The organism is Paenibacillus nasutitermitis (assembly GCF_014641075.1).
In the GTDB taxonomy this organism is placed as follows: domain Bacteria; phylum Bacillota; class Bacilli; order Paenibacillales; family Paenibacillaceae; genus Paenibacillus_Z; species Paenibacillus_Z nasutitermitis.
Window position 1 is genome coordinate 1 of record NZ_BMHP01000001.1, and the last position, 230,686, is coordinate 230,686.

The 230,686-nt window shown below is 50.4% G+C and carries 195 protein-coding genes, 4 pseudogenes and 1 riboswitch (1 of these 200 cut by a window edge); of the genes and pseudogenes, 163 read left to right on the plus strand and 36 right to left on the minus strand.

Annotated elements, in window-relative coordinates:
• The first annotated feature begins 197 nt into the window (after nucleotides 1-197).
• Complete coding sequence (locus IEY46_RS00005; protein ID WP_188987935.1) at nucleotides 198-806, plus strand: DUF1349 domain-containing protein; 609 nt, start codon at nucleotides 198-200, stop codon at nucleotides 804-806.
• 105 nt (nucleotides 807-911) lie between these two features.
• Here IEY46_RS00005 and IEY46_RS00010 read toward each other — a convergent pair whose 3' ends face one another.
• The gene (locus IEY46_RS00010; RefSeq protein WP_188987936.1) at nucleotides 912-1,109 is read right to left on the minus strand and encodes a DUF6199 family natural product biosynthesis protein; all 198 of its coding nucleotides are present in this window, start codon (nucleotides 1,107-1,109) and stop codon (nucleotides 912-914) included.
• Nucleotides 1,110-1,238: 129 nt separating this feature from the next.
• On the opposite strand from IEY46_RS00010, the gene IEY46_RS00015 reads away from it, so the two are divergent.
• Together IEY46_RS00015 and bshB2 are read left to right on the plus strand one after the other, a co-directional pair.
• Complete coding sequence (locus IEY46_RS00015; protein WP_188987937.1) at nucleotides 1,239-1,586, plus strand: YojF family protein; 348 nt, start codon at nucleotides 1,239-1,241, stop codon at nucleotides 1,584-1,586.
• Nucleotides 1,587-1,612: 26 nt separating this feature from the next.
• Nucleotides 1,613-2,272 carry a bacillithiol biosynthesis deacetylase BshB2 gene (gene bshB2, locus IEY46_RS00020; protein ID WP_188987938.1) on the plus strand — a complete coding sequence of 220 codons (660 nt, stop codon included), beginning with the start codon at nucleotides 1,613-1,615 and terminating at the stop codon, nucleotides 2,270-2,272.
• A 156-nt stretch (nucleotides 2,273-2,428) separates the two neighbouring features.
• On the opposite strand, the gene IEY46_RS00025 is transcribed toward bshB2, so the two are convergent.
• Entirely contained in the window at nucleotides 2,429-3,202 is a 774-nt protein-coding gene (locus IEY46_RS00025; protein WP_188987939.1) for a hypothetical protein, read from the minus strand.
• Nucleotides 3,203-3,565: 363 nt separating this feature from the next.
• Here IEY46_RS00025 and nrdI point away from each other — a divergent pair, with 363 nt between their 5' ends.
• Genes nrdI through nrdF form a run of 3 tightly spaced genes read left to right on the plus strand, consistent with a single transcriptional unit; the run spans nucleotide 3,566 to nucleotide 7,031 of the window.
• Nucleotides 3,566-3,925, plus strand: a complete 360-nt coding sequence (gene nrdI, locus IEY46_RS00030) for a class Ib ribonucleoside-diphosphate reductase assembly flavoprotein NrdI (protein WP_188987940.1) — start codon at nucleotides 3,566-3,568, stop codon at nucleotides 3,923-3,925.
• Nucleotides 3,912-5,996 (plus strand): class 1b ribonucleoside-diphosphate reductase subunit alpha, encoded by a 2,085-nt coding sequence (gene nrdE / locus IEY46_RS00035; RefSeq protein ID WP_188987941.1) that lies wholly within the window; start codon nucleotides 3,912-3,914, stop codon nucleotides 5,994-5,996. Before nrdI ends, nrdE begins: the two co-directional genes overlap by 14 nt.
• Before the next feature lie 33 nt (nucleotides 5,997-6,029).
• The gene (nrdF, locus tag IEY46_RS00040) at nucleotides 6,030-7,031 is read left to right on the plus strand and encodes a class 1b ribonucleoside-diphosphate reductase subunit beta (RefSeq protein WP_188987942.1); all 1,002 of its coding nucleotides are present in this window, start codon (nucleotides 6,030-6,032) and stop codon (nucleotides 7,029-7,031) included.
• A 63-nt stretch (nucleotides 7,032-7,094) separates the two neighbouring features.
• On the opposite strand, the gene IEY46_RS00045 is transcribed toward nrdF, so the two are convergent.
• Nucleotides 7,095-7,973: an AraC family transcriptional regulator gene (locus IEY46_RS00045; RefSeq protein WP_188987943.1), complete on the minus strand. Its 879-nt coding sequence runs from the start codon at nucleotides 7,971-7,973 to the stop codon at nucleotides 7,095-7,097.
• Nucleotides 7,974-8,113: 140 nt separating this feature from the next.
• On the opposite strand from IEY46_RS00045, the gene IEY46_RS00050 reads away from it, so the two are divergent.
• From IEY46_RS00050 to IEY46_RS00065, 4 genes are all read left to right on the plus strand, one after another.
• Nucleotides 8,114-9,196, plus strand: a complete 1,083-nt coding sequence (locus IEY46_RS00050; protein WP_188987944.1) for a glycoside hydrolase family 172 protein — start codon at nucleotides 8,114-8,116, stop codon at nucleotides 9,194-9,196.
• Nucleotides 9,197-9,570: 374 nt separating this feature from the next.
• On the plus strand, nucleotides 9,571-10,176 hold the full coding sequence (locus IEY46_RS00055) for a sigma-70 family RNA polymerase sigma factor (protein WP_188987945.1): 606 nt from the start codon (nucleotides 9,571-9,573) through the stop codon (nucleotides 10,174-10,176).
• Nucleotides 10,177-10,427: 251 nt separating this feature from the next.
• Complete coding sequence (gene map, locus IEY46_RS00060; RefSeq protein WP_188987946.1) at nucleotides 10,428-11,174, plus strand: type I methionyl aminopeptidase; 747 nt, start codon at nucleotides 10,428-10,430, stop codon at nucleotides 11,172-11,174.
• Between the two features lie 106 nt (nucleotides 11,175-11,280).
• Nucleotides 11,281-13,164 (plus strand): cache domain-containing sensor histidine kinase, encoded by a 1,884-nt coding sequence (locus IEY46_RS00065; RefSeq protein ID WP_188987948.1) that lies wholly within the window; start codon nucleotides 11,281-11,283, stop codon nucleotides 13,162-13,164.
• Here IEY46_RS00065 and IEY46_RS00070 read toward each other — a convergent pair.
• Entirely contained in the window at nucleotides 13,161-14,039 is an 879-nt protein-coding gene (locus IEY46_RS00070) for an AraC family transcriptional regulator (protein ID WP_188987949.1), read from the minus strand. The genes IEY46_RS00065 and IEY46_RS00070 overlap by 4 nt on opposite strands.
• 129 nt (nucleotides 14,040-14,168) lie before the next feature.
• Here IEY46_RS00070 and IEY46_RS00075 point away from each other — a divergent pair, with 129 nt between their 5' ends.
• The 7 genes from IEY46_RS00075 (at nucleotide 14,169) to IEY46_RS00105 (ending at nucleotide 22,982) form a co-directional block, all read left to right on the plus strand.
• Nucleotides 14,169-14,945: a phytanoyl-CoA dioxygenase family protein gene (locus tag IEY46_RS00075; RefSeq protein ID WP_188987951.1), complete on the plus strand. Its 777-nt coding sequence runs from the start codon at nucleotides 14,169-14,171 to the stop codon at nucleotides 14,943-14,945.
• Nucleotides 14,946-15,144: 199 nt separating this feature from the next.
• Nucleotides 15,145-15,855 carry an ICP22 family protein gene (locus IEY46_RS00080; protein WP_188987953.1) on the plus strand — a complete coding sequence of 237 codons (711 nt, stop codon included), beginning with the start codon at nucleotides 15,145-15,147 and terminating at the stop codon, nucleotides 15,853-15,855.
• On the plus strand, nucleotides 15,852-17,399 hold the full coding sequence (locus IEY46_RS00085) for an efflux RND transporter periplasmic adaptor subunit (RefSeq protein ID WP_188987955.1): 1,548 nt from the start codon (nucleotides 15,852-15,854) through the stop codon (nucleotides 17,397-17,399). Before IEY46_RS00080 ends, IEY46_RS00085 begins: the two co-directional genes overlap by 4 nt.
• The gene (locus IEY46_RS00090; RefSeq protein ID WP_308422765.1) at nucleotides 17,399-18,133 is read left to right on the plus strand and encodes an ABC transporter ATP-binding protein; all 735 of its coding nucleotides are present in this window, start codon (nucleotides 17,399-17,401) and stop codon (nucleotides 18,131-18,133) included. The genes IEY46_RS00085 and IEY46_RS00090 overlap by 1 nt, the downstream gene beginning before the upstream one ends.
• Complete coding sequence (locus tag IEY46_RS00095) at nucleotides 18,099-19,271, plus strand: ABC transporter permease (RefSeq protein ID WP_188987957.1); 1,173 nt, start codon at nucleotides 18,099-18,101, stop codon at nucleotides 19,269-19,271. Before IEY46_RS00090 ends, IEY46_RS00095 begins: the two co-directional genes overlap by 35 nt.
• Nucleotides 19,272-19,421: 150 nt before the next feature.
• Nucleotides 19,422-22,532, plus strand: coding sequence for a beta-galactosidase, LacZ type (gene lacZ, locus IEY46_RS00100; RefSeq protein WP_188987959.1), 3,111 nt, complete (start codon nucleotides 19,422-19,424; stop codon nucleotides 22,530-22,532).
• Nucleotides 22,533-22,676: 144 nt separating this feature from the next.
• A complete protein-coding gene (locus tag IEY46_RS00105; protein WP_188987961.1) occupies nucleotides 22,677-22,982 on the plus strand; it encodes a Dabb family protein in 306 nt (101 codons plus the stop codon).
• Between the two features lie 25 nt (nucleotides 22,983-23,007).
• Here the strand turns inward: IEY46_RS00105 and IEY46_RS00110 are convergent, their stop codons facing one another.
• Nucleotides 23,008-24,054: an efflux RND transporter periplasmic adaptor subunit gene (locus IEY46_RS00110; protein ID WP_188987963.1), complete on the minus strand. Its 1,047-nt coding sequence runs from the start codon at nucleotides 24,052-24,054 to the stop codon at nucleotides 23,008-23,010.
• Nucleotides 24,055-24,329: 275 nt separating this feature from the next.
• On the opposite strand from IEY46_RS00110, the gene IEY46_RS00115 reads away from it, so the two are divergent.
• From IEY46_RS00115 to IEY46_RS00135, 5 genes are all read left to right on the plus strand, one after another.
• On the plus strand, nucleotides 24,330-25,565 hold the full coding sequence (locus IEY46_RS00115; RefSeq protein WP_229749958.1) for an MFS transporter: 1,236 nt from the start codon (nucleotides 24,330-24,332) through the stop codon (nucleotides 25,563-25,565).
• A 93-nt stretch (nucleotides 25,566-25,658) separates the two neighbouring features.
• Nucleotides 25,659-26,840, plus strand: coding sequence for a glycerate kinase (locus IEY46_RS00120; RefSeq protein ID WP_188987965.1), 1,182 nt, complete (start codon nucleotides 25,659-25,661; stop codon nucleotides 26,838-26,840).
• Nucleotides 26,840-26,986, plus strand: a complete 147-nt coding sequence (locus IEY46_RS00125) for a hypothetical protein (protein WP_188987967.1) — start codon at nucleotides 26,840-26,842, stop codon at nucleotides 26,984-26,986. The genes IEY46_RS00120 and IEY46_RS00125 overlap by 1 nt, the downstream gene beginning before the upstream one ends.
• A 281-nt stretch (nucleotides 26,987-27,267) precedes the next feature.
• Nucleotides 27,268-27,444 (plus strand): ribosome rescue factor BrfA, encoded by a 177-nt coding sequence (brfA, locus tag IEY46_RS00130; RefSeq protein ID WP_188987969.1) that lies wholly within the window; start codon nucleotides 27,268-27,270, stop codon nucleotides 27,442-27,444.
• A 62-nt stretch (nucleotides 27,445-27,506) separates the two neighbouring features.
• Complete coding sequence (locus IEY46_RS00135) at nucleotides 27,507-28,505, plus strand: glycoside hydrolase family protein (protein ID WP_188987971.1); 999 nt, start codon at nucleotides 27,507-27,509, stop codon at nucleotides 28,503-28,505.
• 316 nt (nucleotides 28,506-28,821) lie between these two features.
• Here the strand turns inward: IEY46_RS00135 and IEY46_RS00140 are convergent, their stop codons facing one another.
• Entirely contained in the window at nucleotides 28,822-29,898 is a 1,077-nt protein-coding gene (locus IEY46_RS00140; RefSeq protein WP_188987973.1) for a lactonase family protein, read from the minus strand.
• Between the two features lie 154 nt (nucleotides 29,899-30,052).
• On the opposite strand from IEY46_RS00140, the gene IEY46_RS00145 reads away from it, so the two are divergent.
• From IEY46_RS00145 to IEY46_RS00220, 16 genes are all read left to right on the plus strand, one after another.
• Nucleotides 30,053-30,817, plus strand: coding sequence for a DUF2087 domain-containing protein (locus IEY46_RS00145; RefSeq protein WP_188987974.1), 765 nt, complete (start codon nucleotides 30,053-30,055; stop codon nucleotides 30,815-30,817).
• Nucleotides 30,818-30,841: 24 nt separating this feature from the next.
• Nucleotides 30,842-31,261 (plus strand): GIY-YIG nuclease family protein, encoded by a 420-nt coding sequence (locus IEY46_RS00150; RefSeq protein ID WP_188987976.1) that lies wholly within the window; start codon nucleotides 30,842-30,844, stop codon nucleotides 31,259-31,261.
• Nucleotides 31,262-31,303: 42 nt separating this feature from the next.
• Nucleotides 31,304-32,575 carry an MFS transporter gene (locus tag IEY46_RS00155; RefSeq protein ID WP_188987978.1) on the plus strand — a complete coding sequence of 424 codons (1,272 nt, stop codon included), beginning with the start codon at nucleotides 31,304-31,306 and terminating at the stop codon, nucleotides 32,573-32,575.
• A gap of 266 nt (nucleotides 32,576-32,841) precedes the next feature.
• Entirely contained in the window at nucleotides 32,842-33,408 is a 567-nt protein-coding gene (locus IEY46_RS00160; RefSeq protein ID WP_229749959.1) for an RNA polymerase sigma factor, read from the plus strand.
• Nucleotides 33,405-34,922, plus strand: a complete 1,518-nt coding sequence (locus tag IEY46_RS00165; RefSeq protein WP_188987981.1) for an ABC transporter substrate-binding protein — start codon at nucleotides 33,405-33,407, stop codon at nucleotides 34,920-34,922. The genes IEY46_RS00160 and IEY46_RS00165 overlap by 4 nt, the downstream gene beginning before the upstream one ends.
• A complete protein-coding gene (locus tag IEY46_RS00170) occupies nucleotides 34,919-36,307 on the plus strand; it encodes an ABC transporter substrate-binding protein (RefSeq protein WP_229749960.1) in 1,389 nt (462 codons plus the stop codon). Before IEY46_RS00165 ends, IEY46_RS00170 begins: the two co-directional genes overlap by 4 nt.
• Nucleotides 36,304-37,656: an ABC transporter substrate-binding protein gene (locus tag IEY46_RS00175; protein WP_188987990.1), complete on the plus strand. Its 1,353-nt coding sequence runs from the start codon at nucleotides 36,304-36,306 to the stop codon at nucleotides 37,654-37,656. Before IEY46_RS00170 ends, IEY46_RS00175 begins: the two co-directional genes overlap by 4 nt.
• A gap of 448 nt (nucleotides 37,657-38,104) precedes the next feature.
• The gene (nikA, locus tag IEY46_RS00180; RefSeq protein ID WP_188987992.1) at nucleotides 38,105-39,742 is read left to right on the plus strand and encodes a nickel ABC transporter substrate-binding protein; all 1,638 of its coding nucleotides are present in this window, start codon (nucleotides 38,105-38,107) and stop codon (nucleotides 39,740-39,742) included.
• A gap of 17 nt (nucleotides 39,743-39,759) precedes the next feature.
• Nucleotides 39,760-40,710, plus strand: coding sequence for a nickel ABC transporter permease (gene nikB / locus IEY46_RS00185; protein ID WP_229749961.1), 951 nt, complete (start codon nucleotides 39,760-39,762; stop codon nucleotides 40,708-40,710).
• Between the two features lie 51 nt (nucleotides 40,711-40,761).
• A complete protein-coding gene (locus IEY46_RS00190) occupies nucleotides 40,762-41,571 on the plus strand; it encodes an ABC transporter permease (protein WP_188991525.1) in 810 nt (269 codons plus the stop codon).
• On the plus strand, nucleotides 41,568-42,377 hold the full coding sequence (locus tag IEY46_RS00195; RefSeq protein ID WP_188987993.1) for an ABC transporter ATP-binding protein: 810 nt from the start codon (nucleotides 41,568-41,570) through the stop codon (nucleotides 42,375-42,377). The genes IEY46_RS00190 and IEY46_RS00195 overlap by 4 nt, the downstream gene beginning before the upstream one ends.
• 12 nt (nucleotides 42,378-42,389) lie before the next feature.
• On the plus strand, nucleotides 42,390-43,580 hold the full coding sequence (gene cntE / locus IEY46_RS00200; RefSeq protein ID WP_188987995.1) for a staphylopine family metallophore export MFS transporter CntE: 1,191 nt from the start codon (nucleotides 42,390-42,392) through the stop codon (nucleotides 43,578-43,580).
• Complete coding sequence (locus IEY46_RS00205) at nucleotides 43,577-44,341, plus strand: ATP-binding cassette domain-containing protein (protein ID WP_188987997.1); 765 nt, start codon at nucleotides 43,577-43,579, stop codon at nucleotides 44,339-44,341. The genes cntE and IEY46_RS00205 overlap by 4 nt, the downstream gene beginning before the upstream one ends.
• 414 nt (nucleotides 44,342-44,755) lie before the next feature.
• Entirely contained in the window at nucleotides 44,756-45,436 is a 681-nt protein-coding gene (locus IEY46_RS00210) for a helix-turn-helix transcriptional regulator (RefSeq protein ID WP_188987999.1), read from the plus strand.
• 74 nt (nucleotides 45,437-45,510) lie between these two features.
• Entirely contained in the window at nucleotides 45,511-46,230 is a 720-nt protein-coding gene (gene thyX / locus IEY46_RS00215; RefSeq protein ID WP_188988001.1) for an FAD-dependent thymidylate synthase, read from the plus strand.
• A gap of 85 nt (nucleotides 46,231-46,315) precedes the next feature.
• Nucleotides 46,316-46,627, plus strand: a complete 312-nt coding sequence (locus IEY46_RS00220) for a hypothetical protein (RefSeq protein ID WP_188988003.1) — start codon at nucleotides 46,316-46,318, stop codon at nucleotides 46,625-46,627.
• Nucleotides 46,628-46,763: 136 nt separating this feature from the next.
• On the opposite strand, the gene IEY46_RS00225 is transcribed toward IEY46_RS00220, so the two are convergent.
• Both IEY46_RS00225 and IEY46_RS00230 read right to left on the minus strand, forming a co-directional pair.
• Entirely contained in the window at nucleotides 46,764-47,513 is a 750-nt protein-coding gene (locus IEY46_RS00225; protein WP_188988005.1) for a YwqG family protein, read from the minus strand.
• 121 nt (nucleotides 47,514-47,634) lie between these two features.
• The gene (locus IEY46_RS00230) at nucleotides 47,635-48,540 is read right to left on the minus strand and encodes a helix-turn-helix transcriptional regulator (RefSeq protein ID WP_188988007.1); all 906 of its coding nucleotides are present in this window, start codon (nucleotides 48,538-48,540) and stop codon (nucleotides 47,635-47,637) included.
• Nucleotides 48,541-48,778: 238 nt separating this feature from the next.
• Here IEY46_RS00230 and IEY46_RS00235 point away from each other — a divergent pair, with 238 nt between their 5' ends.
• From IEY46_RS00235 to IEY46_RS00255, 5 genes are read left to right on the plus strand one after another with little or no spacing between them, the layout of a single operon-like run.
• Entirely contained in the window at nucleotides 48,779-50,191 is a 1,413-nt protein-coding gene (locus IEY46_RS00235) for an ABC transporter substrate-binding protein (RefSeq protein WP_188988009.1), read from the plus strand.
• A complete protein-coding gene (locus IEY46_RS00240; protein ID WP_229749962.1) occupies nucleotides 50,184-51,092 on the plus strand; it encodes a carbohydrate ABC transporter permease in 909 nt (302 codons plus the stop codon). Before IEY46_RS00235 ends, IEY46_RS00240 begins: the two co-directional genes overlap by 8 nt.
• Nucleotide 51,093: 1 nt before the next feature.
• On the plus strand, nucleotides 51,094-51,915 hold the full coding sequence (locus tag IEY46_RS00245) for a carbohydrate ABC transporter permease (protein WP_188988012.1): 822 nt from the start codon (nucleotides 51,094-51,096) through the stop codon (nucleotides 51,913-51,915).
• Nucleotides 51,916-51,974: 59 nt separating this feature from the next.
• The gene (locus IEY46_RS00250; RefSeq protein ID WP_188988014.1) at nucleotides 51,975-53,615 is read left to right on the plus strand and encodes an alpha-amylase family protein; all 1,641 of its coding nucleotides are present in this window, start codon (nucleotides 51,975-51,977) and stop codon (nucleotides 53,613-53,615) included.
• Nucleotides 53,612-56,164, plus strand: coding sequence for a DUF5695 domain-containing protein (locus tag IEY46_RS00255; protein ID WP_229749963.1), 2,553 nt, complete (start codon nucleotides 53,612-53,614; stop codon nucleotides 56,162-56,164). Before IEY46_RS00250 ends, IEY46_RS00255 begins: the two co-directional genes overlap by 4 nt.
• A gap of 60 nt (nucleotides 56,165-56,224) precedes the next feature.
• Here IEY46_RS00255 and IEY46_RS00260 read toward each other — a convergent pair whose 3' ends face one another.
• Nucleotides 56,225-57,385 (minus strand): ROK family transcriptional regulator, encoded by a 1,161-nt coding sequence (locus IEY46_RS00260; RefSeq protein WP_188988018.1) that lies wholly within the window; start codon nucleotides 57,383-57,385, stop codon nucleotides 56,225-56,227.
• 262 nt (nucleotides 57,386-57,647) lie between these two features.
• On the opposite strand from IEY46_RS00260, the gene xylA reads away from it, so the two are divergent.
• A complete protein-coding gene (xylA, locus tag IEY46_RS00265; RefSeq protein WP_188988020.1) occupies nucleotides 57,648-58,961 on the plus strand; it encodes a xylose isomerase in 1,314 nt (437 codons plus the stop codon).
• A gap of 158 nt (nucleotides 58,962-59,119) precedes the next feature.
• Nucleotides 59,120-60,616, plus strand: a complete 1,497-nt coding sequence (gene xylB, locus IEY46_RS00270) for a xylulokinase (protein ID WP_188988022.1) — start codon at nucleotides 59,120-59,122, stop codon at nucleotides 60,614-60,616.
• Between the two features lie 185 nt (nucleotides 60,617-60,801).
• Here the strand turns inward: xylB and IEY46_RS00275 are convergent, their stop codons facing one another.
• Nucleotides 60,802-61,122, minus strand: coding sequence for a hypothetical protein (locus IEY46_RS00275; protein ID WP_188988024.1), 321 nt, complete (start codon nucleotides 61,120-61,122; stop codon nucleotides 60,802-60,804).
• 378 nt (nucleotides 61,123-61,500) lie between these two features.
• On the opposite strand from IEY46_RS00275, the gene IEY46_RS00280 reads away from it, so the two are divergent.
• From IEY46_RS00280 to IEY46_RS00295, 4 genes are all read left to right on the plus strand, one after another.
• Complete coding sequence (locus tag IEY46_RS00280) at nucleotides 61,501-62,205, plus strand: ABC transporter ATP-binding protein (protein ID WP_188991529.1); 705 nt, start codon at nucleotides 61,501-61,503, stop codon at nucleotides 62,203-62,205.
• 48 nt (nucleotides 62,206-62,253) lie between these two features.
• A complete protein-coding gene (locus tag IEY46_RS00285) occupies nucleotides 62,254-63,546 on the plus strand; it encodes an ABC transporter permease (protein ID WP_188988026.1) in 1,293 nt (430 codons plus the stop codon).
• Between the two features lie 109 nt (nucleotides 63,547-63,655).
• Complete coding sequence (locus IEY46_RS00290; RefSeq protein WP_229749964.1) at nucleotides 63,656-64,066, plus strand: hypothetical protein; 411 nt, start codon at nucleotides 63,656-63,658, stop codon at nucleotides 64,064-64,066.
• A gap of 234 nt (nucleotides 64,067-64,300) precedes the next feature.
• Nucleotides 64,301-64,486, plus strand: a complete 186-nt coding sequence (locus IEY46_RS00295) for a hypothetical protein (protein ID WP_188988028.1) — start codon at nucleotides 64,301-64,303, stop codon at nucleotides 64,484-64,486.
• Between the two features lie 86 nt (nucleotides 64,487-64,572).
• Here the strand turns inward: IEY46_RS00295 and IEY46_RS00300 are convergent, their stop codons facing one another.
• Complete coding sequence (locus IEY46_RS00300) at nucleotides 64,573-64,944, minus strand: Rieske (2Fe-2S) protein (RefSeq protein ID WP_188988030.1); 372 nt, start codon at nucleotides 64,942-64,944, stop codon at nucleotides 64,573-64,575.
• Nucleotides 64,945-65,001: 57 nt separating this feature from the next.
• On the opposite strand from IEY46_RS00300, the gene IEY46_RS00305 reads away from it, so the two are divergent.
• On the plus strand, nucleotides 65,002-65,871 hold the full coding sequence (locus tag IEY46_RS00305) for a helix-turn-helix domain-containing protein (RefSeq protein WP_188988032.1): 870 nt from the start codon (nucleotides 65,002-65,004) through the stop codon (nucleotides 65,869-65,871).
• On the opposite strand, the gene IEY46_RS00310 is transcribed toward IEY46_RS00305, so the two are convergent.
• Entirely contained in the window at nucleotides 65,858-66,943 is a 1,086-nt protein-coding gene (locus tag IEY46_RS00310) for an amidohydrolase family protein (RefSeq protein WP_188988034.1), read from the minus strand. The genes IEY46_RS00305 and IEY46_RS00310 overlap by 14 nt on opposite strands.
• 196 nt (nucleotides 66,944-67,139) lie before the next feature.
• Between IEY46_RS00310 and IEY46_RS00315 the strand changes: the two genes are divergently transcribed.
• The 6 genes from IEY46_RS00315 to IEY46_RS00340 all read left to right on the plus strand — a co-directional run bounded on the left by IEY46_RS00315 (nucleotide 67,140) and on the right by IEY46_RS00340 (nucleotide 76,153).
• Nucleotides 67,140-69,437: a helix-turn-helix domain-containing protein gene (locus IEY46_RS00315; protein WP_188988036.1), complete on the plus strand. Its 2,298-nt coding sequence runs from the start codon at nucleotides 67,140-67,142 to the stop codon at nucleotides 69,435-69,437.
• Nucleotides 69,438-69,654: 217 nt separating this feature from the next.
• A complete protein-coding gene (locus tag IEY46_RS00320; protein WP_229749965.1) occupies nucleotides 69,655-70,575 on the plus strand; it encodes an ABC transporter permease in 921 nt (306 codons plus the stop codon).
• A 23-nt stretch (nucleotides 70,576-70,598) separates the two neighbouring features.
• Nucleotides 70,599-71,480, plus strand: a complete 882-nt coding sequence (locus IEY46_RS00325; protein WP_188991535.1) for a carbohydrate ABC transporter permease — start codon at nucleotides 70,599-70,601, stop codon at nucleotides 71,478-71,480.
• Between the two features lie 63 nt (nucleotides 71,481-71,543).
• The gene (locus IEY46_RS00330) at nucleotides 71,544-73,085 is read left to right on the plus strand and encodes an extracellular solute-binding protein (RefSeq protein WP_188988039.1); all 1,542 of its coding nucleotides are present in this window, start codon (nucleotides 71,544-71,546) and stop codon (nucleotides 73,083-73,085) included.
• Nucleotides 73,086-73,199: 114 nt separating this feature from the next.
• Complete coding sequence (locus IEY46_RS00335) at nucleotides 73,200-75,143, plus strand: FAD-dependent oxidoreductase (protein WP_188988041.1); 1,944 nt, start codon at nucleotides 73,200-73,202, stop codon at nucleotides 75,141-75,143.
• Entirely contained in the window at nucleotides 75,140-76,153 is a 1,014-nt protein-coding gene (locus IEY46_RS00340; RefSeq protein ID WP_188988043.1) for an FAD-dependent oxidoreductase, read from the plus strand. The genes IEY46_RS00335 and IEY46_RS00340 overlap by 4 nt, the downstream gene beginning before the upstream one ends.
• A gap of 97 nt (nucleotides 76,154-76,250) precedes the next feature.
• On the opposite strand, the gene IEY46_RS00345 is transcribed toward IEY46_RS00340, so the two are convergent.
• From IEY46_RS00345 to IEY46_RS00355, 3 genes are all read right to left on the minus strand, one after another.
• Complete coding sequence (locus IEY46_RS00345; RefSeq protein WP_188988045.1) at nucleotides 76,251-76,601, minus strand: Rieske (2Fe-2S) protein; 351 nt, start codon at nucleotides 76,599-76,601, stop codon at nucleotides 76,251-76,253.
• Between the two features lie 30 nt (nucleotides 76,602-76,631).
• Nucleotides 76,632-77,690, minus strand: coding sequence for an amidohydrolase family protein (locus IEY46_RS00350; protein ID WP_188988048.1), 1,059 nt, complete (start codon nucleotides 77,688-77,690; stop codon nucleotides 76,632-76,634).
• Between the two features lie 120 nt (nucleotides 77,691-77,810).
• Nucleotides 77,811-78,812 (minus strand): NAD(P)/FAD-dependent oxidoreductase, encoded by a 1,002-nt coding sequence (locus IEY46_RS00355; protein WP_188988050.1) that lies wholly within the window; start codon nucleotides 78,810-78,812, stop codon nucleotides 77,811-77,813.
• 306 nt (nucleotides 78,813-79,118) lie between these two features.
• Between IEY46_RS00355 and IEY46_RS00360 the strand changes: the two genes are divergently transcribed.
• The 5 genes from IEY46_RS00360 (at nucleotide 79,119) to IEY46_RS00380 (ending at nucleotide 83,106) form a co-directional block, all read left to right on the plus strand.
• Entirely contained in the window at nucleotides 79,119-79,889 is a 771-nt protein-coding gene (locus IEY46_RS00360; RefSeq protein WP_188988052.1) for an AraC family transcriptional regulator, read from the plus strand.
• 49 nt (nucleotides 79,890-79,938) lie between these two features.
• Nucleotides 79,939-80,067: a hypothetical protein gene (locus tag IEY46_RS36710; protein ID WP_268239475.1), complete on the plus strand. Its 129-nt coding sequence runs from the start codon at nucleotides 79,939-79,941 to the stop codon at nucleotides 80,065-80,067.
• A gap of 104 nt (nucleotides 80,068-80,171) precedes the next feature.
• Nucleotides 80,172-80,762 (plus strand): TetR/AcrR family transcriptional regulator, encoded by a 591-nt coding sequence (locus IEY46_RS00365; protein WP_188988054.1) that lies wholly within the window; start codon nucleotides 80,172-80,174, stop codon nucleotides 80,760-80,762.
• Between the two features lie 393 nt (nucleotides 80,763-81,155).
• The gene (locus IEY46_RS00370) at nucleotides 81,156-81,890 is read left to right on the plus strand and encodes an SDR family NAD(P)-dependent oxidoreductase (RefSeq protein WP_188988055.1); all 735 of its coding nucleotides are present in this window, start codon (nucleotides 81,156-81,158) and stop codon (nucleotides 81,888-81,890) included.
• An 892-nt stretch (nucleotides 81,891-82,782) separates the two neighbouring features.
• Nucleotides 82,783-83,106: a hypothetical protein gene (locus tag IEY46_RS00380; protein WP_229749966.1), complete on the plus strand. Its 324-nt coding sequence runs from the start codon at nucleotides 82,783-82,785 to the stop codon at nucleotides 83,104-83,106.
• On the opposite strand, the gene IEY46_RS00385 is transcribed toward IEY46_RS00380, so the two are convergent.
• Nucleotides 83,064-83,657 carry a TetR/AcrR family transcriptional regulator gene (locus IEY46_RS00385; protein WP_188988061.1) on the minus strand — a complete coding sequence of 198 codons (594 nt, stop codon included), beginning with the start codon at nucleotides 83,655-83,657 and terminating at the stop codon, nucleotides 83,064-83,066. The two genes, IEY46_RS00380 and IEY46_RS00385, sit on opposite strands and share 43 nt — an antisense overlap.
• Before the next feature lie 145 nt (nucleotides 83,658-83,802).
• Here IEY46_RS00385 and IEY46_RS00390 point away from each other — a divergent pair, with 145 nt between their 5' ends.
• From IEY46_RS00390 to IEY46_RS36715, 3 genes are all read left to right on the plus strand, one after another.
• Nucleotides 83,803-84,510: an SDR family NAD(P)-dependent oxidoreductase gene (locus IEY46_RS00390; protein ID WP_188988063.1), complete on the plus strand. Its 708-nt coding sequence runs from the start codon at nucleotides 83,803-83,805 to the stop codon at nucleotides 84,508-84,510.
• A gap of 16 nt (nucleotides 84,511-84,526) precedes the next feature.
• A complete protein-coding gene (locus tag IEY46_RS00395) occupies nucleotides 84,527-85,240 on the plus strand; it encodes an SDR family NAD(P)-dependent oxidoreductase (protein WP_188991537.1) in 714 nt (237 codons plus the stop codon).
• 360 nt (nucleotides 85,241-85,600) lie between these two features.
• Nucleotides 85,601-85,723, plus strand: coding sequence for a hypothetical protein (locus tag IEY46_RS36715; RefSeq protein ID WP_268239476.1), 123 nt, complete (start codon nucleotides 85,601-85,603; stop codon nucleotides 85,721-85,723).
• A gap of 24 nt (nucleotides 85,724-85,747) precedes the next feature.
• Here the strand turns inward: IEY46_RS36715 and IEY46_RS00400 are convergent, their stop codons facing one another.
• A complete protein-coding gene (locus IEY46_RS00400; RefSeq protein WP_188988065.1) occupies nucleotides 85,748-87,007 on the minus strand; it encodes a BaiN/RdsA family NAD(P)/FAD-dependent oxidoreductase in 1,260 nt (419 codons plus the stop codon).
• Between the two features lie 273 nt (nucleotides 87,008-87,280).
• Here IEY46_RS00400 and IEY46_RS00405 point away from each other — a divergent pair, with 273 nt between their 5' ends.
• From IEY46_RS00405 to nadE, 5 genes are all read left to right on the plus strand, one after another.
• Nucleotides 87,281-88,939 (plus strand): ATP-binding protein, encoded by a 1,659-nt coding sequence (locus IEY46_RS00405; protein WP_229749967.1) that lies wholly within the window; start codon nucleotides 87,281-87,283, stop codon nucleotides 88,937-88,939.
• A 7-nt stretch (nucleotides 88,940-88,946) separates the two neighbouring features.
• Nucleotides 88,947-89,699 (plus strand): hypothetical protein, encoded by a 753-nt coding sequence (locus IEY46_RS00410; protein ID WP_188988069.1) that lies wholly within the window; start codon nucleotides 88,947-88,949, stop codon nucleotides 89,697-89,699.
• On the plus strand, nucleotides 89,659-89,796 hold the full coding sequence (locus IEY46_RS00415; protein WP_188988071.1) for a hypothetical protein: 138 nt from the start codon (nucleotides 89,659-89,661) through the stop codon (nucleotides 89,794-89,796). The genes IEY46_RS00410 and IEY46_RS00415 overlap by 41 nt, the downstream gene beginning before the upstream one ends.
• Nucleotides 89,797-89,923: 127 nt before the next feature.
• Nucleotides 89,924-90,358 carry a BrxA/BrxB family bacilliredoxin gene (locus IEY46_RS00420; RefSeq protein ID WP_188988073.1) on the plus strand — a complete coding sequence of 145 codons (435 nt, stop codon included), beginning with the start codon at nucleotides 89,924-89,926 and terminating at the stop codon, nucleotides 90,356-90,358.
• Between the two features lie 12 nt (nucleotides 90,359-90,370).
• Complete coding sequence (gene nadE, locus IEY46_RS00425) at nucleotides 90,371-91,180, plus strand: NAD(+) synthase (protein ID WP_188988075.1); 810 nt, start codon at nucleotides 90,371-90,373, stop codon at nucleotides 91,178-91,180.
• A gap of 84 nt (nucleotides 91,181-91,264) precedes the next feature.
• Here nadE and IEY46_RS00430 read toward each other — a convergent pair whose 3' ends face one another.
• Complete coding sequence (locus IEY46_RS00430) at nucleotides 91,265-92,239, minus strand: helix-turn-helix transcriptional regulator (protein WP_188988077.1); 975 nt, start codon at nucleotides 92,237-92,239, stop codon at nucleotides 91,265-91,267.
• A 252-nt stretch (nucleotides 92,240-92,491) separates the two neighbouring features.
• Here IEY46_RS00430 and modA point away from each other — a divergent pair, with 252 nt between their 5' ends.
• From modA to acpS, 3 genes are read left to right on the plus strand one after another with little or no spacing between them, the layout of a single operon-like run.
• Nucleotides 92,492-93,301, plus strand: coding sequence for a molybdate ABC transporter substrate-binding protein (modA, locus tag IEY46_RS00435; protein WP_188991538.1), 810 nt, complete (start codon nucleotides 92,492-92,494; stop codon nucleotides 93,299-93,301).
• Nucleotides 93,302-93,356: 55 nt separating this feature from the next.
• A complete protein-coding gene (modB, locus tag IEY46_RS00440) occupies nucleotides 93,357-94,019 on the plus strand; it encodes a molybdate ABC transporter permease subunit (RefSeq protein WP_188988079.1) in 663 nt (220 codons plus the stop codon).
• A gap of 23 nt (nucleotides 94,020-94,042) precedes the next feature.
• Nucleotides 94,043-94,438, plus strand: coding sequence for a holo-ACP synthase (acpS, locus tag IEY46_RS00445; protein ID WP_188988081.1), 396 nt, complete (start codon nucleotides 94,043-94,045; stop codon nucleotides 94,436-94,438).
• 225 nt (nucleotides 94,439-94,663) lie between these two features.
• Here the strand turns inward: acpS and IEY46_RS00450 are convergent, their stop codons facing one another.
• Nucleotides 94,664-95,011 (minus strand): c-type cytochrome, encoded by a 348-nt coding sequence (locus IEY46_RS00450; protein ID WP_229749968.1) that lies wholly within the window; start codon nucleotides 95,009-95,011, stop codon nucleotides 94,664-94,666.
• A gap of 178 nt (nucleotides 95,012-95,189) precedes the next feature.
• On the opposite strand from IEY46_RS00450, the gene IEY46_RS00455 reads away from it, so the two are divergent.
• Genes IEY46_RS00455 through IEY46_RS00465 form a run of 3 tightly spaced genes read left to right on the plus strand, consistent with a single transcriptional unit; the run spans nucleotide 95,190 to nucleotide 98,188 of the window.
• Nucleotides 95,190-96,044 (plus strand): AraC family transcriptional regulator, encoded by an 855-nt coding sequence (locus tag IEY46_RS00455; RefSeq protein WP_188988083.1) that lies wholly within the window; start codon nucleotides 95,190-95,192, stop codon nucleotides 96,042-96,044.
• A 1-nt stretch (nucleotide 96,045) separates the two neighbouring features.
• Nucleotides 96,046-97,497, plus strand: coding sequence for an A/G-specific adenine glycosylase (gene mutY / locus IEY46_RS00460; protein ID WP_188988085.1), 1,452 nt, complete (start codon nucleotides 96,046-96,048; stop codon nucleotides 97,495-97,497).
• Nucleotides 97,498-97,555: 58 nt separating this feature from the next.
• The gene (locus tag IEY46_RS00465) at nucleotides 97,556-98,188 is read left to right on the plus strand and encodes a bifunctional 4-hydroxy-2-oxoglutarate aldolase/2-dehydro-3-deoxy-phosphogluconate aldolase (protein ID WP_188988087.1); all 633 of its coding nucleotides are present in this window, start codon (nucleotides 97,556-97,558) and stop codon (nucleotides 98,186-98,188) included.
• Between the two features lie 348 nt (nucleotides 98,189-98,536).
• On the opposite strand, the gene IEY46_RS00470 is transcribed toward IEY46_RS00465, so the two are convergent.
• The gene (locus IEY46_RS00470; RefSeq protein ID WP_229749969.1) at nucleotides 98,537-99,253 is read right to left on the minus strand and encodes a type 2 periplasmic-binding domain-containing protein; all 717 of its coding nucleotides are present in this window, start codon (nucleotides 99,251-99,253) and stop codon (nucleotides 98,537-98,539) included.
• 483 nt (nucleotides 99,254-99,736) lie between these two features.
• Between IEY46_RS00470 and IEY46_RS00475 the strand changes: the two genes are divergently transcribed.
• The 11 genes from IEY46_RS00475 to IEY46_RS00525 all read left to right on the plus strand — a co-directional run bounded on the left by IEY46_RS00475 (nucleotide 99,737) and on the right by IEY46_RS00525 (nucleotide 119,477).
• A complete protein-coding gene (locus tag IEY46_RS00475; protein WP_188988091.1) occupies nucleotides 99,737-101,512 on the plus strand; it encodes a sensor histidine kinase in 1,776 nt (591 codons plus the stop codon).
• Nucleotides 101,487-103,163: a response regulator transcription factor gene (locus IEY46_RS00480; protein ID WP_188988093.1), complete on the plus strand. Its 1,677-nt coding sequence runs from the start codon at nucleotides 101,487-101,489 to the stop codon at nucleotides 103,161-103,163. The genes IEY46_RS00475 and IEY46_RS00480 overlap by 26 nt, the downstream gene beginning before the upstream one ends.
• An 86-nt stretch (nucleotides 103,164-103,249) precedes the next feature.
• Nucleotides 103,250-104,941, plus strand: a complete 1,692-nt coding sequence (locus IEY46_RS00485; protein WP_188988095.1) for an extracellular solute-binding protein — start codon at nucleotides 103,250-103,252, stop codon at nucleotides 104,939-104,941.
• Between the two features lie 78 nt (nucleotides 104,942-105,019).
• Nucleotides 105,020-105,916 (plus strand): ABC transporter permease, encoded by an 897-nt coding sequence (locus IEY46_RS00490; protein ID WP_188988097.1) that lies wholly within the window; start codon nucleotides 105,020-105,022, stop codon nucleotides 105,914-105,916.
• Between the two features lie 14 nt (nucleotides 105,917-105,930).
• Nucleotides 105,931-106,815, plus strand: coding sequence for a carbohydrate ABC transporter permease (locus tag IEY46_RS00495; protein WP_188988099.1), 885 nt, complete (start codon nucleotides 105,931-105,933; stop codon nucleotides 106,813-106,815).
• A 173-nt stretch (nucleotides 106,816-106,988) separates the two neighbouring features.
• Entirely contained in the window at nucleotides 106,989-109,280 is a 2,292-nt protein-coding gene (locus IEY46_RS00500; RefSeq protein WP_188988101.1) for a glycoside hydrolase family 3 N-terminal domain-containing protein, read from the plus strand.
• A 37-nt stretch (nucleotides 109,281-109,317) separates the two neighbouring features.
• Nucleotides 109,318-111,756, plus strand: coding sequence for a glycoside hydrolase family 38 N-terminal domain-containing protein (locus tag IEY46_RS00505; RefSeq protein ID WP_188988103.1), 2,439 nt, complete (start codon nucleotides 109,318-109,320; stop codon nucleotides 111,754-111,756).
• A gap of 56 nt (nucleotides 111,757-111,812) precedes the next feature.
• The gene (locus tag IEY46_RS00510; protein ID WP_188988105.1) at nucleotides 111,813-113,138 is read left to right on the plus strand and encodes a glycoside hydrolase family 125 protein; all 1,326 of its coding nucleotides are present in this window, start codon (nucleotides 111,813-111,815) and stop codon (nucleotides 113,136-113,138) included.
• A gap of 1,153 nt (nucleotides 113,139-114,291) precedes the next feature.
• Nucleotides 114,292-116,709 (plus strand): RNA polymerase recycling motor HelD, encoded by a 2,418-nt coding sequence (gene helD, locus IEY46_RS00515; protein WP_188988107.1) that lies wholly within the window; start codon nucleotides 114,292-114,294, stop codon nucleotides 116,707-116,709.
• Nucleotides 116,710-117,236: 527 nt separating this feature from the next.
• A complete protein-coding gene (locus IEY46_RS00520) occupies nucleotides 117,237-118,487 on the plus strand; it encodes a DegT/DnrJ/EryC1/StrS family aminotransferase (protein WP_188988109.1) in 1,251 nt (416 codons plus the stop codon).
• A gap of 45 nt (nucleotides 118,488-118,532) precedes the next feature.
• The gene (locus tag IEY46_RS00525; RefSeq protein WP_188988112.1) at nucleotides 118,533-119,477 is read left to right on the plus strand and encodes a Gfo/Idh/MocA family protein; all 945 of its coding nucleotides are present in this window, start codon (nucleotides 118,533-118,535) and stop codon (nucleotides 119,475-119,477) included.
• 145 nt (nucleotides 119,478-119,622) lie between these two features.
• Here IEY46_RS00525 and IEY46_RS00530 read toward each other — a convergent pair whose 3' ends face one another.
• The gene (locus IEY46_RS00530) at nucleotides 119,623-120,579 is read right to left on the minus strand and encodes an AraC family transcriptional regulator (protein WP_188988114.1); all 957 of its coding nucleotides are present in this window, start codon (nucleotides 120,577-120,579) and stop codon (nucleotides 119,623-119,625) included.
• A 108-nt stretch (nucleotides 120,580-120,687) separates the two neighbouring features.
• Between IEY46_RS00530 and IEY46_RS00535 the strand changes: the two genes are divergently transcribed.
• Nucleotides 120,688-121,545, plus strand: a complete 858-nt coding sequence (locus IEY46_RS00535) for an amidohydrolase family protein (RefSeq protein ID WP_188988116.1) — start codon at nucleotides 120,688-120,690, stop codon at nucleotides 121,543-121,545.
• A gap of 85 nt (nucleotides 121,546-121,630) precedes the next feature.
• On the opposite strand, the gene IEY46_RS00540 is transcribed toward IEY46_RS00535, so the two are convergent.
• Nucleotides 121,631-123,049 carry a glycosyl hydrolase family 28 protein gene (locus IEY46_RS00540; protein ID WP_229749970.1) on the minus strand — a complete coding sequence of 473 codons (1,419 nt, stop codon included), beginning with the start codon at nucleotides 123,047-123,049 and terminating at the stop codon, nucleotides 121,631-121,633.
• 163 nt (nucleotides 123,050-123,212) lie between these two features.
• Here IEY46_RS00540 and IEY46_RS36860 point away from each other — a divergent pair, with 163 nt between their 5' ends.
• The 7 genes from IEY46_RS36860 (at nucleotide 123,213) to IEY46_RS00575 (ending at nucleotide 132,754) form a co-directional block, all read left to right on the plus strand.
• Entirely contained in the window at nucleotides 123,213-123,449 is a 237-nt protein-coding gene (locus IEY46_RS36860; protein ID WP_188991542.1) for a substrate-binding domain-containing protein, read from the plus strand.
• A gap of 243 nt (nucleotides 123,450-123,692) precedes the next feature.
• On the plus strand, nucleotides 123,693-124,577 hold the full coding sequence (locus IEY46_RS00550; RefSeq protein WP_188988120.1) for a carbohydrate ABC transporter permease: 885 nt from the start codon (nucleotides 123,693-123,695) through the stop codon (nucleotides 124,575-124,577).
• Nucleotides 124,578-124,579: 2 nt separating this feature from the next.
• Nucleotides 124,580-125,425: a carbohydrate ABC transporter permease gene (locus IEY46_RS00555; protein WP_188988122.1), complete on the plus strand. Its 846-nt coding sequence runs from the start codon at nucleotides 124,580-124,582 to the stop codon at nucleotides 125,423-125,425.
• A 176-nt stretch (nucleotides 125,426-125,601) separates the two neighbouring features.
• A complete protein-coding gene (locus tag IEY46_RS00560) occupies nucleotides 125,602-127,368 on the plus strand; it encodes a sensor histidine kinase (protein ID WP_188988124.1) in 1,767 nt (588 codons plus the stop codon).
• Between the two features lie 24 nt (nucleotides 127,369-127,392).
• Nucleotides 127,393-129,096, plus strand: coding sequence for a response regulator transcription factor (locus IEY46_RS00565; RefSeq protein WP_188988126.1), 1,704 nt, complete (start codon nucleotides 127,393-127,395; stop codon nucleotides 129,094-129,096).
• A 55-nt stretch (nucleotides 129,097-129,151) separates the two neighbouring features.
• On the plus strand, nucleotides 129,152-130,441 hold the full coding sequence (locus IEY46_RS00570; RefSeq protein WP_188988128.1) for an ABC transporter substrate-binding protein: 1,290 nt from the start codon (nucleotides 129,152-129,154) through the stop codon (nucleotides 130,439-130,441).
• A 117-nt stretch (nucleotides 130,442-130,558) separates the two neighbouring features.
• The gene (locus IEY46_RS00575; protein ID WP_188988130.1) at nucleotides 130,559-132,754 is read left to right on the plus strand and encodes a glycoside hydrolase family 88/105 protein; all 2,196 of its coding nucleotides are present in this window, start codon (nucleotides 130,559-130,561) and stop codon (nucleotides 132,752-132,754) included.
• Between the two features lie 141 nt (nucleotides 132,755-132,895).
• Here the strand turns inward: IEY46_RS00575 and IEY46_RS00580 are convergent, their stop codons facing one another.
• Complete coding sequence (locus tag IEY46_RS00580; RefSeq protein WP_188988132.1) at nucleotides 132,896-134,323, minus strand: extracellular solute-binding protein; 1,428 nt, start codon at nucleotides 134,321-134,323, stop codon at nucleotides 132,896-132,898.
• A gap of 261 nt (nucleotides 134,324-134,584) precedes the next feature.
• Here IEY46_RS00580 and IEY46_RS00585 point away from each other — a divergent pair, with 261 nt between their 5' ends.
• A complete protein-coding gene (locus IEY46_RS00585; protein ID WP_229750187.1) occupies nucleotides 134,585-137,071 on the plus strand; it encodes a carbohydrate binding domain-containing protein in 2,487 nt (828 codons plus the stop codon).
• Between the two features lie 139 nt (nucleotides 137,072-137,210).
• On the opposite strand, the gene IEY46_RS00590 is transcribed toward IEY46_RS00585, so the two are convergent.
• Nucleotides 137,211-139,283, minus strand: coding sequence for a hypothetical protein (locus tag IEY46_RS00590; RefSeq protein WP_188988136.1), 2,073 nt, complete (start codon nucleotides 139,281-139,283; stop codon nucleotides 137,211-137,213).
• 391 nt (nucleotides 139,284-139,674) lie between these two features.
• On the opposite strand from IEY46_RS00590, the gene IEY46_RS00595 reads away from it, so the two are divergent.
• The 3 genes from IEY46_RS00595 to IEY46_RS00605 all read left to right on the plus strand — a co-directional run bounded on the left by IEY46_RS00595 (nucleotide 139,675) and on the right by IEY46_RS00605 (nucleotide 141,264).
• Nucleotides 139,675-140,013, plus strand: a complete 339-nt coding sequence (locus IEY46_RS00595; protein WP_229749971.1) for a matrixin family metalloprotease — start codon at nucleotides 139,675-139,677, stop codon at nucleotides 140,011-140,013.
• 17 nt (nucleotides 140,014-140,030) lie between these two features.
• The gene (locus IEY46_RS00600; protein ID WP_188988140.1) at nucleotides 140,031-140,618 is read left to right on the plus strand and encodes a hypothetical protein; all 588 of its coding nucleotides are present in this window, start codon (nucleotides 140,031-140,033) and stop codon (nucleotides 140,616-140,618) included.
• A 280-nt stretch (nucleotides 140,619-140,898) separates the two neighbouring features.
• A complete protein-coding gene (locus IEY46_RS00605) occupies nucleotides 140,899-141,264 on the plus strand; it encodes a hypothetical protein (RefSeq protein ID WP_229749972.1) in 366 nt (121 codons plus the stop codon).
• 92 nt (nucleotides 141,265-141,356) lie between these two features.
• Here IEY46_RS00605 and IEY46_RS00610 read toward each other — a convergent pair whose 3' ends face one another.
• The gene (locus tag IEY46_RS00610) at nucleotides 141,357-142,403 is read right to left on the minus strand and encodes a LacI family DNA-binding transcriptional regulator (protein ID WP_188988144.1); all 1,047 of its coding nucleotides are present in this window, start codon (nucleotides 142,401-142,403) and stop codon (nucleotides 141,357-141,359) included.
• 207 nt (nucleotides 142,404-142,610) lie between these two features.
• Here IEY46_RS00610 and IEY46_RS00615 point away from each other — a divergent pair, with 207 nt between their 5' ends.
• Genes IEY46_RS00615 through ilvD form a run of 3 tightly spaced genes read left to right on the plus strand, consistent with a single transcriptional unit; the run spans nucleotide 142,611 to nucleotide 146,626 of the window.
• Nucleotides 142,611-143,372 (plus strand): SDR family NAD(P)-dependent oxidoreductase, encoded by a 762-nt coding sequence (locus tag IEY46_RS00615; protein WP_188988146.1) that lies wholly within the window; start codon nucleotides 142,611-142,613, stop codon nucleotides 143,370-143,372.
• 18 nt (nucleotides 143,373-143,390) lie between these two features.
• The gene (locus IEY46_RS00620; protein WP_188988148.1) at nucleotides 143,391-144,878 is read left to right on the plus strand and encodes a M81 family metallopeptidase; all 1,488 of its coding nucleotides are present in this window, start codon (nucleotides 143,391-143,393) and stop codon (nucleotides 144,876-144,878) included.
• 17 nt (nucleotides 144,879-144,895) lie between these two features.
• A complete protein-coding gene (ilvD, locus tag IEY46_RS00625; protein WP_188988150.1) occupies nucleotides 144,896-146,626 on the plus strand; it encodes a dihydroxy-acid dehydratase in 1,731 nt (576 codons plus the stop codon).
• Nucleotides 146,627-146,901: 275 nt separating this feature from the next.
• Here ilvD and IEY46_RS00630 read toward each other — a convergent pair whose 3' ends face one another.
• Nucleotides 146,902-147,681, minus strand: coding sequence for an alpha/beta fold hydrolase (locus IEY46_RS00630; RefSeq protein WP_188988152.1), 780 nt, complete (start codon nucleotides 147,679-147,681; stop codon nucleotides 146,902-146,904).
• Nucleotides 147,682-147,849: 168 nt separating this feature from the next.
• A pseudogene (locus IEY46_RS36975) lies at nucleotides 147,850-148,050 on the minus strand (IS110 family transposase); the annotation flags it as partial.
• A gap of 83 nt (nucleotides 148,051-148,133) precedes the next feature.
• Here IEY46_RS36975 and IEY46_RS36865 point away from each other — a divergent pair.
• From IEY46_RS36865 to IEY46_RS36185, 3 genes are all read left to right on the plus strand, one after another.
• Nucleotides 148,134-148,409 (plus strand): alpha/beta fold hydrolase, encoded by a 276-nt coding sequence (locus IEY46_RS36865; protein WP_308422766.1) that lies wholly within the window; start codon nucleotides 148,134-148,136, stop codon nucleotides 148,407-148,409.
• 1,000 nt (nucleotides 148,410-149,409) lie between these two features.
• Entirely contained in the window at nucleotides 149,410-150,450 is a 1,041-nt protein-coding gene (locus IEY46_RS00640; protein ID WP_188988154.1) for a peptidoglycan DD-metalloendopeptidase family protein, read from the plus strand.
• Nucleotides 150,451-150,863: 413 nt separating this feature from the next.
• Nucleotides 150,864-150,947, plus strand: a riboswitch (cyclic di-GMP riboswitch).
• A gap of 558 nt (nucleotides 150,948-151,505) precedes the next feature.
• Nucleotides 151,506-152,153 carry a SurA N-terminal domain-containing protein gene (locus tag IEY46_RS36185; RefSeq protein ID WP_229750213.1) on the plus strand — a complete coding sequence of 216 codons (648 nt, stop codon included), beginning with the start codon at nucleotides 151,506-151,508 and terminating at the stop codon, nucleotides 152,151-152,153.
• A gap of 138 nt (nucleotides 152,154-152,291) precedes the next feature.
• On the opposite strand, the pseudogene IEY46_RS36190 reads toward IEY46_RS36185, so the two are convergent.
• Nucleotides 152,292-152,441 (minus strand): annotated as a pseudogene (locus IEY46_RS36190) (hypothetical protein); the annotation flags it as partial.
• Between the two features lie 527 nt (nucleotides 152,442-152,968).
• Between IEY46_RS36190 and IEY46_RS00650 the strand changes: the two are divergent.
• Nucleotides 152,969-153,760, plus strand: a complete 792-nt coding sequence (locus IEY46_RS00650; RefSeq protein ID WP_188988158.1) for a class I SAM-dependent methyltransferase — start codon at nucleotides 152,969-152,971, stop codon at nucleotides 153,758-153,760.
• A 259-nt stretch (nucleotides 153,761-154,019) separates the two neighbouring features.
• On the opposite strand, the pseudogene IEY46_RS00655 reads toward IEY46_RS00650, so the two are convergent.
• A pseudogene (locus tag IEY46_RS00655) lies at nucleotides 154,020-154,610 on the minus strand (transposase); the annotation flags it as partial.
• A 401-nt stretch (nucleotides 154,611-155,011) separates the two neighbouring features.
• Between IEY46_RS00655 and IEY46_RS00660 the strand changes: the two are divergent.
• The 3 genes from IEY46_RS00660 to IEY46_RS00670 all read left to right on the plus strand — a co-directional run bounded on the left by IEY46_RS00660 (nucleotide 155,012) and on the right by IEY46_RS00670 (nucleotide 157,706).
• Nucleotides 155,012-155,407, plus strand: coding sequence for a MerR family transcriptional regulator (locus IEY46_RS00660; protein ID WP_188988162.1), 396 nt, complete (start codon nucleotides 155,012-155,014; stop codon nucleotides 155,405-155,407).
• 58 nt (nucleotides 155,408-155,465) lie between these two features.
• Nucleotides 155,466-156,083, plus strand: coding sequence for an NADPH-dependent F420 reductase (locus IEY46_RS00665; protein WP_188988164.1), 618 nt, complete (start codon nucleotides 155,466-155,468; stop codon nucleotides 156,081-156,083).
• 516 nt (nucleotides 156,084-156,599) lie between these two features.
• Nucleotides 156,600-157,706: a CapA family protein gene (locus IEY46_RS00670; protein ID WP_188988166.1), complete on the plus strand. Its 1,107-nt coding sequence runs from the start codon at nucleotides 156,600-156,602 to the stop codon at nucleotides 157,704-157,706.
• A gap of 249 nt (nucleotides 157,707-157,955) precedes the next feature.
• Here IEY46_RS00670 and IEY46_RS00675 read toward each other — a convergent pair whose 3' ends face one another.
• Nucleotides 157,956-160,319 (minus strand): helix-turn-helix domain-containing protein, encoded by a 2,364-nt coding sequence (locus IEY46_RS00675; protein ID WP_188988168.1) that lies wholly within the window; start codon nucleotides 160,317-160,319, stop codon nucleotides 157,956-157,958.
• A gap of 291 nt (nucleotides 160,320-160,610) precedes the next feature.
• Between IEY46_RS00675 and IEY46_RS00680 the strand changes: the two genes are divergently transcribed.
• From IEY46_RS00680 to IEY46_RS00705, 6 genes are all read left to right on the plus strand, one after another.
• The gene (locus IEY46_RS00680; RefSeq protein ID WP_229749973.1) at nucleotides 160,611-162,164 is read left to right on the plus strand and encodes an extracellular solute-binding protein; all 1,554 of its coding nucleotides are present in this window, start codon (nucleotides 160,611-160,613) and stop codon (nucleotides 162,162-162,164) included.
• A gap of 107 nt (nucleotides 162,165-162,271) precedes the next feature.
• Nucleotides 162,272-163,171: an ABC transporter permease gene (locus IEY46_RS00685; protein WP_188988172.1), complete on the plus strand. Its 900-nt coding sequence runs from the start codon at nucleotides 162,272-162,274 to the stop codon at nucleotides 163,169-163,171.
• Nucleotides 163,172-163,184: 13 nt separating this feature from the next.
• Nucleotides 163,185-164,054 (plus strand): carbohydrate ABC transporter permease, encoded by an 870-nt coding sequence (locus IEY46_RS00690; protein WP_188988174.1) that lies wholly within the window; start codon nucleotides 163,185-163,187, stop codon nucleotides 164,052-164,054.
• Nucleotides 164,055-164,103: 49 nt separating this feature from the next.
• Nucleotides 164,104-165,957: a heparinase II/III domain-containing protein gene (locus IEY46_RS00695; RefSeq protein ID WP_188988176.1), complete on the plus strand. Its 1,854-nt coding sequence runs from the start codon at nucleotides 164,104-164,106 to the stop codon at nucleotides 165,955-165,957.
• Nucleotides 165,958-166,031: 74 nt separating this feature from the next.
• Nucleotides 166,032-167,180 (plus strand): glycoside hydrolase family 88 protein, encoded by a 1,149-nt coding sequence (locus tag IEY46_RS00700; protein WP_188988178.1) that lies wholly within the window; start codon nucleotides 166,032-166,034, stop codon nucleotides 167,178-167,180.
• Nucleotides 167,181-167,388: 208 nt separating this feature from the next.
• The gene (locus tag IEY46_RS00705; RefSeq protein WP_188988180.1) at nucleotides 167,389-168,465 is read left to right on the plus strand and encodes an NAD(P)H-dependent flavin oxidoreductase; all 1,077 of its coding nucleotides are present in this window, start codon (nucleotides 167,389-167,391) and stop codon (nucleotides 168,463-168,465) included.
• 149 nt (nucleotides 168,466-168,614) lie between these two features.
• Here IEY46_RS00705 and IEY46_RS00710 read toward each other — a convergent pair whose 3' ends face one another.
• Nucleotides 168,615-169,691 carry a bifunctional 3-deoxy-7-phosphoheptulonate synthase/chorismate mutase gene (locus IEY46_RS00710; protein ID WP_373288777.1) on the minus strand — a complete coding sequence of 359 codons (1,077 nt, stop codon included), beginning with the start codon at nucleotides 169,689-169,691 and terminating at the stop codon, nucleotides 168,615-168,617.
• Nucleotides 169,692-170,218: 527 nt separating this feature from the next.
• On the opposite strand from IEY46_RS00710, the gene IEY46_RS00715 reads away from it, so the two are divergent.
• The 32 genes and pseudogenes from IEY46_RS00715 to phnE (IEY46_RS00870) all read left to right on the plus strand — a co-directional run bounded on the left by IEY46_RS00715 (nucleotide 170,219) and on the right by phnE (IEY46_RS00870) (nucleotide 200,446).
• Nucleotides 170,219-172,006 (plus strand): sensor histidine kinase, encoded by a 1,788-nt coding sequence (locus IEY46_RS00715; protein WP_229749974.1) that lies wholly within the window; start codon nucleotides 170,219-170,221, stop codon nucleotides 172,004-172,006.
• On the plus strand, nucleotides 171,996-173,180 hold the full coding sequence (locus tag IEY46_RS00720) for a response regulator (protein ID WP_188988184.1): 1,185 nt from the start codon (nucleotides 171,996-171,998) through the stop codon (nucleotides 173,178-173,180). Before IEY46_RS00715 ends, IEY46_RS00720 begins: the two co-directional genes overlap by 11 nt.
• Nucleotides 173,181-173,420: 240 nt before the next feature.
• Complete coding sequence (locus IEY46_RS00725) at nucleotides 173,421-173,891, plus strand: NanQ anomerase/TabA/YiaL family protein (protein ID WP_188988186.1); 471 nt, start codon at nucleotides 173,421-173,423, stop codon at nucleotides 173,889-173,891.
• Between the two features lie 41 nt (nucleotides 173,892-173,932).
• Complete coding sequence (locus IEY46_RS00730) at nucleotides 173,933-175,342, plus strand: ABC transporter substrate-binding protein (protein WP_188988187.1); 1,410 nt, start codon at nucleotides 173,933-173,935, stop codon at nucleotides 175,340-175,342.
• Nucleotides 175,343-175,429: 87 nt separating this feature from the next.
• Nucleotides 175,430-176,305: a carbohydrate ABC transporter permease gene (locus tag IEY46_RS00735; RefSeq protein WP_188988189.1), complete on the plus strand. Its 876-nt coding sequence runs from the start codon at nucleotides 175,430-175,432 to the stop codon at nucleotides 176,303-176,305.
• Between the two features lie 10 nt (nucleotides 176,306-176,315).
• Nucleotides 176,316-177,158, plus strand: a complete 843-nt coding sequence (locus IEY46_RS00740) for a carbohydrate ABC transporter permease (protein ID WP_188988191.1) — start codon at nucleotides 176,316-176,318, stop codon at nucleotides 177,156-177,158.
• A 24-nt stretch (nucleotides 177,159-177,182) separates the two neighbouring features.
• On the plus strand, nucleotides 177,183-178,082 hold the full coding sequence (locus tag IEY46_RS00745) for an ROK family protein (protein WP_188988193.1): 900 nt from the start codon (nucleotides 177,183-177,185) through the stop codon (nucleotides 178,080-178,082).
• A complete protein-coding gene (locus IEY46_RS00750; protein WP_188988195.1) occupies nucleotides 178,079-178,999 on the plus strand; it encodes a dihydrodipicolinate synthase family protein in 921 nt (306 codons plus the stop codon). The genes IEY46_RS00745 and IEY46_RS00750 overlap by 4 nt, the downstream gene beginning before the upstream one ends.
• 15 nt (nucleotides 179,000-179,014) lie before the next feature.
• Nucleotides 179,015-179,695 carry an N-acetylmannosamine-6-phosphate 2-epimerase gene (locus IEY46_RS00755; RefSeq protein WP_188988197.1) on the plus strand — a complete coding sequence of 227 codons (681 nt, stop codon included), beginning with the start codon at nucleotides 179,015-179,017 and terminating at the stop codon, nucleotides 179,693-179,695.
• 497 nt (nucleotides 179,696-180,192) lie between these two features.
• The gene (locus IEY46_RS00760; RefSeq protein ID WP_188988199.1) at nucleotides 180,193-181,764 is read left to right on the plus strand and encodes a hypothetical protein; all 1,572 of its coding nucleotides are present in this window, start codon (nucleotides 180,193-180,195) and stop codon (nucleotides 181,762-181,764) included.
• A 312-nt stretch (nucleotides 181,765-182,076) separates the two neighbouring features.
• Nucleotides 182,077-183,036, plus strand: coding sequence for an ABC transporter permease (locus IEY46_RS00765; protein ID WP_188988201.1), 960 nt, complete (start codon nucleotides 182,077-182,079; stop codon nucleotides 183,034-183,036).
• 74 nt (nucleotides 183,037-183,110) lie between these two features.
• Nucleotides 183,111-184,826, plus strand: a complete 1,716-nt coding sequence (locus IEY46_RS00770) for an extracellular solute-binding protein (RefSeq protein WP_229749975.1) — start codon at nucleotides 183,111-183,113, stop codon at nucleotides 184,824-184,826.
• A gap of 83 nt (nucleotides 184,827-184,909) precedes the next feature.
• Nucleotides 184,910-185,821: a carbohydrate ABC transporter permease gene (locus IEY46_RS00775; protein ID WP_188988205.1), complete on the plus strand. Its 912-nt coding sequence runs from the start codon at nucleotides 184,910-184,912 to the stop codon at nucleotides 185,819-185,821.
• 114 nt (nucleotides 185,822-185,935) lie between these two features.
• On the plus strand, nucleotides 185,936-186,949 hold the full coding sequence (locus tag IEY46_RS00780) for a LacI family DNA-binding transcriptional regulator (protein ID WP_188988207.1): 1,014 nt from the start codon (nucleotides 185,936-185,938) through the stop codon (nucleotides 186,947-186,949).
• A gap of 53 nt (nucleotides 186,950-187,002) precedes the next feature.
• Entirely contained in the window at nucleotides 187,003-187,962 is a 960-nt protein-coding gene (locus IEY46_RS00785) for a carbohydrate kinase family protein (protein ID WP_229749976.1), read from the plus strand.
• Nucleotides 187,959-189,320 (plus strand): family 4 glycosyl hydrolase, encoded by a 1,362-nt coding sequence (locus IEY46_RS00790; protein ID WP_188988209.1) that lies wholly within the window; start codon nucleotides 187,959-187,961, stop codon nucleotides 189,318-189,320. Before IEY46_RS00785 ends, IEY46_RS00790 begins: the two co-directional genes overlap by 4 nt.
• A 280-nt stretch (nucleotides 189,321-189,600) precedes the next feature.
• Nucleotides 189,601-189,891, plus strand: a complete 291-nt coding sequence (locus tag IEY46_RS00795; RefSeq protein WP_188988211.1) for a hypothetical protein — start codon at nucleotides 189,601-189,603, stop codon at nucleotides 189,889-189,891.
• A gap of 193 nt (nucleotides 189,892-190,084) precedes the next feature.
• Entirely contained in the window at nucleotides 190,085-190,918 is an 834-nt protein-coding gene (locus IEY46_RS00800; protein ID WP_188988213.1) for an IclR family transcriptional regulator, read from the plus strand.
• Nucleotides 190,919-191,187: 269 nt separating this feature from the next.
• Nucleotides 191,188-191,763, plus strand: a pseudogene (locus IEY46_RS36195) (carbohydrate ABC transporter permease); the annotation flags it as partial.
• A gap of 85 nt (nucleotides 191,764-191,848) precedes the next feature.
• Complete coding sequence (locus tag IEY46_RS00810) at nucleotides 191,849-192,607, plus strand: SDR family NAD(P)-dependent oxidoreductase (protein ID WP_188988215.1); 759 nt, start codon at nucleotides 191,849-191,851, stop codon at nucleotides 192,605-192,607.
• Nucleotides 192,604-193,383, plus strand: a complete 780-nt coding sequence (locus IEY46_RS00815; protein ID WP_188988217.1) for a creatininase family protein — start codon at nucleotides 192,604-192,606, stop codon at nucleotides 193,381-193,383. Before IEY46_RS00810 ends, IEY46_RS00815 begins: the two co-directional genes overlap by 4 nt.
• Nucleotides 193,383-193,556 (plus strand): hypothetical protein, encoded by a 174-nt coding sequence (locus IEY46_RS00820; RefSeq protein ID WP_188988219.1) that lies wholly within the window; start codon nucleotides 193,383-193,385, stop codon nucleotides 193,554-193,556. Before IEY46_RS00815 ends, IEY46_RS00820 begins: the two co-directional genes overlap by 1 nt.
• Complete coding sequence (locus tag IEY46_RS00825) at nucleotides 193,553-194,002, plus strand: hypothetical protein (RefSeq protein ID WP_229749978.1); 450 nt, start codon at nucleotides 193,553-193,555, stop codon at nucleotides 194,000-194,002. The genes IEY46_RS00820 and IEY46_RS00825 overlap by 4 nt, the downstream gene beginning before the upstream one ends.
• Before the next feature lie 7 nt (nucleotides 194,003-194,009).
• On the plus strand, nucleotides 194,010-194,318 hold the full coding sequence (locus IEY46_RS00830; RefSeq protein ID WP_188988224.1) for a hypothetical protein: 309 nt from the start codon (nucleotides 194,010-194,012) through the stop codon (nucleotides 194,316-194,318).
• A 33-nt stretch (nucleotides 194,319-194,351) separates the two neighbouring features.
• Nucleotides 194,352-194,729, plus strand: a complete 378-nt coding sequence (locus tag IEY46_RS00835) for a RidA family protein (protein WP_188988226.1) — start codon at nucleotides 194,352-194,354, stop codon at nucleotides 194,727-194,729.
• Nucleotides 194,730-194,774: 45 nt separating this feature from the next.
• Nucleotides 194,775-194,996, plus strand: coding sequence for a hypothetical protein (locus IEY46_RS00840; protein WP_188988228.1), 222 nt, complete (start codon nucleotides 194,775-194,777; stop codon nucleotides 194,994-194,996).
• Between the two features lie 184 nt (nucleotides 194,997-195,180).
• A complete protein-coding gene (locus tag IEY46_RS00845) occupies nucleotides 195,181-195,732 on the plus strand; it encodes a 2-oxo acid dehydrogenase subunit E2 (RefSeq protein ID WP_188988229.1) in 552 nt (183 codons plus the stop codon).
• 287 nt (nucleotides 195,733-196,019) lie between these two features.
• The gene (locus IEY46_RS00850) at nucleotides 196,020-196,811 is read left to right on the plus strand and encodes a transglutaminase domain-containing protein (RefSeq protein ID WP_188988231.1); all 792 of its coding nucleotides are present in this window, start codon (nucleotides 196,020-196,022) and stop codon (nucleotides 196,809-196,811) included.
• Between the two features lie 308 nt (nucleotides 196,812-197,119).
• Complete coding sequence (locus IEY46_RS00855) at nucleotides 197,120-198,091, plus strand: phosphate/phosphite/phosphonate ABC transporter substrate-binding protein (protein ID WP_188988233.1); 972 nt, start codon at nucleotides 197,120-197,122, stop codon at nucleotides 198,089-198,091.
• Between the two features lie 32 nt (nucleotides 198,092-198,123).
• The gene (phnC, locus tag IEY46_RS00860; protein ID WP_188988235.1) at nucleotides 198,124-198,897 is read left to right on the plus strand and encodes a phosphonate ABC transporter ATP-binding protein; all 774 of its coding nucleotides are present in this window, start codon (nucleotides 198,124-198,126) and stop codon (nucleotides 198,895-198,897) included.
• Entirely contained in the window at nucleotides 198,894-199,682 is a 789-nt protein-coding gene (phnE, locus tag IEY46_RS00865; RefSeq protein WP_188988237.1) for a phosphonate ABC transporter, permease protein PhnE, read from the plus strand. The genes phnC and phnE (IEY46_RS00865) overlap by 4 nt, the downstream gene beginning before the upstream one ends.
• Entirely contained in the window at nucleotides 199,679-200,446 is a 768-nt protein-coding gene (gene phnE, locus IEY46_RS00870; protein WP_188988239.1) for a phosphonate ABC transporter, permease protein PhnE, read from the plus strand. The genes phnE (IEY46_RS00865) and phnE (IEY46_RS00870) overlap by 4 nt, the downstream gene beginning before the upstream one ends.
• A 176-nt stretch (nucleotides 200,447-200,622) precedes the next feature.
• Here the strand turns inward: phnE (IEY46_RS00870) and IEY46_RS00875 are convergent, their stop codons facing one another.
• The 3 genes from IEY46_RS00875 to IEY46_RS00885 form a co-directional block, all read right to left on the minus strand.
• Nucleotides 200,623-201,792 carry a stalk domain-containing protein gene (locus IEY46_RS00875; protein WP_188988241.1) on the minus strand — a complete coding sequence of 390 codons (1,170 nt, stop codon included), beginning with the start codon at nucleotides 201,790-201,792 and terminating at the stop codon, nucleotides 200,623-200,625.
• 160 nt (nucleotides 201,793-201,952) lie between these two features.
• Nucleotides 201,953-202,945, minus strand: a complete 993-nt coding sequence (locus tag IEY46_RS00880; RefSeq protein WP_188988244.1) for an SPL family radical SAM protein — start codon at nucleotides 202,943-202,945, stop codon at nucleotides 201,953-201,955.
• A 315-nt stretch (nucleotides 202,946-203,260) separates the two neighbouring features.
• Nucleotides 203,261-204,409: a conserved virulence factor C family protein gene (locus tag IEY46_RS00885; protein WP_188988246.1), complete on the minus strand. Its 1,149-nt coding sequence runs from the start codon at nucleotides 204,407-204,409 to the stop codon at nucleotides 203,261-203,263.
• A gap of 225 nt (nucleotides 204,410-204,634) precedes the next feature.
• On the opposite strand from IEY46_RS00885, the gene IEY46_RS00890 reads away from it, so the two are divergent.
• The 6 genes from IEY46_RS00890 to IEY46_RS00915 all read left to right on the plus strand — a co-directional run bounded on the left by IEY46_RS00890 (nucleotide 204,635) and on the right by IEY46_RS00915 (nucleotide 212,902).
• Nucleotides 204,635-207,346, plus strand: coding sequence for a CHASE3 domain-containing protein (locus tag IEY46_RS00890; protein ID WP_188988248.1), 2,712 nt, complete (start codon nucleotides 204,635-204,637; stop codon nucleotides 207,344-207,346).
• A gap of 171 nt (nucleotides 207,347-207,517) precedes the next feature.
• The gene (locus IEY46_RS00895; protein ID WP_188988250.1) at nucleotides 207,518-209,140 is read left to right on the plus strand and encodes an ABC-F family ATP-binding cassette domain-containing protein; all 1,623 of its coding nucleotides are present in this window, start codon (nucleotides 207,518-207,520) and stop codon (nucleotides 209,138-209,140) included.
• Nucleotides 209,141-209,397: 257 nt separating this feature from the next.
• A complete protein-coding gene (locus IEY46_RS00900) occupies nucleotides 209,398-209,922 on the plus strand; it encodes a PulJ/GspJ family protein (protein WP_188988252.1) in 525 nt (174 codons plus the stop codon).
• Nucleotides 209,906-210,445 (plus strand): type II secretion system protein, encoded by a 540-nt coding sequence (locus IEY46_RS00905; RefSeq protein WP_188988254.1) that lies wholly within the window; start codon nucleotides 209,906-209,908, stop codon nucleotides 210,443-210,445. Before IEY46_RS00900 ends, IEY46_RS00905 begins: the two co-directional genes overlap by 17 nt.
• Before the next feature lie 81 nt (nucleotides 210,446-210,526).
• The gene (locus IEY46_RS00910; protein WP_188988256.1) at nucleotides 210,527-212,257 is read left to right on the plus strand and encodes a hypothetical protein; all 1,731 of its coding nucleotides are present in this window, start codon (nucleotides 210,527-210,529) and stop codon (nucleotides 212,255-212,257) included.
• Nucleotides 212,258-212,470: 213 nt separating this feature from the next.
• A complete protein-coding gene (locus IEY46_RS00915; RefSeq protein WP_188988258.1) occupies nucleotides 212,471-212,902 on the plus strand; it encodes an NUDIX hydrolase in 432 nt (143 codons plus the stop codon).
• A gap of 175 nt (nucleotides 212,903-213,077) precedes the next feature.
• Here the strand turns inward: IEY46_RS00915 and IEY46_RS00920 are convergent, their stop codons facing one another.
• Nucleotides 213,078-218,111 carry a DUF5057 domain-containing protein gene (locus IEY46_RS00920; RefSeq protein ID WP_188988260.1) on the minus strand — a complete coding sequence of 1,678 codons (5,034 nt, stop codon included), beginning with the start codon at nucleotides 218,109-218,111 and terminating at the stop codon, nucleotides 213,078-213,080.
• A 320-nt stretch (nucleotides 218,112-218,431) separates the two neighbouring features.
• On the opposite strand from IEY46_RS00920, the gene IEY46_RS00925 reads away from it, so the two are divergent.
• The 11 genes from IEY46_RS00925 to IEY46_RS00975 all read left to right on the plus strand — a co-directional run bounded on the left by IEY46_RS00925 (nucleotide 218,432) and on the right by IEY46_RS00975 (nucleotide 229,666).
• Nucleotides 218,432-220,102: a GspE/PulE family protein gene (locus IEY46_RS00925; protein ID WP_188988262.1), complete on the plus strand. Its 1,671-nt coding sequence runs from the start codon at nucleotides 218,432-218,434 to the stop codon at nucleotides 220,100-220,102.
• Between the two features lie 36 nt (nucleotides 220,103-220,138).
• Nucleotides 220,139-221,167, plus strand: a complete 1,029-nt coding sequence (locus IEY46_RS00930; RefSeq protein ID WP_188991548.1) for a type IV pilus twitching motility protein PilT — start codon at nucleotides 220,139-220,141, stop codon at nucleotides 221,165-221,167.
• Nucleotides 221,167-222,375, plus strand: coding sequence for a type II secretion system F family protein (locus IEY46_RS00935; protein WP_188988264.1), 1,209 nt, complete (start codon nucleotides 221,167-221,169; stop codon nucleotides 222,373-222,375). The genes IEY46_RS00930 and IEY46_RS00935 overlap by 1 nt, the downstream gene beginning before the upstream one ends.
• Nucleotides 222,376-222,522: 147 nt before the next feature.
• The gene (locus IEY46_RS00940) at nucleotides 222,523-223,011 is read left to right on the plus strand and encodes a type II secretion system protein (protein WP_188991550.1); all 489 of its coding nucleotides are present in this window, start codon (nucleotides 222,523-222,525) and stop codon (nucleotides 223,009-223,011) included.
• 78 nt (nucleotides 223,012-223,089) lie between these two features.
• Complete coding sequence (locus IEY46_RS00945) at nucleotides 223,090-223,848, plus strand: prepilin peptidase (RefSeq protein WP_188988266.1); 759 nt, start codon at nucleotides 223,090-223,092, stop codon at nucleotides 223,846-223,848.
• A gap of 16 nt (nucleotides 223,849-223,864) precedes the next feature.
• The gene (pilM, locus tag IEY46_RS00950; protein ID WP_188988268.1) at nucleotides 223,865-225,352 is read left to right on the plus strand and encodes a type IV pilus biogenesis protein PilM; all 1,488 of its coding nucleotides are present in this window, start codon (nucleotides 223,865-223,867) and stop codon (nucleotides 225,350-225,352) included.
• Nucleotides 225,336-225,947: a type 4a pilus biogenesis protein PilO gene (pilO, locus tag IEY46_RS00955; protein ID WP_188988270.1), complete on the plus strand. Its 612-nt coding sequence runs from the start codon at nucleotides 225,336-225,338 to the stop codon at nucleotides 225,945-225,947. The genes pilM and pilO overlap by 17 nt, the downstream gene beginning before the upstream one ends.
• Nucleotides 225,948-226,100: 153 nt before the next feature.
• Nucleotides 226,101-226,616, plus strand: a complete 516-nt coding sequence (locus IEY46_RS00960) for a zinc ribbon domain-containing protein (RefSeq protein WP_188991552.1) — start codon at nucleotides 226,101-226,103, stop codon at nucleotides 226,614-226,616.
• A 345-nt stretch (nucleotides 226,617-226,961) separates the two neighbouring features.
• Nucleotides 226,962-227,858, plus strand: a complete 897-nt coding sequence (locus tag IEY46_RS00965; protein WP_308422767.1) for a cation diffusion facilitator family transporter — start codon at nucleotides 226,962-226,964, stop codon at nucleotides 227,856-227,858.
• 296 nt (nucleotides 227,859-228,154) lie between these two features.
• Nucleotides 228,155-228,406 carry a KTSC domain-containing protein gene (locus IEY46_RS00970; RefSeq protein ID WP_188988274.1) on the plus strand — a complete coding sequence of 84 codons (252 nt, stop codon included), beginning with the start codon at nucleotides 228,155-228,157 and terminating at the stop codon, nucleotides 228,404-228,406.
• A gap of 477 nt (nucleotides 228,407-228,883) precedes the next feature.
• Entirely contained in the window at nucleotides 228,884-229,666 is a 783-nt protein-coding gene (locus tag IEY46_RS00975; protein WP_188988276.1) for a C40 family peptidase, read from the plus strand.
• A 111-nt stretch (nucleotides 229,667-229,777) separates the two neighbouring features.
• On the opposite strand, the gene IEY46_RS00980 is transcribed toward IEY46_RS00975, so the two are convergent.
• Nucleotides 229,778-230,686, minus strand: partial view of a type I phosphomannose isomerase catalytic subunit gene (locus IEY46_RS00980; protein WP_188988278.1) — the 3' portion only. 60 nt of this gene lie beyond the right edge of the window; the window shows 909 of its 969 coding nt (coding positions 61-969); its start codon lies off the right edge, out of view; it ends in the stop codon at nucleotides 229,778-229,780.

The following is a 230,686-nucleotide window of genomic DNA, read 5'->3' on the forward strand; positions in this document are numbered from 1 at the left end:
AGGTGGAAGCGCAGAAATGCGTGCAGCTGACGAATACTAATCGGTCGAGGGCTTATCCTACTTTTATCCATTAACAGCTAAAGAAAGCACACTTGCTTGTTTCGTATCCAGTTTTCAGGGCGCGATTCGGTAAATTGAACTCACAATAGTGAGTTTTTTTGTTATTCTAACTTTATGATGGTTGAGGAGTGATGGAGATGAATCTTTTTGAAAAGTGCTCCGGAAGAATATTGCCGGATCGGATGGAGTGGATCAACGAACCTGAAGAATGGCATTTTAACGAAAGTAGTCATTTAAAGGTCTACGCATCATCAGGCGCTGATTTTTTCATTGATCCTGCCGGAGGCCATGCACAATTCTCCGCTCCGTTTTTATATACACGCATTAAAGGCGAATTTGTAATGTCCACAAGAATAAAGGTTGATATGAAGAAGCAATATGACTCCGGCTGTCTGATGCTGATGGCGGATGCTCAGAACTGGGCGAAATTATGTTTTGAATTTTTTGACGACCAACCATCCATCATAAGCGTAGTTACCAAGAATACCTCGGATGACTGTGTTTCGGCTCCGTTAACGGTTACTCAGCCTTACATAAGAATCGCAAGGGGAGGAAATTGCTTTGCTTTTCATTATTCTGTGGATGGCGTGCAGTGGCATTTGGTAAGGTATTTCGGAATGGAGGGCACGACAGAACTTAAAGTTGGGGTTGTGACTCAGTCTCCTGTGGGTGAAGGATGTTTGGCGGAGTTTGAATATTTGAATATAATCGAACAACCTGCAGAAGGCGATATACGCAAGGCTTAGTTTTCCATGACCCACGGCATTATCGGATAGGACTATTGCTCCTGCATATGTCTCCCTTAGTGGAATGGGCTGCTGTAGGATAAGTCTTGATGCCAGGTTATCAAATTAAAACAGCAAGGGTATAACAAAAATAAAAAAGACGACCAATACGACGATGCTGCTGATTCTGCTCATGAGTAAATAAGCATCGCTTGGCTCGGAATCACCTTTGACCATCCAGCCGTATCGCATATACCAGCCAAAAGCTGGATAAATAATGTTTATGACAGCAACCGCCATAAAAATAAATGCGAAGAAAATCATATTTATCAGCCCCCTGTTTTCATCATGTATACGCATCAAACAGGAAAATGTTTCTTTATAATTGGGAATATCTAGAAATGTAACAGCCTGGGAATAGGAATATATTTAACGGGGCAGACGGAGGATTTTATGCAGCTGATTAATCCGAAGAGCGTTCAACAAAGAATTGATAACCTGGACGACCAACCTCTTTATCTTCATCTGGAAATGACTTCAGGTGCTTATGCTGCCCACCTGGACAGCGCGAAACATCCGGCAGCGACCTTTGTCACGAACGCCATGATCCGCTTCTCCAAAGGGTCCATAAAGGGTGAGGGACCTTATTATCGGGTTGGATTAAAAACCGGCGAGGGCTGGGTTTATTCGGAGGGTCTTACGCACTGGGACGAAACCAACGGTGATCAGCTGATTCTGGCCGGTCACGATGCATTTGGCAAGCTTATTGTGGCATTGCAACTAAGCCCTACGCCTTTTTAGAAGCAAGGAGAGGAGAGTGAATCAATTTGAGCAGGCAAATCCTGATTATATTGCCCCATCCGGACGATGAGGCTTTCGGAGTCGCGGGAACGGCGGCCATGCAGCTGCATAACGGTGACAAGGTTACCTACGCTTGTTTGACCTTGGGTGAAATGGGCAGAAATATGGGCATTCCCCCGTTTGCCAACAGGGTAACGCTGCCGGCGATCCGCAGACAGGAGCTGGTGGCTTCTTGCCAGGCTATTGGCATATCAGATCTGCGGATGTTGGGCTTCCACGACAAAATGATCGAGTTCGAGGATCAGGAGGCTCTAGATCAAAGCATCGGTGCGCTTCTGAAAGAACTTCAACCGGCGCTTGTGCTGACCTTTTATCCGGGCTACAGCGTTCATCCTGACCATGATGCGTGCGGGGCAGCTGTCGTACGTACAATCAGGAGGCTGCCCGCTGACGAGCGTCCTGTTGTTCAGGCTATGGCCTTTTCCAAGAATTCGCTGGACGTATTGGGGGAGCCTGACATCATACAGAACGTAATCCCTTTTTTGAAGCAAAAAATGGCATCCATTGAAGCTCATCGCTCCCAGTTTCAGGCCGCTGAGCTTGTGGGCAGCGAACCGCTGACGGACAGCGAGATAGAAGTGCGATTTGGCACGGAACGTTTCTGGACGTACAAATTTGAGCAATAGGATTGACCGTTCCCATGAAGCTTTGCTGAAAGGCGTTTCGATAAAGAAGGACACTCAGGCTGCAGGGATTTCCCGCAGTCTTTTTTGTTGTAACAAGGACGGTCCAGATGATTGCCTGGCGATGAGGATTTGAGTCGACCGGTTATACGCTTGGCGTTAGGCATCCTCTTTTTGTATTTTAGCAGGATTGTTGATTTTATAGGGAACAGGATGCTTGGTGAGCTTCTTCGCAACAAGTTTACCTTCAAAAGCAATCTTGTCGCCAAGCTGCAAATCGCTTTTCTTCAGCGTAGCACTGTGACTCGACCAGGCTGTACCGATCTCGGTCCCGCTCTCGGCTAAAGTCACCGCACCATAAATAACAACCTCGTCATCATTATCGGAAAAATGATTGGGTACGGTCGTGAATTCCTGCACCGTCGCGGTCATTTTCACCTTTTCTTCCGGCAGCTGGAGCTTCGGTGCTTTTTCTTTTTTGGCTCTTACTTTCGGTGCTTCCTTCGCCTCAGACTCCACTTGGTTAACAGTCTCTGTTTGCCCGGTTTCATCGAGGGCTTCAGCCTTAGAAGGAACGGCATGATTCGCTGCGGCAGTCTCCGCCGCCGGGCTGTCAGGCTCCGAACCGGCAAGGTCCAGGGACGGATCCGCAGCGGCAAGCGATTTCTGACCGTAGCTTGAGGCTTGCATTTCCTTCAGGTAGGAAGGGTGGATGCAGTGCTGGTGGTTCTCGAGCTCAATGACGGCGGTCATATTATCGACCCAGCCGATAATACTGCAGGCTATGTTCAAGCCATTCCCCCGGTAGAAAAATGCTTTAGATTTGGTGGCTTTTTCGGATAACAGGCCCCATTCTTTACATTTCTCGATTTGTTCGGCTTCGTTCTCAAAAGCAGTATAGGAATCGGGCTTGATCGTAAATGCATGTCCCATTTTAGTTCTCCGCCTTTCTTCTTGTTCCTGTTCATTTTAGCATTTTTTACGGATTTGATAAAATCCATTTCAAAAAAAAGTATCAAACGGTTCGGGCGTAGAGAATTAATGGAATGATCAGAAAGATTAAATTTTAAAATTTCAACTCGCTCCCATCGGTGGAGAAAAAGATAAGGATTGCCATCGTGGACGGGGTTTTCAGCTTCCAAAGACGGATTGGAAGGAAGGAAATGGAGAGGCAGTTCGAACTTCCGGCTCATTGACATTACACAATATATTGATGTATCTTTGTTAATAACAACTATATATAGATATAAATTCGGGAAAATACAAATTATCAACCCGGAAAAGGAGCTGGAGCTTTTGTTGATTGCCTATGATTCACGAACGGGAAATGTCGGCAGATTCATTGACAAGTTGGCGATGCGGGCGGTTCGGATTGAAGACTGTTCTGCGATTGAGGAGCCTTTCGTGCTCGTTACATATACAACCGGATTTGGCCAGGTGCCGGACAAGGTAATGGATTTTCTGAAGACTAACTACAATTATTTGGTGGGAGTTTCCGCAAGCGGCAACCGCAATTGGGGAGAAGGTTTTGCCAAAAGCGCAGACCGGATCGCCGAGCGGTTTGCGGTCCCGGTGATCAGTAAATTTGAATTGTCGGGCACCTCGTCTGATATCGAATATTTTCGGAAAGCGGTGAGCGGAATTGCGTTACATTGAACTTAATAATCAGCTGATGCAGCGAAATGAAGAAGGTTTTTTCAAGCTTGAGAAGGATCATGAGGCCGTTGCCGTGTTTATGGAGGATGTGCTTGGCAAAAGCCTGATCTTCAACAGCACCAAAGAAAAAATGGATTATATGATTGCCAATGACTTCTATGAGAACGTATATGACCATTATTCATTGGGCGACATTGAATCGGTGTATGAAACAGCGCACGGATACAGTTTTGAATTTCAATCCTATATGGCGGCTTCGAAATTCTACACAGATTACGCGCTAAAGAGTAATGACCAATCGATCTACCTGGAGCATTATCCGGACCGTGTAAGCATTACAGCGCTTCATCTGGCGAGGGGAGATGCGGAAACTGCCCGTATGCTGGCCCGTTCCATGATGGAGCAGCGGCTGCAGCCGGCAACACCCACCTTTCTGAATGCGGGCAAGAGCCGCCGGGGCGAGTTGGTCTCCTGTTATCTGATGGAAGTCGATGACTCGCTCAACTCGATTAACTACGGTCTGGCTACTTGCATGCAGCTGTCAAAAATCGGTGGCGGCGTAGCTGTTAATCTGTCAAAGCTGCGGGGGCGCGGGGAATCGATAAAGGGTGTTGAAGGAGCAGCAAAAGGAATCATGCCGATCCTGAAGCTGATGGAGGATGCGTTCTCCTACGCAGATCAGATGGGCCAGCGCAAAGGCTCGGGAGCTGCCTATTACAACATCTTTGGTTGGGATGTGCTTGAGTTTCTGGACTGCAAGAAGATCAATGCCGATGAGAAGAACCGGATCAAGACGCTTTCCATTGGACTGATCGTACCGAACCGTTTCTATAGATTGGCGGAGCAGAATCAGCCGCTTCATGTGTTTGCGCCCCATACGGTTTATCAGGCTTACGGCGAGCATCTGGACGATATCGATCTCGATGAAATGTATGATCAGCTGCTTGCGGACGACCGCGTGAATAAGAAGATAGTGATGAATGCGCGCGACATGCTCGTTAAAATTGCTACAATCCAGCTGGAATCCGGTTATCCCTATATTATGAACAAATCCAATGCCAACAAGAACCATGCACTGAAGGATATCGGCACTGTCAAAATGTCCAATCTATGCACGGAAATCTTCCAGCTTCAGGAGGTCTCGGAGATAGGCGACTACGGCCAGCCCGATCTGATCCGCCGCGATATTACCTGCAATCTGGCTTCGCTTAATATCGTCAATGTCATGGAGCAGAAGAAAATCAAGGAGTCCGTCTATGAAGGCATGACCGCGCTGACGGCAGTCAGCGACATGACCACAGTTGCCAACGCGCCCGGTGTCGTCAAAGCCAATAAAGAGCTTCATTCTGTGGGGCTTGGCGCCATGAATCTGCACGGCTATCTGGCCAAGAACCGGATCGCATACGACAGCGGCGAAGCGAAGGATTTTGCCAGAACCTTCTTTATGATGATGAATTATTATTCCATTGAGAAAAGCATGCAGATCGCAAGGGACACGCAGCAGGCTTTTCAAGATTTTGAACGCTCCGAATACGCCAAAGGCACCTATTTCGTCAAATATGAGGATACCGATTACAGCCCGGCGACAGAGAAGGTCAAATCCCTGTTTGCGGGGATTGAAATTCCAACGTCTGCGGATTGGAGCCGGCTCAAGCAGCAGGTAATGAAGCATGGTTTGTACCATGCCTACCGGCTCGCCATTGCGCCTACGCAGAGCATTTCCTATATCCAAAACGCTACGTCGAGTGTGATGCCGATTGTGGAGCAAATTGAAACGCGCACCTATGCCAATTCAACGACTTATTATCCGATGCCTTATATGTCGGCAGACAACTTCTTTTATTACAAGTCCGCATATCAAATGGATCAGTTCAAGGTGATGGATCTTATCGCCGAAATCAGCGCACATGTGGATCAAGGCATCTCGACGATCCTCCACGTAAACAGCGATGTGAGCACCCGGGAGCTTGCTCGTTATTATTTGTACGCAGCCAGGAAAGGGTTGAAATCCCTCTATTACACGCGGACCAACCATCTGTCCGTAGAAGAGTGCATCAGCTGTGCGGTCTAGAAACCTGAATGAAGGATGAGAGGATCTGAAAGTATGAACGTTAAAATTGCCGAACAGCCCGTCAAGAAACCGGCTGTGGTGTTCAAGGCCGTGAACTGGAACCGGCCTGATGATGATTATACAAGCACATTCTGGAATCAGAATATTATGCAGTTCTGGACGGATGAAGAAATCCCTCTCTCCGATGACAAAATGTCCTGGATGAGATTAAGCGATTCAGAGCAAGATTTATATATGAAGGTTCTTGGCGGACTGACGCTGCTGGATACGATCCAGGGCGGGGTAGGAATGCCCAAGCTGCTGGAACATATAGACGGTTTGCAGCGCAAAGCGGTTCTTGGCTTCATGGGCATGATGGAGCAGATTCATGCCAAGTCGTACAGCAGCATCTTCACAACGCTTGCGACCACGGAGGAAATTGACAAGCTGTTCAAATGGGTGGAACGCAGCCCGCTGTTGCAGTCAAAAGCGCAATGGATCTCCGAGTGCTACGAGAATATCAGCTCCCCAAAAAGCCTGTATCTGGCGATGGCGGCCTCCGTTCTGCTGGAGAGCTACCTGTTTTACAGCGGTTTTTTCTACCCTCTATACTTGGCGGGACAAGGGAAAATGACCAGCAGCGGCGAAATCATCGACCTGATCCTGCGTGATGAGAGCATTCATGGTCTTTATGTCGGCGTGTTGGCACAGGAGGTATTCCGCGAACTGGAGGCCGGCGATCAGGCGGAAGTAACGGCTGAGTTATACAGCCTGTTGGATCGTCTGCACGCCAATGAGGAAGCATATACCGATGAATTGTACAGCGTGCTTGGCCTGCAGGAGGAGGTGAAGCGCTTCGTACGCTACAATGCGAACAAGGCGCTGATGAATCTGGCTCTGGAGCCGGCTTTTCCTGAAGAAGAGGTCAATCCGATCGTATTTAACGGGATCAGCACCCGCACCAAACAGCATGATTTCTTCTCGAAGAAGGGCAACGGATATGTGCGAACCGTTCACGTAGAGCCATTGAGAGATGAGGATTTTCTTTTCGATTGAGATGCCGCGCCGAATGATTGGATACCAAGCATTCGGCGCTTTTTCGTCTGCTGTAGCACGGTTTCATTTAGGCTTATCGGCAAGGATGGCCCGGTAGGCGCTGGGGCTGCAGCCTTCTTTGTTCTTGAACGCTCTGCTGAAGCCGTGGATGCTGGGATAGCCCAGCGAATCGGCGATCTGCTGCATCGTCATCTTCGAATGGCGGAGCAGGTTTTTGGCCCGATCCAGACGCATCTGCTGGTGATACTGCATCGGTGTAATCTGGAAAGCCTGCTTGAACAGGCTGATCAGATAACGCTTGTTCATGTGAAACTGCTCCGAAAGCTCATCCAGAATCAGCTCCCGTCCGGCATGGAGATTCAAATAATGCTGAATTTCCAGCAGAAGCGCCAGATGGCCAGGCTCCCGCAGGTTTTCTTCAAGCTGGGTTTCGCGAAGGAGGAAGGCCAGCAGCTCGAGCATCAAGCCTTTCAGGCGGATCCGGTGGAAAGGCATCTTCATTTCAAATTCGCGGATAATGGCGAATAGCAGCTCCTCGAAGGTCAGAAGGCCGGGCAAACGGATGCGGCTGGGAAGCTTCCAGTCCGGTCCGGACAAGAGGTCCGGTCGGAACCAGTTACTCTCTGCGGGACTCATCTGCTCCAGCGTTTTAAAGGATACCCAAATATCCGGGCTGTCGAAGGATTCGGTTAAATCAAAGTGGACATGCGGCTGCCTGGCCGGCTGCCCGCCCAGAACCCGGATGGTGTGGGGCTGCCGGGGTTTGAACAGAAACACATCCCCTGCCTCGCCTGCATAGACGTTATTTTCTACCGTCACTTCAAGCTTGCCTTCTTTGAGGAACAACAGCTCGTAGTCCCAAATCACGCGCTCAATAAACGTGTCGGTGCCAAGCCAGGAATCCATAGCCACTCGTATATAAGGCGATAATTGCTCAAGCACACAAAACCCTCTTTTTCCTATCAGGATTATTTTTCTGAATGATTGCTAAAAAAAACAAACGAATTGCTAAATCCATCGGATGACCACCCGGTTATAATAGCTTTGAACGGCTAATACATAGGGTTACAGGAGGCATGTCCATGACATCAGCATTTAACGGAATAGGTATGGGACTTGGCAATTTGTCGCGTCTTTCAAATGCAGTTACCCGGTCTGTCAGCCCGGAGAACTTTACCGGAGAAAAAGGCAAAGGCGCCATGGCGACGGAAGGCACCGGTGCAGCCTGCGCCCGTGATTTGGGACAGGGGTGGAAGATCTCTCCTTCCGTTATGGTACCTGCGAATTCATCGTTCACAATGGCTGACATTCAGGGACCGGGTGTGATTCAGAATTTCTGGCTCACCTGTCCGGTGGAATCATGGCGGCATATGATTCTGAATATTTATTGGGATGACGAGAAGGAACCTTCGGTACGTGTGCCGGTCGGCGATTTCTTCTGCAACGGCTGGTGTGAGCGCAGTCTGGTGAATTCGCTACCCATTTCCGTTAATCCGGCGAACGGTTTCAACAGCTACTGGGAGATGCCCTTCCGCGGCAAAGCACGATTCGTGATGGAAAACCTTAATGATCAGGATACCGTACTCTATTACCAGATTAATTATACGCTAACAGACGTGCCTGCCGATATGGCTTATTTTCATGCTCAATGGCGCCGCAGCAATCCGCTTGCCTATAAGGATGTGCATACAATCGTCGACGGCATCAAAGGCAAAGGACATTTTATTGGAACCTATTTGGCCTGGCAAGTAAACAGCAACAATTGGTGGGGCGAAGGCGAAGTGAAATTTTATATGGATGGCGACCGGGAGTATCCGACCATTTGCTCCACGGGTCTGGAGGATTACTTTGGCGGTGCCTGGAACTGGGATATGGAGGGCAAATACGTCCCTTATACAACCCCGTATCTGGGCATGCACCAAGCGATTAAATCGGACGGGCTGTATAAGGCCAATCAGCGTTTTGGCATGTACCGCTGGCATATTATGGACCCTATCCGCTTTGAAGAGGATCTCCATGTGACGGTGCAAGCATTAGGGTGGCGCTCAAAAGGAAGATACCTGCCGCTGCAGGACGATATCTCCTCTGTAGCGTTCTGGTACCAATCCGAGCCGCATGCGGCTTATCCACAGCTGCCGGACAAGGATAGCCTCGAGGTCATCTAGGTATAGAAGAAGACAGAAGCGCCCCGTCAATTGAAGACGGAGGCGCTTTTTTGTCGTGCATATTTGTGCCATTTGTGCCATGCCAGCGAGAAAGAAAAGTAGTGATAACAGGGATATGTAAGGATCGAATCTACGCGTGGTGACATAGAGAATAAGCCGCTTGGTGACCGATGCTCGGGCAGCATTCGTTCGTCGGTTATGGCGCATTAACAACGGGGAAATTGGCCGCCCGGAGCGGAAAGTCATAATTTTGCCAAAAACAAAAAGATTTATGAGCGGTTTTGAACAAACAGCAGCATTTAAAGATGCGTTTCTTTTATTTCCTGTTATAATAAGAAATAAAGGCTCAGGACGGACGGCAAAGGAGAATGGCGATGAACGAATCTCAGCTGGTTATGGCATCCAGACAAGGCGATCAGCTTGCTTTCAACAAGCTGGTGGAGTTGTATACGGATAAGATTTACAACATGGCTCATCGGATCCTACGCAGCAAAACGGAGTGCGAGGATGTGGTACAGGAGACCTTTCTCAAGGTGTATCTCAATTTGAACCGCTTTGATGAGAACAAACGGTTCTCCACCTGGATTTTTCATATTGGAAAGAACATTTGCCTGGATCTGCTTCGTCGTCGCAAAGCACCATCGCTTCCGCTGGATCAGCCGGTTATGGCCCATTCCGATCAGGCGCTTTCGCTCCATGACGTCATCGCAAACACAGAAATTTCGCCTGAAGGCGAAGTGATCGAGCGTGAGCTTTCGAACAAGATGGCGGAGTTGATCAACAAGCTGCCGGTCAAATACAAGACGGTCGTTTATCAGCGTTATGTCCTGGAAATGTCGCTTGAGGCAATCAGCCAGGCCAACAATATACCGGTCAATACTGTAAAGTCGCGGATTCACCGCGGCAAGGATTTTATGAAAAAAAGATGGGGCAAGACGCTCCTGATTTATTCTTTGCTCATGTTGATTCTCAGCCCTTAGTGTTTTGTTGAAAACCTGATTTTGTTTGCCAAGGCATTGAGGATTTGAACCTTAACTGGAATCTTCAGGTGCTTTTAGATACGGGAATCTGCGCTGCGCCACTCTCACTCCTGTAAGCGGAAATCGCCGGGGAGCGAAGGTGGTTTTTTTATTGGCATTTCCACTCGCTTCGGGCAGAATAACGTCAACATTTGAAAAAGCGGAGCCGGAGCTTTACAATAAAATAATCCATCACCGCAAAGGAGATTAACATGCTCACCATAAAAACAAAAGAACAAATCCATAAAATGAAACTGGCCGGCGAACTGCTGGCTGTCTGTCATAAAGAAATCAGAAAGCTGATCGCCCCCGGGATCACGACGATCGAGATCGACCGGTTTGCCGAGAAGTTTATGCGGGATCATGGCGCCACGCCGGAACAGAAGGGCTATAAAGGGTATCCCTATGCCACATGCGCTTCTGTTAATGATGTCATCTGTCATGGCTTCCCTGGCCAGAACCGCTTGAAGGATGGGGATATTGTGACCATCGATATGGTGGTCAATCTGGATGGCTGGCTCGCCGATTCCGCCTGGTCCTATGCGGTTGGAAATATTTCGGAAGAAGCGGCCCGGCTGCTGGATGTAACGGAGAAATCGCTTTACAAGGGGATAGAAATGGCCGTGCCCGGCAACCGGATCGGCGATGTTTCCCATGCGATTCAGGTGTTTGCGGAAGCGCAGCAATTCTCGGTAGTCCGTCAGTTTATCGGACATGGCATCGGGCAGATTATGCATGAGGAGCCGCAGGTTCCCCACTATGGTCCTCCTGGCCGGGGCACCCGCATTAAGGAAGGCATGGTGTTTACCATTGAGCCGATGCTGAATGTCGGTACCCCGCACTGCAAGATCGACGAAGACGGATGGACCGCCCGGACGCAGGACGGCAGCCTGTCCACCCAATATGAGCACACAATTGCGATTACGGAGAATGGTCCGATCATCTTGACCCAGCAATAAGTTCATCAAGCAGTCCGAGTCCTTCGCAGAAAGGATCGGGCTGTTTTTCCAAAACAGATGTCCCTCTTGTATTCCCCCCATGATTACAGCTAAGGAGATAACCAGCATGAATTCCGGTAAACAAATGCGGCAGATATGGTCGAAAGTAAGCGATATGCGGATGGAGCGAAAGCTGCTGCTGGTGTTTCTGCTGCTTGTCACCTTACCTTTGACGTTTATTGGCGCTGTATCCTACCGGAATTATTCGCATTCTATCGAACAGAATACGATTGATTATTCCACGAATATGCTCAGCAACATGATGGACCGCGTAGACGATTATATTGAAGACATGGTACGTATTTCCACGATCCCGGCTTACCAGGACGATATCCGGCAGAACCTCAACCGCTCCAATCGCTATTATGAGCAGCGTGCGCAGTCTTCCGCCGGAGGCGAAGGCAGCTCCATGCCTGCCGATCTCGATCTGCTTTTGTCGATACAAAGGGGCATTGGAGGGAATATTTCTTATATCAACACCATTAAGCGCGGAGCAAACTCCGTCTATATATTCGACCAGTATGGCAATGGCTATTATTCCGCCAAATCCGGCACGCGCGCCAATATCAAAGAAAGCTACGGGCTGTGGGAACAGAAATTGCGCAACACGACAGGCGAGGCGGTGCTGTTCAGCACGCAGAAATATACAAGCAATATGAAGAGCATCCAATACGCGTTTACCGTTGTAAGAAAAATCATCGATATCTCACTGAAGGATGTAGGACTGATAGCGGTTGATGCCAATATCAGCGTCATTGAGGATCAGGTGTTGAAGCTCGACAACGTCACGCATGGCAAATCGTTTATTGTCGATACCGAAGGCAATGTCGTCTACGATTCCGGGAAAAAGCTGCTGGCCACCAATATCGCGGATCAGCCGATGCTGCAGCATGCAAGCGGGGATAAAGGGAGCTTCTATTTAGATGAAGACGGAGAACGTCATCTGTATATATTTTCCACGTCTTCCCAAAACGGCTGGAAAATGATTATTTCCATTCCCGTCAAGGAGCTGACCCGGGACTCGGTCGTGATCCGCAACGTCACGTGGATTGCCACCTTTCTGACGATCGGAATTGCCCTTTTGATATCCGTCTTCTTCTCATTTGCCCTGACTAAGCCTCTGCGTACCATGATCCGGTTGATGCGGCGCGTGCAGGGAGGCGATTTTAACGTTAAATTCCAGGTCAGACGGCGCGATGAAATCGGACAGCTGGGCAGCCAGTTCAATCAGATGATTCTGCAGATCGACCAGCTGATCGCCGATATTTATGTGATGGAGACCAAGAAGAAGGAAGCGGAGCTGCATGCTCTCCAAAGCCAGATTAATCCGCATTTCATGTACAACACGCTGGAATCGATCCGCATGGCAGCAGAACTCAATGATGACCGGGATGCGGCCAATATGCTGGCTATTCTCGGACGGCTCCTGCGTTACAGCATCAGCGATCTGCATGAGGAAGTGACGCTTGCGAGCGAACTGAGTCATGTTCGCTATTATGTAGAGCTGCTGAATTACCGTTATCGCGGCCGTTTCGAGCTGGTCATAGATGTGGCGCAGCCGCTTATGGATTATTCAATCATCAAGCTCGTTCTCCAGCCTATTGTAGAAAACGCGATTTATCATGGCTTGGATGACAATAAGCCGCTGATGCATATCAATATTAAGGGCGAATATGCCGGGAGTCAGGTGATCGTGAGGATCAGCGACGATGGGGTGGGGATGTCCTTGGAGACGCTGGAGCGGCTGAACGCCGATTTGTCCGGACAGACCGGGGCTGAGATTATCCCTGCCAGAAAATCAACGGGCTCGAGCACAGGCGGAATAGGACTGGCTAATGTGAATGAACGAATCAGGCTGCATTACGGGAGCGGCTTCGGAATAAAAGTATTCAGCGAGCCCGGCGCAGGGACTGTTGTCGAGCTGCTGCTTCCGCGGGAGGAAGAAGATTAGCGGCTGGCGGATGAATCTTCACGAAATTTGGCCGGCGTTGTATTCATCAGGGCCCGGAAGGTGCGCGTGAAATAATGCACCGAACCGAATCCGGTGACCTCCGCGATCGCCTTGATCGACTGGTCGGAACGGATCAATAGGTCAGCCGCTTGCCGGACCCGCTGCAGGCGGACGTATTGCGAGTAGGATTCATAGATATTGGAAGAAAAAATACGCGACAGATGGCGCGAGGATACATTCAGATGCGCGGCAACCTTTCCAAGGGAAAGATCGTCGTCTGACAGATTGTCGCGGATATACAGCTTGGCCTGCTTCAACAGCAGCGCGGAGCTCCGGTGAAGCGGTGTTCGCTCCGATGCCGTGTTCACCCCAAACAGAGGTACAAAGGATAAAAGCAGCGCGCGGGCCAGATCGGGCAGCGACGATTCGGGGATGGCCGGCTGCTGGTCCGTGCGGGTCAGCAGCGAGCGCCATAACAGCGCGGAAGGCAGATTATCTCCATCATTCTTGCAAATGTCGGCACTTTCGCCCAGTGTCTGGAAGGCGGCGCGGATTTCTTCCGAGCATTCGCTCTCGTCAAGCTCAAAAGCGACATAAATCAGCTGCATGCCGGTGCTCGATTGAATCTGATGGTTGATTCCCGGCCTTGAACAGAACAGGCTCCCTTTGCTCAGCGGATAAAGCGTGCCATCATCCAGATAGGCGCCTTCGCCGCCGAGGACGTAGCAAATTTCAAAATAAGAATGTTTGTGCGGCGCGTTGCTGAAATGACGGGGATCCATCCCCCAGTAATGTACAGTAAAGGCGGCGTCTGCTGACTTGACCCGGGCTGCTTGGCGGTTCAATCTGGTTTCGCTCTCGATCCAGTGGTACATGGATGATCCTCCTAATCCAAGTTGGCGTGAAAAGACAAAAAGATGACCCATTCGGCTAAAGATGCCAAGCCGCTTGTAAGTCATAATAACATTAAGAATAACGAGTCATAACAAACAGGAGGTTCTAACATGATTAAAGCACAGGATGTCGATTTTTACAACGAACAGGGCTACTTGCTGGTTAAAGGCGTTTTCAATAAATCCGAAGTTGAAGAAATGCGTGAGGCCGTCGAAAAAATCATCGATCGCGCGGCCAAGATGCGCCGGGACGTGAACCATGCCTGGCAGGGGGATTATCTGCCGGCGGATGAACTGAAGAAGCTTGTGCTCAAAGGATTCCACGATGTTCAATACCACGATGCTTCGTTCATGCGTGCCATTGTCCATCCCAATATAACATCCGTCCTGTCGCAGATCATCGGACCTAATGTTCAGCTGCACCATTCCAAAATGCTGGTCAAGCCGCCGGAGAATGGCGCCGCATTCCCGATGCATCAGGACCATCCGTATTTCCCGCATGAGCATCATACAATGTTGGCTGCAAGCGTCCATCTGGATGATGCCAATGTCGAGAATGGCTGTTTGCATGTTATTCCGGGCTCTCATAAGACGGGCACGATTCCGCATGTAGGCAGGCATTATTTGAATGCGAAGGAATATCCGGTCTCCATGGGCACGCCATGCCCGGCAGAAGCCGGAGACGTATTGTTCTTCAACTATCTGACGATTCACGGCTCTCCTGCGAATCTCAGCAGCCGCACACGGCGGAACGTGCTCTTTCAATACCGCAGCGCGACGGACTTCCCGACGGAAAACACGCACATCAACTGGGGCCAGGGCCTGATGGTATGCGGCGAGAATCCGAACTTCGATCGGGTCAGCCCTAAATTCAAAATCGAGGAATAAAGCCAGTATCCCATTGAGGGAGTGCGGTAAAGATTATACCGGAGAAGTGAGCGGGGATGTCCCCTGCTCTCTTCTTTTTTTGTGCGGATTTTCCGGGAGGACAGAATGAACCCGCTTCATTTCAAATTCATTTAGACATGCTATTCTACCCGTGGATACTGGAGAGACAAGTTCCAGAAGAGACGGAGGCAGAGCTGTTATGGGAAATTGGAAAATCAAAATCGCTGTTGGAACGCTGCTGCTAACAATGGTGCTGACAGGGTGCGGAGCGAAAAACAATACGGCAGACGGAGGAAATCCGCCTGCCGGCAACGAGGGTGGCTTGCAGGCCACCGGAGAAGCGGCTCCGGGTGGGTGGCAAGGGGCTAACGGAATGCAACCCGCGGATCTGTTTGCCAAGGTGGTGAAGGCATCTGGTGATTCCCTTATTGTCCTGAAATCAACCATGCAGCCTTCCGAAATGCAGGGCCGCGGCGGTATGCGCGGGGGCACGGGACAAGGTCCGGTCGGTGATGCCGGAGCAGCGCCTTCGGGCGAAGCCCCCCCAGACGGACAGGCCCCGCCCGAAGGCAATCCGCCAGAAGGCGGCAAGGCTGCGGATGGCACGCAGACGGGAGACGGAGCAGACCAGGGAGATAACGGCGGCAAAGGCCGTGGCAGACCTGCCGGAGGAGGCGGGATGATGCAGATGGAATTTGCTGCGGAGCAAACGACCCTGGCGATCAATGCCGATACGACGGTCACAACGATGACCAGGGGACAGGATGGGGCGAGCGAAAGTCAACTGCAAGCCTCTGATTTAAAGGAAGGCGATATCGTTATGATCTGGCTTAACGAGGATGGGAAGACGGCGCTGACGATAATGAAGCAACAATTTGGTCAAGAGAGAGAGGCGGGTAACGGTCAATGAGGAAGTGGTGGTTGCTTGGTACCGGAGTGCTGTTGGTTGCAGCTGCGGTGATCGTTTATTTCAATTGGGATACGAAAAAGGAGGTGGCAGCTGCCGCAGCGGTGACCACACGGGTGATTAAGGGCACCATTGAAGTCAATGTTAGCGGGACGGGGAGTATCGCTCCTGCCGCGAAGGAAACCGTAAAGTCGGGGAAGCAGGGCACGATCGGCGAAGTGAAGGTGAAGCTGGGAGACAAGGTGAAGAAAGGCGACGTGCTGGCTTCACTTGAAGGGGAAGACAATACCGACAAGATTAAATCCGAAGAGGTCAGCCTGGAGAAGAAGCTGCTACAGCTGCAAAGCACGCAGGATCAATTCAAGACGGAAACGGATGATAAAAATATAAGCAGCCTAAAGCTCAGCATGAAGCAGCAGCAGCTGGACATTGAGCAGTCCAGGGACACGATAGCCGACCTGAAGGAAGCAACCGCAGAGGAAACGATTGTCGCACCGGTGGCAGGAACGGTCACCACCTTGTCGGTAGCGGATGGGGATATGCTTAATGGCTCTGCTGAGCTTGCGGTGATCGCCGATTATGATCATTTTAATATCGTTGTGGGCATCGACGAGCTTGATATCTCAAAGGTCAAGGCGGGACAAACCGCCAAGGTCACCATAGAAGCACTTGCCGGTCAAACGTTTACTGGCAAAGTCACGGATATCGCCGACGAAGGGACGGCCAGCAACGGCGTGGCTTCATTCGATGTAACCATAGCGCTGGATTCGGCGGAAGGGTTGAAATCCGGCATGTCTGCGGAAGCCAGTATCCAGGTGGATAAGAAGGAAAATACGCTGATGCTGCCGATCGATGCGGTTCAATCCATGGGCGGAAGGTATATGGTTATTCTTCCTGCAGCCGGTCAGTCCGGCGCGGCAGCCGGACCTGGCAGGGCGGACGGCCAGACAAGCGGAAGCACAGCAGGCAGCAAAGCTGCAGGTGGGTCAGGCGGTGCGTCAAGCGGGCAAACGGGCGCAGCGGATAACGGCGCAGACGGAAGTCCGGCAGCGGGTCAAGGCGGCGCTGCGGGAAGCGGATCTGCAAACGGACAAACAGGCGATGGCGCAGCAGGTGGAAGTGCAGGTGCAACCCGCGATGGCTCGACAGGCGGGCAAACGAGAGCTGCCACCGGAGGGCAGGGGCAGATCGGTGGTCAAACCGGCGGTGGCCAAACTGGTGGAAGAAGTGGACAAGGCGGAGCTGCCGCTCAAAGCCGTTTTGGTGGAACGCCTCAAATGATTGAAGTAGGCATTCATAATGAAGATTATATAGAGGTGCTGTCCGGCTTGACGGAAGGTCAACAGGTCGTTGTGCCAACGGTAATCAGCACCGCGACAGCCGGGGCCCAACAGCAGGCTGGAGCCGGCGGCTTTGGCGGGCTTGGCGGCATTGGCGGCGGCGGAGGTTTTGGCGGCGGCATCCCGGGAGGCGGCGGCTTTGGCGGGGGAGGCGGCGGACAGCGCTCCGGCGGTGCAGCTCCTACCGGCGGCGGAGGGGCGCGGTAATGGAAACAAAACGTGAACCGCTGATCCGCATAGATGCTTTATCCAAGCAGTACAAAATGGGTGGAGAAACTGTTCATGCGCTTAGCGATATTACACTCCGTATCGATCACGGTGATTTTATCGCGATTATCGGTCCTTCGGGATCCGGTAAATCGACGCTGATGAATGTCATCGGCTGCCTGGATGCCCCCACCTCAGGAACCTATTGGCTGGATGGGGAGGAAGTAAGCCGGCTGCGCGAAAGCCGGCTCGCGGAAATCCGCAATCAGAAAATCGGTTTTATCTTCCAAGGCTTCAATCTGCTGAATAAGCTGTCTGCTCTTGAAAATGTGGAGCTCCCTCTTATCTATAGAGGTGTTCCTGGCAAGCTGCGCAAGGAGCAGGCTGTCGATGCGCTGCGCAAGGTCGGGCTTGAAGACCGCATTGGCCACAGGCCCAGTGAACTGTCGGGCGGGCAGCAGCAGCGGGTAGCGATAGCCAGGGCCCTTGCAGGCAACCCTCCAATCCTGCTTGCCGATGAACCGACCGGCGCGCTTGATACGCGTACGGGGGTAGAGGTCATGGCGCTTATGAAGAAGCTTAACCAAGAGGGCCATACGATTGTTCTGATAACGCATGACTTGCAAATTTCCGAGCAGGCCAGACGGGTAGTCCGTATCCAGGATGGCCAAATCAGCGAGGAAGGCGGTGATTCGAGAAGTGAACGTCAGCCAAGCCTTCAAAATGGCCGTTAAAAGCATTTTAGCCAACAAAATGAGATCTCTGCTGACCATGCTCGGAATCATTATCGGTGTGGCTGCCGTTATCGCGCTTGTCGGAGTCGGCCAGGGCACCACCAAATCGGTCACCGATCAGGTAGAAAGCCTGGGGACCAATTTGCTGACAGTCAACATAACGGGACGCGGCTCGCAAACGACCATTGATTATAAAGAAGCGGAAGAGATGACCGACAAGCCTGATATCGAATTTGCCGCTCCTGTCAATCAATCCAACGGCAGCGGCAAGAATGGATCGGAGTCCGTTTCTGTCAGTGTGGTCGGAACGACGGCGGACTATCTCGATGTGAAGGAGTATGGATTGTCCGCAGGGCGGTTCGTCTCGCAAATCGATCTGGATTATTATCAGAAAATCGCGATTCTCGGCGCGACGACAGCGACTGACCTGTTCGGAACAGGAAATGCCGTCGGACAGTCTTTTCTGCTTAACGGGGTGCGTTACAAAGTAGTCGGCGTTCTGGCTGCCAAAGGAAGCTCGCTGAGCGGTTCCAATGACGAGGTCATTGTCATTCCTATCACAACCTCGGAACGCCTGTTCAAATCCAAGGGCGTAAAGACGATTAATGTCCAGGTCGCCTCGGCGGACAAGATGGACGCGGTGACAAAGGACCTTGAGGCGTCGCTGACTAAAAAATTCCGCGGGGATACCAACAGTTACCGCGTCTTTAACCAGCAGGACCTGCTCGATTCATTCAGCAGCATCTCGGATACGCTGTCGATTGCCCTTGGGGGGGTGGCAGCCATATCGCTGCTGGTCGGGGGGATCGGCATCATGAATATCATGCTCGTATCCGTTACCGAGCGGACGCGGGAAATTGGCATCCGCAAAGCGATAGGCGCCAAGAAGAAGGATATTCTGATCCAGTTTCTCATTGAAGCTGTCGCTCTCAGCGGGCTTGGCGGTCTGCTTGGCGTGGGAATCGGCCTTGGAACCGCCCAGATTTTATCCAAAACGATGAGCATGACCGTTGTGGTTTCGATTCCGGTAATTGGGCTGGCATTTGGCTTCTCGGTCTTTATCGGGGTTGTCTTCGGACTGTTTCCGGCAAATAAAGCCTCCGGTCTGCGTCCCATCGAAGCTCTGCGATTCGAATAGTTCACCTTTAGCAAAGGGCTTGCCAGAACGGGCAAGCCCTTTGTTGATGCCTTTTTTCGATATTCCCTGCCGTATTATTGGATTTACTTGTGTCTGGAATATTCGATAAAGTAGAATCAGACGATAATTATGGAAAGAAGAGGTGCAAGGGTGAAAAATAAATTTGTCTACAGTCCGCCGGCCAACGGTTATCCGGAGTGGAACAACAATCCTGAAATCTTTCAATTAAACCGGGTAGAGGCCCATTCGGCGCTCATCCCCTTTTCTTCGGTTGAAGAGGCACTTATAGGCGACAATAATTCCTCGCCGAATGTGAAGCTGCTAAGCGGAAGTTGGAAATTTGCCTGGTCGCCGGCGCCGGATCAGCGTATCGCCAGCTTCCATGAACAGGACTTCGACAGCAGCGACTGGGCGGAAATAAACGTTCCCGGCCACTGGCAGCTGCAGGGCTATGATTATCCGCAGTATACCAATATCCGTTACCCTTGGGAGCAGACGGAGGAGCTGATGCCCCCTTTTGCACCAACGAAATACAATCCGGTCGGCTCGTATATCCGAACCTTTACGGTTCCGGACAATTGGCGCGATCAGCCGGTATTTATCAGCTTCCAAGGGGTGGAATCAGCCTTTTATGTATGGGTGAACGGTGACCTTGTCGGTTACAGCGAGGATACCTTTACACCAGCGGAATTCGATTTGACGCCTTATCTTCGTGAAGGCGAGAACAAGCTTGCTGTAGAAGTATACCGCTGGTGCGATGCGAGCTGGCTGGAGGATCAGGATTTCTGGCGGATGAGCGGAATTTTCCGCGATGTCTATTTATATACAACGCCCAAAGCTCATCTCTACGACTGTTATGTCACGACAGAGCTGGACGACGATTACAACGATGCCAAGCTTCAAATCCGGGCAAAAATCCGGAATGCTTTTGAAATCGACCTGGGCAGGCTGACTGTGGAAGCCCAACTGTATGATTCCAACAAGCAGCCGGTTCTGGCCGAGCCGCTCAAGCTGACTGTGCTGTTGGATGGTGGGGCGGCATCCCTTACGGTTGAAGCGGAACAGGAGATTGCGTGTCCGCTCAAGTGGAGTGCGGAGCAGCCTAATCTGTATACGGTTGTGCTGAGCTTGAACGATGAAGCGGGGCAGCTTGCAGAGGCCGTGAGCTGCCGGACCGGTTTCCGCAAATTTGAGCTCAAGGACGGGCTGATGCTCATTAACGGCAAACGGATCGTATTCAAGGGCGTTAACCGCCATGAATTCTCCTGCTATACGGGCAGGGCGATCAGTTATGAAGAGATGGTAACGGATGTCATGCTGATGAAAGCGTACAACATTAATGCTGTCCGTACCTCCCATTATCCGAATCATCCGAAATGGTATGACTTATGTGATGAGTACGGCCTGTACGTCATTGACGAAACCAATCTTGAGACACATGGCAGCTGGTCCTACCACCAGGAGGAATTCAGCGCCACCACCGTTCCGGCGAGCCGTCCGGAATGGACTGCCAATGTGCTTGACCGTGCGAACTCCATGCTGCAGCGGGATAAAAATCACCCGTCCATTATGATCTGGTCTCTCGGAAATGAATCCTTTGGTGGCGATAATTTTATCAAAATGCATGATTTCTTTCGTGATGCTGACCCGACACGTCTGGTTCATTATGAGGGCGTCTTTCATTGGCGCGCGTCGGAAGCAGCTTCCGATATGGAAAGCCAGATGTATACAAGTCCGGCCAAAATTGAGGAATATGCGCTGAACAAGCCCAAGAAGCCGTTCATCCTCTGTGAATACAGCCATGCGATGGGCAATTCATGCGGCGGACTTCATCTCTATACAGAGCTGTTTGACCGTTATCCTGTGCTGCAGGGCGGATTTATCTGGGATTGGGTTGATCAAGCGATATGGACGAAGAACGAAGCTGGCGTCGAATATATGGCGTACGGCGGTGATTTTGGCGAAAATCCGCATGACGGCAACTTCTGCGGCAACGGGATTATATTTGCCGACCGGACGGTTTCGCCCAAGCTTTATGAAGTGAAAAAATGTTATGAGAATATACGCGTAACCGCTGTTGATGCGGGTAAGGGCAAGTTTAAAGTGGAGAATAAATTTCTCTTTACGAACCTGGAGGACTATACGCTGCGATGGACTGTAACGGTGAATGGTCATGGCAAGGCGGAAGGAAATAGCAGTGTGTCCCTTGCACCAGGTGAATCGCAAGAAATCTACATTCCTCTGACGTGGGATATCGATAGCAATGGAGAAGCCGTGTTGACGGTTAGCTTCGTTACGAAGCAGGATGCGCAATGGGCGGATGCCGGTCACGAAATTGCCTTCCAGCAGTTTGTGCTGCCTGTTTCGAGCAAGCCTGTCATTTCTGCCGCATCTACCAGCATCCCAGCGCTTTCGGTGAACGAGGATGAGACTTTTCTGACAATCACCGGTCAAGGCTTTATGGCAGGCTTCGATAAAGCATCCGGCAGTCTTGTTTCCTTCCAGGTGAAGGGTGCCGAGCTGCTCCATAGCGCACTGGCTCCGAATTTCTGGCGCGCTTATACGGACAACGACCGCGGCAATCTGCAGCACGAACGCTGTGCCACCTGGCGCTCCGCCGGAGAAGAACGGATATTGCGAGAGCTGACCTGGGAGACGCTGCAGGATCGTGTGATCGTACAGGCAAGCTATATCCTGCCAACCACAACCGTTTCGAAATGCGAGTTGATTTACACCGTCAAAGGGACAGGCGAAATCGAAGTATATGAGCAGCTGGCACCAGGCGAGAATCTGCCGGAAATTCCGGAGATCGGCATGATGCTGGTTATGGACGGCTCATTTGACAGTCTTGAATGGTATGGCAAAGGACCTCATGAATCGTATTGGGACCGTCAAACAGGCGCGAAGCTTGGCTTGTACACAAGCAAGGTGGCCGACCAGTTTGTTCCGTATATCCGTCCGCAGGAATGCGGGAACAAGATGGGGGTCAGGCGTGCGTCCGTCACGAATGCCCAAGGATCGGGTCTTGCCATATTGGGGGCGCCGGAAGTCGAGCTGAATGTTCTGCCTTATACGCCTGGGGAGCTTGAGAGTCATGACCATGTCTACAAGCTGCCAGACAGCAGCCGGACGGTTATCCGGATCAATCACCGGCAGATGGGAGTGGGCGGGGATGACAGCTGGGGCGCACGCACACATCCCGAATTCATGCTTCATGCCAACAAAACCTATGCCTTCTCTTTTACATTAAAAGGCTTATAATCGTAGGTGTTCCCGCAAAATTGCGATAACGAAAACGAGCAGCCCCCGTACAAAGTTTCATGTACAGGGGCTGCTCATTTGAGTAAAGAGTGTTATATAATAGCCTAGAAGTGTTTCCCACTACATAAGAGGAGGACAACAAACATGTATGAGCATTTGGTTTCATTTCAATTCAAGGATTCTATAACCCCGGAGCAGGAGAAGCAGCTGCTGGAAGCGCTTCTTGCCCTGAGAGAGCAAGTGCCCGGTATCGTTGAGCTTACGGCCGGCATGAATGTGACGGAAGAAACGGAGAATATCCATGGATATACGCTTGGCCTTCGTGTCACCTTTGACAGCCGGGAATCGCTGCAGCAATATGGCCCCCACCCCAAGCACCAGCAATTTGTAAGTATGCTGGACGGCATAGTGGAAAAAGTGGTTGTCATTGATTATCCGGTTCAGAGGTGACTACTCAGGTTTAGCACCGCTTGCATCAGCCCAGAATAACCTTCTGTCCTTCATCGAGTCCTTTTGTAATCTCCACTTCAGCCGATGTCATCAGCCCTGTTTCCACATCCAGCTCCTTCACCCGCTCGCCGTCGATCACCTGAACGGTAGAGCGTCCGAGAAAAGTGCGCAGGCTTGATCGCGGAACAATGAGAATGTTGTCTTTCTTCTCAATAAATAGCTTGATATCGACGTAATCGCCAATTTCAATCGTTGGCTTAGGCGAGTTGAAAGCAATGATTAAAGCTTTGGCATTTCGTTTCTGGAGGATGGGATCATCACTTTTTGGAGCGGTGGCTGGGGTCTGGGCGACTTTTCCCTGATAGGTTTTATCCTTGTACTTTATGGTCACGTCAGTGTCCTTCTTGACGCCATTTATATTTTTGACATCGGTAGATTCGTAAATAAGCTCAATGGCATCGGGATTAGCGATGGTGGCGATCGTCTGGAAAGCCGTTACGCCCTCACCCGGGTTGGGTACCGAAAGGTAAGTGATTTTACCGCTTACAGGCGCAAGGAGCAAGGATTTGTTGTACTCCTTCTCAAGTGAAGCAAGAATAAGCTGCTCCCGGTCAAGATCAATCTGAGCGAGGCGGGAATCCTTCGGGCTTGAACCGGTTTTGACAGCACCCGAGTAGATAATCTGCTTCTGCTCCACAGTCAGCTTCTGCAGCTTGATGCGGGTCTGAAGATCACCTGTATCAAGCTCCGCTATGGGGGAGCCTGCTGTTATCAGTTCGCCGGTCTGAACAAACAGCTTTTTAATTTGACCGCCGGACTCCGGGAATGAGACAGATGTATTGCTGCTGGAGAGCGCGCTTGCGGTTGTGGACAGATATTTTTCGATGCTTCCTTTCTTGACAAGAGCAGTTTCATGGTTGGTTTGTTTCTTCACCTGAACGGGAGGCTGAAGAGTCTCTTCCTCATCGGGAAGCAGGGAGCAGCCGCTCAATAAAGAAGCCGCCAGACAGACATATGAGGCTAAGCGCATCCAGGAGAGCGCCTTATATCGGGACATTTGAATTATCGGCAATGGAGATTCCTCCTATGATCTAAGCTAATTCTACTCAAAGTTTAACGACCTTACCGGTTTGTGTCAACGTTTTCATTTCCAGATATTAGCGGGAACTGTTTGGACCTTATTGAATGTATAGGTTTCACTTTTATAAGTTTCTATAATGTCAAAGGGAAGAAACTAATTTTGTCGTCAGAGGATGGCACAGCCGTTTCTTCTTGAATTGCCCGGGAAATATATCCAGTCTGAAAATGGATCTTTCTGCAGTAAGAGGGTGAAAGGCGGTTAATCAATTGTCAACGACTTCGCAAGTGCGCACAAACGCAGTTCAAACGGGCACCTTATATGCTATTTTGTTTGCCATCAGCTCCGTTCATATGTTAAACGATACGATGCAGGCTGTGGTATCGGCCTTATTTCCAATTTTGCAAAAATCGCTCGAGCTGTCTTATGGACAGATAGGCTGGATCGCTTTTACACTAAATATGACATCATCCGTGATGCAGCCGCTGGTCGGATTTATTTCGGATAAGAAGCCTGCGCCGTGGATGCTGCCGGCCGGCATGGGCATGAGCCTGATTGGAATGGCAGGCCTCGCATATGCGCCTAGTTTTTGGCTTGTGCTGCTGGCCGTTGTTTTTGTCGGGCTTGGCTCTGCAGTTTTTCATCCGGAGGGTTCGAGGGTGGTATTCTTCGCAGCTGGAGGACGGCGCGGGCTTGCTCAATCCATCTACCAGGTCGGGGGCAATACTGGCAGCTCGTTGGCTCCGCTCATGACAATTTTTATTTTCGTTCCGCTTGGACAACGAGGCGCGGTGTGGGGGACGCTGCTTGCAGGGGCGGCTATTATTATCCTGCTGAAAGTCGTGCCCTGGTATAAAAAGCAGCTGACGCTTTATGGCAAACCTGTCAAACGGGCTGTGAACAAGGTAATGAATGCGGAAGACAAACGGGAGCGTTCCGTTGTAGCAGCGGCGCTCTCCATCCTGGTCCTGCTCGTTTTTGCGAGATCCTGGTATGTCAGCGGTATTTCGACATTTTACCAGTTTTATGTGGAGAACAGTTACGGGCTTTCCATTCGGGCGGCGCAGGTTCCCATCTTTCTGTTTATGGCCGCAGGCGTTTTGGGTACCTTCTTCGGAGGTGTAATGGCGGACAGGATCGGACGCAGGAAAATGATTTTATTGTCCATCGGCGGTTCTGCGCCATTTGCATTGCTGCTCCCTCATTTAGCTCTTGGCTGGGTGTATCCGATTGCGTTCGTATTGGGTTTTATCCTCATGTCGGGCTTCTCGGTAACCGTTGTATATGCACAGGAGCTTCTGCCGGGCAAAGTCGGCATGGCTTCGGGGCTGATCACGGGCTTTGCCTTCGGGATGGGGGCACTTGGAGCGGTTGTGCTTGGGAAAGCGGCGGAAGTATGGGGACTGGCGAACGTCATGATGTACTCCAGCGTGCTGCCGCTGATCGGACTTCTTGCTATTCTGCTGCCCCCCGACCGGCGGGATGACATGCCGGCTAAAAGGTAGTGATTGTAATGGCGCATAGGAGAAAGCGGGATTTCACCGTCAATGTGTGATGGGCGGCTTTACGTTGCAAGACCGATAGAAAGGGGATAGGTTATGGAAGTTTCAGGACAAAATCGATCCTGCGGAACGTTCAAGGTTGTAATAGCTCCGGATTCATTTAAGGGGAGTTTGAGCAGCATTGAGGTTGCCAAAGCCATGGGCGAGGGGGTTAGGCGCGCTGCCCCCCATGCCGATGTTGTATTCTTCCCTGTCGCTGATGGCGGGGAAGGGACAATCGAGGCTCTGCTGGCTTCCGCTGCAGGGGAGCTTCACAGCTTGAAGGCTGCCGGCCCGCTTGGCCATCCCGTAGATGCTTCTTATGCGATGCTTGCCGATGGCATGGCTGTAATTGAGATGGCGGCAGCATCAGGACTGCCGCTGCTTGAAACATCCGAACGTGATGCGCTGGCGGCTACGACTTTCGGAACAGGGGAGCTCATTCGCCATGCTCTGGATCAGGGCAGCCGCCGGATCATGATAACGCTTGGTGGCAGTGCAACGACCGATGGCGGCATGGGCATGGCGCAAGCATTAGGTTTCCGCTTTCTGGACGATGCGGGAACCGAGCTAGGGTTTGGCGGAGGCGAGCTGGAGCGGCTGGCCGCCATTGACGCTTCTGCTGCGGATGCCCGGCTTGCGGAAACGGAGGTAACGGTATGCTGTGACGTTACCAATCCGCTGTATGGCGAGCAGGGCGCGGCGCATGTATTCGCGCCTCAAAAAGGCGCGGATGCGGCCGCGGTTGAACGGCTTGACCGCGGCTTGCGCCGTTTCGCTTCCGTGCTGCACAGCTCGATCGGCGCGCAGGTGGATCTCCTGCCAGGGGGCGGAGCGGCAGGTGGCATGGGCGCAGGCTGCGCGGCACTGCTTGGCGCCGCGCTGCGCCCGGGTTTCTCCCTCATTGCCGGGATTACCGGCCTTGAGGAGATTATTGCGGGCGCGGACCTCGTCCTGACCGGCGAGGGCCGTACCGACGGCCAGACCGCCGGCGGCAAAGCGCCAGCCGGTGTTGCCGGCCTTGCCCGCAAGCACGGAGTGCCCGCCATATGCATCTCCGGCGGGCTCGGCCCCGGTGTCGACGCCTTATATGCGCAAGGCGTCACCGCGCTGCTGAGCATCGTCGACGGCCCGATGGGCCTGGAAGATGCGCTTGCCGGCGCACGGCCGCTGCTGGCGCGCGCGGCCGAGAACGCTGCGCGGATCTACCTGGCAGGCGCGGCAGGCAGGCGCGGTTAATGCGCGCAGGCCGAGAATCGCTGCAGGCTAAATTAGCCGCAACAGCGAATATGATGGGAGCTGTAGCAAGGATTTTCCTTGCTACAGCAGTACCATCGGGCAAAATGCCGCTGCAGCAAGGTTTTTCCGTGCTGCAGGCCAAATGAGCTGCAACAGCGAATATGATGGGAGCTGAAGCAAGGATTTTCCTTGCTACAGCAGTACCATCGCGTAAAGTGCCGCTGCAGCAAGGTTTTTCCGTGCTGCAGGCACACCGCGTCTTTTCGGCATGTTGCAATCCTTAGGGGGGGGAGGCGTTTTCGGCCGGATTCATTATGTATTAGCTGCTGGTTGTGAATGTTTCATTCCTGACCCTTGAACAAACCCTCGGTTTGATCGTATACTACACATAGCTGGACCCAATCGAATTAAAGGAGCGTGGAGTTTCATGAGCAAGAGCGCTGCAAGGAAGAAAATGGAGAAGCGGATACAACAAGGTGTGTTGGACCCGAGAATAGAACGGGGAAGTTGGCATGGAGTCAAGCCGGTCACGAAGATCAAGCCGGATAAACGGAAATACGCATTTGCGAAAAATGACGATGATCGAGTCTTTAAGGCGGCTTAAAGAATGGATCATCGTCATTTTTTTCACATTAACCCCACTTCTTCTGGAAAGGATGAGACACCGTGAAGGTAAATACAAATGTAAGCGCTGCACCCTTAAGGAGGTACGAACCCGATTACATCCACCCCACGCCTGTGCTTGAGCACGGTGACAGAATGGATAGTAACGGAGCAAGGGAGATTTTTCTTTTTGAACATGAAGGGTTATTTTATATGCATTATGACGGGAATGGCGAGAAAAGCTGGAGCTGCTGTCAAGCGGTTTCGAAGGATCTGATTCACTGGGAGAAGCGTGGCGAGCAGCTGGAGCCAGGTCTTGCGGGGGAAGTGGACCATGGTGGGGCATGTTATGGCCCGACCTTCTGTTTCGAAGGCAAATGGTATCTCTATTATGTATCGGTTGAAAATACATCCGGAGCTCCCTTTTACATTCCGGCGCTTCCTTACCGGACAGGCCTTGCCGTAGCGGATCAGCCGGAAGGGCCATGGACGAAGGTGTCCACGGACTTATTCACCCTTGGCGGAGTAGGCAGCTGGAATGAAGGCTGCATCTGTGCGCCGTATATTATCCATCAGGACGGCAAATACCTGGCTTTCTACAGCGCAAGCACGACAGGGCCGGACTATTACCGGACGATAGGGCTAGCGGTATCGGATTCGCCAAGCGGTCCATGGGAACTGTCGCCGGAGCCGCTGCTTCCGCTGGAGGAGCAGCTTGAGAACGCAAGCTTATATTTTGAACCGGCATGCGCGCTTTGGTTTATGTTTGTCAATCATGTAGGGCGCGATGAGAAGGGTCAGGAATTTACCGAAGCGGTCTGGGTTTATTGGAGTCCCAGCCTTTCGGAGTGGAATGCGGAAGATAAAGCGGTTGTGCTGGATGCTTCCAATATCCCATGGGTAACGCAGGCAGTGGGGCTGCCTTCCTGTCTGATAGCGGATGGCAAGCTGTGGCTCGGCTTCGATGCCTGCAAAGAACCTGTCAATGCAATTAATCGGGGGAACGCTCATCGGGATCTGGGAATGGCCCGCTTTGATTTGCCGCTGCGTCCGCCGGAGTAAGCTTATTTCTTAACAAAAGCTTCGTTTATGGTTGATTTATGCTCAAAAAAAGAGCTATACTTTCAAATTTTCCTTCCTCCTCAGTTTTGACTCAAAGGCAAGAACTGCAGGATAGGCGATAATAGATGTATCCCGGACCGGCTTCTGGCGCGCTCAAGGTGGGAATGTAAAAAATTTCCCGGGACAAAATAGATATTCAACCCGACACCCGTATATTTCGAAAAAAGGGCACGGTCAAGTTCGCCAATCGCGCGAAATTGCCGTGCCTCCCTGTCATGGATAAACAACTCTGCTTGTCTTGAGGTTCTGCCTTCTGCTAGAAATAAAAAGGCTGGACACAAACAGGCTTGGACACCTCGATGCTGCATCCGGTATATTGCAATTTGCCTGATTCCCGGTCTACCCGGAAGGTGGCGATATTATTCGTATCGCGGTTAGCCGCAATCAGGTAACGGCCTCCAGGGGTAAGTGCAAAATGCCGCGGATGGGCCCCCTGAACATCGGTATGCTCCACCAGGGTCAGTCTGCCTGTTTCTTCATTAATTGCATAGACAACGATGCTGTCATGGCCGCGGTTGGACCCGTATAGAAAACGTCCATCCTCCGAAACGGCAATTTCGGCGCAGCTGTTCTCCCCTTGAAACCCGTCCGGTAAGGTCGAGACGGTTTCAACCATTGATAGCGGACCGCTCTTGGCCTCGTAGGTGAAAGCAGTAATGGTGGAATCAATTTCATTAATCACATAAGCGTATCTTCCATCGGGACGGAACGCCAGATGTCTCGGTCCAGCCCCGGGATGAAGGTTTATTTCCTGTCGGAGCTCAAGCGTCCGGGCCGCCGGATCAAGCGTGTAGCTGCTGATGCGGTCGAGTCCCAAATCCTGCACGAAGAGATAGTTGCCATCAGGACTGAAGAAAGATGAATGAGGGTGCGGTTGATCCTGGCGCTCCGGATGCGGTCCGCTTCCTTCGAACTGCTTCACATCGACAAGCTCTCCCACCTGGCCATCTGCCGTTAAGGCCACCAGGCCGATCATACCGCCGTGGTAGCTCGCTGCGATCAGATATTGATCGCGGGGATCCCGTTGAATATGGCAGGTCGGCGCATTGACGGTCGGCGCCTTATTTAACAGATTCAATGCCCCGGTAGAGGGGTCTATCGCAAAAGCGGCCGCTTCCCCCGTCTTGTTGCCCTGTGGATCAGCCGCTTCCGAGATCGCATATAGTCTGCGGTTAGCAGGATCGACATTCAAAAAGGTCGGATTTTTAAGTCCCGTGTATTCATGGGCAAGGGATAATTTCCCCGTCGTCTCATCAAAGCGGTACACATAGAGGCCGCTATTCTCCGATTCCGCATAGGAACCTGCAAATATATACAACGTCTGACCGTTCATCTTACCGACTCCTCCCGTCATGGATATTCTTCCAAGCTCTAATTATAAAGTGAGATGAAGCCGTAAACAAATATTAATCTTGCTTATTGAAAAAAACCAAACATAATGATATTATGTCTATTGTTATAACTAACTTTAAATGGAGTTGTTTGGAATGAATGTGTCGGAATATTTCTATAGCGCATCACTGCAGGACTTGAAGAACGGCTTTGTATTCGATGCTGCCACGGCAAGCTACTATTGCCTGATTTGCGGCGAGGCGTTTGAGGACGGCGACGTCTTTCCTGTTGACGACCGTTATATGGAAGCCCGTAAATATATTCGTCATCACATCTGTCAAGTCCATGGCTCCATGCTGGATTATTTGCTTGAACTGGATAAGAAAGCTACCGGTCTGACGGATTTGCAAAAACAGCTCATCGGCGCTTTTTCATCCGGATTGTCAGATGCGGAGACGGTTAAGCTTACAGGTGCGGGAAGCGCCTCGACGATCCGGAATCACCGTTTTGCTCTCAAGGAGAAAGCCAAACAGGCCAAATTATTTCTGGCTACTATAGAGCTGATGGAAGCCGCGCTCCCCGGCGAAGCGAAGTTCATGCCGATTCACCGGGCTGCCCCGCAGGTCGATGAACGGTACGCATTGACACAGGAGGAATATACCGAACTGCTGGCGCAATATTTGCCCTACGGATTGAAAGGGCCGCTCACCGGTCTCCCGCGCAAGGAAAAGCGCAGAGCCGCGCTGCTGCGCCATATTGCGACAAGCTTCAAGAAAGGCCGCAGGTACTCGGAAGCAGCGGTCAATGAGATCCTGAAGCGTTTTTTGAGCGAGGATTACGTGACGCTGCGGCGCCATTTGGTGGATTATCATTTTCTCAGTCGTGAGACCGATGGCAGCTCTTATTGGCTTACCGTATAATTTCATTCAGGAGGAATTTAGAACATGGACAGACGAAAGGAATTACAGAATGAATTCGCCTCCCGCAAGAGAGCAATGGGAGTTTTTCAGATAAGAAACCTCGCAAACGGCAAACGCTACATCGCCACGACCTCAACGCTGGACTCGGCATGGCAGCGTGAGCTGTTTATCCTGAATATGGGCTCGCACCGTAACTCCCAACTGCAGGCGGATTGGAAGCGCGACGGAGGAAAGCAGTTTGAATTTGAGGTGCTGGAATCTCTCAAGCTGGGCGATGAGGTCCGGAATGATTACAAGGATATTACGGTACCCGGAGGAGGCGTACAGCGGAATGTTGTGATGGGCTACAGGGATGCACTGAAGAAATTGGAACAGAAATGGCTTGACCGGTTGCAGCCCTATGACTCGCAGGGTTATCATAAGCAGCCCAAGAAAGATGATTAATTTAACAGCCGCATTCAAAAAAATTGTTAGGAGCTAACTGAAATGTCCACCTCTACCGCAGCCCACGCACCAGGCGGCAAGCTGCTCAGCAACCGTTTTTTTCAAACGGTATTATTATCAAATATTCTTCTGCAGATCGGAATTTGGGTCCGCAACTTCGCTGTTCTGCTCTACGTCACAGACAAAACAGGCGACGACCCCATTGCGGTATCGCTGATATCGGTTGCTGAATTCGCCCCGATCTTTATTTTCTCCTTCATCGGCGGAACGTTCGCTGACCGCTGGCGCCCCAAGCGGACGATGATCTGGTGCGATTTCATGTCGGCCGCTTCGGTCTTTATCGTCCTGTTGACGATTATGTTTGAAACGTGGGAGGCGGTTTATTTTGCCACCTTCGTCTCGGCCATTATGTCGCAGTTCTCCCAGCCTTCGGTCATGAAGCTGTTCAAACAGCATATCCATCCGCAGCAGCTGCAGAACGCCATGGCCATATTTCAGACATTAATTGCGATTTTCATGATCATCGGTCCGACGCTCGGCGTTATTGTTTACCAGAATTTTGACATCAATATTTCAATCGGCGTAATGGGCGTCGCTTTTGTGTTATCCGCGCTGGTCCTGTTCCGGCTTCCAGCCGATATCAAATCCAAAAGCGAGACCGCCGGGACCGGCAAGGTCATGCATGAGATGGCCGAAGGTTTCCGCTATGTATGGCGGAGTCCGGTGCTTCGAACATTATGCGCCGTGTTCGCCTTGGCCGGATTAAGCATCGGTGTTGCGCAGACGCTTGGCTTGTTTGTAGTCACGGAACGCCTCGGCCAGCCGAAGGAATTTCTGCAGTTCATCCTTATGGTGAACGGCTGCGCCATGCTGGTCGGCGGCGCGTCGGTGGTATGGATTGCCAAACGGGTATCCCCCCAGAAACTGCTGGCGTTGGGAATGATCGTGGGAGCACTCTGTACGGCAGCTATCGGCTTGTCAACGAATGTGACCCTGACCTTGGTCCTGCAGTTCGTGAACGGTCTGTTCTTTCCGATCATTCAGGTAGCCATCAGCACCATGATGCTGCAATGGTCGGCGGAATCCCATGTCGGACGGGTAAATGGGGTGCTCAGTCCCATGTTCGTCGGGATGATGGTCATTATGATGGCATCCGCCGGCCCGATCAAGACGGTTCTGCCGCTCGTCAGCATCTATGCCGGAGCAGGAGTCGTCATGTTTATCGGCGTGCTGGTGCTGATTCCCATCTTCAAGCATAAAGCGCCCGAGCATGCGTCCAATCAGCAGGCTGCCCCGGAGATGGGCTTACACTAAGAGCCGGAACGGTTATTTACGGCAACGGGGTTAATAGATTAGAAACTTATGAACCGGCAGTCCAATGGCTGCCGGTTTTTAAGTTTCGCTGCTTGCTCCCATAATCTGCTGCGACAGACACGTCCGCTTCCCATGTTCAACTGCTGCCAGCAGCAAGCTCTGCAATGATTTTATCACCCCCCGGTCTTCATTCATTGTATAATCGATTGAAACAGTCACGGAACTATTATTCTACTCATCCGTCTACTTTTGCGAGGTGAACACAGTTGCAGTTCGATTACTTGAAACATGTCAAGGGCGGCCTGGACCGTCATGCCGTGCTGGATGAACTCATGCAGGCATATGGCAAGGACGTCTGGAACTTCGCCTTCTTCATGACACATCGAAGAGAGCTGGCCGACGATATTTCCCAGGAGGTATTCATCAAGGTATTTGAGCATTTGTATAATTTCCGGGGACAATCGTCAGTGAAAACATGGCTGCTTGCCATTACCCGCAACACGGCGCGCGACGTGCTGCGGTCGGCCTGGATTCGCCGTGTTACGCTCATGCCCAGCCGTTATGAAGCCCAGCAGTCCCATCCTTCAGCTGAACGGGAGACCATCGACAAGCTTATGACCGAACAGGTCTGGGCGGTCGTCTTGAAGCTGCCTCCCAAGCTGCGCGAGGTGCTGCTGCTGAGCATCCATTACGGACTGTCGATGAATGAAATGGCGGACATGCTTGGAGTGTCGACCGGCACCGTGAAATCAAGGCTTCACCGGGCGAGAAATGCGGTTAACCGCAAGCTCGACGAGGATGCCGTGTTAACCGGGGGGGAAAAGTGGACATGAAAGATCCGGTAAATGACTGGGAGCGCCGGCTGGCGGAGAGGCCTCCAATTCGAAGCGGGTTCACCTCAGATCTTGAACGTAAAGTGAGGGAACGCATTCGCATGAGAGAAACCAAACGCAGATTTCCATTCCGGGCCGCCGCCGCTGTACTGAGCATCGTCCTTTTGTTCGGCGGAGGCTGGTGGTTCCGCGATGATTTGAAACAAATCCTGCAGCAAGACCATGCTGACGATGCTCTGTCTTCGCTGGCGAACGATCCTCTGAAGGATGAAGGGGATCTCATACTCAAAGTCCAGGACTACAAATACAGCAATTTCATGTCGGATATCGGCCGTCCCTTTGTGCTGCGTCATCCTTCAGTGGAATTCAGCTTATCGACACCGCCGGATACGGATCAGGATAAACTTCTGGAATGGATCGACAAAGAACAGCCGGATGTGCTCAGATTGACGCCGCATCAATTTCAGGAACTCGCCGGTCAAGGGAAATTGAAAGCGCTGGATGCTTTTGCTTCCAAGGATGGGGTCAAGCTTGATTCCATGTATGAGCCGGTAGTCAAGACTATCCGTCAGCTGGGAGGGGGGGAGCTGTACGGCTTTGCCCCGATCTTCAGCACGGAAGCCATCATTGTCAATAAGAAGCTGTTCGAGAAATATAATATTGAACTGCCCAAAGACGGCATAACGGTTGAAGAGCTGCTGCAGACCGCGATGCGTTTCAACGGTACGGGCGTAGCCGGCTTGACCACTTCAACGGGCAGAAACGGATTCGGTTTGTTCAACCAGCTTGGGGACATGTCGGGACTGCGTACTCTAAGCCCGGACGGCAGCCGCTTGACCCTGGACACCCCGGCCTGGAACAGCCTGTGGAACAAGGTGACGGAAGGACTTACAGCCGGGTGGATTATTGACAATGTGCTGGACTGGTCGAAGTACCCGAACGGACTGTCAATGGAAAAAATGAGCAAGCTTGACGCTTTCGCACAAGGCAAGGCGGCGATGTCCATCAATGCATACTCCTACGGGAATCAGTTGATGCAATATCAGGTGGATCCTTCCGATGTGGACTGGATGGCGGTTGTCCCGGGTTCCGTTGATACCTCGGTCGGCTTTTATCTCGATACGATCTATGCGATCAATGCCAAGACGACGCAGGAGAAGGCGGCGTGGGAACTGGTGAAATTCGCAGCAGGGCCGGAATATGCGAAGAAGCTGATCGGCAAAACGGGCAGCGAGCCTGTTTATATGGAACAAACACTACTAGCCTCTCTGCCTGCCGAGCAGTGGAAAGCTTTTTACCCGCCCAATCTTGACCCGGAGCAAATTGTAGCCTCCATTAAACGTGGGTTCGATAATAAAGAACTGCCAAAAATCCAGAGTGAGATCTATAAGAGCGGCTCATTGACCATGAAGGCAGTGCTAGAAGGCAAGCTTAAGACGGATAAAGCGCTGGGAAGCGTGGAAGAGAAGGTGCAGAGCGGGAATCCTGCTCTTCAAAAAGGTGCTTCCCAATGATAAGAAACTTCATAACTGGCATGAGCGTGACCTTTAAGGTGCCGTCCCCGATACACTGGAGGGGCATTTGGCTGTCTGTTTTCGCCGGGTTAACCGTTCTGCTGCTGCTGTCCGGCTGTACGGAAGATTCCACAAAGCAGAAGCCCGTCGGTGCTATTAAGGTAGCGGTGGGAGACGAAAGGATGTTTGAATGGTATTATCAGGACTATTTTGACTTGGTCTACCCTGACGTCCCCATCGAATTTGTGATAACCGGTGATATCTACAAGGATGGGGATCCTCTGGGAGCCTACGCAAAATTGATTGAGGAGAACAAGCCGGACATTATCATTTCAGCCCCTGCGTATTATGACCATATTGCCAATCTGGGTCTGCTGGAGGATTTGACCGATTGGATGAGCCGCTCGAAGATGGTGGAGACGGATTATCAGCCGGGTGTTGTCAAAATGCTGAAAAACAATCAGGAGCATAAAATATACGGTTTGTCCCCTGATTACGACTCGTCCTTGCTTTACTATAACGCGGATCTGTTCAAGCAATTCGGCATTGAGCCTCCGACCAGCGGGATGACCTGGAAGGAGCTGCTGCAGCTGTCTTCCCGGTTTGAACAAGCGGGTAAAAGCGAAGAGGACATTATCGGCTATCATGATCCATGGATGCAGGATCTGAATTCCTTTATCTTCAATACGCTCAACGGCACGGAAGGTCTGCAGCTTGTGGACTGGAAGCGGGGCAAACATCTGATCGATACGCCGGCCTGGCGCCAACTGATGGAGACGGGCGTGAATGCGATACGTGAAGGAGGCGTCAAGATTCAGGGCGTAGAGCTTCGCGAAGAGGACGGCGTCAAATACATTGATGAAGGAGCAATCGCGAAGCAGGATCTGTTCGCCAAGGGCAAGGCTGCCATGGCGATCGATATGTATGCCAACAGGACCCGATTCGATCAAGCCAAATTCAACTGGAGCGCGGTCCTGCCTCCCGTAAACAGCGCTAACCGGGAATCGGGCGGTTTTATGCGGATGGATGGGGTCTTCAGCATAGCAGCCAGCTCGCAGATCAAAGAAGAAGCCTGGAAAATGCTCCGTTTCATCGGGGGCGAACGCGTAGCTAAGGTGATATCCAAAACGGACGGCAAATTGTCCATCCACCAGTCAGGTCTCAAATACAATACGGATCCGCTTGCGGAGATCGCCTTTTCCCAGCAGCCGACGCTTACGCCGGTTGACTTCACCGACCGGGGCGATTTCTATAAAGAGGAGAACGCCATGATTGAGACAGAGCTGCAGGCTGTGCTCAAGGAAAAGCAGACTCTGGATGCCGCGATCCAAAACATGCAAAAAAAAGGACAAGCCTTCGTTGATCTGTATGGAGTGAAGAAATGAGGATTACGCGGCTGAGCTGGAGAACAAGTATGGCCTGCCTGGCCTCGCTGGTGATGGTTTTCTTGCTGCAGGGTTGCATGAAGGGACCTTCAGAGGAGAAAACCCCCAGCCAGTTGGTTATTGCCGTCAATTCCGCAATCAGCTATGAGTATGGGTACCGTGATTATTTGGAGGCTGCCTTCCCAGACTTAACGGTGAAGCTGGTTGAAATGAAGGTTGATGTTAATCAGGATATGGTGCAGCAGCTGAAGCAGTTTATACGGGAGGAACAGCCGGATTTGATAACAGGCGCGTTCGGTTATTATGTGGCCTTAGCCGATAACGGATTGCTGGAGAATTTAACGGCGCGGCTTTCGGGCAGCGGGATGTCGGAGGATGATTTTCAGCCGGGCGTGATGGAGCGGCTCAAGCAAACGGATAATGGGGAACTGTATGGCCTGGCACCGGCATTTAACTCCCAGGTGCTTGTATTTAATACGGATTTATTTGCCAAATATGCCGTTCAGCCGCCCAGTGACGGAATGACGCTTCCGGAGATATTTAAACTGGCTGACACCTTCTCCCGCGCAGGCGGAGCAAAGGATGGTGTAGTTGGTTACCATCAGTCACTCAGCAGCCTGCCGTCAGACCAGTTGTCCAACTTAGCGCAAAGCGAAGCCTTGCAGGCCTATAACCCGAATACCGGGGAGATGACCATCAATACTTCGTCATGGAAAACGATATTTCAATCGGTTGTCGATTTATATGGCAGCGGGGCACTTGCGATGCAGGATGTGAAGCCGGAGATCGTGGACGGGGTGGAGCTGTATGGGAAAGAAGCGATGGAGGAGTCCGATCTGTTTAAGCAGGGGAAAGCGGCCATGACCCTGGCCAATCACGGCCAGTATGCCGGGTCCGGATTCAACACCGGGGAAGTGACGCCGCCTGTCACCACTGCTGACCGAAACCGCACGGTTCATCTCTATGTACCAAGCGTTATGAGCATCCGCTCGGGATCGCCAAATGCGGACAAAGCCTGGGAAGTGATCCAATTCATGAACAGTGATCATATGGCGAAGGTACGTGCCAATCTGCAGGATGACGGGTTCTCCAGCCTTAATGCCTACCGGCAGTTTGATGCAAACCCTGTGGTGGATAAGCTTTACGCCCTTCATTCGGTTCCGCTGCCTACCAAGCTGCCAAAGATGGGATTTGAAGCAGAAGTCAAATTTACGAATCAGCTGATGGAGCTGGAAAATGGCGAGATCGCGGCGGTCGTCAAGAAGGACAAGACGCTCGATGCCGCTATTGCCGTCATTCAGAAGGAAGGACAGTTTCTGCTGAACGCAGCGATGCCTGCGGAGAAATAAAATTTATTATCTTTTACGATCAGGAGGCTGCCGCGGCGGCCTCCTTTTATTTGTCAACACATTGTGGGGTCCGGGAATATTGCTTATCATTCATCGGGCTTATCCATTTATACATTTGACCATGAACGAGAATGAGAATGATATATAAGAAGGACTATAAATTGATCTGCTAGATGCTGTGTCTCTTTCGAAAAATAAGTTGCTTTATTGCATCGCGCATAATATATTAATGAATATGATAATCATTATCAAGATGATGATTGTGAAATGGCCGACAGGGAGGATTAAAATAAGAATATAAGCGTTCATCCGCTGGCATGTACTAACCAATATGATCTATTCAATGGGGTGTCTTCAAACAGAGAGATAACAGTAATGATAATAACCATCCGATATTCGGACAGAAACAATAATCTTACTTAAATGAGCTTAGGGAGATGAACTTTTCATGCTTCGCCATTATAAAAATTTTTATTTTCCTGCAGTATTCCTGGTTGTATTGTCTGTCATCCTCGCAGGGTGTCAAACACAATCCAATTCAAGTCCCGAATCTTTACAACCTCAGAACCAAACATCGAGCGCTGCGGAGAAGACATTGTCCATTTCCTGGCCGAAAGATATTGGGCCGCTAAACCCGCATGAATATACACCGAATGAGTTTTTTGCCCAAGGGATGTACTATGAGCCTTTGATCGACTATGGTGAAGGCGGGAAGCTGGTGCCTAAACTGGCGGAGTCGTGGGATATTTCGGAAGACGGCAAGACATACACGTTCCATCTGCGTAAAAACGTAAAATTCTCGGATGGCTCGGATTTTGACGCCAACGTCGTACAGAAAAACTTTGACACGATTTTGGCGAATCGCGATATGCATAGCTGGCTCGGATTAATCAGTCAAATCGAAAAAACGGAAGTTGTCGATTCGAATACATACAAGATCACCTTAAAGAACCAGTATTATCCGGCACTTCAGGAGTTTGCAGTCGTGCGGCCGCTTCGTTTCCTGGGCACTGCCGGATTCCCGGATGACGGGAACACGGCCAAAGGCATCAAGCAACCTGTTACGACGGGGCCTTGGGTGCTGTCGGAGTATAAGAAGGACGAAATGGCCGTGTTTACCCGTAACGACAATTATTGGGGAACGAAGCCAAAAATCAATAAACTCGTCGTGAAGGTTATACCGGATGGCGAGGCGAGAGTACTTGCATTGGAGAAGGGCGATATTGATCTGATCTGGGGCGAAGGTGTCATTAGTCTGGATTCGTTCGTCAATTTGCGGGATTCCGGTAAATTCGAATCTTCGATTTCCGATCCGGTCGCAAGCCGTGCCCTGATTGTTAACACTTCGAAGGGTCCGTTCGCCGATTTAAATGTACGCCTGGCTTTGCAGCATGCAGTGAATAAAAAGGCACTGGTGGATGGGATCACAAACGGCGTCGAGAAATTAGCCGACACGATCATTGCAAACAACTTCCCCTATTCGAATATTGGGCTGAAGCCGTATGATTACGATGTGGAAACAGCCAAGTCCTTATTGGATCAAGCCGGCTGGAAGCTTCCTGCCGGAAAGACGATTCGTGAAAAAGACGGTAAACCTCTGGAGATCGAGTTGGTTTACATGGGGCCGGATCAGATTGAAAAGCCGATGTCGGCCGCCATTCAATCCGATCTGAAACAAGTCGGCATCTCCCTAAAAACAACAGGCGTGGAGAGGGAGCTGCGAAATAAAAGAATGGAAAGTGCGGACTTCGATCTGTTGTTCTGGGGGACATACGGCGCACCGTATGATCCGCACAACTTCGTATCAACCAATTACGAGCCGGGTTACGGTATTTTCGAATCCCAACAGGGGTTGTCCATGAAAGATAAGCTCCATCAAGAGATGAAGGAAGTGTTGCTGACAGTCGACGAGGAAGAGCGGCAAAACCTGTATACTTCTATTTTTACAACCCTGCATGAACAGGCTGTCTATTTGCCGATATCTTATTTGACCAATATCGCCGTGTACCCGAAATTTGTCAAGGATTTGAAATTCCCGGCACACCGCGACGAAACGCCATTTGATACGATTGATATTCAAAAATAAGATAAGGTGTTCCGATAATGAAAATATCTCTTTTTATTTTGAAAAGATTTGCAGCGATGGTCCCCGTTTTATTGGGGGCCACCTTTGTTTCTTTCTTGCTTTTGCATCTATCTCCCGTGGATCCGGCCAAAGCCTATTTGTCCGCTTCGGGCATTATCCCGACAGAGGACACATTAAACGCCGTACGAACCCAATTGGGGCTGGACCGGCCATTCTGGTCGCAGTATGGACACTGGCTGTGGCAGATAGGCAGCCTGGATTTTGGTACTTCCTTTTTCAGCAAAATACCGGTTTCCCATGAATTGGCTGCCCGTCTGCCCATTACGATAACATTGGCTTTGTCGAGTCTGGCCATAGCAATCCTCGTCAGTATTCCGCTTGGTATTGCATCCGCGCTTCACAAAAACCTCTTGCTTGACCATATATGCCGTTTGTTGGCTTTTCTCGGGGCATCGCTGCCGCAGTTTTGGCTTGCGTACCTGTTGATCTATTTTTTGTCGGTCAAGTTAGATTGGTTTCCGTTGCAGGGGGCAGATTCATGGCAGCATTACGTGCTTCCTTCTTTCACATTGGCATTTGCGCTGATCGCAACGTATTCCCGGCTGCTAAGAAACGGATTACTGGAGGCTCGGGAAGAACCTTTCGTGATGTATGCAAAAGCGAGAGGACTGGGATCATTCGTCCTGGTTGGGCGGCATATGCTGCGTCATGCCATTCGTCCTGTCGTGACCGCGGCGGGAATGAACTTGGGGAAATTGTTTGCGGGCACAGTCATTGTGGAACAAATTTTCGCCATGCCGGGAATGGGCAGTTTCTTTCTCGATTCGGTCTTTCACCGGGATTACCCAGTTATTCAAAGTTTTGTGTTTATGATGGCTGTCATGTTCGTAGTGGGAAATTTGGCAGCGGATATGATACAAGCTTATTTGGACCCGCGTTTAACGCAAGCGGCAAGGAAGGGGGAATAAAGGTTGGGCAGCGTTCGAAACCTATTATGGGCTGCAGGGCGGAAACGGCTGATGGCCGTTTGCGTGTTATTATTGTCGGCCATCGTACTGGCTGGGCTGTGTGCACCTTTCCTTGCACCACATGATCCGGAATTTGTGGATTTAACTAATAAGCTTGCGGATCCCTCGACGGAGTTCCCATTAGGTACGGATCAGCTGGGGCGCTGTGTACTTTCCCGATTGTTATACGGAACGCAAGTATCACTAAGCCTGGCGCTGCTGATCGTAGGCTCCTGCCTGCTGATTGGGTTGGTTATCGGCTGCCTGGCCGGATATGCCGGAGGGAAAACGGATAGTTTGGTTATGCGATGCTGCGATGCGATTCTAGCAATTCCTTCCCTAATCCTTGCGATCAGCTTAATTGCGATTTGGGGGGCTGGTTGGAAACAGATGGCGATTGCACTCGTTGTGGTTCAATCTGTTTACTATGCTCGGTTTATACGCGGCCTGGTATCCAATCTGAGGCAACAGACGTATATCATCGCCGCCCGGGTGAGCGGCACCTCGCCATTTCGATTGATCACCCGGCATATTATCCCGAATCTGCTTCCATCTCTTTTAACGGTAGTGACCCTGGAGATCGGATGGGTTATTATGGATATTTCTGCGTTGTCGTTTATCGGTCTTGGCGTACAATCACCAACCCCGGAATGGGGAGCGATGATTAATGAGGGCAAATCATTTATACGCAGCCATCCGAGATTGATACTTACCCCCGGATTTGTCATTTTTTGCGTGGTAGCGTTATTAAACCTGCTCGGGGAAATGCTTGGTGAAAAGAAAGGGATGGTTAAGTCCTTTCGTAAAGGAGGCGCACGATGAGCGGCAGGGATGCCATACTTGAAGTAAGTAGACTGAATGTGCAGATACAAACGGACCGTGGCGTGGTGCATGCCGTACAAGAGGCTTCATTTCAAATCGGGGCGGGAAAAATATTGGGCATCGTAGGGGAGAGCGGATGCGGCAAATCGATGACCTGCATGGCCGTCCTTGGAATGCTGCCCGCTGCAGCAGCGATAACGCAGGGCAGCATCAAACTGCGAGGGAAAGAACTCGCGGGCTTGGCGGACAGTCAGCTGAGACACATTCGTGGCAAGGAGCTCGCGCTGGTTATGCAGAATCCGATGACCGCCTTTAATCCCGCATTAACGATCGGAAAGCAATTTACGGAAACGCTCAGAACCCATCAGGGGCTTTCACGGAAACAAGCGGAACAAAAAGCAATCGATGGTATCGGCGAAATGGGGCTAAGCGATGCCGGGAAGATCCTTAAGCAATATCCGTTCGAATTAAGCGGAGGGATGCTGCAACGGATCATGATTGCATTGTCCTTATCGATGAAACCGTCTCTCCTGATAGCCGATGAACCGACGACAGCGCTTGATAGCGTCAATCGCCGCAAGGTGATGGATGCGTTCCGAGCGATAAAGGAAGAGGGACATACCGCAATACTGCTCGTGTCACATGATCTTAGCATCATTGGCGCGCTGGCCGATGAAGTAGTCGTGATGAAACAGGGCCAGATTCTGGAGAAAGCCGATGCGGTTCAGCTGATGTCCCGTCCTCAACACGAATACACGAAAATGTTGCTGAATGCCAGACTGACCGCTGACAGCAGGAAGGAATAGGGGTGAAACAAAGTGATACCTGCTATCAAAGAAAATCCATTTAGTCATCGGGCTATATGGCTGTATGCGGTTGCCTTTGTTTTTTATGCAACCAACCATATGCTCATTATCGCCTTGCCATTTTTATCGCAGAAGCTTGGCGCCGCACGCATGGAAATCGGGATCATTATGGGCTCGTATATGTTTGTTTCCATGTTTTTACGTCCGGTTGCCGGTAAGGTTGTCGATAGATTTGGTTCCAGGAACATTTTTATGATCGCGCTAGTACTGAATGCGATCGTGCTTATCAGTTATACAGTCGGAAACCTGTGGGCTTTTGCCGTCATGCGGGCTTTACAAGGAGCCATTCTGGCCTTTTTCTCGATGACCGTTCATCTACTCATTATGGATTTGCTGACCGATAAGGTGCGGGGACAGGGGCTTTCCTTATTGTCATTGGCATCGATGCTGCCGTATACATTTGTACCGGCGCTCGTATTGTTTATGAAAGATCAAGTGACGATAACGGGCATGCTGCTATTGTTCGCGGTGCTGGGTTTCTGCAACATCTTTCTTGGCGTTCGATTGTATACACTGCTTGGCCAGGGATCATTGAAACAGAATAAGCAAGAAATGGAGCCGGTTACTACCGAAGGAAAAAGGAAGGCGGGCAAAGCGATTGTCTTTCCAGCGTTAGTCATGCTACTGGCATCGATTGTTTTCTGTATAGCGCCTACCTATATGCCGCTTTATTTGGAGAGCCGGGGGCTGGATACGGCACCGCTTTATTTTCTGGTCGAAACGGGAGTATTAATTTTGATTCGTTTTTTTGGGCGTAAGTATATTCCATCCTCCGATTCGTTTCCGAAAGGCCTTCTCATCCTGCTTGTCATCTGTTTTACATTGTCACCAGCGCTTCTGGCACTAACATTGTCTACGCCTGTATTGCTGGCTGCTGCGATATGTAATGGACTGGCGCTGTCATTATTGTATCCCACTCTCATGACGTACATTTCGTTTGTTGTTCCAGAAAAGGTTCGGGGGTATTCCATCGGATGGTTTATTGCCGCCGCGGACTTCGGTACATCTTCGGGCGCGTTCTTGATGGGCCTGGTGGCCGACGCTTTCACCTATCGTGGAATGCTGGTTGCTGCTGTTTGCATCGGTGTGCTCACTTTGCTGCTCACTTTGTGTCACCGTGGACAGAAGGCGGTGGCTCCATGAGCTTGCTAATAGCAGATCAACTAACCAAGACCTATTCCGCTTCCGGCTGGTTTCGCTCCAAAGAGTCAGCAGGTTCCGGTGTGAACGACATTTCGTTCGTTATCGAGGAGGGGATGTGTCTAGGGATTCTCGGAGAAAGCGGGGCAGGTAAAAGTACAATCGCTAAAATGGTGCTTGGGCTGCTTCGACCCGAAAGCGGTAAAGTCCTGTTTCAAGGAGTGGACTTGTACCGTTCGGATCGCGCGGTGCGCAAACTGTGGCGTCGAGATTTGCAGGTTGTCTTTCAGGATTGTTATTCCGCTGTCAACCCGCGTATGACGATCCGGCAAATTATCGGAGAGCCTCTCCGTAACTATGAACAGATGTCTTCGAAAGAGGAACAGCGTATCATCGGCGAATTGCTGGAGACGGTCGGACTCGATCCGGGCGATATGCGCAAAACACCGAAGGAAATGAGCGGAGGACAACTGCAGCGTGTGAATATCGCCCGGGCGATTGCGCTGAAACCGAAGCTGATTGTGCTTGACGAGCCGGTGAGCAGCCTTGATATGATCGTGCAGAAGCAGATTCTGTTGCACTTGAGGGAGCTCAAGGAAAAATACGGTCTATCCTATTTGTTTATTTCGCATGATGTTCTGGCTGTCAACGTTCTTTCCGACCAAGTCGCAATCGTCGATAAAGGAATGATGGTGGAGACGATCGACACGGCTAGTCTATTTGACTGCGTACATCCGGTATCCAAGAGGATCGTATTGTCATAAGTCAGAGTAGTGAAATGATTTGTTGGACGGTGCAATAAGCGTGAATATCCAATTGTGCCAACTATGCTCATCGAAAGGAACTTAGCGTTATAAACGGGCCTGAAAATCGACATTTTTTCCGCTATATGTTCTTCATGATGAAAGGCATTAATATCAAACGATGGATGCGGATGATTGCAAGCCAAAGCAGGACACACAGCATCTTATGCTATAAATATCATCACCGACGGAAAAGGGGTTCTTGACGCAAATGGAGCGAACTTCCAACTGATTCGCGGCAAAAGTTATCTTGCAGCAGGGATATTAAGGAGTTGGCAGAACAGGCGGGATGACTGACTTTGTCAAGACAATTCTTTACTATGTGTATAGAAGACCATACTTACTTTTTCATAGAAGAAATGAATGTGGCTGCGAATGAACAACAAAGAACCGCGGGATAAAGAATCCAGTGCCGAGCGGACGAGCCGGAAGCTTCTGAAGCAGGAAGGGCCCATGGATGCTCTACAACTGGCAACGCATATCGGCATCACCAGAATGGCAGTCCGACAGCATTTATATAATTTACAAAGTCAGAAATTAGTTCAATTCAGTGAAGAAGCAAGAGCTATGGGGCGTCCTGCGAAGGTATGGAAATTAACAACGGAGGCGAACCGTCTCTTTCCTGACGGCCATGCCGAGCTGTCTGTGCGATTGATTGACTCGATGAGGGAAGCTTTCGGCGAAGAAGGATTAGACAAGCTGCTGGATATTCGAAACCGGAAAATGGTGCAGCAATACCTGAAGGAGGCACCGGGCAGTCTTTCGTTAAAAGAGCAGCTGGAGGCGCTTGCGGAGCTGCGTACTGCTGAAGGTTATATGGCGGAAATTGCCGTAAATCCGGACGGTTCGTTCTTGTTTGTGGAGAAGCATTGCCCCATCTGCGAGGCAGCGCAAATATGTTCCGGTATTTGCCGAAAGGAACAAGAAATGCTGCAGCAGGTGCTGGGTGAAGATGTTGAAGTGGAAAGAACCGGGCATATCCTGTCAGGCCAAGCCCGCTGCACGTATCGGATTCAACAAGCAGCATCGACAGAGCTGCACGGCATGGAAGGGTAAATTGTTGATTGCTGGCAGGAAATCAATCCCGCTTCATAGAAGCTATGATAAGAATCGAAGGGGGACATCCAAAAATGACGGTTATCAAGGTTCTCAATGAGGGGTATGTGCGTTTGGTGGACCATATGGGGTCTGACTTGACCGTTGTTAACTCAGCCCGTGTTTCTTATGCCAAGCAGTCGCTTGAATTGGATGAGCGGGATAAAAAACTGATCAAATTCCTTGCCCGTGAAGGGCATACCTCTCCATTTCGACATGCCATTGTACAATTTGAAGTATATGCGCCCCTAATGGTGGCCAGACAGTGGTGGAAGTATGTGGTGGGGTCAGCTCATTATGAAGGAACCGGCGACAGTCTAGATGCCTGGAACGAGTCAAGCCGACGTTACATAACGGAAGATCCTGTTTTCTATATTCCTCAAGCAGGAGAGTGGAGATCGAAGCCGGAAAACTCCAAGCAGGGCAGCGGTGAACGGCTAGCCTGGGAGCTCGGTGAAAAACATACCCGGGAACTAATGGACTTCATAGAATCGGGAATTGCAAAATATGAAGCCGCGCTTTCCGATGGCATTTGCGCAGAGCAAGCCCGATTGTTTCTTCCCGCCTACGGCATGTATGTGCGGTGGTACTGGACAGCCTCTGTTCAATCCGTTGCCCATTTTCTGGCACAGAGACTAGAGCATGACGCTCAACAGGAAATACAAGAATACGCAAAAGCCATTCTTGAACTGATCCGGCCGATATATCCGGTTTCACTTGAGCAATTGGTGCCAGATTTGAAAAAAGAGGGATGAATCATTATAAAAGCTAACCAGCTGCTGCAGGCTATCCAGAATGGAACAAGGTGGAATTTAGAATCTATATCCAGGTGGTAAAGTGATGAGGAAGTTGATGCTGGCAGTTATTATTATTTTGATCGTTGGTGTGCCTGTTGTTGTTTACATGATCAAAAGTCGGCACCGTCGAAACAATGTTGCGGTACTACAAGATTATAAACGGCGTAAAAAAAGACGACAGCCGGCTGAAGGTGCGGTGTCGTCACCGCACCACGGGACGGAAGGGAAAAAGTGCTCACACTGCCGAAAAGAAGCCAAACACTTAACGTTCTACGCTGACGACAACGGGACAGTTATTGGGCTATGCTCCGCCTGCAAGCCGATTGCCAAGAGACGTGATTTGATGCCGCTATAGGCTGCGGAATTACCAAGGCTTTTTACCAGGAGCTTCTAGTAAAACAAAACTATAAGACAGTTTTTGCCGGTAGGACGATGGAGCTTTCCCTGCTATAAGTATCTGCCGACCGGCAGACTACATGGCCTCATGGACCCTATGAATCCTGAATAACCAGCTTCCCCGTAGTCAAATCCTCGGAAACAAAAACAAAAAGAGTCGGCGCGGATCCGATATTCAGGCTGAAGGGTTTAAAATTAGCATGTAATTGCAACAGCAAATGCCATCTGCTGTCGTCGGGCCAGCCATCACCTTGAAAAAAATAAGGTACACCGCCTATTTTATCGCCGTCTACCACGTCGGAATATGCCCGTTGTTCATCTTCGGAGAGCTGGAGGTAAGATTCGGAATCGATGAAGTCAGGGTCCTGTTCTTGCTTTAGCTGCAGGCGGCCTTCGTATGCTTGACCGTTGTCATCCCACAATGTTGGCCCGTTTTCCAGCGGGACTGTCTTTACGAGGAGCTTGCCGCCAGGCTGGATAATAACCGCATTTTCCCCTCCGTCCGGATCGATAATATCCGGATCAAAGAAACCTTCCTCCCCGCTGACCGAATGAGTTACAAAAATATAGGCTATCCGCTGCTCCTGGTCCGCTCCGGACTCAGCCGTCTTACTTGCCTCAGACCCAGCGCTGTCTGAAGCGGAACCACTATTCGAAGGATCGTCAAACAGTTCCTTGTCCAGCTCAATCTGCCCGACAAACATCATCGGCCGATTGTCCCAGCCGCTGCTTAGGGGCCATTGTGGCTCCGTAATCCAGACCGGCTGCCCGCCGAACTTTGTTTTTAATGAATTAAGCGGCTCTGTGAAGCGTACAAATTTCTCAATGGTATATTTATTAATCAAAGATAGAGATCCCCTTTCTTATAATGGTAGCTGCAATCGATATTGTTGAAAAAGCTTCGTGTTATGTTTCTTTTATACACTCGTAAGTAAGATGAAGCCTATTTCTCTTCAGCTTATTTATTTATTTATTATTTAAATGGGTACGGTAATAGGCTCTGCGAAATTCGGTGGGGGTAAGATCCTCAAGCCGTTTGAACAGCTTCATAAAATACTTCTCATCCTGAAATCCAAGGGCGTAGGCGATTTCCTTGATGCTCAAGGAGGATTGGTACAGCATGTCCTTGGCTTTGGAAATTTTCAGGCTATGGATATATTCCTGCATGCTCATCCCCATATGTTTTTTGAAAAATCGGGTCAAATAATCCTTATTGTACGTAAATTGCTCCGCGACGTCCTGGACGGAGATGTCTTCCGTGGAATGAATGCGGATCCACTCCAGCATTTTCATCAGTTTTTTGTTGGCCGCATCCATCTCCCCGTCTGAGAAGGAAATGCTTTTGTAATAGGACAACATCTGCTCGGATAATTCGATCAACAGCAGGGTCAGCAAATAGTCCATGCCGTGTCTGGTGTAATAATTGGACTCCATCATATGCAGCAGTTGGTGAAACAGGATATTGACCCGTTCGATTTCCGGAGGCGAAGAGAAGATCGGAATATACACGTAACCGGCTAAACGATGGTAATACGGATTGTTGTCCAGCACATGCAGATCGGCAATCACGTCTTTCTCTTCCAATATCTCATAGTCGCTCTCGCAATGAAAATGAAACCAGTGAAAAGAGCAATTTTTGCTGGACCAGTCGTAACCATGATGGGAATGGTTGGGCAAAATGAGCAAAGTCTGTTTCGGGTTCAAGCTGTAACGCTGCTGGTTTTGTTCAATGGAAACGGTATCACGAACGCCGATAATGAGCTCGAAGCTGGTAATCGTCCTTTTCTGATGAATCCATGGCCCATCGGCGACGAAGCTGCCCGCAGACACAAACGATAGCGGACGATCGATGTTTATTTTCACGAATTCCATATCAGTTTTCACCACCTAATATACATATAGGATACCAAGCCGCACTCTCATAAGATCATTTATACTATGTTATCAGCCTTACTTCAGCATGGATTTATTCTATCAGAAAAAGATGCAATGCGATATATGGTCAGTTTTATCCACCTATCGTATTTTTCCGTATACCGACAGCAGCGGATGAGGATGATATTCTGAGCGTGGGATTAATCCGAAATCAAAAAAGCTGGAGGTCATGGGAATGCAAAAAGCGAAAAAAATTGGCGGGATGGCGATCATAACGTGTCTCATCCTGGTTCTGCTTGCAGGCTGCGGCGGGACGAAGAACGATGAAGGCACAAATACCGGTAAAGGTGATGAGAACGGAAACAAAGGGAATCAGGAAGCGGTTACGGTCAAATTTTCCTTCTGGGGAGGACCGGAGGAGAAGGATGCCATGCTTAAGCTGCTGGATCAATTCAACAGTACCCATCCGGGTATCCACGTTGAAGGCGTCCATATCGCCGATGATTATTTAACCAAGCTGAACACCATGGCGTCATCCAATACGCTGCCCGATCTTGGTTATTTCCCTTCCGGGTCGCTTGCTGTTTGGCAGAAAGGCAACAAATTTGCCGATCTGACGGAACTCTACAACAGCGACCGGATCGGCAAGAAGCTGGACTCCGTTATTTTCAAAAACAAAGATGGCTCGATTATCGGAGCCGGGGTAGCAAACGAGATTCTTCTTATGAACTATAATAAAGAGCTGTTCGATCAGGCGAATGTCCCTTACCCGCCCGCATCGGCGGATCAGGCCTGGACGTGGGAGCAATTTGTGGATGCCGCCAAGAAATTAACCACAGACCGCAGCGGCAAACATCCGGGAGAAGACGGGTTCGACGCCAATAATATTCAAACCTTTGGTGTGAATATTCAAAGTCTGGGGCAATATTACCCGGCAGCGCTGTTCAGTAGCGGAACGGGTGTCGTATCGGAGGATACCTCGACCATTACCATTGGAAGCAGCGCATCGGTGAAAGCGCTTCAATCGATTGCCGACCTGATGTACAAAGACCAGGTTATGCCCAAACCATCGCAAATGTCCACCATACCGGCGGAAGATACGGCGCTGTTAACCAAAAGAATCGCCATGTCCATCAGCGGACAGTGGTCGCTGCAAACCTTGGGCAAAGCCGTTAAGGAGAAAAAACTGCAGCTGGGTATCGGGGTTTTGCCCAAATTCGAAACGCCAGTCACGACCAATTTTGGCGAGCCGGTTATTATTTTCAACACGGACAGGACACAGAAATACAAAGAGCAGGTCGAAGAGGTCTATGCCTTTATTATGAATCCCGAGTACAGCATCAGTTTAATTGAGAACGGCTTATGGATGCCTAACGAGGAAGAATGGTATAAAGATGAGCAGTTGATCAAAAAGTGGATGGACAATCCCGTTCACCCTCCAGAGTATAAAACGGCGGTCATTGACTACGGTTTGAATCATACGGCACAAAACCCGTCTTATTATTGGGAGGACATGGAAGCTTTCACCATCATTAATCCCGCGCTCGATCAGCTGTGGCAGGGCAAAAAAACGGCGGAAGATGTCGTTAAAAACGATATTCTGCCGAAGCTGAAGAAAAAATACGGGGATAAATACAAGTATGAGTAAGCCCGTGATGAAAGCTCACGCCCTTAAGAAGAAGGAAGCGATTGCCGGGTATTTGTTTACTCTGCCCGCTATTCTCGGGCTGCTGATCTGGACGATCGGTCCGATGATCGCAAGCCTGGTTATCAGCTTAACGGACTGGCAGATCATTAGCGGCGCGAATTGGGTAGGTTTTGATAATTACAAGACGATATTTACCGACGACCTGTTTTTTAAAAAATCGCTGCTCGTCACGGTTTACTTTGCTTTGGGCAGTGTCGTGTTCACGATGCTCGCTTCCATCATTGTCGCCTTGTTCATGAATTACGAAGTAAAAGGCCAGGCACTGTTCAGGACGGTCTTCTATTTGCCGACGATCGTCCCAGCCGTCGCGTCCAGCATGCTTTGGGTATGGCTGTTCAACCCCGATTTCGGGTTGTTGAACGCTGTTCTGAAAGCGGTCGGCCTGCCGTCGCTCATGTGGATTTACGATGAAACGACCGTCATACCGTCTTTGATTCTGATGAGCATGTGGGGCTGCGGCAGTGCAGCCCTCATCATTCTCGCCGGCCTGCAGGATGTGCCGAAGCATCTGCTGGAGGCAGTGGAAATCGACGGCGGGAACAGCTGGCATAAATTCAGGTTCGTGACGGTTCCCATGATTACGCCGGTTATTTTTTTCAATCTGGTGATGGGGCTTATCGGATCGCTGCAGGCTTTCACGCAGGCCTATGTGATGACAGGCGGAGGCCCCAACAACGGTACCTTGTTTTATGTCTTCCTGATTTACCGGGAAGCGTTTCAACAAAACCATTTCGGCTACGCCAGCGCGCTTTCGTGGATATTATTCGCCCTTATTGCCGTGCTGACTGCAGTTGTGTTCAAAAGCTCCAAAGGCTGGGTTCATTACGGGGGTGGCAAATAGGATGCGTATACGTAAACTGGTCACATTTGTTGTACTGCTGCTGTTCGCTGTCCTTGCCGCTGTTCCGTTTGTGTGGCTGATCCGCAGCTCGCTGATGCGGACGGACGAACTGTTTGTTTTTCCGCCGAAAATCTGGCCCGAACAGCTGCTGTGGCACAATTATGTCGATGTTTTTTCTATGATTCCGTTCGCCTTGTATTTTAAAAATACGATGTTCATTATGGTGCCGGTTATGCTCGGGGTGGTGATTACAAGCAGTATGTGCGGATACGGCTTTGCCCGTCTGCGTTTTCCCTTCCAGCATGTCTGGTTTGCCTTGATCTTATCGACGATGATGCTGCCTTCGGCGGTGACGCTAATTCCCACATTCATCATGTGGTCCGAGCTGAAGGCGGTCAATACCTTTTGGCCTTTGACCTTGCCTGCCTGGTTTGGCGGCGGAGCCTTTAATATTTTTCTGATGCGGCAATTTTTTATGAATATCCCTAAGGAGCTGGATGAATCCGCCCTTATCGACGGAGCCGTTTTTTTTCAAATCTACACCCGAATTATGCTTCCGCTCGTCAAGCCTGCATTGATTGTTGTCGCATTCTTTACGTTCATGAATGTGTGGAATGACTTTTTTAGCCCGCTCATCTTTCTCAATGAGGATGCCAAATATACACTGGCCCTCGGTTTGCTGCAGTTAAAGGGAATGTATGCGACGGAATGGAATTTGTTGATGGCAGGCTCGGCGATTATGGTGCTTCCGGCCATTGCGATCTTTTTTATCGGACAAAAGTATTTTATTGAAGGAATCAGCCTGACCGGAATTAAGGGCTAGGGAAGTTTCCGACCAGCAGGCGGATAGATGCGGGATTTAATCCAAGGAGGACAAAACTTTTGTATACGATCAGCTATGACTTTGGAGACACATTTGTCAGGTTGGATGACCTGCAGTTTGCGGTCCGGTTATTTACAGTAAATAACGTCTATGCGCCAGATCCAGATCGTGTTGTCTTATCGCACGGAGACGGACGGGTGCAGTTGAAGGCAGACGGCTTGTCCTGGGCAGGCAATCAGCGCAAAGCGGAAGGGGCCATCGAACTTACGATCGAACGCGGTCATGACGGGCGTTATATCGTGAATGCTAAGGGCAGCCATGCGGATGAAATATGCAAGTCGATCATGCTGGAGGTAGTCGGGATCAACATCGCGGCCATCAACTATGATCAGGGCAAACGGGAGGAAATCGGTCTCAATCGCAGCATCGGCGCGAAACATTATCCTGGCTTCGGTATGAAGATGCCGCTTGTGTTTGTGGAGGATGCCGCTGGCGGATCCTGGTATGCCATGACCAAGGACAGCTCCGTTCGGGCCAAAAGATTCGCCGCCCACTACGACCCATATTTGGAGGCTTTCGTGCTTGATCTGGTCCACCAGGAGGATGCAAGGCACCGGACAAACGAAATTACAGCTCCGTCGTGGCATATTGGAGCTTGTACCGAGCGGTCCAGGATTGTCATGGAGCGATGCGGGGATCTGGAAACGAATTTCAATCTGGTGCCTTATGAGCAGCGCACGGACATTCCGGCCTGGCTGGATGGGATCAAGATGGTTGCGATCATGCATGGCGAGCATTGGACCGGTCATGCCTTCCATACGTTTGCCGGCATGGAGAAGGATCTGGCATGGATAGCGGAGCGGATTCCCGCTCATGAAGTGCTGGTTTTCCTGCCTGCCTGGGACGGCAGGTATTATTATAATTATCCGAAATATGAGCCAAGCGAGTATATGGGCGGCACGGAAGGATTCGCCAGCCTGATCCGGACTGCCCGGGATATGGGTTTCCGCGTTGTGCCCATGATGGGCGCGAATGCGCTCAATCTGCAATTTGCCGGGCAGCTGGGTTTGCAGGATGCTGCAGCGCATGATTCATGGGGGCAAGAGTGCCGGATTAACTGGGTGGATTGGGATTATGATCTCTCGGTCGAAAGCAACAGCGTTCTGGCGAATCTCGGTCATCCGGAGTTCAGAAGGCACATGCTCGACAGAGCGGGTTATCTGGTCGATACATTTGGGGTTGACGGTATTTTTCTGGATGTATCCAGCTACTGGGTTAACGATCCACGTTATTCCCCTTATGAGGGAACCTTGGCATGGGCGCAGGAAATGAAAGCCCGCTACCCAGAGCTGCTGCTCTTTGGCGAGAACAGCTACGATGCGTTATGGGGCGCATTCGGGCTGTTCCATGAAGGCGGAGCTCCGGGGGCTTATGAATATGCGCTGTACCGTTATTCCAGGCAAACCCATTATTTAGCGCATCCCGCTCCGGGCAAAGGTTCGAGCGGCGTACACGAGTGGTCGTGGGGAGTGGCTGGCGAGGAAGCGCCGGAGCTGATTCCAACGTTATCCATCCTTGCAGATACGATCTCCGTTCACGCCGGCGAGGCAGAGCGGCAGATCGAGAAAGCGAAAGTGTGGAAGATCAATCTGCCGGGGATAGCCGGTGCGGGGCAGACGCAGATGGAGGATTTGAAATGATTGCAAATACGACAGGCATTGGCATGGAGCTGCGTTTGAATTCCGAGAGCGGCGAGATTGTGTATATCGGATACGAAGGGGATGTTTTCCGGGAAAACTATATCGCCGGACCGGTGGAGCTTCCTTTAATTGGCACAGGAGCCGCCAATAAAGTGGAGGGGTATGGGGCGATTCTGCTGGGCTACCGTTTGGTTGGAGATGAAACCTATCGCCGGCAATGGCTCGCCTGCAGCAGGAAACCGGGAAACGAGCACGCATTCGTATTCGATAACGAGCATGTCCAGGTTGTGAAAACATACATCAAGGAGGCGCAGACGCTCACCGTCAACATCGCCATCACCGCAAAAGGTGATGCCATCGAGCTGGCTGAGCTTGCGTTGTCCGCGCCGGTGAATAATTATTATTGTCCCTGGCGTTATGACCAGCGATACTTGTATAACCACAAGGTATATGAGCATATCCATCCGGGCGGGGAGCATGGCTATCAACTGGTTGAACGCTTGAACGGAACAGAGCCGTTATTGTATTGTATTCCCCTCGCGAACACCCGTTTTGAGCATACAGCGCATTATCCGGGCACGATTGACGTCCAGCGGCCGTCAATCGCCAATCATTCCTGGCCTGGAAGCAGCCTGCTGTTCCTGCATGCCCAAGGTTATTTGGAGAATAGCGGCTATGAACCGCTGATCGCCGATTCGCTGGTCAGCTCGACTGCGCTTGAAGCCGGGGAGACCGCTTCTTATGGGCTGGAGCTCGGGTTTATCGATAAGCGTCAGCGTCTGGAGGAGGTGCTGGTCAGCCGCGACAAAATTAGCGTTATGGCTGTCCCGGCGATGACAGGCCCGATCGATGAAACCTTTGAAATTATAGCGAAGGGCCGCGGGCCGCTGTCTCTCCTTGACGACGGCAACATCGAGCTGATCTCCGGGCGGGAATGGGCGGGCGGCCACACTTGGAAGCTCAAATTCCGCGGGACAGGCAAACAGCTTGTACGTGTTGCCGGAGAAGGCGCCGAGCCGGCTGTGCTGCTGTTCCGAATTACGGATCCGCTGCGCGATTTATTGGAGCGCCGTACCGATTTCATTCTCGATAAACAGGTGTACCGCGAAGCGGGCAGCGTGCTGGATGGAGCCATTGTTCCTTATACGATTGGCGATTTTGATGAATTCAAGGGCGAAGGTCTATGCGCCAAGGCCGAGAGCTTATGGGGCAACGGCTCGTATGAGGGCGGGATCACCGATGCCATGTTTGCCGCGGAGAAGAATGCAATTCTTCCGGATTCACGGCAGATTGCGGAATTGGAGCGTTATATCGTCACTTACGTCCGCACTTTTCTGCAAAGCCCGGAAAATAACGAAGTCATTTGGTGGTTTGGTGATTACAGCGCAAGCCGTTCGTACGAGTATATGCATGTCGCCAATCTGTATTATTCGATGTACCGGATTGCCCGGCTGTATGGCTTGACAACGCGATTTACGGCCGAGCAGTATTTGACGTTCGCTTTCCATACGCTCATGAAAATGTACGATGTCTCCCGGCCGATGGATCTGATCACCGGCATGATGGGCGGGCAGCGAATCTTCGCCATATTGCAAGGCTTTCAGCAGGAAGAAATGGTCGAGTTCTATTACACGCTGCTCATGAAGGTCCGTCACCATGCCGGTCTGCTGTTTCAAGGCGATGTCCCTTACGGTTCGGAATGCGCTTATGACAACACGGGTTATGAATGCGTCGCCTATTATGCGCAGTATTTCAATGAAACCCGCTGTATGGAGGAGATTACTGCGGTTATGCTGGCTGTGCGCGGAGATCAGCCGGTCTGGTGGTGGCAGGGCAGCGACATCCGCTGGTGGGATGCAGGCACCGACTATGCGGAAACCTGCCATCATTATACAAGTCCGCTTAATTCAAGCGCGCTGCTGATGTTTGTCCGGCAGGGCAGGTTGAAGCCCGGTCCTCGAGTGCTTGCGCTTATTTATGGAGGCTTGCTTGGCTCGACGGCGAAAATCCATGAAGACGGGCGGGCGAGCATGAGTTATTGCCGGGAACAGGAATCGCCGAATTATGGCGACCATGTATGCACCGGCGACGGGGGATTAAGCTTGTACGGCACGCTGCTTGGGCTGCGTTCGTTCGCCTACGCTTCGCCGGTGCACGGTGAAATCGGATATTTGGGCGATTTTACGACAGACGGATCAGACACGCAGCTTTCTTTTGTGCCGCTTGACGTTGCGGGCCGACAGGTATCCTGGTATTTCGCAGAAGAAGAAGGCGACGCGGATGCGGGGGACGCGGACTGCTCCACGGGGATGATCAGGCAAATTGATTTCGACCGGCAGACTGGCGGGTTGAGGCTGATTGTAAGCCACTCTGCCGTTACCTCGCCTATCGGGGAAATCCGCCTTCGTTTGGAGGGGAAGCTGCTTGCGGGGCGCGTTAACGGCTCAGCGGCGCGGCTGCAGCCGGCCGCCGAGCGGGAATATACGCTCACGTATGATGTGGGCTCTGGACAGGACGAAGTGGTCATCGAGATCGAAAGAAGCCGGTAAAGTTTGCGATTGACTTGCTAAACAGGTGGAGGGCAGCCACGCTTCAGGCACGAAGCGGGCCTACCCTCCGCCTTTTATTTTGACGAAGAAACGGCTGATCGCGTAATACGCCGCTCCTCTTACTGCAGACTGTTCGCTTAATTCGGCAAACAGGATTTGCAGCCGCTCGCGGTGGTAAGAGAGCGTACGCCTGCTCACGGCATTCCGCACGGCATCGCCGATCCAGTCCTTCGCCCGGCTCATCCGGTTGCCGATGATCACAACCTCTGGATTAAACACATTGACAATATTGGCTATGCCGATTCCCAGACATTCCCCGATCCTTCCCAGCAGTTCGATAACCTTCCGGTCTCCGCCCTCGGCAGCGGCGAGCAAACTCTCCAAATCCCCATAGCCAAGCGGTTCAGCCTGTTCCAGCAGCGCATTCTCCGAGGCATACAGTTCCCAGCAGCCTTTGTTGCCGCAGCGGCAGGGCCTGCCGTTCATCTCAATGGACAGATGGCCGAGCTCGCCGGAGAAGCCGGATGCGCCCTTGTACAATTCTTTGCCCAGAATAATTCCGGTTCCGATTCCGATCCCCACACTGACATAGATCTGATTGCTGATTCCACGTCCCGCGCCGTATTTCTGCTCGCCCTGGGCTCCCGCATTCGCTTCATTATCGATCGTCACAGGAACGCCGAAACGTTCTTTCATCATTGTTTCCAAGGGAACATGGGACCAGGCCAGATTCGGGGCGAACAGAATATCGCCCTGGTCGTTGACAATGCCCGGCACACCGATTCCGATCCCAACAAGACCGTAGGGACTTTGCGGCATCGCCGCGATCAGCGCCTCGATGCAATCGTTAAGCTTGGGCAGCACATCTTCGAGCTCATGCGTCTTCAGCGTCTGTTCGCGTCCCGTAATGACCGTTCCTTCCAGATCGGTAAGAACGCCGCGGATATAATTAACCCCCAGATCAATACCGATGGCATAACCGGCGCTGCCCCTGAATATCAGCATCACGGGTTTTCGTCCGCCGCTTGATTGTCCCGGGCCGGTTTCGATGACCAGGTGATGATCGATCAGATCCTGGACAAGGCTGGATACGGTCGCTTTATTCAATCCGGACTGCTCGGATATTTGGGCTCTGGACAAGGGCGCATTTTTTAGAATGGCCTCCAGTACAATCGCAGTATTTATTTTTTTGACCAGTGCCAAGTCTCCGGTTGTTTTCATGTATGAGGCTTCCCTTCATCCGCTCTTCTTCATGGATATGGGTACGATTTTACCACGGGAGGGGCTGATGATGCATCTTTTGTTTACCACGTTTGGGTTCATAGATACTGTTTGGATGGAAGGGAAAGGAGAAGCAATTATTTTTGAAATATTAACTTAGTTTAATGGACAAACCAAGTTTGGTGATGCTACTATAGCTATAAGAACGTTTTCAATAATGAACATCCAAGCTTGCTATCATCTATTTTAGGAGGCCCAATTCATGAGTTATTTTAAATCAGTCGGCAAGATTGCTTTTGAAGGGAAAGGCTCGGACAATCCGCTTGCATTCAAGCAATACAACCCTAAAGAAATCGTACTTGGCAAACCAATGGAGGAGCATCTTCGTTTTGCCGTTGCGTACTGGCACACCTTTACCGCATCGGGAGCGGACCCATTCGGAGTAGGGACAGCTGTCCGCGGCTGGGATTATGCCGACGCTATGGACCAGGCGAAAGCGCGTGTGGACGCCAATTTCGAATTTCTGGAGAAGATCGGCATCCCTTATTACTGCTTCCATGACCGCGATATCGCGCCAGAAGGCAACACACTGCAGGAAACGAACAAGAACCTCGACACCATTGTGGACCTGCTGGAAGCCAACATGAAATCGACCGGAACGAAGCTGCTCTGGAATACGGCGAATATGTTCACGCATCCGCGTTTTGTACACGGTGCAGGCACGACCTCCAATGCGGATGTATATGCGTATGCCGGCGCGCAGCTGAAGAAAAGCCTTGAAGTAGGCAAACGTCTGGGCGCTGCGAACTATGTGTTCTGGGGCGGCCGCGAAGGCTACGACACGCTGCTCAACACCGATATGGCGCTGGAGCTCGACAATTTGGCGCGATTGTTTCACATGGCGGTCGCATATGCGAGTGAGATCGGATTCGACGCTCAATTCCTGATTGAGCCGAAGCCGAAGGAGCCGACAAAACATCAATACGATTTCGACGCGGCGACGACGATTGCATTCCTGCAAAAATACGATCTGCAAAGCAAGTTCAAGCTTAACCTTGAAGCGAACCACGCGACGCTGGCCGGCCATACCTTCGAGCACGAGATCCGCGTAGCCGCAATTAACGGCATGCTGGGTTCGCTCGATGCCAACCAGGGAGACCTGCTGATCGGCTGGGATACGGATGAATTCCCGACGGATCTGTATGCGACGACGCTGACCTTGTATGAAGTGCTCAAAGCCGGAGGACTTGGCAATGGCGGAATCAACTTCGATGCCAAGGTGCGCCGCGGCTCGTTCGAGGACGAGGATCTGTTCCTCGCTCATATTGCCGGTATGGACAGCTATGCCTGGGGATTGAAAGCGGCAGCCAAGCTGATTGAGAACAAGGTGCTCGACAATGTCATCGACAACCGCTACAGCAGCTTCCGCGAAGGCATTGGCGCAGAAATCGTGGCTGGCAAAGCAACGCTCCACACACTGGAGCAGTATGCCATGCAGAACAACCCGATTCAAAACTTGTCCGGCCGTCAGGAGCGGATCAAGCTGCTTCTGAATGAAGCGATTTTCAACGTATAAGATTTCCTTGCACCACGCGAGAGCTTCACGGCGTGCATTACGGCGCTGAATGACGGGGGCAGGCCGCATGGGAGCTACGGTTTCCGTAGAATGTGAATTCATTGCCTAATATATGAGTGAGTGCTTTATCCATTATATGAAGGAGGCTTGAAGCGCACATGCCTTATGTTATCGGGATCGACCTTGGCACAAGCGCGGTGAAGGCGCTGCTGCTTGACCGCAGCGGTGCCGTGGCCGGCGAAGCCACAAGGGAATACCCGCTCTTCCATGAACATTCCGGCTGGAGCGAGCAGCGGCCGGATGATTGGGTGGAAGGAACGCTCGGCGCAATCGCCGAGCTGATCCGCTCATCGGCGATTGCGCCGGAAACGATCGAAGGCATCAGCTTCTCCGGACAGATGCATGGACTTGTGCTGCTGGATGGAGAAGGCAATCCCGTGCGCAACGCCATTCTGTGGAATGATACGCGCACAACGGCCGAGTGCCGTGAGATCGAGCAGACGCTCGGGGCAGGTCTCCTTGCCATTACCCGCAATCCGGCGCTGGAAGGTTTCACGCTGCCGAAGATCTTATGGGTGCGGAAGCATGAGCCGGAGCGCTTCGCGCAGGCGGAACTGTTCCTGCTGCCCAAGGATTATGTGCGCTACCGTCTGACCGGCGCGCTGCATATGGATTACTCCGATGCGGCGGGAACGCTGCTGCTGGATGTTGCGGGCAAGAAGTGGAGCCCCGATGTGTTGGCTTCCTTCGGCCTGGACGAATCCTTCTGTCCGCCGCTGGTAGAATCGCATGCTCAGGTGGGGACGCTGCTTCCTCAGCAGGCCGAACGTGCTGGTCTCGGAGCGGGGACGAAAGTATTCGCTGGAGGTGCGGACAATGCGTGTGGCGCGATTGGATCCGGCATTCTGCAGGAAGGGCTGACCATGTGCAGCATCGGCACCTCAGGGGTTATTCTGTCCTATGAGGGCGGCAGCGGCCATGATTATGCCGGCAAGGTACATTTCTTCAATCACGGCAAGCAGGATGCTTTCTATGCAATGGGCGTTACGCTCGCGGCAGGCTACTCCTTAAGCTGGTTTAAAAATACGTTTGCCAAAGTCGAGTCTTTCGATGAGCTGCTGGCGGGGATTGAACTGGTCGCTCCGGGAGCGAATGGCCTGCTGTTTACCCCTTATCTGGTAGGCGAGCGGACGCCGCATGCGGATTCGGTTATTCGCGGCAGTTTTATCGGAATCGACGGCTCCCATGAGCGAAAGCATTTTGCCAGGGCGGTTATGGAGGGCATCACATTCTCGCTTAACGAATCGGTTGTCCTCTTCCGCCAGGCAGGCAAAACCGTCGACACGATTATCTCGATCGGCGGGGGCGCGCAGAATCCGGTTTGGCTGCAAATGCAGGCCGATATTTTCAATGCCGACGTTGTGGCGCTTGAGAACGAGCAGGGACCGGGGCTCGGCGCAGCCATGCTCGCCGCTTACGGCAGCGGCTGGTTCGAGAGCCTGGATGCCTGCGCGGAGCGTTTCGTCAAGCGCGCATCCGTCTATAAGCCGCAGCAGGCGGCAGTGGACGCATATGCCGGCTTGTTCCACATCTACCAGCAAGTATATGCCCGGACGCGGGATTTGAACGAGGCATTGAGGACATTCCGGAATTAAGGCAATCAGACAGGCTTTATGACTTGGCATTATAGCACTGGCATCTTGAGCCGCTTTCATCGGGGGAATCCGGGGGAAGCGGCTTTTTTTGGTGGAATCGGGATAAGTGGTAGACCGAAACTGCCAGTTGGCTGGCAAAGGATAAATCTCTATAGTCATGCGCGTTTCACATGAATCCCATCGGTTTAGAGGTCCAAGGGCATTCTGTCCAGCTTGAAGCGCAATATATGATCCTCCTGCTTTTCTTTGCGCAGGATTTCCATTTGCTTTGTGCCCATCAAATCATAGTGGGGGAATGGCGGGCGATTATGAATATAACGCGGGTTCAATCCATGCCTTAGACACCACATCTTGAGCTGGTCCAGATCAGCGTTGCCAACTTTGGTAACCGTGGTGATGCCAGGGAACCTTGGATCATGCCAATAGTGGGTTAAGTAAGACGTTTCGCCGTTTAAGACATTTTTCTTCCAAACATTCAATTCTGCTCTTGTTATACCAAAGGCCAATTATATTCATCCTTTGCTCAAATATCATATGAATTCGCTTCGCTTCTTCCAGAACGCGCCAGCGGGTCTTTCTGTTGCCCGCTCCTTTATGCACCCAGCTCACTGCTGCTTCTTTAATAAGAGTTTTCTTCATACCGAGTATAGCATGCCATAAGCTGCAGACGAAGGTGTGAATGGCGAGAAACGAGGACCGAAGTCCGCATATGATGCACAACCCCATCCATACTAAAGATGTTTATACGCAGCTATTGTAGTGCGTTATACTATAAGGTAGCAATAGAGCAATAGAATAGGCTATTATGAGAGAAGCAAACCCATGACCCTGATTGGTTGTGATCCATGAAACGACCGGCTATCGATAAAGGAGCGACCGCTAGTATGACAAATGTTTTATCCGTAGATATCCGAAGTGCCGGTTATGAGGAAAGCAGACCTATAATCCGCGACGTTTCGTTTACTGTAGAGTCTGGCGAGCTGGTAGGACTTATCGGTCCTAACGGAGCGGGAAAAAGCACCACGATCAAGTCGCTGCTGGGACTGCTGCGTCATGTGGACGGTACGATCGCCTTTTTGGGAGAGAATAAAAGATATGCATATGTACCGGAGCAGCCGGTGCTATATGAATATATGACTTTATGGGAGCATCTCCAGCTTGCGGCTGCCGCATACGGACTGGAGGAGCAGACCTTTCTGAAAAGAGCGGGCCTCATGCTGGACCGCTTCCGCATGACCGACGACCGCCACCGCCTTCCTACCGGTTTCTCCAAAGGGATGCAGCAGAAAATGATGCTCATCATTGGCTTTATGCTGCAGCCGGATGTCTATGTCGTGGACGAGCCGTTCGTGGGACTGGATCCTCGTGCGACTCGCGATTTCCTGGAGCTGCTGGAAGCGGAGCGTCGCCGCGGGGCAGGCGTTCTCATGTGTACGCATGTGCTGGATACAGCGGAGCGGATCTGCAGCCGCATTTTGCTGATTAACGGTGGTTCGGTTGTAGCACGTGGAACGCTTGACGAAGTCAGAGAGCAGGCGGGCTGCCCGCTGGATGCCCCTTTGACCGACTGTTTCTTTGCACTGACGTGAACATGCCGCTTGCAGGATACGGGAGAGAAAGCTTGAGGAGGATTATATTTGGATTCTATACCAGCATCAGTGGCTAATGTCAAAAAGGACAGATCTGGACGCTGGACAGCAGGCAAGCTGTTCCGCCGCAGGGTCGTACGGTTCATCGATGAGCAGTGGCGCGTTCTGAGAACGGCATTAGACTGGACCGTCTGGCTCTATATTGTAATCCCCGGCTTATGGATTGGCGGCGGGCTGTATTTGGAGCTGTGGCGAGATCCGTCGATATGGCTAGCGAATATGCCGCTTTGGGTAGGAGAAAGGCTGGCTGTGATTGTTGTATTGTCCGGAAATTTACGGACCTTCTCTGAAGAGGCTGATGTTCTTTTTCTGCTTCAGCGCAAAGAGTGGGGCCGCGGCCTGATTTTGCGGGGAATGGGCTACACCGCGGTAATACTGACCTTGTTTACCGTCCTCATCTATGCTTTTCTGCTTCCTTTTCTAATGACCATGCATGGTTTAACGATAGGATCTATCGTGGGTTTATGTCTGATAACTATTATATGGGCCGTCATAGGAGCGATTTGGCGCAATCTTATTGTAGGGCGTTACCGCGGCTGGCGAAAATGGGCATGGAAGCTGGTGGCTGCGATCGTTTTGGGAGCGACCTACATCCTGCCTGTCGTGCTGTTGGGCGAAAAATGGCAGCAGCTTCTCGCTCCCGCAGGAGCGGGGTTATTGGTCCTCGTTGTCCTTATCCGGCTGAAGCTGCGTGCACGCGATACGTTCGATTCGGATGTCCAGCAGGAGAATAAAGCCCGTTTGGCGATTACCGATCTGCTGCTGCGGAGAGTTATTGAACGCAAACCACGAATCCAATTGAACCGGCCGATGATTTTCCGCAATTCGAACCGGATATTTAAAACCTTTGACCCCGAGACTATATTGGTGGAGACCTTTGTGAAATCATTTCTCCGGCGGTTCTCCCTGCTGCGGTTCTGGTTTAGTTTTTCGGCGCTTTCGGTGTTGGCTGTCATGTTGTCCCCATGGGTACTGAAGCTATTGATTATTGCCGTATTCCCGATTCTGCTTTCCTATTGGATACAATCACAATGGCGCAATATGCTTGCAGAGGGTTTTATTTCACAGTTTCAATGGTCGGACCCTGTACTTTCGCAGTCCGCGGAGCGCATCCGATTCTGGATTGTTGCACCTGCAGCCGGTCTCATGGGGCTGACTGCGGGAATTGCAATGTATGGGCTGGCGGGGCTGCTGCTGATCGTCCCCGCTGTGGCGGTATGGATGGGGATTAACAAATTTCTCTCCACGTTCATGATGTTGAAAATCAAAGAAGAGAAATAACGGACACCGGTGCCGTTCAAGAATAGAAGCCTGTGCATGATGCTTCCCTTATAAGGACACACTAGAGAACAGTTGATTTACTATTCTCGTGTGAAGGGAAAGGGATACGATGCGAAATTATATGGATTTGCTGTTTGAATTTGCCGATGATAATGACGCCGCGATGGCATCCGATACACTGGATGAGCTGGGTTATGCGCCGGTTATTCTGGATGGAAGGCCGAATGTTCATATTCAGCTGGACGGAGGGGATTTGACCTCTGCAATCGAGATCGCTCAGGCGCATGGCGGAAAGCTGGCTGTGCATGAGATTCCGATACCTGCCCATATGGTCAATGAGGATTGGGTCGCTCAGGAAGAGCTGGAACGGCGGGCACAGGAAGAAGTGCTTCCTCTGGCAAACACAAATACGCCGGAACCGGAAGGGCTGCATAACCGAAATGATGATGACCGGAAAAATAACCTGGAAGATCCGGACAGCGGTACCTATGATCATTTCTCCGGTGATGTGCACACGTAAACATAAAAGCAAGGAATAGTGCGCCTGATTTGCCGCAACTTTCAGATGGAAAACGTCAAATGAAGCAAGGACGTTATGAAGATCGGAGCGGATCTGAAGGTGGCTGTTATGAACGGAATTAGTGAGGGGAAAAAGAAGCTTTCCAAAACGCGACAAGCTGCGGTCTCCCCTTTGTACAATGAAGCTGACACCCCGTCAAGGTGCTGTCGGCTTTGCTTGCGTTAGGGGCAGGGTGTGACACCGGGAGCGAGAATGCGGCATGTGGCCGATGCCGCCGTACTGAGTGACAACGACATTCTGGCGAAGCTTGAGAATGGCGGGGAAGAAATGAAAACCTGGCTGCGTAAATATAATCTCCGGACAGGAGCCACCGAGGACTTGTGGACTGCAGGCTGCGCGGCAGATCGCTTGCATCATTGATGGGGAAGCCCGATAGGGTTAGCCAGGCGGTAAACATATGGGCAACGAGAACGGAGGCAATAAGCCTATGCTCCCTGTATAAACGATCACGCTATCACGTAAACCTTGCCGTCTTCTTCTGTCACGTCGAATGTTTCTACCGTAACCTTGTATGTCTTTGTACGAACTTTGCCGTCTACGACCATGCAACCGGTTTTGATGTCGAATTCCCACTGATGCCAAGGGCAGCGCAGTATTTCGCCTTCCCGATCATACCCGAATTCCCCTGCAGCGGGGGCGTTGACCCATGGTCGGACAAGTCCCTGGCACAAGGGAGCTCCCTGATGCGGGCAGTAGTTCAGAACGGCATACAGCTCGCCTTTCAGTCGAAAAACACCTACGCTTTTTCCTTTTACTTCTATCAACCTGCGTTCGTTCTCGGGAAAATCCGATTGTAATCCAATATAATGAGGTTTCATAGCTCTCCACCTGATCTCTTGATTTAATATTGTTGTCGAACATGCTATACTTCTTTCATGGAAACGGTCAAACAACAACTTTACCAACCGGATTCGTTTGCCAGAAGTGGCGGACTCTGGCCGCTGAAAGCCGGTCAAACTTGGGGAGAGGCCCATTATCAGGTTGGGCCTCGAGTAATCGATTATTACAATCTGCATTTCGTCATGGACGGCCAAGTGGAGCTGCACTATTCCAATCAGCACATCGTGCTTGAAAAAGGCGATGTTTTTGCGATGTTTCCAGGCATAGTCTACCGCTATCTGAGGTCGAAGAACGCAACTAACCTGCAGATGGCCTGGGTCTCCTTCGACGGTCCGCAAGCCGGGGAGCTGATGCAGCAATGCGGCTTTACGGCCGGGACGTCGTATGGACGACAGGTCATGAATGCGGAGCTGGAGTATGTGCTGCGGCAGATTCAGACGCACCCGTCATACGATGCCAGAAGACAGGTAGAATTGATCTCTTTGCTCTATCGACTATTTAGTCTGATGATTCGTACGAATCCGTCCATCAAGCCTGTTGGTCAGGATGTATGGCTGTCCAGTAGTATCGCTTACATGCACACGCATTATATGGAGAGAATTTCCGTCCAGGACGTTGCCAACTATGCCTCTGTTCACCGAGGGTATTTCTCCAAGGTTTTTGCTGAGCGAACTGGCCTTTCTCCCGTGAAATATTTGCAGAAGCTGCGAATGGAGAAGGCGACCGAATTGCTGCGAGCCGGCGTACTGACCATCGAAGAAGTCGCTTTGACGCTGGGATATCTGGATTCGTACTCCTTCACGCATGCCTTTAGCAAATATTACGGCATGCCTCCTGGCCAATGGCGGACGGCAGTATCCTCCAATGCATCGGGTCAATCCCCGGATCCGACTAAGACTGAGTAATACGAGGTGGCAGCTTATACAGTTCCGCTGCGTTGTCATAGAAGATTCGCTGACGATAATCCGGATCCAGCTTAGGAAACGCCAGACGCGGCGAATCGAAGTCCCAGTGCGGATAATCGCTGGCGAACAGCAGTCTCTCATCAGCCCAGATCGCGTCGAGCATGGGCTTGAACATCGAAGGATCAGGCGTCAGCTCGATGGGCTGCGAAGATAAGTACATGTTGGAACGGAAATATTCGCTCGGTGGTTTCGTAACCCAGGGCGTCTGATAACGAAGTCCCTTCCAATCCTGATCCAGCTTCCATAGATAAGGTGCGATCCACATGACGCCGGCTTCCTGCATCACGACCTTCAATGTCGGGAATTTCTCGAACACGCCATTGAAGATCAGGCTCGCCATATGGGCCATCATGGTCTGCGTGCGGCTGGCTCGTGATTCGATATAGTAGGTTACATAGCCGGCGCCGGTAGGCGGAGGGTTGACGCCCTGGCCTTCGTTGCCGATATGAATCGTGAAGACGAGATCGTGTTCGACGCAAGCCTCGAAGATAGGGTCGTAGAATGTATTGCCGTAAGGTTTCTCTGCGCCGCCCGGCACGAGCACCTGCACGAACCGTTTGTCACCTCCCACTCTCCTGATTTCTTGCGCAGACAATTGTGCATGCTGCTTCGGAATATTGATTGAACCTCTCAGACGGTCGTCCCGGTCCAGCCAATGATCCCTCGTATAGTCGTTGTAGGCGGAGCATAGAGCGGCCGCATATTGCACATCGGCGATTGTGCCCGCTGAATAGAATTCGCCCGTCAGAATTCCGTAGTCCACGTTAAAGGGCTCCATGTGATGCCTCATCAAGTACTCGAGAGAAGAGCCTGCAGCCCCTCCCTCGGGCGGCTCGGCATCAACGCGCCTCCCCCCTTTGCCTCCATTCATGAACGGATAACTCGGTAACAATAGCCCCCATTCATTGATCTGATCGCGATACACCTGCGACAGGTAAGGAAAGATAGCCTGCACATTTGGCGTATTGTGATGAATATCGACATCGATAATGGCACGTCTGTCAGCCGACATGATGTTTCGCCTCCTTCGTTTGATTGCTTACATTATACGAAGATGCGGCATGGACGAACAATGTGAGGCTGTCAGATTCTTTGTCAATTTGTCAGAATCCGACCACATACCTAACCCGGTGCGCTTTGTTTTATCCGCCTGGCAGGAGATCCCGTCCCTTTGTCGAAATCTTATTTCCTTTGAGGGGGGGATCGACTTGCCGTTACTATTTTCTCGTTATTTCCGAATGATTGTATTGTATAGTCTCATACTGGGGACGCTGCCTGTCATCCTGCTCGGTTTTTTCTCCTATTATAAGGCCTCTTCGGTCGTATTGGACAAAGTCCATGCGGCCAATAAACATGCCCTGGAGCAGGCACATCTTCGTATTGAGCAGGAGTTAATGGCGCTGGACAATCTTGCGATGCAGTATTTGAGTACGGTGCTCGTCAAAGGGGCGATGACGCAAAGCCTGGGCATTCGCGACTTCGAGAGAGTGCGGAACATGATGAGCAGCCAATTCGGAATGAAGACCTATGGTCTCAATGTGACGAATGTCGAACTGGTTAATTTCACTAACAACTGGGTTATTGACGGCGACGGCCTGCACGAGATCGGACAAGGAGACAGCCACAACAAATACGAGTCTTATTTGAAAGTCGAAGGGAATTCTTTCTGGGTTTACGAAGAGTCCGAACAGAATAATTATGTCAGCCTGGTTAAGAAATTTCCGCTTGTCTCGACCGCTCCTACTGGATTGCTCATTATTCAAACCCCGAATTATTACATCAATAACTTTGATCTGCTTCCCGCCGATATGCTGGGGAGGATGATGATCGTAGATGAACGGGGTGTCGTATTGGCGGACCGGGAGTCGGAGCGAATCGGTACCAGCTTGGCGGAGTTGCCGTATATAGTTGAATTAAAGCATCAACAAAACATGGATGGTTATTTCCCGGGAAAGGACAGGGATGACAACAAAATCGATGTGTTGTACAGGAAGTCCGATTATAACGGATGGACCTATCTGTACCTGGTTTCGCCGGAAGAGGTTGTCAAGGACGCTCGCAGCATCGGTTGGCTTACGCTTGCCATCTGTCTCGGCTTATTCGCGATCATGTCAGTGATTGCCATACTGGGATCCAATCGGATTTATTCCCCCGTCCGCAAGCTGTACAGGTCCGCATTGGGAGAGGGCCCGCGCCCGAAATCCAACGCGATCGAGTTTCAACGCATTGCCGACAGAATCGATAGCTTGATCATGTCCAATTCGGAGATGGACGGCAAGATTAAACATCAGGTCGGCCAGTTAAAGCATCTTTTTATTTTCAAGCTGCTGCAAGGGGCCGTCAGCGAGACGGAGGCGGTCGAGCGGGCCCAGCAGTATCAACTGGTTCCCGATCATGAGCAACTGTTCTGTCTCATTGTCGTTCAGCTGGATTCACTCGATGAGACGCGATATCGCGGTCAAGACCTCGATCTGCTCATCTATGCCGTAAACAATATCATCGAAGAAATGATCTCTCCAGACAATCGGATGTTCGCTGTCCCTTACGGAGCCATTCAGGCGACAGCGATATGTTCCGTTGAAGAGAATGCCCCGGTTTTCCTTCGCCATGTATATGATGAAGCGAGAAATATTCAGGATACGGTTAAGCAAGTGCTGCAGCTCCCGGTAAGCATTGGGATCAGCAGGCCGTACCAAAGGATGGTCCTTACATCGCAAGCTTATGAAGAAGCAACGGAGGCATTGAAATTTCGGATTCGGCTCGGACGGGAATTAATCGTAAGCATCGAAGACGTCGCACCTGGGGCTGCTTCTCATCCGCTGTACCCCGTTGCATCGGCAAGCGAGCTTGGTGATGCAATCCGGACTTCCGACCCGGTGGAAGCCAGCCGCTTACTGGACCGATTTATAGAGGAAGTACGGCAGCAAGATCTTAATCCCCGCGAATATCAAATGTTGTTTGTACGATTGCTGATGGATATCGTACGGCTTGCCGAAGGAGTGGGAGAGCCGCTGGAGATGATGCGCGATGACGGCAGCGATGGTAACGTTTCGTTTGCTCGGTTGTATGAACTGTATTCCATGGAGGAGTTAAAGCAGTGGCTGCTGGTGTCTGTAATTATGCCATTGATTCAACGCATAGAGGGACAGAGAAATGCGCACTACAGGCAAATCTCCAGTGACATGGTTGACATGATTCACAAGCATTACGATACGGACCTGACGCTGGATGTATGCGCAGATGCGCTGAATTATCATCCAAACTACATCAAAAGGGTATTCAGCAAAGGAACAGGCACGAGCTTTAGTGATTATCTGCTAACGTACCGAATGAAGAAAGCCAAGCTCTGGCTCGCGGAGAGTGAGATGACGATTGCGGAAATTGCCGACAAGCTCCGTTACCGGAATTCGCAAAATTTCATCCGTCAATTCCGCAAAATGGAAGGCATAACGCCGGGACAGTTCCGCAAAGCCGCTGAATCGGTCAATCCCTCCAAGACGAACTGACATATGTTATCTTCATAGATTCAACTCTGATAAATTGCTGCTCCGGCCCTGTTATTTGGGACAAGAGCAGCTTTTATGATTATTGTGCCCTAATGATTATTTTGCGTTCCGTCAGTGGCTGGTTCCTCGATGATTATAGACGGTTATGGGTTCATGTTCTAGATTGGAACTTGTAAGCGCATTCCAGAAGCTGCGAAAGAAAGGAGAACCTAGCAAGATGGAACACAAACTTAAAGGCAACACGAGCAAGCTGTTAATACGGGATCGATATTTGTACTTCATGCTCTTGCCGGGAGTGATTTATTTCCTATTATTTAAGTACTTGCCCATGTGGGGAGTGTTGATCGCCTTCAAAAACTATCAACCCTTCCTTGGCTTTAACGGGAGTGAGTGGGTCGGACTTAAGCACTTTATTCGGTTTTTTAATGAGCCTACCTTTACGATGCTGTTCAAAAACACCATTATTCTTGCCGTGTACAATCTCATCTTTTTTTTCCCGATGCCGATCCTTATAGCGTTAATGCTGAATGAGATTGGGCGTCAATGGTACAAGCGATTCGTGCAGACAATCATTTACTTCCCGCACTTCTTCTCCTGGGTTGCCATTGTCGGTGTCGCCTACGTACTGTTTACGACCGAAGGAGGGGCGGTCAATGAACTGCTGGAATCGATGGGAATGGAGAAAATCAATATACTCGCCAGCGAACAATGGTTTCGGACGGTCGTAACTTCTGAGGTTATTTGGAAGGAAACCGGATGGGGCACGATTATCTTCCTGGCTGCGCTCTCAGGAGTCGATCCTCAATTGTATGAGGCAGCGCGAATGGACGGTGCTAACCGGTTTAGACAGCTATGGCATATTACGTTTCCTGCGCTTCGCTCGGTCATCATCATTCTGTTTATTTTACGACTCGGCAATTTTCTGGACACCGGGTTCGAACAGATTTATTTGATGTTGAACGCCACGAATCGCGAGGTTGGCGAAGTGTTTGACACTTATGTGTACAGCGTCGGCATCCTTAGCGGACAGTTCAGCTATAGTACGGCTATCGGATTGTTCAAATCGGCCATTGGCTTGATATTAGTGGTCACGGCGAATCATCTGGCGAGAAGATTTGGAGAAGAGGGCGTGTATTAGTTCATTCAGCGAGGAGTTGATTCATCATGGTTGATCGTTCATGGTCCAGTAGACTTCTGGACACGATGATCTATAGCGGACTATTTCTGTTCGCTGCGCTTACACTTATTCCATTCCTGTATATTGTTAGCGCATCCTTTACATCATCGGAAGAATTGCTGCAGAAAGGCTTCGTCTTATTTCCTACTAAGTTTTCTCTGGAAGCGTATGCCTATATCTTTTCGACTCAAACGTTGATGCGCAGTTTGTGGGTGACGGTCTTTATTACTGTAGCGGGAACGGCAATCAATCTTGTTTTTACTATATTTATGGCTTACCCCTTGGCGCGCCCAAGTCTGAAATGGCGTCGTCAAATTATGTTAATGGTTATATTCACAATGTTGTTCAGCGGAGGCATGATACCGACCTATCTGATTGTGAAGTCATTCGGTATGCTAGGCACTTACTGGTCGCTGCTCATCCCTGGAGCGATTAGTGCCTTTAATCTGATTATTCTGAAAAATTTCTTCCAGCAACTTCCGGATGGATTGGAGGAATCAGCCAAGATCGACGGGTGCAACGATTTTGTTACTTTGATTCGAATCGTATTACCGCTGTCCTTGCCTGCGGTTGCCACCTTCGCTCTATTCTACGCTGTGGGGCATTGGAACTCGTTCTTTCAAGCAATCCTTTATATTAACGATGCAGAAAAATGGCCCATTCAAGTATTGCTTCGCCAAATCGTTATTTTGGCATCGGGAGGCCAGGTCGGCGATTCCTCTTCGATGAGCGAAAGTTTTGTGCCGCCGGGAGAAACCGTTAAGATGGCGACGATCGTCGTGGCCACTGTGCCCATTCTGCTGGTATATCCTTTCCTGCAGAAACATTTCGCAAAAGGTGCATTGCTTGGTTCTGTGAAAGGTTAGCATGCTATGACAGCATTCGATCCATAGGATGTTCTCATATAATCAAAACAAGGAGGATGGCAGATGACAAGACAATGGGGAAAGCAATCGAAAATGAAGGTCGGGGGACTTATTCTTACAGCATTGGTACTCTTAAGTTCAGCCTGTTCCAACGGAGGATCAAACACGGGATCCAGTTCAACGTCAGGGGATAAGGGAGGGGAAGCAACCTCGGCTCCGACGCCTTTGAAACTGAAGTTAATGACGCCATACTTTAATGCAGAACCGCCGAAACAAGATTCGGATGCGATGAAGATCATTAAGGAATTTACGAATGCGGATCTGGAAGTGATGTGGGTTCCCGGTTCGGCTTATACCGACAAGCTGAACGCATCGATAGCGGGGCAGGATTTGCCGGAAGTCGTGATGGCTCGTACAGGATCGAACAGTAACTCGGCTTTCGTCAACGCCGTACGCAGCGGGATGTTCTGGGAAATCGGTCCTTATTTGAAGGATTACCCGAATTTAAATGCGATGTTGTCCGATCTGGAAGCGAACACCTTGATTGATGGCAAAATGTATGGTATCCGAAAGTATTTCCCGCAAGCCCGCGATGGTATTATTTATCGTAAAGACTGGCTGGATAAACTTGGGCTCGAGGAACCGAAAACCGTAGAGGAGGTCATCAAAGTAGCACGCGCGTTCACAACGCAGGATCCCGACGGCAACGGCAGGAATGATACGTTCGGATTCGGAGTAACGAGCGGCGTGGCTGGCTTCAGCTTGTTTAATTCCTGGTATGGCGGTGCAAATCGCTGGGAGTTTAAAGAAGGCCAAATGGTGCCGGATCATTATTCCGACGCCTACCTTCAGACGATGAAGCTATATAAGGAGTTTTATGATGAGAATATTATTAACCAAGATTTCCCGGTATTTACAAACGGTTTTGATTTATTGAACAAAGGCAAAGCGGGCATGTATCTGGGGCCATTGGATGATCTTACGGTGCGATTCGGGGATCTTGCCAAGTCCAACCCGGATGCAGTGCTCGATGTCATCGGACGTGTCGAAGGGCCGGGCGGAGCGCGGGTCGCAACGATGGGTACATTGCCTACGCTATTCGTATTCCCCAAGACAAGCGTGAAGACGGAAGAGAGATTAAAGCAGGTGCTGGGCTTTATGGATAAGATGGCCGATCCGCAGATGCAGGATTTGTTCGTATGGGGAATCGAAGGCGTTCATTATCAATTAAAAGACGGCAAGCCCGAACGTACCGATGCTTCAAAGTTCACCGCGGATTTCAGCGACCTGGATATGATCCGTTATGACGAAGGCAACAAGGCTCGGGAAGGCAACATGCCGGACAATTTCTTGAAGGCCAAGCAGGCGCAAATCGACAACCTGGCCATCGCGGTGCCGAACCCGGCGCAATCGCTGATATCGGACACGAATATCGAGAAGGGCTCGGAGATTGGCAAAATCATCAGCGACGCTCGTACGAAGTTTATCATCGGGGAGCTGGACGAAGCGGGATGGAAATCGGCTATCGAGAGTTGGAAGAAAAACGGCGGCGAACAGATCATCAAGGAATTTACGGAAGAGTATTTGAAATATTACAAGGAATAAACGTCATATTCGAACATCGATAAGATATGTCGAATTTGGAACTGGCAAGATTCTCGCGTCGCAACGGCGCGGGAGTCTTGTTGCCGTAATATTAGTTGAAAGCGAGGAGAAACCATGAATCCATTGCTGCACAATCATTCGGACGATCGCGCCCGAATGGAACGGCTGCAAGCTGATGTGCTGGTTGTCGGCGGCGGAACGGCCGGCATAACGGCGGCGATCGCGGCTGCGGAAGAAGGCGTGTCCGTCGTGCTAGTGGAGAGGGACAGCGGATTGGGCGGCGTAGGTATTCGCGGGGGAATTCATACGTATTACCTCGGTTCGAAGGGCGGCATACAAGATGAGCTGGATCAGGAGGTTCTGCCCTACAATACCTGGATGGGCAGCGCGTCCAAGGGGTTTCTCCCGGAATCCAAAGGTCTGGCGATTACAAAGCGAATGGTTGGGTTAGGCGTACGCGTCATCTATGATGCGGTCGTTGCCGAAGTATTGAAGGACGGAAACGCGGTAATCGGCGCTATCGTCGAGAGCGACAAGGAATCGCTGCAAATTGCAGCGAAAGTGACCATTGACGCGACGGGCGACGGCGATATCGCGTATTTGGCCGGCGCCGCTTATACGCTCGGCCGGGAGTGGGATGGTGCGCTTCATCATTATTCGCTCGTCCCGCGCTTAGTAGACGGCAACAATCAATTGCGGAGCAAAAATTTCGATGTCGGTTGGGTGGACGCTACCGATGTCGCCGATGTTTCGCGCGCTTATCGAGCAGGTCGGCGATACGCATGGCGCGGCGACGAAGATCCGTTGAACACCCATTACACTGCAATTGGTCCTCAGCTGGGCATACGGGAAGGCAGGCTTATTGTGGGGGAGCATTCATTGAATCAGCATGATATGCTGCTCGACAGAAGATTCGATGATGTGGTGATGCGTTGTTATGCCCATCATGAGAATCACGCATTCGACTATGCCAATGAGAGCGAATGGTCGCAAATCTGGGTCGCCATGCTTGGGATGTGGAGGTTCGGCTTTGGGGGCGACGTGCCTTACGGGAGCTTCGTCCCTGTTGGAATAGACGGCTTGCTTATTGGCAGCCGGGCCTTGTCGCAGGATCACGATAACGCGATGATGATGCGTATGCAGCGCGATCTGCATAAAGTCGGAGAGGTCGCAGGTACTGCAGCGGCTTTGAGCGTCAAGTCCGGAGTGGCGCCAAGGGCGATTGAGGTCAAGCGGCTTCAGCAGCGTATGGTGGAGCGAGGCGTATTGAGTGAGGATGACCTGTCGCGCGCCAGCGCTCCCTGGCTCATTTTCAAGAGAGAAACCGGCGCAGACCGCCAGCGGGTGTTGCAGGAAGGACCGCAATCGTCGGATTTGGACGATCTGATTCAGCGATTGGGCACCGGAGAAGATCCGGTAGCTTTGTGGTGGCTTTGGACGTATGGCGAGATCTCCGTTCCATCGCTGGTGGAAGCGCTGAAGCATACGTCTGGCAAACAGCGGCGAGGTGTTGCGTTTGCCCTTGGGCTGCTCAAGCATTCCGCAAGCGCCCCGGTACTAGCGGAGACGTTCCGCAGCAGAGATCGCGACCGTCCGAATGATTTGACTCGTACGGAGGAAAGCTGGGTTTCCGCACTGATTTTGCTGAAAAACATGCGGGATGCATCCGTTGTCAAAGAAGTTGTGGAGCTGTTACATACGGAACGTAGAAGCGCGACGCTGCTATTCCTGCTTCATTACTTGATCGCCGTATACGATCAGCTTGAGACCGAGATGCATGCCGGCGTCATCCATGCCATCCATACGTTGTTATCCGACAGAGAACTGGGAGAGGACTTCTTCCTGCATGGCTCGGGACCCATGATTGACGTAAACGAGGATACACGTTCGATGAGATGGGGGCTCGAGCTAACCGCGGGTTATTTGCTTGAATTAATGGAAGGCTTAGGTAGACTTATTCTGGACAGGCATCGCAACGATCGACGAGCCTATGTGAGGAATGCGGCAGACCGACTATCGGCTCGACTTGCGGAAGCGAAAGGAGTAACACGATCATGAATGGAACCACATACGATGCGATCGTCATCGGCGGCGGGATAACCGGAGCGTCTGCCGCAAGAACAATAGCCTCAGAAGGCTTGCGAGTCGCGCTGATCGAACCGACCGGTACGCTCGGGCGAGAAATAACGCGTGCTTACAACAACTTCGCGAGGCTCACGGAATATGTGGAGCAGTCGCCTTCGATCTATGAATTCATGAATGAGCTTAAAAGTCGCAAGGGGTGGTTCGAGGGCCAACTCGATCCAACGGTTGCCGCGCTTGCGTTGGATGAATGGCTGGCATCGTATCCGGTTGATGTGTACTTCCATGTCTGGCCGTCACGCTTGTTAACGGATAGAAGGAGAGTGACCGGGCTGGAAGCAGCCAGTAAATCCGGTCGAGCCAGTATATCCGCTTCTCGTGTGATCGATGCATCCAGGCATGGCAAGATAGCCAGGACAAAATTTGCTTCCGTTAAGCCTAACCATGAATTGTCCTTGATCCATCTTATTTATAACGGGATAAGCGGACCATGTCCGCAGGAGTTGTCGATTGACTTGCCTGGAGAGGGCAAGATCCAGGTGTCATGCCGTCCTACCTTCTGGAAGAACGAATGGCGCGTTACGCTAGTCGTACATCGGATGATGGAGAGAGAGGATTGGCTGCTGCTTCTGGATGGTTTGCTGCCGGTCTTGCATGTGCGTATTCCGGAGCTGCGAAGCGGGGTGCTGGCTTATCTCGCTGATGATGGCTGGAGCGTTCCGGACGCATGGCTGTCTCCGGCTCGAGCTTCTTCGGATAGCGCTTCAGGTACAGGCATAATCGCCGGATCTATTATCTCTCCTGACGTTGATGGTATTGTAGACGTTCCAGCAAGCATGCTCCGCAATGCGGAGGCTGCCGATGGACTATATTTAGCCGGCCCATGGCTCGAAGGTTATCCGTTCGATCCGCGCCAAGAAGAGCTGGCGATTGTGAATGCATTTCTACTGGGCGATATGGTAGGACGCATGGCTGCCGGAAGGTAGGACGTATCCAGCAAACAAAGCCGGCGACCAAGCGATAACTCTGTGAGCCGCTTGGTCGCCGACCCATGTAGGCCAATATCTACAAGTTCAAGTACATTTACAGGATAATCCCGATTTTTCCGTCGTCTACCTGAACCTTGTAGCTGCGAGTCCGGACTTTGTCGCTAAAGATCGACATCCCCGTCTTGATCTCGAACTCCCAACCGTGCCACGGACAGCGGACAATCTCTCCCTTACGGCCGAACTGATAGTCGTATACGCCGGAGGGAAGTGTGGTTCCGCAGATTGGACCTTTGCAGAGCGCGGCGCCTTCATGCGGGCATCGGTTATGGAGCGCATAATATTCGTTCCCAATCCGATAAAGGCCGATCGATCGGCCTTCCAGTTCGATAATTTTGCTTTCTCCATCCGGGATCTCGTTTGTTTCCGCTACGTAGTGTACAGCCATGGCGTTTCCTCCGTTCTTCGTTCCGCGGTGTTACAACCGGTATAGTTTTTTTGCGTTTTCGTAAAAAATCTTTTGCCGCGCTTCGGGGTTGAGCCGTCTTAATATTTCGGTCGGGTCGTCATTGTCCCAGTGCGGGTAGTCGCTGGAGAACATCAGGATGTTCTCGGCATCGACCATATCGAAGATGGCAAGCAGATCCTTCGGATTGTTCGGTTCCTCGATCGGTTGCGTCGAGAACATACAGTTGCTGCGGATATATTCGCTTGGCATACGTTTCAGCCACGGCACAGAGGAACGCAGGCCTTTATAATTTTTGTCCAATCGCCACATGAGATGCGGCAGCCAGGCAATGCCGCCTTCCAGGCATACGAACTTCAGATTCGGGAACTTCTCGAATACGCCTTCGCATACAAGGCTTGTCAGATGCGCCATGTAGTTCTGTGACAGAATCGTATGGTATTCCATATAGCGTGTCGGATATCCGGACGCCGTCGGCGGTGAAGTAATTCCGGAGCCTTCGCCGCCGGGGTGGATCGCGATCGGGAGTCCGTGCCGTTCCGCCGCTTCATAAATGGGATGGAACTGACGCTGGCCAAGCAATGCGCGCTGCGCGCTCCCGATTATAATGCTTACGATTTCCGGATGTTCGGCCATACGGTCGATCTCCCGAACGGCCAGAACGGGATCCTGCGTTGCGATCACCATGCAGCCACGGAAGGAAGAATGCTTGGGTAACCATTCGGCAACGAGATAGTCATTGTATGCGGATGCGACTGCCGCTGCATGATCCGGGTCATGCATGACGGAAACGCCGTCGAGATGCCCGGTCAGAATGGCGAATTCGATGTTGTAGGGCTCGATCAGATCCTGGACCAGGAAATTCGGATCCGATGCGGCCGGTCCTCCTCCCGGCGGTCTGCAATCTTTGCGGAGCACTCCGACAGGGGACGGATAACCGCGGTCCGGTATTCCGATGCCATTGCTGGCAATTAACGTTTTCCATGGTTCTGCTAAATAAGGCAGCAAGTCTCTGAAGCTTTTCAATTGATTGTGTACATCGACGTCAATAACCTTCGAGTTTGTAAGCATATCCGCTTCCTCTCCTTTTGATCATTAGTGGCAGTTGTCACTTTTAATTGTAGAGGCAGCCCGTCAATAGTGCGATTGGTAATCATACGATTTTTTGAGTGATTCTTTGATTTATTGAAATTAAAGCTTCATATTGCTGCTGTGCCCGGGAGACAGACGCGCATCCGGATCGAAGTAAACCTTTGCGTTGTTTATGGCTGTAGGCGCTTCGCCAAATCCGACGGCAATTAGCTTCACTTTGCCTGCATATGTGGTAATATCTCCTGCTGCAAAAATGCCGGGAACACTGGTCTCCATCCGGGAGTCGACAACGATGGAATTGTTCTCAATCGCTATGCCCCATTGAGAGATTGGACCAAGTGATGAGATAAACCCGAAGTTCACGATAACTTCATCGACTTCGAGTTCCTGCGTTTCATTTGTCTTAATAGAAGTCAGGTTTACCTTCGTGATACGATCTTCACCTTGAAGCCCGGATATTTCTGTTGGTGTAATCATGTTTACTTTAGAAGCGAGGAGCCTCTCGACGCTGTGCTCATGGGCGCGGAGTTTGTCTCGGCGATGAACGAGGATGACTTGCTCGGCAATCGGCTCCAGCATCAGGGCCCAATCTACCGCGGAATCGCCGCCCCCGCTAATAAGCACCCGTTTCCCTTGGAAACGGGCGAGGTCGCTGACGAAATAATGAAGGTTGCTATGTTCGAATTTGTCGGCGTTATCCACTTCCAATCGGCGGGGCTCGAAGGCGCCTACGCCAGCGGTAATAATAATTGCTTTGGCGCGATGTACATCTTTATCCGTTGTAACGACAAAGTGGCGTTCGTCGACCTTCTCCACCGATTGCACCTTTTCTTCCAGACGAATATCCGTATCAAACAACTTCATTTGCAGGGCAAGGTTGTTCACCAGATCCTGCGCTGTTACCTTGGGAAAACCGGCTACATCATAGATATATTTCTCCGGATACAGCGCAGCCAGTTGACCGCCAAGCTGAGGCATACTTTCGATTAGTTTCACAGTGGCTTGGCGCATCCCGCCATAGAAAGCGGCGAACATTCCTGCCGGACCGCCGCCGATAATGAGTAGATCCGTCATGTTGTTGTCTTGTTGCATGGTTGTCATATGGTGTAAACCTCCATAAAATTGGTGCTTGGCTCTCAAATAAAAACGTTTTCTGGTACATACATTTGATCAATGATACCGTTACCTGTTTTCTAAGGTAGATGCGTCGCCTCCGCTATTGTTTTTTACATTATACGAAGGGTAATACAAGGGGACAATGTGATCATGTCAACTTCTGTTTGTCAATTTGTCAGGTTTTACAGACATTTATGATTGTAATAGAATCGGATCTGCAATACGATTGATAATCATACGATTTTTTGAGTGATTCTTTGATTTTAAATCTGATCAATGGGGGGATAAGGGATGCGCATCGATTTTGTCTTGCTTCACCAAGCAGCTTATGGAGGATGGGAGGTGCCGCTTGGCCCTACCAATCAGCATATTTTGTTCCTCGTTACAAAAGGAGCGGTGATCTACGAAATTGAGGGGAAGACGCTTCAAATCGGCCAAGGCGAAGGACTGTTTATGCCGAAAGGAACGCTTCGTACTTCCACGGCGATTCCAGGTGATCCGCATGTCATGTATGCCGCATACTTCAGTGACGTACCTTGGGAAGAGCTTGCCCCCTTTCTTAATGAACCGTACAAATGGTTTCGACCCCATAGTTATGACTATCTCAAGCAGCGTTTCTCCATGCTGCACGAATGCTGGGTCGGCAAAATGCAAGGTTATGATTTGATAACTCGCGGCATCTTGATGGAGATGATGGGTATCGTGCAGCGAGATTTGTTCGCCGGCAGCCGCCCATCCTCGCGAAGGAGCCTTGTCCTGCAGATGCAGGAATACATCATTCGGCATTATTGCGAACAACTGCAAATTAGCGATCTGGCGAATTATGTGGACCGTTCGCCTACCTATGTGTCCACTGTATTCAAGCAGGTCACGAACCGATCTCCGATAACTTACATGCATGAAGTGCGCATTGCCGCGGCACGTGATCTGCTTATGACGACCAACATGACGATCGGAGAAATTGCCGAGACGCTTGGTTATTGCGATCAGACGTACTTCAACCACATGTACAAAAAAATCGTTGGTCATCCACCCTCCTATACGCTGAAGCTTCAGAATTAGATATGCTTTAAATAAGAGAGAACTTGAAATCGAAAATGGAGACGTTATCATGAACGGTTGGATCCAGGCAGGCGAGCCCGATCGATTTCGCGATGTCCGGCTGCTGAAAGACAAAGGTCCACCATTTCAGGCGACCAAACGGAGGGCAGCAGATTGGGTTAATTCCATTTGCCTGTAAAGGCCAGGATCGCCAAAAGGCAAGTGCGACAAATTTCAAGCTGTTCATGCTACACGAAAAAAGCAATTGTTGACTACATGGTAAAAAACTGATAATATCGCACCATGAGCAGACCAAGAGAATTCAATGTCGATCGTGCGCTTCATCAGTCCTTGGAGGTATTCTGGACGAAAGGCTTCAAATCAACTACTTTTGAGGATTTGACCCGCACGACAAAAGTGAAAAAACAAAGTTTATATTGCGTGTTCAAGAACAAGCGGGATTTGTTCCTGAAAGCATTGGTACTTTATCGCGAAGAACGCATATCAATTCTGGAAGAGATGGCCTCCCGGGAGATGTCACCTTTGGAGAAACTGGAGACCATCTTTGATTACTCGCAGTATCAGAATAAAGAAACGTGCCGTGGCTGCTTTATGGTCAATTCCGCACTGGAATTCGGGAACGATGACCAGGAAGTCTGCCGCGAAGTATCGTTGATGTTCGATCAGATCGAAAGTATTCTTGAGAAGATCATTCGTGAAGGCCAGGAGCAAGGTCTGGTTACGAAGTGTCAGAGCAGTAAAGAACTCGCCGCTTACCTAAATAACGCGCTTAGCGGGATGCGTTTTATGGAGAAGGCTGGCGCCTCCAATGAGCAGATCAATGCTATATTGCATACATCATTTGCACTGATCAAAGCGGAGAACGCTCGCTAGAGTCAGTTGATCAGTGCAAAGGTTGCCCCCAATTAGCAGGCGAAAAGCGATAAAATAAGCCGCCGCGATGGCGATTTCTCATGGAAATCTTTTCCATTATAAGCGGCAATATCGCCTTTCGGATTAGTAACCGAATAAGTTTCTTTTGCTCGTTAGAACGATCGACATAGGCAGTAGCTGAGTTGGTTCTGTTTCATTTTTTTTAGGCAATTCTTGACCTTGTAGTCAATAATAGAGTTGATAAAGGAGGTGCTAAACTTAGGTGTCATTCGAAAGCAAATCGGGGAATTTTCATTCATTGCTTTCTGATTATTTTTTTTATCATTTTCTTGACTTGATAGTCAATAATAATTCAACACAAAAAATACATGAATTCTAAAAAGGAGAGTAATCATGGGAAAACTTGATGGAAAAGTTGCAGTAATAACGGGTGGATCAAGCGGCATGGCGTTCGCCAGCGCCAAACTGTTTGTTGAAGAAGGCGCCTATGTTTACATTACGGGCCGCAGACAAGAAGCACTGGACCAGGCCGTCGAGCAGATTGGCCGGAACGTGACCGGCGTGCGGGGCGATGCATCTGACCTGGACGATCTGGATCGTTTGTTCGATACAGTCAAGCGGGAAAAAGGCAAGATCGACGTGCTGTTCGCAAGTGCCGGAACGGCGGAACCCGCCAAGCTTGGCGAGATTACGGAAAAGCAGTTCGATACGACCTTCGGTCTGAACGCACGGGGCACACTTTTCACGGTACAAAAGGCGTTGCCGCTGTTCAACGATGGCGGATCAATCCTCATGACCGGGTCAATCGCTTCGATTAAGGGCTGGTCTGATTACAGCGTATATTCAGCGAGCAAGGCTGCACTGCATTCATTCGCACGTACGTGGCTCAACGAGCTGAAGGACAGAAAAATCCGGGTGAACGTGCTGAGTCCGGGGCAGATCCAGACACCAATCCAGGAGCAGTTGTTCGACGCGGAGACGAAAAGGCAGTTTGAATCCTTGATTCCGCGTGGCGAGATTGGCCGACCAGAGGAGATTGCAACAGTGGCCTTGTTTCTTGCTTCGGACGACTCGAGCTATGTGAATGGGGTGGAGTTGTCTGTCGACGGTGGTACCTCGGCAATCTAAAATCGTACCGGGGCAAACTGCAAAATAACGGAATTTAGTCGAATCCTGTGTCCTTCTTTATTGATCGAGAACTTTTTACACATAGAGTGACGCAAGCATCCAAAAAAGAGAGGTCGACTGTGGAGCGAATTCAACGATCCGCTACAACTGGGGGTTAATTATTTTTAAAAAAAGAAAGAAGCCTGTAAGACGACAAGAACATACACGCATTATTAGCCGCGTAACTGCGGCTTTTTTTGTTTTAACGATATATGTTCTTGTCAAAACCCGACGACAAGAACATTTATGGTTAGCTGTAATTGATATAGATTATCAATTACGCATTAGTCGGCCCTCATGGCGGCGAAAATGGATGCTCCGGAAGAAATGTCGAGGAACAAACCTTCGTTCTTAGCGACTTGAAGAGCGATTTCTAACGCTTCTCCATTTTCGACTGGAGCAATCTTTTCATTAATAGTACGATTCAACTTTTCTAGAATGAGTTTAGTGTCTAAAATCAGTATTCCGCGGATGAGTAACTCGCTTTAATCGAAAAATTCAAATGTGGTTAGCTTGGCCTTATAGCGGCTGCACATAAATATGGGATCTCCAAAAAAACTTTAGTGAAGTATCGATGCCGTTTTGTATTTCCGCCGGTGCTAATAGAAATTGTAAGAAGCATAAAGATACTGATCCAGCCGGATTGTGAGCTGCTAGCAACAGAGTGATAGATTCGGGGCAGAGAGGAGGGATATTAGAGTTTTTCAATTTGTATAAAGTATAAAAAAGGAAGCAGCTCATTTTTTAAGCTGCTTCTTTTTAATTGGATTATGTCGATATCCAAAAGGGTATTCTTAGGGGAACGGAAGAGCTTTAAGAGCTTTATGAAGATTACCGTGAAAAGGTAGGAACCATGTCAAAGGTAGTGGGAGGTATATGTACCATTGACTCTGTATGCCCGACTAAAATGGCTTATGTCGGATGTGGGGCAAAAGTTCCGCGTCCGGAATTTAAAGACGAAATAGCCGCCTTTTATAATTGGGCGGACGAGATTGAAAAACGATTTGAGCAGTTGGGTCTACTCCTTGAAGCAAAGAAAATGAAGATCGCAAAAAATAGAGCTAAAAACGAACTTAAGGAGATCCAACTGATAGAGAAATCTCAAAGGGATGAGACATATGAGCTGGAATGGCTTCAAGCAATCCCGTTTTTTTGCAATAAGTTTAATACATTATGAAAGTGAATAACACTCAGTTGATCAACAATTTCTGTAATTTGCAACTCTTTGGAATGTGTAATCCACATACATATGGCACCAACTAAACCAGAAATCATATATTCTAACGCAACATCCATCTTGTATTCGGAAGTGTATTTTTCAAGTCCAGCAAGCATCAGACCTTTTAATGATTCTTTTAAGTGGTTGGCGAAATTAGGATAACCGTTTTCACTCAGCATTGCTTTATAAAATTCGATGTCAGCTTCAATAACTTTGAAGGTCTCCGTTAAGATAGATGTAAACAGCTCTTCACTCATTTCATCGATATCTATAATTTCTATATTAATGCAAACGTTTAACTGATCAAGGCTGTCTTTACATAAGCTTTCCATCAAATCAATTTTATCAATATAGTGTAGATAAAATGTGTTTCGGTTTATCATCGCTTCATCAGAAATATCTTGAATCGTAATACGATCATAGCCTTTTGTTCGAATTAAAGTGAGAAATGCATCTTTAATGGCTTTTCTTGTTTTCAACACTCGAAGATCCGTTTTCCCTTTTTTCATATTTTATAACTCCCTCAAAGATAATAGTCAATAATGTTCATAGTGACTATTATTTATCATCGCGTTAATTATTGACCATGGAACACATTAATTATACGTATTATGATTAATTAAGTCAAAACATACGAATAAAGGAGAATGAAGAATGAAAACATTAGCAATTTTTGGTGCCGGTAAAGGCTTAGGTTTATCACTTGCAAAATGCTTTGGTAAGGATGGGTTCCGTGTAGCATTAGTAGCTCGTAACGCAGTGAAGCTACAAGAAATGGTCGATGAATTAACAGCAATGGGTATCGAATCTGCTTACTTCACAGCAGATGTTTATTCAAAAGAGCAAATCGAAGCAGCCACATTAGCGATTAAAGAAAAGTTTGGTCAAATCGACGTATTAGAAGTAAGCCCAGTACCAGGTAACTTCCCACCAACTTCAGTATTGAACTTAACAATTGAAAATGCTCGTGATTCTTTCGAAGGTTACGCAGCAGCTTCAATAAATATCGTTAACTCATTGTTACCAGAAATGTTAGAGCGTAAAGACGGTGCATTATTATTCACAACAGGCTTCTCAGCATTACACCCAATGGCGATGATGGGCAACATTGGTGTGGGTATCGCTGGTTTACGTAACTATGTAGCCAACTTAAATACAGAATTACAAGACAAAGGCATTTGGGTTGGCCACCGTTCATTAGCATTATTCATTACAGAGCCAGGCGACGGTAAAGTAAGTGATCCAGAAATCATTGCAGATATGTGGTATAACGCTTATTCAACAAAAGACGTATGGGAGCAAGAATATCCAAAAGGGGTTACTGCGGAAGCATTACTTGCATTCCATGCAAGCAACAATTAAAAATGGAGGATTACACATGAAAACATTAGCAATTTTTGGCGCTGGTAAAGGCTTAGGTTTATCAATAGCAAAACGCTTTGGTAAGGAAGGTTTCCGTGTCGCATTAGTAGCGCGTAACGCAGTGAAGCTACAAGAAATGGTCGATGAGTTAACGGCAATGGGTATCGAATCTGCTTACTTTACAGCAGATATTTATTCAAAAGAACAAATTGAGCGCGCAGTTACAGAAATCAAAAATAAATATGGGCAAATTGATGTGATGGAACTGAGTCCTACTGCTGGAAACTATCCACCAATGTCAGTGTTAGACCTAACAATTGAAAATGCACGTGACGCATTTGAAGGTATTGCAGCAAGTGCAATTAATATTGTCAATGCAATTTTACCAGAAATGTTAGAGCGTAAAGATGGCGCGTTATTATTCACAACAGGCTTCTCAGCATTACAACCAATGACAATGATGGGGAATATGGGCATAGGTATGGCGGGGTTACGAAACTATATTGCCAACTTACACACGGAATTACAGGATAAAGGCATTTATGTTGGTCACCGTTCAATTGCTCTAGCCATTTCTGAACCAGGTACGGGAACAGTAAGTGATCCGAATGTGATTGCAGATATGTGGTATGAAACTTACTCAGAAAAAGCTATTTGGGAACAAGAGTATCCTAAAGGGGCTACTTTAGAGTCATTACTTGCATTCCATGCACAAAACTACGAACAATAAAATAATGTTGATGAAACGCAGTGACTCTTTCTAACGAGTAGATGTTTCAAAAATAGCGAATTACATCTAACCCCTTATTGGTCGATAGCAACGAATACAATCGTCACTTGTCAAATCCTCTAAGGGGAATGAATAAACGCCAATAATACTTATGAACTTTTCAAATCGAGGCAGTTCTTCTAACAAAAAAACATTGGTATATAAGGGGTTTCTGCGATTTACTAAATATGTACAAAATGTGAAATTCATGCAGTAGCTATGCAAGGCGTTAAAGCTTTAACGCGTTACACTTTTAATTATTCAAGAACCAGACTTTCTTCTATAGACAGCAGCGGTAGACGTTATTTGACAAAGGAGCTTATGCTCATTGAGAATCTGCAGTGGTCATCTTCGGGCATCTGCCTGATGGCCGTTATTCGCGACGAAAAGAGGCGGCTCCTTCCTGGCATTGAAGAAAGCCTGATGGTATCCGTAAAGGCCTGAACAGGAAAAACCTGCTTGGGCCTTTTATGTTCGGGCAGCGGCATTCAGTCCTGCCGTATAGCCTGTGGAGAAAGCCGCGGTAATATTATAACCTCCGGTATACCCGTGAATATCAAGAATTTCGCCGCAAAAATACAATCCCTTCATGAGCCTGGATTCCATTGTTTTGGGATCGATTTCCTTTAAGTTGATTCCGCCGCCTGTGACAAACGCCTCCTCAATGGACAACGTTCCATAAACTCTCATCGGAAAATGCTTGATCAGCGCCGACAGATTCAGCCAATCCTGTTTGGGGATATTGTCATAGGTAAGGCTGTCGGGCAATCCTGCTTTTTGGAGCAGCAGCGGGATCATCCTTTCAGGCAGATAACCTTTGAGCACGTTTTTAACCGACTTTTTCGACTCCAGCTCCGCAAGCTTCAGCGACTCCCGGTACACATCCTCCTTGCTTTTGTCCGGCAGCAGATCGATGGCTGCTTCAATGTTACCGGTACCGAACTGCTTCAATGCTTTCACGACAAACTGACTGCAGCGCAATGCAATAGGGCCGGAAATGCCGAAATGGGTGAACAGCAGATCGCCCTGATGCTCGATCAGTTTCTTTCCTTTGGGAGTCCATACGGAAAGCGCGACATTCCGCAGCGATAGCCCCTGCAGCTCTTTGCTCTGAATGAAGGGTTCATTGGAAGTAAGGGGCACCTCTGTAGGAAACAACTCGGTAATCGTATGTCCGGCCTGTTCCGCCCAGGCGTATCCATCCCCAGTCGAGCCCGTCTGAGGCACGGATTTGCCTCCCGAGGCGACAATGATGCTTTTGCCGTGCACCAGCGGGCCCGATTTCAGACGCACACCGGCCACTCTGCCGTCCTCATATATGATCCGGTCGATTGGAGAATGGAGCCGGATTTCCACACCCTGCCTGCGAATTTGATTAATCAGCGTGTCGACGACCGTTTTGGCCTTGTCGCCGACGGGGAACATGCGCCCGTTGTCTTCTTCTTTCAAAGAGATTCCAAGATCCTCAAAGAAAGCGATAATATCCTTATTGTTGAAGTTAGCGAAGGAACTATGAAGAAACCGTCCATTCCCCGGGATATGTTTAATCAGCTCGTCGGTTTCTTTATTATTGGTAACGTTGCATCTGCCGCCGCCGGATATGCCGAGCTTGCGCCCCAGCTTCTCCCCTTTGTCGAGCAATAGCACTTTCGCCCCATTCCTGCTTGCGGCTATGCTGGCCATGAGTCCCGCGGAACCGCCGCCAATTATGATCACATCGTATTTCATCAGCCAAAACTCCCGAATTGATATATTTCTTTCATTTTATCATTTATGCCTATAAGAATAAATCGATCTTGGTTTATCCAATATACAAAAGGCTCCGAAGTGTAGCCTGACTCCCAATTATTAACAATTAATGGAAGTTTCCCTGTCTGAGTCTTTAGATCGATGATTGTAAATTTGATGGACCTATGTTTTAATCGGATTGAATGGGAATAATTAGACGGAATTAATGGGATAAAGATGGGGGGGAGATAAGATATTTGGAAGCAAATGCTCATGCAGTTTATTGTCGCGTTGTTACCCGTATTAGCCTTCCAGACATGGAGTGAGCATCTCAAGCAAAAAAGAAGCTTCTCCATATTTATTGTGTTAACCTGCGGCGTATCGATCCTGCTGGAATCTGTGGCTATGGCAAGCTTCCAAGGATTCGAACTCAATATTCGGTCCGTTCCTTTATTAATAGGTTCCCTGTATGGGGGAAGCCTTACAGCGGGGGCTTTGACTGTTATGTTTGCGCTGTCATACATACCGGATAGCGGATGGGGGGCGGGAATTGGACTGGCCGGGCTCATCATTGTCCTTATCACCGTACTGGTGGCATCCATTAAACCCTTCCAACGCGCATCGATTAAAGGCAAACATATAATTGCATTTTTGCTGGTTACGGGTTTGTTTCTACTGGACTTCATGAGCAGCAAACTGGATTCTTTTAATCATCCCTATTTATACGGAAGTATTTGGACAAATGGGTGGTATTATGTATTTAATCTTGGCACGCTGCTGATCGGCATCCATCTGATGGAAAAAGTGAATAAACGCCAAAGCAATTTGCAGGAGCTTCAAAATGTATCAAAAGAGCTTCGAACGGAAGCTCATATGCTGCATCAGTTAACAGAAGAAACGAAATTCGGTGTCATTCTTGTCCTTGACAATGGGATCATCATGCACATCAACAAACAGGCCATGCTTTATCTGCAGCCTCAGGCTCCGGCCGATGGCCCAGTGGATTTGATCGGCCAACCTTATTCATGCTTGCCTGAACAGCAGGAGCATAATCAGTTGAGTCAGCTAATCGCCCAGGCCCTTCAGGGCCAAACGATGGCCCTTGAGAATATTCAGGAAAATGGGAAAATATATGTGATAAAAGGGATTTGCATGCTTGACCGGCAAACAGGCAGAGTTATCGGAGCGGCAGTTATGATTCACGATATAACGGAGATGAGCCGATTGCGTGATGAAGTGGGCCGACTGGAACGGCTCAGTCTGGTTGGTCAAATGGCTGCCAGTATTACACATGAGATTCGCAATCCGATGGCTGTCATTCGCGGCTTCGTCCAGCTGATGCGCGAGCGCAGTCCCGAGCATCAACAGGAGTATTACCGTATCGTGATGGATGAGCTTGACCGGGCCAACAGCATCATCAATGATTTTCTGTCGCTGGCGCAGAATCAGATCATCGAGAAGGAGAGCTGCTCGCTTCATGACCTGATTAGTGAAATGCTCCCCCTGCTGTGGGCGGATGCGAATTTGCGAGGTCAGTCCATCGAACTGGAGCTGGCCGAGCAAATGCCGGAGCTTATGCTCAATGTGAAGGAAATGAAACAGGTTATCCTGAATCTGGTCCGCAACGGCATGGAGGCGATGGATCAGAAGGGGATGCTTGTCATCCGTACGCTTGTGAGCGACGGAAAGGTGATGCTCTTTGTAATCGACAATGGCTGCGGTATTTCGCAGGAAAAGCAGGACCGGCTGTTTGAGCCTTTCTATACAACCAAGCCTCGCGGGACCGGACTTGGCTTGCCTCTTTGCCTGAGCATCGTGGAACGTCACGGAGGACAGATCATAGTCGAATCGGAAGAAGGCGAGGGTACGCGATTTGTCGTCATCTTCGAAATAGAGCAAAAAATAAACGAGGCTGCAGCGGCAGCGGAATAAGGAGCGTATGATGCCGGAACTGGTTTCAATCGGAGGAGCTCGGCTGGATGGCGTGCTGCTGACATATATCCTGTCGGCTGCTGCAGGCTTCGGAGCATTATGGATATGGCTGAAGAAAAGGCCGGATGTTCAAGACCGGTTTAGTCTGGATCTGTTAATCAATGCGGCTTTGATTGCCCTGCTGGTATGGAAGCTGGCCTTTATCGTCAGAGATCCCCAGGCTGTCTGGCATTCTCCGGCATCCCTAATACTTGTAAGGGGAAGCAGTACGGATGCCTTGTTTGGATTGTTTGCCGCTATAATCTATCTGCTGATTGCCTTACGTCTTCGCAAACTTCCCTGGCGGAGGCTGATGGATGTGGCCCCATTTGCAGTTCTGCCGGGCTGCGTGCTTTGGAACGGACTGTCGGATTTCCCTTACCGGCTGATCTATGCCATACTCCTGCTTGTTGTATATGGTTATATGCTGCGCGTAGCGGCTGTTTCGGGAAGCGGAGAATCCGCAAGAACGGCAATGCTGGGAGCAGGCATCGGCGGATTGGCAGTCAGCCTGTTCGCTCCTTACCCGCCGGGTACTTTCCCCGAATTGACAGGGGGATTAAGCGCCCTGCAATGGTGTTTTGTCCTGATGGGGGCGGCAGGCGCACTCCTGCGAAGTCATACTGGGATAGGTTCCCTGTCCGGGGAGCATACTAGCATCAACAAAGGAGGTGCTGGCGATGAGCGGTCAGGACAAGAAACAGGCGCAGGAGAGCATTGAGCAGCAAAAGCAGCGGAAGCAGCAAGCCGGTACTAAAGCGCCGGAATCGGCGGGTTATGATAAAAAACTGGACGGCCCGAACAGGCCTTCGACTTGAATCGTCTCTTCCCCTGCAGGGGGCGTCGCCATCAAGCAATCGGGCATAGCCGGTTGCTTTTTCTTTTGCTTTCAATTTCAGTCAGCGTTATAATAGTAGAAAATGATCTCATTAGGAGTGATTACAAATGTCAATGTCTTTTGAACGATATATGCTTGATATGGTTCAGCCGATGCGCGATGAGCTTACACGTCTTGGAATCGAGGAGCTTCGTACGCCAGAGGATGTAGAAGCCAAGCTTCCGGATGCCAAAGGCACATCGCTTGTTGTGATTAATTCCGTTTGCGGCTGCGCAGCCGGACAATGCCGTCCAGGCGTAGCCCAAGCGCTGCAAAATGAATTGATTCCGGATCATCTGTATACCGTATTTGCCGGGCAGGATAAAGAAGCAACGGCCAAAGCACGTGAGTATTTCGCTCCTTACCCGCCTTCGTCTCCTTCCATTGCCGTCATGAAAGACGGAGAGCTGGTTCATTTTATCGAACGACATCAAATCGAGAATCGTTCGGCAAACGACATTGCGGCGGAACTGACTTCCGCTTTCGAACGTTTTTGCAACTAAAGAGGTGATCAAATGAGCATGCAGCAGGAAATAATCAGGAAGCTCGGCGTGAAGCCGGAAATTGATGTCCAGGAAGAAATACGCAAGCGGGTTGATTTCCTGAAAGACTATGTGCTCAAGTCTGGCACGACAGGGCTGCTTATTGCAATCAGCGGCGGCATCGACAGCGCCGTTGCGGCAGGACTCTGCAAGCTGGCGACCGACGAGCTGTCCAAGGAAAGCGGCAAGGACTATATGACGCTTGGTGTTTTCCAGCCATACGGAGAACAGGTGGATATCGCCCACAGCTACGAAGTGGCGGACGCTTTCAATCTGAAGCATCGGATTGAAACCAATATAGAGGAAGCGGTCAACGAGATCGCTCTTGAAGTCGAGCATGGTTTGAAATCCATTGGCATGTCCCGCCATCTCAGCCGCGGCGGAAAAGGCAATGTTAAGGCACGTACCCGAATGGTTGCGCAATATGCATTGGCTTTTGAGCTTAATCTGCTGGTTGTCGGAACGGATCATGCATCGGAAGCGATTACCGGTTTTTATACCAAATGGGGAGACGGGGCCGTTGACATTACGCCTCTTTCCACACTAAACAAACGGCAGGTGCGCCAGTTGGCAGCAGCTCTGGGCGTTCCCGAAAGCGTACAGGGCAAAGCCCCTACCGCCGGACTATGGGAAGGCCAAACGGATGAGGGCGAGCTGGGCATCACCTACGATGAGAACAGCGCTTATCTCGAAGGCAAGACGGTAAGTGATGCGGCAAGCGGGAAATTGGAACGCCAGTACCTCAAAACCGCCCATAAACGCGAACCGATCCCAGGTATCTAAATAATCTGATGCTCACAAAAAGAGTCTCCAAAGCCACAGCAACGTGGTTTCGGAGACTCTTTTATTTCCATTGTTGCGTTAGAGTCAAGCCTGATAGAGTATCGTGCCGGTTCTTGATAAGTCATAGCCTCCGATGGAGCGAAGCTCTTCGCGAAAGGAATCTGATCCCAGCAGACGCATTAGCGGAACAATCCATTCCTGATTATCCGGCACATTCATAAGAACCAGATCGTAATCCTCCTGAATGAGCGGAATGAAATCGATCCCAACGATTGAAGCGGCCTTCTCGATGCCGATCCCCACATCCGCCAATCCCAGCGATATCCGCCCTGCGACTCCAAGATGACTGCTGACTTCATTACGGTACCCTTCCACTGCGGTGCTCCGCAAACCATGGATTCTGAGCTGTTCATCCAGCAGCACACGGGCTCCCGAGCCGCGTTCGCGATTGACCATCGTCACGCCGGACTGACCCAGATCCGTCCAGTTGAGAAGCTGCTTTGGATTGCCTTTGGCCACATAGAGCCCCGCCGGCCGGGACAGCAGATGGACAACGATGATAGGAAAGCCGACAAGGATTTTACGGATATAGGGAATATTGTAGGTGCCGGTATCCCCATCAAGCAGGTGGGTACTGACGATATGGGACTTGCCCTGATACATGGCAATCAGGCTGTCCAGACTGCCCGCATGGGAACGGAGCGTTCGGATACCGCCAATCAGGCTCTGCAGATGAGTAGCCAGAATATCAAGACAGGGGTCCTGCCCGGTTATGACCAGTGCCTGAGGTCCAGGAGCTTCATCCCTGACAGTCCCCGCCTCTGGACGGAAGCCGCCCCAGGCATCCGGGATTCCTCCGTTTGGACGGGCGGAAGACCGCTGGGAGCTGTCTTTGGCATGCTGTTTATAGGCTTCGAAATCAACGGCGTCGATCCGCATCTGTTTGCCGACGCGGTAGGCAGGCAGATCGCCTTTCTTTATTAGATCATAGACTGTGAGCTTGGAGATGCGGAGAAGCTTCGCGATTTCTTCTGTCGTATAGGAATGGGTGGGGTCCATAAATTACCGCCTTTGAAGGTCAGGTTAGAGAATATGGTTTCAAGTATAGCATAGCTGGATGGATGAATGGATAGGATGCGAGTATGTAATAAAGAATAAGTTTTCTTTCCCATTTTTCTATATTTAATTTATACTAAACATATCTAATTATAACTCATTATAATAATAGTGGGTTCATCACTGGGGGTTATCAAGATTAAAACATATCGGAAACGATCCGCCGGAGCACTGCTCATCCTGAGCATCGCCCTGATGTTGAGCGGCTGCGGCGGAGCTGCCGGAAGCTCCCCGTCAAAGCAAGAGCAGCAACCTGCTAATAGGGAATCGGGCAAGAGCGGTACTGACGCTGCGGGTAAAGCTGCCGGTACGGACAGCAAAACGGAGATCCTCATTTCGGCAGCTGCCAGCCTGAAGGATGCGCTCACCGACCTGGAAGGGAAATTCGAAGGGGATCATGAGCATATAGACTTGACCTTCAATTTTGCGGCATCCGGTACGCTGCAGAAGCAGATCGAGCAGGGTGCGCCTGCAGATCTGTTCTTCTCCGCTGGTGAGAAGCAGATGGAGACACTGAGCGATAAGAAGCTGGTTGGGGCAAGCGAGGTCATTTTAAAAAATGCGCTTGTTCTCATCGTTCCCAGGGAGGGAGTGGCAGTGCCCTCCGGGTTGAAGTCATTATCCGAGGATATCTATACGAAAATCGCTTTAGGCGAACCGGAAACGGTGCCGGCAGGCCAGTACGCCAAGCAGGCGTTGACGAAGGGCGGCATATGGGATATAGTGCAATCCAAGATCGTATTTGCCAAGGATGTGCGTCAGGTACTCACCTATGTGGAAACGGGAAATACCGATGCGGGGCTTGTTTATCAGACGGATGCCCAGGGTTCGGATAAAATTAAGATCGCGCTGACCGTTCCGGAGGACGCGCATGATCCGATTCTTTATCCTGCGGCTGTGGTGGCGGGTTCCAGGCATCTAAGCGAGGCGGAGGAAGTGTTGGCTTATTTAAAAGGTGAGGAAGCCAAGAAGGTTTTCCAAAATTACGGTTTTCTTATTCCTTAATTTGCTGCCTGTATGAATCATCATCAACGACGGATGTGCAAAGGAAACTCATAGCATGGATTGGAATGCTTTCATCTCTCCTGTTCTTCTGTCTGTTCAAATATCGTTTACAGCAAGCCTGGTCGTATTTGTGCTCGCGGCAGGAGCCGCGCATCGGATGGCAGGCGCGCGTTTTCGCGGCAGGAGCGCCGTAGAGACGCTCCTGCTGCTGCCGCTTGTTCTGCCTCCTACGGTAGTGGGCTTTATTTTGCTGGTATTGCTCGGGCGTCGCAGCTGGATCGGACAAGGCTTCGAGTGGCTGTTTCATCAGCCGATCGTCTTCACTTGGGGAGCCGGCGTTATTGCCGCTATTGTTGTTGCGTTCCCGCTTGCTTACCGCACGATGCTGGTCGGATTCGAATCGGTGGACCGCAGCCTGAAGGATGCCGCGCGGTCGGCGGGAGCGGGGGAATGGCAGGTTTTTCGTTATATCACGATGCCGCTCGCCTCCCGCTCGCTCAGCGCCGGCTATATCCTCGGTTTTGCCCGGGCGCTGGGTGAATTCGGGGCTACGCTGATGATTGCCGGCAATATTCCCGGCCGCACGCAGACGCTGCCTACCGCCATCTATATGGCGGTAGATTCCGGGAACCAGATATGGGTCTGGAGCTGGGCGATCGTGATGATTGCCCTGTCCTTCGGGATGCTGTTATGGGCAAACCGTTATTCAGGCGCCTAAAGCCAAAAAAAGGGGGACCCATCATGATTGTCGGTATCGGGCATGATTTGACACCGCTTGAACGGATGAAAGAACTGCTGGAAGGAAAGTCCGGGATTCGTTTTCAGGAACGGATTCTGACCCCTAATGAGCTTAAAGCCGCTGCGGAAATGGGCGGCCCGCGGCTCGTGGAATTCACAGCCGGGCGTTTCGCAGCCAAGGAAGCGGTATCCAAAGCTTTCGGCTGCGGGATTGGCCACATGCTCGCCTTTTCGGATATCGAAATCGGCCGCGATGAGCGGGGAAAGCCGCTTTGCCGGCTGTCAGAGAAAGGTTGGGAAAGGCTGGGATATTGTGCTCGCGAGATGGTCATACATGTGACTATCACGCATGACAAATCCCTGGCATCGGCTTTTGTCGTGGTAGAGCGTGTTCAGTGAGGCAAATGGACTTAATGAGTGACAGAACGAACTTGACTTCCTGCGCAATGGAGGTTAAATTTATTACTCATGCAAAATACAAACAACCCGCGCTCGTCCAAAAGATGAGCGCGGGCTGGCCGATATTTGATCATTAAAGTTTTATGGAATTAGAACAAATCGGGACAAACTGTGTGAAGAACCTGTGCAATTGAGCGGGTTCTTTTCTGTTTTTAGCGGCCATTGTCATTTTTTACCGCTGAGCCAAGCAGCAAGCCCTTCGATCTCTTCGGCGGACAGACGTGATTCGAACGCCGGCATGCTATCGCCGCCTGTTCTAATTTGTTCGGCGATTTGCTCTTTGGAAAGCCGTTTGCCGACAAGCTGCAGGTTCGTATCCGGACCCATCTTGCCTTGCAGCTCGGTACCATGGCAGGAAATGCAATTGTTGCGGGCAATTTTTACAACCTCGGTGGGGCCGTCTAGCTCGGAAGAAGAGCTGCCGCAGGCACTGATCACCACAATGAACAGTGTGGTCAGGAATAATGCCAGAAACATCCGTAATAGGCGAAGCCAGTAGGGTTGTGCGATCACATCGAATCCTCCGCATGCTCGGAATGAACATGTTCTTCAGGTGTTTCCTCCAGTATAGATGGTCCGGGACGGCCTTTGCAAACCTTACATAGGTTGTCGTATCCTTTTAATCTGTTAGTACGTATAATATGAGTTGGAGTGAATGAAAGTTTTCATTATATGATGATTGGAGCACAACATGAAACCTACCTACAAGACGATCATCCGAAACTATTTTCAACGCTTTCATGCGGAGGTCACGATGGCAGCTTTTTCGTATGCAAGGCCGGGAATGAAGGTAGAAAGACTTCCTGAATTTTACCGTTTGTGGTACATAAAAGAAGGTGAAGGACTACTCAGTACGGGAGATCAACAGTATGAGCTGCGTGCCGGTCAGATTTATTTGCTGCCCCCGGGCGCTGAGCTTTCATTGAATCCTGCCGCACAACCTGCGGTCGGCTTGTATTGGTGCCATTTTCATGCAACGAGAGGGGATACGCAGCTTTTCGAACTGCTTCGGCTTCCCTTTTGCGTGGAGTCCGTCCATAGAGAGAGAATTATAGCAAGCTTTGAAAGCCTGATTCATGCTTTTCATTCCTCATCCCTGTCGAGCGATCTGCGGGTACGGGCGGGGATGCTTGAGATTATCGCTTTTTATTTGGACTATTGCGAGCTGCAGGACGAGATTCTGAGGCGCGTTGATTCGCTCCAAATTATACATCGTGTGTTAGAATATATAGATGGACATCTGGCAGGCAATATAGGGGTGGAGGAACTGGCCAAGCTGGCTTATTTGCACCCGAATTACTTCATCAGTTTCTTCAAAAATGCCGTCGGCTTCTCTCCTATTCAATACGTCAACAAACGGCGCATGGAGGAAGCCAGGAAGCTCCTGGAACAAACGGACCGTGCAGTGAATGAGGTTGCCGGGCAGGTGGGGCTGCAAAATCACTATTTATCCCGCTTGTTCAAACAATACATGGGTCTTTCGCCTTCGCATTACAGGCGGATATACCGGTCATCGCATCATCTGCTGGAGGAAGGGGATCAATGATATGAATACGGAAGCAGCAGCCTATTTCAGCCGCGAGCTGCTGGGCTGGTACCGAGAAAACAAGCGCATTCTGCCATGGCGGATGAACCGCGATCCTTACCGGATCTGGGTATCGGAAGTGATGCTGCAGCAGACCCGGGTGGATACGGTAATCCCGTATTACGAACGATTCATGGAGAAATTCCCCACTGCGGCCGCTCTCGCCGAAGCCCCGGAGGAGGAAGTTCTCAAAGCTTGGGAAGGACTCGGTTATTATTCACGCGCCCGCAATCTTCAAGCGGGTGCAAGTGAAGTGCTCGAACGCCATGGGGGCGTGGTTCCGGATAACAAGGATGCGGTGTCGTCGCTTCGGGGTGTAGGGCCTTACACGGCAGGGGCCATTATGAGCATTGCGTTCAACAGGCCGGAACCGGCAGTGGACGGCAATGTAATGCGTGTGCTGTCGCGTTTTTTCTGTCTGGAGGACGATATTGCCAAACCCTCGACCCGGGTCAAAATCGAGAAGCTGGCGCAGTCTCTTATTCCCGAAGGCGCGGCAGGCGACTTTAATCAGGCGCTGATGGAGCTTGGAGCGCTTGTCTGTACACCGAAATCGCCGGGATGTCTGACCTGCCCGGTGATGGCGCACTGCGAAGGGCGGATGGCAGGCAAAGAGCATGTGCTGCCGATCAAGACCAAAGCCAAACCGCCGCGGCCGGAAACGAGACTTGCCGCATTGATTGTCGGCAGCGGAGAGCATGCCGGCAAGGTACTGGTGCGACAGCGCCAGAGCAGCGGGCTGCTTGCACGGATGTGGGAGCTGCCGCATGTGATGGGGCCAACGGAGCCATTCGGCAGCGCTGCAAGATCCAAAGGCCGCGGGCGGCGGAAATCCATCGCGGCCGCGGGTACGGAGGTCAGCGGTGAAAGTCTGTTGACGGCAGACAGTACTGCGGCCGCCGCAGAAGGCACAGAGCCGCCATTCCTGCAAACCACGCAGCAGCAGGGGATTGCCCCCGGCGGTGGCGGACTCGTGGCAGGCGGAGCGGGAACCATCGGCGCTGATGCCGATAGACAAACGGCTCATGCAGCTCACGTGGACATGCTTTGCCGGGAGTTGTTTGCGCAGGACGGATTGCTGGTCCGGCCAACCGGATGGTGGGGCGAGGCAGAGCATGTGTTCAGCCATATCGTCTGGGACGTCCAGGTGTACCGGGCGGAGTTCGGTTATTGGCTGGCTGAAGAATCAGCGCTTGAGAAGCCGGATTATGGCGGCAGCGCGGTAAATGGAGACAGCCAGCTTGCGGCCGAGTCAGGAGTTTCCTATGAGACCGGAAATGCTGAGGAAGGCGCCGCAACTCCGCCACAATACCGCTGGATCGGACTGGAGCAGATGCGCGAGCTTGCGTTTCCCAATGTTTTTCTGCGTTTGCTTCGGGATTACTGGGAAACCGCGGATGGATTCACGGATTAAGCAGCTGAATATAAGCAGGATTGGTGCAACGTAACCACAATGGAAATGGGGAGTGTACATGAGTCAGATGTTGGACACGCTGATGCAGGAGAAAATTGTAGCTATCTTTCGCAATATCGAGGACCGATACGCCGATCAGGCGGCTGAAGCCCTCCTTGCAGGCGGGATTACCCTTATGGAAATCACGATGAATACCAAAGGCGCACCGGCGATGATCAGCCGCTGGCGCGATAAATACGGGGATCAGGCCGGTATTGGCGCAGGGACGGTTTTGGACCTGCAGATGGCCAAAGAAGCCGTTGCTGCCGGCGCCCAGTTTCTGATATCTCCGAATCTGGATGAAGCGGTTATCGAATACGGAATCCGCAGCGGTGTATCCGTATGGCCGGGTGTAATGACGCCGACAGAGATCGTGAAAGCCTGGAAAGCCGGGGCGGAAGCGGTCAAGGTCTTCCCGATGGGGACATTGGGGTGGAAATACCTGGCGGAGATTAAAGCGCCGCTCGACAAAATACCGATGATGGCTACAGGAGGCGTCGACTTGGATAATATCGGCGACTATTTCAAAGCGGGCGCTTGTGCGGTAGGTATGGGAAGCAAGCTTGTTAATATGGAATGGGTACGGGAAGGACGCTTCGATCTATTGACGGAGCGGGCCCGCAAATTTGCGGATGCGGTTAAATCACTGTAGACGGTGAAAAGATGGAAATAGCTATCATTTAGCGCGGCGCTTGCCGCGCTTTTTTTTACATGCCCGAATGATAAGCTTTTCTGCTATATGCCTCAGCTCCGTGTCTCAGTTCCGAAACTGAATTCTGAAAAAATGGTCCCTTTTATAAAGGAAACCTTAACTGGACAAAAAGAAGCCTGCGGCAATATCCGCAGGCCCAAGAGAGAATATATAATAAAGGGGGGTCATGTCTTTATTATAGGCGGATAAGATGAAACGAACATGAAGGAAATATTACAATTATATTACAAACACATCCGGGTTCAGTCGCAACTAGAAAGCGACAGGTTCCGGATTACACATCCAGGTTCAGTCGCAACTAGAAAGCGACAGGTTCCGGATTAACACATCCGGGTTCTGTCGCAGAAAGGCAGCGGCGGCAGGTTTGTCCCATTCAGACCCGATATCGGCGTCTCCGGTTATAAAACGGGCGAACATCTGATTAGCATAGTCGCTTATCGACTTCTTCAGATCGGCCAATTGGTTGGCCTGCTCCTCCGTGAAGAACAGCTGCGGCACTACACTGGAAATATCGGGGGCATGCGGTTCATATTTCTGAGTCTCTGTGTACAGGATACCTTCAAAATCGTTGGCGGGATCTAGCACGGCCTGACCCAAGCGGAATTCCGATGTTTCGAGAATTGGGGCAGTCTGATCCCAAAATCTGTTCTGCACTGCGGCATGATAAGGGATTAAAGCCTGCCATACAGCGGGTTCTCCGTTAATTCCCTTCAAATTAGCTTCCGGTTTCTTCCAATCTACGCCTTCAATGCCATATTTCTGCCTCATGAACACTTCGTAATTATAGAAGGCATCCGCCCAGCGAAAAGCCACTTCCGGATTTTTACTATGGTTGGTGATGACAAGTTTTCCGCTCGTGGTAAAAAAGGGGCTCATAGCGGCGACCTGGGTTCCATCCGGTCCTTGTAACGGAGGCACGGCAAGATAGTCTTTCCATCGTCCGCTCTCCCCGCCAATTTGGGTGAACTGTCCCATATACAACCCCGGCGCCGCACCCAGAATCATTGTCGGATCTTCACCCATTCGTATTAATTGATCGTTATCCTGAGTAACAGCTCAATAGTTTTTTCAGAAAGATTGAAACGCTATGCTTAAAATAGAAGCCATGAAAAAGTTCATCGAGAGACTTGCTCAATTTTCGCTGAATGAATATCAGTGGAACCTCTGCGACGGTTTTGGATAAGCAATTGTTGTTGTGCCAGACTATACTGATCGCGTGATTGGATAATAAAAATGCAGCTCTTTCCTCACTAGAGGGAGGGCTGCATTTTGTCTATTAACCTTACCATTCAGTTTACATTTTCAACAAATGCGGAGAAAGGCCTAAGCACGAAAAGCGGTGAATGATAAAGTTCTTCTTCTTTTTTTATCCATTTGCCACATAAAAGGGAACATGATATAAGTACTATGCTTGAAGATGATTTTAACGAAGGATATATGAAAGCGTTCACGAGAGGGGATCTTATTGAGAGGCAGGAAAAAAAGAAAATGAAAAAAATACCTGGCATTCTTAAGTTCAACATTTTATCGAAGCTCGTGGTGTCCTTTCTTCTTGTCGTCATTCCGATCTATGGAATCAGCCTTTACATGAACCAGTCGGCTGAAGAGAGCTTGCGCAGCGAGTTGTCCCAATCGGTCGTATCGAGACTTCACTTCTATGTCAGTTCGATCGAAACGGAGATGCAGCGGCTTATGAAGCTGAATCAAGCATTAATCTTTGACGATGAATTCCAGAAAATCAGAACGATCGCGCATGCGATGGACGACTTTACCCGGGCACAGACGATTCTCAGCGTAAAGAACAAGCTGGATCTCCTGAAGACATCGAGTCCTTATGTGGAAGAAGTTAAGGTGTTTATTCCATCCTTGGGACGAGGCATCTTTGCGAATAGCTTCGACAATCATATCCCTGCTGACGAGCTTGAGATTCTGGAGCAGTCGCCAAGCAAGTACGGGACGCCCTTCACCTACTGGAAAGGCCGACTTCTCTTAAGCGAAGTGTATCCAGAACCGATCCACAAGGCCAGCTTGACGATTGCTCTGGGCGTGGAACTGTCGGGAGAACAACTGCAGCATTCGTTGGAGCAGTTGAGCAACATGAAAGGGGCCGGCGCATCGTTTGTCAATCTTCAGCAGGACTGGGTCGTCTCGGACGGGAAGAACGACATGGTTTTGCCGGAGCTTCGGGCATTCCTCGAAAAACCTGGATTCCAGGACAGCAAAACCGGGCAAGGCATCGTCGACGTTCAGGGCAGCAGGTATCTGCTAACCTTCGAGTATTCGCAATTGTTGGATACGTATTTGACGGTTTACGTACCGGAGAGCGAACTGTTGGGACCGCTGAGCAAGCACCGCATGCTGCTATGGATGCTGTCCATTATATCTTTGGCGGTCATCCTATTATTTTCGTTATGGATCTATCGTCTCATTCATCGTCCGCTCCGGCGGCTCGTCATCTCTTTCCGCAAGGTGGAGAGGGGCGACATGAATGTCGAGATTCATCATCAGAACAAGGACGAATTCAACTATCTGTATGCACAGTTCAATGCGATGGTGCACAAGCTTCATCTGCTGATTCAGGAAGTTTACGAAGAACGGATCAGGTCCCAGCAATCCGAGCTTAAGCAGCTGCAGTCGCAAATCAACCCTCATTTTCTGTACAATAGCCTGTATATTTTAAAAGGGTTGGTTCAGATGGATGACAATCGCTCGGCCGAGACTCTGATCGAGCATCTAGGGGAATATTTCATGTTCATTACGAGGACCGGAACGGAAGAGATTTCATTGGAACAGGAATTCGCGCATTCGAAAGCCTATACGGAAATTCAGGACATGCGGTTCTTCAACCGGATCGAAGTCGAATGGGCGGAAATTCCGGAGCAGTATCGGAGTACGCAAGTGCCTCGGCTGATTTTGCAGCCTATCATCGAGAATGCGTATGAGCATGGGTTGGAGGAGAAATTAAGCGGCGGCAAACTCAGCGTTTCGGTCCTTCCAGACAGCGACGCCCTGCGCATCATCGTGGAGGACAATGGCGACAAGCTCGACGAGGAGCGTTTGCTGCTAACCCGGGAACAGCTTCGTACAGGGAAGAAGAACAAAGAGAGCACGGGATTGTTCAATGTGCACCGGCGCCTGCAGATCAAATACGGCGAATCGTACGGCGTGTCGGTAGCCCGCGGGGCGTCCGGCGGAATGAGGGTGGAACTGAAGCTCGCCTGCAAGGAGGAAGAGAGACATGTACAGATTGCTGATCGTGGATGACGAACCGATCATCGTGGAAAGTCTGCTGGATCTGTTCGAGCGGAAAGCAGGACTGGAACTGGAAGTATACGGCGTATGCGCTTCGACCGATGCGCTGGACATGCTGGAGAGGACGAAGATCGACATCGTCTTGACCGACATCCGCATGCCGGGCTTGAGCGGCATCGAGCTGCACCGGGAAATTATCGGACGCTGGCCCTGGTGCAAAGTCATTTTTCTGTCCGGGTATAACGATTTCGAATTTATCCAGGAGGTCATGCGCAACGGCGGCGTCGATTATTTGCTGAAGAGCGAAGGAAGCGACGCGATTGTATGCGCTGTTCAGAAAGCGATGCAGGCATTGACAGACGCGATTGAGGTTGAAAACCTGATTGAACGGTCAATGAAGCAGACACAGAAGATTCAACCGTTCCTGCAAAAGGAACTGCTATGGAGACTCACCCAGTCCGACGCCCATTCGCTTCATTCAATCGGCGAGCAGTTCCGGGAACTGAACATTCCGCTGAAGGCCGAAGAACCTGTGCTTCTCGTCATCGGCCGGATCGATGAATGGCGGGAGGGGACGAGTGCCTTCGACAAAGCGCTCTATCTGTTTGCCGTTCAGAACATTGCGGATGAATATATGGGGGCCACTATCCGTCAAGTCTCCTTCGAGTTCGAGGAGAAGTCGAAGATTGCCTGGCTGATTCAGCTGAATCATGATCTCATTCACCCGGGTGGGGAGTTGGAGGCGAGACAGCGGACGCTGTCGTTTGTCAAAGGTGCGGCAGAGATGATCCAGCATGCGTGCGATAATCTGCTCACTATGAAACTGTCGTTCGCCGTCGGCACGACTTACCGGGAATGGCACGAGCTATCCGACCTGTTCGAGCATTTGCGCTTGCTGATGAGCCGGGGTCTGGGACTGGGTCACGAATTGCTGCTGCTGGAACAGAAGTCGTCGGAGGTCGCCGTCGATACCTACGACCGTGAGCTCCGCAATCAAATGAAAAAAATCGCTCTGATCCAGACGCTGCTGGAAAATGGCCAGAAGGAGCAATTTTTTGCCGAATACGTCGCGCTGATGAAGGTCGCGGCGGCCGGATCCGAGACAATGGATGGCATCCGGACGGAAATTTATTTTACGCTTGTTTCGATTTTTCTATCGTACGTAAACCGCTGGAAGGTCCGGGACGAAATCGGGGACGCCGTCAACTTGGGGAAGATGACGCTGCTGGACTGGAATCATTGGCCCGAAATTACCGATTACTTCTCGCAATTGGCCGAGGCTATCTTTGAATGGAAGTCGTCGGGACAGGATTTCCAGGAGATGGATGTCATCAGCCAGGTCCAGCATTATGTGCTGCATAATCTGGCAGGCGATTTGAGCCTGAACCGGATTGCCGAGATGGTGGGCCATAATCCGTCGTATCTGTCCCGGCTCTACAAGCGGATCACGGGCGAGGGGATATCCGAGTTCATTATGGCCGTCCGGATCAAGAAGACGCAGGAACTGCTGCGGGAAAACAAGCTCAAGATTAGCGAAATCTCGAAAGCTGTCGGATTTTTGTCGGAACAGTCATTTTACCGCTTCTTCCGTAAGGTGACGAATTTGACGCCTCAGGAATATCGGGATCAGGACAGTAAGTCAACAGATGCTAGTCGGATGTAAACAACGGTGAATAGAGAAGCCGCTTCGGGCTGCATTATAATCAAAATGTAGACAACGCAAGCGACAAGATTTAAGGGGGAATCGATATGGCAAAGAAGAAATGGCTGTCGGCCGCTTCGGCTTGTGTACTGGGCCTGACAATCGTTGTAAGCGCTTGTTCGAACGGCGGTAAGGCTGATGAGCCGAAGCCGGAGAAATCGGACAACAATACCGGTAGCAATGCAACAACCGACGGTCCACTTGTAAAATACGATCCGCCTATTGAAGTCCATGCCGTTCGGGGCAGCTTGCCGGATGACCGGTTCAAGAACGGCGATACCATGGACAATAACGTTTGGACGAAAGAATATGAAAGCGCGCTTGGCGTCAAACTGATCTATGATTGGACCGCCGATGGGAACGGTGGAGACGAGAGCGCGTTGAACAAGAAGCTGAACGTCGCGATCGCTTCCGACGAAATTCCGAACGTGTTCGGAGTCAGCATGAAGCAGTTGAGTCAGCTCATCGAAGCGGATCAGGTTCAGGATATGACGGAAGTGTTCGAGAAATACGCGACTCCTGAGCTGAAGGAATTGGCGCAGCAGGACGGCGGTCTCGCTCTGAAATCGGCGACGTTCGACGGCAAGCTAATGGCCATCCCGAAATTCGGCGGCAATATCGAAGGGGCGGATGTCGTCTGGATTCGGACTGACTGGCTGAAGAAGCTGAATCTGGAAGCGCCGAAGACGATGGACGACCTGATGAAAATTTCTGAAGCGTTCGTGAAGCAAGATCCGGACGGCAACGGCAAGGACGACACGTTCGGTCTGGCGCTGACGAAGGATCTGTACGGGGGCATGTCCAACCTGACCGGTTTCTTCAACGGCTTCCATGCTTACCCGAACATCTGGGTGAAGGATGCTTCCGGCAAGCTTGTTTACGGCAACGTCCAGCCTGAGATGAAGGCGGCGCTGGCCAAGCTGCAGGAGCTCTACAAGGCCGGTCATCTGGATCGCGAGTTCGCGGTGAAAGACGGCGGTAAAGTAACCGAGTCGATCTCCCAGAACAAAGTCGGCATCCAGTATGGCGCTAACTGGAATTCCTACTATCCGCTGAACGATGCAATGAAGCAAAATCCGGGCATGGACTGGAAACCGTTCCCGATCGTATCGGTCGACGACAAGCCCGCCAGCCCGGGACTCGGATTCGCCATCTTTGAGTACTATGTGGCGGCCAAAGATTTCAAGAATCCAGAGGTCATTGTAAAGATGCTGAATCTTCAGCATGAACGCTTCTATGGCAAGACGGCAGACTGGCAAAAATATTCGACGGCCAAGGACGGAACGGAAATTTTCCAGTATCCGTTGTTCCAGGTGTTCCCGCCAAACAAGAACATCCCGGACAACTTCGAGGCGATCAAGGAAGCATTCAAATCGAAGGATACATCCAAGCTCAATCAGGAACAAAAAGACAACTATGACAAAATCGCCGCTTACAAGGGCGGTGACATGGCGAACTGGGCGGTAGACCGTCAAACCGGACCGGAAGGCTCGGCCTTCGAAGCGCTAACCGACTACAAATCTCACGCCATCACTACCGGATTCCTGGGCGCCAACACACCTACGATGGTCACGAAGAAAGGTACGCTTGACAAGATGGAGCGCGAAGTATTCACGAAAATCATCATGGGCTCCGCTTCGATCGACGAGTTCGACAAGTTTGTTGCAGACTGGAAGAAGCTTGGCGGAGACGATATGACGAAAGAAGTCAACGAATTTGTTTCGGCTCAACAGCAATAGCAAAGCCTGGTGCAGAGGGAGGGGGTGGAATCTTCATCCACTGCCTCTGTCTTATTTTACGAAAGAAGGTGACGACCCATGCGAAGCAAATGGAAGCGAGAACTTCCCCTGCATTTGCTGGTTCTGCCGAGTCTTGCGCTCATCCTGATCTACAGCTATGTTCCGATGTTCGGTCTTGTCATGGCGTTCCAGAAATTTACGGCTGCCAAAGGGTTCTTCGGTTCCGCCTGGGTAGGCTTGGACAATTTCAAGTATGTGTTTGAGCTGCCGGGGACGATGCAGGTTATCTGGAACACGGTGCTGATCGCCGGCATGAAAATTGTCGCCGGTCTCATCGTACCGGTTACGATTGCCCTCTTGCTCAATGAAGTTCGCATTGCCTTCCTCAAGCGGGGCATTCAGACGCTCATCTACTTGCCGCACTTTCTGTCCTGGATTATTCTGGGCGGCATTCTGATCGACATACTGTCTCCCAGCTCAGGCATTATCAATCAGATTCTCGTAGGGCTGGGTATCGACCCGATCTTCTTCCTGGGAGACAACCGATGGTTCCGCTACGTGCTCGTCATCTCCGACGTCTGGAAGGAATTCGGTTTCAGCACGATTGTTTACTTGGCCGCCTTGACCAATGTCAGTCCGATGCTGTACGAGGCCGCTGTCATCGACGGCGCGACGCGCTGGAAGCAGACGCTGTACATTACGCTTCCGGGCATTCTGCCGATCGTCATTCTGATGACGACGCTGAGCCTGGGCAACGTACTGAACGCAGGCTTCGAGCAGGTTTTCACCTTGTATAATTCGACTGTCTATGAAACCGGCGATATTCTGGATACGCTCGTGTATCGGATCGGCGTCGTGGACGCCCAGTACAGCGTAGCTACTGCGGTAGGCCTGTTCAAATCGTTCGTATCGCTCATCTTCATTTCCGTTTCGTATTTGCTGGCGTATCGATTGGCCGGTTACCGGATATTTTAGGGAGGTTGTCGCCAATGTTTCTTAAGCCATCAATGAGTTACCGGGTTTTTGCCTGGTTCAATCACGCCTTCCTGATCCTGATCGCGTTGTTATGTCTCGCTCCGATGGTCCATGTACTGGCTATTTCGCTTAGCACGAGTAGCGCGGCTACAGCCGGGCTGGTCAAGCTGTGGCCTATCGATTTCACGCTCGGGTCTTATAAATTCATTCTGGAGAGCAAGCAGTTCATGTCTTCGTTCCTCATCTCGATCGAGCGGGTCGTCCTCGGCGTATCGCTCAGCATGCTGCTGTCCGTTACGCTCGCTTATCCGCTGTCCAAGGAGCAGAAGGATTTCCGCTTCCGCACCTTCTATGCCTGGATATTCGTTTTCACCATTCTGTTTAACGGCGGCTTGATTCCATGGTATATGACGATTAAAATGACGGGGCTGATCGATACGATCTGGGCGCTTGTGCTGCCGGGAGCCGTTCAAGTGTTCAACGCGATTCTGCTTTTGAACTTCTTCCGGGGCTTGCCCAAAGAATTGGAGGAATCCTGCTTCATCGACGGCGGATCGCACTGGACGACGCTGTGGCGGATTTACCTGCCGATCTCGCTGCCGGCGCTGGCCACCATTATGCTGTTCTCGTTCGTCGGCCAATGGAATGCCTGGTTCGATGGGCTGATGCTGATGAACAAGCCGTCCAACTATCCGTTGTCCACCTACTTGCAAACGATCATCATTCAGCCGGACATGTCCAAGATCAGCGTGCTGCAGGCCAAAAACTTAAGTGAAATATCGGATCGCACGACCAAAGCGGCACAAATTATCGTCGGCTCGCTTCCGATTCTCATTATTTACCCGTTTCTGCAGAAATATTTCGTTAAAGGACTTGTTATCGGCAGCGTAAAAGAATAGCGATAAATGGCTACTGACGATCGTAACGCTCAATATTCTGTCTTTAATATGCAAAAAGTTGACTTTACTTTTCAAAGACCGGATGGACCGGCATTCTGTATAATGTAAACAAGCCGTGGCATGAGGCATTATATATTCCGACTAGAAATATATGCAGGACTTGGAGGACGACGATGACGGATTACCCTTATCGCAGAGCGTCGCTGCCGACGGATGAACGGGTGAACGATCTGCTCGGCCGTATGACGATCGGCGAGAAAATCGGCCAGCTGGTCCAATTATTCGGCTGGCAGGCCTATACCCGAGCCGACGGTAAATTGCATATCGACACAGAATATGAAAAGTTGATCGTTGCGGGAGATGTCGGCTCCTTTTACGGATTTCTGCGCGCCGACCCGTGGACGGGGGTCACGCTCGAGACGGGGATGCAGCCGGGCGAGAGCGCCGAGGCCGTGAACTTCGTCCAGCGCCTGGCTGTCGAGCTATCGCGGCTCGGCATCCCGATTCTGTTCGGGGAAGAATGTGCACATGGCCATATGTCGATCGGGGGGACGGTCTTTCCCGTGCCGATCGCCGCGGCCAGCACATGGAATCCGGCCTTGTTCGAGCAGGCGAATGCAGCCGTGGCCGAGGAAACGAGGGCGAGAGGCGGCGCTGCGACATACTCGCCTATTCTCGACATCGTTCGCGACCCCAGATGGGGCCGGACCGAGGAGACGTTCGGCGAAGATCCGATGCTGTGCGCGGCAATGGGAACGGCGGCCGTTCGCGGTATGCAGGGAGCGATCCCCGGGCGCGGCATAGCGGCAACCGTCAAACATTTCGCCGGATACGGCGCCTCCGTAGGCGGGCGCAACGGCGCTCCTGCCTCTATAGGTCCGATTGAGCTGCGGGAGAAAGACCTGTACCCGTTCGAGAAAGCGGTGGAAGCAGGTGCAATGTCGGTCATGACGGCGTACAACGAAATCGACGGGATTCCCTGCACGTCAAATCGAGAACTGTTAACCGACATCTTGCGCGGGGAATGGGGCTTCGACGGGTTCGTCATTACCGATTGCGGCGCGCTCGGGATGTTGGCGGGTGGACACCGCGTCGCAGCGAATTATCGGGAAGCAGCCGCGTTGGCGCTTGATGCGGGCATTGATATGGAGATGTCGGGGGAAGTGTTCAAGAATCATTTGCTTGCCGCCATCGATGCGGGCCAAGTGTCCATGGTCGTATTGGACCGGGCCGTTGCCCGCATATTAAGCGTGAAATTCAGACTGGGACTTTTCGAAAATCCATATGCGAACCCGGAGCGGGCGGCGGAAGTCGTCGGTTCGGCGGCGCATCGCCGTCTTGCGCGGGAATTGGCCCAAGAAGGGATCGTTCTCCTTAGCAACCGCAATCAGTTGCTGCCGTTGGCCAAGTCGCTGAAGAATATCGCCGTAATTGGACCGAACGCGTCCAACCGGTACAATCAGCTTGGCGATTACACCTCGCCGCAGCCGCCGGAAGCGATCGTGACAATTCTACAAGGCATTCGCGACAAGGTCGGCGCCGAAATCAATGTCCGCTACGCCGAAGGCTGCCGTATTCTGGGGGATGACCGTTCCGGCTTCGCCGCGGCGGTAGAATCGGCACGCGGCGCCGATGTGGCCGTCGTCGTCGTGGGCGGATCGAGCGCCCGCCAATTCGGCGACAACACGATCGATTTCGTGACCGGGGCCAATCTGGTGGCGGAGGGCGACTCCGACATGGATTCCGGCGAAGGCGTCGACCGGATCGACCTGACACTGTCCGGCGTCCAGCTCGATCTGGTCAAGGCGGTCCATGATACGGGGGTACCCGTCGTAGTCGTCTATGTTAACGGCCGCCCGGTGAGCGAGCCGTGGATCCACGAGCATATCGATGCCGTGCTGGAAGCTTGGTATCCGGGGCAGGAAGGCGGACATGCGATTGCCGATGTGTTGTTCGGCGACTGCAACCCGTCGGGCAAAATGCCAATTTCCGTTCCCAGGAGCGTCGGGCAGCTGCCGGTATATTACCAGCAGCGGAGAACAAACGGCAAGCGTTACCTGGAGATGGACAATGAGCCTTTATACCGGTTCGGCTGCGGGCTCAGCTATACGACATTCGTCTATTCCGGGCTGACTGTTGTTCCCGAGCGGATACCCGTCGATGGAGAAGCAACGGTTTCCGTCGATGTGTCGAACACGGGCACGATGGCCGGCAAGGAGATTGTACAGGTCTACATTCGCGACGAGGTCGGCTCGGTGACCCGCCCGGTGATGGAGCTGAAGGCGTTCAGCAAAATCGCGCTGGAGCCGGGACAATCGGCCACTGTAAGTTTCACGATCGGCAAGGAGCAATTGCAGCTTGTCAACCGTGCAATGAAACGTGTCGTCGAACCGGGTGCTTTCAAGGTGCTGGTAGGCGGCAGTCCCGCCGATTTGTTGGAAGTGCCGTTCACTGTGATAAGTTAGAAGTATTCATCATTAATCATCGAAGGAGATGCGAGAGATGACTAAAGCTGCTAATTGGACGATTTACGCGATCCAGCATTCTCACACCGATGTCGGTTATACCGAACGTCAAGAGAAAATCCGTCAATACCATGTCGATTTCATTCGTCAAGCGCTCGGCATTATTCGAGAAATCCGTTCCGGCAACCGTCCGGACTGGAAAGGATACAAATGGGTCTGCGAAACGTTTTGGCCGATTGAATCGTTTCTGGCCAAAGCGACGGAGACGGAGCGCAAGGAACTGGCAGAGGCATTCCGCCGCGGCGATTTCGGTCTGTCCGGCACATACCTGAACATGAGCGAACTGGTTGGCAAGGAATTGTTGGACGCGATGCTCGGCCGAATTCGCGACTATGCGCAGTCGATTGACGTGAAGCTCGAATCGGCGATGACCGCCGACATTACCGGCTTCAGCTGGGGCTACGGGCAATCGCTTCACGATAATGGCATCCGCAACATGATCACTTGCATCCATACGCATCACTCCATGTTCCCGCTGCGGAAGAAGCAAACGCCGTTCTGGTGGGAGACGCCGAAGGGTGATCGCATCCTGATCTGGAATGGCGAGCACTACGTGTTCGGCAACGATCTGGGCATCCAGCCCGGTCTGGGCGGCAACTACACCATCCGCGACGAGATGGATACGAGCAAGGGCGGCGTGACGTTCGAGATGGCCGAAATCCGCATCAACCGCTACCTGGAACGGTTGAAGAAGGATGGCTTCCCTTATCCGTTCGTGCCGGTCATGCTGTCGGGCTTGCCGACGGACAACGGTTCGCCAAACCCCCAAATGATGGAATTCGTAAACAAGTGGAACGAGAAGCACGGCGATGATATTCGCATTCAACCTGCCACACTGGACGATTTCTTCGCCGAAGTGCGGAAGTATTCAGACGACATTCCGGTACACCGGGGCGACTGGCCGGACTGGTGGACGGACGGTACCGGCTCGACGCCGATGCATGTGCAAGTGTTCCGGGAGGCACAGCGCGTCTACGAGAAAGTAAGACGCTTGGATCCTGCCTGCGAAATCGTGCCACAAGCGACGATCAAACAGATGGAGTACGATCTGATGCTGTTCGCTGAGCATACATGGGGCTACCATTCCTCTGTCTCGGAGCCATGGAATCCGTTCGTGCAAGAGCTGGGCGTGCGCAAAGATGCGTTCGCCGCGAATGCGAGCACGCTGGCTCATACGGCGCTCTACGACATACTGGAAGCGAAGGGCGATTCGCTGCTGGCGCCGGATCGACCGATGCGTTTCAACATCAGCAACCCGTATTCCTTCGTGCAGGAGGATTATGCCCACTTCATTATGGAGTCCTGGCATTTGGATGAGATCCGAGGCGGGTTTGAGGTTTTCGACGAAGCAAGCGGCGACGTCTATCCTTCTCAGCTTCGGGTCGCCCATCGAGGCGTCATCGTCACTGTACCGGTTACGCTGCAGCCAGGCGAAGAGCGGACGCTGCGCATTCGCGCTGTCGCGATGCCTTCCGACCGGACGGCGTTCAACGTGGACTTGCTCGGATCGGACCGGATTACCGATATTGCGGACCCGAACGACAATTCGGCTTTGAAAGTGACGTACACGTCGCTGGAAACGCCGTTCGTACGCATGGAATGGCGTCTGGGCGACGGCATCGTCTCCTGGATGGATAAGAAGACAGGCAAGGAGATGCTGCGCCCCGACCGCAACCATCATGCGTTCACCCCGGTCTATGACGTGACGAAGGCGGCCAAAGTCGAGGAAATGAACGATATTCGCCGCAAAATGGGCCGCAACCGCAAAGGGCCGGACGCACACATCTCCGTCGGCAAATTGACGAAGGCCGAGGTGGTCGACAAAGGCGAGCTGTACGCGAGCGTACGACTGACCTATGAAGTGGACGGCTGCCAGCACTACTCGCTGCTCGTGACCGCCTACGCGGACAAGCCGCGCATGGATGTTGCGGTGCGGATGCACAAGAACAGCGTGTGGGACCCGGAAAATATCTATGTCTCGATTCCGTTCGGTGGACCGATCGAAGCCGGCAAGCAGGAGCTGTGGGTGGACAAGCTGCAGGTGCCGACGCGTCTGCGCATCGACCAGCTTCCGGGCAGCCTGATCGACTACTATTGTCTTGGCGAAGGCGCGGTCTATACCGAGGCGAACAGCGGTGTCGCAATCGCCATGCCGGATACGCCGCTCATTCAACTGGGCTCGCTGAAGCATGAGTTCCGTTTATTGCAAGACGACGAAGGCATGAAGGACGATCCGGCTCATCTGTACGCCTGGCCAATGAACAACTACTGGGAGACGAACTTCCGCGCCACGCTGGGCGGCTTCTACGAATTCCGCTATTTCGTTGCCTGGGGCGATGGGTTCCTACAGCCTGAAGCGGCGCTGGAAACATGCCGCAGCATGAATGCCGGCGTGTTGGCGTGGCGGATCAAGTAATTTTTGGTCCATGCTGGCCGGACGAGTGACGTGCAGGATGCGAAAGGAGAACAACCATGCAGCAATACAGACTGCCCCAAATTGATGTGCCCAAGCTGGATCTGCCCCCTGTCATCCGCCGTGTGATGGAGGAAACGGAGGTGCGGCTGAACCATCGCCCGAAATTGCAAAAGCTGTTCCACAACTGTTTTCCGAATACGCTGGAGACAACGACAAAGCTGCTGGACGATGGAACGACCTTCGTCCTAACGGGGGACATTCCGGCCATGTGGCTGCGCGATTCGGTGGAGCAGGTCGTGCAATACGTCCCGTTCGCCAAGGAAGACAAGGAGCTGCAGCGCATCATCGGCGGCCTGGTGAAACGCCTGATGATGTACATTGGCATCGATCCGTATGCCAATGCGTTCAACGAAACAGCCAATCACTGGCATTGGGACGCCAATGACGAGACCGACATGTCCCCGTGGGTGTGGGAGCGGAAGTTCGAGCTGGATTCGCTTTGTTTCCCGATTCGTCTCGCTTATCTCTACTGGAAAGAGACCGGGCGGAGCGATATTTTCGATAACGGCTTCAAAGTGGCGATGCGGAAAATCGTCGATCTGTGGAAGACGGAGCAGCGCCACTTCGAGCAGTCGCCTTACCGCTTCATACGGCACAACTGCCCGGACATTGACACGCTCAGCAACGGAGGCCTCGGTATGCCGGTCAACTACACCGGCATGATCTGGTCGGGCTTCCGCCCGAGCGACGACGCCTGCGACTTCCATTACAATATCCCGTCAAACATGTTCGCCGTCGTATCACTTCGCCAGATGGGCGAGATCGCCCGCTACGTTTTCCGCGACCTGGCTTTCGTTGAGGAGATGGCCGCGTTGGAGAAGGATATCCAGCATGGCATCGAGCTGTATGGCATCTACAATCATCCGAAATACGGCAAGATGTATGCCTTCGAGACGGATGGATACGGAAACCATTGCCTGATGGACGATGCGGGTACGCCGAACCTGATGTCCATTCCGTACATCGGCTATGCGGAGGTAAACGACGAAATATACCAAAACACGCGTCGATTTATATTGAGTAAGGATAATCCGTATTATTTCGAGGGCAAAGCGGCGAAGGGGATCGGCAGTCCCCATACGCCTCCGGATTATGTATGGCATATGGCGTTCGCGATGCAGGGTTTGACTGCGACCAGGGATGAAGAATTGATGGAGATGCTTGACGTGCTCGAAGCGACTGATGCAGACTCCGGCTATATGCACGAAGGCTTCCATGCCGATGATCCTTCCGTATTCACGCGTTCCTGGTTCGCATGGTCGAACAGTATCTTCTCCCAGTTGGTGCTGAGGGCGTTGGACAGAGGCCTATTGAACTGCTAACAGGAAATCCTCGTTTGAAAATGACATTCAGCAGAAAATGCTTGAATGTCATTTTCGTTTTTGCCGGTAAGGATCGACGCTCACCTAAAAAATAAATAAGCGATACTTTGCTTTCCGCTGTCGACCGTCGTGATTGAGATTCGCGCGTAGCAAGTTTTCTCACACTTATTATCTTTTCACAAAGAAAAAGGGCAGTCTTCCCGGTAGTGGGAGATTGCCCTTTACACGCGATCGGGGACAGTCCATAATTTAACGCACGTCCGCCCGCTTCATGATCCCGGCTGCCCCCTACAAAAATTCACGCTTAATTATGATATAATCTATGAGGTCGTTCAAAAAGTCTACTTTTGATGACGAAGGTATTCAGGAAGTATTGCACATCGAATCTTGAATTCAGCCGGGACTAGGTGTATGCTTTCGAAGCCGTTTTCTTACGAAAACGTGTACCCTTCAATAGCCGCTTTTCATCCGGAGTCTTCCGAATCAATGTTGCCGAAAGTGAAAAAATCAAGAATATTTTGCCCGACCGATAATCAAGCATAAGCTTGCCTAAGCGGCAACATTATGGTTGATTCCTCATGGTATGTAGTTACAATAATCTCTCACCTACACTACAAATTATTTAATCGGTGTTCATAAACTAGATTTGTTCATTAACTAGATTCTTAATGATCTCTGCCAGTAAACGCTTTGCTTCTTCCGGATCTTCCGGAAAAGTAATCAGCGGTTCCCGCTCAGGTTCAGGATTACCCATCCAGATTCTGTCGCAGAAAGAAAGAAGCGGCAGGTTTCCGGATTACAAGGAAAGACTCGCCGCTCCCCGGAACGTTTCTACTTTGTTTCGAAACGTATAAATTCCATATGGTTAAAAAAAAGACGACCCCTGTGGAACACATGGGTCATCTCCTGACAGCGTAACTCTGCTGTGATTGTTTAATCAGTCCATAATCTAGGTCAATATTCAGCTTTTCAGAGAGAAAAAATAAATTGAAAAAGAAATAGCGCTATGATATAATCGATAGCGTTATTGACAAAATAAATTTAAGAATGTATCCATTCTTATTCCCACTTTAATTGTACATCCGGATCTTTAATTTGTCAATACTCTTTTTTGGCCCCAATAAAAAGGAAAAAGGAGCGTGTTGAGGGAGAGATGAAAACGGATGAATGGCGGCAGGAACAGGAGCGGCTGGAACGGGTCAGGAACAAGCTGATGACAAGAATCGCGGAGTTGGAGCCGGAGGTTACCGGACTGCGCGATCAGGCGGCGGACATGCGTAAGCGATTTTGGGAAGAACTGACGATCAACACGAGCACGACCGAAGATTTTGAAGACAGTTTTTACTCGGTTCAGCAGCAATCCGCAATGTTGGCGGAACGGGAGCGCGGCCACAAACGATTGGTGGATCAATGGAACGGCATGAAACGGTTGCTTCCATCCCCTTATTTCGGGCGCGTTGATTTTCACGAAGATGGCTTGAATACAAGTGAGCAGGTCTACATCGGGGTATCCTCCTTCGTTGACGATGACGGACTGAATTTTCTGATCTATGACTGGCGTTCCCCCATCGCGAGCCTTTACTACGATTATCCTCCGGGTCGAGCTTCATATGTCACGCCGGGCGGAACTATCGAAGGGACAATGGAGCTCAAACGGCAGTTTCAAATTCAAGACGGACAAATCCGCAACATGTTCGACGCGAGCGAAACGATCGGAGACGAATTGCTGCAGCAAGTGCTCGGCAAGGACGCGGACTCGCAAATGAAGAGTATCGTGGCGACCATTCAGAAGGAGCAGAACGCCATTATCCGGAACGACAAAAGCCGGATGCTCATTGTTCAGGGAGCGGCTGGAAGCGGGAAAACTTCTGCGGCCTTGCAGCGTGTGGCTTATTTGCTTTACAAACACCGTCAGACGATTAAAGCCGATCAGATCGTGTTGTTCTCGCCCAATTCGATGTTTGGCAGTTATGTTTCCACTGTCCTTCCAGAACTCGGCGAAGAGAATATGCAGCAGACGACGTTTCAGGAATATCTTGACTATTGGCTGAGTTCCCTATTACGGTCCGAGGATCCCTTCGATCAGATCGAATACACACTGACAGCACAGGATAAACCGGGATATGAGGCTCGCATTCAGGGGATCGCGTACAAAACCTCCGAAGCTTTTCTGAAAGCCCTGCAGAACTACGGGAAGTGGCTGGGGAGGGAAGGGATGCGCTTCAAAGACATACGGTTTCGAAGTCGGGTGTTGATTACTGCGGAGCGTATGAGCGCGAAAATGTACGCTTTCGACAGTTCCCTGCCGTTGTTCAGCCGTGTCGTTCTTTTGCAGGAATGGCTGTTGAATGAACTGGCTTCGCTCGAACGCAAGGAACGGGACGCGTCCTGGGCACAGGAGGAACTAAATTATCTTGATAACGAACAGTATGCTGAATTTTTCGGCATGCTGCACAAAGAGAAGGAACTACTCGACCTTTCGGAGCACTATGCTATGGCTCGCGAGCTAATGAATAAAGAGCGTCGGGGAGATGAGGGTGACATTGACTTCGCTCAGCGTGAGGAGGAATTGATTCTTCGATCCATTGTGAAAAAAAGCTTTAAGCCATTAAGGAAAAGCGTGAGGAAATTTTCGTTTGTTGATATCAAAGGCTTATATGGCCAATTGTTCGGCGACGAAGCCTCATATCGGGAGAAAACAAATGAGGTTGTCATTCCCCCGCTGTGGTCGGAAATCTGCAAACAAACCAGAGATATGCTGAGCCGGGACGAATTGTTCCACGAGGACGCGACTCCTTATTTGTTTGTAAAAGAATTAGTCGAAGGTGTCCGGACGAACAAGGAGATCCGGCATGTTTTCGTCGATGAAGGTCAGGACTACTCGGCGTTTCAATATGAATATTTAAAAAAATTGTTCCCGCGTGCCCGGATGACGGTGCTCGGCGATTTTGGGCAAGCGATCTTCATGCAGGCCACAAATCTGGAAGCATCCGATTCTCCGCTGATGTGGCTTTTTGGCGAAGCCGATACAAGCCTGATCCGCCTTGTGCGCAGTTATCGATCGACCAGAGAGATTGTGGAATTTACGAAATCACTGCTTGCCGGCGGGGACGAGATCGTACCGTTTGAAAGAAGAGGCCATAAACCCCTTCTGTTCCGATTGAACGACATGAAGAAGCGGGATGCGCAAATACTGGAAGATATCGTCTCGCTCAGAGCTGAGGGCTTCGCTTCCATCGCCGTCATCACAAAAACAGCAGCGGAAAGCCGGGAGGCCTACGATTCGTTACAAAGTCAAGGGGTTGGAGAGCTGCAGCGTATTACGAAGGAAACTCTCGTTTTTGAAAAAGGCGTAATGGTTATTCCCGTGTATCTCGCCAAAGGCATTGAATTCGATGCCGTCTTCATCTATAATGCTTCGCCGGCAGCGTATAGCCGGGATAACGAACGCAAGCTTCTTTATACGGCGTGTACGCGGGCCATGCATCGTCTTCATCTTTACACGACGGGCGATTGGTCGCCATTCGTGCAGGCATTGCCTGCGAATTTGTATGAGAAAGCGCCAGATTGACAGAGGGGCGGTGACTTCGGCCGCGACATGCTGCGCCCCAGATTCAGCAATTCTTCAGCGTTATCCTGTAGCCGGCCATCAAGGACGGTTGTAAGTAAAAATCCCTCGACGACTCCTTTTTTCCGCGTGTCAGCGTCCATCGAAGAATAAATCCATTTGTTTCCCGACCATTATTTTTATCCATACAATGCTCGGTGTGCAGAAAGAAGGGATCTATGACAGCTCCTACGCAAACTAGACCGAAGTCAGCCGGAAGGGGGCAAACAGGACCCGGCGATGAAGGGGCACTAATCGCGAAGCGGCTCCGATTCGTTACGCATGCAAATAGCCTTGGCCGTTAGTCGGCCAAGGTTTTTTTGCTGATTATATCAAGTCTGCACAATATGTCAATCCACCTCGCGGGCTCGGCACTTTGTTTCTGTCGCAGGTTAATAAATGGCTGTCGTTCGGAAAGATTTGACCGTTAACAGCGATGTCTTTAATTTAATATTGAATTATGAAAGATAACTGGCAGGGGGAAACAAACAATGGATGAAGTAAAGCTCGCCATACATGGTGGAAGCAAGGTCAAAACGACTCCGTTTGGCACCGGCAAACGATTTGGACTTGAGGAAGCGAAGGAACTGCTCGAAGCGCTTGAGCAAAATACGCTATTTTATCATTTTGGCGGAAAAGTGAAGCGTTTTCTTGGCGATTTTAACGATATATACGGGGTCAAGCACAGTGTGGCGACTTCGTCGGGTACGGCTGCAATTCACGTGGCGCTTGGGGTGGCCGGCATTGCTGTAGGGGATGAAGTCATTACGAGTCCGATTACGGATCAGGGAACGCTGGTCGGTATTTTGTATCAGAATGCGATTCCGGTTTTCGCTGATTTGGATCCACATACGTATAACCTTGACCCTAAGTCGGTCGAAGCCCGGATAACGCCGCGGACGAAAGCGATTCTCGTCGTTCATCTTGCCGGGAACCCTTGCGATATGGATGCCATTATGGCGATTGCGGACAAATACGGCTTGAAAGTAATCGAAGATTGCGCGCAAAGCTATTTATCGCGGTATAAAGGGCGGCTGGTCGGTACGATCGGCGATTACGGCTGCTTCAGCACAAACGATTTCAAGCATATTTCTACCGGAGACGGCGGTATCGTAACAATCAATTCCGGGAGCGAAGAGGATTATTTCCGGACGCATGCATTCGCAGACAAAAACTATCAGCGTTTCGGCACGTCCGTCGTGCGCGATCTGTCCTTTCTGGCGCCGAATTACCGGATGACCGAGCTGCAAGGCGCAGTCGGAATCGCGCAGCTCAAGAAGCTTCAGTGGATATGCGACAAGCGCCGTGCATACGGCGACCGGCTGACAGCCGGCATCTGCGATCTGCCGGGCATCCATCCGCACCAGGTAACGGCCGGCTCTGAAAGCTCGTACTGGTTTTATATGCTGCGCGTCGATGAGACGCAGCTTTCGTGTACGCGGGACGAATTCGCTGAAGCGCTTTCGGCGGAAGGCATATCATGCGGGGCGGGCTACATCTCGCAGCCTGTGTATATGCAGCCGATGTTTCAGAAGAAACAAGCGTACAAAGGCTCGCATTTCCCGTTCGATCTGTCCGATTGCAGCTATGACGAGGGGCTGTGTCCCAATGCGGAGGAAATATTAAAGTCGGGAGTCAGGCTGCCGGTTAACGAGTTTTTCACGGAAGACGATGTAGAAGATATGATTCAAGGAATCCGCAAAGTAGCCCTGTATTACGGAGCTTCGCAGCGTGCTAATTAGGTGATCGAGACTGAAGGACCAAATCGCAAAAGGACAGGTGAACCCATGGAGACAAATAAACCAGTACCCCAGCAGCCGCTTAAGCTTGGATTGATTGGCTTGGATACGTCGCATGTCACCGCATTTGCTGGATTGCTTAACGACCGGGATCATCCTTACCATGTTCCTGGAGGGACAATCGTAGCTGCGTATCCGGGTATCGCCTCCAAGGATTTTAGGTTGAGTTATAACCGGATAGAACAATTTACGGAAGAGATTAGAACACAACATGGTATTGCGATAGAAGAGTCTGTGGAGGCTTTGGCGGAGCGCTGCGATGCAATGTTCATAGAATCTGTAGACGGGCGCGTTCATCTGGATATCTTCCGCAGGGTAGCACCTTATGGCAAGCCGGTATTTATAGACAAACCATTCACGTTAAACAGCAAGGATGCGGAGCAAATAGTAGCAATAGCGAACCAATACAGCGTACCTGTTATGAGCTGCTCGTCATTGCGTTATGCCGAGGGGCTATTGGAGCAGCTGACGCCGGAACGGCAGGCAGCTGCAGGTCCGATCATCGGAGCGGATTGTTATGGACCGATGATGATCGAACAGACGCAGCCTGGATTGTTCTGGTATGGCATTCATTCAGTAGAGATGTTGTATCGGATTATGGGACAGGGCTGCATTTCGATATCTGCAGTGTCGAACGAAGATCATGATTTGATCATCGGCAGGTGGAAGGATGGCAGAATCGGTACGATACGCGGCAACCGCAGCGGCAATAGCAAGTTTGGCGCGCTTATTCACCGTGAGCAAGAGACCGACTCTGTCGATGTGTATGCGAATCCCAAACCGTATTATGCTTCTATGCTGGAGCGGGTTATAGAGATGTTTCATACCCGTCAATCAGATATTCCATCCGAGGAGACGATAGAAATCATTCGTTTCATCGAGCGTGCGAATGAATGCCGATTAAGCGGAAACCCGGGTGAACGTGCGTTGTAAGCCGGGTTTAATCGCAAGGAAGCGAGATGCATTGGCTTAGTAACAAGTGAGGGCTGTCTCCTGGCGCATCATTTTGTCTGGGAGGCAGCCCTGCTGATGTCCGGAACAAATCTTATCTATAAAACGGGATCTGGCAGACAAACGCTCAGTGGGAGTTCCGCTGGGCAGTCCGGTATTCGGAAGGCGTCATTCCCGTATGTGCCTTGAAAACCCGGGTGAAGGTCCGAAAAGAATCGAACCCAACTTCTGGCGGAAGATCCGTCACAGCCAAATCTGTCGAAATGAGCAGGCTGATGGCGCTTCGGACGCGCAGTGCATGCAGGTAATGGAGAAAGCTTTGCCCGGTCCGTTTCTTGAAAGAACGGCTGAAATACGGCGGGCTGATTCCGTATCGGCTTGCCAGTTGTTCCAACTTCAAGCTGTCAATATAGTGAAGATGAACGTACTGGATGACGTCTCGCATCGTATCTATTGATCCCGAGCTTCCCTTATGTTGTTTCTCGGATTGCTGGATCGTGTCTTTTTGAACGAGGGTGTTGCCGGCAACCGCGTCTTCCGCCAATTTCGCATGTTCTTCTCCGTACGTTTGGAAATGCACACGCAGCAGCAGCAGAAGCACTTCTGTCAGTTTGGCCAAAATGAGGCTCGTTCGACCGATCTCCGTATGGTCATTCTCCCAAAGCATGTCGTCCATCAGCTGTTTCATTCTGGTCGTTTGCTCTGTATTCAACGTGACAGCAGGGGGAGCTTGATTGCCGAACTGAAGCAGAAAGTTATAGTGACCGGAAGTGAGCGGAGTACCGGAAAGAAGGGCAATATCGAAAATAATGCAATATTTGCGGATGCCCGTCGAGCCTGGGTCGCTATGAAAATGATGCAATTGATGCGGCGGGATGAACGTCACCGTTCCGGGGAGCAGCGGATACTTGATGCCGCCAACCGTTTGCGAGCCGCGGCCTTCAATCGCGAAGGAAAGCTCGGCGAAATTGTGATGATGCAGCTCAGACCTCTCGGTCAAATACGTCCAAATCATAAATGGGAACTTTCGCTGCTGTCCGTTCGTGTCAAGAATGATTTCCTGATATAGGGGATATTGCGCCATGTTGTCTGCTCAACGCCTTCCGGTTAATAATTGCAGTCATTCGGAAAGACTTGACCGTTATCCTCGATGGCATTATTCTATCATAAAATTATGAACAGGAGGATCACCATGATTATCGATGTGCATAATCACCCTGATTGGTATGGATACGATCTGGATAAGTTTCTGAATAACATGAGGCAGTACAACATCGACCGAACATGGATGCTCAGCTGGGAAGCCCCACAGGATGAATATGATCCGGCTTACAATGCCAAAGTCCCCGATCATGACGGGACCGGCCCGATTTCATATAAACGATGCGTAGAGTATGCAAGAAGGCATCCCGATAAATTTGTGATCGGCTATGCGCCCGACCCTCGTAGGCCGGATGCGATCGATAAACTGCAAGCTGCAGTCGAGCTATACGGTGTCCGTGTATATGGTGAGCTGAAGCTTCGGATGATGTACGACAATCCTGATGCGATCCGGCTCTACCGATATTGTGGAGGAATGGGGCTGCCAGTGCTCGTGCACATCGATTACGAATTCGATACCGGCGTGAAATACCCGCGTCCGAACTGGTGGTACGGCGGCGGAATCGGGGCGTTCGAGAGGGCGGTAGAGGCATGTCCGGAAACGATATTTATCGGCCACGCACCTGGCTTCTGGGCGCATTTGTCGGGGGATGACCAATATAATAAGGTGCCGTATCCAAGCGGCTCGATCAAGCCGGGCGGCAAGGTAGTGGATATGATGCGGCGCTACCCGAATTTGTATTGCGACATCTCCGCAGGCTCGGGGCATAGCGCATTAAACCGCGATCTGTCGTTCACCCGCGAGTTTCTGACCGAATTCCAGGACCGCGTTCTATACGGAAGGGATTATATGGATAACATCCATCAGACGCTGCTAAACGAGCTGGGGCTGGAGCGGCAGGTGCTTGATAAAATATACGCCGGCAACGCGCTGCGCCTGGTTCCGTAAGGACGGCAGGCGTCAAATGGGGCTAGCAGCAGCGCGATTGTATTTTCGGATCGCGCTGCAGCTGTCTTTTTATGTTTCGCTTTGACTATTTTAAAGTCACATTTGAAGTGAAAGCATTCCTATTAACATTCGCTTCCTTCAGCGACTGGATCTTCACGCCGTTTACATACAGCCCATTAATCTCGATATCATCCGTAAGATGCTCCCTGCTTGCGCCTGATAGTGAGATTTCCGGCAGCGGCAGGCCTTCCTCCAGGTAAACATGAATATCCCGCAGCTTAATATGCCGGATTGATCCGAGCAGATTATCATTCGACCAACGTCCGCAATACGACTCCGCCAGGAACAGCACTGGAATATGAGGAGGAAGTTCTGCCGGGTACGTCATATCTTCGGTGTATTGATAGATTGGAGGAAGCGCATGTCTGGAATATTCTACACGGATATTTTCAAAGAGGATGTCTGTCACATTCGCTCTATCCCCGTTCTGAATGTCCATTGCTATATGGATAGTATGGATGATGTCGCAGTCACGAAATACAATATTCCTGTATTCGTCTGCACAGGTTTCGGCACCGATCTCGAGCGCTCTCCCCCAATCACACCACACGACACAGCCTTGGACCAGGATATTCTCCACCAAACGGGTATCATATTCCTTTAATCCCTTCAAGACGATGGCGTCATCAAAATTTCGGAGGAAGCTGTTCTGGACTATGCCATTGGAGCTGTTGACAAAATCGATTCCGTCCGAGTTATAACGCCACATTCCGATCATTTTAATGTTGTCGATAAACGTATTGTCGCAATGAAACAGGGTCATTGCCCACGAACATGCATCGCGTATAATAATGCCGCTAATTTCAATATTGCGGCAATTGTGGAAAGTCAAAGATGTTGGACAGCCAAGACAACGGCTATCTTCACGTTGGAATGTGCTGTTATCCAGGATTCCGTATCCGGTGATCCGGATGTTTTTCTTGCCTCTGGCATAGATGGAAGTATGCACAACCGCTCCAGCATCCATATAGATGGTCTGATTGTCCTGCATTTCAATAATTCCGGGGTAGTGCGAGCCTGGGCCGAAATATAGAGTTCCACCGTCCTGGATAATCGGTTCTTCATTTGCTGGCGGGTTTACAAAAATATGCAAGGCATAATGAAAGCCGTCAAGTTCCAGTGTATACTGACCGGTCTTATCAATATTAAACGCAATCTTGGTGCCGTTTATTACAGGATGGATGTCGCGGGATAGAGGACGAACAACCATTTCTTCAAAGGGTCTGACCGGTTCTACAATGAGCTCAACCGATTCATCTGCTGCAAAAGACAGGAAAGACGCCATTTCGGTTTGATCAAGTGCCCTTTGATGTCCTGGCCATTCTGTATTGAAGGGTACAGCCGATACTCTAGCCTCATAAACCTCAACAGGTAAACCATTTAGAGTCACCTTATAATCATTCGATCGTTTTTCATTTTGCGGGAATGGGGGGATGAGCAGCAAAAAGATCACTCCTTAATATATATATATACATTTAGTATACTAAAAACGTTTAAAGTATACTATACGCATGGCGGAGTCGACCTGCAGGTTTTCAATCACCCGTACTAAAGCGATTTATTGAAGGGCTAAGCGACGTCTGTAAGGAGAATGCGGTTCGTCTGAAATTGTCTTCGCTACCAGCGATCTGAAGGCGCTGGGCATGCTGAGAGCAGCCAAAGAGCAAGGGCTGTCGATACCCAAAGACGTCAGCATCGTAGGTTACGTATCGTGGCTCACTCTTATAATCGATGGGAAAAAAACGGACCCAGGCAAAAAAAAGGAGCCTACGGCAAATCCGCAGGCACAAGAGAGAATATATAATAAAGGGGGGTCATGTCTTTATTATAGGCAGACAAGATGAAATGAACATGAAGGAAATATTACAATTATATTACAAACACATCCTAGTTGATCCTTAGGGTCCGATCAGCAAAATAATCACCGTGACAAGACTGTCGAGATGACAGTCTTGTTTTTGTTTTCACTATGAATTCGTCCGATATTGAAAGAAATCGCACGTCTCTCTCATTTAAGCGATGTTGGCCACCCACTATAATGACAGTACCGAGGTTGGTCAGACAATATGTGAAAAAGAGGTGCAGCCATGAAGTCTTATACGAGTTTAACGGGCTATTTATTTATATCTCCGTTTCTATTCGGATTTTTTTTGTTGACGCTATATCCGGCTCTTCAATCGTTATACTTTTCGTTTACCGATTATTCGTTGTTGGAGCCGGCAAGCTGGGTCGGAATGGACAACTACAAGAGAATGTTTACGGAGGATCCCAATTTCTCGAAGTCGCTTGGGATAACGTTTACTTACGTCATTTTTGCGGTGCCGTTAAAGCTATTGTTCGCGCTGCTCGTCGCTATCGTACTGAATAAGCAAATAAAAGGGATGTCCTATTATCGGACAATCATGTATTTGCCCTCGCTCATAGGCGGCAGCATCGCGGTTGCCGTTCTATGGAAAAACATATTCGGAGCGGAGGGCTTCATCAGCAAGCTGCTCGCCTTGTTTGGCATAGAAAACATGAGCATGGTGACGAATCCGGAAACGGCACTCAGCACACTCATTATACTGCAGGCGTGGCAGTTCGGTTCGGCGATGATTATTTTTCTGGCGGGCTTAAAGCAAATACCAAAAGAGTTGTATGAAGCATCGGCGGTAGACGGAGCGAGCAAGGTCCGGCAGTTTTTCAGCGTGACGCTCACGATGCTCTCGCCTGTTATCTTGTTTAATCTGATTCTTGGCCTGATTGGTTCATTCCAAATGTTCACGCAAGCCTTCGTTATCACAAAAGGAGGCCCGTTAAAATCGACGTATATGTACGCCCTTTATTTATACGAAAAAGCCTTTGGCGCTTTCCAGATGGGTTACGCTTCAGCTCTCGCTTGGGTGCTCTTGTTAATCATTGCTGCGGCTACAGCGATTAATTTTGCAATTTCGAAGTACTGGGTGTTCTATGAAAGCGAAGGAGGCAAATGATGATGGCGACCTTGAAGCGGATGAAGGCTTGGAATCTTCCGACGCATCTGATTCTCATCCTTGTGTGTACGGTAATGATTTATCCGATCGTCTGGTGGCTTGGCGCTTCGCTGAAGACGAATGCGGAAATGAGCCTGCCGGGTATCTTTCCGAGCGACCCGCAGTGGAGCAATTACGTGAAGGGTTGGACGGCCATTCCGGATTATACGTTTAGCCGTTTCTTCGCGAATTCATTTATTATCGAGCTGTTCAGCGTGACGGGCTCCGTCGTCTCGGCCAGCTTGGTCGCCTTTGGCTTCGCCCGCGTAAACTTCAGGTACAGCAAGTTGTGGTTTGCGCTTCTTATGCTGACGATGATGATTCCTTCACAGGTTATTGTGATCCCGCAGTATGTCATGTTTTCTGATTTAAATTGGATCAATACCTATTTGCCGATTATTGTGCCCCATTTCTTTGGAGGAGGCGGATTCTTCGTCTTCCTGCTCGTGCAGTTCATCCGCAGCATTCCGAGAGAGCTCGACGAATCGGCTAAAATTGACGGCTGCACGACCTTCGGCATTTATTTCCGCATCATCATGCCGCTCGTAAAGCCGGCGCTTGTCACCGTTGCGATTTATTCCTTTCTATGGACATGGGACGATTTTTTCCAGCAGCTGCTTTATATAAACAGCGTTGAGAAATTTACGGTAGGGCTTGCCCTTCGCTTGTTTATGGATTCCCAGTCGACCGTCGAATGGGGGCAAATGCTTTCGATGTCGCTGCTGTCGATCATTCCTTCGGTTATCGTATTCTTTTTGGCACAGAAGCAATTTATTGAAGGAATTGCAACGACGGGCCTGAAAGGGTAATGCTTAATAGAGTCTTGAAAAAGATGCAATGGACAGGGAGTCGCGCTTTCCGTAAACTTAATGATGCTTTTGCCATCATGAAGCATACGGGGAGAGCGATTTGTTTTGTCCATTTTGTCGTCTTACTCAATTAGAGGCTGTAAGCCGTATGAGTCGGCGTGGGAGGTTGTTATTGGATGTTGCGGAATCCGTTCAAAACGTATCGCATGGGCAGCTTGTACATGCTCACGTTCGGGGGGTTTTTGGTGCTGTTTCTCATTCTCCTCATGGCTGTATGCTATCAAGTAACCGCCGCTTACATGTCCAAGCAGGTGTCTGTCTACCAGCAGGAGCTGCTTGACGAGGTCGGCAAGCGAATAGATGCGAAAATGATTTCGGTTGAGCAGGTCGCTTTGTCGATTACGAGAAATGAAGCGCTGCTTAATTATTTGAGAAATAAGCAAGCGGACGTTTACAGCAGAAAACTTGCCCAGCAAGAGTTAGGCTATTATTTATCCAATATTGTGTACAGCTGGAATGATGTACTCAATTCCGTGCACGTGTATATGCACGATCCGCTGCCGATGATCGGCCTTCCGGCCGCATTCGGGGAAATAGACGATTTGCCGAAGGAGCCGTGGTATTCACTCGTGAGCCAAAGCGATTATGCATGGATCGGCGAACGGGAGGTTGTTGCCGCGGACTCGAATAAGCAGGCGATCCGCTTTGCTCAAAAAATATATTCCGATACGAATCAGTTTCTCGGCGTGCTGGTACTAGGCGTGAAGCCGGCGGCGGTCCGCGATACACTGCTAAATGAAAGCAACAAAAACAGCGGCATTAAGCGTGTACTACTGGGCAACGGGCGTCAGATGATGACGGACGCTGGTTTTGATCAGGAGGAGAACGTTGGGCTGCTGGACATGCTCCAAGCTGAATTTGATCATCCAAGTTATTTAAACGGCAGAAGGGTCGAACTCGGAGAGCCATATTTCGTGACCGAATCCAGAGACCGAAACGCGCAGTGGCAGGTTATCCAATTCACTCCCATGAAGGGCATAACGGAGGACAGCTCCAGAATCGCTTTAACGCTGGGAGCAATCGGCTTAGCGGCCATTCTGATTGCATTCTTATTCACGCTTATTTTTTCCCGCCAGTTCATGAAGCCAATCATGACACTGAAGCAGGGCATGGACCGATTCTCAGTCGACAGGCTTAAATCTGAAATGCCGCGCGATTATACAAATGAGTTTGGCATTTTATTCCGCGGCTACGATGCTCTGACAGAACGGGTTACAGAGCTGTATGCCCATCTGGAGAAGCAATATATCAAGCAGAAGGAATTGGATGTCAAAGCCCTTCAGGCGATGATAAATCCTCATTTCCTGTACAATACGCTGGATCAAATTAATTGGATGGCTATTGAAGCCAATCAACCCCAAATTAGCGAAGTGCTTGAGCTGGTGGGTAAAATGTTCCGAATCGGGTTGTCTAACGGTGACACGATCGTTACGGTACGGGAGGAGCTTGCTTATATAGGAAGCTACCTGCAGATTCAGCAAATTCGGATGGAGCCTTTCAAGCTCGACGTTTCAATGGAATTGCCTGAAGCGCTCGAATCCTATTATATGCCCAAGGTGCTGCTTCAGCCGATAGTCGAAAATGCCGTCATGCATGGCTTCCACGGACGGCAAAGCGGAGCTGTTCATATCCGGGTATCGGAGCATAAAGAAGGAGTAGCCTTTGTCGTTCAAGATAACGGAAACGGGTTCCGACCAAAGCAAGACGAAATACCGCAGCATCAGATGAAGATGGGCGGCTATGGCATCCGCAATGTAGAGGAGCGAATTGAAGCCTTGTTCGGGCCGCCTTACGGTATTCAAGTCGTCAGCATGCCAGGGGAAGGCGCTTCAGTTACCGTCCTCATACCCAAACGGGATAGAGCCAACTATTATCGCGGATAGTCAATATTCTAAGGAGGAACGGATATGTGGAGAGCGGTCATTATTGAAGACGAACGGAAAATCATACAAATCATGCGGGGCATTGCCATATGGGAAGAGCTTGGCATAGAGGTGGTTGGCGACGCCCAGGACGGCCAAACAGGCTTGGAACTCATTATGGCCGAGCAGCCGGATATCGTAATCACCGATATTTACATGCCGGTCATGAACGGGCTAGCCATGATCGAGCAGTTGCGCGAGCGGCAATTCGCAGGGAAAATTATCGTGCTGTCGGGCTATTCGGAGTTTGAATATGCCAGGCAGGCGCTGCGCCTTCAGGTTGATGATTATTTAAACAAGCCGATATCATTAACGACAATGAAGGAGGTATTGTCGAAATCAATCGCTGAGCTGGAGACGGTCATGAATGAACAGCAGCAGAATGAGCGATTGAAGGAGAAGCTGATGGTTTATGAGCCCTATGTGCAAAGAAAGTGGATGAATTACGTCGTTACCGGTGCCCGTGACACCGGATTTGGCGATATCGAAGAGGTGAATCGGAAATTCAGTGCTTGGGATTACAAGGGGCATCTCGTTATCGTCATTGAAATGGTGCGAACGGAGAGAATCAGCAAACTCTCGATCGTCGACCATAATTTGTTTTACTTTGCGCTGAGCAACATCATCGAGGAGATCGCAGCCGAAGGGTGGCCGGAATCGGAGCTTGTCGAGCTTTACAGCCACCACTGCGCGCTGCTTCTTCATGTTAGCGGGGAAGGGGATGGAACAGAAGCGGAAGCCAGGGTGATTAAGCTTACGGAACGCATCGCCCATGCGGTCTATTCCTTCTTGAAGATCGAAATCGTGGCGGGAATCGGCGGTATGAAGCGCCAGTGGCGCGAGATCGCCGCTTCGACGGAGGAAGGCTTCAATGCGATCTATTTCAAAAACAACCGATTGAGCAAGGAACATAAAATATTTGCGCTGCCGGACTCGCTCGATAAGGAGCAATACCAACTTTATCAGGAGTTAAAGCAGGGCTTTTATCCATTCAAAATGTACCAGGAGCTGTCGGAGGCGGTCGTGCATGCGCAAATCGATCAAGCAATCGCCATTATACAGCAGTTCATCATTCAGCAGGACGGCATAAACAAAATACCGATCGCGTATATCCGCCACTTTTGCTCGGAGCTATGGGGGCTTATCGCCAATGCTTTATCACAAGCAGGTATCGACCATAAGCAGCTTCAAACCAACGATGAGATTTATGCCGCTATCGAAGCCTTGACCACGGCCAAGGAGATGGAGATGTGGCTCATCGGCAAGCTGCAGCAGATAGGCGAGCAGTTCCATGCCAACGCCAATGTGAAGCATCTTCAGGCTGTCGAATTTATCATTCAATACGTGCATGAGCATTATCAAAAGGAGCTGACACTAACCGGAATTGCGGACGAGATCGGCATTTCGCGCAGCTATTTAAGTCATATTTTCAAAAAATCGACGGACGAAACCTTTAATACTTATTTAACGAAAGTTCGGATGGAGAAAGCGAAGGCGCTCATCATGGAAGGCAAACATCTGATCTATGAAGTCGCAGATATGGTTGGTTACAAAAACGTGCCTTATTTCAGCACATTATTTAAAAAATATACGGGAATGAACCCGACACAGCTTTTTGAAACATACAATTCTGCTTTATCGTCAAATATTGAAAATAATCGGACATCCCCCACATATCCAGCGAATTAACGCTATGTTACCATTCGAGAGTATCAACCTAAACATCCAAGGAGGGGCTTGAAAGATGAAGACCAAAAGGTGGCTGACTGTCATTTTGGCAGCAGCTTTGACGGTTTCGCTGGCGGCTTGCGGAAAAAATGAAAATGCAGCCGGGGAAGCAGGAGACGCGGGAAACAAGCAGGACATTAAGTTAAGAGTCATGTGGTGGGGATCGCAAACAAGGCATGACGCAACGCTGAAAGCGATCAAACTGTACGAGGAGCAAAACCCGAACGTGAAGATCGTATCGGAGTACTCGGGCTGGGATGGCTATTGGGACAAGCTCGCAACGCTGTCTGCAGCACGGAATATGCCGGATATTTTCCAAATGGACGCCTCCTATCTAGGAGACTACGCCACACGCAGTCAATTGCTCGATTGGAGCGGTGCGGATGTGTCGAAGCTCGACGCCAATCTATTGGAGACGGGAACCGTAGAGGGCAAGCAAGTAGCACTTCCAGCAGGGAGAAACAGTTATGGCATCGTATACAATAAGGCGCTCTTCGCGCAATATGGTATCGAGGAGCCAAAGGAAGGCTGGAGCTGGGATGATTTTTTTGAAATGGCCCGCAATGCGCGCGCTAAATTGCCAGACGGTATGTATCTCTCGAGAGACTTCTCAGCAGGCGAGTTAGAATACCGGGCTTATCAGCATGCAAAAGGGAAGGGCCCCTTCTACATCGACAACAAATTGAATTTGGATAAGGACACATGGTTGGAATGGTCCGCCATCTGGAGCGAGTTTCGCAAAGACGGCATCGTAGCTCCCGCAGAGCAAACAATTTCGGACGTCGAACTTGACACGCAGTTCGATTCCCTCGCGAAAGGCACGGTATTGATGAAAGGCACGCATTCCTCTCAGATCGCCGCCTATGACAGCTTATTGCCAGGCAAGCTCGGCGTGGCCGCATTTCCTTCAGACGCGGAAGCCGGAGGCTGGCTGAAGCCAACGTTCTACTGGTCAATAGCTGCAGGAACGAAGCAGGCCGAGGAAGCGAAAAAGTTTGTCCTATGGCTGCTGAACGACCCCGAAGCCGGCAAAATTTTGAAAACAGAGCGGGGCACGCCGGTATCCGATGAAGTGATGGCTGCGATCGAGGCGGACTTGACCGATGTCGATAAGCTGGGGCAGCAGATGCTGGAGAAGATCGCGAAGAACGCCCAGCCGTTTACGGCGCAGCCGCCGGGCTACAATGATTTTGGCCGGGACATGAACAATACGATTCAAAGCGTAATCTTCAACAAAACGACGCCGGAAAAGGCGTACGAGACGATTCAGAAGCTTGCGGCCGATACGGAAGCCAGCTTGAAGTAGAAAGGGAGTCTTTTGAAGTGAAGCTACCTCAATAACTGGCTTTCGAGGCCGAAGATTCCATCCTTACAGGGAGGGAGTGATTTTTGTTCAGGCAGCAGGGAGAGGGAGTAGAGCGCAATGACTAAATTAGAGGTACAAGACAGTATTTATGGGAAAACGGGACCGGATATCAATGCTGCGCTGCAGGGCTTGTCCAATCGTTACGTTGCAGAGCATCCGGCACAGCCTTACGTATACCGCGCTTTTAACCGCGAGGGCATTCAGCGTGCGAAGGATTTTAGATATAGGTTCAACCTGGATGAGCGGTTCCCCGAAGCGCTGCCTGGACAGCATAGCTACGCGTGGGGAAAGGTATGGAGCGACGTTTCGGATACGGAGCTGCAATGCTCGGTGACCGCCTATTGCCCTCTAGAGATTTTCGTAAACGGCAGAAGCGTCTATCGCTCCTTACCGCATGAAGAGAACGAGAGGCAAACAAAAGGATGCGGCGCCGTGCTTGGCAAAGGCTGGAACGATGTGGTGTTAAAATTCACAAAAACGCGCGCGGGTTTTGGCGGCGCGTTCGGTACGTCGAATACGAAGTGGGTTATATACCATTCGGTCATTGCTTCAAAAGAGCGTGAAGGCCAGGAAGGCTGGCTATTCAGCGAGCCGCTTCAACAGACCTTGCCAGTGGAGCAGCTGCCGAGGACCGGCCAATCCGAGCTTGGAACTACACTGAATTGGTATCCGCGGCTTGGTTGGCAGACAGAGGAGCTGGTCGCTTCTCCGTTATTTCGCTTGTTCGGCACAGGAGCGGGGCGGACGGGCTTCGCCTGGACGCGGCTGCATCACCCGGCAGTTGGCGGCGATTGCCGCATTAAGGGCATCGCCGCAAGCGCTATGACGGTGTTTATCGACGGCCAGCAGGTTTACCATGCCGATCAGCCTGGCGAATTTGATGTGCCTATTGAATTGTCTTTCGGAGAGCATAACCTCATCATCAGGCAAACGGCAGTGAACGAATGGGGAATCGATGCAGCGATTTGGAGCGGAGGCCGAATATTGCCGTTCTCATGCCCCATAGAGGTACAAGGTGGACGCGGCAATTGGTTGTATTTGGGGCCATTCGCGGATAACCACATTCCCGAGGTCAGGCTGCTTAATAAGCTATTTCGTGTTTTTGAAGATGGCGAGCAGGGAACCTATTGGAGAATGGACGCTCCCGGCACATGGATTCGACCTTATATGGAAGCGCCTCTGTTCGGAAAATGGAACTATCCTTTGGGTGTTACGCTGTATGGACTGTTGGAGGCTGGAAGAAAGCTTAAGCGGAATGAGCTGATTCGCTACGTTTCTGATCATGTTGGCCAAAGCACATCGTGGTACGCTTATATGAAATGGGATCAAAAGCAATACGGCGCGGCGGGCATATTGCACCCTATTGCCCACATCGACAGCCTTGACGATTGCGGCTCCTTTGGCTCCATCATGCTTGAGGCGCTTAAGGAAAATGAGGAGCTGTCGGGAGCGGAAAGGCTTGCCCATGAAATTGGACGCTATATGGCGCAAGTACAAGAGAGATTGCCTGACGGTGCCTTCTATCGCGAGCATCCTCATGGCGCGAATACGATGTGGGCGGATGACTTGTATATGGCCGTGCCTTTTCTATGCCGATATTATCAGCTCACGGGAGACGAGTCTTATGCAACCGAAGCGGCAAAACAGTTCTTATTGTACAAGAAATACTTGTTTATGCCGGAGAGCGGCATGATGTCCCATGTATTTGATTTTAAGCAGCGTATGGCAACCGGAGTGCCATGGGGACGCGGGAATGGCTGGGTGCTTTTCTCACTGTCGGAGTTGCTTACCGTTCTGCCGGAGGAACATTTTTTACGGGGTGAGCTGCTCGGCATGTTTCAATGTTTAAGTGCCAGCTACCTTGCCTATCAGAGCGAAGAGGGATTATGGCGCCAGGTCATTGATGAGACGGATGCTTACTTGGAGACATCCTGCACGGCTATGTTTATCTATGCCTATTGTAGGGGCGTACGCAACGGTTGGCTGCCGGAAGTTTCCGCCTTCGTGGAAAGCGCGCACCACGCTTGGGAAGGCTTGACGCGTCATAGCATAGACGCAAAAGGGAATTTATACGGCGTATGCCGAGGCTCGGGCTACTCGTTCTCCAGTCATTATTATAAGTACGACCTGCACACACAACTGAATGACACGCATGGCATCGGCATCGTGCTGCTCGCAGGAGTTGAGATGCTTCGACTGAGGGAGTGGCTGCAAGTAAAAGAAAATGATGATCTGATCCAAACGTCAGATTGATGATTTTTGCTTTGTACCTGAATCCGTGACGCTTTATCGGTTCTGCGTGGCCAGGACATAGTAACGGAAAGAAGAGATCGAAACCAAGAAACCACGGCTACCGGATGCGGAAGCCGTGGTTTCTTGTATGCAGTAACGTCTTCATCCCATCTGATTTGACGAGGCTGCAAGGGATTGCTCATAAACGGGCTTGAGCAGCTTTTCTTGGACGCGTCGGCATGTATCGGAGGCAGTGTCGAGCTTCATCCAAACGTACAGCATCTCCAGCCCGATTTCCGATAGCAGCCGGTAGCCTACGCCCAAGTCTTTGAGCGGCACCGCTAAGGGAAGCAAATCTATAAACGAATGATAATGCTTCGGATGGATGGACGGGTTTACGATGCTCCGGTTTTCGGCGACGCTCCGGTTGGCTGGTATGGAACAGGCGTTCATCTTCAGATAGCTTTGTGATGATTCCGAAGCCATATGCCTGGCGAATTCAAGCGCCGTCTTGCGATGCTCGCTTCGTTCAGGAACCGCGATTCCGCTTCCGATCAGCAGCGTGGACTTCTGTTTGTCGCTCGGCATGAAGGGAAGCACGTCCCACTTGAAGGGGAGCGAATGCAGCTCGTTCATGAAAAAATAGCTCGACAGCAGCAGCGCGACTTTGCTGTTCTCGAACAAGAACCGGTCGGCTCTGAAGTCTCCCTGCATGTAGGGGGAAATCAAATTGCTGTCGATGAGGGATTCGAAAAATTGGATCGCTTCCACCGTGGCGGGTTCGGCGAAGGCTGGCCGGCCGTTTTCCCCGAAAAAGCTCCCGCCGTTCTGATGCATAAACATAAGCCAACGGCGAGGAGACGCGGTAAAAGCGAGTCCGTACTGCTGCTTGATCCCGTCGGCATCGGATTTCGTCAATTTCTTGGAAAGCTGCAGCAGGTCGTCCCAGCTGTCCAGCTTCAAATTTTCCGAATCCGGAACGATTGACGAATTGCAGCAATAGACAATAGGCGAGAACACGATCGGAACTGCTTTTAGCTCTCCCTTGACGCTAAACATATGCTGCAGCTTCGGGTATATTTCATTAGCCGATGACGCTCGGCACAGAAGATCCGTCTTGCCCGTATCCTCCAAATAGTTGAAATGGTCATCCGATAATAGGACGAGATCGGCTTGTTCGCCCTCCTCGAGCTTATCCAGAATTTGTTCTATATAGCTAGCATTCGGCAGCGGGACCAGGTCGATCTCGACATCAGGATGGCTGTCTTGAAACGTTTGGATCATGTGGCGATACACGGGAAGCTCGTAGCATACATCATAACAATAAAACTTGAGGCTTCTCCGTTCGGCTGCGATTTCCCGCACGCGGTTTCCGATGCAGGGAATTTTTTCGATCAGGCCTTCGCGTTCCAAATCCGCGAGCACTTTTCGCAAAGTGGTTTTACTTAAATGATATTTCTTGGCCAAGTGCGCTTCGGAAACGAGATACTCACCCGGTCGAATGGAACCGCTGCGAATTTGTTCCCGAAGTTCCTGAAGAACGGTATCGAGTTTGTCTTTACTGGAAACTCGTTTATTTATAGCGAACACCCCCGGACCATAATGGAACTTTATACATCATATCACGGCGTTTACGCCATGAAAACAGAGCAGGGGCTATCGCACAGGAGGCATTGCCGGGGATCGCCTCTGAAATGGGATTGACGGCGTCAAACAGAGTTGGTATCATCTTAACGATACCAGTACAGTACCAGGATCATCAACAAGAGTATCGCTTTTCCTTACTTCTTCGTTCTACTACAAATGTAAGCACTTAATGGATTGAATCCAAGGAGGCGTTTCTCGTTGAATGTGAGTACAAGAAAAGGATTGTCTTTGCTGCTGTCGTTAGTAGTGTGTATGGCCGGAATGTATCTGATTACGCCGGTCCAAGCGGCAGACTTGTTGATCTCCAATCATAGCTTCGAGAACGATTTGACGGGTTGGACCCAAACGTTCGGGGCGGGTAATTCGAACGGCACGTTCAGCGCGGTAACGGAGCAGGCGGACGACGGAACCAAGAGCCTAAAGCTGACGGACAGCGATCCGGCGGGAGCCTTCGGCTTGGAGAGCGCCAAGCTGACGGCGGCAGCGGGAACAATGTATGTCGCCTATTCCAGAGTGTTTGTGACGAGCGGCTATGCGGATTTGTATATCCGGTTCTACAACAGCTCGAACGCGTATATCAGCGGCGCGTTTACTTCGATTTCCACCCCGTCCGGCGAATGGACGAATATTCAAGTCAAAATGACCGCTCCTGCCAACACGGCTAAAGTGGCTGTACTGCTCTACTCGAACAAGGAAAGCGTAGGGACGGCGTATTGGGATAATGTTCTTATCTCCAAAGAATTCACCAGCCTTGGCGTTCAAGTGTACGACGCTTCCCCAAACGGGACGACCTTCGGGATCGGACCGAATGCGCATAAAGCATACGGCGTCGTGACCGGCTCCGGTGCCCATTTACCGAAGATGGAAGTCATCGATACGAATACGGAATCGGTTACGTCGGTCATCACATTTCCCGCCGGGACAACCGACCCGACCGGTGTCTGGGCGGCTGCCACCTCGACGGACGAATCAATCTATTTCGGAGCTTATTCCAACGGCAGACTTTATAAACATACAGCCGGTACTACGACGATTTCCGACCTGGGGCAGGCATCCTCAGGAGAAACGATCATTTATGATCTGAAAGCGGGAACGAACGGCAAAATTTACGGCGGGACATACGACAGCGCGGTGTTTTTCAAATATACGCCGACAGCCGGATTTGCCCAAATCGGCTCGAAGCCGTTTGCCCCTGGCAAAAACTACATAAGAGCGCTGGCTTACGACGCGACTCATGATGTCACCTATTTGGGCATCGGAGCAAACGCCTCCGTACTCCGGTTCGATAATGTCACCGGCGAGACGACCGACATTTTGCCGTCCGCCTATGCCGGAATCTCCCTTCCGGGAACGATCGATTATACGGGCGAACGGGTATTTGTCGGTATCGGGGGAACGATGGTCGTGCTGAACGTTACGGAAAATGCCAACGGCTCCTTCCAATCCGTGGCGACAGATGCCGCCGTGGGCGCGACCTCCCATGCATCACCCGAGCATAACGGCAAAGTGTACTTCACCAATTTGGGCAAATTGTATGCGTACGACATCATTTCGAAAACGGCCTCGAATCTAGGTTTCGATGTCGGGGGAAGAGTCAAGCGCTTCGAGTGGGTTACGCTGACCGATCAAACGAGCTTTCCCGGCAAGACGCTCGTAGGAATATGCGCCATTAACAATCAAACCTATATCCTGAAATATAATCCGCAAAATGGTATGTTCCGGCTGGCTCAAGTCGGCGGCGCGGCCAAAATTCCGGGAGACTTGAACATGATCTCGACCGGACCGGAGGGGAGTATTTATACCAGCGCGTATTTGACCGGCGGAATCGGCATATACAAACCGATTCGAGGGGACGGGAACGATGCTTTGGAAGAAGTGATGCATTCTCCGATCACCCAAGTCGACAAAATGGGCGCATACGACGGGAAAATGTACTTTGCCGCTTATCCGGGCGGGAATTTGTACGAATACAATCCTTCCCTGCCGTGGGTGGAAAACGTGAATCCGAGACTGCTCGTAAGTACGTCGACCCAAGGTCAGGATCGACCCAAAGCGCTTGCGTTCGGAGAAGGCAAAGTGTTCATGGGGACGGCGGCAAAAACGGGGGCCATGGACGGAGCCTTGACCGTCTACAATTTGACGACCGGAGCGTCCACGGTTCATACGGGTATCGTGAACGACCAGAGTGTGATCGCATTAGCTTATTATAATGGGAAGGTATATGGAGGTACGACCGTACGAGGAGGCTACTCGACGACACCGACGACGACCTCCGCCGAGTTTTTCATCTACGATCCGGCTACCGGAACGAATACGAAGCTTCCTATGCCGGTTACCGGAATCAAGGCTATCACCGAATTGATTGTGGTCGATAATAAGATTTGGGGATTCGCGGACGGTTACCTGCTCGTATTCAACCCGGCCAACAATACATTCGAATACTTTCAGCAAAAATATACGGATGTATTCTATCCGAGCGGCACTTACCGGGATGCCGATCTGGTCACTGTGGCCAAGGACCCGAATTATGTGTACGGCACGATCAAGAACACTTATCTGTTCAAAATCAATAAGTCGACCAAAGTGGTTACCAACATCGTCACGACAGGCGCGGATATGTTGACGGGCGATTCTTTCGGCAATCTGTACTATAAGAAAAATGATTCGGAATTGTGGCGGTATTCTTATTGATAGGGCAGAAAAATCGGTTCAACTTGTATAATCAATTGAGCGCATCGCTAGCAGCGATGCGCTCTTCCAAATGGGTTATGGATTTTTTGATAAGCTGGCAGCAATCAAACGAGTATTCGACCGCTCCGACTCCGATACTCTACCAGGAATCGCCGGATTGCTTGATGACGACGTTGTCGAAATAGGCTTTGCCCCCGCTGGTCGTGTAGCTGTTATGTCCCAGGTAGACGCGGATTTCGTCCGTCGAACTGGCAGGGGAAGAGAAGGTGAACGTATGCGTCTGCCAGGCGGTGTTCGTGAAATTATAGGCGGCTATCGTCGAGCCTGTTGTCTCGTTGATTACCCATACTTTTCCTCCCGCCGCCGAGCCGTCGGTTTTCGCGTCGAAAGTGACGACATAGTCGGTCGATGCCTTGTACTGCTTCCATTCCTGGTAAGCCTTCTGCCAAGAGGTGCCGTTCGATACGATCGTCAGCCCGTAGCTGCCGGAAGCTTTGTTGGCGGCATCCAAATAAGCGGTGGCGGCCGTCGACTGGAAACGGGTCCACCTGGCCGGGAGCATGGCGTCTCCGCCCGACTTCAGCTCGAAGCCTTGGTTGACCAGCTTCACCGGATCCCATTTCATGATCAGGCTTAATACCTGCGCTTCAATAAACCGCGAGGGCGGACTCGATCCGTACTGCCCGGCGCCGATCATCCATGCTGTCGGATCGAACTGGGCAAGCTTCAGCCAGCCGCTCATATCCTTCGTATACAAATAGTCCGAGGCGAGGGTGCCTTGCGTTCCGTCGACGTAATTGTGCAGCTTGGGCGAAGAGAGCGAACCGTTCCAAACCTTCGTCGTCAGCGTGGCGGAAAATTTGCCGAGATCCGTGCCGTCGAATATTTGCTCTTTGTTGAACAATTCGATTACGGGGGTCAGGTCGACATTGGCATGGGACGTATCTTCCGTGCGGGTCGTATATCCGGCGTAACCCCAATCGTATGCGGTGCCAACCGTCGTCAGGCTGTTCTTGAAATATTGCCCCATTTTGTTCGCCTTGTCCAAATAGGCGGCGCTGCCGTTTACATCGTGCATAATGGCCAAAAGCTCGGCGAAGGCGAGAAACTGGTTGTACGGCAGCGGATCGAGCGCGGTCGCCGTTGCAAATGAATCGACGTTGGGCGGTTCCTTGTAATAGCCTGCCGAGGCGGAGCCGGCGACCCACGTATTGCCGATGTAGCTGCTGCCCTCCCAGCGCGGCACGATTTCATTCTCGATAAACTGGCGGTAGGCCGCCGCTTTCGTCGCATAAGCGGAAAGAGCGGTTGGATCGCGGTCCACGTGACGGATAAAATCGGCGATCGGCACGCCGATCATCCCGTCATGAACGATATATGGAAACCAGCCGTTAACCGCGACGTCATCGAAGTAGGCAATGCCGTCCGTGGCCGCGTAGTCCGCGTGGGCAAGCCACAGTTCGAGGTTGTGGCCGGATACCGCAGGAGCGTTGAAGTCCATCGTAATGTTTTGCCAGGACGTATTATCGAATATGACGCTGGCCAGTACTGTATTGGCCGTCCGGTCGTGGACGTACACGCGGCCTTTGGCGGCGGAGCCGTTCGTTTTGCCGTAAAACGATACCCGGTACTTCGTCTTCGGCTCGTAGGAAATCGGCTGGTACAGCTTCTGCCAGGAAGTGCCGTTCGTTTTGAGGACCATACCCCAAGTATCCGAAGCGACGGTATTGTACGCCCCCGGGCTGTTGGAACGGTAAGCGGTCGTAGAGGTCGACTGAAAGCGGGTCCATCCGCCCGGGAGCGTGGCATCCCCAGCCGCACCGGCGGCGAAGGTGCCGTTCGTCGTCAAGTTCGGCGAGTATCGGTAGGTGCTCCAGCCCGAATAACCGTCGCCGTCCGAATCGTCGGCATTGCCAAGTACGGTGTCCGCATGTAATGTGAATTTGTCGAGCCAATCGGTGTTTTTGGTCATGTCGTACAGGTTGATATAGCTGCGAAGCATGTAGCTTTCCTGCCAGCCGAGCAAGGCGGAATCGGACGAGGCGTAGTAGTTTCCGCCTTGCGAGCTTTCATAGGCGACGTAGTCGTCGTACCAATCGTTTCCGGATGCGAAGACGGCGGGGACAGTCCCGAACAGCAGAATGAGAGCGAGCAGAGCGCACATTCCCGTGCGTTGGACATGGTTCAGGTTTCGTTGATCAAACGGTCTCATCGAACAATCAGCTCCTTTGGACGATTCGAATTCCAATCCTACAGTATTGCCGATTCGTGTGATGAAGCAGAGCTTGGCGGCGCATTACTGTAAACGCCTTCAGTAAAGTCACCTCCGATTCGAATAAAGCGCGTGTATTTAAGTACAACTACCATACATGTACTTATTATGACATATTTGGGATGCTTCTTGGAAGAGGGGAAAAGGTAATTTTTGTTGCTACCGGATGTGCAGGCTTGATGTACCCTTCAAAGGCGCCCGAGATGAGTGGTCAGCGCCGTTTTTCGACTGAATACATGAATTTCCCGTCGAGCCTCCCGATCACGTGATAGACTGGGGGCTGAGGGGAGATTATCATCTGTCCACATGGCATACGGCGGCCAAATCGGATTTGTCGTTGGTTGAAGGGATGATTATCGATGTTCCTTTTGTAAAATTTTCCATACTACCTGGCAACCTTTTGCTTGCTAAAATTGTCTATATTATCACGATCTTCACCTCAAATGCGAATAGTGGCGATGCAGGGCTGAACAACCTTTGGTTTTATAATTACTCCGGATCGCTTAACAAAACAAATTTGCAAATCAATACTGCTCTTCATGAAATCGGACACTTTATTGGCCTGGGGCATTCCACGGTTTCGCCTACAGTGATGTGGGCAACGGGACTTTATACCGACACGACTCCGTTACAGGATGATAAAAACGGTGCAAATGCGATATATCCTTAATTTAGGGGGGAGCGACTATGACAACAAAAGTCAAAAGTTATGGCATTACAGTTTTGGCTGCTATATTCGCTGCTACACTGTTTTACTTTGTTTACCTGCAAGTCAATAGATCGTCGCAAGGTGAAGCGAGAAGGGCAACTGCCAATAATATTGATATGGCTCTCGATACTTCTCCGGTTGTCGTGATCGGCAGGGTCATTGATGACCAGGGGATAACGCGGAACCTAAGGAGAGATTCGACCGATCCGACGAAAGAAGATCAGACGGTTAGTGTTCCCGGCACCGATTATAAAGTAGAGGTAATTAAAGTGTTGAAAGGAGAAGTCCAGCCAAACAGTCAAATCAATGTGGCTGTTCCTGGAGGAACCTACAAAGGTGAAAGCGCAAAATTACAGGCGACTTTAGCTAAAAATGGCGAATATATCTTTGCATTAGCTCCTTCTCCTTCTGGTCCCGCAAGTTATTTCGGAATGATTGAACCGTATATTTTTCAATTGAAGAACAATAAGGTCATGGCTGTCACGAATGACAATCAAGTTAAGTCTGCTTTTCAGGAAACGAATTTAACCGAAGCAGATCTGGACCAAAAATTTACCAAACCCTGACACTAATCCAAGTTAGAAAAAAATTGAGTGTGGCTGTCGATTTATTGGATCGGCTCGCTAGGGAGTGACGAAAACATGTCCATTCGGTTCAGAAGCATTACGGTGACCGTTCTTGCCGCGGCTCTTCTGGCAACCGTTCTGTTTTTTGGTTTATCATATGAAAGGAAGGACAACCACACACACCGATGAGGCAATAGCGACCAATATCGATGTTGCCATTCAAAACGCGCCGATCGTCATTACAGGGAAAGTCTTGGACGGAGTAGGAGAACCTCGGAACTTGAGAAGGAATGCAACGGACCCGACGAAGGGAGACACTAATGTTGTTGTTCCCGGAACGGATTATAATGTAACGGTGACGAAGGTATTAAAAGGAAACCTTGAGACCGGCAGCCAAATCAAAAATGCAGTTGGCGGCGGAGCGTACAAAAAGGAAAAGGCTCCCTTACGTGCCACCTTGCTTGCTGGAGAAGAATATATTTTTACTATAGCGCCTAGTGGTGCGGGCGGACCTCATTATTACGGTATTATCGAACCGTTCATTTATCAACTCAAAGACAATCGCGTTGTAGCTGTAAGCAATATTGAGAAATATAAATCGGCATTCCAAGAAACACAAATAAGCGAAGCTGAATTTATGAGTTAGTTTAAGTGACGTAAAAGGACCAGGGGGAAATTCTCCTGGCCCTTTTATTTCGGTCGGTACATCTACTTTAACATCTAAAAGCCGACCGGCATCTACGAGTGCCGCGGTGAACTTGTGAACGTTGCCGGCGCAGGCGCACTGGAAGATTGCCTGATGACTAGCTGGGGATATACGGTAGTCGTAGCCGGCGGTCTTAAGCGCGTCGAATCTTGTTCTATTTTCTCAATAAGGATATCTATGGCTCTTTGAGTCATATCCTTAATCGGAGGATATACGGTCGTCAGAGGCGTGAGTAAATACTCGGACTCCCGGACATTGTCGAAGCCGACTATGGAGATATGTTCAGGGACCTGCAATCCGGCTTCGTGCGCGGCCTTCATTGCCCCGATTGCCAGATAATCATAAGAAGCAAGCACGGCAGTCGGCCGATCATCTTCCGCTAGCAATTCCTTCATTCTTAAATATCCTCCAGCCTCGAACCGCTCTTTGCCAGATTTGATATGGTTGGGGTGGAAAGAAAGTCCGGCTTGCGCTAAAGCGCGGATAAACAGAGGAAGCCGGATACCAGAGGACAAGTGCTCCCCGATGAAGCCAAATGTCTGATGTCCGAGAGAGACGAGGTGGTTAACAAGCAGGGAAATGCCATATCCCTCGTCTACTGTTACGATCTCCACGTCATGTGAACGATCGGCTGAACCAATGGTCACAACAGGAAAGTCGCTGTATTTTTTTTCTTGGCGGAAAATATTGCCCATCTCCGGGCTTAGCTGATCGGCATAGATGATCCCGTCGACCTTGCGACCGATGAACAAATCCACGTTTTTCATACCCCTGTCAGCATTCCAGCCAGTTGTACCTATGATCAGCGAATACCCTTTACCTTTAAGTGCCGTTTCAATAAATTCGATAATCTGAGCATAGTAATTGCTGCTAATTTCCGGAACGATCAAGCCTACGAGGTGGGTGCGTTTGCCACTTAGCGCTTTGGCCATAAAGTTGGGGGTATAGTTAAGCTCGGCTGCGAGCTTTTCAACCATTTTGCGAGTTTTTTCTTTCACTCGCTTATCACCAGAGAGAGCTCGAGAGACGGTTGAAGGATTTACTCCGGCTGCCTTGGCAACTTCCTTGAGTGTAATCATGGTCTAGCTCCTTTTAGATATTGTTGTAACTTTACAATCGTTTGTATTTTAATGAATGTTTATATTATAGCATCATTAAACGGTATTTTCATCACTATATAAGGAATCTGTTGCGGATAAAATATGGGGTTGATTTAAATAAATAAGGATGGTATTCTACGGTAAATGCAAGCGGTTGTATTTTAAGGGAAAGGTGAATAAATCCAAATGAGGCTTAAAGATAAAGTCGCTATTGTTACAGGTTCCTCGCGTTCCATCGGCGCTCAGATTGCGAAGAGGTTTGCTCGTGAGGGAGCAAAGGTTGTTGTTAATTATCCGACCGAGCCGGAATTGGCAGAAGAGGTTGTGCGGCAAATTCAGAGCGAGGGTGGAGAAGCATTCGCATTTCGTGCAGATGTAACCAAAGAAGCTGAGGTTCAAGCGATGGTAGCTGAGACAGTAGCCCGTTTTGGAACTGTGCATATTCTGGTCAATAATGCGGGAATTGATCCGCGCCAAGCCTGGTATGAGATTACGGATGCCGATTGGGATTTGGTGATGGATACGAATGTAAGGTCCCAATTGTATACAGCGAAGGCTGTATATCCTTATATGCAGAAGCAGCAATATGGAAAAATCATTAACGTCTCCTCGGTTACGCAATTTACCGGTCAGAAAAATTTTCTGCATTATGTAACCTCTAAAGGAGCCATTATTGGGTTTACTCGTGCATTGGCAAGAGAGGTTGGAAATGACGGAATAACCGTAAATTGCATTACTCCAGGTGCAGTATTGACGGAATCCGAAGGTGAGGACGAGTTGAATTACGATCCGGCTGAAACCGCACGGAGGATGGCGACGTTGCAATCCATTCCGCGCAGAGAGACTGCCGAGGATCTTGAAGGCGCATTCGTATTTTTTGCTGCTCCGGATAGCGACTTTATTACCGGACAGACGCTGAATGTGGATGGCGGCTGGGTTATGCACTGAACGAAGGAGCGGGAATAGATGAGAATTGTAGTTGGCGGTATTCTACAGGAAAGCAATACGTTTAGTACGAAGCCAAGCACAATAGAAGATTTCTACCGATATTTTTACTTGGTAGGGAATGAGCTGAATAAGCCTAATCTAGCTGAGAATGAATGGAGCGGATTCAAGAAAGCTGCTGAGGAGCAAGGCGTAACATTGCTGCCCACCTTGTATACCCAGGCTGTCTCATCCGGTCCGGTTCGCAGGGAAGCTCTGGATACACTGAAGCAAACGCTATTAACCATGCTTGATCAAGCGGAAGATTATGATGGAGTATTGTTTGCTATGCATGGCGCTTGGGTGACAGAGGATAGCGAAAGTGCGGACAACGAAATTATAACGGCTATTCGCAATAAGGTTGGGCGAACGATTCCAATTGTCATTACACTGGATTCACATGCCAATATCACGAAAGCGATGCTGGACAATGTGGATGCGATCGTCGGCTATCAAACCTTCCCGCACATTGATTACGCATCGACCGCTTATCGGGCGGCAACGCTTCTCTTCGATGCAATTCAAACAAATAAGAAGCTCCATACCGTATTAAAAAAGGCTCCAATGATTGTGCAAGCGGAGAAGCATACGACCTATCTCGAGCCTATGGTCTCCCTTTGGGATGAAGCAAAAGCGGGTGAAGCCCGTGCCGATTCAGTAATGACATCCTTATTCGCTGTTCAGCCATGGCTTGATGTGAAGGAAATGGGCTTCTCTGTCGTCGTTGTGGGAGAAGATCTACATAAAGCGGAAGCTGAGGCTCAGCGATTAATCGAGCTGGTATGGTCAAGGCGCAAGGAGTTCGAAATTGACTTATACAGTCCTTCGCAGGTGCTAGCCAAGCTCGCGGAGGAGCAGCTTCCAGGTCCTGTCGTTGCGTCAGACTCCGCGGATAGTCCGGGTGCCGGATCGTCCGGGGATAGCAATGCTGTATTGCGAGAATTACTTAGTAGCGGAGCGGACCAGAACTATCGATGCTTGCTGTCTATGGTGGATGCTGTGTCTGCTAGAAGTGCTCATGAGGCAGGAGTTGGCAGCAGGTTGAAGCTGAGGGTGGGACATACACTCAGCACGACAACGGGAAGCCCTCTTGAAATCGAGGGCGATGTCGTCTACTCAGGCAACACTAAATTCCGCTTCGGAGGAGGCATGGTTGCCAATCTGGAAGCCAATATGGGAATGTGTGCCGTCATTCAAATCGGTAAGATTTCTTTGCTGCTGATGGAAAATCCGACGTTTACCGGAGATCCCGCTATGTATCGCAGTGTCGGGTTGGAGCCGTCGGATGCCGATTTTGTGTTGGTGAAATCTGCTGCGCAGTTCCGTGCAGAGTATGAGAAGCTCACCGATCGAATCTATATTCTTGACACGCCTGGCGCAAGCACAGCGAATTTAAAGAGCTTAACGTTCGTCAATATTCCAAGGCCGATGTATCCCTTCGATGAGACAGCTGACATTGTATTGAAATAGAGAGGAGGAACACTTGTATGAATAACACGGAGCAGCTAGAGAGCCAGAAAGTACGGAAGATTAGCTTCGAAGGGGATGCTCTTCGGATGTCCATGGATTGGACGGTCGAGGATCTCGACAAGGTTCAAGTGCTCGTTGAAAGCACGCATGGCTCAAGTCACCCAAGCTCCTATCACCTGGGTGAATTGGTAGGAGAGATGGAGAAGGGGGTCTTCCAAACGGGAGGCAAGCCTGCTGTCTATACGACTACCGATATCTGTGATGGTGTCGCACAGGCTCATAATGGGATGCATTATTCCCTGCTTTCCCGTGACATGATTGCCTCAATGGTAGAAATTCATGCAATGGCTACTCCATTCGATGCCATGGTCCTTACCTCCGCTGGAGATAAAGCTGTGCCTGCTCACTTAATGGCAATTGCTCGGTTAGATATTCCATCCATCCACGTTCCTGGCGGGGCGATGGGGGCGGGACCTTGTATGCGCTCGAATGAAGAACTGTGGCATATGAGTGTGGAAGTGGATCAGAATAAAATGACCAAGGAGGAGTTTCTGGCCTTCCAACGTGCTTGTTGTCCGACATGCGGAGCCTGTCAATATATGGGGACGGCAGCAACGATGCAAGTCGTGTCCGAGGCATTGGGGCTGGCTCTTCCATGGTCTGCGCTAATTCCAGCTACGAACGCGGAGATTAAACGGGCGGCTCGCGCGGCAGGCCAGCAGATCATGCGTTTGGTTCAGGCAGGGATCACCCCATCGAAGATTCTGACCCGGGAAGCTTTCGAAAATGCGATTATGGTTCACTCTGCGGTCGGCGGCTCCTTAAATGCGGTTATGCATTTAATCGCTGTGGCCAGAGAAATCGGTATTGAGCTCGATGTGGAAACCTTTGATCACATTCATCGCAAAATACCCGTATTGGTGGATACGAAAACAGCCGGACATTATCCGACGGAGCTGTTCTGGTATGCTGGCGGCGTCCCGCAGGTTATGCTGGAATTGCAAGATTACCTTCATCTGGATGTGCTGACGGTCACCGGATTCACCCTTCGTGAAAATCTTGAGGCGTTTAAGCATAACGAAATGCCTAAATTTGCTGAGATGTTCTTGGCGAACTATAAGCTGAATAAACGAAATGTCATCTACCCGATTCAGAAACCATTAAAGTCCGAGGGCTCTCTTGCCGTGCTGAAAGGCAATCTATCGCCGAAGGGAGCAACGATTAAGAAATCGGCTGTCGTAGCGGAAATGCAAGTGCACAAAGGGCCGGTGAAAGTATACGATACAGAGCGTGAGGCAGTGGATGCATTGCTGGCGAAAGAAATTCAGCCAGGAGATATTGTCATCATTCGTTATCAGGGGCCTAAAGCGGTGGGTATGCCGGAGATGTTCTTCATGTCAGAGCTGATTGCATCCGACCCCGTATTGTCCAAGACAACCTCCTTGGTCACGGATGGACGTTTCTCGGGAGCGACCCGGGGACCATGCGTTGGATATGTAGCTCCTGAAGCTTTGGATGGCGGGCCTATTGCCGTAGTCGCGAATAATGACATCGTTCTGATTGATATCCCAAATCGATTGATGGAAATTATCGGTACGGATGGTCAGGAAAGAAGCCAAGAAGAAATTGCTGAAATTATACGTAAACGGTTCGAGAATTGGATTCCGCCTACATTTAATCATAAGGGAGCGTTGAAGCAATATACTAGAATGGCGCGTCCAGCATTAGAAGGTGGTTCGTGCTCGTAGTCCTGTTTATGGAAAATGAATTCAAAAGCTTCCTAATCAACGATAAAGGTAGATTTGTGTATGTTTATAATAGGCAAAATCCGATTATGTAGAGCTTTGCCTACAGTTTTTATTTCAGGTGTTAATTGAATTTTAAGCGATAGCTCAATAAAAGCAAGAAGCAGCCGATTAACGTGGATCGGCTGCTTTTGTTCAACTAACAGTCAGATTTGCTCAATCATCGGGCATTATCGGACTATATTTATGGTGAGCAATGGTGTGGCTATTCCGAGGCGTTATGCAAAAGAAGATAATAGTTGGTTGAATCTATCACGCTCCTCCAAAAAAGGGCAATGGCCGCTGTATTGGAATGGAACCAATTGCGAATTTTTAACCAGCTTATTTGTTTCCTGAGCTTGGGTAAACGGAACGACTTTATCATGAATTCCATGAATAATTAATGTGGGCACATCGATCTGTCCAAGATCGTTGTAAACATTCTCGTCTCTTAGCGTGACCATAATGGCGGAAGTCGACCAATTCGCAGCTTGTAAACCCATTAGAAAGAACCATTCGGATTTCGGTTCAGAAATGTACTGAAAGAAAAAAATCCCCGTTTGGTTTTGCAGCATTTTCGGACGGTCATTGTTTGTTTCTTCGATGATTTTATTCGTAAATTCTTTTGGAACGCTTGATGGAGACGCAGCGTCGATCAGGACGAGTTTAGATACCCCGTACCCTTTGTAACGAGCCATATAACGAATCGAGATCGCGCCTCCGGTAGAGTGTCCTGCAAGTGTTATGTTTTTTAGCTGTAACGCTTCGATGACCATACGAAGATCATCTGCTAATCTATCGAAACTGTAACCGTCGAATGGTTTATCCGAATTGCCGTATCCTCTCCAGTCCATTCCGATACAACGGTATCCGAGCTTAGGAAGGAAATTGAACTGATATTCGAACTGGTTATGGTTTAGCGGCCATCCATGAATAAAAAGTATCGTTTTATTTCCCTCCGGATTGATGTCCTCTACAAATACTTTTACGCCCGGTTCCACAGTAACGAAGTATCCCAAATGTATCGCCTCAATTTTTTATAATGTACTTCCCCATTAAGATATTCGCCCCAGGCAAGGTGAATGCCTAATTTCGGCGTCAAATTGGGTTTAGATAGTGCGTAGAGATTTCTGAGGAATAGCTTGAGTGAAACAATTTCTTCAGATCATCGAGCTACTATGAAAATTCATTAGCTGGCAAATCCATTCTGCATCTTTAACATCGGTTTTGCGTCCAGGTACTGCTTTCATATGCTGAGCGTTGACAACTAAAAACTCAGGTGTCATCAGCTTCGATTACGTTCACAATTGGTTCCAGTATACACTTGTACTCTCCTTGGCCATATGAGTACATCCGTGCAGCTTTATCCAATCCACTAGCTTTGCGATGCATGGATGGCTAACGGGGAACGAGTGATCAATAACCGACACTACGAGGTTGGTTTTATTCATAATGATTGGGAGGTAAAATCTTGAACGATGTTATAGTGGAACAAAAATTAGATATAGGCAGCATCAGGCTGTATTATGAGTATTTGGGTGAAAACAACGATAAACCAACTGTTGTTTTCGATTCAGGATATGCTTGGTCGTTTGCCAACTGGAATCCAATTCGTGATGGCGTTTCGAAACTTGCCAAAATGTTTGTTTATAATCGTGCAGGTATCGGGGAAAGTGAAAAAGATAATCGACCCCGTCACAGTATACAAAATTTTAGTTGGACAATCCTTTGGAGGGGTAAATGTTAGATTATATGCAAATACATATCCAGAAGAGGTGGTTGGAATCATTCTATTAGATTCATCTCATGAGGATCAAAATAAAAAGATGGTTCACTTATTGAGTTTGATGAAAATTTAGAACAAGTTCGAGCTGCCCAATCATTGGGAAGCATTCCGCTTATCGTTGTAACAGGCAGAAAGCAACCCCACCACACGCCAGAATCCTGGACGTATTGGATGGAGTTTCAAAAAGAGCTCGTTAAATTGGTCTAATAGCAAACATATCATTGTTGAAGATGCTGGGCATGCTATCCACATTGATCGTCCTGATGCTGTAATTGATATTATTGAAGATATGTTGGAAATCGTTAGTAATAGTTGAACGCAACAAGGAGCAGTTTGCTGTGGCAGCTGCTCCTGTTTTTATTAAGCTCCCATGAAAATTAAATCTCAGTTACTGTAAAAGACAATAGTAAAGAAGACGCATTATGTCCAGGTACGAGTCCAGCCCATGAGTATAAATGCGCAGTACTAGGAACTGTGTCTTAATATCCGTCCCAATTTCCGTTAAGATTTGTTCTGCCATTCGAGTAGCTACCCAGGGATTGAACCTAACGGTCGACTTCGTCACGAAAGGGAACGACTCTTCCTCTCCCAGGCCTAAGAGATTCTTACCCATTTTCATCATCTGTGGTGCAGCGCTTGCACTGCATAATCATTTAAGTTGATTGAATGCTACAATATGGATATAAAGCGGTGCAAGAGAGCCGCTCCATCGCTTCGTTTTATTAATGGGGCAGGCGCCGCGGCGACCTGGCGACCTGGCGGTATCATTCAAGTTAACGTCTTTGCTTTGCCGGGTTTATTATCGTTTTAATTTTACCACTTCCCGGCGGTTTGGAAATGGCAGCATACTTAACGGAGCCTTAATTTTCTTTAATTAAGATAGAGATAAGGTTCCGTTTCCTTGCGAATAAGATTGAACATATATAATATAGTTACAATATACAGAGGGATGGTGCAGTGGATGAAAAAAACAATTTTTGCGATGGCTGTTGCGGCGGTCGTTCTGACGGGCTGCGGAGAAAACAGGAAAGAACCGGCGTCGGGACCGGCGAATGAAACTGCAGAGGATACCAGAGCGAATGCTCCAAACAATACTGGAGCGACCCCCCCGGACAATACGGCATCGCCGGAACCCGCCGATGCGAAATATAAAGGGGAACAAATCGGACAGGCTTTGCTTGATGGGGAGTACGATGAAGTTTATGGGCAATTGAGCAAAGACTTCCAACAGGAATTGACGTCTGCCCAATTCCGCGAGACACTGAAAAGTTTCAATGAGGGCGTCGAATCGTGGGAACAGCAATCGAGACGGTTGTTAAACGACTGGCAATATTACACATGGATCGACCCGGTAGGCAAGAAGAAGGGACTTAAGGTCATAATGGACAAGAAGGAGGAAATTACGGGACTGCGGGCCATGCCGCTGGAGAGCTTCCCGGAGACGGATGCCGCCCAGACGCAACTCGCTTACGATCTGCCTTTCAAAGGGGAATGGTACGTGTTCTGGGGCGGGGAGAATGTCCTTGTGAACTATCACTATGAATTGGAAAGCCAGCGTTACGCGTACGATATCGTTCAGATCAAGGACGGATACTCCTACAAAGGCGACGCCAAGAAAAATGAAAGCTATTATGCATTCGGTCAGGAATTAATTGCTCCGCAGGACGGCAAGGTAGTTCATGTGGTGAACGATATTAAGGATAACGAACCTGTAGGGGTGATGAATGCGGAGCAACCTTTGGGCAACGTAGTCGTCATCGATCACGGTAACGGGGAATTCAGCTTTTTGGCACATATGAAAAAAGGGTCCGCAGTTGTCAAGGTCGGCGATCAGGTGTCCCAGGGCGATCCGATCGGCCAGTGCGGCAATTCCGGCAATTCCAGCGAGCCTCATCTGCATTATCAGGTATCCGACAAACAGGATTTATTCGATGGGAAATCGATTCGCGTGCAGTGGAAGGGCGGTTTGAGCTTGCCTCAGGGAGAAACTGTTAAAGGCTAAGAAGAGCAGGCAGGAAACGATTGCTTCCTGCCTGCTGTCGCTGAATTAAGATGTTCTGCTGGTCACTAGCGTTGCATTAATGCTCTCTGAATCTTCATAACTTTCTGTCTCATCTGGATTTGAGCGCAAAAAAATCCTTTACAGTAGATAGGAGAGGTAGACCTGTCCATAATCCATGAAAAGGATATTATCACGGACAAAACCGTGGCAGCTATATTTATACAACTTCGACGCGGAAAGTTTGCCAGAATCTACGCCGTACGAAACCCGGATAAGCTGACCCGGGTTTAGGTAGTTTGTTAAATAAATTTCCATAATGAAAAAACCGGGAAACGAGGACAAAGGCTTTCCAAGTCTCCTATTAAGGATAGAATGACGATAAATGAGACGACGTTCCTGCAGCTTCCCTTGATTCTTATGATTGGCAAACCAATTGAAAGATTGGGACGCAAAAGCCACAGGTCTAAAACGAGTGATATGACAGCTGGGCTGCCGAATTAGGAGGTGAAATCCAGTCCTTATTTCGGGCTGGATTTTTCTTTGATTTTATACATCTGAGGAAATGTATCATTAAAAAGGAAATAAATGTAAATTGATTGTAGGTCAGAGAGACCCGCTGGAAATGAAGATTCGTTCTCTACTCAAAGAACTTGGGGAAAATCCCGATCGCGAAGGCTTGTAAAAGGAAGTGTTCGGAACCCATTTGTGCATGTGCGCGAGTGGGGTCAAGAAGCAAGCGCAGCTATGGTAGCCTCCGTCATTTATATGCCTGTGGACGTGTCTAAAGCTTCCAAAGCTCATCCATAGCCACTTGCGCATTACCGTAAATACATATTTCACCCTTTATCTAAAGACTCAACGCACAAAAGGGCAGAAATTCCTTTCTCTTCACATTGGGATTCCATGTCTTTTTATTTTTGTCAACTTGCCCTGTAACCGGGAAGGCTCCGATCACTTTTTGTTAATTATTAGAAGCTTCAGGCTATCAAAAAGCGTCAATAATCATAAGATATTGTCAGTCATAGCTCTACAATAACCCTCTGGAGGTAAGAAACATGACCAAAAAAAACAAACTGACGGCTATTGTGGCCCTGGTTGCCTTGATCCTCATCACAACAATTGCTTTTGCTGTTTCAAATCGTTCAAAAACCAGCAGCACCGATGAATCCATTGAGACTGCAAGCAGTAGTTCATCAAAGGAAAAAACAAACGCTGATACTGTTGCTGAAGTTGGCGGCATGGCTATTAATCATGAACATTTCATCATTTTTAAAGCTAATTTCTTGCTGCTTAACGCTGTTCAAAAGAATGATCCTATTCCCAGTGATCGGGAGCTCCTGAATCAACTAATTATGGAAGGATTGGTCGTAGAACAAGCAACACAACAAGGAATTACTGCAACCGGTGAAGAGATAAACGAAGTTATTCAATATGAAAGAAAGACATTTGAGACCTTCAAACCAACGAATAAGGACCAGGAAGCGGCGCTTGAATTCATGAAAAATAGAATCAAAATATCGGGACATCCGGAGGATGAATTCTGGGAAAGTGATATCATCAAAGAAGCAACAAGAAGGTCGGTTCTGAGCGGCAAATACATGAGTGAATCCATCGCTAATGGAACCTTTAAAGATGTTGATGGATTTATGGCTTACCAACAGAAACAGTTTGATGGTGTAAAAGATCAAATTATTTATAAATAATGACGGAACAAACGACCTGAGACAAAATTGTACCTTGTACCGGTTGTAAGATGCACTATACCAATTTAAACAAAAGTTGTTCAATTCACATTCGAATTCCTTGGAGACCGTTGAGATGGGGAGCTGGAGTTGATCCGAGGCGACAATCCCTTGCCGTGCAAGAATCCATTTTAAAGGGGCTGGACTCGATTCTTGAAACAGTGTACGAATGAGTGGAGATAACCGCTCAAAGACATGCTTAGCAGTGTAATGTGTAGCAATATACGCCGGTGGAAGCGCAAGATTCACTTGGAATCACAGATTCCGCTTCGATGCCAGGGGATCCGGAAGACGCGGCTTCCGTAAGAGGCGAAAAATTGCTTGGAATAGACGTTTTCACCGTTCTAAGGGTTTCTAATACCCGTTAGGCGTCCGCCCCATCTTTATGAACGCAGAATCGGCTTCTATAATAGAGGAGAGTAGGTTATCACCGAGGACAGATCAACCTGGCAATTCGAATCGAATCGGCAGGAGGGTTGACCTCCATGAGTTGATGTGGAAATCCAATAAGTGTAACCATAATTTACCGATGGATCCACTTTTTACAAAGAGATGGTCTAGGTAAGAACTTTTTGCGCATTTACCGGCCCCACATATTTCTTTATCTTCAACTAAGTTCCATAAGAATTTCATCTGGTATATTCTAATTACGGTCAGATTCTAAGAATACGTGAGCATTTAAGAGCAAAACGTTTCTCCATAGAGGGAGGATAGTGGAATATACCATCTTGGGATCAATAAAATATAATGATCGTATCATTTCTGGGGGTGAGTGAATGGATCAACTCAAAAAACGGCAGGGAAACTACGGCATCGACGCACCTATCGTCGTACGAAACCTTTCGCTGATAGGTGTCGGATTTCTTCTACTTGGCGTCACTGCTATTTTTATTTTTCCGAGACAGCTGCAATGGCTGGGCATAGCGATTGGAGTCGTTTGCGTGATTTCCTTTCTGGTCGTTGCAGCCGAGGCATTGTACATGATATGGAGCAGCAAAATAGGAAAGCTTCGCGAGAGGGAGAGGTTACTTGATCTTGTTATGCTTCGCGGCGACGAGAAGGTCCTGGATATCGGATGTGGGCGGGGGCTTGTGCTGAACGCGGCTGCCCATAAATTAACCACGGGAAAAGCAGTCGGCATCGATATTTGGAACAAACAGGACCAGTCGGGGAATGACCCTGACGCGACGCGTAGAAACTCCCTTATCGAAGGAGTGGCCGAACGGGTGGAGATCGTGAACGGCGATGCGAGGAGCATGCCGTTTGCGGATAACGAATTCGATGTCGTTGTTTCCAGTTTGGCCATTCATAACATTCCTAGTTCCGAGGAGCGGTACCGGGCTTTAAGCGAGATAATGCGCGTGTTGAAGACCGGCGGCCGCTTCGCCGTTCTTGATTTCCAGTTCATACGAGAGTATGGGCAAGTTTTCGAACGGCTCGGTGCTGTCCATGTGCGAATCGTCGGGCAGCACTGGCTGATTTTTCCTCCCGTTAGGATCGTAACGGGATGGAAAATGCCTCCATTAAGCTCCCTCGAAATGATTCAGTATCCTCACTCGGACTCATGAATTCGCAGGATTTCATCCTTTAGTTAAAGTGTGGAAGAGGATGATGAAGAAGGCAGTGGCTGGGGATGGAAAATTGGGGCGTGCGGAAATACAAGGTGAATAGGAATCACCCCTATTGTTCCATAATTCGCACGTCTCCACTTCGCCCTAGCGATTCATGCTCCCATGTCTCAACGGGTCATAGCCCTTTTGCGTAACATCTCCCGATACTCTGTTCATCTTGTTATCCTGCGAATGCATGAGCCGATGAGGATTGATGTTATGCAGCTTGCGGGAATACCTTGATAGGTTCGTAAGCGAGACTGCTTTTAGCCAAAGCGACTAGCATTCGCGCTACCTTACCGATTAATTTCATAATGGATTTCATTTTTTTCATTTTCTTTTCCTCAACATTGTAACAATGTAACGCTCGAATTTCTGGATTTGTTATGACCATACTCATCGTCATGAGATAAAGAAAATGTCGCAAACGTGACCTTCCTCGTTTGCTGAGCACCATCTTTCCTCGCCATTTTCCAGAGCTGGCTTCAGCTAGATTTAACCCAGCATGACGAAGTAAAGCATTTCCGTGTGTATATCCACTTCGATCACCAGCCTCACCGAGTACACCAGCTAGATTCGTAACATAGATACCTCGTATTTCAAGAAGCTTTTGTGCATAAGGAACACGTTCAAGAATGAGGTGGAGCTCATGCTCAATTTGTTTAAGCTGGCGCTGGGCCAGGTCATATTCTTCGAGCAACTGCCCAAGATGGAGCTTGTATGCGTGGAGTGCCTGAGTGGCACACACACTGGATTTAGCAAGTGAAAGGAGTAACTCAGCACGTTTAACTCCAGCATGACGCTCCAGAGCAATCCCACGAAAGCTGACAGCGCGTGCTACATGGACTTCTTGGGCGATATCTACGCCTACAACCAAGTGGTTAACGGTAATATTTTCAATGAGTTGATTTTGCTTATCTTGTGCCTTAAACTTCATAGTAGAGCGACCTCCTGATGGGCTTTTTGAGGCTATTACCTCGTGCGTAACCCCATCATACCGAGGCGCTCCTTTTTGTTTAAACGCCAAATTACTCGTTTTACAGGAATTCTAACGGATAACGAAAGCACAAAAGCAGGCTGCCGATTGGCGGCCTGTTCCCACTACGCAGAGACGCGTGGCAAGCCGATCCGAAAAAAATTATTGCTTCGAGGGGTTGACCTGGAGTCGCCTCCAGCATGTAGAATGCGAAATGAAAGGAGGTGCGCTCGTTGTACACGATCGGTCAAGTCGTAGATATGACGGGGTTTGGACACGATACGCTCAGGTATTACGAGAAAATCGAGCTGCTTAAGCCGCAGCGTAAAAAGCCGGGTGGCGCGCGTGTGTTTAGCGACGACGATCTCCAATTGCTGTCCGGAGTGAAATGTTTGAAACGGCTGGGATTGTCTTTGGAAGAAATCAAGACGTTTACGAGCACGAAACGATGTGTGACCGAACACTCGTCAATGCATGACGGAGACGAAGCTGTTCTACGGGATCGAATCGTCCTGCTGACGGACAACTTGGTCCGGATGGAGACGCAGCGCCGCGAACTCGACGAGCTGATCGATCAGACGAAAAACAACATTCGCCTGTACAACGAACTGTTGGACGGGACGCCGTAAAGGTTTCGAAAGTTCCGGCGTTCGAGCCTCCAAGAACCTATGCAGAGGAGATGCGAGCATGAACATTGCTATTATCGGGTCGGGAAACATCGGCGGAACATTGGGGAAAGCATGGGCGGCGAAAGGTCACCTGGTGACGTTCGGTTCGCGGGATCCGCAAAGCGAACGGATGCGTGCGCTGCTTGAATCGATCGGCCCGAACGCCGCGGCGGCGTCCGTCAAGGAGGCGACCGCTTTCGGCGAAGTAGTCATATTGGCTGTTCCCGGCACGGAAATCGAGCGTGTGCTGGAGGAGGCGGGAGACCTGCGGCGGAAAATCGTTGTCAATGCGACGATTTTGTTCGACGGGCGGTCGGCGGACGCGGAGGTGCGGAGGCTCGCGAACGGCGCACGCGTCGTCCGGGCGTTCCATACGTCGACGTGGGAGGCGCTTGCGAACCCGCGGTTCGGCATGGCGAACGCAACGCTCTTCATAAACGGTGAGGACGAAGAAGCCAAGCAAACCGTCTTCCTGCTGGGCGCAGAAGCCGGATTTGACATGGTGGACACGGGTGGTGCGGAAGCAATGGCCGAGATCGAGAAGGCGCTCTTCTCGTTCTGGACCGCGCTCTCGCCGCGGTTCGGCCGCGACTACGCGATCCGAGTGCTACGAAGGGAAGAAGCGCAGTCGTCTTAAACCAGGGCCGTGCGGCAAAGGGGACCGCCGCGATCGTCCGGTTGTAGAAGATGAAAATGGAAATATCCTATTAGTAAAAGCCCATGACGATGGTTGGGTGTATCCTGGTGGGATAACTGAAATTGGAGAAGACCTGATTGATGGCGTGAATCGTGAAATCTAAGAGGAAAGTGGAATAGACGCCACTGTCAGCCATTTAATGTCATTGCGACAACGTCTGAATGTAATATCAAGCTTCAAAGGCGTGTTTAAATGTACGAGGGCTTGTGTTAAAAAAAACTTTGCTAACGTTACATGATAGTTGAACGCAAAATGGAGCAGTTCGCCGGAGGCAGCAGCTCCATTTTGCGTTACGAATGGGCAGGTTAACGCAACATTCGTATCTGCCGGTGAACGGCATCCTGGGACAACGTGATGGAAGTAGTGAGTCTCTTTTTTGTTTCCGAATCGGTCCGCCGCCACTAAGGATTGCATAAAGTAGCATATCGGAATGCAGCCCAATCAATGGAGGATGAGATGTCGAAGGAAATTGTAATTGTGGCGGTCGGCGATCTGTTGATGAAGCCGTTGCTCATCCAATTGCTTCGTTCCGGCGGACAATCAGTGGGCACGAACGATCAAGGAGAGACCACCTATACGTTCAAGCGGATGTTCGAACCGGTTACCCGTTATTTGCAAGATGCGCATTTGACGATAGGTAATCTGGAAACTACCTTCGCAGGCGGTCCGGATGTCAGCTTCTATAAGGCGAGACGCAATCCAAAGAACGGCAATCCGGTGTTCAAAAGCCCGGACGCTTTCGCGCCGGCGCTGTCGGCGGCTGGCTTCGACGTGATTGCGACGGCCAACAACCATTGTGCGGATTACGGCGTTCGCGGACTCAAACGGACGCTAGATGTGCTCGACAAGAACGGCCTCGATCACGTCGGAACGTACCGGACTGCACAGGAATCGCGGGCGCTCTGTGTGCGGAATGTCGAAGGAGTCCGTATCGGCATCCTGTCGTATACGCGGGATACGAACGGCATGCCCGTACCGAAAGGACAGCCAGCAGGTGTCAAAAAGCTCGTACGCGCGAGGATAAAGAACGATCTGAAACGGCTGCGAACAGCCGCGGATTTTATTATCGTGTGCATGCATTGCGGACTCGAGTACGAGCAAAGCCCGGTCGCCCACCAGAAGGAGTGGGTCCGCTTCCTGTTCCGGAACGGCGCGGACGTGGTGCTGGGGTCGCATCCGCATGTCCTTCAGCCGGCGATGACACGAACCATGAAGGACATCACAGGACGAACAAGAAAACGGTTCGCCATCTACTCTCTTGGCAACTTTATCTCCACCCGACTTCACGGCAAGGATGCGGCTCTGACCGGCATCATCCTTAGACTTAAGCTTCGCAAAAATCCCGGCGGCCCCGTCCAACTCGTCGGCGTCGAGGGCGTGCCGACCTGGGTTAGCATCATGAAGAATTGCAAACCCGCGATGTGCCGCATCGTGCCGCTGCATGAAGCGATTAAAAAACGGGACGAATTCCCCGCGGAACAGTTGGTGCGGATGAAACGCGCCTATCAAGGCACGCTGCGCATGTACAGGGGGGTACTACAATTTCCGGATGACAAGCCTTAATTTCCGCCGTCCTGGCACGTGATCGCCATGTATCGAATTATATTAAGCAACTGAAAACAAGACGCGTCAAACTGAGAATCTCTAATATCATTGATTATAATTTAGAGGAAATTGATGCTGATCACAACTCTCGTCCCATCGGGATGAGGTTTTTTTTGTTTGTCAAAAAAGTCTTAAGGGCAAATATTTTTATTGGCGGAGCTTGGCCTTATGCGACCGCCGATGGAGGACGGTGGCGGGTTTCCAGATTTAAGGAGAAGGTGTTTCATCCGGTATTACGCCGGGATGCTGGTATGCCGCCTCAAGCAACCGGTATTGCCCCGGCGTATTCCCTGTGCGCGACTTGAACAGCTTGTTGAAGTAGCTGACATTGGAATAGCCGATTTCACGGCAGATGTCCTCCATTGAATATTTGGGCTGCTTGAGCAGTTCACAGGCACGTTTGATCCGAAGCTGGATCAAATAATCGTTGATGGTTGTGCCCGTCGCTTCCTTGAAGATCCGGCTCAAGAAGGAGGTGCTGCGCTGCACGTGTTCAGCGACCATTTCGATCGAAATATTATTGTTGAAATTGTGGTCCATGAATTCGGTTGCAAGCCGCAGCGTAACGTCGTTCATCATCAGCCGCTTGTCCCGGTTATGAGCGATGATTCTAGCGCACATTTCCTGCAGGCATGCTTCCATATTGTGAAGCGTTTGGACACTGGATAGTCCAAACGGCCGGTCGCCGAGCACAATGGACATATCGCCTCCGGTTTGAACAAGCGTTTTCACGATTTCCCCGCTTAAATGAAAGAAGAGCTGCTGGACATTGGCTTTTCCCAGCCTGCGCTCGATCGCCTCCCGGGTGATTCGGCTGATCAATGCCGCGCATTCCTCCTCATTCAGCTGAAGCAGCGCTTGAAGCAGCTTCGTTTCGAGCTCGTACGGATAATAGTAGGTGTCTTTAGCTTTATCCTGCTTCCAACTGGCGACGATCGCATAGGGGATGATTTCGCCATTGCCCACGTACATTTTGAGACTAAGTGCTTCGACCGTTTCCTGGTAAGCCGACTGGACCGATTGCACCCCGGAGCAGATGCGGCTAATGCCGATCGTCGCGGTGATGCCATATCGGATTTCCATATGCTTCTGTAGTCTCTCTGCGAGCTCGACAGGAAGCTCGTCTTTGCCGACTGGCACGGTTTGAAGGAAGACCGTCCGTTCATCGTCCCGGGCGAATATTTCGCCGTCAATGTCGAACTCCTCGATCAAGCCGTACTGAAACAAGTGAAAATGAAGCTTATCGGTCGTGTCGTTAAGCAGTCTCGGCCCCTCCAGCTCCAAGGTAAGGACGGCAAAACGCGCAAAATCCAGCTTCAGCCCCAGGAGCTTAACCGCATCCTCATTTTGCCCGCCACCTTGAGGGGAATTCGCACGGCCTTTGATAAGATCGTTTAAATACTTCTCCTTGATTGCCGGCCGGTTCACGCCAAGCAGCGATTCCACTTGTTTTTTCTCGCTCAGGATCGCTTCCCGGCTGTGTCTTAGCCTTTCGAACGACTGCCGGATGAAGCTAGCCTCATCGGCGGGGGGACGGGGAGTTTCCGGGCTCGCTCCTTCGCCCAGGGAGGCACTGGATGCCGCATTGGAGCCGCTAATATAGGCAACGACGCTCTTTAACGGGTGGTACAGCCGCTTCGAGATATAGAAGGAAAGGATAATCGCAATGGTGACGTAGAGCACGGAAACAGTGGTCACGATTGTTTTTATGCGGTCAAGTCCCTGAAGCAGGACGGATTGCTTGGTCAAATTGACAAACTTCCAGCCGGTCAAGCCGGAGGTCGTAAACGTTACGATCCGGTCGCGGCCGTCTACGTACGAACCGCTTCCGGCAGAAGATAAAGCTTCCGCATCAAGCTGAGTGACAAGGGCTCCTGCTTCGGCCGAATCGCCGTAAAGCAGCTCATCATGCGGCCCAAGTACCAGCGTCGTCCCCTTTTTGTTATGATAATGGCTTAGAAAGTCGGTAAAAAGCAGGTCAAGCTTCAAATTGATGAGGACAGCGCCTTCGACCGGTCCAATGAGCGGCATTTTCTGCATTAAGCTTGTGGCAGGCCCCCCCTGAGGAAGCCCGCCGGGACGTTTGGTGAGCCATACCGTCCGGCTTCCGGCCTCCCGATTCATCTCTGGCAGCCAAGAGCGGTCGGTGAACGAGGATATGGAAGACATCTTAATATCGGAACGGGTGGTAAGAACCTGATCGAGCTTGCCGTAGGCGAGATAGATGGAGTCAATATAAGGACTCAGCTTCTGCTGCTCCTCCAGATACCGCGACAAATCGATCAGCGAGCCGACACTTAGCTTGTCGTTAATCGTACGGTACAGATATGACTGGGTCAACATCGTGCTTGTGGCCACATTTTTGACTTCCAACAACTCCTTATGAAGCAGTTCCCGCTGCTGCTCCAATACCGACTGATTATAAGCGACCGAGTTTTTAATACTCGTATTGGCGGAAATGGTATATGTGATTGAGGAAATGAGGATGACGGTTACCACGACGATCGCTGTCATGGACAGCAGCAGCTTGATGAATAAGGAATGGTTTCGAATTAAGTGAACACCGGGCATGCACATTTTCCTCCTCTCATGTTAACGCTTACACCAACTGGGTGTCCGATTCGAACACTACGGAATTATAGCATGGATCCAGTAGACGGAGCATGGCGCGGCGTGAAAAACATTCAAAAAACAGGATAACATAATAGCCGAAATCTGGCCAGGAAACGAAAAACATAAGGATTATAGAATGAAAAGGTTGTGCCGTCAGCATGCTGTCGTATATCGTAAATCTTGTAACCGTTCCCATTCCCGGCCGGGCGAAACGTTTCTCGGGAACAATTAAGCAAGCAGGGGGAGATTATGTTGGTTAAAAAAATGAAGCCGATCGCTCTCGCCGTACTGACAGCCAGTATGGCGGCTGGATTGCTCAGCGGATGTGCTGAAGATAAGAAGAATAACGCGGAATCGGGCGAGCCGGGTGCAGCCAAGAAACCGGTCGAACTAACGTGGGGCATCCAATTCCAGGCGAACGCGGTCGTTGAAGATTCTCCTGTGCAGAAATGGCTGGAGCAAAAGTTCAACGTCAAAATCAAGCCGGTCAAAGTAACCGATGCCAGTATCGCCTCCGGTGAAGTACCGGACCTGTTCATGCTTGGAGATCCATCCAACGTGTCCGCTTACCAGTCGCAGGGTGTGCTGATGAATATCGATCCGAACATGGTGAAGGAGCAGATGCCGGAGTATTACAAGGACGTCGAGAATTCCAACGAGCTGTTCCAAACGGTAACCTTCGATGATAAGCTGTGGGCGATTCCGATGTTTATCGATTTGAAGCCCTATGATTTCACATTGTTGTGGCGGAAGGATTGGCTCGACAAAGTAGGAATTGCGAAGATCCCGCAAACGCTTGATGAGCTGGAGAAGGCTATCTATGCCTTCGCCAAGAACGACCCGGATGGAAATGGCAAGAATGACACCTACGGATTAACCGGCACGGCGACTTCGACTTGGGGGACCGGCTTCTATTCGATCTTCGGCGCATACGGCATCGAGCCGACTATGTGGCAGGAACAGAACGGGCAGCTCGTCAACGGATCGATTCGTCCGGAAGCAAAAGACGCGCTCGCGAAACTTCAGCAATGGTACGCAGACGGCATCATCGACCCGGAATTTATCACGGATACACAGGACTCTTACCAAAAGAAGCTGTATAACGGCCGAATCGGCGTCATTGAGGAGCAGATCGGCAAGGCCGCGCTAGAGGATGGCGCCACGCTCGTCGGCATGAAGGCCGTGAACCCGGACGCCAAGCTTGAACTCGGCAAGAATCCGGAGGGACCGGGAGGCGACGGCACGTGGGACTGGGGGATTAAGAGCAATTTCATAGTCATCGGCAGCAAAGTGAAGGACGATCCGGAGAAGCTGAGCAAGATCTTCGAGATTCTCCGCGCAGAGAGTAACGATGAAGAAACGATCAATATGACGAGTCTTGGCGTGAAGGGGACGCAGTGGGACTTTGCGGACAGCGGAGCGACCTCCGGTCCGACCAAGTTCCTGCCCGAATTTGAGAAGCAGGAGCAGCGCGATGCAGTCGGCGTCCGGTTGTTCTCGCTCGGCAATATTATGACGCGGGAATATCGGGATAAGTACTCGAACCCGAAACTGAACGAGGCGATTCGCGCCTATTCGTCCGCACCGAACTGGTCCGATGCGCTTCTGTTTGCGGCATTGCCTTCAGACGGCAAGTATAAGCAGAATTTAACGGCGCTCACGCAAAAATACTTCGCGCAAATGATCAGCGGGGAAATCCCGCTCACCGATTGGGATAAATACGTAGCGGAATGGAAGGCGAAGGGCGGCGACGAGCTGACCCAGGAAGCTAACGAGCTGTACCAGAAACAGTTTAAAAAATAATCGGATTTCGAGCGTTTCCTTATCCCCGGGCGGTCTTTGGAGCTTAACGTTGAGGACTTTCCTCACCTCCCAGGGAAGGAGCGGATCCGGCTTAAGGAAGTGCATAATTGAAGACCATCGTGAAGCACCGGGAGCTGTTTGCGCTCTATCTGTTTGCGTTTGCCTTTTTCCTCGTATTTAAGTATGGGCCGATCTACGGTGTTCTGATCGCCTTCAAAGATTTTCGTGTCGTAGACGGCATATGGGGAAGCCCATGGGTCGGATTCAAGCATTTTGACGCGTTGTTTCATAGCGCTGATTTTTACCGGCTTCTCAAGAACACACTACTGCTCAATGTCTACTTGCTCCTATTTGCATTTCCAGCGCCGATCATATTGGCCCTGCTGCTTAATGAGCTTCGTTCCCGATTCTTCCAACGGTTCGTTCAGATGACGATGTATTTGCCGCATTTCGTTTCGTGGGTCATCATGTCCGGGCTCGTCATTTATTTCCTGTCGCCAACGACGGGCATTGCCGCCGATATCGCAGGGTGGTTTGGGGCAAAGCCGGTGTTCTACATGGGGAGCAAAGAATATTTTCGTCCGATCGTCGTCGTTTCGGCCATCCTGAAGGATATCGGCTGGGGTTCGATCATTTATTTTGCTGCTTTGTCGGGCATTCATCCCGAAATGCAGGAATCGGCCGTCATCGACGGGGCGAACCGCTGGCAGCGTATGCTGCATATCAACATCCCGTCCATTATGCCGACAGTGGCGATCATGTTCATTCTCAGCCTCGGCGGCTTTCTGAGTGCCAATTTCGAACAAATTATCAATCTGCTCAATCCCGTCAACTTTGAAACCGGAGATGTAATCGATACCTACGTATACCGGGTCGGCTTGCAGCAGTTCCAATACAGCTATACCGCCGCGATTGGTTTATTCAAGTCCTTGGTCGGGCTGGTATTGATTCTGGGCGCGAACTTCGCTGTTCGCAGACTAAGCCGCGGGGAAAGCGGCTTATGGTAGGAGGAACCGCACGATGACATCAAAGTCCTGGCAGGATAAACTGGCCGTTGGCTTGATCTATAGCTTACTTGCGCTTCTCGCCGTCATTGTCGTCTATCCGTTCATTCACGTGCTTTCAGTATCGTTGAGCGACCGCGGAGAGGCGCTGCGCACCGGATTCCATTGGTTTCCGCGGCATCCGACATTTGAAGCGTACCGCCAGCTGCTCGATTATCCGTTCATTTGGATTGGATACGGGAATACGCTGTTTCGCATGGCGGTCGGCACCGCGTTTACGCTGCTGGTCACGGTATGTGCCGCTTATCCGTTATCCCGCGCGGAATTTCCGATGAAGCGGGCGCTTGTAATGCTCTTATTGTTCACGATGATCTTCGACGGAGGGATCGTGCCGAATTACTTGTTGTTGAAGGAGCTTCATCTGCTGAATACGCGGTGGGTTTACGTGCTGCCGCCAGCGGCGAATGCGTTCGAGGTATTGGTGATGATTTCGTTCTTCCGCTCGATTCCGAATGCGCTCATTGAAGCTGCCCGGATCGATGGGGCTCGCGATTTGCGCATCCTGCGCAGGATCGTGCTGCCGCTGTCGATGCCGGCGCTCGTGACGATCGGGCTCTGGTCGCTTGTATATCACGTCAACGCCTTCATGGACAATTTGCTGTACGTCACCGATCAATCGAAGTTCGTGCTTCAGCAGATCGTCCGGCAAATTCTGATCGAGAACCAGCTTGACCCGTTTACGACCGCGATAAACCAGATTCCGCCAGCGCCGGAAAGCTTGAAGATGGCAATGGTGGTGGTGTCCGCGCTCCCGGTGCTTGTACTGTATCCGTTCCTGCTCCGGTATTTCGAGAAAGGAACGATGATCGGCTCTGTCAAGGGCTAAGCGGTCAAGTGCGGGTTGCAGGCTAAACTTAGGCTATAAGGAGAATCCGATGATTACCTTCCGTCAATTAAGAGAAGCAATCATAGCCGTACAAGAACGACCCGCAACGTTGGCGGGAGGAGAACTGACGCCCGGGAAAAGACGGGTACTTCTAGAAGCGCCTCACCTGGCCGATTTGATCAAGGAAATGCGTGAGGAAGCGGAGAAGGCGAAGCTTGAGCCAATACCTGCATTGACGTTTACGGATTTTAACACCATACGCTTGTCGGGTACGCGCAAGGAATACGAAAAACCGTATTTCGCGCGCAGGGGGCGTTTGATTGCCCTGGCGCTGACGATGGCCATTGACAATTCGGATGTTTATAAGGAAACGCTCGAAAATCTGATCTGGGACATTTGCAATGAGTACGCTTGGGCCGTGCCGGCGCATCTTCCCCATCCGATAGATGAAGCGTCGGCAGCGCATGTTCCTCCGAACCGTTTCGTTGACTTATTCGCTGCTGAAACGGCGCATGCTTTGGCCGAAGTGCTGTATCTCGTAGGGAACCGCTTGAACGGCTGGGTGACGCACCGGGTAAGGGAAGAGATCGAACAGCGCGTATTCCGGCCTGTGTTCGAGGGCGCGCACCATTTCTTCTGGACCGCGATGACGAACAACTGGTCGGCCGTATGCAGCGGGGCTGTCGGCATGGCGGCGCTGCTTCTGGTCGATGATCCGGAACGGCTTGCGGGCATGCAGGATCGGGTCGTGAGTGCCATGGAAAGCTTCCTGGCGGGTTATGGGGATGACGGCTGCTGCCCTGAAGGTGCCTCATACTGGATCTATGGTTTTGGTTATTTTGTTTATTGGGCCGAGATGCTGCGCGAGTTTACCGATGGTACAATCGATTTGTTGAAGTCGGACAAAATCAAACGCATCGCGGAATTCCCGGGAACCATCGCACTCGGCGCTTCCGCCTGCATTAATTATTCGGATTGCAGGCCGACGTTTCGGATGCCCACGGGGCTGATCAGCCGTTTGTCGTGCAGACTTGGCATCGCTCCCCCGGAAACGTCGGGCATCCCGCCGTTTCATCACGATCACTGCTACCGCTGGCCGCATGTGGTGCGCAACCTGCTATGGACAGAACCCGAATGTCTTGAGGGCCGGGATGCGGAGGGCAGCTATTACTTTCCCAGTACGGAGTGGCTGGTGGTGAAGCACGCCACGCCAAAGGGCTTGCTTGCTTTCTCGGCCAAAGGTGGTCATAATAATGAGCCTCATAATCATAACGACCTTGGCCATTTCATTCTTCATACCGGCGGCGACTCGTTGCTGGCGGATCTGGGAATGGGGGTGTATACGAGCGGATACTTCGGAGAAGCGCGATATGCCCATCTGCATACTTCCTCTGCTGGACATTCGGTTCCGGTTATCAACGGGCAGCAGCAGGCGGCTGGCCAAGCTCATCTGGCGGTAGTTACGAGAAACGAGTCGGAGAACGGCACAGTCCGGTTCGAGCTGGATTTGACGCTTGCTTACGGACCGGAGGCGCAGATCCGCTCGTTTCACCGGTTATTCGAGTGGGAGAACTACCGGGAGGAAGGCGCAGCGGTGCTTACACTAACGGATCGTTTTGTATTTGAGGAAAAGACAGACGGGACGAAGAGCAGCGTATTGGAGCATTTCATCAGCTTTCACAAACCGGCTGTCGGCAGCGGCACGGTGACATGGCGGGGAGAGAATGGGACAGTTGTTTTACGATTCGATCCCTCAGAGCTGTCGGTGGATGTGGAAACGATCGAGACGCCGGGTCGTGATGACCAAACGTTAACGGTTTACCGCTTGCGGCTGCACGCCGGGCAGCTGTCTCTAGCCTATACGTGCAGACTCATCATGGAATGTCGTGTAGAATCAATATGATGCCCGACCACCAAACCTCGAGCCTGTTCCAAATTCGTCAAAGCAAACCCAAATCGTTTTAACAGGAGGCCTTTATGAACTGGACTGATGCATTAGACAAAGCAATGCTCACAACCTCTGTGAATATTAGCCGATTTAAGAGCCAGTTTCCGTACGTAAGCGATGGAGACGGCAAGTACCAGCTGACCGATCATGCAAGCTGGACGGAAGGTTTCTGGCCGGGCATCTTATGGCTGAGCTATGAGTACAGCGGGGATCCGGCGATAAGAGAAGCTGCCGTGAGCAGCGTCGCCTCGTTAAAAGAGAGGCTGGAGCAGGGGAATTATCTCGAACATCACGATATCGGGTTTCTGTATTCCTTATCCGCCAAAGCCCAGTGGATTGTAGAGAAGAACGAGTCTTCCCGGCAAACGGCGCTTGAAGCGGCGGACAGGCTGATGAGACGGTGGAGGCCAAGCGCGCAGATTATCCAGGCGTGGGGTCCAGAGGGCGATTCGGAGAACGGCGGACGCATTATTATCGACTGTTTGATGAACCTGCCGCTGCTTTATTGGGCCGCGGAGCAGACCGGCGATCCTGAATATATGAAGATTGCCCGCATTCACGCCGATAAGAGCCGACGTTTCCTGGTAAGGGGAGACGACTCTTCTTATCATACGTTTTATTTTCATCAGGCAACCGGAGATCCCCTAAATGGTGGAACACATCAAGGCTTTAGCGACGGATCGACTTGGACCCGCGGGCAAGCGTGGGGGATTTATGGATTCGCATTGGCTTACCGCCAGTTTAAAGAACCTTATTTCCTGGAGACCTCAAAGCGGCTGGCGCGGTATTTCATCGCCCATCTGCCCGAAGATCAGGTTGCCTATTGGGATTTCGATGCCCCGCAGGTTAGCGGCACGCCAAGAGACAGTTCCGCTTCCTCAATTGCCGTCTGCGGGCTGCTGGAACTGGTTGAGCATTTGCCGGACGGCGATCCGGAACGGGAATATTTCCGCCAGGCCGCAGAACAATCCATGACCTCATTGATTGATCACTATTTTACCGCCGGAAGCCCAACTGAAGAAGGCTTCTTGAGGCATGGCTCCTATTCCGTGAGAGGCGGCATTTCTCCAGATGATTTTATGATTTGGGGCGATTATTTCTTTCTTGAAGCGCTGATGCGTCTGAATAGCCGGATTCCCGGATATTGGTATGAGCGTTTGCCCACCGATCCAGGCTGATCATTGGATTTGTAGTTTTGCTGAGGTTCATGGTCGGGCGGTTGTTCCAGCATGGAAGGATCGTGTACACTGAATAAAAGCTCCTTGTTCCCGTACAAAGGAAATGACGAGCTCGATGGAAATGAGACAGATCGAATGCTTCAAGGCCGTTTGTGTCCTGTGACGCCGAACAGCCCGTTCATAATCTGCTTGAAGTGGGTGGAATGCCATGCGTTTGAAACTGGAGACTGAGCTTTGTTCCTTATTGAATATACGTTATCCCATTATTCTGGCGGGTATGGCCGGGGGACCTACGACAGTGGAGCTTGTGTCTGCGGTGTCCAAGGCAGGAGGCCTGGGAACGTTGGGGGCGGCTTATATGGAGCCCCAAGCGATTCGTAGCGCGATCAGGGGCATACGAGATCTGACGGACCGGCCCTTTGCGGTGAATTTGTTTTCTGTCAGTCTTAGGGATGACAACACGAGGACGGAAGAAGTGCAACAAGCGCTAAACCCAATGCGGAACACGCTTGGACTTGCAGCGGCTGACCTTACAGCTGTCAACACTCCTGATTTTATTGAAGCGCAATTCGCCGTATTGCTGGAGGAGCAGGTGCCGATTATCAGCACGGCGTTCGGTATTGCTCCGCCCCGCATCATGGAGCAAGCGAAAAGCGCCGGAACCCGCATCATTGCCATGGCTACGACAGTTCGCGAGGCTATTGCGGCCGAGCAGGCAGGATGTGATGCTGTTGTCGCTCAAGGCAGCGAAGCCGGTGGACACCGAGGAACCTTTGATCTGACGGAGCATCCAATGGGGGCAAATATTGGCTCTATGGCGCTAATACCGCAGATTGCCGACCGCGTTCATATTCCCGTTATCGCTTCAGGCGGAGTTATGGACGGCCGTGGGCTGGTTGCAGCCCTTGCGCTTGGAGCACAGGGAGTACAGATGGGCACACGTTTTCTGACTGCAGCGGAATCCGGCGCACATGCTGCTTATCAGCAGCGTTTGCTGGCCAGCACCGAGGAGAGCTCAGTCATTACCAAAGCGTTCTCGGGGCGTCCAGCCAGAGGAGTTAACAACGATTTTGTTAAAGCCTGGGACCGCAGCGGGGTGGATCCGCTTCCGTTTCCGACGCAAAATACGGCAACCCGGGATATACGTAATGGCGCAGCCGACCAAAATAACCCTGAATATATGTCTTTGTGGACGGGGCAAGGCACCCGAATGCTGACATCGGGGCAAAGTGCGAAGACGATTGTCGAGGAGATTATTCGGCAAGCCGGATCTTTGTTGGAATAGGTTTGTGAAAGCGATCTGTGATTAACCGCATACGACAAAAAGTCCATTCAACAATGTTTTTTAAGTTGTTTGTGGACTTTTTTGCCGTGGGTCTTTTTCGGAAACTTCTGTGTCCGTGGGTGAGTAAATATCCGGAAGCCTCCGTGATGCTACAATAATCCGGAATCCTTAACCTCCGCAAGGAAGCTGCGGAATTCCGCGAAATTCAACTGCTGCGCTGCATCGGAGAGCGCGGTAGCGGGATCCGGATGGACCTCCAGCATAACGCCGTCGGCTCCGGCGGCAAGGGCGGCTTTGGCGCAGGGGGCCAGAATATCTTTCCGTCCAGTCGAATGGGTAACGTCAACGAGAACGGGAAGATGACTTTCCAGCTTCAGGATCGGCACCGCCGAGATATCGAGTGTATTGCGGGTAGCTTTCTCATAGGTTCGAATGCCCCGCTCAATCAGCATGACTTGCGTATTTCCGCGGGACAGGATGTATTCTGCGGAATGCAGAAATTCGTCCAGCGTAGCTGCCAGTCCCCGTTTTAACAGAATGGGCGTTCTCACCTCGCCAGCAGCTTTAAGCAGCTCGAAGTTCTGCATATTTCGGGCGCCAATTTGAATGATATCGATATATTCGCCAGCCAGCTCGATATGGGCGGGGTCTACGATCTCGCTAATCGTTTTTAATCCGAACTCGGAAGCGGCTTCCTTCAGAATCTTCAATCCTTCGATTCCGAGCCCCTGGAAGTCATAAGGCGAGGTTCTTGGCTTGAACGCGCCTCCGCGCATAACGGTTATTCCCGTTTCCTTCAGTAATGCCGCCACTTTACGGACCTGGTCGTAACTCTCGACGGAGCAGGGACCCGCGATGATCAGTGGTTTTCCGTTTCCGACGCTTGTTGCGCCTACGGTTACAACCGTATTTTCCTTCTGGCTTTTTCGGCTTACAAGCAGTTCTTTATGTTCAGCCTCAATCTGGAGCTTCAGCGAGGCCTGGAATATCTGCTTGAACAGATGACGGATGCTTTCATCGTCGAATGGGCCGTCATTGCGGGCTATCAAATCATCCAGCATGCTTTTCTCGCGCACGGGATCGAATTTCGGCACCCCTTGTTTTTCTTTCTCTTGTCCGATTTCCTGGACAATCCGCGCTCTCTGGGACAACAGCTCCAGCAGCTGTACATTTACGGAATCCATTTTTTTGCGTAACACATCCAAATTCTTGTGGCTCACAGTAATCCGCTCCTTTGGTATAAAATGCAAAAAGACCCCTCGTCAAGGGACGAGGAGTCGTGGTACCACCCTTATTCAGAGCTGATGATGGATATCAATGACCATCCGCTCTCTTGAAACCCTTTAACGCAGGGAATACGGGAAGCCCTAGTGCAGCCAGTGGTAACGGGCATGCATTCAGGTGCCGGCTCGGGAGTGAACTTCAGCAGGTCATTTTCCCGGGCGCTTTCAGTCCATGGCGCTCCGTCCCTGTCGGTAGATGATCATCTGCGTACTTTTTCCTTCATCGCCTGTGCGATTCTTTTTGTGAATTGATATGAATTTTATCCGATCCGGCGTCCTGCCGCAAGCAAGCGATTTAAAGCAAGGTCGCTTTACCGTGATAAAACAAGCTGCTGCCTGCTGCCAGCCGGTGGGCGGCATAAGTTGTAAAGAAGGATTGTAAAAAGAATAGGAGTTGTGGAATACTAATGAATATTGTCTTGTCCCGGTCACGGTGATGGGACTGCCAGATGCGAGGGGAGAGAGTATCCATGATGGGTTTGCGTCATCTTTTGGGCCGCTGGAACTCAATCCGCAACAAGATTTTTTTCTCGGTTCTCATCTTCCTTATCATTCCCTTCCTGTTAACATTTTATATGATGGACAAGCCATTGGAAAAGGTCATCGAGCAAAAAATAGGCAGCTCAGCGCAGGATGCTTTGTATCTGGTTAATTTCAATGTCGGCTTATTTCTTGAGGACATGCTTAATTCAGCCGTCGATATTACCATAAACCCCGATATTACGAAGCTTCTTAAGGATCCCGGCGCTTTCAGCGAATATGAGAAGCTGCGCTTGAACGACACCGTATTAAACCGGTTGTTCAGCTCGTATTTTACAAACACCTATGTGACCTTGTTCGACCGTCAGGCTAACTGGCTAAGTACAAGCTATATGCCTGAGCATCTGATCCAGGAGTATGTCGGTTCGGGCTGGTACCGCGAAATGATCGGCAAGCCGTACCAGATCAAATGGATGCTTAATAATAAACAATTGTTATATTCCGACCGCAAGCCTATTATCACCTTGGTCAAAACGATCACGGAGCTTCAAACCACCGACAATATCGGGATGATTGTATTCAGTGTGGCCGAGACGGAGCTGCGCAAATATTTGAAAGGTCTTCAGGGCTCCGTGTATCTCATAGACAAGCAGGGCACCATTCTATCAAGCACCGATCAGCCAAGGATCGGGCAGCAGGCATCGGAAGAAATCGACGCGGCTGGAGTATGGAAAGGAACAAAAGGCCAGCAAATTATCAAGAAAGAAGGGCAGAAATGGATTGTTAATTACGATACGGTTCACATCAATGGCTGGAAGATCATACAAGTTGTTCCCTACGACACCGTGTTTAAGGAAATATTTGATATCCGCAGAGCGAACATCCTTATTTTCATTATTATTTTTATTATTTTTTCCATCATAACCCTGTCCATCTCCTACGGCATTTCCAAGCCCCTGAAGCTGCTGAGAAAACGAATGCAGGAACTGGAGGAGAGAGGCTTCTATTCCGCAATAGCCGTAACCGGACCCGAAGAAATCGCTTCGCTTATTGAAACGTACAATAAGATGGTCAATGAAATCCGGGGACTTCTTTCAAGGGTGAAGGAAGAATACGAGCAGAAGGAAGACATGCGTTTTCGTGCTCTGCAGGCCCAAATTAACCCTCATTTTATTCTGAACACCTTGAATAATATCAAATGGATGGCCTATATACGCAATGATGGCGAAGTCGGGGATATGCTCTCGAATCTTGGCGGCATGCTGGAAGGAAGCATCGGCAGAGGGGCCAGCCTTATTCCGCTGCGGCAGGAGCTTGACTATATTGAGAACTATATCGGCTTGATGAAAATGAAATTTCACGATCAGTTGTCGGTGGTAGTGGATATCCCGGAGATGCTGATGGAGCAGGAAGTGATTAACATTATGCTGCAGCCCATTATCGAGAACAGTCTGTTTCACGGGATAGAGCCGATGGCCGGGAAAGGCTGCATTACTATCCGGGCCAGGCAGGAAGGCGAACGGTTTGTGTTAGTGGTTCAGGACAACGGGGTCGGCATTGAGAGCGGAAAGCTGGAGGAGCTGAACCGGCGGCTGGCGGCCGGATCGGCTGATCCGCCTCCTGAACGGATTGGCGTCAAGAATGTACATGACCGGATAAGGCTGCAGTACGGAGAAGAATTCGGTATCCGCATAACCAGCGTTCCTGGTGAAGGAACGGCTGTGGAATATCAGCTCCCCATTAAGAAAGCAGAGAAAGGACCGGGCCATGAAACTTAAAGTAATGCTCGTTGATGATGAGCTGCTGGTAAGGTTGGGGATTAAGTCGTTAATCGACTGGGACAAGCATGATTTTGAATTTATTGGCGACGCTTCGGACGGGGAGAAGGCGCTGGAGCTGATGCAGATGAGCGTCCCGGATATTCTGCTCACCGATATTGTGATGCCCCGCATGAACGGGCTGGAATTAATTGAAGCGGTCAGGCAGCGGTATCCGAAGACTCTCATTATCGTGCTCAGCAGCCATGATGAATTTGAATATGTACGCAAGGCGATGAAGCTTGGCGTAGAGGATTATTTGTTGAAAACGTCGATGAAGCCGGTCGAGCTGCTGGATCTGCTGGTCGAAGCGGCGGGCAAGCTGGCCCGCGGATACGAGCAGCCGCAGTCTCCGGCGAAGACCGCCGGTTTAAGGGAATCCCGCATGGATGCAGCTGCCCGGCAGCTGCAGATTATCCTTGGAGAAGAAGGTGCTGACAGCGGGGAGGAAGCGGAGCTTCCGCCGCATCGCGTACTGCTGGTACTCGTTATCAGGCATGTGCGGGAAGCCGGACCGGAATCATCTGCGATCCAGCTGTTAATCCACTTGATTCAATCTGAGCTGGATACTTGGCTGGACAGCAACCCGCTGACCATCGGCCACCAGGAAATCGTTGTCCTGCTGACGGCAGCAGATGATAAACGCTTGCAGCTGGATGCCGCGGTCGGAAGCTTGACCAGCGCATCGAATCTTCTGCTGGGGATTTCGCTGCATGCCGAGGCCAGCGATGCTCTGCATGATTGGGGGGATCTGCGCCGTTTTTACTCGCAGGCGAAGGCCAGGATGTACGACAGCGGTTTGCGGGAGACGTCCCGGGAAGACATGAAGCAATTGCTTGCCTATATGAGGCAGAACTATACGAAGGATATTTCGCTGAAGCAGGCGGCGGAAATGATTAATATGAGCGAAAGTTATTTAAGCACCTTATTCAAGAAGGAAACCGGGTCGGGATTTACGGATTGGATCAACTCCTTGCGTATTGAACAGGCGGCTAGCTATCTGGTCGATACGGATTTGCCGAGCTATTTGATTGCGGAGCAGGTCGGTTATGAGAATATCAACTATTTCGGCCGTATTTTCAAGAAAATCAAAGGTGTCAGCCCGCAAAAATATCGGTCCATGCATCAAAAATAAGTTTTTTCCTTCTCACCATCCCGCCAAGGATGGTTTTTTTGCTATCCAAACCGGGATCGAAAAATTGTGAACATTTTTGGGTGAAAGATTCTGAATACGCTCTCATTTTCGAAAGATGTTGAATAATGTTGAAAATTCCGTTCCTGTTTGGGGCCGATCCGCAAAGCTATAATTTGCTTATAAGACTTTCCGGTCACCATTTAGGAAGGGCTTACATGTAAGAAGAGGGAGGGATGGCGGATGATCGTCGGTTCCATGGAACATTGGGCAAGCAGGCGCAAGTTTGCGCATCCTGTTCTGCGCAAGGCAATTGATTATTTGGCAAAGACAGATTTGGGCATGCTGGAAGTAGGCAAATATCCGATTTGGGGCGGCGATATGTTTGCGCTGGTCATGGAAATCAAGACCAAGGGCATAGCAGATCAGCCTGCCGAGAAGCATGAGAACTTCCTCGATATTCATTACCTGCTTCAGGGTAAGGAGACGATTGGCTGGAAGATGCAGGATGACAATTGTAAACCCTGTCAGTCCTATAATCCGGAAGAAGACTTCGCCTTATTCGCCGGGCTCGAAGAGGAGTCCCTGGTCAAACTGAAGCCGGGCATGTTTATGGTGCTTTTTCCCGAAGACATTCATCGGCCAGGCTTAACGGAAGCTGCAAGCTCAGACGTACGGAAAGTGGTAGTGAAAATCAATCGGAATTTATTCTAGAAGGTTCACCAAATGACCACATACCTCAAGGGGGTTTATCCATGTTCAACAGAAAGATGTTTCCTATTGCCGCATTCATCCTCATACTCGCTTTGGTAGCAGGCTGTTCAGGTAAACAAACGGACTCTTCCGTTGACAACAGCGGGAACAACAAGACCGGCGGGGCCAAAGACAAAGTTGAAATTTCCTTATGGCTTACACCGCAATGGAAAGGCGTTATGGATGCGACGGAAAAAGACGCCGATTATGACAGCTTCTTCAAATATGCGGCTGAGAAATTTGCCAAGCAATACGACAAATATGATGTCAAGGTCAATGTTCAAGTCGTAGCGGGCGACCAGCGCGATGAACTGCTTAACGTTAATCTGAATGGCGGAACGCCTCCTGATATTTTCTTTGAAAGCGTTTTTGCCATGGGAGACTACGCCCACCGCGGTGCGTTGGCCCCGCTCAATGATATCGTGGATGACGCCGCCAAAAGCGATATCGCTCAGAGCTACTGGGATAACGTAACTTTCGGCGAAGATGTTTACTTCTATCCGTTTTCTCAAAATCCCGGCACGCTGGCGTATAATGCGGACATGTTCCGAGCTGCCGGTCTGGACAAATTTATCGGGGATGAAAATGGTATTCAGAACTGGACATTGGAAGAATACGAGCAGATTCTTAAAGGCTTGAAAACCAATATGCCGAAGGATAAATACTCCAACGCTTATCCCATGGCGCTCTTCGCCTTGAACAATCAGGGAGATACCTGGAATCTTGCTTATCTGCGGATGTTCGGCAATAAATTCTTTGATGATAACGGCAATCTTATTGTTGACGACGCGAGTGGCGCGAAAGCGGCCAATTGGCTGAAGAAAATCTATGACGAAGGATATACGAATCCGGGTGCTGAATCGGTATCCTCCAACGATGCGAACGCCATGTTCCAAAATCAGCAGCTTGGCATCAGCTTTACCAATGCCGTCCTGTTCAATAATGCCAAGGCGGATATGAAAGCTGGAAAATCGCCGAATTTCGATATCCGGCTGGCTAATATTCCGTCCGAAAGCGGAGACCCTCTCTCCTTCACCTATGTAGTCGGAGCGAGTGTATTCCAGACAGGGGATGAAGTTAGAACAGAGGTTGCCAAAGACTTTGTCAAGTTCTTCTCTACCGATGCCGAGCTTGTCAAAGCCTCGAAGAACAGTGTTCCGGTAAGAAGCTCCGTTGCGGAGGAATTCAAGCAGCAGTTCCCGCTGTTCGCCGCTTATGATGCTAATGCCGAGCATATGTTCAACTTTACAGGTAATGTTCCAGGTTACAGTGAGCTTAGACAAGTTCTGTATCCGGAGCTGCAGGCCATCTTTATCGGCGAAAAAACACCTGAGCAAGCGATCAAGGATTACCAGTCTAAAGGCAATGCCGTTATTCAAAAGGCGAAGGAAAATTCAGCGATCAATCCATAACCCACCTGTATCCCAAACAAGTTCAATCCCTCGGCCGCTTGTATGCGTTGCGGTCAAGGGGTTGAAAAAGAAAGGTAACGGATATCCATGAAACTACGCAATCGAGCTTTGAAGGAAAACGTAACCGGTTATCTGTTTATTTTGCCTCAATCCATTTTATTTCTCATCTTTATTGTGTATCCGATTATTGAAGGCATCCGCCTTAGCCTGTTCAAGGTCCAATATCAGAAGGAAACCTTTGTGGGCCTGGACAATTACGTGACCTTATTCCATGATCCCGTGTTTTTCAAATCGATTGTAAATACCGTCGTTTTCGTCGTTTTTATCGTCATCCTGACAGTTGGTTTTGCGATGTTTGTCTCTTCTGCGATTTTTGACAAAAATGCAAAGTACGTTTCCTTTATCCGGGGAAGCTATTATATTCCGGTTATGGTATCGATGGTCGTAATGAGTATGGTTTGGGGTTTCCTGCTCAGTCCCGCTAACGGGCTCATCTCGTATGCGGCACGTGAGATGGAGTTCCAAACGGTGAATCTGCTGGGGAATAAAAGCACGGTGCTGCCGGTTATTATTTTTGTCACCTTTGCCACCAATGTCGGACAGGCCATTATCCTTTATATTGCCTCCATGATCGGAGTGCCGAAGGATTTGTTTGAAGCTGCCGAAATCGATGGCGCATCCCGGCTAAACGTGATTTTCCGGATCCTGATTCCGCTTGTCAAACCGACAACGATCTATATTATCGTCATTAATATCATTGCCGTATTGAAAATCTTCGTCGTCATTCAGCTTCTGACCGGCGGCGGTCCGAATAACGCGTCCGTTACGATGATGTATTATCTCTACAACAATGCTTTCAAGTATAACCAGCTTGGCATCGCTTCCGCTGTAGGGGTCATCATGTTCGTTATTACCCTGTTATTGTCGGTGCCTCAGCTCAGAGCGATGTTCAAGGATAAGTGAGGGATGAATCATGCTGCAAGCAGTGCAAAAGAAAAAAAAGGAAAAGGTCGATATCATCGCCAACGTCATCGTTACTCTGCTGGCTGTGCTCAATCTTTTTCCTTTGTATTGGCTGTTTACAAGCTCGCTGAAGAATAGCTCGGATGTGCTTAAGATGCCGCCGGATTGGTGGCCTCGTACCTTTACCTTCTCCAATTATACCGAAGTGTTCAGCAGCCAGCCGGCATTGCGCTGGACCTTCAACAGCTTGTATGTGGCGGGTTTAACCACCGTCCTGGTTGTTATCGCAAGCTCCATGGCTGCTTATGCCTTCTCGAAGCTTCAGTTCAAGGGGAAACAGATCATTTTCATCCTGTTTGTCTCCAGTATGATGGTGCCCAAGGAAGTCATGATTGTTCCCTTGTTTCGCATCACGCAGCAATTTGGCATGGTCAACAGCCTGAACGGCATGATTTGGCCCAATGTGGCGACTGCTTTTGGCGTGTTCTTGTTGAAGGGGTTTTTCGATTCCGCGCCGGATGCGCTGCGTGAAGCGGCCCGTATTGACGGGGCAGGCGAAGTCAGGACGTTCCTGCAGGTTATTCTGCCGATCGTCAAGCCTGGTATCGGCGCCCTGTTCATTCTGAATTTTGTTCAAGTCTGGAACGATTACTTATGGCAGCTGGTCATTGGGCAGGATAAGGAAACCAAAACATTAATGGTCGGTATTGCCACGTTAATGCAGGATCTGAATCCTAATTTTGCCTACAAGATGGCAGGCGCGACAGTAGCAGCCATCCCGATGCTGCTGATCTTCTTCCTGTTCCAGCGGTTTTTTACCGCCGGGATTTCAATTGGAGCCGTTAAAGAATAGCAAAGAGCCGAAGGAGGAGGATAAATGCATTGGATAGGCATTGATGTTGGCGGAACCGTCATAAAATATGCAGTATTCGACCGCAATGCGGCCATGATATTTCATGATTCCGTGGAAACCCCCCGGGGAGAAGCCCATATCCGGATACCGCAGCAGCTTGCCGTCATTATGGACAGCTTGCTTGAGCGGTTCGAAGCTGTCCAGGGCGTCGGCATTAGTACGGCTGGCGTTGTGGACCCTGGAACAGGCGAAATTGTATTCGCCGGCGGCACCATTCCGGAATACAAAGGCACGAACCTGAAACGCTTCATCCAGGACCGTTACGGCTTATCCACTGTCGTCGCCAATGATGTGAATGCGGCGGCATGGGGGGAGAAGTGGAAAGGGGCGGCCCGAAGCAGCGGAGATTTCTTCTGCATCACACTTGGAACAGGAATCGGCGGCGCATTATTCTGTGAAGGGAAGCTTGTTGCCGGCGCACATTACAGAGCGGGTGAAATCGGTCATTCCTTATATGACAAGACAAGCGGCACCACTTACGAGCAAAGAGCTTCGATGACGGCTTTGCTGCTCACAGCCTCGCGCAGGCTGCCTGGTTTCACGGGCAGCGGGCAGGAGCTGTTTGCCAAAGCGAGAATGGGCAGCATGGAATGTCTGAGCATCATCGAGGCTTGGGCTGAAGAAATCGCCAGGGGCTTGGCCCAGATCGTCTTGCTGTTCGACCCGTCCATCATTCTGATCGGAGGCGGCGTGTCGGAGCAGAAAGAGTTTCTGCTGGACAAAATCAAGCTGCATATGGGCAGCTATTTGCCCGCGCAATTTTCCAGGACGGAATTGATAACAGCTGAATTAGGCAATCGGGCGGCATTGTATGGCGCCGTTTACCCTTACTATATGGACGAAATGGGAGTTGGAGAGCAATGAAACCGGAAATGATCACGAAATTTGAAGGTATCTATGTTGCAATGTATTCTGCATATGATGAAGCGGGCCATGTAGATTCCGACCGCGTTAAGAAGCTGGCAAGATCCTATGTATCCACGGGAATCAAAGGGCTGTATGTAGGGGGAAGCTCAGGCGAAGGCATGCTGCAAAATGTGCAGGAGCGCAAACAAGTCCTTGAAGCCGTCATGGAAGAAATCAAAGGAGAGCTCACCGTTATCGTTCATGTAGGAGCGAATGCTACACAGGAAAGCGTTGAGCTCTCCAGGCATGCCGAGCAATGCGGTGCGGACGTCATCTCCGCGGTCCCGGCGATTTATTACCGTTTGTCGGAAGCGGCAGTCGAGCAGCATTGGCAGCAAATGATCGACAGCACCAACCTGCCTTTTATCATCTATAATATCCCGCAAACGACAGGATTCAATTTATCCATCGGCTTATTTAAGAAGATGGCCAGCCAGGAGAAGGTAATCGGGGTAAAAATGTCCGGGGAAAGCACCTTTGAGCTGCAGCAGTTTAAGGCGGTTGGGGGAGAAGATTTCCTGGTGTTCAATGGACCTGACGAGCAGTTTCTCGCAGGCCGGATCATGGGCGCGGACGGCGGCATCGGCGGTACGTACGGCATTATGCCGGAGCTTTTCTGCAAGCTGAACGAATACTACGGGCAAGGGCAGCTCGATGAGGCCCGCAAGCTTCAATATGAAATCAATGAAGTCATCAAAAAACTGTTAGGTTATCCATCCCTATACGGCGCCTGCAAGTATATACTGGGTATCAAGGGGATCAAGACGGGTAATCCACGCGCTCCGCTGCTGCCGGTTACCGACGGAGACCATGCTTCATTAGCTGAGCTTAGCAAGGAAATTGAAGCGTTGACCGCGCAATATTCCAAATCATAAAGGGGACGAACGAGGATGATTGCACAAATCACAGGGGGGCTGGTTGTTTCCTGTCAGGCACTGGATCATGAGCCTTTGCATAGCTCGTATATTATGTCCAAGATGGCACTGGCTGCAATGGAAGGCGGAGCAGCAGGAATCCGTGCCAATACGAAGGATGATATCCTGGCGATTAAACAGGAGATTTCTTTGCCTGTTATCGGCATCGTCAAGCGGAACTATGCCGATAGCGAGGTCTTTATTACCGCAACCCGCAAGGAAATCGACGAGCTGCTGGAAAGCGGCTGTGAGATGATTGCCATGGACTGCACCAAGCGCGACCGGCCTCATGGCGAGACCTTGGAGGAAATTGTCGCTTACTGCAGGGAGAAGAATCCGGCCGTAGAGCTGATGGCCGACATTTCGACGCTGGATGAGGCGATCATGGCGGAGCAGCTGGGGTTTGACTGTGTATCAACAACACTCCATGGCTATACGACGTATACGTCAGACCTCAAATTATACGAACATGATTTTGAATTCCTCCGGACCTTGCTGCGGCTCATCCACCTTCCTGTCATCGCAGAAGGAAATGTAAATACACCGGAGATGTTCCGGCGTTGTCTTGAACTTGGGGCAGTATCTGTTGTGGTAGGCGGTGCGATTACGAGGCCCAAGGAAATTACGGCTCGTTTTCTGAATGAATGGATTAGTTAATTCTTTTTCACAAAATAAAGGGAGCCAGATCGACAACGACCAGGCTCCCTTTATTTTTTTTGAAGAGATCTCCCAGAAGGAGAATGCGGCAACCAGATGTGGCATGACCGTGAGCAGCTGGGGGAATCATCCCATTTTCGGGGGAGAGCCTCAAGTATCTCGATGTGAGCGAGAGCCCGGTCTCTTGCAAGTTTTCGATGGGTTTTGCGACCAACGGCATTCTGTCGGGAGGCATTGCGCGGAATAGAGGAAGGGGCTCTTCTTGACATAGAACCGATCCTTCACATCTGCAAAAAAGAGGTTTACAAAAAGCGGGTTTCAACCTATACTAGGAAACATTAAAGTATTGAAAGCGCTTTTTGGAATCGATACCAGACAAGTCCTATTCGTTATCGTTTCAAAAAAAAGCTTGATGATGGATATGGTATCGATACCATATGCATGTTGCAGAATGGATAATTCAGCTCTTTGAATCTGATTAAAGGGAGATTATTTCGATGGAAAACGACCTGTTTTGCGGTACGATTTCGAAAAAAGTTTTGGAAAACTACCTTTCCAGAGCCGTTACCGCAGCGGATCTGGTGAACAGTGATTCATTGGACGATGATCTGCGTATGATCGGGAACATCGGCGCTAAATTTCTGGGCAGGGCTTCAGGGATATGGATGCTGGAGTCCGACGACAAGGAGCATTTCCGCAAATCAAAGGTTCTGGCTGAGCGTGTCCATGCTGTGGATCCGGAAATTATATTGCAGACCTGCATTTTTGAGGCGATATTTCGAGGCGTGGAGAACATCGCGATTCCGGATTTTGTTTTCACCGCTTTCGAGCTTCCCGTTGAGGAGAGAGCGTTCCGCTTCGATCAGATGCTTTTTGACAATGAACCTTATGGGTATAAATGGGACCAGGATGGAGGCATCCCGGACATAAGCAAACTGGAGACGCAAATGTGGTTTTATTACAGGGCGGTAAGCTATATTGAGGCTGGCTATGAAGCGATTCATATGGGGCAGATTCATCTCTATGCTGCCGATGACAGCGGATACAAGAAGACGTATGCCTTGTTCGACCGGATCCGCGCCTATGCCAGGCAGCACGCACGGCGCAAGCTGGTTTTGCTGGACGCGCATACCCACGGAGTTAATGTGGAAGGCCGGCTGTTGTTCGATTTTCATTCCATGCCGTATACCCGGGTGCCGATCCTGGACCGTACCGGAGAGAAGCTTACCCTGGTACGGGAAGGATTCAGCGAAGGTGGCATAACGCCAAGCGGCTGGAGCTGCGAGACCCTGCCTATGCTGATGGAATACGATAACTGGGGCGGGAAATTCTTTAAAGATGAAGATCATATACCCTACGAACAACGTGCCTGGATGGAGTGGTGGGGCTACGATCAAATTGCGTGGTTTGCCTCACAGGATGAAGCAAGCCGCAATGAGTTCCTGCATTACACGTTCAAGTGGACGGCAGTCAACAATGTCAACGCCTATTTTCAGATGCCGGTAAGAAGGACGCTGGGCTCCTGCCGTATCGTTAGAGAGGCTTACGGGACAAATGCGGAAATGAGCGTGGATTGTTACAAAGCCAATCGGCCAGGCAGCGGCTGTCCGGAAGGTTTTGGACAGGAGGATACCATCAAGCTGATCTGGGAGTCGGACCATCAGTTGCGAGAAAGGGCTGGGAATCCATCTGCGGTAACGCCTTATGGCGCCGAAGATGATTATGATTCAGAAACGGGTGTTAAGCTGCCTGGGCGGGTGATTGTATTCGGTAATTTTCAGCATTATCTCGGAGCGGTCAACCACGATTCCAACAGTGAAACGACGCGAATGTACCATATGGGAAAAGGGATCTACATGCTCAGCTGCGTGTTCCCGTTCAAGGGAACATATGAGTATGCGGTTGCGCCTTATGGGACGTTATCCCAGCTGTTTTCCATCGACAACTACCCCAGGAGCGGTTCGTCTACAAAAGCAGTCCTGACCGTCGAAGCAGACAATTCCGTCGTCTGTTTCCGATTTGATTTCAGCAAGCGGGAAGTGCGGGCTGACATCATTTCTGGATTATGATCGGACTCATTGGTGGAGTCCCGGGGACCCAAGAGTCTATTAGCTGCTCCGGGCAAACCCGCCTTGGAAGCGGATCAGGTGGTTGGACGGGGGGAGGCGGATCCAAAACGGCTGCAAACATGCCCTTGAAATAGAGGGGATAAAAAAACCGGTTGTCAAACTCTCTCCATCAAGTTTACAATAGGAAACACAATATGGTATCGATTTCAGAAAGCGCTTAATTATCTCGAATAACCGATAATCAAGTTCATTACGGATCGATATGGAATCGCTACCATAGAAAAAGTCTGAAACTGGGATGGTGATTCAACAATGCAAAAGGGGATGCCGCAAGCATCAATGCGCGCTGTGCCGGTAAAACCAAAATCAAGTCTCATGTACAGAATAATGAAGCATAAAATCCTGTATCTGATGCTGCTGCCATGTATCGCATTTTTCATCATTTTCTCTTATATTCCAATGGGCGGCGTCATCCTGGCCTTTAAGGAGTATCAGTTCAACAAAGGCATTTTGGGCAGTCCATGGATCGGATTCGAGTATTTTAAAGCCTTCTTCAGCAATTACCAGAGCGGGCAATTGATACGCAATACGCTGCTCATAAGCTGCATCAAAATGTTTCTCGGACTTCCGTTTCCGATTTTGCTGGCTTTGATGTTTAATGAAATCCGCAGCAAACGGTTCCGCGGCATTACGCAAAGCATCGCCTACCTCCCGCATTTCCTGTCCTGGGTTATCGTAGTCGGCCTGATGCAGCGGATATTCGCCCCGGACACCGGTATCATCAATGAACTCATCACCTTTTTCGGCGGCGATGGCAGCACCTTCTTCATGATGGAAAGCAAATATTTCTACCAGCTGATGTTCGGCAGCCATATCTGGCAGAGCATTGGATGGGATTCGATCATTTACCTGGCCGCCATTGCCGGGATCAGCCCGGAGCTATACGAGGCCGCGAAAATCGACGGCGCCAGCAAATGGCGGGAAATCTGGCATATTACCTTGCCGGGAATGCGACTGACCATTGCCATCCTGTTCATTCTGGGTCTGGGCAACATCCTGCAGGCAGGCTTCGATCAGATCTATCTGATGAGAACGCCAGGCAATATGGAGGTTGCGGATATTCTGGATACGTACATTATCCGCGTCGGATTGCAAAACGGTCAATACGGCTACGCCACAGCAGTCGGACTTATGCAGGGGCTGATCGGCTTGATTCTGGTTATATCCGCTAACCGAGCATCCAAGAGGTTTCTTGATGAGTCTGTATGGTAGCGATACCAGTTTGTGATAAACAAAGATGAACAGCGTCATTTTTACAAAATCCACAATGGAAAGAGGAAATGTCGATGCGTACGAAATGGACAAAATGGATCACGATTCCGGTACTTGCAGGCTTGCTCCTGACCGGCTGCACAAGCAATAACAACAATTCCGGCAATAGCGGATCGTCTGAAGCGGACAAAGCCGGGAAGCCGGAAACCTGGATTGCCGACCGAACGATTACCGGCTTGCTGTTTATCGACAGCGATGATGTGAGCAAAGATATCAATCCTGAAATTGCCAAGGTCATTAAGGAAAGAACAGGCATTACGCTGCAGTTGGAGGCGGTTAATTCCAGCCGTGCGGTAGATGGCATGATCGCCGGTTTCGCTTCGGGCGACCTGCCGGACTTTATCGTATCTTATCTGGACCACAGCGCCCGTCCGGAAATGCCGGTTCTTGTTAAAGCCGCCAAAGAGGGCGTTCTCACCGACCTTACGCCGCTGATGAAGAACACCAAGGTATACAGCAATTATCTGAAGGATGATTACCTGCCGCTGGATTCGAAGAACGGAATCATGTTCCGCCCGGATCTGAACGGCTCCAGCTACTTTGTCCACATGCGGATTACCAAAGGCGAGCAGCATGAAAGCCTGAAGTTCTTCGGAGGCCCTTTTATCCGCAAGGATATTGCGGAGGCGCTTCAAATCGATCCGCGGACGATTACGAGCACTGAACAGGTGTATGAGCTTGCGAAGAAAATCAAAGAAGGCAACTTCAAAGACAATAACGGCAAAGCGGTTATCCCGATCGGACCGCAATATTGGGGCAATGGCAATCATGAGGTTGGCACCCTGTTCAGGGATATCACGTGGGGCTCGCCCGATCAGAAGTTCTATAAGAATCAGGAAGGCAAAATCATTCACGAGAGCAACACGGACTATATGATGAAACGCATCGAACTGGTTCAAAAAATGCTGGATGAGAAGCTGATGGCTGCCGACAACTATACGATGGAAGGCAACAGAGCGACGGAAGGCGCGATAAACGGTTCGTTTGCCATCATCAGCGAAATGCACAACAATCTGGATTTTAATAAAGATATGCATTATCTTCCGCTTGGACCGATCGACCGGGTGGACGGTCCTTACCAGATGGTTCGTACTTACAAGGAAGGCTCTTTTGTCTGGTCCATTCCAAGCACAACAAAAAAACCGCAGGAAGTGATGGACTTCGCCGATTTCCTGGCCAGCCGGGAAGGGAAGCTGCTCTGGCAGTATGGTCTTGAAGGAAGAGATTACACGCTGGACGATAAAGGAAACCCTCTTGTGAAACAGGAAGTGCTGGATTTGAAAGCCAAAGATCCGGAAGCTGCCAAAGAGCTGGGCTTTGAAGGAGCAGGCAACAACTGGGGCCAATATCTGGGCTGGACGGATGCCAACCGGTTCGAGGACTTTGGAGAAGCGGAATACGGGGAATCGGTTCTTCCAAGCGCATACGACGCTCAGAATAAAATAGCCGATTACTGGAGTTATGACGAGAAGAAGAAAAACGCATTGATCGTCGACGGATACCGGCCTCTGTCATTCATTAACGAATCCGCCTCGGGTACCGACCTGCAGACGGCGCTCGATAATTACAGCGACAGCATGATCCGCGCCTTCTATGCCAAAAGCATGGATAAAGCAAAAAGCATTATGGATTCGGCCAAGAAGCAGCTGCAGGCAGCAGGCCTTCAGCAGTACGAAGAACTTCTGAACCAGAAGAACAGCGATCCCAGCACGCCAATTATCACGCAATAAGCCAATCCGCATTTTATTTTCTGGAGATTAACGCTCCTGCACCCGTATGCAGGAGCGTGGCCTCATAGAAGGAGGAGAGACGCGTGGGCAACGAATTTTACAAGCTCACAGCTGGAGAGAAGCTGTTTAAATTCATTAATTATGCCATAATCATTCTCCTGTGTTTATCAATCATTCTTCCGTTCTTGAACATTTTTGCGCTTTCCTTTAATTCAGGCAAAGACGCCGAACGGGGAGGGATTTCCTTCTGGCCGAGGATGTGGACACTCGAAAACTATGAGCAGGTATTCACTTCCTCCAACATCGGAAAAGCATTCGCCATCTCTTTATTCCGGACGGTGCTGGGCACGGCAGCGGGCGTTTTTCTAACGGCAATGGCAGCTTACGCCTTAAAAAGCAAGACGCTCCCGGGCGTTCGGTTTTTTACGATGATGATCTTTTTTACCATGCTGTTCTCCGGGGGGATTATTCCTTACTACATGCTTTTGAGCAATCTGCATTTGACCAATACGATCTGGGTTTATGTCCTCCCGTCGTTGTACAGCGCATGGAATTTGATTATTGTGCGGACATTCTTTCAGCAAATCGGCATTAGTCTTGAGGAAGCGGCGCGTATTGACGGCTGCAGCGATTTCGGAATATTTATGAAAATCATTATGCCGCTAAGCAAACCTGTGCTGGCCACCATTTCCTTGTTTACCGCTGTCGGACACTGGAACGATTGGTTCACGGGCTCATTCTTCGTCAGGAGCGCCGAGCTCCGTCCGTTGTCCACGCTGCTGCAGGAAATGCTGACCAAGCAGGACGCCATACGCCAATATTTGATGACAGCGGCAGGGTCCAACCAGCAGGAGCTGCTTGCGAAAATCCAACTCACGGGAGATTCATTGAAAATGGCTACTATTATGGTCGTCGTAGCTCCGATCATTTGCGTCTATCCGTTTATCCAGAAGTATTTTGCCAAAGGGGCTATGATTGGCTCGGTCAAGGAATAAATTCAATTGTTTTTGTGGGAAAGATTGCAAATTTGGAGGAAAATTACCGGGAATTGGAGTATTCTTATAGAAAGTGTAATGATAGGCCGGTTGTCAGCAGGAAGGACGGTATACATGAAGAAACCGAAAATCAAGGATGTCGCCAAGATGGCCGGGGTGTCCACCACCACCGTTTCGCGCGTGCTTAATGGCGAGAGATATGTGAAGGATGAATTGAAGGCGAAGGTACAGCGTGTGATTGATGAATTGGGTTATTCGCCAAGCCATATTGCGAGAAGCCTCGTGAGGCAAAAAACAAACCTCATTGGCGTAATCGTACCGGATCTTACATCGAGTTTCCATGCAACCATCCTGAGCAGCATTGAACAAACGGCAAGCCGCAGCGGATATAGTCTGCTTGTATGCGATATTCATGAGGATACGGATAAAGAGCTCCAATATCTGAACATCTTCAAGGAAATGCGTGTGGAAGGCATCATTATCATGCACGAGAAGTTAAGCGACAAAATTCAGAACTTAATCAATAAGCTGGATATTCCCGTTATTTTTTCCAGTGTACGTCCTCCTGATCAGAAATTTATATCGGTTATCATAGATGATTATCATGCCGCCTACGATGCAGCCCGATATTTAGCGGGACTTGGTCATACGCGGATTGCGTTTATCGGAGGCGATATGAGGGACGTAACCTCCGGGCAAAGCCGCTATCTGGGATACCGCAATGCGCTGGAGGACAGCGGGATCGCAGTTGACGACGATTATATCCGGTTCGGCGATTACAAGCCCAGAAGCGGATATGACAGGATGAAGGAGCTGCTTGATGTGAGCCCCCGTCCAACGGCTGTATTTGCCGTGAGCGATGATATGGCGGCAGGAGCAATGAACTGCATCCATGACCAGAAGCTTTCCGTGCCGGAAGATATTTCGGTAATCGGATTTGACGGCAGTCAGTTGACTGAGCTGGTAAGGCCACGCTTATCCTCGATGGAACAGCCGATTGAGGACATGGGAAGGGTGACGGTCGATTCGCTTTTCGACCTGATACAAGGCAATGAGAAGGCGCCAAAGGAAGACTTGATTCTGCAGCATCAGCTCGTCGTTCGGGACAGCTGCAGGGCGCTCCAGTGAAACCTATTGAGTAAGGACATAGATAAGAGACTTGGAATTGGAAGAGGGTTAATATGGTGAAGAAATTCGACGCTGTTGTCATTGGCGACGCGAATATTGATTTGGTCGTAGCGGGATGCAATGAAATTCCCAAGCCGGGGCAGGAAATATTTGTTGATCAGATGATGCTGCATGTTGGCGGGGGAGCGGCTTTGTTCTCGATCTCCCTGGCCAAGCTGGGCATGAAGGTGGCTTTTAACGGAATACTCGGGGATGACGGTCACGGCCGTTATGTCCGGGAACAGTTTGTTCAATATGGTATCGATACCAGTATGCTTGAGACAACAACAGTGTTCGCAACTGGCATTACCATCGCCATCAATCCGGAAGTGGACCGTTCATTCATTACCTATGCCGGTTCCAATCAGCTGCTGGACGTCAGCAAGCTGGATCTCGAACCGATTGCACGGGGCAAGCATGTTCATCTGACCTGTTACAAAGGCAGAAGCAATCATGGAGCGGTCCTCGCACTGGCGAAGGCTCTCAAGGAAAAGGGCCTGACCTTATCTTGCGATGTTGGATGGGATGACACCGGAGAATGGTATGAAGGCATTTATGATTTGATGCGTGAAGTGGATGTATTTCTTATGAACGAAACCGAAGCGATGCATTATACCGGCCTGGAGAAGGTGGAAGACTGTCTGCAGCATATCGCGCAATATGGAAGTCACATCGTGATCAAGCTGGGAGACAAAGGAGCGGTTGCGCTCAAGGACGGGGTACGGACCTACAGTCCCGCTTATCAGGTTCAGGCTGTCGATACGACGGGTGCGGGAGACTCCTTTAACGCCGGTTATTTATATGGGTATTTAAATGGAATGGAGACGATTGACTGCCTGATTAGCGGCAATGCCTGCGGCGCATTGTCTGTCGGCTCATACGGAGGCAGCGGAGGCACGCCGGATCGGGATGGCCTGAAGGCTTTCATCCGTCAGAAAGGCAAACAATCGGAAATTCAGGAGGTCTCGCCATGAAATTAACGCTTATTGGCGGCGGCGGCGTTCGTGCGGTTTTATTTACAAAAAGTTTAACGCTCAAAGCGGAAGATGCGGGAATTACGGACCTTGTGCTGCTGGATTCCGATGAGGAACAGCTGGGGATCATCGCGAAATTATGCCGCATCGTCATTGAGCGAAGCGGGATCGCGCTGAATCTTCGGGCAACGACGGACAGCCGGGAAGCGATCAGCGGGGCGGATTATATCGTTACGACGGTACGGGTAGGCAAGGAGCATTCCCGCTACATCGATGAGCGGATTGCGCTGAAGCATGGCGTGATCGGGCAGGAGACAACCGGGCCGGCAGGCTTCTCTATGGCGATCCGGACCATTCCGGTGCTGCTGGACTATTGTAAATTAGCCAGCGAGCTTGCTCCAAACGCCTGGATCTTCAACTTCTCCAATCCGTCCGGTCTTGTTACTCAGGCACTGAGGAGCGCTGGTTACGAACGGGTCATTGGCATTTGCGATTCCCCGAGCCATACGAAGCTGCGGATGGCTGAAGCGTTGGAGATTGAGCCGGAGGAGCTGAAGGTCATATTCTTCGGGCTCAACCATCTCTCGTGGATGACCGAAGCGGTATACCGCGGGAAGGACCTGCTTCCGGAGCTGAAGAACGATGCCTCCTTTACCAGCCGGGTGGATGAGTTTAAGATGTTCGACCCCGATCTGCTGGAGTCGCTGCCCTACCTGCCTAATGAATATTTGTACTATTATTATCACCGCGAGCGTGCTTTCGCCAATATTATGAAATCCGATATGACCCGAGGACAGATGATCGCCGAAAATAATAAGGAAATGCTCGATGTGCTGAGGGGGATGGATATCGACAGCTATCCGGAGGAAGCGATCCAGACCTACCTGTATTACACGCAGAAACGCGAAGCATCCTATATGGCCATTGAAACGAACTCGACATCCAAAGCGGTGCCGGAGAAGCTGGAGCTGCCGAATTCGCTGGGCTATGCCGGTGTTATGCTGGACTTTGTCGATTCACTGCGGACCGGGAGGGAAACCAATATTGTGCTTTCCGTGCCGAATGAAGGCGCGATCGAAGGATTTGCCGACGATGATGTGGTCGAAATCTCATGCACGATTACGAAGGACGGCGCCACGCCGGTGCAAATCGGCAGCGTGCCGGAAGAGATGGGCCTGCTGATGAAGAACGTAAAGCTGTTCGAGAGGCTTACAGTTGAAGCGGTCCGGCACCGTTCACGCGACCTGGCCATCAAGGCCCTTGCCGTCCATCCATTGGTCAATTCCTATTCGCTGGCCAAGGCGCTGGCAGACGATTATTTGGAAGCCTATCGCGATATTCTTGGGGAGTGGACGTAACAACGCCCGTCCCGTTTCCGCCCGTTCATGGGAGGAACGATGAAAGAGAATTCAATTAATAACTGCTATCAGGTCAACCGGTGACATCTGGTTGGCCTTTTTTTATGCCCATTTTTGATGGCGGCAGCCGAAGGTGACGTTCTAGAATAACCGGAATCGGAATAACGTTAAATAAATTCTTATATGTGAATTTATTAGTCATATGAGAAAATTTTTTTATTCCTTTCCCTGCTGGCAGTCTTAGTAGGGGGCACTCATACCCGCCTGCCGTAAATATGTGATGCTGACCAATCGGGATTATACAGCGAGTAAAACCTTAAGCTTTAATTTCAGCCCTAATCCGGCTTCGCTTACGGAAATATCCAAAACAACCGGCCTGGAAACAGGCGTGTCCGGATATAATGCCGCAACAGGAATCCTGAATCTATCGCTCAGTCCGGGAGAAGGCCGGTTGTTTGCATTGCCTGCCGGTTTCTCGCCGGATCTCAACCTGGCCGCAGAAGCAACGGTAACGGCTTCAAGCTCTTTGGAAAGCCGGTTCGTCTTACCGGATGCAGTTTGCCGAAATTGAAATTCATTAACCATGACAAGGCTGCAGCGCGGGTGAACAGGTGCATATATGGGGAAATACGGCTTTTTCCCAGTGGACTGTGAGGGCTTTGGAAGATAAACGGTGGCGTCACAATAAGGGTTGGACAATTATAGGGAAATTGGATAAAATTATAGATAATTCATAAATGTGAATTCAATTCGGATAAAGGATGATGGCATTGGAAAAAAACTCGCCGAGAGTTAAGTCTGCCGATCGCGTTCTTGATATTTTCGAGCTTTTTACAGGTGGAACAGACACATATAATTTAACGGAAATATCCAAGAATCTCAAAATGCCTCCGAGCAGCACCTACAGCATTTTACAGAACATGCTGAATCGGGGCTATTTAGAGGTCGACAAGTCGGGTAAGCAATTTAGAATCGGATATAAGCTGTTTATGATCCAGAACCGATATACTCAGGGCACAAGCCTGAGCGATGAATTTTATCAGATTGCCGAGAAAATCGTTGACGATCTCAATGAATCGGTAAGCTTATCGGTCAGGAGAGGCGACCAGCTTCATTACATCGGAGAGAAAGTGTGCTCGCAAGCTCTGCGCTATACACAGAATCAGGGGCATACGCTCCCGCTGCATGCGACTGCTTCCGGAAAAATAATGCTGGCTGAACTGACGGCAGAGGAGCTGCGCGCCTTGTATCCGACGGATACATTGGAGCAAGTCACAGATAAAACAATAAGCAAATTTGACGATTTGGTAATGAAGCTGGAGACAGTGAAAAGCAAGGGAATAGGCTATAATATTGGCGAAACGGTTAACGGTGTGCATTGCTTAGCGAGCGGGATTTATAATCAGAATAACGAGGTTGTTGCGTCAATCAGCATCTCGATGCCGACAGTGCGGATTACCGAAGAGACTTGGGCTAAAGCCCATTACTGGATCGAAAGGGCGAGCTTTGAGCTGAGCCGAAAAGTTTATAATAACACCGATCGAACCCGTCCAAATGAAATTGATTTTCCTCAAATGCATACGCCAGAGACTAAATAGTCCAATCGATGAAAATCTAATTGGGGCGGCCTCCAGTTCAGGCCCACCCCAATTAGATTTATTTTTTGAATGAGTGAACGATAGGCGACTATTTGTGGAGATTAATTCTGTTATTCTAGGCGATGTCCATTGTTGTGCCTCTGGGATGGGTGTTATATGAATCTTTGAAAACGAACCAGGAATTTTTTGCTAATGTATGGGCCTTCCCGCAGAGGTGGGCTTGGGTCAATTACAAAAAAGCATGGGTTTCCTACGAGCTCGGCTCCACGATGTTGAATACGCTGTATTACGTGGGGGCCAGCCTGATTTTAGGGACATTTCTGACGACCATTAACGCCTATGCGCTTGTCCGGCTGGAGTTCCGGGGACGTAAGCTGATATGGTCCATCATTATGCTTTCTTTGTTCCTGCCCGGCATTAACGCCTTGATTCCCCAATATATTCTTATGCGGGATCTGCATCTGCTGAACAGCTTGACTGGCCTCGTTTTATTGGACAGCTTAGGCGAGAGCGTATTTTTCCTGATGCTGCTCGGAGGTTTCATGCTGTCACTGCCCAAAGAACTGGAAGAAAGTGCGTTCATGGACGGCGCTTCATTATTTCAATCCTTTATGCGTATTATTGTTCCATTATCCACTCCAGGCATCGTCACCGTCGCTATTTTTAAATTCCTCGGTTTATATAATAATTTCCTGGGGCCTTTTATTTATCTTAGCGATGAGAAGAAGCATACAATCGGGGTGAAAATGTATCACGCCAACCAGATTATGCAATATAAATCGGATCTGGTGACGTTATTCGCCGGCGTTACCATTGCCATGCTGCCTACCCTGATTCTTTATATTGTATTTCAGAAGAAAATAGCTGAAGGAGCAACATTGGGAGCGGTGAAAGGCCGACAACATTTTTACATACAGGAGGCTGTGACGCATGAGTTCATTGCAATTGCAGGACAAAGTGATTCTTATAACAGGAGCTCTTGGTGCTGCCGGCCAGGCGGCTATCCAGCTGTTCCTGGCCAAAGGCGCGGCAGTCGCTGCAATCGACATCAAGGATATCGGAAGCTTTCCGGAAATACATCGTTTGGAGGAAACGCACGGAACAGACCGATTCATGCATATGGAAGCCGATTGTACAAATGAAGATCAAGTAAAGGATGCCGCCGCGCAAATCAACCGTCATTTTGGCCGATTAAACGGGTATTATCACAATGCGTATTATCAGCCTTCAACATCCATAGCGGACACGTCTTTGAAGGAATGGGAGGCTTCACTGCGGGGAACGTTGACCAGCGGATTTCTCCTCTGCAAATATGCAGCACCGTATATGATTGCCTCCGGAGGGGGAGCAATCGTCAATACCTCATCCATTCTTAGCTCCAGACCGAGGGCAAACAATGCGGCTTATGGTTCAAGCAAAGCCGGTCTTGAGCAGCTGACGCGGATTATCGCGTTGGAATATGCCCCCTACGGCATTCGGGCAAATGCCGTTGTCCCCGGTGATTTCAAGACGGAGCAGCAGCTGGCGGATCTGGGCCCAGAGCATCTCGATGGAATGAAAAAAGAGTCGCTGGTCGGCAGAAGCGGTCATCCGGATGAAATTAATGAGGTAGCTGCATTCTTATTATCCGATTTATCATCCTATGTCACAGGAGCAATCTATCCGGTAAATGGAGGTCTTTGGGTATGAGAGAATGGATGCTGCACGAATTGACGCGCGAGGATATCACGAGCAAGGCCAGGAGCGGTTATGCGGTAGTTGTTCCGCTTGCTGCCACTGAACAGCATGGCCCTCACCTGCCGGTATCGACCGATAGCCTGATCTGTGAGCATATAACGACAGAAGCGATTAAGAAAGCGGCAGACCGGGTCCCGGTCCTGATGGCACCGGTGCTTTCGATTGGCTGTTCCCAGCATCATCTGTCATTCGGGGGAACGTTATCCTTCACGTCGTCGACTTACCTGCAGGTGCTTAAGGATATCGGCGAAAGCCTGGTAACGGATGGCTTCACGAAGATTATTTTTCTTAATGCCCATGGCGGAAACGAACCGATGATGATTCAAACGGCCAACGATCTTGCCGTTCGCCATCCGATCTGGACCGCTTCCGCTTCCTATTGGCATTTGGCCTCCGCGGCTTTGAAGGAAATGGGCGCGGCGGAAATTGGAATGGTGCCAGGCCACGCCGGCGGATTTGAAACTGCGGCCGTTCTGGCACTTGCACCAGAGCAGGTTCAACGGGATCGCATTCAGACGACGCATCCCGAAAGGGAATGGATTACCAAAGGCAGACCCGGAACCTTCCTTGGCAAGCATCGGGAGCTGACCGGGGTGGATGGATATACGGATGCTCCTTACAAAGCAACTGCTGAAGCAGGCAAAAAGTATTTGTCTTGCATCGTGGATTGCGTTGCGGAGTGGCTGACAGCCAGCGTTCAGGAAATGGAGAAAGGAAGTGGAGCATAATGGCGGAAAATTCTGCTATTCCGGGTAAGGCTCCGAAATGGGCAGCCGTTATTGTTACGGAATACACCTTCAATTCTCATGCAGACGTCATTCTGGGCAGGCTGCTGGGCGATTTACGCCGCGGATTGAAGTGGCCGCCATTTATACGGACCAGGTTCCGGAGAACGACATGAGCAGGGAGCGGGCAGCCTCCCGGGGAGTGCCCATCTACGCAACCATCGAAGAAACGCTGACCAGAGCCTACACGGATGGCGGTTTGGACGGCGTCATCATCATTGGCGAGCATGGGGATTATCCGGAGGATCAATACGGCCGGAAATGGTATCCTCGCCGTCGTTTTTTTGAAGAGGTGCTGCGCGTTTTAGACAGCCTGAAAGAGACAACAATACCGATTTTCTCGGACAAACACTTCACTTACAACATAGAAGATACGGTGTGGATGTACAACGAAATTCTTAAGCGGAATCATCCTTTTATGGGCGGGTCCTCCATTCCCCATGCTCCGCAAATGCCGGCTCTTGATAGCGATGGACCGCAAGGAATGGCCGGAAGATTTGATGATGGGCGCACTGGCTTTGTTTGGCAAAGCCGATTCCGCGCACCCGAGGCATTCGGATGAAAAAACGGTGTTGTTTATGGTTCATTATGTAAATGGCTCCCGGGGCTATGTCATTCAGCAAAATACCTGGATTGACCGCTGGGGATTTGCTTGCCGCTATCATTCAGGCGAAGTTCATTCCGCAGTATGCATGAGCGATCTGGAACGACCGTTCGGGCATTTCGAAACCTTAACGAAAATGATTGAAGATTTTATCATCTCCGGGGTGGAACCCTTTCCTGCGCAGCGGACTTTTTTCACCAGCGGCATGATTAATTATGCAATGGAATCCTTATATGAAAGAAAACGGATAGAAACCACAGAATTGCTAGTTTGACAGAACAACAATTGGACGGAGGCAACCATACTCATGAATGATGAATCAACATTGTCACGGCTCGCTCCCAAACCTTTTTCAAGCTCGGTTCAGACTGACTCCTGCCTGTATATTTCCGGACAGGGCGGACTTGATCCCTTAACCGGTGATGTCGTGGGCAAGGATATTGAATCTCAGACTATATCGACGATGGAGCATATCCGCAGAATATTAACCGAGTCAGGGTTATCCTTGAAGCATGTCGTTAAAGTGAATGTCTATTTGACGGATAGAAGCTTGTATAACGAGTTCAATGAGGTATACGCCCGTTTCTTCGAAGCGCCTTACCCTGCAAGAACGACGATCTATTGCGACCTGAATTACGATCTACTGGTTGAAATCGATGCCATTGCGACGGTTGAATTGAAGTAAGATGTTTGGTCATGATTAGCTCTGGCGGCGTTTGGAGGAATGGTTATGGAACTCTATCAAGCACAAACGTTTACTGCCCCTTTTCTGTTCACCGGTGGGATTGAAGGTCCTGCCTGTGATCGGGCCGGGAATATATACGCGGTCAATTATTCAACCCAGGGAACCATCGGAATTGTGTCTCCCGAGGGACAAGGACGCGTATTCATTGAATTGCCGGGAGGAAGCGTCGGCAACGAAATCCGGTTTGGCAGCCGGGGGGAGATGTAAATAGCCGATTATACCAACCACAATGTTCTCAAAGTGGATATGAATACGCTGAAATGTTCGGTTCACGCCCATGAGCCCTTGATGAATCAGCCCAATGATATCGCCATGACGAGCGATGATATTATATTTGCCAGCGATCCGGATTGGGGCAGCGCAAAGGGAAACCTGTGGAGAATAAACCGGGATGGAACAACGCATTTACTGGATTCCAATGCTGGATTTTGTTATTCAGGCTGTGGGCCGTACATTAAGACAGGTCCCTCAGGTGAACGTTTCTTTCTGTACGGAACCGGGCGGGTCGTATATCCTGGAGCATCAAGAGGTCCATATCGGCCTGGCCGTTTCCAAACCGGACGGTCTTGTCGTGCCGGTTATACGCCATGCGGACCAGTTGTCTCTTGTTGAGATCGCCAAACAGAGACATATTCTTGTCGGTAAAGCCAAAGCGGGCACATTAAGCGCCGGTGAGATGACGGGCGGCACGTTCACGATTTCCAGTCTTGCTTCCTTTGAGATTGCCGAATTTACAGCGCTCATCAATCCGCCGGAGGCGGGTATTCTGGCAGTCGGTATGGCCCTGAAGATCCCGGTTGTTGTGGGCGATGCGATTGAGGCGGCCACCATGATGGATTTGAATGCTGCTTTTGACCATCGTCCTTTGGACGGGTCTGACGGAGCCAGGTTCATGCAGCTGCTTACGCGTCAATTGCAAAGTGACCGCTGGAAATTGGTCTGAGAAGGGGAATATTCTTTATTTGAATCGTATATAGACTAAATTGGCTGTCGGGATTTCTCGACAGCCTGATTAGCGTCATCGAGGTGGCGAAGCGGTTCAGCGGACGAATTATGTTAGCGCGGCTGCTGCCAGTTCCGGCGGAACACAAGAGGCGTATGGCCGTCGCGTTCTTTGAACAGCCGGATGCTCATCATCAGCCTCGCGATGAAGATTAATTGCCCGAATGCTTTATTCCCTATTCCATGTTAGGTATAATGGAACAAAATGGAGCAAATGGGAGGCGGGTAATGAGCAGGCTTCTTTCAACGATCGGGTTAATCCTCATCCTGTTTACTTTTGCACTCGGCTCGAATTTCAGCTTTACCAGGGTGGAGGCTGCTTCTCAATTATCCTCATTGGAGGAACTGAAAGCCCATATCGGGCAGCAGCTGCTTCTGCAGAAGACCGAGATAAAGATCGATTATTCAGGAAATAAAGAAGAGCTTTCCGCTTCAATAGCTGATCTCCTCAAGGAAGCTGTTGAAGCGGATGACTATACGGCGTATATTATTGATTCGTATTTGTATGCCATACATGCCTGGCGAGGAAGCGCCGATATCAAGCTGACGGTCAAATATCGGGAAACGCCGGCGCAGAAGCATATGGTGGAAGAGAGAGTCAATAAGCTGCTGGTCCATTTGATCCAAACTTCTATGACCGGGCAGGAGAAGGTGAAGGCGATTCACGACTGGATCGTGCTGAATTTGGCATATGATAATGATTTGGCACGTTATACCGCTTATGAGGCCCTCACCTACGGGGAAGCGGTATGCCAGGGATACTCTCTGCTCATGTACCGGATGCTGACCTCGGCCGGGATCGAATCGCGTATCATCGAGGGCAAAGTCGGGGAGATCAGCCATGTCTGGAATTTGGTTAAACTCGATTCCAGGTGGTACCATGTGGATGCCACCTGGGATGATCCCACTCCCGATCGTCCCGGCACTGTCAACTACAACTATTTTCTGAAAAGCGACAGTCAAATGCGGGCCGATCATCAATGGGTCAAGCCTTATCCGGTCGCAGCGGTAAGTTTTTAAAACACTCAAAACACCACAATCCAAATAGAAACGCAGAATCTTTCTATCTAACTGTTGCTCTTAAAAGGGACAGCGCCGCATGAAGCGGTGCTGTCTTTTATTATATTGTCTTGTATTTCTCCTGCTGTTGTTTAGCAGCTAGCCCGGCAGTCGGTCGGATACATATCGGTAGGCTTCTTTTGTGTAAGCTCTCCTTTATTCAAATACGCTTATTTGGCATAGCGGTACCTATACCGGACCATACTAGGTTTACATAATCGTTTGAATTTATGAGTGGATGTGAAAAAAGAAATAACCGGAGGGACATTATGTTTAAGCGATTCATGCAAGTCAGTCTGCCGTTGCTTGTTGTTCTGCTGCTTATAAGCGCTTGCGGAAGCAAAACCAACACTGCCCCTGGCGGCGCAAATCAGCCAAATGCGGGGAATGGTTACGGCAATGCCAACCCAAGCGGCTATATTCCGGAAACATTGACCGTTCAGTTCGTTCCTTCCACGAATGCGGATACGCTTGAGGCCAAAGCCAAACCGCTGGAGAAGCTCCTGATCGACAAGCTCGGCATTCCCGTGAAGGTTAGCATATCCACCGACTATAACGTCATTATAGAAGCGATGGCTTCCCATCAAGTGGATGTCGGCTTCCTGCCGCCAACCGCTTATGTCTTAGCCAAGGGCAAGGGAGCGGCAGAGGTCATTTTGCAAGCCCAGCGTTATGGACTTCAGGATGAAACCGGCGCGCCAACATCAGAGCTGGTTGATTTTTATAAATCGATGATTATTGTCAAGAAAGACTCACTGATCAAGACCGTTGCGGATCTCAAAGGAAGGAAAATCGCTTATCAGAATGTCACGTCATCCTCGGGTTTCGTCTGGCCCGCGGCCCTGCTGATGGATAACGGGCTTAGTCCGTTGAAGGACGTACAGGCTGTGACCGTCAAAGGCCATGACCAGGGCGTCATTGCCGTGCTCAATGGCGATTTGGACGCCGCTGCCGTGTTCCAGGATGCAAGAAATAAAGTGAAGCCCGATTATCCTTCGGTGTTTGAGAATACAAGAGTGCTGGCGTTTACCAAAGGTATTCCCAATGACACCGTATCCGTCCGTGCCGATATGGATCCGGCTTGGGTAGAGAAATTGCAGAAGGCTTTCATCGATATTGGCAAGGATGAGGCAGGCCATGCCATTATCAAGGATATTTATTCTCATGAGGGTTATGTCAAATCGGATGACAGCAAGTTTGACATTGTCCGGGAATATAACGAAAAGGTGAAAACGGAATAGAAGACTTGAACATCAAAGGATGATAGCCTAAGGTGATTGAGATTCGCAACGTATCCAAAACATATCCCAACGGAACAATAGGTCTCGCCAATATCAGCCTGACGATCAGACGGGGGGAGTTTGTCGTTATTGTAGGTCTGTCGGGAGCGGGGAAGTCCACGCTTCTGCGGTCGATCAACCGGCTTCATGAATTAAATGAAGGCGAAATTCTCATTGACGGTCAATCCATTACCAAAGCAAGAGGCTCGGCTCTCCGGCGTATCCGCAGAGGAATCGGTATGATTTTTCAAAACTTTAACCTGGTGAAGCGCTCGTCGGTCATCCGCAATGTTCTGGCCGGCAGAGTAGGTTATCATTCCACGCTTCGCACCGTATTCGGTCTGTTTCCCAAAGCCGATATGGATTTGGCATTCCGTGCACTGGAGCGGGTTAATATTGCAGAGAAAGCCTATTCGCGAGCCGACCAGCTGTCCGGAGGGCAGCAGCAGCGGGTAGCCATTGCCAGGGTGCTGGCGCAGGAGGCCACTATCATTCTGGCGGATGAGCCCGTGGCTTCTTTGGATCCGCTGACCACCAGGCAGGTCATGGACGATTTGAAAACCATTAATCTGGAGCTGGGTATCACCACCGTCGTCAATCTTCATTTTGTCGATCTGGCGAAGCAGTATGCCACCCGCATCATCGGTTTGCGGGCAGGGGGAATCGTATTTGACGGGCCGGTGGAAGAAGCGACTGATGAGACTTTTGAAGAGATCTACGGACGTTCAATCAAATCCGATGAACGGTTGGGAGAACAAAGCTCATGAACCCGAATGCAGATCGAATGAGGGACAAGCCTGGCCGAACCAAGCATGTTCTGACCGCAGTGCTTGTGCTGCTCCTGTTGTGGGGCAGCTATGCGCAAACGGGTTCGTCCATCACGGCGCTTGTGCAGGGCTTGCCCAATATGCTGGAGCTGCTGCGGGAGATGTTCCCCCCGAGATGGAGCTATCTGGACAATATTGCGGGGGCAATGCTGGAAACCGTCCGTATGGCGATAGCGGGCACCACCTTCGGCGCGATGTTGGCGATCCCGGTTTCACTGCTCTCCGCCAGCAATGTTATCCGCCGCGGATGGATTTTCTATCCGGTCCGGTTAGTGCTCAACCTGATCCGGGCGATTCCCGACCTGCTTCTGGCTTCCATTTTTGTGGCGGTGTTTGGTCTGGGAGTGGTGCCGGGCATCTTCGCGCTGTCCATCTTCTCCATGGGTCTGATTGCCAAGCTGACCTTCGAGTCGGTGGAGACCATCGATCCCGGTCCGCTCGAAGCGATGACCGCGGTCGGTGCCAACAAGATACAGTGGATCGTCTACGGCCTGATCCCGCAGGTAAGCCCAAGCTTTATTTCATATGTGCTGTATACCTTTGAAATCAATGTTCGGGCCGCTGCGATTCTGGGGCTGGTGGGGGCCGGCGGCATTGGACAATATTATGAGAAAACGCTCGGTTTTCTGGAATATGACAAAACCAATACGATAATTGTTTTCACTCTGGCGGTTGTCCTGCTGATCGATTACGCAAGCACCTGGCTGCGGGGGAAATTAGGATGAGAATAAGAAAAAGCTGGTTTATTTATGCTGCGCTGCTGCTCATTTACGTCTGGACCTTTGCCGGAATCCCGTTCAGCGGGTTCAAAGAAACAGCCGGGCAAATTACAAAAGCGATTTTAAGGGGGATTTTCTCGCCGGATTGGGGATATATTTATTTGCCCGAGGGTGAGGATCTGCTGCGCGGACTTCTCGATACATTGGCGATTGCGGTTATGGGGACGTTTATCTCCGCCTTTCTGTGCATACCGATTGCGTTCTGGGCGGCGGCAAGGAATACGAAAAGCAAAGCAATATCGGATACAGGCAAATTCCTGCTGAGCTTTATCCGCACGTTTCCGGAAATCATATTGGCGATCTTGTTCATTAAAGCTGTGGGTCCAGGCTCTTTTGCCGGGTTGCTGGCACTGGGCCTGCATTCCATCGGGATGCTGGGCAAGCTGTTCTCGGAGGAGATCGAGAATGTGGATGCAGGCCCAAGCGAGGCGCTGACCGCTGCAGGTGCCAACCGATTGCAGATTCTCTGGTTTGCGGTTATTCCGCAGGTGCTGCCCGGTTTCATTTCCTATATCTTGTACCGGTTTGAAATTAATGTCCGTTCGGCGACTATTCTGGGTATTATCGGAGCGGGCGGCATCGGAACGCCGATGATTTTCGCACTAAGCAGCCGGGACTGGGACCGCGTCGGCATTATTCTTCTCGGGATCATTGTGATGGTAACCGTGATTGATGCGGTGTCCGGGTTTGCCCGGAGGCGGGTCACCTAATCAGAGCATCATTCTGCGGGGGAATGAAAAAATAGGACCAAGCGGGGTGCGAACCGATGGAGATCGGCTGCGTATGCGCTTGGTCCTATTTTGTGTTGCAATGACTTTATTCACGGTGCAGTGACTTTGTTTACATCTCCATGTTGCAAGGATCCTTGCGAAGGAAATGCGGCGGCTTATTTGCGTTTCCACACCGTTCCGTCGGAGTAAGCAACGCGGTCAATTTTGATGTTGGATATTTTGGAGCAATTTTCAAAGAGATTCAAGGTCCAGGTCAAGGTATAGCTTTCATAGCTTTCGGCACTGATATCCTGGGCGCGGCCGCTAAACCGGTTGCTTTTGGTAAACATCTGGTTTACCGGCTCGCCAAACGAATCCAGGCAGCTGAAGGACAGCTCCATCGCAATGATTCGTTTGCCGGTCAAGTTGGTGACGCCGATATTGGCTTCCGGGATGCCGATGCTATTGTAAGTGATATTGGATCCTTCAATGCGCAGCGGGACATTCTTGTTCTTGGCCAGCTCTTGCTTATAATACTTAACAACGTCATCCCACTGTTTCTGGAAAACATTCTGAAGTGCCCCATAATAATTGTCGGATTGATATAAATTTGAAGCTTTCTGATAGCTTTTACTTGGGGTATCCACTTCTTTGGCGGTGATGCTCTTGATGGTTCTGCCCAAAAAGACGTTCTCTTCATAATCAAGAGTAATCGTATCGCCGGGCATTGCGGCGGCATCCTGGAAAGCGGCCTTCTGCTTGGGAGCAAGCACCAGGGAATATTCCTTCCAATAATAAAATTCGTCATCATAGGCAAAATGCTCGTAATTTACGGTAATGGTCTCCGTACCCAAGTTCTTTACTGACGTATTGGTGATTTGGAGGGGGAGCGCGGTGTAATATGGGCTCTTCTCCTGGCTGCCCGTGATAACCTGCAGCTGTGTGCCTTTCTTGACCATGGATGCGCCAACGCCATCGAGCAGGAAACGCAGCGGCACCATAATCCGGCCGTTCTTCTCGATCGCGGGCGATCCCAGAAACACGGATATCCCGTTTATCGTACCGGTCGGTTGGTTGAGCGTAACGGCAAGGGTTGTTTCTTTGCTTGTGCCGAGCAGTCTGCGGTTAGCCGCATCCCAGCTGAATTCGAGTCCGAGGCTCTTAAAGGTTTCCCTTGCCGATACCAATGTTGTGCCGTCCCTGGTGATCGGTGCCTGCGCATAGGCCACTTTGGTCCCGTTTACAAGCACGGCTGTAACGTCCTCCTGCTTTGCAGCCGATGCGGCAGCAGGGATGCTTGCAGCCATAATAATCAGCGCGATTACAAATAATAATGATTTACGCATGTTTCCAGTTCCCCTTTATATTGTCTATCTTTCACCGGATGATTATAATACAAATTCCATTCTTCAAACAGTCCATATTCTGGAAATCATATCCGTTATTTTATAGAAGCCTAATCCGGCTCCTGGAAAAGGATTGTTCGATTCCGCCCCGGCATGAGTCTCAAAATGAAAATTCAAGCTGCTCCACCGCGTTTCCTGGCTGCTGCAAGGACTTTCGGTCTCCCGGAGCGCCTTGAACCACAGCTTGAATGGCGGACCGTTCCGGGCGGGGAAGCGGCTGCCTGGTGAAGCCGTAATTATGAAGCAGATTATGCACCTTCTCCATAAGCTGATCCGTGTAAGCGCGATTGGCGTAGGCGCCAGTTCCGGGGAATAAAGTGCGGTAGGCGGGCAGCAGCCTGGGAAAATGAAGTTCAAGAACATGCATATACCAGGCTTTCACATCGGGACTCAGCCGCAGTGGCGAAGCGTGCGCGAACGAAGCACGATGATTTCTGGCAGCCGCAATGAGCTGCTCCAGATCGCTGCTTGCATCGGTCAGGCAGGGGAGTATCGGGGCAATGAATATGCCGGTCCTGATGCCATGCCGCTCAAGGGTTTCCACGGTTTCCAGACGCTTGGCCGGAAACGGGGAGGCAGGCTCCATCTTGCGCGTGATATCGGCCCGCAGCGTGTTGATACTGATATTTACGGCCGATATACGCATCTCCTGTAGCAGATCGAGGTCGCGCAGAATAAGGGGAGAACGGGTCGTAATCGAAGTTGATATCCGGTACTTCGCCAGCACCTTCAGACTCTCCCGAGTAATCATCTCCTTGCTTTCAATGGGCTGGTAGGGGTCTGTCGCGGTTCCGACAGTTACCTGTCCAATATGGTTAGCTGCGGCTTCGAGGTCGCCACCGAATTTTTTGGCGTTTCTGGCCAGCTGGACTTCCAGCGCCTGGGCCCCGTTATGCTTGATGGTGATATGGTTCTGGAATTCGTCCTCGGCATCCCGGCCGATAAAGCTTTGGAATGCTCTGGCATAGCAGAAGCTGCACCCATGCGCGCAGCCGCGGTAAGGATTGACGGACCATTCGAAAGGCATCGATTTGGCGGTTACTTTATTAAGCGTCTGCTTGGCTGTCGCGTATTCGTAAGTTTTTTGCGCCATAAGAGCTTCTCTCCCTTCCGAAGTGGAACACCCAAATACCGATCATTTATGCAAACAAGGTCCTAAAGGTCAGACCTGCATATACGGCTTGTCTTTCACTATACCAAACATATGTTCCTATGTAAATCCATTCGCTCCTCCTTTCTCTGGAAGTCGTTCCTAAGCCAGGATAAAATAAAGAAAGCCCCGGGCGGATGTATGACTCGCCCGGGGCTCTCCCTTATCTATGGAGCAATATGCAATTGTGCCTGGTCCAGTGCACGCAGACTTTCAAACAGGTTGTCTGCCGGGAACCTGCCGCTGAACAGCAGGCTATTATTCGCGGTTTCGCGAGGTCATCTGCTGCCAGACGGAGCCGGCGGCTTCTTCCCCGCGCTCAATCCGTTCCAGGGCAATCCGCGCCTGCAGGCTGACTTCAAACTCGGTGTCCGCGGCTGCTTCCTTCAGAGCTTCTACAGCCGATTCGTCTCCCGCCTCATAGAGGAAACGGGCGGCCCGCCAGCGGACCAGCTTGTTGCGGTCGCGCAAAGCTTCTATCATCGGACCGGTAGCCGACGGATCGCCCAGGTCCGAGAGCGTATCGCCGGCGGTGCGCCTTACGGAGGCGGAGGAGTCGCGAAGCGCCTGGAACAGCAGCGGCAAGGCCTCAGGCACACGCAGATCGCCGAGATACACAACGGCGAGTCTGCGGATCGAGACGTTCTCGTCGGCGACCGCCTTGGCCAGCAGCGGAAGCATCGACGGCTCAGGAGCCGTGCGCGACAAGGCCTCGTAACGCACGTTCCAATCCGGTGAATCCAGACGCCCGGCGAGCTCGGCTTCGCTCAGCGGGGCAGGCCGCACCGGGGCGGCAGCCGCAGCTGCATCCCCGCCCGCCGGCCCGGCCGCGGCAGCGGCCGCCACAAGCTCGTTGAGCCGCTCCTGCGGGTACGCGGCTTCGAGCTCCTTGACGAGCTCTGCGGCAATATCCTCGGGCTCGCCATAGCGGACCCCGAGTTCCTCCAGCTTGCGCTCGCGGATCAGAGAAGCGGCGGCAGCGGCTGTGACCGCTTCTGTGAATGCCGCAGGCATGGCTGCCTTGATCTCGCGTTCGCCGAGACGTACGCGCACCTGCATGGGGATACCGCGGTACATTTGTACAGAAGCATGGGCTTCGCCGAAATGCTCCTGCTGGATCCCCGCGACGCCATCTTCCTGCTCATCCTCGGCGCTCTGGAGGATAATTCGCGCTTCCGCCAGAATGCGTTCCCAGTCGGCGCCCGGCTTGCGATCAAGAGCAATAAAGTCCGCGGTACGGAATAATCCGCGCACGCCATCTATATCCAGGAGCCTGCGCAGCTGTTCCGGCGCATCGGCAGCGTGTTCTTTCTTATAACTGAGCCGCTGTCCCTGAGGAAGTTTCTCGTCCACGTTCAGTTTCATGGAATTGGGACTTGGCGTCGGTTCAATGGATAACAGTTTCATGGCAATACCTCCATATCGGGTAAATCCTTTTGCTACAAGTGTAAACCATTCTCCGACCCATCACAAACAGCTGCGGTTACAGAAGCTAAGCCCTCCAGCGAACCGCCGCCGGATTGCCATTAAGTTTTATGCAAATCGATCGCATTATAGGTTATTATTATTTAATAGAAAACAGCGGCCGACAGCCGGTCATGTTACCATTTAATAGGCAGGAGCAGATCATAGATGTCAATTTTTGGAGGGCGCAGCATCAGATTCAAAATATTCATGGGATATCTGTTGATTGTTATATGTCTGGCAGTATCGGTTATCCTCGTTTCAACCCGGATTTCATCCCTTCAGAATGAAATTGATTTTATTTCCAATCATGATGTGGAAGTCCATAATTTAACCAATCAGATTGAGAAAAAATTTCTCAACATGGAAACCTCCCAGCGGGGTTATATCATCACGGGGGATGAAAGTTATCTTGCTCCGTACGAAGAAGCTGTGGATAGCTGGAAAGCCGATTACTCCCGTCTGTATGGGCTTCTCATGGATAACCGGGACCAGCAGGCTAAGCTTGAGAATCTGAAAGTGACCATGCAGAACTGGATTGACATAGCCGGAGCCCCGACGATCGCCATGAAGAAAGAAAACAAAACCGCGGAAATTTTCGAATTTTTCAAAACCGACCTGGGCAAAGAGCAAATGGATTCCATCCGTTCCCAGTTTGAGGACTTCCGCGTTACGGAAAAGGTGCTGACCAACAGCCGAGCAGAGCGGCTGAACGCGCAGAATAATTTTCTCAAAGTCGGCATGTACAGTCTGTTGGTCATAGTCGCCTTAATATCCATTCTTGCCGCCACGGTTATTTCGCGGGTTATTGTGAACACCATTAAGGAAGTGACCCGTTCGATCGGCGAGATCGCTTCCGGCGGTAATCTGTCGCAGAGAATTGAAATCACGACCGATGATGAAATAAGGGATCTTGCAGTCGCAACCAACACGCTGCTGGAATCGCAGGAGCGGCAGAGCTGGAAACAGGCGAAGCTGGCCGAGGTGGTCAGCATGTATCAGGGGGTTAAGGATCTCGATACGCTGGCCCAGCAGTTTATTTCCAAAATCACACCGATACTGGATGCCTCACACGGTGTCCTCTACATTCATGCCGGCAAAGGCGATCGTTACAGGCTGGTCAACAAAGCCTCATACGCCGCGTCGGGCATAGAGATTGGAGCCAGCAGCTTCCGGTTGGGAGAAGGCCTCGTCGGACAGGCTGCAAGGGACAAACAGATGATCAGGCTGAACCATGTGCCAGACGATTATATCAAGATAAGCTCAGGACTGGGGCACACATCCGCCGGGCAGATCCTGATTGCTCCCGTGGAGTTTGAGGGAGATGTGGTGGCCGTTGTTGAGCTGGCGGCGCTTGAGAATTTCGGGGAACTGCAGGTAAGACTGTTTCGCAAGATACTGGAAACCTTCGGCACGACAATTAACAGCGTGGAGAGCCGAATGGAGATCGAGCGCCTGCTGAAGGAATCGCAAACGATGACCGAAGAGCTGCAGGTGCAGTCCGAGGAGATGCAGACGCAGCAGGAAGAGCTGCGCGTCGCCAACGAGCATTTGGAGGAACAAAACCGTTTTGCCGAAGAGAAATCCAGCGAGCTTGAGAAAACGAAGGTCGTACTGGAAGAGCATGCCGGCAGGCTGGAGCAAAGCTCCATTTATAAATCGCAGTTTCTGGCCAATATGTCTCATGAGCTGCGGACTCCGCTCAACAGCATGCTGATTCTGTCGCAGATGCTTGCGGAGAACCGCAATGGCACGCATACGCCGGAGGAGCTGGAATATGCCCGGATTATTAACGCGGCCGGTCAGGACCTTCTTACGCTGATCAATGATATTTTGGACTTGTCCAAGGTCGAGTCCGGCAAGATGGATCTTGTAATAGAAGCCATGAATATGACGGAGCTGCCTGCTATCCTCGATCAGCAATTCTCCGGGATCGCGGAGCAGAAAGGGCTGGAGTTTGTCATCGAGTGGGAGCCCGATGTCCCCGAGCTGTTCTATACGGATACCCAGCGAATGATGCAAATTATCAGGAACCTGCTGTCCAATGGCTTCAAGTTCACGGAGCAGGGCTCAGTCGTATTCAAGGTTAGAAGGCTGGATGCGGTAGAGATGGGCAGATTGCTCGAAGTGGATAAGAGCAGAACCGATCATGGCTTGATGATATCCGTTGCCGATACGGGAATCGGTATTGCGCAAGACAAGCTGGCTCTTATCTTCGATGCCTTCCAGCAGGCTGATGGAACCACAAGCAGACATTACGGAGGAACAGGGTTGGGTCTGTCGATCAGCCGCGAATTTGCTGCTCTGATCGGCGGGAAAATAACGGTTGATAGCGTAGAGGGAGCAGGTAGCACCTTTACCTTGATCGTACCCTCCAAGGAGCGGGATATCGTTGAGCTGATAACCGCGCATGCGGAGATTATGGCGGCCGAGGAAAAGCAGCATCCGGTCCTTGAAGAACAAGCCGTAGGAAAGGCAGCTTCCGGGGCAGAGAGCATTGGGTTCAAGAAGAAGAAGGTTCTTGTGGTCGATGACGATATCCGGAATGTGTTTGCTTTAACGAACGCTTTGGAAAATGAAGGGATGAAGGTGCTTTCCGCCCAGGACGGTCAAGAGTGTCTGATCATGCTGCAAAAGGAAAACGATATCGACATGGTATTGATGGATATTATGATGCCGATAATGGACGGATATGAAACAATGAAGGCTATCCGCAAAATTCCGAGACTTGCACAGCTCCCGATAATTGCGGTTACCGCCAAAGCCATGAAGCAGGATCGGGAAAAATGTCTGGAAGCCGGTGCCTCCGATTACATTTGCAAGCCGCTGGAAATGAACCAGCTTTTTTCTCTGATGCGGGTATGGCTGAGAAAATCCTAGCGGACTTTCAGGTGAGGAGCGAAGCTACCCGGGGGGACGGTCCGGGGCGTGCGCCCAGCCCGATTGTTGGATCCCATGCAGAGAAGTAAAGCTTGCATGGGATTAATACGCTCTCTTGTGCTATAATGGAGTGATGACAAAGTATTGTAGTGAAGGACGGGATCACAAACAATGATTAGTACAAGCGGCATTACGCTTCGCTTCGGCAAGCGGGCGCTATTCGAAGATGTGAATATTAAATTCACGCCAGGCAATTGTTATGGTTTGATCGGCGCCAATGGAGCGGGCAAGTCGACGTTTCTGAAGATATTATCCGGTGAAGTCGAACAATCCAGCGGTGAAGTTCATATTACGCCGGGCGAGCGGCTGGCGGTGCTCAAACAGAACCATTATGAGTACGATGAGTCCAAGGTTCTCGAAACGGTTATTATGGGCTACAAGAAGCTGTTCGAGGTTATGAAAGAAAAAGACGCCATTTACGCCAAAGCGGAATTTTCCGATGAGGACGGGATGCGTGCGGGCGAGCTGGAAGCGGAATTCGCCGATATGAATGGTTGGGAAGCGGAGTCCGAAGCGGCCAGCATGCTGAACGGGCTTGGCATACCGCCAGAGCTGCATGATAAATTAATGTCGGAGCTCTCGGGCAACGAGAAGGTGCGTGTGCTTCTTGCGCAAGCGCTGTTCGGTACGCCGAATATTCTGCTGCTGGATGAGCCTACCAACCATCTGGACATGGAATCGATTCACTGGCTTGAGGATTTCCTGAGTAAATATGAAGGTACCGTAATTGTGGTTTCCCATGATCGTCACTTTCTGAACCAGGTCTGTACGCATATCGCGGACATTGATTTCGGCAAAATCCAGCTCTATGTAGGTAACTATGATTTCTGGTACGAATCCAGCCAGCTTGCACTCTCGCTGATGCGTGACTCCAATAAGAAAAAAGAAGACAAGATCAAGGAGCTGCAGGCATTCATTCAGCGCTTCAGCGCCAATAAATCCAAATCGAAGCAAGCGACTTCGCGTAAGAAGCTGCTCGATAAAATTTCTCTGGACGACATCCGTCCGTCAAACCGCAAATATCCGTTTATCAACTTTAAGCCGGAGCGCGAAGCAGGCAAGCAGCTGCTGCTGACGGAAGGCTTGACGAAGGCTGTTGACGGCGTTACGCTGATCGACAACTGGACGCTGGCGGTCAACAAAGGCGACAAAATCGCGCTGGTTGGTCCAAACACACTACCTAAGACCGTCTTGTTCCAACTGCTCACAGGGGAGCTTGAGCCTGATTCGGGAACCTACCAATGGGGGATTACGACGACCCAGGCGTATTTTCCGAAAGACAATGCACCGTATTTTGACGGGGTGGAAATGAACCTTGTGGATTGGCTCCGCCAATACTCCAAGGACCAGGACGAAAGCTTTATCCGTGGTTTCCTTGGCCGCATGCTGTTCTCCGGAGATGAGGCGCTGAAGAAAGCAAGCGTGCTTTCCGGGGGCGAGAAGGTCCGCTGCATGCTTTCCAAGATGATGCTGTCGGGCTCTAATGTCCTGCTGATGGATGAACCGACCAACCACTTGGATCTCGAATCGATTACCGCTCTCAACAATGGTCTCATAGATTTTGACGGCACACTGATCTTTACTTCACATGACCATCAGTTCGTTCAGACGATTGCGAACCGGATTATCGAGATTACGCCAAATGGCGTTATCGACCGGATTATGTCCTATGACGAATATTTGGAGAACGATGAGGTCAAAGCGCTTCGCGAACGGATGTATCCGCCGGAGTAAGCTTGGAATTCACAGCAAATCTGACCTTTAAACAGGTCTGTGTAAAAGCGGTTGGGCATCTCTCTGCAAGGAAGGGAGAGAGCTCAACCGTTTTTTTTGTGCATGCGCCGACCGTGGGGTATTTTCATGGCGAAAATAATAGGCATATGGTCCTGAATATATGAACTGCAGGCCTGCAAAAACCGATTGAAACCATATTTTTTGGCGAATTATGATAGAATATTAGAGAAAGTTTTACCAATTGGGGGGGGAGCGATTTGAAACAGGCAGCCAGCGGCGAAGACGGCTTCACGCTGATTGAAATATTGGCGGCTATCGTCATCCTGTCCGCAGTCAGCTTGACCATGACAGGTTTTTTCATGAATGCTCTCTCCTATGCCAAAGGAAATCAGAACAAGACGGTTATGGTGAATCTGGCACGCAATGCCTTATTTTATATGGAGAAGGAATCATTTGATCCTGTTCAGGCTTACTTCCTTAAAGACGGGCATCCCCTTATTACACCGGAAAACTGCGCAATGAATGATCAGAGCCTGTTCGATTGCAGCGTATATTCAGAAACGGTCCGAAACACGCAAACGCTTGCCCAGGTGCTGCGCCCTGAAATCAACGGCATTGAATATCTGGTTACAATCGAATATCAGCCGCGGCTGCTCGACAGTGCCAAGCCTGAATCCCGGTATTTGCTGCCCGTCCTGGTCAAAGTGAAAAGTTCGGATAGCGGGCGGAAACGTGACATCGTCGAAGTGGAGGGGTATATCACGGATGAGGCTATACGTTGACAGGCTAAAAGCAAAATTACGGGAAGAACAGGGATTAACCTTGATTGAATTGATTGCCGTCTTAACCATTCTGTCCGTCGTGATGGGCTTGATCTATTCCACCATCACCTTCGGCTTGAATGCCTATCATAAAGTACGGATCGAGAATTCCCTTCGCGATGAAGGGGATCTCATCATGTCCTCCATTATAACGGAGCTGTATACCTTCGGCCCGGAAATCATCGAGCAGGAGCAGGGGAATACAAGCAGCATCCTGTTGAAAAGCAGGGACCAGAGCGCGCAGAACCTGGATGCTGTGGAAAAATCCGAAGCTGTAGCGATCAAAGGGGAAACGCAAAAATCCCTCTATATCGGGAATGAAGAAATTGGGATTGATTCCGATTTATCCGGCTCCGTCATTAATCTGGATTGCCAGGGTCTTGCAGCGTGCAGCAGCGGACTTATTCAAATCAAGCTGAAGCTGAAACAATCCTACGGCGGCAAGGACCATGAGCTGATGCTTGAAAGCAAATTCGGCTTTTAGTTCTATGAGGGTATTCCGTTAAGGCGAGGCTTTATTACTACAAGATTCATCGGAGGGAAACTCCCGGGGGGAACCAAGGCGATGCTACGCGAAGAAAAAGGCTCGGCCCTGCTGCTTGTTGTGTTTATGATCTTATTGTTTGCGATGCTGGGTGTTGCCGTACTTGGAGCTAGCCTTGGCGGAGCCCAGCGCTCGCAAAGAAGCGAGGATAATGTCCAGAGCCTGCATCTGGCCGAGAAGGCTGTGAATGAGGCAATTGCCTCGATCTATACGGAATTCGATGGCGAGGCTTTTGATCCGCGGCAAAATAAATTAAGCGATCATTTGGATCTTTTTATCCAGACTTATAATGAAAAACGGAACGAAAATATGGACCCGTCCGATCTCCAGGTTGCGGATTCCGAATTGGATGCAGCCAAACGGCCTATTTACAGGGTGGACAAGCTGACGCGATCCGGCACAAATACAAAAACCGAAAATGGCTTGCGATTCGATGAATACCAGATTACCGTATCCGCCGAGGCGACGGTCAACGGGGCCAGACGCAAGCTGAAACAGGATGTTGTGCTGGATACCTTCCCGGATTTCCTGAAGTATGCGGCAGGCTCCGAGGGCGATGTCATCTTGAATGGTTCCCCTTATATAGCGGGAGCTCTCTATGCAGGGGATGAATTGCTGATCGATGATTATGCTCCCTATATTTATAAAGGCGTGTCCCATACAGCGGCCAGCCAATATCCTTTCCTCAATGGCAGCAAGCATCTGATTAGCCGGAATGTATTGAAATACAAAGAAAATAATATGTATAAATCATTATTGAAGCCAGATACTCCGCTGCTGGAGAAGTTTAACGCAATCGGCAGCGATATTGTCATTGAAGAGAAGAAAAAGTTCGTCTCGATCAATGTGGAGCAATCCTTCATCGACAAGCTGGTTCTCTCATCGCCTTCCTTGTCCAGCCATTATAATACGCTGCTCTTGGCAGCGAAGTCTTCCGGTCAAGAATTGAGGAGTCTGCTGGCAAGCGGTTCATATGCAAGTTCGTTCGCGGGCAGGCTGGGTCCGCCAGTCGAACCCCAGCCCTCTGATGGTTCGGATGCAGATACGATCCGCTATAATAGCGAGCTGCAGGAGCTGGAGCAGAAGCTTACGGGACTGACACAATCCACTTTAATTAGCGGTACGGTAACATTGGGGGATACACTCCGGGAAATCAGCTTCAATCCCGGATCCAAAGCCCGTGGCGACTGGCTTATTATTAATGGCGATCTGATCGTAGAGGATGCAGCCGATCCTGCCAGAATCAATGCCAATATTCTCGTTACAGGCGATATCGTGCTAAGAGGGAAAATTAACATCGATGCGACCATTTTCTCGTTAGGAAATACAGAGGTGATGGATGCGTCGATCCGGGGGCTGGCCGATAAACAGATGGTGTTAATTTCCAAAGGGGAAATTAATATCTACCGGGTGGATTCATTTGAACCATTAGGCGGGAATGAAAAATCGCTGGACGCATTCTTTTATACCGATGGGCGAGCCGAACTGTATGGTGTCGGTTCGACCTTCCAGCTCAGCGGCGGTTTTTTTGCCCGGATGCAGCTGACGATTAATGCGGTACAGGGTGATACGAAACCCGATCCAACCGGTTCTACGCTTCAATTTGATAATCAGTCGAGCAGCATGGCTTCGGCTCAGACGAATTCCAGATTTCAAATCCAGTACAACCCGAAGGTCTTTTCCGACCAGAATGTGGGTCTGCCCCGTGTGAACAAGATCAGGGTGACGACCGGAAAGAAATGGCTGGAATAAGCCGAGCCTGCCCCAATACCCGATGGATAGGGTATGAGCTTTATGATGCACGGCTATTTTTGAGAGACGCTGCGAAGCGTCTTTTTTTGCTCTTTTCTAAAATATGAAATTATCTCTACATTTTATTTTCAGTAATGAACTAAAGAGCAGGATAAATTAGCAACATCGTCGAAAATTGTAAAGCCAATATTTCCAAAATAAGGGGACGAGAGTATGCAAGGATATAATGTTCTTATGATATACAATAAAGATATGGACCGGTTGCTGATGTGCAAACGATTAAAGAACCCTTATAAAGGATTAAGTAATCTGGTTGGCGGTAAAATTGATATTGGTGAAGCAGGATTGGAAGCTGCTTACAGAGAGCTTTTTGAAGAAACAAATATTTCTAAAGAAAACATCACCTTACATCACCTAATGGATTTCAAATACTATGTTCAACGTTGCTATGTTGAAGTCTATGTTGGCAAATTGAAATGTGATGTAGTTGTATCAGGTGATGAAAATGACTTATACTGGTCAGATTTGAATCAAGACTTTTTTGATATGACCTTATTTGCGGGTGAGGGTAATATTGGGCATATGATTGAGCAAGTGAAGATGAGCAAATATTTTCTGACTGATGAAATTCTCGCACAACAATAAAAAGGTTCCCAGTTAACCGCCTTTTCTGTAAAGGCGGTATTCTGTTTGTATAAATCAATAGTATACTTCAGCTAAGATGACTTAGATACATGGAAGCTTAAGCCTACTGAAAAGAAAAAGCCCGGCATATCCAAAAAGGGATGCGCCGGGTCTTTCGGCTTATTCTATAAGCGGATTAATAGCGGTCCCCATCCGTCACACTGACGGGAATGATTTTGGACAGATATACCGGATCGGCAGGATCAAGCTTGTATTGAACGGTGATTTTGCTTGTTCCGCCCTTTACGCCGGTTAATCTACCCGTATTCCGGTCTACCCTGACGATGGCCTCATTGCCGCTTGTCCAAACCATGGTATTTTTGATTTCACCGCTGAAATGGTCCGGCTTGATCGTGATCAGTTCCTTCAGCTCCATCGATTGGTTAACCCCGACCGTCTGCTTGCCGGGTGCGCTCACATCAATAACCGATACTGTTGTGGAAACAGGGATGCTGAAGCCAGAGGCGGTGGTGATCGTAGCCGTGACCTCATAATCGCCGCTTGAATCATCTCCAGTCAGTATATGTTCGGATATGGAACTCCCATTCGTTAATGTGGCGCCTGCGGCCACTTGCGACCAGACGACTGTGAAATCTGCAGGAATATGCTCCAGACCATCCGGCCAGAAGAGGCCGAGCATGGTACTGGCGCCTTTGGCTATACGGTTCTTATCGCTTTTCAGGACAGGAGGACTGACGATATAGATCGGCTTCCCGACGCTTGCGATAATCTCGTCATTCCATTTCACTTTCGCCTGAATATCTGCGGTTCCTTTTTTGGATGCCGCCAGGGAGCAGGACGAGCCTTCGAAGACGCACGAGGCGATGTCACTGCCAAGCGTCCAGTTCCAAATCACCTTGTCGCTCATACTGGCCGGCAGCCCCACCTTGCCCGACCACCACGCGGTGACTTCCGGCTTGGGATTCTCGCCTATGATGAAAGTATCTGCTGCCGATAGCTGAAGGGAATCGATTGCAACTGATTTCGCGACGGTAAATACATAACCGGTATTCGTCGTGATTACCGCCTTGAGTGTCAGGACACCCGGCGATACCGCTTTGAGCGTTATGCCGGAATCGTTTTTGCTAATTACCGATGCGAAACTTGATGGCTGCTCCCAAACCACGGATTTGATCGCAGGTGCGCCTCCATTCCAGACAAGCTGGAATGACGATGAATTATCCTTATGAATAAAATCGGGGCCGCTAATGCTTGCAATTCGGCTTACAACCGTTACCTCATAGGTGGCTGTAATGATTTCGCCATTATCCAGCGCTGCCGCTGCCGTTACGGTTACAGTCCCCGCTTGCTTGCCTTGAAGCTTCTGGGTGCTGCTGTTTCCTCCGGACAGGAAGGCTTTGGCGGGATCCGAGCTGGTCCAGACGACCGTTCCTAGCGCTCGTCCTGCATCCGTCCAGGCGGCTTGAAGGTTAATTTCATCCCCGGTTCCTACGTTTGCCGGACCGGTAATTTGAAGAGAAGGATTAACAATGTCAATTTCCCTGGTGACGGTGAACGAATAGCCGGTATCGGTCACGATCGTGGCGGCTACTTGAACGGATCCCTTCTTTTTGCCCGTTACCGTTCCAGTGGAGGAAACTCCGGCGAATGCCCCTTCGGCCTGCCCCACGCTCCAGGCCACTGTATACGAATCCGGCTCTCCATCAGGCCATTGCAAGGTCATGGGGGCGCTGCTTCCGACCATGATACGGGAGCTTCCTTCTATGGATGGCTTGCCGAGTACGCGGGCATCCATGGTTTTGGAATAGGTTTTGATGGATGTTGTGCCCCGATACTGAACAGTGACCTCCCCTTTGACCTGAATGCTGCCGGGCTCAACGCCTTTAAGCTGCCCGGTCCAGTTTCCGCTGCTTCCAGTTGTGGATGTCATCTGAGCTTCACCAGAGCCTGACACAGAAGAGACCGTCCAGACCAGGCCTCCTGCATCGATATCTTCATTGGAGGCTTTGGCTAAAAGCGCCGTTATGGGAATAACGCCACCAACGACCACTTTGGTCGGTCCCGATAGCGTCAGCCCGCTCTGAATCACGGTTATATTGGAGACTGCGCTCAAGCCGCTGTAGGAATCCGTTACTGTAATCCGGGCGCGACCGGGCCTCATGCCCGTCAAGGTTCCGTTGTCGTTGACTTTGACAATGGAAGGGTCGCTTGAGGACCAGGTGAAGTTCCTGGTCGCATCCCTGGGCTCGAATTCTGGCAGCAGCTTGACATCATCGTCCGTTGTCGTAGGATCATCGACAGTAATGACAGCATCATTGATCCGCAGGCCAGTCAACTTGATATAGGATGCGAATGAAAGCGAGTTATAGGGCAGCCGTAACGCTATGGACTGCCCGACATCCTTATAGGTCAGATTGGCTTCGTTAAGCGTGAAATTACCCGTCGCTGCTGCTTTGGCTGTGACCGTGAAGGTTAACGGTGGCGCCTGATAGAACTGCCCGCTTGCATCCAGGGCATAGACGATATTACTGAAAGAACCGTTCAACGTGTAGCCGGATGCCAGTGTGCCAGTTCGGGTAACCGATCCTGGCAGTCCGGTTATCTCCAAATTGGCCGGCAGCTTCTCCTGGAATGAAATATCTTTGATTACCAACTCCCCGCCCGAATCCATAGAAGACTTTGCAATCGGCTTCGGCACAGCCGTATAGGTGATCGTTATGGGGGCGTTTCGCTCCACCAGATTTCGGGCGGAGATGCCGCTGGCTGCACGGCTGACCTGAAGGTTGGAGGAAACGGTCTTCACTTTCACCGGTATTTCCTTGACAGTTCTGGCGCCGTTCTTATCCGTGACGATAATCTCAATAATCATGTCCCCGCCGTCAGGCAGCGGATTTGTAAAGGTCTCGTTAATGCTTACTCCGGATTGGGCGCTTAAGGATTCGTATTTTTTGTAGGTCTGGTTATTGTATTTGAAATTCACAATGACCGATAATTTACGGTCCAGCAGATCCAGATCCTCCGGCATAAAGCTGAGCGAGATATCGTGATAGCTCGGAATGAAATTATCCTGCTGCTGCGTGTAGGCAGCAGGCGTATATACCGTCACATTAGGAGCATGGTTGGAGCCAATAAAGGCACGGTACATCGTATTGACGAATAACCGCTCCTCCCAATCGGGAAAAGCATCGTTCTGAGAGCCACCGGTGAAGATATGGCCGCTGCCGGAATACGTAACATTTCCCTTGGAATAGGTGTAATAATGGTTCCAGCTGTCGTCAGGATCGCGTGTTCCGCCGCTGATGTTATACCAGGAGACTACGTTGTCGTCTTCCAGATTCAGGGTATAGTACTGGTTATGAGTGGTGGCGACTTTGGTGGCGGAGCTGCTGATATCAAAAGGGAATTGGGTCAGCAGTCCGTCATTAATTTTAACTGTTTCGGTCGAAGTCTTGGGCGCGTTCAGGCCGATATTGGTACGGGGGGCGATTTGCCCCGTAGTCGCCTGAAAATATTGCACCCATTTGTTGGTGGTCTGGCCGCTTGAGAGGTAGACCGTATCATGCGTGAACATGACGCTTTGTCCGGTATCTATAAATCGGTTGACCGCCTGCGCAGCGGCATCGTTAATACCCGCAGAGCTGTTGTAGGAATCCCGGAAACCGAAGATGAGCATATCGTATTTGCCGTTCAAATCCTTGTATCCGGAACTATTAAAGGTATCGAAGTTCATAACATCAATATCAATCGTATATTCATCGGCCGAGCGCAAATAAGATTGCGTCAAATTGGAACCTTTCTTCAGGCTGCTGTTCAAGTCATTATTAGGTGTAACCTGGAGCACCCGTACAGCTGTCACTTCGTCGTGGAACCGGATGACTCCGGAAGCGGAGTCTTTGAGCTTGCTTGCCTGGTCGACAATTTCCAGCTTCCAATAATGCAGGCCGGAATATCCCTTCGGCAATTGGAAAGCAATCTCGCCTGATGCGCCGGACAAGGTCGTTGAGGCAACAATCTGGTCCGCTGAAAATTTCAGCACCTGATCCACGCCAATGTACAGGTTGGCTGTGAGATTGCCGGCAGTGAATGTATGGGCATTTGGAATCTCAAATTTATAGATAAGCGTGTCGCCGGTTTCGTTCAGGTAACTCTGGTTGACTGTATAGTCGACCGGACTTTCCTTCATAACAAGTTCGGGACGCTGGTTCAGGATACGGCTGTTGTTATCCGAAGCCAGAGTCGCGCGCAAGCCGGTGAGCCCCGCCTGATTAATAAAGATGACATTATTGCGCGATGACCCTGCGCTGTATTTGACAAAAGCATTATATAGCTTGGCGCGGACAGGCTGCGTGGCCGATTTGCCCTGATAGAGCAGACCGCTCTTGCTGGAGGCATCGCTGTAGATGATAACCAGCTGCCCTTTGTTGATATATGAATCAATAATCTCGTTTGCTTTCAGCGTTGTGATGTCATTCATTATGCTCTTGGTATCATGGGCGCTGTTTCTTGCGCTGTCCGTTGTAAGTTCGCCGAGTGCCTGTGGATTGTATTGGCCTTTGCCGATGTAGATGGCATCGTAGCGCCCGTCGAGCTCTCCGCGCAGCGCAACAAAACGTTTCATGCTTATCGACTCGATGGACATATGGCCCTGGGGACCGAGAACGCCTTGCAAATCAGAGGCTCCGGTATCGGTGATCTCCAATATTCGGGTAATGCTGACAGAGGTCATGAATTTAGTCGCAGAGCCGGAAAAGGTGGCGCTGTTGGCCAGCAGGGAAGCGTTTGTCGTATTTGCAGCGCTGACGTAAAGTCCATTGGAAGCTTTCAATGAAATCGTCTGATCCGAATTGGTCACCAATGTGAAGGTTTCCGAAGCCCCAACGGATGAGGCCGTAGCTGCAATCAGCTTGCTGCTGGTGCTTGTGAGTGTCAAATACTTGGAATTGGCTTTCGAGCGCAGCGCCACTTGATTGGAAGCAAGGGGAATGAGATCGAACCTCTGCTGCAAATTGCTGACGCTTGTTTTACTGGCCGTCAGCGCGCCTGAATCGTTTGATACAAAACGACTATTATTCACGGATTTGACGGAAACTGTCGACAGTTCTCCGAGCGCATTCGCGATGTTTCTTTCAGAAGCGGGAACTATGGATAGCGATACAGACAGACATACGACAATAAACGCTAGAATTCCTTTTTTTGCCCACATTATCATGTTGTTTTCTCTCCTCGGAATCAGCTGTTTAGCTATGTATTTTTCAATCATTAATATAATCCAAAAGAACTAATATTTTCGGTTGCTCTATTACACTCAGAAAATGATAGAAAAACATATTATATTTCACATGTATAAAAAGAATTATTGTCTTATATATCGACATCAGTGTATACTTGTTTAACACCAAATTCCACAATATAGGATATTTTTTCGGATATTTTTTAAAAGTATTAAGAGTATTTATAAATATGTAGGTCTATATGACTATATATGTAATATTTCAATAGTTGTTTCGATAGAGAAAGGAGTGGCTTGCCGTGAGCACCGTCAAAAAAAGGTTGGGCGATTTGCTGGTAGAGAGCCAAGTTATATCGGACGAGCAGCTCAAGGAGGCCCTTCAGGAACAAAGCAAAACCAAGCAGAAGCTGGGCGATTTATTAATTACCCAGGGCTACATAACCGAGCAGCAGTTGATCGAGGTATTGGAGTTTCAGCTTGGAATACCCCATATCAGTCTTTTTAAATATCAGATCGACCCGTCTCTGACCCAAATCATTCCCGAAAGCCTGGCTCGACGTTACCAGGCCATTCCCGTCCAGAAGGAAGGCGGGAAGCTCATGGTGGCGATGGCGGACCCGCTCGATTATTTCGCTATTGAAGAGCTGCGGATGAGCACGGGGTTCCGGATTGAGCCGGCGATCTCCAGCAAGGATGAATTGCAGCGGGCGATTGCCCGTCATTACGGCCTCCAGGACTCTATGAGCCAAATTATGACCGATCTGCCATCCTATGAGGATTTTCGCGAAACGGAAATTACGGATGAAGACTCGCCTGTAGTCCGCCTGGTCAATCAGATGATCCAGCAGGCTGTCCAGCTTCAGGTTTCCGATATCCATGTGGATCCGGGCGAGGGCACTGTGGCGATACGCTACCGGCTGGACGGCGTTCTGCGCACGGAGCGCCTCATTCCCAAGCAGATGCAGGGTTTTATTACTGCTCGTCTGAAAATCATGGCCAAACTGAATATTGCGGAACGCCGCCTTCCGCAGGATGGGCGCATGAAAATGCAGGTCGATTTCAAGACCGTCGATATCCGCGTCTCCTCCCTGCCTACCATTCATGGCGAGAAGATCGTACTGCGGATTCTCGATCTGAGCGTCGGCGTCAAAGCCATCGACCAGCTCGATCTCAGTCCACGCAACTATGAGGCCTTCAAACGGATGATCGAGGTTCCTTACGGGATTATATTGATTACCGGTCCCACCGGAAGCGGCAAGACAACAACGCTCTATTCCGCGCTGAGCCATCTCAATCGGGAGAGCGAGAACATTATTACTGTCGAGGATCCGGTGGAGTATCAGTTGGAAGGGATTAATCAGGTTCATGTCAATCCGGCGATTGGTCTTACGTTTGCCGCCGGTCTGAGGTCTATCCTTCGCCAGGATCCCAACATTGTCATGGTAGGGGAAATCCGGGACGGAGAAACGGCGGAGATCGCGATCAGAGCTTCGCTGACAGGTCATTTGGTTCTCTCTACCTTGCATACGAATGATTCCGTCAGTACGGTAACCCGGTTCCGGGATATGGGGGTCGCGCCTTACCTGATCGCATCCTCTCTGATTGGTGTTGTGGCCCAGCGCCTGGTCCGCCGGGTATGCCCGGACTGCAGGGAGGCCTATGAGCCAAGCGGACAGGAAGTGATATTCCTCCATAACCATGGCGTGCAGACGGACAAGCTTTACCGCGGCGGTGGCTGTGGCAGCTGCAACAAGTCCGGTTACCGTGGACGGGTGGCGATCCATGAGGTGCTCGGCGTTAACGATACGCTTCGGAAGCTGATCGGTGAAGAAGCTTCCGTGCAGGAGATGAGAGCCGCCGCTCTGCGTGATGGACTAGTATTTCTCATGGATGACGGTCTGGACAAAGCGGCGCGGGGAATCACAAGCCTGCAGGAAGTGCTGCGCGAGACGGTAGTGCATGAAGGATAAGGGAGTGTAATAGCTGTGGATAACGAATTGGAGCACATGAGAGAACTGCTGCGCACGGCGCATGAGCATCATGCATCGGACCTGCATATTTCGGTGGGATCGCCGCCTGTCATGCGCGTTCACGGCGAGCTCCGGTCTGCCGGCGGTGAGCCGATTACATCTGTCCAATCGCGGAGCATGGCCATGTCGCTGCTAAGTGAAGAGCAGAAGGCCCGATTTGAACAGGCGGGGGAGCTGGATTTCTCTTATGAGCTGGATGGCTGCTCCCGTTACCGGATCAATGCCTTTCTCCAGCGAGGCAGGGTGAGCATTGCGGCCCGCACGATCCCTAGCGTGATCCCGACACTTGCGCAGCTGCAGATGCCGCCGGTCATCGCTTCTCTGACAGGCAGGCATCAGGGTCTTGTTCTGGTGACTGGCCCAACGGGGAGCGGCAAATCCTCTACGCTTGCGGCGATGATCGATTATATCAACCGCAAACAGAAGAAGCATATTGTGACACTGGAGGATCCGATCGAATTTCTGCATCCCCATCTCTCCTCCGTAGTGGAGCAGCGTGAGGTGGGCAGCGATACGTTAAGCTTCTCGAGCGGTCTGCGGGCGGCACTTCGTCAGGATCCGGACGTCATTCTCGTCGGCGAGTTACGAGACCAGGAGACCATGTCCGCTGCTGTTACCGCAGCGGAGACCGGACATCTTGTATTGGCCACTTTGCATACAACGGACGCCCCCCAGACGATTGACCGGATTATCGACGCGTTTCCGAGCCATCAGCAGGGTCAGATCCGGGCCCAGCTGGCGGCGGTGCTGCTTGCTGTCATCTCCCAGCGGCTGCTGCCAAGGGTGAACGGGCAGGGCAGAGCATGCGCAACAGAAATTATGATGAATACACCGGCAGTCGCCAATCTGATCCGGACAGAGAAAATTCATCAGATCAAGAGTGTCATGCAGACAGGCAGGGCTCACGGCATGCACACGCTGGATGCCAGCATCAAGGAGCTGCTGATGCAGGGGACCGTCGATCCTGTAGCAGCCAAAGCCTATCTCGCGGAAGGAGGCTTCTGATGGCTCAGTTTGCTTATCATGTCAAGAGCGCGAGCGGCAAGCAGCTCAAGGGCATATTGACATCCATGGACAAAGCGGCTGCTGCGGAGCTGCTGCGCAAACGCGGATTAATCGTGCTCTCGCTGGAGGAGCACCGGACGACGGTAATGTCGATGGATATTTATATCGGCAATCCGGTCAAAATGGAACATTTTATTATTTTCTGCCGTCAGTTCGCCACACTTATCCGCGCGGGTGTATCCATTGTCGATGCTGCCAGCATTTTGACTGCGCAGACGGAAAGCAAGGCGCTCAAGAAAGCTTTGCATGATGTGCATTCGAGTCTGCTTCGCGGCAGTGCGTTTTCCCAGGCCGTATCGGAGCATAAGCGGATTTTTCCTTCCATGTTCATCAGCATGGTACGGGCAGGGGAGGAATCCGGCGATCTTGAAGGGACTTTGGAGCGGTTGGCCACCTTCTTCGAAAAACAGCATATGACGCGGGAGAAAATCAAATCCGCGCTCACCTACCCGGTCGTAGTCGGCTTGATCGCCATTGCCGCTGTTGTTTATTTGCTTAGCTCGGTCGTGCCTCAGTTTGTGCAGATGTTCGATTCCATGAACGCGGAGCTACCGCTCATCACGAAGGTCGTTATGGCGATGAGCAGCAGCGTCCAGCATCAGTGGTATATCTGGCTGCTTGTCCTGATCGCAATGATAGCCAGCTATCAAATCGCCAGACGCAGCGAAAAGGGAGCTTACTGGATCGATTACGCCAAATTGAAGATACCGGTATTCGGCAAGCTGAAGCAGAAAGGCTCCATTGCCCAGATGACCCGGACGCTTTCCTCGCTGTACGCCAGCTCCGTACCGATGCTGCAGTCGCTGAGCATTGTGGAGGAGGTGGTCGGCAACAAAGTGGTCGGTGGCTTTATCCGCAAATCTGCTGATTCGCTCCGGCAGGGAAATCCGCTGTCCGATCCGCTAAAGAAAGCCTGGGTATTCCCACCCCTGGTGACACAGATGATTGCCATCGGTGAGGAAACAGGCGCGCTGGATCAGATGCTGTCCAAAGTTGCGGATTTCTACGAAAGGGATGTCGAGAACACCGTTGACCGTCTCAAATCCTTGATAGAGCCGATTCTGCTTGTATTCCTGGCAGGTATTGTCGGACTAATCGTAGCGGCGATCATGCTGCCGATGTTCAGTCTTTACGGACAGATGGGTTAATAATCGGGAAGACCGCATGCTTGCTGTGAATTTGGATGTGGAGGGGTACATGAATAAGAGGAGGTGAAAAAAGAGAGGCAATATGCCGTCTGATTGATTGTATATGCAGTCAAAAAGAAACAAAAAAGAGTTTTAGGAGGAATTATTATGATTGCAACAGCATTGAAACGAGTGAAAAAAAGTGAAAAAGGGTTTACCTTGATTGAGTTATTGGCCGTTATTGTTATTTTGGGTGTTATTGCGGCTATTGCGATTCCGTTGATCAGTAATGTCATCAGTAAATCTAAAACAAAATCTGATTTTGCGACTGCTCGACAAATCTATGACGCAACCCGTATATTCGTAACTGCTGAAAAAAATGGTGAATTTAAAGAGTCAGGTGGATTAACTGTTCCGATAAAAACTCAGGGCGCTGTCACCGGATTGCAGGAAGGTGGTTATCTGGAGCCTAATATTGTACTTCCTAGCAGCAAAGAGCCAATAACCGGCGGTGAAGTTAAATTCCTGGCGACTGGTGAATTATTATATGTAAAAATAGTAACAGGAACAGATAAAACTACATTCTATAAAGGTTCAGAAGTATTAAAAGGTGAGGGTGATGTAATTACAAACAATGTTGCTCCTACTTCACCATAATTTTCTGTTTCATTCATAGAAGGAACCGGGTTAAGCCTCGGTTCCTTTTCCTAATATTTCGGAAAGCGGTCTAATCCAATGACAATCGCCATTACGATTTATGTATTTGTGCTCGGTCTGGCCTGCGGATCGTTTTTTAATGTGGTCGGTCTGCGAGTGCCTGCCGGGAAATCGATTATGCATCCGCCATCAAGCTGCACAGCCTGCGGCAGCCGGCTTGGCGCCAGAGATCTGGTTCCAGTGCTGAGCTATCTGCTCAGCCAGGGCCGGTGCCGCCGCTGCGGGGCGGAGGTCTCCGCGCTGTATCCGCTTGGAGAGCTTGCAGCCGGTTTGCTTTTTGTTTGGCTTTATTTGCGTTTCGGATTTGGCGAGGAAGCGCCGCTTGGGCTGCTTCTCGTCAGTTTGGCGGTCATCATTTCCGTGTCTGACCTGAAATATATGCTGATTCCGAATAAGGTTCTGCTTGCCTTTCTCCCTTTCTTTGTTATCGTTCGCCTCCTGGCACCCGGCGGTCAGCCTTTATGGCAATACCTTCTGGGAGCAGTCGCCGGCGGGGGAGTTATTGTCCTGATTATCCTGTTGTCGCGTGGAGGAATGGGAATGGGAGACGCCAAGCTGTTTGCCCTGTGCGGGCTGGTGGTCGGCTTTCCGCATATTCTGCTCGCCCTGATGCTGGCTTGCCTGCTCGGTACGCTGGTTGGCGGGAGTCTGCTGTTCCTTGGACTAGTGAAACGAAAACAACCGATTCCGTTTGGCCCGTTTCTGGCGGCAGGCACGATAATCGCTTATGGGTACGGCACGGCACTGATTAACGGATATCTCTCCATAATTGCCTAGCAGGATGTGATAATAAATGTTTAAGATAAACGCCAAAAGAGTCGGTTTGACGATCGATCAATCCGGCGTCCGGTATGCGGTGATGCGCAGGAGAAAAACCTGGGAGCTGGAGAGCAGCGGCATGCTTCCCCTGCCGGAGGGGACGATTGTCAATGACCAGATTATGCAAGTGAATGAGCTTCAGAGCGCGCTCAAGCAGTGGGCCAAACAGGAGGGGCTAGCCGGCTCTATAGCTGTCCTGGCGGTTCCCACCTCGCAAATTATCGTCCGCAAAATGAGCATTCCGACTGTCCTTGATCGTGAAGTACGCCAGCTGGTGGAGCTTGAAGTCGAAACCTCCCTTCATTTGCCCTTCGAGGATCCAGTCTATGATTATCTCAAATTAGACAAAAACGAAGACAGCACGCAGGTGCTTGTTTTTGCCGCTCCGCGCAAGCCTATCGAAATCTGCGCAGAGGTTCTGAAGGAAGCGGGCATCCGAGTGAGCGGAGCCGAAATCGTGTCAACGGCGCTAGCCCGCGCTATTTACCCGAAACCGGATCAGCCGCTGACTGAAACCATGCTGGTCCATATAGACGATACCTCCCTGGAAATTCATATGTTTCATGACGGCAATCCGGTATTCATCCGGGTTATAAATTTTCTGGAGAGCAGCGAATACGGGGAAGCAGGCTTGTCCGATCTCCAGCTCGCCGAATGTTCTGCGGAAATTTCCCGGATGCTCAATTTCTATCAGTTCGGTCTCCATGAGGGCAGCACACGAATTACCACGGCAGTCGTCACGGGTGCCGGAGAAAGCAAAACGAGGCTTCTTGAAACACTTCGTCAATCTCTACCGGATGTGGAGATCCGCGGGAAACAAAGCGAGGCCGTTCTGGGGCCGGGGGAAGACGAAGCCTATCTGATTGCCGCCGGATTATCGATTCCTGCGGAGAAAGGTGCCGGTATCAATCTGCTTCCACGCGTAGACATGGAAGCCAGGCAGCTTCCTTATGTAATGGTTGCAAGCCTGGTATTATGGGTGGTCGGGCTTGCGCTGATCGGTTATCTCTATATGAATGCCAAATCGGACGCGGCCAGCTATGACAGGCAGATTCTGGAGCTGGAGGATAATCTGGTTCTTCTGGAGCACGGACTAATCGCCGGACAATCCGGTGCGGACGGTGCCAAGTCCAATCCGCTGGAGCTCATCGAACGCCTGAGCAGCCAGAAGAAGGATCCGGTTGTGTATATTCGCCTGCTTGAAGACAAGCTGCCAGGCCAGGGACTGATCCGCAGTCTCACCTACTCGGCCGAAGGGCAGATGACCATGACGGCAAGCTTTAAGAGTATGCAGGATGCTTCGCGCTATTTGCTCGATTTGCGGCAGGGCGGACTGACGCAAAATACTTTTCTTCAAAGCATCGAACAATCAACATTCAGAGCGGATCAATACACCGCAACCTACATCATTTCTTTGAAAGAAACGGTCAGGGAAGGGGAAAGCAATGGAACAGCTGAATAAGAATCGTAAGCTCGCCTTGCTGCTTGTTGCCCTGATGTTCCTGGTTCTATTGGCGGTTTATATCTATATGCTTCTTCCCAAGACCCGGCAAGTATCCGATCAGCAGGACGTCATTGCCAGGCTGGAGAGTCAAACCCGTCTGCTCCAGAAAAAGCTGGATGAGAAGAAATCGAGCGAATCCAAATACTCGCAGGAAACGGTTCAGGCCGCACTCCCGCTATGGGATAATACAGAGCAAATGTTGATGGATCTGGAGCAAATCGGAAAAACGACCCGGGTTCAGAATGTATCGCTTGCTTTTGCAGCTGATTCTGGCGTTGACAATGAGACTTCCGCGCAGCAGGATGTCATGTCGGCGGTCAGGGAATTGAAGATCTCTTCGTCCATTAAAGGGAGCTATGCCGATATTTTGACTTATATAAGCCGTCTTGAGGCTTTGCCCCGGCTGATCAAAGTAGACAATCTGGAGATTACCAAGCCGGATGCTTTCCAGAACAATGCCGCTATGATAACGGTCAACTTATCCTTTACGGCCTATTATGACCCTTCTTATAAGGATCTGGTTGATGAACAGCAGCTACCGTTTATGAAATAGTCCGACCCCGAGGCGGATAACCGGCGGACCTGCTTGCCATTTGCGGCAAGGGGTCTGTTTTTAAACATACGAACATAGCTTGAAATAGGGTCCTGTGGTAATATAAAAAGGATCATAAGACAGAATTTTGACGAAACGAGGGAGACGATGGCCATGTCATTTTTCGATAAAATGAAGCAAGGCGCCAGCGACGCTGCCAAAAAAGCGCAGCAAACGGTTGAGATTACCAAACTCAAATCACAAATTTCCAGTAAAGAGAAAGAAAAGGATAAATTATTTTATCTGATTGGAACCGCCATCTATGCTTCCCATCGCGAAGGGAATATCGCTGCCTCGGAGGAAGAGGTGGTCAGCCACTGCCAGAAGGTGGATGGCCTGAATCAGGAGATTGATTTCCTGGATGAACGGATCAAGAATATCCGGTTTGAGAAAACCTGCCCTACCTGCAGTATCGTTGTTCCGCTGGATACACGTTTCTGTCCCGGATGCGGCACGGGTTTCCCGGAAGAACCAAGACCCGAGAACACCATAGGCGAAATACGTGTCATCTGCAGTCATTGTTTGACGGAGAATGATTTGAGCAGCAAGCATTGTCTGACCTGCGGGAACAAGCTGTCCGGACAGGATCCCCAGAATCTGGAATTGATGGACGGAGAACCCGAAAGATAAATTTTTGTAAATCCTGTATAGTTTGGCAAAGCGGCTTTCAGTGCATGCACCATGCATATGAAGGCTTTTTTGGCATGTCATGTTTTTTTGTCTGATGGAACGGTTATGCTAGATGCTGCCAGTCTTTTCCTTTGGCCCGCCGAGGGTTGTTTTGGAGGCGCTCAAACAAGTTGCGCTATGGCATAAAAGTAAACCCATCGCCAACACTGTTTCTCTAGACCCACATGCTGGCTATCAAGTAAACTGTTAAGGCACATATCTTGACAGATATGACTGATGAATAAAAATTCAGCATGATAGGCCGTATATTCGATGGACGGTTTGCATAGGAAGGGGTGCTGGGCCTTGGCAAACCAGTATCAAGAGATCAGGCAAGGCGAAAAAGGAGCTTGGGTCAGCATTGGCGCTTATGTGATATTGTCAGCGGCCAAGCTGGCAGCCGGTTACGGGTTTGTATCGGCAGCTCTCGTTGCGGACGGCTTCAATAACCTGACGGATATTATCGCCTCGGCTGCAGTGCTGATCGGGCTTCGTATATCACAAAAACCCCCGGATGAGGACCATCCTTACGGCCATTTCCGGGCGGAAACGATTGCGGCGCTGATCGCGTCCTTTATTATGGCGACCGTAGGCATTCAGGTACTGATCGACGCTTGCAAATCGTTGTTTGCCGACCACCGGACTGCGCCCGCTCTATTCTCGGCCTGGATTGCGCTTGCGGCAAGTGCGGTCATGTTCGTGGTTTATATCTATAACCGGAGGCTGGCCGTGCGGATTAATAATCAGGCTTTGATGGCGGCGGCCAAAGATAATTTGTCAGATGCCCTGGTCAGTATTGGAGCGGCGGTTGGCATTATAGGCGCACAATTCGGACTGCCGTGGCTGGATCCGGTTGCGGCGCTTGCAGTAGGATTCATTATTTGCAAAACAGCCTGGGAAATTTTTTATAGTTCCACACATGCCCTTACAGATGGTTTCAACGAGAAAGAGCTTCACTCGCTGCGCGGAACGATTGAAGGCACGCAGGGTGTACGTTCGATTAAGGATATCAGAGCGCGCATTCACGGCAGCAATGTGTTGATTGATGTCGTCGTCCAGGTTGATCCGGACCTTACTCTTCTGGAGAGCCATCGGATCAGCGATGAAATCGAACGGCGGATGGAACGCAAACACAACATCATGAGTGTCCATGTCCATGTAGAGCCGCTAGGGTTGGAAGAATTAACCCAGCCCGGTTCTTGAATGAAGTGAGACGGCTTTTTCCAAAAAAATAAACCGGCGGTGTCCCAGACAGCGCTATTTTTTTTGCATTTTTTATTCTAAAATCGGCTGCAATGCTCATAGAATAGCCATCTAACGGACTTTTTTGGTCGATTCACAAGAAAAAGTGTTCTGTTTTCCCTGGATTTGGGTAAGAAGAGGTAAAAGCCTATAAGGGCTTATGCTTTGTTGTTTGGAGGTCAATTTTCCATAGATCATGTTGCGAAAGGATACAAGGCGGCTTATTGGAGCGGTTCAATAAAAAAGGAGGCGTTATTATGCTTTTGCCAGTGGAATCCAAACAAATTGCTTACTGCTCGTATAACGAAAATGAATCCGTGCTGCATGTCTATTATCATACCGGTGAAATTATCGCGTTTCCTTCCATAAACAAATTTGAATTTCAAGCTATTATTGAAGCGACCAACCGCTACGACACACTAATGAACATCACGCAGAAAGGGCATGAATTGACGAGCTTCCGTGTGGAATGGCAATCGATGAACGCCGATACCTGGCAGAATATATAAATCGTAGAATACAGATAAATCCATTATGAAAAATATTTAATGACTATCCTGTTATTTTACGAAAATTGCCCCCCATATGAATCATGACGCTGTACTTGGAAACAATTACCTGGCCATGCCGGAGACCTTCCATATCTAGGGCTAAAGTACTTGCTCTGGGACCCCTAGTAAATGGATGATGATTGTCCTGGAAGCAAGATTTACCAAAGCCTTTGAAGCATAGGCATCCCTTTAAGGGGTGTTTTTTGCTTTTGTATGATAACGCTTACATAATACCTATATCCTATCTATTCCATGGTAAATTAAGCCGTAAGTATGATTTATGGATGAAAGAAGCCGACCGTACAATGTAAAGGGCGTGATTGGTCCGAATGGACAAAACAGGAAGGAGACCGGCAAAAGGACTTGCACTCGCGATGATTGCAATGGAATGCATGGATCAACCTGTCCAGACTAAAAAATGGAGGTCATACTGGAATGAAGAAGTTTACAACTATGATTTTGACCCTTATTTCAATTTTATTATTGGCAGCACCTTTTACCGCGATGGCGGCACCCGCGGACAACGCCGTCCAGGCAAGCTCTGCAGGCGGAACGATTGTTTCCTCTGTCTCCTTTCGCCAAGGACCATCGACAAGTGCCCCGCGTATGCGCTATATGAGCAGGGGAGAAGTCGTATCCGTGATCAGCCAGCCGAATGCTTACTGGTATAATGTTCGGGATTCACGGGGAGTGACCGGATATGTCAGCTCGAACTCACGATACATAAATCTGTCAGGAAAGCCTGCAGCGCCGGGCAATTCCAGTAACGGAAGCCCATCCCAGCAGGTTGAGAAAGTCATTTCTGCAGGTATGAAGTACTTGGGGACCCCTTATGAGTACGGCTCCAACCGGAACACGACGAGAACCTTTGACTGTTCCGATTTTGTGCGGACCGCGTTTAAAGACGCGCTCAATCTCACTATACCGGCGGATTCCCGGCAGCAGGGGAATTACGTCAAACAAAAGGGCGGCGTTAAAACAAGCTGGCAGCAGCTTAAACGCGGGGATCTGATGTTCTTCATGTCCTATAAAGGAACCTCCGCCTCATCCTATTCAGGGGTCAATAAATCGACTGCTACCATTACGCATGTGGGCATTTATCTGGGCAACGGCCAAATTCTGCATACCTATTCCAAAGCATCGGGCGGAGTCCGAACCGATAATATTGCAGGCAAGCATTGGGAGCATCGCTTCCTGTTCGGCGGAAGTGCATTATAATAGCGGCAATAAAAGAAGGAAACCCCGTTATAACAGAAGCTCTGTTATAACGGGGTTTCCTGGTTCTATTCATGATTGAATGAGTGTGGCAGCGCCTTCCGCTTCCGAAAATTAAGGGGCAACGCTGCGCAGGACCGTCATCTCACCGTCCAGTTCATAGTTTCCGAGGCTGGCCGGGAGAAGGAAACATTCTCCGGCTTTGACCGCCTGCTTACCGCCATTCCAGCTGATCTGTCCGTTACCTTCAGCAATAACCAGAATAACGAAGCTCTCCGGAGTAGTGGCGAGCTTCCACGGTGCGCGGACCAGTCCTTTTTCAACAATAAAATAAGGGGAGCGGGCAATTTGCAGCCATTCATTAGGCTGAGCCTGGTCTGTCTTCATGCGGGTTGCGCCAGCGCCCTCATAAGCGATAACATTCAGCGAATCTTCAATATGAAGCTCGCGGAGCTGGCCGTCAAGGCCAGGGCGGTTATAGTCAAATACCCGGTAGGTCGTATCGGAATTCTGCTGAATTTCGGCGACAACGACGCCTGCGCATAACGCATGGACAGTTCCGGCCGGTATATAGAAGGCGTCGCCAGCTTGCACGGGCACTTCCTGAAGGCAATCCATGACCTTGCCGTGTTCGATAGCCTCAGCCAGCGCTGCGCGGTCAACGCCTTCCTTTAGGCCATAGATGATTTTTGCCCCCGGCTTGGCTTCGAGAATATACCACATTTCCGTTTTACCAAGCTCGCCCTCGGGAAGGCCTTCATAATCATCCGTGGGATGTACCTGAATCGACAAATCATCGTTACAGTCCAGAAGCTTGATCAGCAGCGGGAATCTGCCGTTACGCTCGGAAAATCCCCTGGTTCCAAAAAATTCACGGCCATATTGTTCCCTAATGTTGTCAAGTCCCAGACCGACCAGCTCGCCGTTCATCACTTTGGTTGTACCGTTAGGGTGATCGCCGATCATCCACCCCTCTCCAATTACGCCTTCCGGAAGTTCCAATCCAAACTGCTCCAGAGCGCG

Bases quoted from the DNA above. Each gene is read 5' to 3' on its own strand.
- IEY46_RS00005 (WP_188987935.1), top strand. From the start codon at position 198: ATGAATCTTTTTGAAAAGTGCTCCGGAAGAATATTGCCGGATCGGATG.
- IEY46_RS00010 (WP_188987936.1), bottom strand. From the start codon at position 1,109: ATGATTTTCTTCGCATTTATTTTTATGGCGGTTGCTGTCATAAACATT.
- IEY46_RS00015 (WP_188987937.1), top strand. From the start codon at position 1,239: ATGCAGCTGATTAATCCGAAGAGCGTTCAACAAAGAATTGATAACCTG.
- IEY46_RS00025 (WP_188987939.1), bottom strand. From the start codon at position 3,202: ATGGGACATGCATTTACGATCAAGCCCGATTCCTATACTGCTTTTGAG.
- nrdF (WP_188987942.1), top strand. From the start codon at position 6,030: ATGAACGTTAAAATTGCCGAACAGCCCGTCAAGAAACCGGCTGTGGTG.
- IEY46_RS00050 (WP_188987944.1), top strand. From the start codon at position 8,114: ATGACATCAGCATTTAACGGAATAGGTATGGGACTTGGCAATTTGTCG.
- IEY46_RS00055 (WP_188987945.1), top strand. From the start codon at position 9,571: ATGAACGAATCTCAGCTGGTTATGGCATCCAGACAAGGCGATCAGCTT.
- map (WP_188987946.1), top strand. From the start codon at position 10,428: ATGCTCACCATAAAAACAAAAGAACAAATCCATAAAATGAAACTGGCC.
- IEY46_RS00065 (WP_188987948.1), top strand. From the start codon at position 11,281: ATGAATTCCGGTAAACAAATGCGGCAGATATGGTCGAAAGTAAGCGAT.
- IEY46_RS00070 (WP_188987949.1), bottom strand. From the start codon at position 14,039: ATGTACCACTGGATCGAGAGCGAAACCAGATTGAACCGCCAAGCAGCC.
- IEY46_RS00075 (WP_188987951.1), top strand. From the start codon at position 14,169: ATGATTAAAGCACAGGATGTCGATTTTTACAACGAACAGGGCTACTTG.
- IEY46_RS00080 (WP_188987953.1), top strand. From the start codon at position 15,145: ATGGGAAATTGGAAAATCAAAATCGCTGTTGGAACGCTGCTGCTAACA.
- IEY46_RS00085 (WP_188987955.1), top strand. From the start codon at position 15,852: ATGAGGAAGTGGTGGTTGCTTGGTACCGGAGTGCTGTTGGTTGCAGCT.
- IEY46_RS00090 (WP_308422765.1), top strand. From the start codon at position 17,399: ATGGAAACAAAACGTGAACCGCTGATCCGCATAGATGCTTTATCCAAG.
- IEY46_RS00105 (WP_188987961.1), top strand. From the start codon at position 22,677: ATGTATGAGCATTTGGTTTCATTTCAATTCAAGGATTCTATAACCCCG.
- IEY46_RS00120 (WP_188987965.1), top strand. From the start codon at position 25,659: ATGGAAGTTTCAGGACAAAATCGATCCTGCGGAACGTTCAAGGTTGTA.
- IEY46_RS00125 (WP_188987967.1), top strand. From the start codon at position 26,840: ATGCGCGCAGGCCGAGAATCGCTGCAGGCTAAATTAGCCGCAACAGCG.
- brfA (WP_188987969.1), top strand. From the start codon at position 27,268: ATGAGCAAGAGCGCTGCAAGGAAGAAAATGGAGAAGCGGATACAACAA.
- IEY46_RS00140 (WP_188987973.1), bottom strand. From the start codon at position 29,898: ATGAACGGTCAGACGTTGTATATATTTGCAGGTTCCTATGCGGAATCG.
- IEY46_RS00145 (WP_188987974.1), top strand. From the start codon at position 30,053: ATGAATGTGTCGGAATATTTCTATAGCGCATCACTGCAGGACTTGAAG.
- IEY46_RS00150 (WP_188987976.1), top strand. From the start codon at position 30,842: ATGGACAGACGAAAGGAATTACAGAATGAATTCGCCTCCCGCAAGAGA.
- IEY46_RS00155 (WP_188987978.1), top strand. From the start codon at position 31,304: ATGTCCACCTCTACCGCAGCCCACGCACCAGGCGGCAAGCTGCTCAGC.
- IEY46_RS00165 (WP_188987981.1), top strand. From the start codon at position 33,405: ATGAAAGATCCGGTAAATGACTGGGAGCGCCGGCTGGCGGAGAGGCCT.
- IEY46_RS00170 (WP_229749960.1), top strand. From the start codon at position 34,919: ATGATAAGAAACTTCATAACTGGCATGAGCGTGACCTTTAAGGTGCCG.
- IEY46_RS00175 (WP_188987990.1), top strand. From the start codon at position 36,304: ATGAGGATTACGCGGCTGAGCTGGAGAACAAGTATGGCCTGCCTGGCC.
- nikA (WP_188987992.1), top strand. From the start codon at position 38,105: ATGCTTCGCCATTATAAAAATTTTTATTTTCCTGCAGTATTCCTGGTT.
- nikB (WP_229749961.1), top strand. From the start codon at position 39,760: ATGAAAATATCTCTTTTTATTTTGAAAAGATTTGCAGCGATGGTCCCC.
- IEY46_RS00190 (WP_188991525.1), top strand. From the start codon at position 40,762: ATGGCCGTTTGCGTGTTATTATTGTCGGCCATCGTACTGGCTGGGCTG.
- IEY46_RS00195 (WP_188987993.1), top strand. From the start codon at position 41,568: ATGAGCGGCAGGGATGCCATACTTGAAGTAAGTAGACTGAATGTGCAG.
- IEY46_RS00205 (WP_188987997.1), top strand. From the start codon at position 43,577: ATGAGCTTGCTAATAGCAGATCAACTAACCAAGACCTATTCCGCTTCC.
- IEY46_RS00210 (WP_188987999.1), top strand. From the start codon at position 44,756: ATGAACAACAAAGAACCGCGGGATAAAGAATCCAGTGCCGAGCGGACG.
- thyX (WP_188988001.1), top strand. From the start codon at position 45,511: ATGACGGTTATCAAGGTTCTCAATGAGGGGTATGTGCGTTTGGTGGAC.
- IEY46_RS00220 (WP_188988003.1), top strand. From the start codon at position 46,316: ATGAGGAAGTTGATGCTGGCAGTTATTATTATTTTGATCGTTGGTGTG.
- IEY46_RS00230 (WP_188988007.1), bottom strand. From the start codon at position 48,540: ATGGAATTCGTGAAAATAAACATCGATCGTCCGCTATCGTTTGTGTCT.
- IEY46_RS00235 (WP_188988009.1), top strand. From the start codon at position 48,779: ATGCAAAAAGCGAAAAAAATTGGCGGGATGGCGATCATAACGTGTCTC.
- IEY46_RS00240 (WP_229749962.1), top strand. From the start codon at position 50,184: ATGAGTAAGCCCGTGATGAAAGCTCACGCCCTTAAGAAGAAGGAAGCG.
- IEY46_RS00245 (WP_188988012.1), top strand. From the start codon at position 51,094: ATGCGTATACGTAAACTGGTCACATTTGTTGTACTGCTGCTGTTCGCT.
- IEY46_RS00255 (WP_229749963.1), top strand. From the start codon at position 53,612: ATGATTGCAAATACGACAGGCATTGGCATGGAGCTGCGTTTGAATTCC.
- IEY46_RS00260 (WP_188988018.1), bottom strand. From the start codon at position 57,385: ATGAAAACAACCGGAGACTTGGCACTGGTCAAAAAAATAAATACTGCG.
- xylA (WP_188988020.1), top strand. From the start codon at position 57,648: ATGAGTTATTTTAAATCAGTCGGCAAGATTGCTTTTGAAGGGAAAGGC.
- xylB (WP_188988022.1), top strand. From the start codon at position 59,120: ATGCCTTATGTTATCGGGATCGACCTTGGCACAAGCGCGGTGAAGGCG.
- IEY46_RS00280 (WP_188991529.1), top strand. From the start codon at position 61,501: ATGACAAATGTTTTATCCGTAGATATCCGAAGTGCCGGTTATGAGGAA.
- IEY46_RS00290 (WP_229749964.1), top strand. From the start codon at position 63,656: ATGCGAAATTATATGGATTTGCTGTTTGAATTTGCCGATGATAATGAC.
- IEY46_RS00300 (WP_188988030.1), bottom strand. From the start codon at position 64,944: ATGAAACCTCATTATATTGGATTACAATCGGATTTTCCCGAGAACGAA.
- IEY46_RS00305 (WP_188988032.1), top strand. From the start codon at position 65,002: ATGGAAACGGTCAAACAACAACTTTACCAACCGGATTCGTTTGCCAGA.
- IEY46_RS00310 (WP_188988034.1), bottom strand. From the start codon at position 66,943: ATGTCGGCTGACAGACGTGCCATTATCGATGTCGATATTCATCACAAT.
- IEY46_RS00320 (WP_229749965.1), top strand. From the start codon at position 69,655: ATGGAACACAAACTTAAAGGCAACACGAGCAAGCTGTTAATACGGGAT.
- IEY46_RS00330 (WP_188988039.1), top strand. From the start codon at position 71,544: ATGACAAGACAATGGGGAAAGCAATCGAAAATGAAGGTCGGGGGACTT.
- IEY46_RS00335 (WP_188988041.1), top strand. From the start codon at position 73,200: ATGAATCCATTGCTGCACAATCATTCGGACGATCGCGCCCGAATGGAA.
- IEY46_RS00340 (WP_188988043.1), top strand. From the start codon at position 75,140: ATGAATGGAACCACATACGATGCGATCGTCATCGGCGGCGGGATAACC.
- IEY46_RS00345 (WP_188988045.1), bottom strand. From the start codon at position 76,601: ATGGCTGTACACTACGTAGCGGAAACAAACGAGATCCCGGATGGAGAA.
- IEY46_RS00350 (WP_188988048.1), bottom strand. From the start codon at position 77,690: ATGCTTACAAACTCGAAGGTTATTGACGTCGATGTACACAATCAATTG.
- IEY46_RS00355 (WP_188988050.1), bottom strand. From the start codon at position 78,812: ATGACAACCATGCAACAAGACAACAACATGACGGATCTACTCATTATC.
- IEY46_RS00360 (WP_188988052.1), top strand. From the start codon at position 79,119: ATGCGCATCGATTTTGTCTTGCTTCACCAAGCAGCTTATGGAGGATGG.
- IEY46_RS36710 (WP_268239475.1), top strand. From the start codon at position 79,939: ATGAACGGTTGGATCCAGGCAGGCGAGCCCGATCGATTTCGCGATGTC.
- IEY46_RS00365 (WP_188988054.1), top strand. From the start codon at position 80,172: ATGAGCAGACCAAGAGAATTCAATGTCGATCGTGCGCTTCATCAGTCC.
- IEY46_RS00370 (WP_188988055.1), top strand. From the start codon at position 81,156: ATGGGAAAACTTGATGGAAAAGTTGCAGTAATAACGGGTGGATCAAGC.
- IEY46_RS00380 (WP_229749966.1), top strand. From the start codon at position 82,783: ATGTCAAAGGTAGTGGGAGGTATATGTACCATTGACTCTGTATGCCCG.
- IEY46_RS00385 (WP_188988061.1), bottom strand. From the start codon at position 83,657: ATGAAAAAAGGGAAAACGGATCTTCGAGTGTTGAAAACAAGAAAAGCC.
- IEY46_RS00390 (WP_188988063.1), top strand. From the start codon at position 83,803: ATGAAAACATTAGCAATTTTTGGTGCCGGTAAAGGCTTAGGTTTATCA.
- IEY46_RS00395 (WP_188991537.1), top strand. From the start codon at position 84,527: ATGAAAACATTAGCAATTTTTGGCGCTGGTAAAGGCTTAGGTTTATCA.
- IEY46_RS36715 (WP_268239476.1), top strand. From the start codon at position 85,601: ATGCTCATTGAGAATCTGCAGTGGTCATCTTCGGGCATCTGCCTGATG.
- IEY46_RS00400 (WP_188988065.1), bottom strand. From the start codon at position 87,007: ATGAAATACGATGTGATCATAATTGGCGGCGGTTCCGCGGGACTCATG.
- IEY46_RS00405 (WP_229749967.1), top strand. From the start codon at position 87,281: ATGCAGTTTATTGTCGCGTTGTTACCCGTATTAGCCTTCCAGACATGG.
- IEY46_RS00410 (WP_188988069.1), top strand. From the start codon at position 88,947: ATGATGCCGGAACTGGTTTCAATCGGAGGAGCTCGGCTGGATGGCGTG.
- IEY46_RS00415 (WP_188988071.1), top strand. From the start codon at position 89,659: ATGAGCGGTCAGGACAAGAAACAGGCGCAGGAGAGCATTGAGCAGCAA.
- IEY46_RS00420 (WP_188988073.1), top strand. From the start codon at position 89,924: ATGTCAATGTCTTTTGAACGATATATGCTTGATATGGTTCAGCCGATG.
- nadE (WP_188988075.1), top strand. From the start codon at position 90,371: ATGAGCATGCAGCAGGAAATAATCAGGAAGCTCGGCGTGAAGCCGGAA.
- IEY46_RS00430 (WP_188988077.1), bottom strand. From the start codon at position 92,239: ATGGACCCCACCCATTCCTATACGACAGAAGAAATCGCGAAGCTTCTC.
- modA (WP_188991538.1), top strand. From the start codon at position 92,492: ATGTTGAGCGGCTGCGGCGGAGCTGCCGGAAGCTCCCCGTCAAAGCAA.
- modB (WP_188988079.1), top strand. From the start codon at position 93,357: ATGGATTGGAATGCTTTCATCTCTCCTGTTCTTCTGTCTGTTCAAATA.
- acpS (WP_188988081.1), top strand. From the start codon at position 94,043: ATGATTGTCGGTATCGGGCATGATTTGACACCGCTTGAACGGATGAAA.
- IEY46_RS00455 (WP_188988083.1), top strand. From the start codon at position 95,190: ATGAAACCTACCTACAAGACGATCATCCGAAACTATTTTCAACGCTTT.
- mutY (WP_188988085.1), top strand. From the start codon at position 96,046: ATGAATACGGAAGCAGCAGCCTATTTCAGCCGCGAGCTGCTGGGCTGG.
- IEY46_RS00465 (WP_188988087.1), top strand. From the start codon at position 97,556: ATGAGTCAGATGTTGGACACGCTGATGCAGGAGAAAATTGTAGCTATC.
- IEY46_RS00470 (WP_229749969.1), bottom strand. From the start codon at position 99,253: ATGATTCTGGGTGCGGCGCCGGGGTTGTATATGGGACAGTTCACCCAA.
- IEY46_RS00475 (WP_188988091.1), top strand. From the start codon at position 99,737: ATGAAAAAAATACCTGGCATTCTTAAGTTCAACATTTTATCGAAGCTC.
- IEY46_RS00480 (WP_188988093.1), top strand. From the start codon at position 101,487: ATGTACAGATTGCTGATCGTGGATGACGAACCGATCATCGTGGAAAGT.
- IEY46_RS00485 (WP_188988095.1), top strand. From the start codon at position 103,250: ATGGCAAAGAAGAAATGGCTGTCGGCCGCTTCGGCTTGTGTACTGGGC.
- IEY46_RS00490 (WP_188988097.1), top strand. From the start codon at position 105,020: ATGCGAAGCAAATGGAAGCGAGAACTTCCCCTGCATTTGCTGGTTCTG.
- IEY46_RS00495 (WP_188988099.1), top strand. From the start codon at position 105,931: ATGTTTCTTAAGCCATCAATGAGTTACCGGGTTTTTGCCTGGTTCAAT.
- IEY46_RS00500 (WP_188988101.1), top strand. From the start codon at position 106,989: ATGACGGATTACCCTTATCGCAGAGCGTCGCTGCCGACGGATGAACGG.
- IEY46_RS00505 (WP_188988103.1), top strand. From the start codon at position 109,318: ATGACTAAAGCTGCTAATTGGACGATTTACGCGATCCAGCATTCTCAC.
- IEY46_RS00510 (WP_188988105.1), top strand. From the start codon at position 111,813: ATGCAGCAATACAGACTGCCCCAAATTGATGTGCCCAAGCTGGATCTG.
- helD (WP_188988107.1), top strand. From the start codon at position 114,292: ATGAAAACGGATGAATGGCGGCAGGAACAGGAGCGGCTGGAACGGGTC.
- IEY46_RS00520 (WP_188988109.1), top strand. From the start codon at position 117,237: ATGGATGAAGTAAAGCTCGCCATACATGGTGGAAGCAAGGTCAAAACG.
- IEY46_RS00525 (WP_188988112.1), top strand. From the start codon at position 118,533: ATGGAGACAAATAAACCAGTACCCCAGCAGCCGCTTAAGCTTGGATTG.
- IEY46_RS00530 (WP_188988114.1), bottom strand. From the start codon at position 120,579: ATGGCGCAATATCCCCTATATCAGGAAATCATTCTTGACACGAACGGA.
- IEY46_RS00535 (WP_188988116.1), top strand. From the start codon at position 120,688: ATGATTATCGATGTGCATAATCACCCTGATTGGTATGGATACGATCTG.
- IEY46_RS00550 (WP_188988120.1), top strand. From the start codon at position 123,693: ATGAAGTCTTATACGAGTTTAACGGGCTATTTATTTATATCTCCGTTT.
- IEY46_RS00555 (WP_188988122.1), top strand. From the start codon at position 124,580: ATGGCGACCTTGAAGCGGATGAAGGCTTGGAATCTTCCGACGCATCTG.
- IEY46_RS00560 (WP_188988124.1), top strand. From the start codon at position 125,602: ATGTTGCGGAATCCGTTCAAAACGTATCGCATGGGCAGCTTGTACATG.
- IEY46_RS00565 (WP_188988126.1), top strand. From the start codon at position 127,393: ATGTGGAGAGCGGTCATTATTGAAGACGAACGGAAAATCATACAAATC.
- IEY46_RS00570 (WP_188988128.1), top strand. From the start codon at position 129,152: ATGAAGACCAAAAGGTGGCTGACTGTCATTTTGGCAGCAGCTTTGACG.
- IEY46_RS00575 (WP_188988130.1), top strand. From the start codon at position 130,559: ATGACTAAATTAGAGGTACAAGACAGTATTTATGGGAAAACGGGACCG.
- IEY46_RS00590 (WP_188988136.1), bottom strand. From the start codon at position 139,283: ATGAGACCGTTTGATCAACGAAACCTGAACCATGTCCAACGCACGGGA.
- IEY46_RS00600 (WP_188988140.1), top strand. From the start codon at position 140,031: ATGACAACAAAAGTCAAAAGTTATGGCATTACAGTTTTGGCTGCTATA.
- IEY46_RS00610 (WP_188988144.1), bottom strand. From the start codon at position 142,403: ATGATTACACTCAAGGAAGTTGCCAAGGCAGCCGGAGTAAATCCTTCA.
- IEY46_RS00615 (WP_188988146.1), top strand. From the start codon at position 142,611: ATGAGGCTTAAAGATAAAGTCGCTATTGTTACAGGTTCCTCGCGTTCC.
- IEY46_RS00620 (WP_188988148.1), top strand. From the start codon at position 143,391: ATGAGAATTGTAGTTGGCGGTATTCTACAGGAAAGCAATACGTTTAGT.
- ilvD (WP_188988150.1), top strand. From the start codon at position 144,896: ATGAATAACACGGAGCAGCTAGAGAGCCAGAAAGTACGGAAGATTAGC.
- IEY46_RS00640 (WP_188988154.1), top strand. From the start codon at position 149,410: ATGAAAAAAACAATTTTTGCGATGGCTGTTGCGGCGGTCGTTCTGACG.
- IEY46_RS36185 (WP_229750213.1), top strand. From the start codon at position 151,506: ATGACCAAAAAAAACAAACTGACGGCTATTGTGGCCCTGGTTGCCTTG.
- IEY46_RS00650 (WP_188988158.1), top strand. From the start codon at position 152,969: ATGGATCAACTCAAAAAACGGCAGGGAAACTACGGCATCGACGCACCT.
- IEY46_RS00665 (WP_188988164.1), top strand. From the start codon at position 155,466: ATGAACATTGCTATTATCGGGTCGGGAAACATCGGCGGAACATTGGGG.
- IEY46_RS00670 (WP_188988166.1), top strand. From the start codon at position 156,600: ATGTCGAAGGAAATTGTAATTGTGGCGGTCGGCGATCTGTTGATGAAG.
- IEY46_RS00675 (WP_188988168.1), bottom strand. From the start codon at position 160,319: ATGCCCGGTGTTCACTTAATTCGAAACCATTCCTTATTCATCAAGCTG.
- IEY46_RS00680 (WP_229749973.1), top strand. From the start codon at position 160,611: ATGTTGGTTAAAAAAATGAAGCCGATCGCTCTCGCCGTACTGACAGCC.
- IEY46_RS00690 (WP_188988174.1), top strand. From the start codon at position 163,185: ATGACATCAAAGTCCTGGCAGGATAAACTGGCCGTTGGCTTGATCTAT.
- IEY46_RS00695 (WP_188988176.1), top strand. From the start codon at position 164,104: ATGATTACCTTCCGTCAATTAAGAGAAGCAATCATAGCCGTACAAGAA.
- IEY46_RS00700 (WP_188988178.1), top strand. From the start codon at position 166,032: ATGAACTGGACTGATGCATTAGACAAAGCAATGCTCACAACCTCTGTG.
- IEY46_RS00705 (WP_188988180.1), top strand. From the start codon at position 167,389: ATGCGTTTGAAACTGGAGACTGAGCTTTGTTCCTTATTGAATATACGT.
- IEY46_RS00715 (WP_229749974.1), top strand. From the start codon at position 170,219: ATGATGGGTTTGCGTCATCTTTTGGGCCGCTGGAACTCAATCCGCAAC.
- IEY46_RS00720 (WP_188988184.1), top strand. From the start codon at position 171,996: ATGAAACTTAAAGTAATGCTCGTTGATGATGAGCTGCTGGTAAGGTTG.
- IEY46_RS00725 (WP_188988186.1), top strand. From the start codon at position 173,421: ATGATCGTCGGTTCCATGGAACATTGGGCAAGCAGGCGCAAGTTTGCG.
- IEY46_RS00730 (WP_188988187.1), top strand. From the start codon at position 173,933: ATGTTCAACAGAAAGATGTTTCCTATTGCCGCATTCATCCTCATACTC.
- IEY46_RS00735 (WP_188988189.1), top strand. From the start codon at position 175,430: ATGAAACTACGCAATCGAGCTTTGAAGGAAAACGTAACCGGTTATCTG.
- IEY46_RS00740 (WP_188988191.1), top strand. From the start codon at position 176,316: ATGCTGCAAGCAGTGCAAAAGAAAAAAAAGGAAAAGGTCGATATCATC.
- IEY46_RS00745 (WP_188988193.1), top strand. From the start codon at position 177,183: ATGCATTGGATAGGCATTGATGTTGGCGGAACCGTCATAAAATATGCA.
- IEY46_RS00750 (WP_188988195.1), top strand. From the start codon at position 178,079: ATGAAACCGGAAATGATCACGAAATTTGAAGGTATCTATGTTGCAATG.
- IEY46_RS00755 (WP_188988197.1), top strand. From the start codon at position 179,015: ATGATTGCACAAATCACAGGGGGGCTGGTTGTTTCCTGTCAGGCACTG.
- IEY46_RS00760 (WP_188988199.1), top strand. From the start codon at position 180,193: ATGGAAAACGACCTGTTTTGCGGTACGATTTCGAAAAAAGTTTTGGAA.
- IEY46_RS00765 (WP_188988201.1), top strand. From the start codon at position 182,077: ATGCAAAAGGGGATGCCGCAAGCATCAATGCGCGCTGTGCCGGTAAAA.
- IEY46_RS00770 (WP_229749975.1), top strand. From the start codon at position 183,111: ATGCGTACGAAATGGACAAAATGGATCACGATTCCGGTACTTGCAGGC.
- IEY46_RS00780 (WP_188988207.1), top strand. From the start codon at position 185,936: ATGAAGAAACCGAAAATCAAGGATGTCGCCAAGATGGCCGGGGTGTCC.
- IEY46_RS00785 (WP_229749976.1), top strand. From the start codon at position 187,003: ATGGTGAAGAAATTCGACGCTGTTGTCATTGGCGACGCGAATATTGAT.
- IEY46_RS00790 (WP_188988209.1), top strand. From the start codon at position 187,959: ATGAAATTAACGCTTATTGGCGGCGGCGGCGTTCGTGCGGTTTTATTT.
- IEY46_RS00795 (WP_188988211.1), top strand. From the start codon at position 189,601: ATGCTGACCAATCGGGATTATACAGCGAGTAAAACCTTAAGCTTTAAT.
- IEY46_RS00800 (WP_188988213.1), top strand. From the start codon at position 190,085: ATGGCATTGGAAAAAAACTCGCCGAGAGTTAAGTCTGCCGATCGCGTT.
- IEY46_RS00810 (WP_188988215.1), top strand. From the start codon at position 191,849: ATGAGTTCATTGCAATTGCAGGACAAAGTGATTCTTATAACAGGAGCT.
- IEY46_RS00815 (WP_188988217.1), top strand. From the start codon at position 192,604: ATGAGAGAATGGATGCTGCACGAATTGACGCGCGAGGATATCACGAGC.
- IEY46_RS00820 (WP_188988219.1), top strand. From the start codon at position 193,383: ATGGCGGAAAATTCTGCTATTCCGGGTAAGGCTCCGAAATGGGCAGCC.
- IEY46_RS00825 (WP_229749978.1), top strand. From the start codon at position 193,553: ATGAGCAGGGAGCGGGCAGCCTCCCGGGGAGTGCCCATCTACGCAACC.
- IEY46_RS00835 (WP_188988226.1), top strand. From the start codon at position 194,352: ATGAATGATGAATCAACATTGTCACGGCTCGCTCCCAAACCTTTTTCA.
- IEY46_RS00840 (WP_188988228.1), top strand. From the start codon at position 194,775: ATGGAACTCTATCAAGCACAAACGTTTACTGCCCCTTTTCTGTTCACC.
- IEY46_RS00845 (WP_188988229.1), top strand. From the start codon at position 195,181: ATGGAACAACGCATTTACTGGATTCCAATGCTGGATTTTGTTATTCAG.
- IEY46_RS00850 (WP_188988231.1), top strand. From the start codon at position 196,020: ATGAGCAGGCTTCTTTCAACGATCGGGTTAATCCTCATCCTGTTTACT.
- IEY46_RS00855 (WP_188988233.1), top strand. From the start codon at position 197,120: ATGTTTAAGCGATTCATGCAAGTCAGTCTGCCGTTGCTTGTTGTTCTG.
- phnE (WP_188988237.1), top strand. From the start codon at position 198,894: ATGAACCCGAATGCAGATCGAATGAGGGACAAGCCTGGCCGAACCAAG.
- phnE (WP_188988239.1), top strand. From the start codon at position 199,679: ATGAGAATAAGAAAAAGCTGGTTTATTTATGCTGCGCTGCTGCTCATT.
- IEY46_RS00875 (WP_188988241.1), bottom strand. From the start codon at position 201,792: ATGCGTAAATCATTATTATTTGTAATCGCGCTGATTATTATGGCTGCA.
- IEY46_RS00880 (WP_188988244.1), bottom strand. From the start codon at position 202,945: ATGGCGCAAAAAACTTACGAATACGCGACAGCCAAGCAGACGCTTAAT.
- IEY46_RS00885 (WP_188988246.1), bottom strand. From the start codon at position 204,409: ATGAAACTGTTATCCATTGAACCGACGCCAAGTCCCAATTCCATGAAA.
- IEY46_RS00890 (WP_188988248.1), top strand. From the start codon at position 204,635: ATGTCAATTTTTGGAGGGCGCAGCATCAGATTCAAAATATTCATGGGA.
- IEY46_RS00895 (WP_188988250.1), top strand. From the start codon at position 207,518: ATGATTAGTACAAGCGGCATTACGCTTCGCTTCGGCAAGCGGGCGCTA.
- IEY46_RS00905 (WP_188988254.1), top strand. From the start codon at position 209,906: ATGAGGCTATACGTTGACAGGCTAAAAGCAAAATTACGGGAAGAACAG.
- IEY46_RS00910 (WP_188988256.1), top strand. From the start codon at position 210,527: ATGCTACGCGAAGAAAAAGGCTCGGCCCTGCTGCTTGTTGTGTTTATG.
- IEY46_RS00915 (WP_188988258.1), top strand. From the start codon at position 212,471: ATGCAAGGATATAATGTTCTTATGATATACAATAAAGATATGGACCGG.
- IEY46_RS00920 (WP_188988260.1), bottom strand. From the start codon at position 218,111: ATGATAATGTGGGCAAAAAAAGGAATTCTAGCGTTTATTGTCGTATGT.
- IEY46_RS00930 (WP_188991548.1), top strand. From the start codon at position 220,139: ATGAGAGAACTGCTGCGCACGGCGCATGAGCATCATGCATCGGACCTG.
- IEY46_RS00935 (WP_188988264.1), top strand. From the start codon at position 221,167: ATGGCTCAGTTTGCTTATCATGTCAAGAGCGCGAGCGGCAAGCAGCTC.
- IEY46_RS00940 (WP_188991550.1), top strand. From the start codon at position 222,523: ATGATTGCAACAGCATTGAAACGAGTGAAAAAAAGTGAAAAAGGGTTT.
- IEY46_RS00945 (WP_188988266.1), top strand. From the start codon at position 223,090: ATGACAATCGCCATTACGATTTATGTATTTGTGCTCGGTCTGGCCTGC.
- pilM (WP_188988268.1), top strand. From the start codon at position 223,865: ATGTTTAAGATAAACGCCAAAAGAGTCGGTTTGACGATCGATCAATCC.
- pilO (WP_188988270.1), top strand. From the start codon at position 225,336: ATGGAACAGCTGAATAAGAATCGTAAGCTCGCCTTGCTGCTTGTTGCC.
- IEY46_RS00960 (WP_188991552.1), top strand. From the start codon at position 226,101: ATGTCATTTTTCGATAAAATGAAGCAAGGCGCCAGCGACGCTGCCAAA.
- IEY46_RS00970 (WP_188988274.1), top strand. From the start codon at position 228,155: ATGCTTTTGCCAGTGGAATCCAAACAAATTGCTTACTGCTCGTATAAC.
- IEY46_RS00975 (WP_188988276.1), top strand. From the start codon at position 228,884: ATGAAGAAGTTTACAACTATGATTTTGACCCTTATTTCAATTTTATTA.